Annotated in this window: 214 protein-coding genes, 22 tRNA genes, 3 rRNA genes, 1 riboswitch and 4 other annotated features (2 of these 244 only partly in view); of the genes, 177 read left to right on the forward strand and 62 right to left on the reverse strand. The window is 38.9% G+C overall.

What is annotated here, in order from left to right; all coding sequences use genetic code 11:
• Positions 1-612: the 5' portion of a M23 family metallopeptidase gene (locus NQZ71_RS05920; RefSeq protein ID WP_144453550.1), read on the reverse strand. Its footprint begins 387 nt before the window's first position; the window shows 612 of its 999 coding nt (coding positions 1-612); it begins with the start codon at positions 610-612; its stop codon lies off the left edge, out of view.
• 356 nt (positions 613-968) lie between these two features.
• On the opposite strand from NQZ71_RS05920, the gene lipA reads away from it, so the two are divergent.
• From lipA to NQZ71_RS05945, 5 genes are all read left to right on the forward strand, one after another.
• A complete protein-coding gene (lipA, locus tag NQZ71_RS05925; RefSeq protein WP_144453548.1) occupies positions 969-1,883 on the forward strand; it encodes a lipoyl synthase in 915 nt (304 codons plus the stop codon).
• Between the two features lie 308 nt (positions 1,884-2,191).
• A complete protein-coding gene (locus NQZ71_RS05930; RefSeq protein WP_127738344.1) occupies positions 2,192-2,470 on the forward strand; it encodes a YutD family protein in 279 nt (92 codons plus the stop codon).
• 135 nt (positions 2,471-2,605) lie between these two features.
• Positions 2,606-3,931 carry an EAL domain-containing protein gene (locus tag NQZ71_RS05935; protein WP_260055233.1) on the forward strand — a complete coding sequence of 442 codons (1,326 nt, stop codon included), beginning with the start codon at positions 2,606-2,608 and terminating at the stop codon, positions 3,929-3,931.
• A 48-nt stretch (positions 3,932-3,979) separates the two neighbouring features.
• A complete protein-coding gene (locus NQZ71_RS05940) occupies positions 3,980-4,417 on the forward strand; it encodes a DUF86 domain-containing protein (RefSeq protein WP_144453546.1) in 438 nt (145 codons plus the stop codon).
• A gap of 30 nt (positions 4,418-4,447) precedes the next feature.
• Positions 4,448-5,215: a TIGR01457 family HAD-type hydrolase gene (locus NQZ71_RS05945; protein WP_260055232.1), complete on the forward strand. Its 768-nt coding sequence runs from the start codon at positions 4,448-4,450 to the stop codon at positions 5,213-5,215.
• Positions 5,216-5,269: 54 nt separating this feature from the next.
• Here NQZ71_RS05945 and NQZ71_RS05950 read toward each other — a convergent pair whose 3' ends face one another.
• Positions 5,270-5,755 (reverse strand): phosphatidylglycerophosphatase A family protein, encoded by a 486-nt coding sequence (locus NQZ71_RS05950; RefSeq protein WP_127738013.1) that lies wholly within the window; start codon positions 5,753-5,755, stop codon positions 5,270-5,272.
• Positions 5,756-6,028: 273 nt separating this feature from the next.
• Between NQZ71_RS05950 and yutH the strand changes: the two genes are divergently transcribed.
• From yutH to thrB, 4 genes are all read left to right on the forward strand, one after another.
• Positions 6,029-7,033 carry a spore coat putative kinase YutH gene (gene yutH / locus NQZ71_RS05955; RefSeq protein WP_317011506.1) on the forward strand — a complete coding sequence of 335 codons (1,005 nt, stop codon included), beginning with the start codon at positions 6,029-6,031 and terminating at the stop codon, positions 7,031-7,033.
• 269 nt (positions 7,034-7,302) lie between these two features.
• On the forward strand, positions 7,303-8,598 hold the full coding sequence (locus NQZ71_RS05960; RefSeq protein ID WP_144453541.1) for a homoserine dehydrogenase: 1,296 nt from the start codon (positions 7,303-7,305) through the stop codon (positions 8,596-8,598).
• Complete coding sequence (thrC, locus tag NQZ71_RS05965; RefSeq protein ID WP_144453539.1) at positions 8,598-9,659, forward strand: threonine synthase; 1,062 nt, start codon at positions 8,598-8,600, stop codon at positions 9,657-9,659. Before NQZ71_RS05960 ends, thrC begins: the two co-directional genes overlap by 1 nt.
• Positions 9,656-10,573 carry a homoserine kinase gene (gene thrB / locus NQZ71_RS05970; protein WP_260055230.1) on the forward strand — a complete coding sequence of 306 codons (918 nt, stop codon included), beginning with the start codon at positions 9,656-9,658 and terminating at the stop codon, positions 10,571-10,573. The genes thrC and thrB overlap by 4 nt, the downstream gene beginning before the upstream one ends.
• A gap of 50 nt (positions 10,574-10,623) precedes the next feature.
• On the opposite strand, the gene NQZ71_RS05975 is transcribed toward thrB, so the two are convergent.
• Entirely contained in the window at positions 10,624-10,860 is a 237-nt protein-coding gene (locus NQZ71_RS05975) for a NifU family protein (protein WP_127738008.1), read from the reverse strand.
• 167 nt (positions 10,861-11,027) lie between these two features.
• On the opposite strand from NQZ71_RS05975, the gene NQZ71_RS05980 reads away from it, so the two are divergent.
• The gene (locus tag NQZ71_RS05980; protein ID WP_260055229.1) at positions 11,028-11,354 is read left to right on the forward strand and encodes a YuzD family protein; all 327 of its coding nucleotides are present in this window, start codon (positions 11,028-11,030) and stop codon (positions 11,352-11,354) included.
• Positions 11,355-11,548: 194 nt separating this feature from the next.
• Here the strand turns inward: NQZ71_RS05980 and NQZ71_RS05985 are convergent, their stop codons facing one another.
• Positions 11,549-12,613, reverse strand: a complete 1,065-nt coding sequence (locus tag NQZ71_RS05985) for an NAD(P)/FAD-dependent oxidoreductase (RefSeq protein ID WP_317011507.1) — start codon at positions 12,611-12,613, stop codon at positions 11,549-11,551.
• 215 nt (positions 12,614-12,828) lie between these two features.
• On the opposite strand from NQZ71_RS05985, the gene NQZ71_RS05990 reads away from it, so the two are divergent.
• The gene (locus tag NQZ71_RS05990; protein WP_127738006.1) at positions 12,829-13,068 is read left to right on the forward strand and encodes a YuzB family protein; all 240 of its coding nucleotides are present in this window, start codon (positions 12,829-12,831) and stop codon (positions 13,066-13,068) included.
• Positions 13,069-13,109: 41 nt separating this feature from the next.
• Here NQZ71_RS05990 and NQZ71_RS05995 read toward each other — a convergent pair whose 3' ends face one another.
• Complete coding sequence (locus NQZ71_RS05995) at positions 13,110-13,790, reverse strand: DUF2225 domain-containing protein (protein WP_317011509.1); 681 nt, start codon at positions 13,788-13,790, stop codon at positions 13,110-13,112.
• Between the two features lie 227 nt (positions 13,791-14,017).
• On the opposite strand from NQZ71_RS05995, the gene NQZ71_RS06000 reads away from it, so the two are divergent.
• Entirely contained in the window at positions 14,018-14,383 is a 366-nt protein-coding gene (locus NQZ71_RS06000; RefSeq protein ID WP_144453529.1) for a HesB/IscA family protein, read from the forward strand.
• Between the two features lie 41 nt (positions 14,384-14,424).
• Here the strand turns inward: NQZ71_RS06000 and NQZ71_RS06005 are convergent, their stop codons facing one another.
• The gene (locus tag NQZ71_RS06005) at positions 14,425-15,423 is read right to left on the reverse strand and encodes an NAD(P)/FAD-dependent oxidoreductase (protein ID WP_144453527.1); all 999 of its coding nucleotides are present in this window, start codon (positions 15,421-15,423) and stop codon (positions 14,425-14,427) included.
• Between the two features lie 331 nt (positions 15,424-15,754).
• On the opposite strand from NQZ71_RS06005, the gene NQZ71_RS06010 reads away from it, so the two are divergent.
• Positions 15,755-16,447: a 3D domain-containing protein gene (locus NQZ71_RS06010; RefSeq protein ID WP_144453525.1), complete on the forward strand. Its 693-nt coding sequence runs from the start codon at positions 15,755-15,757 to the stop codon at positions 16,445-16,447.
• A 38-nt stretch (positions 16,448-16,485) separates the two neighbouring features.
• Here NQZ71_RS06010 and NQZ71_RS06015 read toward each other — a convergent pair whose 3' ends face one another.
• Entirely contained in the window at positions 16,486-16,962 is a 477-nt protein-coding gene (locus NQZ71_RS06015) for a divergent PAP2 family protein (RefSeq protein ID WP_144453523.1), read from the reverse strand.
• A gap of 292 nt (positions 16,963-17,254) precedes the next feature.
• Here NQZ71_RS06015 and NQZ71_RS06020 point away from each other — a divergent pair, with 292 nt between their 5' ends.
• Positions 17,255-18,757 carry a leucyl aminopeptidase gene (locus NQZ71_RS06020; RefSeq protein WP_317011511.1) on the forward strand — a complete coding sequence of 501 codons (1,503 nt, stop codon included), beginning with the start codon at positions 17,255-17,257 and terminating at the stop codon, positions 18,755-18,757.
• A gap of 50 nt (positions 18,758-18,807) precedes the next feature.
• Here NQZ71_RS06020 and NQZ71_RS06025 read toward each other — a convergent pair whose 3' ends face one another.
• The 3 genes from NQZ71_RS06025 to NQZ71_RS06035 are packed head-to-tail and all read right to left on the reverse strand — an operon-like array spanning position 18,808 to position 21,187.
• Positions 18,808-19,842 (reverse strand): alpha/beta fold hydrolase, encoded by a 1,035-nt coding sequence (locus NQZ71_RS06025; RefSeq protein ID WP_275009258.1) that lies wholly within the window; start codon positions 19,840-19,842, stop codon positions 18,808-18,810.
• Between the two features lie 2 nt (positions 19,843-19,844).
• Positions 19,845-20,363 (reverse strand): DUF3450 domain-containing protein, encoded by a 519-nt coding sequence (locus NQZ71_RS06030; RefSeq protein ID WP_144453517.1) that lies wholly within the window; start codon positions 20,361-20,363, stop codon positions 19,845-19,847.
• 56 nt (positions 20,364-20,419) lie between these two features.
• Positions 20,420-21,187: an SDR family oxidoreductase gene (locus NQZ71_RS06035; protein ID WP_260055223.1), complete on the reverse strand. Its 768-nt coding sequence runs from the start codon at positions 21,185-21,187 to the stop codon at positions 20,420-20,422.
• Positions 21,188-21,395: 208 nt separating this feature from the next.
• Between NQZ71_RS06035 and NQZ71_RS06040 the strand changes: the two genes are divergently transcribed.
• Positions 21,396-21,593 (forward strand): hypothetical protein, encoded by a 198-nt coding sequence (locus tag NQZ71_RS06040; RefSeq protein ID WP_127737996.1) that lies wholly within the window; start codon positions 21,396-21,398, stop codon positions 21,591-21,593.
• 41 nt (positions 21,594-21,634) lie between these two features.
• Here NQZ71_RS06040 and NQZ71_RS06045 read toward each other — a convergent pair whose 3' ends face one another.
• Positions 21,635-22,015, reverse strand: a complete 381-nt coding sequence (locus NQZ71_RS06045) for a YuzC family spore coat inner layer protein (protein WP_317011512.1) — start codon at positions 22,013-22,015, stop codon at positions 21,635-21,637.
• 150 nt (positions 22,016-22,165) lie between these two features.
• Entirely contained in the window at positions 22,166-22,345 is a 180-nt protein-coding gene (locus tag NQZ71_RS06050; protein ID WP_127737994.1) for an asparagine synthase, read from the reverse strand.
• A gap of 315 nt (positions 22,346-22,660) precedes the next feature.
• On the opposite strand from NQZ71_RS06050, the gene NQZ71_RS06055 reads away from it, so the two are divergent.
• Positions 22,661-23,215 carry a DUF5366 family protein gene (locus tag NQZ71_RS06055; RefSeq protein WP_144453511.1) on the forward strand — a complete coding sequence of 185 codons (555 nt, stop codon included), beginning with the start codon at positions 22,661-22,663 and terminating at the stop codon, positions 23,213-23,215.
• Positions 23,216-23,345: 130 nt separating this feature from the next.
• Here NQZ71_RS06055 and NQZ71_RS06060 read toward each other — a convergent pair whose 3' ends face one another.
• Entirely contained in the window at positions 23,346-25,205 is a 1,860-nt protein-coding gene (locus tag NQZ71_RS06060; RefSeq protein ID WP_317011514.1) for a transglycosylase domain-containing protein, read from the reverse strand.
• 219 nt (positions 25,206-25,424) lie between these two features.
• Between NQZ71_RS06060 and kapD the strand changes: the two genes are divergently transcribed.
• On the forward strand, positions 25,425-26,045 hold the full coding sequence (kapD, locus tag NQZ71_RS06065) for a 3'-5' exonuclease KapD (RefSeq protein ID WP_144453508.1): 621 nt from the start codon (positions 25,425-25,427) through the stop codon (positions 26,043-26,045).
• Between the two features lie 75 nt (positions 26,046-26,120).
• On the opposite strand, the gene NQZ71_RS06070 is transcribed toward kapD, so the two are convergent.
• Positions 26,121-26,513: a kinase-associated lipoprotein KapB gene (locus NQZ71_RS06070; protein ID WP_317011515.1), complete on the reverse strand. Its 393-nt coding sequence runs from the start codon at positions 26,511-26,513 to the stop codon at positions 26,121-26,123.
• Positions 26,514-26,646: 133 nt separating this feature from the next.
• Here NQZ71_RS06070 and NQZ71_RS06075 point away from each other — a divergent pair, with 133 nt between their 5' ends.
• Positions 26,647-27,159 (forward strand): superoxide dismutase family protein, encoded by a 513-nt coding sequence (locus tag NQZ71_RS06075; RefSeq protein ID WP_144453504.1) that lies wholly within the window; start codon positions 26,647-26,649, stop codon positions 27,157-27,159.
• Between the two features lie 57 nt (positions 27,160-27,216).
• On the opposite strand, the gene NQZ71_RS06080 is transcribed toward NQZ71_RS06075, so the two are convergent.
• Positions 27,217-28,473, reverse strand: coding sequence for an Nramp family divalent metal transporter (locus NQZ71_RS06080; RefSeq protein WP_225314795.1), 1,257 nt, complete (start codon positions 28,471-28,473; stop codon positions 27,217-27,219).
• 259 nt (positions 28,474-28,732) lie between these two features.
• Between NQZ71_RS06080 and NQZ71_RS06085 the strand changes: the two genes are divergently transcribed.
• From NQZ71_RS06085 to yugI, 4 genes are all read left to right on the forward strand, one after another.
• Positions 28,733-28,993, forward strand: coding sequence for a DUF1871 family protein (locus NQZ71_RS06085; protein ID WP_144453500.1), 261 nt, complete (start codon positions 28,733-28,735; stop codon positions 28,991-28,993).
• A 42-nt stretch (positions 28,994-29,035) separates the two neighbouring features.
• Positions 29,036-29,536 carry an Lrp/AsnC family transcriptional regulator gene (locus tag NQZ71_RS06090; protein ID WP_127737986.1) on the forward strand — a complete coding sequence of 167 codons (501 nt, stop codon included), beginning with the start codon at positions 29,036-29,038 and terminating at the stop codon, positions 29,534-29,536.
• Positions 29,536-30,708 carry an aminotransferase gene (locus NQZ71_RS06095; RefSeq protein WP_127737985.1) on the forward strand — a complete coding sequence of 391 codons (1,173 nt, stop codon included), beginning with the start codon at positions 29,536-29,538 and terminating at the stop codon, positions 30,706-30,708. The genes NQZ71_RS06090 and NQZ71_RS06095 overlap by 1 nt, the downstream gene beginning before the upstream one ends.
• Positions 30,709-30,910: 202 nt before the next feature.
• Positions 30,911-31,321 (forward strand): S1 domain-containing post-transcriptional regulator GSP13, encoded by a 411-nt coding sequence (yugI, locus tag NQZ71_RS06100; protein ID WP_127737984.1) that lies wholly within the window; start codon positions 30,911-30,913, stop codon positions 31,319-31,321.
• A 41-nt stretch (positions 31,322-31,362) separates the two neighbouring features.
• Here the strand turns inward: yugI and NQZ71_RS06105 are convergent, their stop codons facing one another.
• The gene (locus NQZ71_RS06105; RefSeq protein ID WP_127737983.1) at positions 31,363-31,596 is read right to left on the reverse strand and encodes a DUF378 domain-containing protein; all 234 of its coding nucleotides are present in this window, start codon (positions 31,594-31,596) and stop codon (positions 31,363-31,365) included.
• 246 nt (positions 31,597-31,842) lie between these two features.
• On the opposite strand from NQZ71_RS06105, the gene NQZ71_RS06110 reads away from it, so the two are divergent.
• From NQZ71_RS06110 to NQZ71_RS06120, 3 genes are all read left to right on the forward strand, one after another.
• Positions 31,843-33,006 (forward strand): iron-containing alcohol dehydrogenase, encoded by a 1,164-nt coding sequence (locus NQZ71_RS06110; protein ID WP_317011516.1) that lies wholly within the window; start codon positions 31,843-31,845, stop codon positions 33,004-33,006.
• Positions 33,007-33,215: 209 nt separating this feature from the next.
• Entirely contained in the window at positions 33,216-34,565 is a 1,350-nt protein-coding gene (locus tag NQZ71_RS06115) for a glucose-6-phosphate isomerase (RefSeq protein ID WP_127737981.1), read from the forward strand.
• Positions 34,566-34,704: 139 nt separating this feature from the next.
• Positions 34,705-35,037: a four-helix bundle copper-binding protein gene (locus NQZ71_RS06120; protein WP_144453496.1), complete on the forward strand. Its 333-nt coding sequence runs from the start codon at positions 34,705-34,707 to the stop codon at positions 35,035-35,037.
• Between the two features lie 49 nt (positions 35,038-35,086).
• Here the strand turns inward: NQZ71_RS06120 and NQZ71_RS06125 are convergent, their stop codons facing one another.
• Both NQZ71_RS06125 and NQZ71_RS06130 read right to left on the reverse strand, forming a co-directional pair.
• Complete coding sequence (locus NQZ71_RS06125; protein ID WP_317011517.1) at positions 35,087-36,085, reverse strand: potassium channel family protein; 999 nt, start codon at positions 36,083-36,085, stop codon at positions 35,087-35,089.
• Between the two features lie 94 nt (positions 36,086-36,179).
• Entirely contained in the window at positions 36,180-37,058 is an 879-nt protein-coding gene (locus NQZ71_RS06130) for a TetR/AcrR family transcriptional regulator (protein ID WP_317011518.1), read from the reverse strand.
• A 373-nt stretch (positions 37,059-37,431) separates the two neighbouring features.
• Between NQZ71_RS06130 and NQZ71_RS06135 the strand changes: the two genes are divergently transcribed.
• The 4 genes from NQZ71_RS06135 to NQZ71_RS06150 are packed head-to-tail and all read left to right on the forward strand — an operon-like array spanning position 37,432 to position 41,014.
• Positions 37,432-38,172, forward strand: coding sequence for a GTP cyclohydrolase II (locus NQZ71_RS06135; protein WP_144453491.1), 741 nt, complete (start codon positions 37,432-37,434; stop codon positions 38,170-38,172).
• An 11-nt stretch (positions 38,173-38,183) separates the two neighbouring features.
• Complete coding sequence (gene ribD, locus NQZ71_RS06140) at positions 38,184-39,278, forward strand: bifunctional diaminohydroxyphosphoribosylaminopyrimidine deaminase/5-amino-6-(5-phosphoribosylamino)uracil reductase RibD (RefSeq protein WP_186303971.1); 1,095 nt, start codon at positions 38,184-38,186, stop codon at positions 39,276-39,278.
• A 35-nt stretch (positions 39,279-39,313) separates the two neighbouring features.
• Positions 39,314-40,420, forward strand: coding sequence for an FAD-dependent monooxygenase (locus NQZ71_RS06145; RefSeq protein WP_275009266.1), 1,107 nt, complete (start codon positions 39,314-39,316; stop codon positions 40,418-40,420).
• Positions 40,421-40,438: 18 nt separating this feature from the next.
• Positions 40,439-41,014 (forward strand): 5' nucleotidase, NT5C type, encoded by a 576-nt coding sequence (locus NQZ71_RS06150; RefSeq protein WP_144453487.1) that lies wholly within the window; start codon positions 40,439-40,441, stop codon positions 41,012-41,014.
• A 42-nt stretch (positions 41,015-41,056) separates the two neighbouring features.
• Here NQZ71_RS06150 and NQZ71_RS06155 read toward each other — a convergent pair whose 3' ends face one another.
• The 3 genes from NQZ71_RS06155 to NQZ71_RS06165 are packed head-to-tail and all read right to left on the reverse strand — an operon-like array spanning position 41,057 to position 42,662.
• Positions 41,057-41,533: a chromate efflux transcriptional regulator ChrS gene (locus NQZ71_RS06155; protein ID WP_275009267.1), complete on the reverse strand. Its 477-nt coding sequence runs from the start codon at positions 41,531-41,533 to the stop codon at positions 41,057-41,059.
• A 17-nt stretch (positions 41,534-41,550) separates the two neighbouring features.
• Complete coding sequence (locus NQZ71_RS06160; RefSeq protein ID WP_317011519.1) at positions 41,551-42,090, reverse strand: chromate efflux transporter ChrA; 540 nt, start codon at positions 42,088-42,090, stop codon at positions 41,551-41,553.
• Between the two features lie 2 nt (positions 42,091-42,092).
• Complete coding sequence (locus tag NQZ71_RS06165; protein WP_144453482.1) at positions 42,093-42,662, reverse strand: chromate efflux transporter ChrB; 570 nt, start codon at positions 42,660-42,662, stop codon at positions 42,093-42,095.
• 380 nt (positions 42,663-43,042) lie between these two features.
• On the opposite strand from NQZ71_RS06165, the gene ade reads away from it, so the two are divergent.
• Positions 43,043-44,776 (forward strand): adenine deaminase, encoded by a 1,734-nt coding sequence (gene ade / locus NQZ71_RS06170; protein ID WP_317011520.1) that lies wholly within the window; start codon positions 43,043-43,045, stop codon positions 44,774-44,776.
• Between the two features lie 600 nt (positions 44,777-45,376).
• Here the strand turns inward: ade and NQZ71_RS06175 are convergent.
• Together NQZ71_RS06175 and NQZ71_RS06180 are read right to left on the reverse strand one after the other, a co-directional pair.
• Positions 45,377-45,697 (reverse strand): 8-amino-7-oxononanoate synthase, encoded by a 321-nt coding sequence (locus NQZ71_RS06175; RefSeq protein ID WP_317011522.1) that lies wholly within the window; start codon positions 45,695-45,697, stop codon positions 45,377-45,379.
• 16 nt (positions 45,698-45,713) lie between these two features.
• Complete coding sequence (locus NQZ71_RS06180; protein ID WP_317011523.1) at positions 45,714-46,619, reverse strand: HD domain-containing phosphohydrolase; 906 nt, start codon at positions 46,617-46,619, stop codon at positions 45,714-45,716.
• 337 nt (positions 46,620-46,956) lie between these two features.
• On the opposite strand from NQZ71_RS06180, the gene NQZ71_RS06185 reads away from it, so the two are divergent.
• From NQZ71_RS06185 to NQZ71_RS06200, 4 genes are read left to right on the forward strand one after another with little or no spacing between them, the layout of a single operon-like run.
• Positions 46,957-47,568 carry a flavin reductase family protein gene (locus tag NQZ71_RS06185; protein WP_317011524.1) on the forward strand — a complete coding sequence of 204 codons (612 nt, stop codon included), beginning with the start codon at positions 46,957-46,959 and terminating at the stop codon, positions 47,566-47,568.
• Positions 47,569-47,601: 33 nt separating this feature from the next.
• Entirely contained in the window at positions 47,602-48,207 is a 606-nt protein-coding gene (locus NQZ71_RS06190; RefSeq protein ID WP_260055954.1) for an alpha/beta hydrolase, read from the forward strand.
• Positions 48,208-48,232: 25 nt separating this feature from the next.
• The gene (locus NQZ71_RS06195; protein WP_317011525.1) at positions 48,233-48,946 is read left to right on the forward strand and encodes a pirin family protein; all 714 of its coding nucleotides are present in this window, start codon (positions 48,233-48,235) and stop codon (positions 48,944-48,946) included.
• A complete protein-coding gene (locus tag NQZ71_RS06200; protein WP_260055955.1) occupies positions 48,946-49,215 on the forward strand; it encodes a hypothetical protein in 270 nt (89 codons plus the stop codon). Before NQZ71_RS06195 ends, NQZ71_RS06200 begins: the two co-directional genes overlap by 1 nt.
• A gap of 65 nt (positions 49,216-49,280) precedes the next feature.
• On the opposite strand, the gene gsiB is transcribed toward NQZ71_RS06200, so the two are convergent.
• Positions 49,281-49,652: a glucose starvation-inducible protein GsiB gene (gene gsiB, locus NQZ71_RS06205; protein WP_127737964.1), complete on the reverse strand. Its 372-nt coding sequence runs from the start codon at positions 49,650-49,652 to the stop codon at positions 49,281-49,283.
• Between the two features lie 155 nt (positions 49,653-49,807).
• Between gsiB and NQZ71_RS06210 the strand changes: the two genes are divergently transcribed.
• The 6 genes from NQZ71_RS06210 (at position 49,808) to NQZ71_RS06235 (ending at position 55,968) form a co-directional block, all read left to right on the forward strand.
• Positions 49,808-50,185, forward strand: a complete 378-nt coding sequence (locus tag NQZ71_RS06210) for a type III secretion system effector protein (protein ID WP_144453467.1) — start codon at positions 49,808-49,810, stop codon at positions 50,183-50,185.
• 170 nt (positions 50,186-50,355) lie between these two features.
• On the forward strand, positions 50,356-51,327 hold the full coding sequence (locus NQZ71_RS06215; RefSeq protein WP_260055957.1) for a glycosyltransferase family 2 protein: 972 nt from the start codon (positions 50,356-50,358) through the stop codon (positions 51,325-51,327).
• Positions 51,324-51,752, forward strand: a complete 429-nt coding sequence (locus NQZ71_RS06220; protein WP_260055958.1) for a GtrA family protein — start codon at positions 51,324-51,326, stop codon at positions 51,750-51,752. Before NQZ71_RS06215 ends, NQZ71_RS06220 begins: the two co-directional genes overlap by 4 nt.
• Positions 51,749-53,893, forward strand: coding sequence for a glycosyltransferase family 39 protein (locus NQZ71_RS06225; RefSeq protein ID WP_317011526.1), 2,145 nt, complete (start codon positions 51,749-51,751; stop codon positions 53,891-53,893). Before NQZ71_RS06220 ends, NQZ71_RS06225 begins: the two co-directional genes overlap by 4 nt.
• A 162-nt stretch (positions 53,894-54,055) precedes the next feature.
• Positions 54,056-54,727 (forward strand): response regulator transcription factor, encoded by a 672-nt coding sequence (locus tag NQZ71_RS06230; RefSeq protein WP_144453459.1) that lies wholly within the window; start codon positions 54,056-54,058, stop codon positions 54,725-54,727.
• An 11-nt stretch (positions 54,728-54,738) separates the two neighbouring features.
• Positions 54,739-55,968, forward strand: coding sequence for a sensor histidine kinase (locus NQZ71_RS06235; RefSeq protein WP_127737958.1), 1,230 nt, complete (start codon positions 54,739-54,741; stop codon positions 55,966-55,968).
• 239 nt (positions 55,969-56,207) lie between these two features.
• Here the strand turns inward: NQZ71_RS06235 and NQZ71_RS06240 are convergent, their stop codons facing one another.
• A complete protein-coding gene (locus NQZ71_RS06240) occupies positions 56,208-56,951 on the reverse strand; it encodes an NADPH-dependent oxidoreductase (protein WP_317011527.1) in 744 nt (247 codons plus the stop codon).
• 163 nt (positions 56,952-57,114) lie between these two features.
• Positions 57,115-57,897 (reverse strand): SDR family oxidoreductase, encoded by a 783-nt coding sequence (locus NQZ71_RS06245; RefSeq protein WP_275009279.1) that lies wholly within the window; start codon positions 57,895-57,897, stop codon positions 57,115-57,117.
• Between the two features lie 144 nt (positions 57,898-58,041).
• Here NQZ71_RS06245 and NQZ71_RS06250 point away from each other — a divergent pair, with 144 nt between their 5' ends.
• Entirely contained in the window at positions 58,042-59,040 is a 999-nt protein-coding gene (locus tag NQZ71_RS06250) for a zinc-dependent alcohol dehydrogenase family protein (protein WP_317011729.1), read from the forward strand.
• 265 nt (positions 59,041-59,305) lie between these two features.
• Positions 59,306-61,024 (forward strand): ATP-binding protein, encoded by a 1,719-nt coding sequence (locus tag NQZ71_RS06255; RefSeq protein WP_186303943.1) that lies wholly within the window; start codon positions 59,306-59,308, stop codon positions 61,022-61,024.
• Between the two features lie 38 nt (positions 61,025-61,062).
• On the opposite strand, the gene NQZ71_RS06260 is transcribed toward NQZ71_RS06255, so the two are convergent.
• Complete coding sequence (locus NQZ71_RS06260) at positions 61,063-61,389, reverse strand: hypothetical protein (RefSeq protein ID WP_260055967.1); 327 nt, start codon at positions 61,387-61,389, stop codon at positions 61,063-61,065.
• A 167-nt stretch (positions 61,390-61,556) separates the two neighbouring features.
• Here NQZ71_RS06260 and tlp point away from each other — a divergent pair, with 167 nt between their 5' ends.
• Positions 61,557-61,790 (forward strand): small acid-soluble spore protein Tlp, encoded by a 234-nt coding sequence (gene tlp / locus NQZ71_RS06265; RefSeq protein ID WP_144453448.1) that lies wholly within the window; start codon positions 61,557-61,559, stop codon positions 61,788-61,790.
• Positions 61,791-61,904: 114 nt separating this feature from the next.
• Positions 61,905-62,339 (forward strand): VOC family protein, encoded by a 435-nt coding sequence (locus NQZ71_RS06270; RefSeq protein WP_317011528.1) that lies wholly within the window; start codon positions 61,905-61,907, stop codon positions 62,337-62,339.
• A 58-nt stretch (positions 62,340-62,397) separates the two neighbouring features.
• Here the strand turns inward: NQZ71_RS06270 and NQZ71_RS06275 are convergent, their stop codons facing one another.
• The 6 genes from NQZ71_RS06275 to NQZ71_RS06300 form a co-directional block, all read right to left on the reverse strand.
• Positions 62,398-62,598, reverse strand: a complete 201-nt coding sequence (locus NQZ71_RS06275) for a ChaB family protein (protein ID WP_144453444.1) — start codon at positions 62,596-62,598, stop codon at positions 62,398-62,400.
• Between the two features lie 14 nt (positions 62,599-62,612).
• Positions 62,613-63,398 (reverse strand): SDR family NAD(P)-dependent oxidoreductase, encoded by a 786-nt coding sequence (locus NQZ71_RS06280; protein ID WP_144453442.1) that lies wholly within the window; start codon positions 63,396-63,398, stop codon positions 62,613-62,615.
• A 118-nt stretch (positions 63,399-63,516) separates the two neighbouring features.
• The gene (nspC, locus tag NQZ71_RS06285) at positions 63,517-64,656 is read right to left on the reverse strand and encodes a carboxynorspermidine decarboxylase (RefSeq protein ID WP_144453440.1); all 1,140 of its coding nucleotides are present in this window, start codon (positions 64,654-64,656) and stop codon (positions 63,517-63,519) included.
• 10 nt (positions 64,657-64,666) lie between these two features.
• Positions 64,667-65,866 carry a saccharopine dehydrogenase family protein gene (locus NQZ71_RS06290; RefSeq protein WP_127737948.1) on the reverse strand — a complete coding sequence of 400 codons (1,200 nt, stop codon included), beginning with the start codon at positions 65,864-65,866 and terminating at the stop codon, positions 64,667-64,669.
• A 253-nt stretch (positions 65,867-66,119) separates the two neighbouring features.
• Positions 66,120-66,195: transfer RNA gene (locus NQZ71_RS06295), tRNA-Ala, on the reverse strand.
• Positions 66,196-66,317: 122 nt separating this feature from the next.
• On the reverse strand, positions 66,318-67,010 hold the full coding sequence (locus NQZ71_RS06300; RefSeq protein WP_186303942.1) for an MgtC/SapB family protein: 693 nt from the start codon (positions 67,008-67,010) through the stop codon (positions 66,318-66,320).
• Between the two features lie 634 nt (positions 67,011-67,644).
• Between NQZ71_RS06300 and NQZ71_RS06305 the strand changes: the two genes are divergently transcribed.
• The 24 genes from NQZ71_RS06305 to NQZ71_RS06420 all read left to right on the forward strand — a co-directional run bounded on the left by NQZ71_RS06305 (position 67,645) and on the right by NQZ71_RS06420 (position 74,683).
• Positions 67,645-69,194 (forward strand): 16S ribosomal RNA (locus NQZ71_RS06305).
• A 329-nt stretch (positions 69,195-69,523) separates the two neighbouring features.
• Positions 69,524-72,457 (forward strand): 23S ribosomal RNA (locus NQZ71_RS06310).
• A 173-nt stretch (positions 72,458-72,630) separates the two neighbouring features.
• Positions 72,631-72,747: ribosomal RNA gene (gene rrf, locus NQZ71_RS06315) — 5S ribosomal RNA — on the forward strand.
• The 16S, 23S and 5S rRNA genes sit together here with 21 tRNA genes alongside, the layout of an rRNA operon.
• A 7-nt stretch (positions 72,748-72,754) precedes the next feature.
• Positions 72,755-72,830, forward strand: a tRNA-Val gene (locus tag NQZ71_RS06320).
• 5 nt (positions 72,831-72,835) lie between these two features.
• A tRNA-Thr gene (locus NQZ71_RS06325) sits at positions 72,836-72,911 on the forward strand.
• Positions 72,912-72,930: 19 nt separating this feature from the next.
• A tRNA-Lys gene (locus NQZ71_RS06330) sits at positions 72,931-73,006 on the forward strand.
• Between the two features lie 4 nt (positions 73,007-73,010).
• Positions 73,011-73,095, forward strand: a tRNA-Leu gene (locus tag NQZ71_RS06335).
• 17 nt (positions 73,096-73,112) lie between these two features.
• Positions 73,113-73,187: transfer RNA gene (locus NQZ71_RS06340), tRNA-Gly, on the forward strand.
• Between the two features lie 14 nt (positions 73,188-73,201).
• Positions 73,202-73,290 (forward strand) — tRNA-Leu (locus NQZ71_RS06345).
• Between the two features lie 19 nt (positions 73,291-73,309).
• Positions 73,310-73,386 (forward strand) — tRNA-Arg (locus NQZ71_RS06350).
• Between the two features lie 8 nt (positions 73,387-73,394).
• Positions 73,395-73,471, forward strand: a tRNA-Pro gene (locus NQZ71_RS06355).
• A 15-nt stretch (positions 73,472-73,486) separates the two neighbouring features.
• Positions 73,487-73,562, forward strand: a tRNA-Ala gene (locus NQZ71_RS06360).
• Positions 73,563-73,590: 28 nt separating this feature from the next.
• A tRNA-Met gene (locus NQZ71_RS06365) sits at positions 73,591-73,667 on the forward strand.
• A 20-nt stretch (positions 73,668-73,687) separates the two neighbouring features.
• Positions 73,688-73,764: transfer RNA gene (locus tag NQZ71_RS06370), tRNA-Ile, on the forward strand.
• A 9-nt stretch (positions 73,765-73,773) separates the two neighbouring features.
• Positions 73,774-73,866 (forward strand) — tRNA-Ser (locus NQZ71_RS06375).
• 21 nt (positions 73,867-73,887) lie between these two features.
• Positions 73,888-73,961 (forward strand) — tRNA-Met (locus NQZ71_RS06380).
• A 4-nt stretch (positions 73,962-73,965) separates the two neighbouring features.
• Positions 73,966-74,042, forward strand: a tRNA-Asp gene (locus NQZ71_RS06385).
• 21 nt (positions 74,043-74,063) lie between these two features.
• A tRNA-Phe gene (locus tag NQZ71_RS06390) sits at positions 74,064-74,139 on the forward strand.
• A gap of 34 nt (positions 74,140-74,173) precedes the next feature.
• Positions 74,174-74,249, forward strand: a tRNA-His gene (locus NQZ71_RS06395).
• A 20-nt stretch (positions 74,250-74,269) separates the two neighbouring features.
• Positions 74,270-74,343 (forward strand) — tRNA-Gly (locus tag NQZ71_RS06400).
• A 6-nt stretch (positions 74,344-74,349) separates the two neighbouring features.
• Positions 74,350-74,426: transfer RNA gene (locus NQZ71_RS06405), tRNA-Ile, on the forward strand.
• Between the two features lie 8 nt (positions 74,427-74,434).
• Positions 74,435-74,509: transfer RNA gene (locus NQZ71_RS06410), tRNA-Asn, on the forward strand.
• 8 nt (positions 74,510-74,517) lie between these two features.
• Positions 74,518-74,608 (forward strand) — tRNA-Ser (locus NQZ71_RS06415).
• 3 nt (positions 74,609-74,611) lie between these two features.
• A tRNA-Glu gene (locus tag NQZ71_RS06420) sits at positions 74,612-74,683 on the forward strand.
• 143 nt (positions 74,684-74,826) lie between these two features.
• Here NQZ71_RS06420 and NQZ71_RS06425 read toward each other — a convergent pair.
• Entirely contained in the window at positions 74,827-75,039 is a 213-nt protein-coding gene (locus NQZ71_RS06425; RefSeq protein ID WP_127736756.1) for a hypothetical protein, read from the reverse strand.
• A 310-nt stretch (positions 75,040-75,349) separates the two neighbouring features.
• Between NQZ71_RS06425 and glgB the strand changes: the two genes are divergently transcribed.
• The 5 genes from glgB to NQZ71_RS06450 are packed head-to-tail and all read left to right on the forward strand — an operon-like array spanning position 75,350 to position 83,282.
• The gene (gene glgB / locus NQZ71_RS06430; protein ID WP_144458486.1) at positions 75,350-77,290 is read left to right on the forward strand and encodes a 1,4-alpha-glucan branching protein GlgB; all 1,941 of its coding nucleotides are present in this window, start codon (positions 75,350-75,352) and stop codon (positions 77,288-77,290) included.
• Positions 77,238-78,383, forward strand: a complete 1,146-nt coding sequence (locus NQZ71_RS06435) for a glucose-1-phosphate adenylyltransferase (protein ID WP_144458485.1) — start codon at positions 77,238-77,240, stop codon at positions 78,381-78,383. The genes glgB and NQZ71_RS06435 overlap by 53 nt, the downstream gene beginning before the upstream one ends.
• A gap of 27 nt (positions 78,384-78,410) precedes the next feature.
• Positions 78,411-79,439, forward strand: a complete 1,029-nt coding sequence (locus NQZ71_RS06440; protein ID WP_144458484.1) for a GlgC family sugar phosphate nucleotidyltransferase — start codon at positions 78,411-78,413, stop codon at positions 79,437-79,439.
• Positions 79,436-80,887: a glycogen synthase GlgA gene (gene glgA / locus NQZ71_RS06445; protein WP_317011529.1), complete on the forward strand. Its 1,452-nt coding sequence runs from the start codon at positions 79,436-79,438 to the stop codon at positions 80,885-80,887. Before NQZ71_RS06440 ends, glgA begins: the two co-directional genes overlap by 4 nt.
• A complete protein-coding gene (locus NQZ71_RS06450) occupies positions 80,877-83,282 on the forward strand; it encodes a glycogen/starch/alpha-glucan phosphorylase (protein ID WP_144458482.1) in 2,406 nt (801 codons plus the stop codon). Before glgA ends, NQZ71_RS06450 begins: the two co-directional genes overlap by 11 nt.
• 50 nt (positions 83,283-83,332) lie before the next feature.
• Here the strand turns inward: NQZ71_RS06450 and NQZ71_RS06455 are convergent, their stop codons facing one another.
• Complete coding sequence (locus tag NQZ71_RS06455) at positions 83,333-84,076, reverse strand: TraR/DksA C4-type zinc finger protein (RefSeq protein ID WP_317011530.1); 744 nt, start codon at positions 84,074-84,076, stop codon at positions 83,333-83,335.
• A 333-nt stretch (positions 84,077-84,409) separates the two neighbouring features.
• On the opposite strand from NQZ71_RS06455, the gene NQZ71_RS06460 reads away from it, so the two are divergent.
• The 6 genes from NQZ71_RS06460 to NQZ71_RS06485 all read left to right on the forward strand — a co-directional run bounded on the left by NQZ71_RS06460 (position 84,410) and on the right by NQZ71_RS06485 (position 92,090).
• Entirely contained in the window at positions 84,410-85,786 is a 1,377-nt protein-coding gene (locus tag NQZ71_RS06460) for an isochorismate synthase (RefSeq protein ID WP_260056012.1), read from the forward strand.
• Complete coding sequence (gene menD / locus NQZ71_RS06465; RefSeq protein WP_317011531.1) at positions 85,783-87,522, forward strand: 2-succinyl-5-enolpyruvyl-6-hydroxy-3-cyclohexene-1-carboxylic-acid synthase; 1,740 nt, start codon at positions 85,783-85,785, stop codon at positions 87,520-87,522. The genes NQZ71_RS06460 and menD overlap by 4 nt, the downstream gene beginning before the upstream one ends.
• Positions 87,519-88,331, forward strand: a complete 813-nt coding sequence (gene menH / locus NQZ71_RS06470) for a 2-succinyl-6-hydroxy-2,4-cyclohexadiene-1-carboxylate synthase (protein WP_317011532.1) — start codon at positions 87,519-87,521, stop codon at positions 88,329-88,331. The genes menD and menH overlap by 4 nt, the downstream gene beginning before the upstream one ends.
• 43 nt (positions 88,332-88,374) lie before the next feature.
• Entirely contained in the window at positions 88,375-89,193 is an 819-nt protein-coding gene (gene menB / locus NQZ71_RS06475) for a 1,4-dihydroxy-2-naphthoyl-CoA synthase (protein WP_144458477.1), read from the forward strand.
• Positions 89,194-89,356: 163 nt separating this feature from the next.
• Positions 89,357-90,820, forward strand: a complete 1,464-nt coding sequence (locus NQZ71_RS06480) for an o-succinylbenzoate--CoA ligase (RefSeq protein WP_317011533.1) — start codon at positions 89,357-89,359, stop codon at positions 90,818-90,820.
• Positions 90,821-90,854: 34 nt separating this feature from the next.
• Entirely contained in the window at positions 90,855-92,090 is a 1,236-nt protein-coding gene (locus NQZ71_RS06485) for an NAD(P)/FAD-dependent oxidoreductase (protein WP_317011534.1), read from the forward strand.
• Between the two features lie 39 nt (positions 92,091-92,129).
• Here the strand turns inward: NQZ71_RS06485 and NQZ71_RS06490 are convergent, their stop codons facing one another.
• From NQZ71_RS06490 to NQZ71_RS06500, 3 genes are all read right to left on the reverse strand, one after another.
• Complete coding sequence (locus NQZ71_RS06490; protein WP_144458303.1) at positions 92,130-92,285, reverse strand: DUF1540 domain-containing protein; 156 nt, start codon at positions 92,283-92,285, stop codon at positions 92,130-92,132.
• Between the two features lie 108 nt (positions 92,286-92,393).
• Positions 92,394-93,431 (reverse strand): cytochrome d ubiquinol oxidase subunit II, encoded by a 1,038-nt coding sequence (locus NQZ71_RS06495; RefSeq protein WP_144458301.1) that lies wholly within the window; start codon positions 93,429-93,431, stop codon positions 92,394-92,396.
• A 14-nt stretch (positions 93,432-93,445) separates the two neighbouring features.
• Positions 93,446-94,807, reverse strand: a complete 1,362-nt coding sequence (locus tag NQZ71_RS06500; protein ID WP_144458299.1) for a cytochrome ubiquinol oxidase subunit I — start codon at positions 94,805-94,807, stop codon at positions 93,446-93,448.
• A gap of 193 nt (positions 94,808-95,000) precedes the next feature.
• Between NQZ71_RS06500 and NQZ71_RS06505 the strand changes: the two genes are divergently transcribed.
• A complete protein-coding gene (locus NQZ71_RS06505; RefSeq protein ID WP_144458297.1) occupies positions 95,001-95,564 on the forward strand; it encodes a beta-class carbonic anhydrase in 564 nt (187 codons plus the stop codon).
• On the opposite strand, the gene yidD is transcribed toward NQZ71_RS06505, so the two are convergent.
• Positions 95,561-95,809, reverse strand: a complete 249-nt coding sequence (gene yidD, locus NQZ71_RS06510) for a membrane protein insertion efficiency factor YidD (RefSeq protein WP_375545308.1) — start codon at positions 95,807-95,809, stop codon at positions 95,561-95,563. The genes NQZ71_RS06505 and yidD overlap by 4 nt on opposite strands.
• A 185-nt stretch (positions 95,810-95,994) precedes the next feature.
• On the opposite strand from yidD, the gene NQZ71_RS06515 reads away from it, so the two are divergent.
• Positions 95,995-96,468, forward strand: coding sequence for an S-ribosylhomocysteine lyase (locus NQZ71_RS06515; RefSeq protein WP_150908506.1), 474 nt, complete (start codon positions 95,995-95,997; stop codon positions 96,466-96,468).
• Between the two features lie 37 nt (positions 96,469-96,505).
• On the opposite strand, the gene cls is transcribed toward NQZ71_RS06515, so the two are convergent.
• Positions 96,506-97,960: a cardiolipin synthase gene (gene cls / locus NQZ71_RS06520; RefSeq protein ID WP_317011535.1), complete on the reverse strand. Its 1,455-nt coding sequence runs from the start codon at positions 97,958-97,960 to the stop codon at positions 96,506-96,508.
• A 346-nt stretch (positions 97,961-98,306) separates the two neighbouring features.
• Here cls and NQZ71_RS06525 point away from each other — a divergent pair, with 346 nt between their 5' ends.
• Positions 98,307-100,103, forward strand: a complete 1,797-nt coding sequence (locus NQZ71_RS06525) for a S9 family peptidase (protein ID WP_317011536.1) — start codon at positions 98,307-98,309, stop codon at positions 100,101-100,103.
• A gap of 57 nt (positions 100,104-100,160) precedes the next feature.
• Here NQZ71_RS06525 and NQZ71_RS06530 read toward each other — a convergent pair whose 3' ends face one another.
• Positions 100,161-100,418: a DUF6154 family protein gene (locus NQZ71_RS06530; RefSeq protein WP_144458289.1), complete on the reverse strand. Its 258-nt coding sequence runs from the start codon at positions 100,416-100,418 to the stop codon at positions 100,161-100,163.
• A gap of 219 nt (positions 100,419-100,637) precedes the next feature.
• Here NQZ71_RS06530 and ytkD point away from each other — a divergent pair, with 219 nt between their 5' ends.
• The 5 genes from ytkD to asnB all read left to right on the forward strand — a co-directional run bounded on the left by ytkD (position 100,638) and on the right by asnB (position 106,076).
• Positions 100,638-101,126 carry an RNA deprotection pyrophosphohydrolase gene (gene ytkD, locus NQZ71_RS06535; protein ID WP_317011537.1) on the forward strand — a complete coding sequence of 163 codons (489 nt, stop codon included), beginning with the start codon at positions 100,638-100,640 and terminating at the stop codon, positions 101,124-101,126.
• A gap of 26 nt (positions 101,127-101,152) precedes the next feature.
• Entirely contained in the window at positions 101,153-101,944 is a 792-nt protein-coding gene (locus NQZ71_RS06540; RefSeq protein WP_260055587.1) for an alpha/beta hydrolase family protein, read from the forward strand.
• 29 nt (positions 101,945-101,973) lie between these two features.
• Positions 101,974-102,216 carry a DUF2584 domain-containing protein gene (locus NQZ71_RS06545; RefSeq protein WP_144458283.1) on the forward strand — a complete coding sequence of 81 codons (243 nt, stop codon included), beginning with the start codon at positions 101,974-101,976 and terminating at the stop codon, positions 102,214-102,216.
• 60 nt (positions 102,217-102,276) lie between these two features.
• A riboswitch (SAM riboswitch) is annotated at positions 102,277-102,436 on the forward strand.
• 268 nt (positions 102,437-102,704) lie between these two features.
• Positions 102,705-103,907, forward strand: coding sequence for a methionine adenosyltransferase (metK, locus tag NQZ71_RS06550; protein ID WP_317011538.1), 1,203 nt, complete (start codon positions 102,705-102,707; stop codon positions 103,905-103,907).
• A gap of 276 nt (positions 103,908-104,183) precedes the next feature.
• A complete protein-coding gene (gene asnB, locus NQZ71_RS06555; RefSeq protein ID WP_144458281.1) occupies positions 104,184-106,076 on the forward strand; it encodes an asparagine synthase (glutamine-hydrolyzing) in 1,893 nt (630 codons plus the stop codon).
• Positions 106,077-106,093: 17 nt separating this feature from the next.
• On the opposite strand, the gene NQZ71_RS06560 is transcribed toward asnB, so the two are convergent.
• Positions 106,094-106,951: a C39 family peptidase gene (locus tag NQZ71_RS06560; RefSeq protein ID WP_144458279.1), complete on the reverse strand. Its 858-nt coding sequence runs from the start codon at positions 106,949-106,951 to the stop codon at positions 106,094-106,096.
• 339 nt (positions 106,952-107,290) lie between these two features.
• Here NQZ71_RS06560 and NQZ71_RS06565 point away from each other — a divergent pair, with 339 nt between their 5' ends.
• From NQZ71_RS06565 to NQZ71_RS06575, 3 genes are read left to right on the forward strand one after another with little or no spacing between them, the layout of a single operon-like run.
• On the forward strand, positions 107,291-108,094 hold the full coding sequence (locus NQZ71_RS06565; protein ID WP_144458277.1) for an alpha/beta hydrolase: 804 nt from the start codon (positions 107,291-107,293) through the stop codon (positions 108,092-108,094).
• Between the two features lie 14 nt (positions 108,095-108,108).
• The gene (locus NQZ71_RS06570; protein ID WP_260055582.1) at positions 108,109-109,203 is read left to right on the forward strand and encodes a tetraprenyl-beta-curcumene synthase family protein; all 1,095 of its coding nucleotides are present in this window, start codon (positions 108,109-108,111) and stop codon (positions 109,201-109,203) included.
• 25 nt (positions 109,204-109,228) lie between these two features.
• Positions 109,229-109,774: a GNAT family N-acetyltransferase gene (locus NQZ71_RS06575; RefSeq protein WP_144458275.1), complete on the forward strand. Its 546-nt coding sequence runs from the start codon at positions 109,229-109,231 to the stop codon at positions 109,772-109,774.
• Between the two features lie 48 nt (positions 109,775-109,822).
• On the opposite strand, the gene NQZ71_RS06580 is transcribed toward NQZ71_RS06575, so the two are convergent.
• Both NQZ71_RS06580 and NQZ71_RS06585 read right to left on the reverse strand, forming a co-directional pair.
• Entirely contained in the window at positions 109,823-110,395 is a 573-nt protein-coding gene (locus tag NQZ71_RS06580) for a tRNA 5-(aminomethyl)-2-thiouridylate-methyltransferase MnmM (protein ID WP_260055581.1), read from the reverse strand.
• Positions 110,392-111,357 carry a tRNA modification radical SAM protein MnmL/YtqA gene (locus tag NQZ71_RS06585; protein WP_317011539.1) on the reverse strand — a complete coding sequence of 322 codons (966 nt, stop codon included), beginning with the start codon at positions 111,355-111,357 and terminating at the stop codon, positions 110,392-110,394. The genes NQZ71_RS06580 and NQZ71_RS06585 overlap by 4 nt, the downstream gene beginning before the upstream one ends.
• 207 nt (positions 111,358-111,564) lie before the next feature.
• Between NQZ71_RS06585 and NQZ71_RS06590 the strand changes: the two genes are divergently transcribed.
• Positions 111,565-111,828 (forward strand): YtzC family protein, encoded by a 264-nt coding sequence (locus NQZ71_RS06590; protein WP_144458269.1) that lies wholly within the window; start codon positions 111,565-111,567, stop codon positions 111,826-111,828.
• A gap of 59 nt (positions 111,829-111,887) precedes the next feature.
• Here the strand turns inward: NQZ71_RS06590 and NQZ71_RS06595 are convergent, their stop codons facing one another.
• A complete protein-coding gene (locus NQZ71_RS06595) occupies positions 111,888-113,078 on the reverse strand; it encodes an MDR family MFS transporter (protein ID WP_317011540.1) in 1,191 nt (396 codons plus the stop codon).
• 236 nt (positions 113,079-113,314) lie between these two features.
• Here NQZ71_RS06595 and NQZ71_RS06600 point away from each other — a divergent pair, with 236 nt between their 5' ends.
• From NQZ71_RS06600 to NQZ71_RS06620, 5 genes are all read left to right on the forward strand, one after another.
• Positions 113,315-113,887, forward strand: a complete 573-nt coding sequence (locus NQZ71_RS06600) for a histidine phosphatase family protein (RefSeq protein WP_317011541.1) — start codon at positions 113,315-113,317, stop codon at positions 113,885-113,887.
• A 21-nt stretch (positions 113,888-113,908) separates the two neighbouring features.
• Positions 113,909-115,081: an amidase gene (locus tag NQZ71_RS06605; protein ID WP_317011542.1), complete on the forward strand. Its 1,173-nt coding sequence runs from the start codon at positions 113,909-113,911 to the stop codon at positions 115,079-115,081.
• Positions 115,082-115,184: 103 nt separating this feature from the next.
• Positions 115,185-115,409 (forward strand) — a binding site (T-box leader).
• Positions 115,410-115,479: 70 nt separating this feature from the next.
• Positions 115,480-117,900 carry a leucine--tRNA ligase gene (leuS, locus tag NQZ71_RS06610; protein ID WP_317011543.1) on the forward strand — a complete coding sequence of 807 codons (2,421 nt, stop codon included), beginning with the start codon at positions 115,480-115,482 and terminating at the stop codon, positions 117,898-117,900.
• A gap of 147 nt (positions 117,901-118,047) precedes the next feature.
• Complete coding sequence (locus tag NQZ71_RS06615; protein ID WP_127736893.1) at positions 118,048-118,353, forward strand: rhodanese-like domain-containing protein; 306 nt, start codon at positions 118,048-118,050, stop codon at positions 118,351-118,353.
• A 392-nt stretch (positions 118,354-118,745) separates the two neighbouring features.
• Positions 118,746-118,928, forward strand: a complete 183-nt coding sequence (locus tag NQZ71_RS06620; RefSeq protein WP_144458259.1) for a sporulation protein Cse60 — start codon at positions 118,746-118,748, stop codon at positions 118,926-118,928.
• Positions 118,929-118,959: 31 nt separating this feature from the next.
• On the opposite strand, the gene NQZ71_RS06625 is transcribed toward NQZ71_RS06620, so the two are convergent.
• Positions 118,960-120,234: a BaiN/RdsA family NAD(P)/FAD-dependent oxidoreductase gene (locus NQZ71_RS06625; protein WP_317011544.1), complete on the reverse strand. Its 1,275-nt coding sequence runs from the start codon at positions 120,232-120,234 to the stop codon at positions 118,960-118,962.
• A gap of 213 nt (positions 120,235-120,447) precedes the next feature.
• Here NQZ71_RS06625 and NQZ71_RS06630 point away from each other — a divergent pair, with 213 nt between their 5' ends.
• The gene (locus tag NQZ71_RS06630) at positions 120,448-122,073 is read left to right on the forward strand and encodes a putative polysaccharide biosynthesis protein (protein WP_317011545.1); all 1,626 of its coding nucleotides are present in this window, start codon (positions 120,448-120,450) and stop codon (positions 122,071-122,073) included.
• A 49-nt stretch (positions 122,074-122,122) separates the two neighbouring features.
• On the forward strand, positions 122,123-122,845 hold the full coding sequence (locus tag NQZ71_RS06635; protein WP_260055586.1) for a pseudouridine synthase: 723 nt from the start codon (positions 122,123-122,125) through the stop codon (positions 122,843-122,845).
• A 106-nt stretch (positions 122,846-122,951) separates the two neighbouring features.
• Here NQZ71_RS06635 and NQZ71_RS06640 read toward each other — a convergent pair whose 3' ends face one another.
• On the reverse strand, positions 122,952-123,173 hold the full coding sequence (locus NQZ71_RS06640) for a DeoR family transcriptional regulator (protein ID WP_127736905.1): 222 nt from the start codon (positions 123,171-123,173) through the stop codon (positions 122,952-122,954).
• A gap of 381 nt (positions 123,174-123,554) precedes the next feature.
• On the opposite strand from NQZ71_RS06640, the gene NQZ71_RS06645 reads away from it, so the two are divergent.
• Positions 123,555-124,790: a M48 family metallopeptidase gene (locus NQZ71_RS06645; protein WP_144458253.1), complete on the forward strand. Its 1,236-nt coding sequence runs from the start codon at positions 123,555-123,557 to the stop codon at positions 124,788-124,790.
• 28 nt (positions 124,791-124,818) lie between these two features.
• Here NQZ71_RS06645 and NQZ71_RS06650 read toward each other — a convergent pair whose 3' ends face one another.
• Complete coding sequence (locus NQZ71_RS06650) at positions 124,819-125,280, reverse strand: NUDIX hydrolase (RefSeq protein WP_144458251.1); 462 nt, start codon at positions 125,278-125,280, stop codon at positions 124,819-124,821.
• Positions 125,281-125,563: 283 nt separating this feature from the next.
• Here NQZ71_RS06650 and pepV point away from each other — a divergent pair, with 283 nt between their 5' ends.
• Together pepV and dat are read left to right on the forward strand one after the other, a co-directional pair.
• Positions 125,564-126,982, forward strand: coding sequence for a dipeptidase PepV (gene pepV, locus NQZ71_RS06655; RefSeq protein ID WP_144458249.1), 1,419 nt, complete (start codon positions 125,564-125,566; stop codon positions 126,980-126,982).
• A 31-nt stretch (positions 126,983-127,013) separates the two neighbouring features.
• Entirely contained in the window at positions 127,014-127,871 is an 858-nt protein-coding gene (gene dat, locus NQZ71_RS06660; protein WP_144458247.1) for a D-amino-acid transaminase, read from the forward strand.
• Positions 127,872-127,921: 50 nt separating this feature from the next.
• On the opposite strand, the gene cysK is transcribed toward dat, so the two are convergent.
• On the reverse strand, positions 127,922-128,854 hold the full coding sequence (cysK, locus tag NQZ71_RS06665) for a cysteine synthase A (RefSeq protein WP_144458245.1): 933 nt from the start codon (positions 128,852-128,854) through the stop codon (positions 127,922-127,924).
• A 241-nt stretch (positions 128,855-129,095) separates the two neighbouring features.
• On the opposite strand from cysK, the gene thpR reads away from it, so the two are divergent.
• The 4 genes from thpR to NQZ71_RS06685 all read left to right on the forward strand — a co-directional run bounded on the left by thpR (position 129,096) and on the right by NQZ71_RS06685 (position 134,032).
• Entirely contained in the window at positions 129,096-129,659 is a 564-nt protein-coding gene (thpR, locus tag NQZ71_RS06670) for an RNA 2',3'-cyclic phosphodiesterase (RefSeq protein WP_186304184.1), read from the forward strand.
• 27 nt (positions 129,660-129,686) lie between these two features.
• The gene (locus tag NQZ71_RS06675) at positions 129,687-130,679 is read left to right on the forward strand and encodes an NERD domain-containing protein (protein ID WP_317011546.1); all 993 of its coding nucleotides are present in this window, start codon (positions 129,687-129,689) and stop codon (positions 130,677-130,679) included.
• A gap of 30 nt (positions 130,680-130,709) precedes the next feature.
• The gene (gene pulA, locus NQZ71_RS06680; protein WP_317011547.1) at positions 130,710-132,863 is read left to right on the forward strand and encodes a type I pullulanase; all 2,154 of its coding nucleotides are present in this window, start codon (positions 130,710-130,712) and stop codon (positions 132,861-132,863) included.
• A 395-nt stretch (positions 132,864-133,258) separates the two neighbouring features.
• Entirely contained in the window at positions 133,259-134,032 is a 774-nt protein-coding gene (locus tag NQZ71_RS06685) for a phosphotransferase family protein (protein ID WP_144458307.1), read from the forward strand.
• A 4-nt stretch (positions 134,033-134,036) separates the two neighbouring features.
• On the opposite strand, the gene NQZ71_RS06690 is transcribed toward NQZ71_RS06685, so the two are convergent.
• Positions 134,037-134,318, reverse strand: coding sequence for a YtzH-like family protein (locus tag NQZ71_RS06690; RefSeq protein ID WP_144458237.1), 282 nt, complete (start codon positions 134,316-134,318; stop codon positions 134,037-134,039).
• Between the two features lie 251 nt (positions 134,319-134,569).
• On the opposite strand from NQZ71_RS06690, the gene trmB reads away from it, so the two are divergent.
• Positions 134,570-135,211 (forward strand): tRNA (guanosine(46)-N7)-methyltransferase TrmB, encoded by a 642-nt coding sequence (gene trmB, locus NQZ71_RS06695; RefSeq protein WP_127736935.1) that lies wholly within the window; start codon positions 134,570-134,572, stop codon positions 135,209-135,211.
• A 113-nt stretch (positions 135,212-135,324) separates the two neighbouring features.
• A complete protein-coding gene (locus tag NQZ71_RS06700; protein WP_317011548.1) occupies positions 135,325-136,161 on the forward strand; it encodes a YtnP family quorum-quenching lactonase in 837 nt (278 codons plus the stop codon).
• 41 nt (positions 136,162-136,202) lie between these two features.
• Here the strand turns inward: NQZ71_RS06700 and NQZ71_RS06705 are convergent, their stop codons facing one another.
• The gene (locus NQZ71_RS06705; RefSeq protein ID WP_144458233.1) at positions 136,203-136,514 is read right to left on the reverse strand and encodes a PepSY domain-containing protein; all 312 of its coding nucleotides are present in this window, start codon (positions 136,512-136,514) and stop codon (positions 136,203-136,205) included.
• 198 nt (positions 136,515-136,712) lie between these two features.
• On the opposite strand from NQZ71_RS06705, the gene NQZ71_RS06710 reads away from it, so the two are divergent.
• The 6 genes from NQZ71_RS06710 to murC all read left to right on the forward strand — a co-directional run bounded on the left by NQZ71_RS06710 (position 136,713) and on the right by murC (position 145,627).
• Positions 136,713-137,786, forward strand: coding sequence for a M42 family metallopeptidase (locus tag NQZ71_RS06710; protein WP_144458231.1), 1,074 nt, complete (start codon positions 136,713-136,715; stop codon positions 137,784-137,786).
• Between the two features lie 82 nt (positions 137,787-137,868).
• Positions 137,869-138,390: a DUF84 family protein gene (locus NQZ71_RS06715; protein ID WP_317011549.1), complete on the forward strand. Its 522-nt coding sequence runs from the start codon at positions 137,869-137,871 to the stop codon at positions 138,388-138,390.
• Positions 138,391-138,473: 83 nt separating this feature from the next.
• Positions 138,474-138,788: a thioredoxin family protein gene (locus tag NQZ71_RS06720; protein ID WP_144458227.1), complete on the forward strand. Its 315-nt coding sequence runs from the start codon at positions 138,474-138,476 to the stop codon at positions 138,786-138,788.
• A gap of 158 nt (positions 138,789-138,946) precedes the next feature.
• On the forward strand, positions 138,947-139,747 hold the full coding sequence (locus tag NQZ71_RS06725) for a DUF1444 domain-containing protein (protein WP_144458305.1): 801 nt from the start codon (positions 138,947-138,949) through the stop codon (positions 139,745-139,747).
• Positions 139,748-140,069: 322 nt separating this feature from the next.
• Entirely contained in the window at positions 140,070-144,044 is a 3,975-nt protein-coding gene (locus tag NQZ71_RS06730; protein WP_317011550.1) for a DNA translocase FtsK, read from the forward strand.
• A gap of 284 nt (positions 144,045-144,328) precedes the next feature.
• Positions 144,329-145,627, forward strand: coding sequence for a UDP-N-acetylmuramate--L-alanine ligase (murC, locus tag NQZ71_RS06735; protein ID WP_127736953.1), 1,299 nt, complete (start codon positions 144,329-144,331; stop codon positions 145,625-145,627).
• Positions 145,628-145,673: 46 nt separating this feature from the next.
• On the opposite strand, the gene NQZ71_RS06740 is transcribed toward murC, so the two are convergent.
• Positions 145,674-146,789, reverse strand: coding sequence for an aminopeptidase (locus NQZ71_RS06740; protein ID WP_182102136.1), 1,116 nt, complete (start codon positions 146,787-146,789; stop codon positions 145,674-145,676).
• 289 nt (positions 146,790-147,078) lie between these two features.
• Between NQZ71_RS06740 and NQZ71_RS06745 the strand changes: the two genes are divergently transcribed.
• The 3 genes from NQZ71_RS06745 to ytxJ all read left to right on the forward strand — a co-directional run bounded on the left by NQZ71_RS06745 (position 147,079) and on the right by ytxJ (position 148,392).
• A complete protein-coding gene (locus NQZ71_RS06745) occupies positions 147,079-147,528 on the forward strand; it encodes a DUF948 domain-containing protein (protein ID WP_127736959.1) in 450 nt (149 codons plus the stop codon).
• A gap of 17 nt (positions 147,529-147,545) precedes the next feature.
• Positions 147,546-148,004: a YtxH domain-containing protein gene (locus NQZ71_RS06750; RefSeq protein WP_260055568.1), complete on the forward strand. Its 459-nt coding sequence runs from the start codon at positions 147,546-147,548 to the stop codon at positions 148,002-148,004.
• 61 nt (positions 148,005-148,065) lie between these two features.
• On the forward strand, positions 148,066-148,392 hold the full coding sequence (gene ytxJ / locus NQZ71_RS06755; RefSeq protein WP_317011552.1) for a bacillithiol system redox-active protein YtxJ: 327 nt from the start codon (positions 148,066-148,068) through the stop codon (positions 148,390-148,392).
• Between the two features lie 43 nt (positions 148,393-148,435).
• On the opposite strand, the gene NQZ71_RS06760 is transcribed toward ytxJ, so the two are convergent.
• A complete protein-coding gene (locus NQZ71_RS06760) occupies positions 148,436-150,592 on the reverse strand; it encodes a pilus assembly protein PilM (protein ID WP_317011553.1) in 2,157 nt (718 codons plus the stop codon).
• A 264-nt stretch (positions 150,593-150,856) separates the two neighbouring features.
• Between NQZ71_RS06760 and NQZ71_RS06765 the strand changes: the two genes are divergently transcribed.
• From NQZ71_RS06765 to NQZ71_RS06775, 3 genes are all read left to right on the forward strand, one after another.
• Positions 150,857-151,933: a bifunctional 3-deoxy-7-phosphoheptulonate synthase/chorismate mutase gene (locus NQZ71_RS06765; protein ID WP_144458219.1), complete on the forward strand. Its 1,077-nt coding sequence runs from the start codon at positions 150,857-150,859 to the stop codon at positions 151,931-151,933.
• 364 nt (positions 151,934-152,297) lie between these two features.
• A complete protein-coding gene (ccpA, locus tag NQZ71_RS06770) occupies positions 152,298-153,296 on the forward strand; it encodes a catabolite control protein A (protein WP_144458217.1) in 999 nt (332 codons plus the stop codon).
• Positions 153,297-153,460: 164 nt separating this feature from the next.
• Positions 153,461-155,473 carry a SpoIID/LytB domain-containing protein gene (locus NQZ71_RS06775; protein WP_317011554.1) on the forward strand — a complete coding sequence of 671 codons (2,013 nt, stop codon included), beginning with the start codon at positions 153,461-153,463 and terminating at the stop codon, positions 155,471-155,473.
• A gap of 44 nt (positions 155,474-155,517) precedes the next feature.
• Here NQZ71_RS06775 and NQZ71_RS06780 read toward each other — a convergent pair whose 3' ends face one another.
• Positions 155,518-158,460 (reverse strand): transglycosylase domain-containing protein, encoded by a 2,943-nt coding sequence (locus NQZ71_RS06780; RefSeq protein ID WP_317011555.1) that lies wholly within the window; start codon positions 158,458-158,460, stop codon positions 155,518-155,520.
• A 149-nt stretch (positions 158,461-158,609) separates the two neighbouring features.
• Positions 158,610-158,831: a binding site (T-box leader), on the forward strand.
• 94 nt (positions 158,832-158,925) lie between these two features.
• Between NQZ71_RS06780 and tyrS the strand changes: the two genes are divergently transcribed.
• The 5 genes from tyrS (at position 158,926) to NQZ71_RS06805 (ending at position 162,334) form a co-directional block, all read left to right on the forward strand.
• Positions 158,926-160,182 carry a tyrosine--tRNA ligase gene (tyrS, locus tag NQZ71_RS06785; protein WP_144458211.1) on the forward strand — a complete coding sequence of 419 codons (1,257 nt, stop codon included), beginning with the start codon at positions 158,926-158,928 and terminating at the stop codon, positions 160,180-160,182.
• Between the two features lie 466 nt (positions 160,183-160,648).
• Positions 160,649-161,278 (forward strand): LysE family transporter, encoded by a 630-nt coding sequence (locus tag NQZ71_RS06790; protein ID WP_144456638.1) that lies wholly within the window; start codon positions 160,649-160,651, stop codon positions 161,276-161,278.
• Positions 161,279-161,392: 114 nt separating this feature from the next.
• On the forward strand, positions 161,393-161,569 hold the full coding sequence (locus NQZ71_RS06795) for a YozQ family protein (protein WP_260056015.1): 177 nt from the start codon (positions 161,393-161,395) through the stop codon (positions 161,567-161,569).
• Between the two features lie 280 nt (positions 161,570-161,849).
• A complete protein-coding gene (locus NQZ71_RS06800; RefSeq protein WP_144456634.1) occupies positions 161,850-162,029 on the forward strand; it encodes an aspartyl-phosphate phosphatase Spo0E family protein in 180 nt (59 codons plus the stop codon).
• Between the two features lie 26 nt (positions 162,030-162,055).
• Positions 162,056-162,334: a hypothetical protein gene (locus NQZ71_RS06805; protein WP_144456632.1), complete on the forward strand. Its 279-nt coding sequence runs from the start codon at positions 162,056-162,058 to the stop codon at positions 162,332-162,334.
• Between the two features lie 737 nt (positions 162,335-163,071).
• Here NQZ71_RS06805 and rpsD read toward each other — a convergent pair.
• The gene (rpsD, locus tag NQZ71_RS06810) at positions 163,072-163,674 is read right to left on the reverse strand and encodes a 30S ribosomal protein S4 (RefSeq protein ID WP_127736987.1); all 603 of its coding nucleotides are present in this window, start codon (positions 163,672-163,674) and stop codon (positions 163,072-163,074) included.
• A 539-nt stretch (positions 163,675-164,213) separates the two neighbouring features.
• Here rpsD and NQZ71_RS06815 point away from each other — a divergent pair.
• A complete protein-coding gene (locus NQZ71_RS06815) occupies positions 164,214-166,094 on the forward strand; it encodes a sensor domain-containing diguanylate cyclase (protein WP_317011556.1) in 1,881 nt (626 codons plus the stop codon).
• A gap of 70 nt (positions 166,095-166,164) precedes the next feature.
• On the opposite strand, the gene NQZ71_RS06820 is transcribed toward NQZ71_RS06815, so the two are convergent.
• On the reverse strand, positions 166,165-166,650 hold the full coding sequence (locus tag NQZ71_RS06820) for a GAF domain-containing protein (protein WP_260056017.1): 486 nt from the start codon (positions 166,648-166,650) through the stop codon (positions 166,165-166,167).
• A 214-nt stretch (positions 166,651-166,864) separates the two neighbouring features.
• Here NQZ71_RS06820 and refZ point away from each other — a divergent pair, with 214 nt between their 5' ends.
• Entirely contained in the window at positions 166,865-167,488 is a 624-nt protein-coding gene (gene refZ / locus NQZ71_RS06825) for a forespore capture DNA-binding protein RefZ (protein ID WP_144456626.1), read from the forward strand.
• Here the strand turns inward: refZ and hisJ are convergent.
• Positions 167,471-168,274, reverse strand: a complete 804-nt coding sequence (gene hisJ / locus NQZ71_RS06830) for a histidinol-phosphatase HisJ (RefSeq protein ID WP_317011557.1) — start codon at positions 168,272-168,274, stop codon at positions 167,471-167,473. The two genes, refZ and hisJ, sit on opposite strands and share 18 nt — an antisense overlap.
• A gap of 335 nt (positions 168,275-168,609) precedes the next feature.
• On the opposite strand from hisJ, the gene ezrA reads away from it, so the two are divergent.
• The 18 genes from ezrA (at position 168,610) to argH (ending at position 188,479) form a co-directional block, all read left to right on the forward strand.
• On the forward strand, positions 168,610-170,316 hold the full coding sequence (ezrA, locus tag NQZ71_RS06835) for a septation ring formation regulator EzrA (RefSeq protein ID WP_144456622.1): 1,707 nt from the start codon (positions 168,610-168,612) through the stop codon (positions 170,314-170,316).
• Positions 170,317-170,457: 141 nt separating this feature from the next.
• Positions 170,458-171,600, forward strand: a complete 1,143-nt coding sequence (locus NQZ71_RS06840) for a cysteine desulfurase family protein (protein WP_317011558.1) — start codon at positions 170,458-170,460, stop codon at positions 171,598-171,600.
• Positions 171,597-172,802 carry a tRNA uracil 4-sulfurtransferase ThiI gene (gene thiI / locus NQZ71_RS06845; RefSeq protein ID WP_260056020.1) on the forward strand — a complete coding sequence of 402 codons (1,206 nt, stop codon included), beginning with the start codon at positions 171,597-171,599 and terminating at the stop codon, positions 172,800-172,802. The genes NQZ71_RS06840 and thiI overlap by 4 nt, the downstream gene beginning before the upstream one ends.
• Positions 172,803-172,916: 114 nt before the next feature.
• Positions 172,917-173,120 carry an alpha/beta-type small acid-soluble spore protein gene (locus tag NQZ71_RS06850; protein ID WP_127737003.1) on the forward strand — a complete coding sequence of 68 codons (204 nt, stop codon included), beginning with the start codon at positions 172,917-172,919 and terminating at the stop codon, positions 173,118-173,120.
• 148 nt (positions 173,121-173,268) lie between these two features.
• A complete protein-coding gene (mbcS, locus tag NQZ71_RS06855; RefSeq protein ID WP_317011559.1) occupies positions 173,269-174,846 on the forward strand; it encodes an acyl-CoA synthetase MbcS in 1,578 nt (525 codons plus the stop codon).
• A 134-nt stretch (positions 174,847-174,980) separates the two neighbouring features.
• The gene (locus tag NQZ71_RS06860) at positions 174,981-176,582 is read left to right on the forward strand and encodes an amidohydrolase (protein WP_317011560.1); all 1,602 of its coding nucleotides are present in this window, start codon (positions 174,981-174,983) and stop codon (positions 176,580-176,582) included.
• 435 nt (positions 176,583-177,017) lie between these two features.
• Positions 177,018-177,947, forward strand: coding sequence for an EamA family transporter RarD (rarD, locus tag NQZ71_RS06865; protein WP_144456612.1), 930 nt, complete (start codon positions 177,018-177,020; stop codon positions 177,945-177,947).
• Positions 177,948-178,058: 111 nt separating this feature from the next.
• Positions 178,059-179,072: a signal peptide peptidase SppA gene (gene sppA, locus NQZ71_RS06870; protein ID WP_144456610.1), complete on the forward strand. Its 1,014-nt coding sequence runs from the start codon at positions 178,059-178,061 to the stop codon at positions 179,070-179,072.
• An 18-nt stretch (positions 179,073-179,090) separates the two neighbouring features.
• A complete protein-coding gene (locus NQZ71_RS06875) occupies positions 179,091-179,582 on the forward strand; it encodes an RDD family protein (RefSeq protein ID WP_375545200.1) in 492 nt (163 codons plus the stop codon).
• 90 nt (positions 179,583-179,672) lie between these two features.
• Positions 179,673-180,368 carry a DUF2953 domain-containing protein gene (locus NQZ71_RS06880; RefSeq protein ID WP_260053824.1) on the forward strand — a complete coding sequence of 232 codons (696 nt, stop codon included), beginning with the start codon at positions 179,673-179,675 and terminating at the stop codon, positions 180,366-180,368.
• A gap of 29 nt (positions 180,369-180,397) precedes the next feature.
• The gene (ytfJ, locus tag NQZ71_RS06885; protein ID WP_127737011.1) at positions 180,398-180,856 is read left to right on the forward strand and encodes a GerW family sporulation protein; all 459 of its coding nucleotides are present in this window, start codon (positions 180,398-180,400) and stop codon (positions 180,854-180,856) included.
• Positions 180,857-181,011: 155 nt separating this feature from the next.
• A complete protein-coding gene (gene tpx, locus NQZ71_RS06890) occupies positions 181,012-181,512 on the forward strand; it encodes a thiol peroxidase (RefSeq protein ID WP_144456606.1) in 501 nt (166 codons plus the stop codon).
• A gap of 112 nt (positions 181,513-181,624) precedes the next feature.
• The gene (locus tag NQZ71_RS06895) at positions 181,625-182,611 is read left to right on the forward strand and encodes a class I SAM-dependent methyltransferase (protein ID WP_144456604.1); all 987 of its coding nucleotides are present in this window, start codon (positions 181,625-181,627) and stop codon (positions 182,609-182,611) included.
• Between the two features lie 308 nt (positions 182,612-182,919).
• Positions 182,920-184,110 carry an acetate kinase gene (locus tag NQZ71_RS06900; RefSeq protein ID WP_127737017.1) on the forward strand — a complete coding sequence of 397 codons (1,191 nt, stop codon included), beginning with the start codon at positions 182,920-182,922 and terminating at the stop codon, positions 184,108-184,110.
• A gap of 130 nt (positions 184,111-184,240) precedes the next feature.
• Positions 184,241-185,080: an EcsC family protein gene (locus tag NQZ71_RS06905; protein ID WP_144456601.1), complete on the forward strand. Its 840-nt coding sequence runs from the start codon at positions 184,241-184,243 to the stop codon at positions 185,078-185,080.
• 14 nt (positions 185,081-185,094) lie between these two features.
• Positions 185,095-185,592 carry a MogA/MoaB family molybdenum cofactor biosynthesis protein gene (locus NQZ71_RS06910; protein WP_260053711.1) on the forward strand — a complete coding sequence of 166 codons (498 nt, stop codon included), beginning with the start codon at positions 185,095-185,097 and terminating at the stop codon, positions 185,590-185,592.
• 293 nt (positions 185,593-185,885) lie between these two features.
• Entirely contained in the window at positions 185,886-187,094 is a 1,209-nt protein-coding gene (locus NQZ71_RS06915; protein ID WP_144456597.1) for an argininosuccinate synthase, read from the forward strand.
• Positions 187,091-188,479 (forward strand): argininosuccinate lyase, encoded by a 1,389-nt coding sequence (argH, locus tag NQZ71_RS06920; protein WP_144456595.1) that lies wholly within the window; start codon positions 187,091-187,093, stop codon positions 188,477-188,479. Before NQZ71_RS06915 ends, argH begins: the two co-directional genes overlap by 4 nt.
• 35 nt (positions 188,480-188,514) lie before the next feature.
• Here argH and NQZ71_RS06925 read toward each other — a convergent pair whose 3' ends face one another.
• On the reverse strand, positions 188,515-188,958 hold the full coding sequence (locus tag NQZ71_RS06925; RefSeq protein ID WP_144456593.1) for a universal stress protein: 444 nt from the start codon (positions 188,956-188,958) through the stop codon (positions 188,515-188,517).
• A 113-nt stretch (positions 188,959-189,071) separates the two neighbouring features.
• Between NQZ71_RS06925 and NQZ71_RS06930 the strand changes: the two genes are divergently transcribed.
• Positions 189,072-189,206 carry a hypothetical protein gene (locus tag NQZ71_RS06930; protein WP_260053712.1) on the forward strand — a complete coding sequence of 45 codons (135 nt, stop codon included), beginning with the start codon at positions 189,072-189,074 and terminating at the stop codon, positions 189,204-189,206.
• Positions 189,207-189,263: 57 nt separating this feature from the next.
• Here NQZ71_RS06930 and NQZ71_RS06935 read toward each other — a convergent pair whose 3' ends face one another.
• Positions 189,264-190,361 carry a M24 family metallopeptidase gene (locus NQZ71_RS06935; protein ID WP_317011561.1) on the reverse strand — a complete coding sequence of 366 codons (1,098 nt, stop codon included), beginning with the start codon at positions 190,359-190,361 and terminating at the stop codon, positions 189,264-189,266.
• A gap of 180 nt (positions 190,362-190,541) precedes the next feature.
• Between NQZ71_RS06935 and NQZ71_RS06940 the strand changes: the two genes are divergently transcribed.
• The 3 genes from NQZ71_RS06940 to NQZ71_RS06950 all read left to right on the forward strand — a co-directional run bounded on the left by NQZ71_RS06940 (position 190,542) and on the right by NQZ71_RS06950 (position 193,436).
• Complete coding sequence (locus NQZ71_RS06940) at positions 190,542-190,787, forward strand: hypothetical protein (RefSeq protein WP_127737030.1); 246 nt, start codon at positions 190,542-190,544, stop codon at positions 190,785-190,787.
• A 377-nt stretch (positions 190,788-191,164) separates the two neighbouring features.
• Positions 191,165-192,484, forward strand: a complete 1,320-nt coding sequence (locus NQZ71_RS06945) for a CBS domain-containing protein (RefSeq protein WP_144456589.1) — start codon at positions 191,165-191,167, stop codon at positions 192,482-192,484.
• A gap of 16 nt (positions 192,485-192,500) precedes the next feature.
• Positions 192,501-193,436, forward strand: coding sequence for a DHH family phosphoesterase (locus NQZ71_RS06950; protein ID WP_317011562.1), 936 nt, complete (start codon positions 192,501-192,503; stop codon positions 193,434-193,436).
• A gap of 55 nt (positions 193,437-193,491) precedes the next feature.
• On the opposite strand, the gene ytrI is transcribed toward NQZ71_RS06950, so the two are convergent.
• The gene (gene ytrI / locus NQZ71_RS06955; protein ID WP_144456585.1) at positions 193,492-194,001 is read right to left on the reverse strand and encodes a sporulation membrane protein YtrI; all 510 of its coding nucleotides are present in this window, start codon (positions 193,999-194,001) and stop codon (positions 193,492-193,494) included.
• Position 194,002: 1 nt separating this feature from the next.
• Positions 194,003-194,335 carry a sporulation membrane protein YtrH gene (locus tag NQZ71_RS06960; protein WP_144456583.1) on the reverse strand — a complete coding sequence of 111 codons (333 nt, stop codon included), beginning with the start codon at positions 194,333-194,335 and terminating at the stop codon, positions 194,003-194,005.
• 280 nt (positions 194,336-194,615) lie between these two features.
• Here NQZ71_RS06960 and dnaE point away from each other — a divergent pair, with 280 nt between their 5' ends.
• From dnaE to NQZ71_RS06995, 7 genes are all read left to right on the forward strand, one after another.
• A complete protein-coding gene (dnaE, locus tag NQZ71_RS06965; RefSeq protein ID WP_317011563.1) occupies positions 194,616-197,978 on the forward strand; it encodes a DNA polymerase III subunit alpha in 3,363 nt (1,120 codons plus the stop codon).
• Between the two features lie 161 nt (positions 197,979-198,139).
• Complete coding sequence (locus tag NQZ71_RS06970; protein WP_260053715.1) at positions 198,140-198,757, forward strand: FadR/GntR family transcriptional regulator; 618 nt, start codon at positions 198,140-198,142, stop codon at positions 198,755-198,757.
• A 155-nt stretch (positions 198,758-198,912) separates the two neighbouring features.
• The gene (gene accD, locus NQZ71_RS06975; RefSeq protein ID WP_144456653.1) at positions 198,913-199,782 is read left to right on the forward strand and encodes an acetyl-CoA carboxylase, carboxyltransferase subunit beta; all 870 of its coding nucleotides are present in this window, start codon (positions 198,913-198,915) and stop codon (positions 199,780-199,782) included.
• Positions 199,776-200,729: an acetyl-CoA carboxylase carboxyl transferase subunit alpha gene (accA, locus tag NQZ71_RS06980; RefSeq protein ID WP_317011564.1), complete on the forward strand. Its 954-nt coding sequence runs from the start codon at positions 199,776-199,778 to the stop codon at positions 200,727-200,729. Before accD ends, accA begins: the two co-directional genes overlap by 7 nt.
• Positions 200,730-201,229: 500 nt before the next feature.
• On the forward strand, positions 201,230-202,189 hold the full coding sequence (pfkA, locus tag NQZ71_RS06985; protein ID WP_144456652.1) for a 6-phosphofructokinase: 960 nt from the start codon (positions 201,230-201,232) through the stop codon (positions 202,187-202,189).
• 103 nt (positions 202,190-202,292) lie between these two features.
• Positions 202,293-204,053 carry a pyruvate kinase gene (gene pyk / locus NQZ71_RS06990; RefSeq protein ID WP_144456575.1) on the forward strand — a complete coding sequence of 587 codons (1,761 nt, stop codon included), beginning with the start codon at positions 202,293-202,295 and terminating at the stop codon, positions 204,051-204,053.
• Between the two features lie 161 nt (positions 204,054-204,214).
• On the forward strand, positions 204,215-204,604 hold the full coding sequence (locus tag NQZ71_RS06995; RefSeq protein WP_260053716.1) for an FxsA family protein: 390 nt from the start codon (positions 204,215-204,217) through the stop codon (positions 204,602-204,604).
• Between the two features lie 44 nt (positions 204,605-204,648).
• Here the strand turns inward: NQZ71_RS06995 and ytvI are convergent, their stop codons facing one another.
• On the reverse strand, positions 204,649-205,758 hold the full coding sequence (ytvI, locus tag NQZ71_RS07000; protein WP_394374126.1) for a sporulation integral membrane protein YtvI: 1,110 nt from the start codon (positions 205,756-205,758) through the stop codon (positions 204,649-204,651).
• A 206-nt stretch (positions 205,759-205,964) separates the two neighbouring features.
• Here ytvI and NQZ71_RS07005 point away from each other — a divergent pair, with 206 nt between their 5' ends.
• From NQZ71_RS07005 to NQZ71_RS07110, 22 genes are all read left to right on the forward strand, one after another.
• The gene (locus NQZ71_RS07005; RefSeq protein WP_144456569.1) at positions 205,965-206,426 is read left to right on the forward strand and encodes a DUF441 domain-containing protein; all 462 of its coding nucleotides are present in this window, start codon (positions 205,965-205,967) and stop codon (positions 206,424-206,426) included.
• Positions 206,427-206,706: 280 nt separating this feature from the next.
• Positions 206,707-207,945 (forward strand): MFS transporter, encoded by a 1,239-nt coding sequence (locus NQZ71_RS07010; protein ID WP_317011566.1) that lies wholly within the window; start codon positions 206,707-206,709, stop codon positions 207,943-207,945.
• Positions 207,942-209,522 (forward strand): gamma-glutamyltransferase, encoded by a 1,581-nt coding sequence (gene ggt / locus NQZ71_RS07015; RefSeq protein WP_317011567.1) that lies wholly within the window; start codon positions 207,942-207,944, stop codon positions 209,520-209,522. The genes NQZ71_RS07010 and ggt overlap by 4 nt, the downstream gene beginning before the upstream one ends.
• 699 nt (positions 209,523-210,221) lie before the next feature.
• Positions 210,222-211,337: a citrate synthase gene (citZ, locus tag NQZ71_RS07020; RefSeq protein ID WP_144456565.1), complete on the forward strand. Its 1,116-nt coding sequence runs from the start codon at positions 210,222-210,224 to the stop codon at positions 211,335-211,337.
• A gap of 205 nt (positions 211,338-211,542) precedes the next feature.
• Positions 211,543-212,811, forward strand: a complete 1,269-nt coding sequence (gene icd / locus NQZ71_RS07025) for an NADP-dependent isocitrate dehydrogenase (protein WP_144456563.1) — start codon at positions 211,543-211,545, stop codon at positions 212,809-212,811.
• Between the two features lie 145 nt (positions 212,812-212,956).
• Positions 212,957-213,892 (forward strand): malate dehydrogenase, encoded by a 936-nt coding sequence (gene mdh / locus NQZ71_RS07030; protein WP_317011568.1) that lies wholly within the window; start codon positions 212,957-212,959, stop codon positions 213,890-213,892.
• 193 nt (positions 213,893-214,085) lie between these two features.
• Positions 214,086-214,796, forward strand: coding sequence for a response regulator transcription factor (locus NQZ71_RS07035; RefSeq protein WP_127737065.1), 711 nt, complete (start codon positions 214,086-214,088; stop codon positions 214,794-214,796).
• Entirely contained in the window at positions 214,797-216,554 is a 1,758-nt protein-coding gene (gene pnpS, locus NQZ71_RS07040) for a two-component system histidine kinase PnpS (RefSeq protein WP_260053722.1), read from the forward strand.
• A 573-nt stretch (positions 216,555-217,127) separates the two neighbouring features.
• Positions 217,128-219,752, forward strand: a complete 2,625-nt coding sequence (polA, locus tag NQZ71_RS07045) for a DNA polymerase I (protein ID WP_317011569.1) — start codon at positions 217,128-217,130, stop codon at positions 219,750-219,752.
• 18 nt (positions 219,753-219,770) lie between these two features.
• Positions 219,771-220,595, forward strand: coding sequence for a DNA-formamidopyrimidine glycosylase (gene mutM, locus NQZ71_RS07050; RefSeq protein ID WP_317011571.1), 825 nt, complete (start codon positions 219,771-219,773; stop codon positions 220,593-220,595).
• A 79-nt stretch (positions 220,596-220,674) separates the two neighbouring features.
• Positions 220,675-221,310, forward strand: a complete 636-nt coding sequence (ytaF, locus tag NQZ71_RS07055) for a sporulation membrane protein YtaF (RefSeq protein WP_317011572.1) — start codon at positions 220,675-220,677, stop codon at positions 221,308-221,310.
• A 44-nt stretch (positions 221,311-221,354) separates the two neighbouring features.
• Positions 221,355-221,954 (forward strand): dephospho-CoA kinase, encoded by a 600-nt coding sequence (gene coaE, locus NQZ71_RS07060; RefSeq protein WP_260053724.1) that lies wholly within the window; start codon positions 221,355-221,357, stop codon positions 221,952-221,954.
• A gap of 203 nt (positions 221,955-222,157) precedes the next feature.
• A complete protein-coding gene (gene nrdR / locus NQZ71_RS07065; protein WP_127737077.1) occupies positions 222,158-222,613 on the forward strand; it encodes a transcriptional regulator NrdR in 456 nt (151 codons plus the stop codon).
• 167 nt (positions 222,614-222,780) lie between these two features.
• Positions 222,781-224,193, forward strand: coding sequence for a replication initiation and membrane attachment family protein (locus NQZ71_RS07070; protein ID WP_144456551.1), 1,413 nt, complete (start codon positions 222,781-222,783; stop codon positions 224,191-224,193).
• Positions 224,194-224,205: 12 nt separating this feature from the next.
• Positions 224,206-225,135, forward strand: a complete 930-nt coding sequence (dnaI, locus tag NQZ71_RS07075; RefSeq protein WP_144456549.1) for a primosomal protein DnaI — start codon at positions 224,206-224,208, stop codon at positions 225,133-225,135.
• 130 nt (positions 225,136-225,265) lie between these two features.
• A complete protein-coding gene (ytxC, locus tag NQZ71_RS07080) occupies positions 225,266-226,120 on the forward strand; it encodes a putative sporulation protein YtxC (protein WP_164849582.1) in 855 nt (284 codons plus the stop codon).
• 81 nt (positions 226,121-226,201) lie between these two features.
• Positions 226,202-226,451, forward strand: a binding site (T-box leader).
• A 75-nt stretch (positions 226,452-226,526) separates the two neighbouring features.
• Positions 226,527-228,458: a threonine--tRNA ligase gene (gene thrS, locus NQZ71_RS07085; protein WP_144456545.1), complete on the forward strand. Its 1,932-nt coding sequence runs from the start codon at positions 226,527-226,529 to the stop codon at positions 228,456-228,458.
• Positions 228,459-228,626: 168 nt separating this feature from the next.
• Positions 228,627-228,767, forward strand: a sequence feature (ribosomal protein L20 leader region).
• Between the two features lie 153 nt (positions 228,768-228,920).
• A complete protein-coding gene (gene infC / locus NQZ71_RS07090) occupies positions 228,921-229,424 on the forward strand; it encodes a translation initiation factor IF-3 (protein ID WP_127737087.1) in 504 nt (167 codons plus the stop codon).
• A 17-nt stretch (positions 229,425-229,441) separates the two neighbouring features.
• Positions 229,442-229,642, forward strand: a complete 201-nt coding sequence (gene rpmI / locus NQZ71_RS07095) for a 50S ribosomal protein L35 (protein WP_127737089.1) — start codon at positions 229,442-229,444, stop codon at positions 229,640-229,642.
• Between the two features lie 25 nt (positions 229,643-229,667).
• The gene (gene rplT / locus NQZ71_RS07100; RefSeq protein ID WP_144456543.1) at positions 229,668-230,024 is read left to right on the forward strand and encodes a 50S ribosomal protein L20; all 357 of its coding nucleotides are present in this window, start codon (positions 229,668-229,670) and stop codon (positions 230,022-230,024) included.
• Between the two features lie 75 nt (positions 230,025-230,099).
• On the forward strand, positions 230,100-230,375 hold the full coding sequence (locus NQZ71_RS07105; protein WP_144456541.1) for a DUF1294 domain-containing protein: 276 nt from the start codon (positions 230,100-230,102) through the stop codon (positions 230,373-230,375).
• A 62-nt stretch (positions 230,376-230,437) separates the two neighbouring features.
• Positions 230,438-230,686, forward strand: partial view of a TVP38/TMEM64 family protein gene (locus NQZ71_RS07110; RefSeq protein ID WP_144456539.1) — the 5' end (the start) only. It continues 351 nt past the right edge of the window; the window shows 249 of its 600 coding nt (coding positions 1-249); it begins with the start codon at positions 230,438-230,440; the stop codon falls past the right edge of the window.

Here is a 230,686-nt window from a genome sequence, read left to right on the forward strand (position 1 = left end):
TTTGCCTCCCCAGCCTCTGGCATCTCCCCATGTGCTTCGATAGCTGTGATTGCTCCGCAGAGGAACAGGAAATGCATGCTCATCAAGATTAAGACGGCCGAAATGCCTGTATATGGCAGCTTTACCCATAATGATACTTACTGTCTTATCTCGCTTATAGTAATCCCAAAGCCCAATCCGGAAATTATCTTCATCCACACCATACCGCAAGATATAGTTGGCAAAGGTAAAAAGCACATCCTCATCACTTAAAGAGTCGGCTTTTCCATCACCATTTCCATCGACCCCGAATCCTCCAAAAAAAGCGATGCTTTTTGGATCTGTATCATCTTTGTCTGGATTTATGATGCCAGCCCATTTTTCTTTAGGGAAGTAAATTCCTGTTAAGCCAGCCGCTTTAGGAAGGTCCTTTCGTGAAGATCGTATATTCCGTTCATATTGGTCAACTGCAGCAATATAGTACCATGGAAGTTGTGTTACTGCCTCGATCTTTTCATATAATTCCATCCTTTTGTAATATGTATCATCTGCAGAGGATTTACCTTCCGCAGCATGAGATACAATATTAGGTGCTAAGAATGCAAACAGGACGGCTAATAATATTTTTCGCATCAATATCCCTCCTTCCTAAAAGCTAGTCGTTATATTTTGTGTGAATTAACAAAATAAATGAATATCAATAAATGGTAATAACAAAACTACAGCTTGTAGCAGTGTTTTGGTTATGTTAAAGTGACATTGGAACAAATACTAGGCTATATTTTGTGTTATAAGATACATCTAAACCATTGAGGCAGGTGTTGTAGTATAGCCCTTTTTAAGTTCTAAGCGGTGTTATAAATTTCAAATATGAAAAGCATCCTGCCCTACATACAGTTTCTTTTTTTCAAGGCAATAAGCAATTGGAAAATGGCAAAAGAAGATTTGAGGAAATGAGTTTCATTATGAATCCAGGAGATGAATTGTAAATGGCAGAAAGAAAAGATGAATACCAACGCAAACCTGAATGGCTGAAAATTAAACTTAACACGAACGAAAACTACACTGGCCTAAAAAAAATGATGAGAGAAAAAAAGCTGCATACAGTGTGTGAGGAAGCAAGATGTCCAAATATTCACGAATGCTGGGCTGTCAGAAGAACAGCTACTTTCATGATATTAGGTGATACTTGTACAAGAGCTTGCCGCTTCTGTGCAGTTAAGACTGGCTTGCCGACAGAACTAGATTGGCAAGAGCCGGAACGAGTGGCAGACTCAGTTGTTACGATGAACTTAAAGCATGTGGTTATCACAGCTGTTGCCAGAGATGATTTAAAGGATGGCGGTGCCGCTGTATTTGCTGAAACAGTTAGGGCAATCCGCAGAAAAAATCCATTTACTAGCATTGAGGTTCTTCCATCCGATATGGGTGGAGTGGAAGAAAACTTACGTGAATTAATGGATGCAAAGCCTGATATTTTAAACCATAATATTGAAACAGTAGAGCGTTTGACGCCAAGAGTGCGTGCGCGCGCTAAATATGACAGATCTCTGGAATTTTTGAGAAGAGCAAAAGAAATGTATCCAGAGATTCCGACTAAATCAAGCTTGATGATAGGTTTAGGGGAAACAAAAGAAGAAATTATTCAAACGATGGATGACTTAAGAGCTAACAATGTTGACATTATGACTATAGGGCAATACTTACAGCCAACTGCTAAGCATCTTAAAGTACAAAAGTATTATCATCCAGATGAATTTAAAGAATTTAAGAAAATTGCGTTAAGCAAAGGCTTCAGTCATTGTGAAGCTGGTCCGCTTGTTCGCTCATCCTACCATGCGGATGAACAGGTAAGTGAAGCGAAGAAGAACCAAATGCTTGGATCGCAGAAAAAAGAAGCGTAATAAACGATAGAGAGTAAACAAGGTTGACTGCATTGCAGCCTGGTTTACTCTCTATTTTATTTACTTAATAATCAAGTTGTTTTTCATTCGGCAGAAACCCTTCATCCGTTATTTAGTAAATAATTATTTCAGTTTTTGCTTTTCAGCACTATGTAAATTATCTGTTATAAGGTTATAATGAAATGGTGAGAGATAGTACCAATTGGGTGTTGGTCTCAGGGTCTAAATAGGACTTATTTAGGAGTACATATAATAGACATACAAGTATACATATGATGAAAGAAGTTTTGAAAAGTGGGGTGAAGGTTTTGGTTTGCATAAATAATCACTGTTATGAACTCATTGAAGAGCGAAAGGAAGGCTTTAATGAGGAGGCATTTAAAGGCAGATTCAGCGATATTCTAACAAAGTACGACTATATTGTCGGGGATTGGGGCTACGGACAGCTCAGACTTAGAGGGTTCTTCGATGACCAAAATCAGAAATCCAGCTTTGATACGAAAATTAGTACGTTGACGGAATATTTATATGAATATTGCAATTTTGGTTGCCCGTATTTTGTCGTTAAGAAAATAAAAAAACATTGATACGAGAAGAGTGCTGATGGACTTAGCACCGCTTCTTAATACAGATGGGAAACGCTTTCCAGTTGAAGTGGCGAGTATTAGCCTATGGGAAGCCGTTTTTACTTTGTCTTTTTGCTATTACTTACAGGTTGCTGTATGAGAGGAAATGAAGCAATGGTCCATGTTTATGTTAAAAAAATAAAAAGCTTGAAGAGCTGGGGGAAAATCATTTTTCCTGCCAGTAAATTAAAATATTATCCTCCGCAATTCATATTGCGGGATCCTGTGCAGCAAAACGTGAAGGCTTCCTTTCAGAAAGGTAATGAAGTCGCAGTAATTGTCTTTTCCATTAAAAACATGGCCATCATGAAAAGGGGGATGGACACGACAGTCCTGAAAGATGTCTGGAAGGAAATGAAAAAGACGTTTCAATCTGTTGTCACACAAGAGCTGCCTGCAGAACAAATTGTTGCAGTCCGCGATTACCATCAAGATGGAATTGCCCTATTTTTAAGCATTGATCACAAGATGGATTATATCCCGAATATGGACTCAACCATCCAGTTGATATTGGAAAAGCTGAAGGAAGAAGAAAAGCATAACCAGCTATTAATAAGACCGATATTAAGTACAGGCTATATGTTTATTGACAAACAGGTAGATATATTACCGGATGCTATTTATCTTGCCTACCAACAGGCGTTGGCTATGGCCCAAAAAGGTTTTAAATCTGAATTCAATGAAATGACGATTGCTTTAGGTAAAATCGTAGCAAATAAGGATATTCGTTTATTGGCACAGCCGATAATGGATGTAGAGACAAATGCAGTTAAAGCATGTGAAATGCTGACACGAGGTCCGCTCGGCACTTCGCTGGAAAACCCGCTGCAATTATTCTCTGTTGCGAGGCAGACGAATCATCTTTATGACTTGGAAATGATTGTGCTTCAAAAGACGCTGGAACAAATTAAATTGACAACATGGAAGTATGATATTTTTATTAACTTTACACCGTTGACAATAGGCAACCAGCATTTTGTAAAAGACTTAAAGAAACTCATGAACAAATATAAAGGCATCTCCCCAAGCAAAATCACAATCGAAGTGACAGAACGGGATTCGATTGAAGGGCTGGAATACTTTATTTCTAACTTGAAGCTTTTGCGTCAAATAGGATTTCGAGTGGCAGTAGATGATACAGGTGCAGGGTATGCAAGCTTAAATTCCATCAGTGAAATTATGCCTGATATTATTAAAATAGACCGTTCTGTTATTCAGAATATTGATAAAAACTCTGTAAAGGAGTCTATGCTTAAAGGCTTGCTGCTCATCGCAAAAGAGGTAGGCTCTGTAGTTGTGGCAGAGGGGATTGAAAGCGCGGAAGAGGCGCTTGTCCTATCAAGAAACAAGGTGGATTTAGCGCAAGGATATTTTTATGCACGGCCGACAAGCTTAAGTAATAACCTGCAAACACTAGCTTAAAGTTATTTGTATATGCATATACAAAGGAACTAATGAGGAGGCATTCAAATGTATTTTGTGGATCGTGATAAGATCGGGCAGCAATTGGAATATCTGCAGCAATTAGTTCAGCTTTTTAAAGAGAAGGAAGCTTTTGATAGTCCTCTGGAAAAACTGGGACTGGAAAGACTTGCACATATGATGATTGAAGCAATGCTTGATGTTGGTAACAGTATGATTGATGGGTTTATTATGAGAGATCCGGGTAGCTATGATGATATTATGGATATACTTACAGATGAAAGGGTGCTTACTCCTACAGATGCGAGTTCGATAAAAGAGCTGCTTGTTTTAAGGAAAACACTTGTGCATGATTATACGAGCATTCACCATGATTGGTTGAAGGAGGCTGTAGCAAAAGAGCTTCCTGCTGTTGAATCATTTTCCACGTCTGTAAAAAAGTACTTAATTGATGAGCTTGGCCCTGTCACTGCCTTCAAAAATTAAAGCCGCATATGCTAGAAAGGACTTTATTTGATGAAAAACTATAAAGGTTACTTAATTGATCTTGATGGAACGATGTATAAAGGCACAGAGGTCATTGAAGAGGCTGCTGCTTTTGTCAAACGCTTGATCAAGCTTGAGATCCCTTATTTATATGTAACGAATAATTCAACAAAAACACCAGAGCAGGTTGCTCAAAAGCTGCGAGATTTTGATATCCCCGCAAAAAAGGAAGAAGTATTCACCTCCGCGATGGCTGCAGCTGGATATATATATGAACAAAACCAAGCCGCAAGTGTTTATATGATTGGGGAAGAGGGCTTGCGTTATGCTCTTCATGAAAAAGGTATACATATAATCGCTGATAGTGAGGGTGCTGATTTTGTAGTTGCAGGCATGGACCAGCAAATCACTTATGAAAAGCTGGCACAGGCATGTCTAGCAGTCCGGTCAGGAGCAAAATACATTATTACAAATGGCGATACAGCACTGCCGACCGAAAGAGGGCTTCTTCCTGGGAATGGGGCACTTACTTCTGTTATTACTGTATCTACCCAGACTACGCCTCTAAATATGGGGAAACCGGAAGCAACTATTGTGGAGCAGGCACTGAAGCTGCTTGGAATAGGGAAAGAAGATGCCATTATGGTAGGCGATAATTATCATACAGATATAATGGCTGGGTTAAATGCCGGTATAGATACATTGCTAGTTCACTCTGGTGTAACAACTTTAGACCATTTAGCGACATACGAGAAAAAACCGACGTATTCTGTTAATAGTCTGTCAGAGTGGGAATAGAAAAACACAAAAGGAAGGGATGCGTGCATTGCATCCCTTCCTTTTGTGTTTCGTTTATTTTTCACCTCTGACACTGTGTGCCAGTCTGCTTGATGCCGCAGCAGCAATAGCACCAACAATATCATCTAAAAATGTATGGCAGCTGCCTGATGATTTATCATTAAGCTTTTTTAGTATACCTGGTTTTAATTTGTCTACATATCCATAATTAGTAAAGCCAATGGAGCCATAAACATTCACAATGGAAAAGCTAAGGACTTCATCAACACCATACAGACTTTCATCACTTTCAATAATGCCTTGGAGTGGTGCTTCGAGCATTTTCTTTTCTGCAAGCACATCTAGCTGAATCCCTGTTAGCAGAGCATTTTGAACCTCTCTTTTTGACAATACTCGCTCAACATTATGAATACACTCTGACATTTCTAAATCCTCATGGTATTTTTCCTGCAATAAGTAGACCAGTTCTGCAATATCTTCTATTGTAACTCCACGTTCATGTAGCCATTTTCTAGCTGTTTTTTCTGTAGTATCTGACATATTATCACCTTTTCTTTCTCGTATTCACTATGTATACACAGTGTGGTTTTTATCATGCCAGTAGTGGCTTACGCTAATTTTTAGGCAGGCTGTGATAATTGCTGTATATCCTTTAGTATATGTAGGACTTCTATAAAGGTATGTGTGATTTTAAAATGAAAATTTTTTTAAGTGATGGTCTTTGTTAAATAAAAATACAAGATTGTCAGCTACTGACATATATTTTCATATAGGCTCATTGTTGATGGGGCATTTACGCGAAGGAGGGATAGAATGATTCGGAAAATCTTATACAGCCATTATGGTGTAGAGGTAACAGATGAAATGAGGTTTGGACATTATGAAGCATGCAAAAAGGATGATAATTTATACACTTTAATACCAGTGGATAATAAAGAGGAAGAAGAAATTCAAGAGCTGCAGGAGCTTGTGCACCATATGACAAGCTTAGGCGATCATCGTGTAAGCAAATTTTTAGAATCAAAGGAAGGGAATATAAGGGAGGAAGTGGATGGGCAGGCATACTGTGTTTTGCTGAATGAACACCTCCAGCCATTACAGTCAAAGCAATTGGGCAGAAAGCTTGGGAAATTCCATTATAGAGGCAGGTCCGTCCAGTTTGGAGTCCAGAAAATTTCCAGAATGGGACAGTGGAAAGGGATGTGGGAGAAGCGAATCGATCAAATGGAAACGTATTGGAACACAAAGATGTATCAGGAGCCCGAAAGCGAATTCGATAAGCTTTTTCTTGAAGCATTTCCTTACTACATGGGGATTGCTGAAAATGCGATTCAATATCTTGTTGATACAGAGCTTGATGACGAAACCTCACCGATAGACAGTGGAACTGTTTGTCATAATCGATTTATGAAGTCCACTTGGAATGGCGAATACTATGTGAAGAATCCTTTTGATTGGGTTTTCGACCATTGTGGCAGGGATTTAGCAGAATGGACAAGAGAACGTTATTTTATCAATATAAAGACATACCACCGTGATGTCAGGAGTTTTTTTACTGATTATCAAAGTGTTACACCATTGAGCTCCTTTTCCTGGAGGCTCATTTATGCAAGGCTGCTGTTTCCCCTTCATTTCGTGGAATGCGTGGAAAATTATTATTCCAGTTCCAGCGAGGCAGAAAGGCATTTCTTGGAGGATCAATTCAAGAAGTATTTGAACCAATCAAAGGATGCTGAGGAATTTCTGCGAGTCTTCTATGAAATGGTTGAAGCACCTGTGAAGAAGACAAAAATCCCCACATTAGGCTGGCTTTATTGAGCGAGGCAGTGCCGCATCAAATGTCAGCAACTTCCCGGCAATACTAATTCCCCATGAATGATGCCGGGAATCCTTTCCAAAATAGTTGCCCTTTTTCTAGTGAATTACTTTATAATAGAAAAAACAGTAAAATGACAAAAGTAAGAGTTGAATAAATTTTCAAAGAATATACAATTCACCTCTTGTAAAAAAACAGAACAAACACTATAATGTCTACTATACGAAGACAGTTGTATGTTTATGGAGAACACCTTAGGGGGAATGGCAAAGTGGAGACAATATCAATAGGACTGCTTGGATTGGGCACTGTAGGTACAGGTGTTGTGAAAATTATTGAGAACCATCAAGATAAAATCATGCACCAGATTGGCTGTCCGGTAAAAGTAAAAAAGATACTTGTGAAAAATATAGATAAAGACCGGGATGTTTCAATTGCAACTGACATGTTAACAACAAATCCAGATGAAATTTTGAATGATCCAGAAATAGATGTAATTATCGAAGTAATGGGCGGTGTCGAAGAGACGAAGGAAAAATTACTTCACGCTCTAAAAAACCGCAAACACGTTGTTACAGCCAACAAGGATTTAATGGCCGTCCACGGTGCGAAGCTTTTACAGGTAGCTTCAGATAATAACTGTGACCTTTTCTACGAGGCAAGCGTTGCAGGTGGAATTCCTATCATTAGAGGACTTGTCGATGGACTTGCATCAGATCACATTACAAAAATGATGGGTATTGTGAATGGCACAACGAATTTCATTCTTACAAAAATGACCAAGCAGGGCAAAGCATATGAAGAGGTATTAGAAGAGGCGCAAAGGCTTGGGTTTGCGGAAAGCGATCCGACATCAGATGTAGAAGGTTTAGATGCAGCACGCAAAATGACGATATTGGCAACATTAGGATTTTCCATGAATATCAGCCTTGAGGATGTAAAGGTAGAAGGTATTACAAAGGTGACAGAGGAAGATATCCAATATGGTAAACAGCTTGGATATACGATGAAGCTAATTGGTTTTGCCCATCGACAGGATGAAAAGGTGGAAGTTAGCGTACAGCCAGCCTTCTTAATTGACAGCCATCCACTGGCAGCAGTCAATAATGAATTTAATGCTGTATATGTTTATGGAGAGGCAGTTGGTGAAACGATGTTTTACGGACCGGGCGCGGGCAGTATGCCAACAGCTACAGCTGTCGTTTCTGACTTGGTTAATGTTCTTAAGAACATGAGACTTGGTGTTAATGGAAAAACTGCAACTTCACCGCAGTTTAAGAAAAACTTGAAGAAACCAGACGAAATGTACTCCAAATACTTCCTTCGTCTGCAAGTAGAAGATGCAGTTGGCGTATTTGCTGAAATTACATCCATATTTTCTGAAAATGGCGTTAGTTTTGAGAAGATATTGCAATTGCCTGTTAAGGAAAAGGGCATGGCAGAAATAGTTTTAATTACACATCACGCATCCTTGTTAAATTATGAAAATATATTAATTCAATTAAGAGACTTATCATCTGTCCGAACAGTAAAAAGCTCTTACCGTGTAGAAGGGGGAACTAAGTAATGAGATGGAATGGCCTGCTTGAAGAATATAAAGAATATTTACCAGTAAACGAAAATACACCAAAATTGACATTAAATGAGGGAAATACGCCTTTAATAAAGCTAGAACACCTGTCTCAAGAATGGGGAGTAGAGCTGTATGTAAAAACAGAGGGAACGAATCCAACTGGCTCCTTTAAGGACAGAGGAATGGTTATGGCTGTCGCAAAGGCGAAGGAGGAAGGCAATTCCACTGTTATTTGTGCGTCTACAGGTAACACATCCGCTGCCGCAGCTGCATATGCAACACGTGCAGGGATGCGCTGTATCGTTGTCATTCCGGAAGGGAAAATCGCGATGGGTAAATTAGCGCAAGCTGTTATGTATGGTGCAGAGATCATTTCTATAGAAGGGAACTTTGACCAGGCGTTGCAGATGGTGCGCAAAATAAGTGAAACAGAGCCTGTTGCTCTTGTGAATTCTGTTAATCCATACAGACTGGAAGGCCAAAAGACAGCTGCATTTGAGGTATGTGACCAACTTGGCGGTGCGCCTGATATTTTGGCAATCCCAGTTGGAAATGCCGGTAATATCAGCGCATACTGGAAAGGCTTTAAGGAATATAATGAAGTAAAACAAACAGGACTTCCAAAAATCCATGGATTTGAAGCAGCTGGCGCAGCAGCGATTGTTCATAACCGCGTGTTTGAAAATCCGGAAACAATTGCAACAGCTATTCGTATCGGAAACCCTGCAAGCTGGAAGCTGGCTGTACAAGCCCAGCAGGAATCAGAAGGCATTATTGATGAAGTGACAGATGAAGAAATTATTGCAGCATATCGCTTGATTGCCGCGAAGGAAGGTGTGTTTGCAGAACCTGGTTCATGTGCATCGATCGCAGGAGTTTACAAGCATCTGCAAAGCGGAAAAATCGCTAAAGGAAGTAAGATAGTAGCAGTATTGACAGGTAATGGCTTAAAAGATCCAAATACAGCAATTGATGTAAGTCCGCTTAAGCCGGTCGTTCTTCCAAATGATGAAAAAGCCGTTGCCGCTCATATTAAGGGAGTCGTTCATATATGATGGAGAGCGAAATGCTCCAAATTAAGGTTCCGGCAAGCACAGCAAATCTAGGACCGGGATTTGACAGCATTGGTTTGTCTTTAAGCCTTTATTTGGAGTTGCAAGCTTCTCCTGCAGAAAAATGGGAGGTTATTCCCCTTTCAGAAGAGCTGAAGGCATTTCCTGCAGACGAAAGCAACTTCATCATTGCTACAGCCTTACAAGTGGCAAAGCAATACAACAAGGAATTGCCGCCATGCAGAGTAACAGTTGCGAGTGAGATTCCTTTGGCAAGAGGGCTTGGTTCCAGTGCATCAGCAATTGTCGCAGCAATCGAACTTGCAGATGCATTAGGTGAGCTCTGTTTAACTAAAGAGGAGAAATTCATTATTGCCACTAATATGGAGGGCCATCCAGATAATGTTGGAGCAAGTATTTTCGGCGGACTTGTAGTCGGCTGTCAGCTTGGTGAGGAAGCAGATGTTGAGGTAATCCATTCTGTGGAACTGGAACTGCTGGCGATTGTTCCTAATGAAGAGCTTCTTACAAAAGCAGCAAGGAATGTTCTGCCAGCAGCGATGCCTTTTTCTGAAGCAGTTGCAGCAGGGGCAGTTTCAAACCTGCTTGTTGCTGCCTTGCTGACAGGTAACGATAAGCTTGCAGGAAAGATGATGTCTCTTGATAAATACCATCAGCCGTACCGAAAGCAGCTTGTGCCACACTTGGAGCTGATTGAAAAAGAGGCTCCTCCTTTAGGGGCTTATGGTGTCGCTTTAAGCGGAGCAGGCCCGACAGTTCTTTGTTTCATTGAAAAGGGAAAAACGGAGGCAGTAAAAGCTGGATTGCAGAAGCTTCTCCCAGGCATGAGCCTTCTTCCTGTTGAGATGGACAAGGAAGGTGCAGTTGTGAAAGGAAAATCCTATACGAGTATATAAAAAGGGCAGCCGAGATGGCTGCCCTTTATATTTCTTAGCTGTTAATGTAATTAGAATACTTGCTCTACTTCATATACGCCTGGAACTTCTTCCAAAAGCGCACGCTCAATACCAGCTTTTAGTGTAATTGTCGAACTTGGGCAGCTTCCGCAAGCTCCTAGCAAACGAAGTTTAACGATACCGTCTTCTACATCTACCAATTCACAATCCCCACCATCTCTTAAAAGGAATGGGCGTAATTTATCTAATACTTCTTGTACTTGTTCTTTCATTTCTAATTCTGCCATTCATATCGACTCCTTTCCTATAATTTATTATAATCACATTAAAGAGAAAAATCTATTCTAGAAACACGAAAACATTAAACAATCAATTCCATTTTGCATTGTCTCTTTAAAGAGTGTAAATGTCAACACTGCAAAGCAGAAAACAAGCAGGAAAGAGAGGAAGATTAATGAAAAAAGAGCTCGAAGTCAGCATATACGGAGCAGAGCAAATCTGTGCCAGCTGTGTAAATCTCCCTTCTTCAAAGGATACATATGAGTGGCTGCAGGCTGCCATAAGCAGAAAATTCCCTGATCAAAGCTTTAAAATTCATTATTATGATATTTTCCAAGCAAATTACGATGAAGAAAAAAATGCATTTTGCCATAGAGTCATTGAAGAGGATTTATTTTATCCAGTTGTAGTAATTGAGAATGAAATAATTGGTGAAGGAAATCCAAAGCTAAAGCGTATCTATGAGGAATTTGAGAAGTACGGCTATTTTAGCTCCCAGTAATTAAAGCGGGGAGGAGTCAGATTGTAAGGCCAGGTTAGATTGTGAGAACTTCCCTTCATTCTGGGTGACAAAGCAGCAAAAATACCTGAACTATTACGCTGGAAGTTAGCGTAATAGTTCAGGTAAGTTTAGACCGAATAATAATGTCTATCAGCATAATTATCGTTTTGTCCATTTTTTATAGACAGAGTGTATTAGCTTTTTTTTTTATTTTTGTCCTTCCACAAAATACTATGCTTTAAAATTCTTGGAATTCGACCAGTTAAGGCAGTGTTAGCAACAAGCCCAAAACCGTGTTTTTTCCCAAGCGAGCCTAATATTCCCTTTAATTTTATTGGTGGTAAGGAGGGCGGCTTTGCTCCTTTCCAACGGGCAATAAGAACTGCTGCGACTTGCTCCGCCTGTTTTTCTGCCAGCTGTGCACTCGGCGGCAGATTAAGGCTGGCACAGTCTCCAACCACAAATATCTTGTCATCAGCAGGCAAGTGATGAAGGTCTGTTAACAATATGCGACCTTTTTTATCCTTCGCGACTGTCAGGTCAGCAACAATCTTGCTTGGCATGACACCAGCAGTCCAGACAATGCAATCAAAGGGGAGTGGTTCTTCCTTATTAAATACAGTATTTTCTTCAATTAATGTTATATTTGAGTTTTTGTGAAGATCTACATGGTGGTCCTCAAACCACTTTTCTACATAAGCGCTCACCTTTGGCGGATAGGAGGAAAGAATGGTGCTTCCTCGATCAAACAAGGTAATATTCAGGTCTGGCCTGTTTTCTGCTAATTCTGAAGCGAGTTCTACACCACTTAACCCACCTCCGATAATTGCCACTTTTGCTCCAGCTGCCAAGTTATTAAGCTCTGTATACGTTTTTTGTGTCTTGCTTTTTGTTTGAATGCTATGTGTAAACTCAGCGGCTCCCGTTATACCATGAAAATTATCTTCACAGCCTAAGCCAATAACTAAATCATCATATTCAATACTTTCTCCATTAACTAGGTTCACTGCATTTACTGATCTGTCAATACTGGCTACTTCTGCATTTAGAATGGATACTTGGGGATGCTTTGGAAAGGGGACCCTAATATGCTCATCTGAAACGGTTCCTGCTGCAAGAGCATAGAATTCTGTTTTCAAAAAATGGTAAGGGGCTTTATCGATAAGGATGACCATTATATTATATGGTAGATTAGAAATCAGTCGGGATAGAAGCGTCATACCACCATAGCCGCCGCCGAGAATAATTAGTTTTTTCATATAACCTCCCCATTAGTACGTATTATGTTTGTATTTGAACAAAGGTCTGCATGTAACAGGGCATGCTTGCTTCCAATTTTAGTTGTCATTCTTTAAGAGTATATTATGAGGAATAGGCAGTTTATTCTTAAATGAACAAGAAATAAGAAACATAGTAATGCTTGATAAATAAAACAAAAAAAGTTAGTATATGTTTTATTGAAGAGGTGATTAAATTGTTTAAACCGATTATTGAATTTTGTTTAAGCAATCTAGCATCCGGTTCAGAGGAGGCAAAGCTGCTCTTAGAACAGGATGATAAACTGGATGTTATAGATTATGGCTGTTTAGGCATGTGCGGACAATGCGGAGAAGCATTATTTGCATTGGTGGATGGAGAAATAGTAACAGGTGAAACATCTAAGGAGCTTGTAGAAAATGTGTACAAGCATATTGAAGAAAATCCGATGTTTTAAATATAGTAAGCATAAAAGGCAGGCTTAGAATCGCCTGCCTTTTATGCTTGTTGTAATTCTCTAATTTTATGCCAGCCATCTTTTGCTAGACTGATAATTTTTGTCTCAACCGTTCTGCTTTGCTGTTCTATTACCTTTGAAAAGTATTTGACAGCTTGCTCTATTTTTTGCGTTCTTCTGGAAAGCTCACCAGCTAAGTATAGCGTTTTCAATTCAGATACTTGTGTACCAAGAAAATCTCCAGTAGAGTAAGAAAGTTCATATTGTGTTAGTGCGAGCTGCATAAAGCGTGTTTCCTCATTTCTATCCTCCAGCAATCGATAAAGCCATGCCAGTCGTATGTATAGCCCTGCAATCGCTATATGTCTGTCGTTTCTCAATATACCTGCATAGGCAGCAAGCTTGTACGTTTTGATACTGTCACCTATTGTCCTGGTCTCCCCGAAGTTTTGCGGCACCCAGTTGCTCGAGATGTTTTTAATAAGAATGGCTTTTTCTGCTTCCTTTAAACGAATTTCTGCTTCGTCTGAATAGGCAAATCCGCATAGTGGACAAACATTAACATAATACAAAGTTGGATTATGCTCTTCATAAAATGGAAAAAAGTCAGAATCAAAGCCTTTCGCTTTAATGAATCTAGAGCGCATTTTTTTTGTTGTAAAATGGGCAGTACATAAAGGACATATGCACTTTTTGTCATAAAGAGGTCCAATGGTCGTCATTTTCTCATACCTCTCGTAAAAAAATAGTTATATTATACTATCATTATACATGTTTTTGAGATTAAATACCTATTTTGAATTTGTATTTTTTGAAAAAAAACATGACCTTTCGATTAAAGGTATTGCAATTAATTGGTATGCTTTTAGCGAGTTGCACAAGTTGAGTAGTTGTGTTTTGAGGTATATAATATAGAGAAAGGCTAATTAACGAAATGGAGGATATATTCATGACAGAAGAAGTATTGCATATAACGGAAGCGGCAGCATTACAAATAAAAGAAATGATGAAGGAAAATGAGGAAGAAGGCTCTTTCTTAAGAGTAGCGATTAAAGGTGGAGGCTGCAGCGGCTTATCTTATGGTATGGGCTTCGCACCAGAAAAAGAAGATAATGACTACTTGACAGAACAGCACGGCATACAAGTTATTGTTGATAATAACGATACAGCCATCTTAAAAGGAACAAAAATTGATTTCAAACAATCCTTAATGGGCGGCGGTTTCACAATCGATAATCCAAACGCAATTGCATCTTGCGGATGCGGTTCATCCTTCCGCACAGCAGTAAATGCAGGTACTCCAGAAGAGTGCTAAAATATTTAAAGCCTTTTCCGAAATTCGGAAAAGGCTTTTTCTTATTCATCCTTAAACATAGATGTACTGTGAAGCGGCTGTACTCTTGCTTTTGGATCAAGATATGATTTTGCGTTGTTTACCGCAGTTGGTGCTTCGCCAAAGCCAGATGCAATCAACTTAACTTTGCCGTCATATGTGCAGATGTCGCCAGCTGCATATATTCCTGGAATATTTGTTTCCATCTTGCTGTTAACTACAATAGAGTTCTTTTCAATTGCCAAGTCCCACTGTTTAATTGGTCCAAGTGAAGAAACAAATCCGTAGTTGACGATAACTGCATCAACATCAATCACTTCTTTTTCTTGTGTTTGCACATTTTCAAGCACAACTTGTTTAATTGCTTCTTCTCCAATAAGCTCTGAAGGAATATAAGGAGTTTTAATTTGCACACTTGAGTTCTTCAAGTTTTCGACACTGTGTTCGTGTGCACGGAATTTATCTCTTCTGTGTGCAAGGTATACAGTGTCAGCAATAGGCTCAAGCATCATTGCCCAGTCTACCGCCGAATCTCCGCCGCCAAATACCATTACTTTTTTGCCTGCAAATTGATTTAGGTCATTGATGAAGTAATGCAGGTTTTTGCCTTCGAAATTCTTTGCTTGCTCTAATTCAAGCTTCCGCGGTTGAAAAGCGCCGTTTCCAGCAGTGATAACCACAGTTTTAGTGAAGTGAACTTCTTTGTCTGTAGTTAATTTAAACACACCGTCAGCCTGTTTTTCCAAGCCTTGAACAGATTGCTCTAGTACAATTGCCTGCTCAAACTTATCCATTTGTGCCTGTAGGTTATCAACAAGCTCTTGTGCACGGACTTTCGGGAAGCCGGCAATGTCGTATATATATTTTTCAGGATAAAGTGCAGTAAGCTGTCCGCCTAAATGAGGAAGACTTTCGATGATTTTTACGGTAGCTTGTCTCATACCTCCGTAAAACGCAGTAAACATCCCTACTGGCCCACCGCCAATAACCGTTATGTCATAAATTGTTTGGTCCTCTTTCAATGAAGATACCCTCCTACATAAAGTTAAAATTCTAATCAATATCATATCATAATTGATATTATTTCTCACTTTTTTGATTTTATATCTTCTCTTAAAATATGTAAAACATTCAATAAATGCTTATAAATAGAGCATATACAGGGAACTATGCGAGTAAGCTGCAAGCTTTAATAGCCAGCATAAACGCTAAAAATATGCTTTATTCCAGAAATAAACCGTATTTTTATAACAATTTTTGTTAATTTACTAGGAAAAAAGCTTCTCTTTTAAACTATTTGTGAATAATTGTCTCTATTTTGGGAAATGAATAGTTTTGGAGGAGTTGAATTATATGACAAATAAAAAAATTCTTAGAAGGGTCGGAATGACCTTCCTTTTCGTTGCAGCACTATTAACAACATTTCAATCCATTTCAGGCGTTCAAGCAAGTTCATTCCATCTTTCAAATAATGAGGAAACAAAAGAAGATAACTATCTCAACCATACATTTAAACAAATTGGCGTTGGTTTCAAAAACTTGAAGGAAGCCTTTGCTGATACGACGCAAATATCTTCTAGCACAGAGGTGGAAGGAAACCCGCCATTGCTTGAAGATAGAGATTGGTCTCAATACCAAAAAAGGCAAGTTGTGGCTACGGGCTATACAGCTGGTTATGAATCGACAGGAAAAAATCCTAATCATCCGTCATTTGGCATTACATACTCTGGAGTGAAAGTAAAAAGAGATTTATACAGCACAATTGCTGCTGACATAAGTGTTTTCCCGATTGGAACAGTGCTTTTTATTCCTGACTATGGTTTTGGGGTAGTAGCAGATACTGGATCTGCGATAAAAGGAAACAAGCTTGACTTATATTATGAAACAGTCGATGATGTCTACAATCAATGGGGCAAGAAAACAGTTGACGTATACGTAGTTGAAATGGGTAAAGGAAAATTGACAGAGGATACCTTAACAGCCTTTAATGAAGCAAAGGCTATGCAGGTTTTCCGTTCGCAATATACTAGTGCTGAAAGTAAATAAAAAAAAAGCTCCACAAGAAAATCTTGTGGAGCTTTTTTTTATCGAAAGATTAAATCAAGTAGAAGTGTCAGTGCAATTCCGGTAAGACCTCCAAAGAAAACTTCAATCGGTTTATGTCCAAGAAGCTCCTTCAGCTGTTTTCTTTTCTGCTGCTCAGGTTTTTGCTGCCAGTCCTTTGCATCCTCCACAAATTTATTAAAATCATTCACAAGTTGATTAAGAACAATAGCTTGTTCTCCAGCTTGCCTTCTTACCCCTGTTGCATCAAACATAGTGATGATTGCGAAGATAGCAGAAACTGCGAAAATCGGAGAATCAGCACCAGTTTCTAAGGCTACCCCTGTGGATAGTGCCGTTACTGCAGCCGAATGAGAACTAGGCATTCCTCCTGTACTTGTTAGCAGCGACCAATCAATTTTTTTTGTAACAAAAAAAGTAATAGGAACCTTTACGAATTGAGCGAAGAAAATTGCTGCAAGACTTGCTAAAAAAGGAAAGTTAATAAGCAGTTCCAAAAAAAATCACCTCAAGGTTATGTATTTCTATAAAATAAAACATTACCCTTATTGCAGCAAATTAATCTTTTCATTAAGTAATACTTGTCATCACTATAATAAAAGACCGCAATTATGGAAATAGTGTTAATTGAAAGAAAATCACTTTATTACTATTATAACATAACCAAAATGATGAAGTTCTACTTAAAAAAAGCAATTTTCTGATAGTGAAAAACTAATTAGCTATACGAAATATCTAACGGTCCGCTATAATAGAGAATGGATTAGAAGAATGGAGGAATTAATAGGAATGTTTACATTAAAACAAGAATGGAATTTTACAGATAAATTAGAATGTATAGTAGTCGGATTGTTTGAGAAATCTATTAAACTGGAAGGCCAATTAGCCGAATTGGACGAAGCCTTTGGCGGTGAGCTGACAAATTTATTGAAGGAAAGCGACCTTTCCGCAAAGAAAAAACAAATACATATCGTTCATACGTTTGGTAAGGTTGGTGCCAAAAGAATCATTTTTGCAGGATTGGGAAAACAAAAGGAGTTGTCCTTTCATGATTTGCAAGAAGTTTACGGTGCTGTTTTTCAAGAGTTATCGAAATGGAAGTATCAACAAGCTGCCGTTCTGTTGAACTCTTTTAGTAATGATGCCCTTGACTCGCTTGATGCTGCACATGCATTAGCAGAAGCATTTGCATTGTCTACATATGAATATACAGGCTATAAGCAAAAATCAAATGAGCCAGAAAAGAAGATAGAAGAAATCATTCTATACAGTGAAACAGATGAGGAAGAAGTTCGTGCTGCTGCAAATGTAGGCTATACATATGGAAACGGAACAAATTCGGCAAGAACACTTGTTAATTTGCCAGGTAATATGCTGACTGCAACGGATATGGCTGCATATGCAGAAAAGCTCGGTGGAAAATATGGATTTGAAGTCGAAATACTTGAGAAAGAGGATATGCTTAAGCTTGGCATGGGAGCAATTCTTGCTGTAAACCAAGGCTCGACAGAACCTCCTAAGATGATTGTTCTTAAATATCAAGGAAAAGAAGAATGGACAGATGTTATCGGTCTTGTCGGGAAAGGAATTACCTTTGACACTGGTGGCTATTCGATCAAAACGAAGGACGGCATTGTCGGAATGAAGACAGATATGGGCGGTGCTGCAGCAGTGCTTGGCGCAATGGAGATTGTCGGAGAGCTTAAGCCAGAACAGAACGTTGTGGCTGTTATTGCTTCAACAGACAATATGATAAGCGGATCTGCCTTTAAACCGGATGATGTTATTACATCTATGAGTGGAAAAACAATTGAAGTGTTGAACACCGATGCTGAGGGCCGATTAGTGCTGGCAGATGCTGTTACTTATGCGAAGCATCATGGCGCAAACTATCTTGTTGATGTTGCGACATTAACAGGTGGTGTCATTGTTGCACTTGGGATGGAAACGACAGGTGCAATGACGAATGATGAATTGCTGTTTGAACAAGTACTTGAGGCATCGTATGAAGCCAGAGAACCTATCTGGAGATTGCCGATTTTTGAAAGCCATAAAAAAAGAGTAAGAAATAGTCCAGTGGCAGACTTAAATAATTCTCCTGGGAGAGAAGGACATGCTATTGTTGCGGGTGCTTTTATTGGAGAATTTGCAGAAGGCACACCATGGGTACATTTGGATATTGCAGGTACATCCTATACGAGTAAAAACTCAGAGCTGCAAAAAGCGGGTGCTACAGGCGTCATGACAAGAACGTTAGCTTTATTGGTCGAAAGATTTGGCCAAGAAGATTAACAAAAAAGAAGCTGTGCACATAAGGCACAGCTTCTTTTTATTCAAGGGGATTAATAAGAGTCCGCTCCATTTATCTCTATGCAATGGTTATAAAGCCATTCTTCCATTGGATAAGGCATGTTTTTGTTAGCAACTAACGATGCATGACCACCTTCAAACAAAACGAATGTCTTATCCTCACTACCAACGACGTCCATGATAGGCTCACATAGGGTGCTTGGGACAAGTGGATCATATTTAGTGGAAAAAACCAGCAGGTTACAAGTAATATTTCTAAAGTCAACAGGCTCTCCGTTAATTTCCAAGCCGCCTTCCACGATTTTGTTATCACGGATATAGTCATTCATAAGCTGCTTGAATGCCTTGCCCGGAAGCGGGATATGATCAAGGGTCCATTTGTTCATTCTCAGCCATTTCTCACGGTATTTTGGGTCATCGACTCTGTGCAGCAATGCCAAATAGTGGCTGTAGGACACAGGTGCAGCAATCATTCTAGTTCCATATTTAATAAAGTCCGGAGGAACCATGGAAATGGCATCAGTAAATTCCTCCATTTCTATTTCGCCGTTGCGGAGTGCTTTAAGCCATTTATCATACATAGGGAAACTAGAAAAATCAATTGGTGATACAGCTAATATAAGATTTTTTATCTTTGCCTTCGTAACTGCCGCAAAAACGGCTGCAAGTGTTCCACCGAGGCAAAAGCCAATGACCGTCATTTCATCTGTGCCAGCATGGCGCAGTGCGCGCTGGTAGCCCTTATCAATATACTTTGTAATATAGTCATCAATTGATGTGTCGCGATCTTCAAAGCCAGGAATGCCAAAGTCAATTAAATAAGTGTCATATCCAGCATTTGTAAAGGACTCAATCAAACTGATTGATGGAGCCAAGTCTAAAATATATGCCTTATTAACAATAGAATAAATAAGGAAAATCGGTTCCTTGAATTTTTTTTGTGGAGCTGGATAATACCAAAGGGTTGTTTTGTTTTTCTTCCAAATAGGGTATTTTTCGGAGAGGCCGACTGGTATATCTTCCTCCGTAATTGCCCCAAAAAATTTGGAAAATCGTTTAATTACCATAATTAATTCACCTTATAAGGGTCGTCAGAGGATGCTTCTGTCAAATAAAACTGTTCCTTTTGCTCGGCCATTTTCTGTTTAACATCCAGCATTTCTTTTTGAAGGGATGCTATTTCTTCCTCTTGTTTGGCGATTTCCCCACTTAAAATAAGCGAAACCGGTTCAGAATTTGTTTCATCGCTAGAAGCAATCTTTTCAACAAGCTTCTTCATCTCTTGCAGCATTCTTGTCATTTCATAAATCTGGTCATCAATATTATCAATTTTTTCTTCTGATTGAATAATTAGCTGTGTAGCATTCGATAAATCCGTTTTTGTTGGGAAATTCAAAATGGTAGCCGTCTGTTCTGTATATTTTTGAACTGTTTTAATTTTTTTGGCAAGCGCTTTTGGTTGTGATTTAGCTAATTCAATTAAGGAATAATTATTGAGCTGATTTTGAATCATATTGTTGATTTGGAATTGAAGGAAAGTTCCTCCTCGCTTCAGTAAATCATACACATCTAAGGTAACCTGACCCATAAAAAACATCCTTTCTTTATTGTTCATTATTTTTTTTATTACTTGCTAAGCTACTCTTAAAGCATGGATGACATGCCGCCATCTATGGCAATTGTCTGTCCGGTAATATAGTCAGAACCAGAACCTGCTAATAAAAGTGTCAGTCCTCTTAAATCTTTCGAATCACCAGCCCTATGTGCAGGTATCTTCATCAAAAGCTGTTTTTCGTGTTTCTCTAAGACAGATGTTATCTTTGTTGGGAAAAAGCCAGGCGCTATTGCATTCACTTGAATATTATAAGGAGCGAGCTTAACTGCCAGTTCTTTTGTTAATGTGATAATGGCACCCTTGCTTGTGTTATAAGCAATGGCGTCTAAAAAGAGTGGGTGTGTGCCGAATAAAGCAGTTACGGAGGAGATATTGATAATTTTCCCTGACTTTTGCTGAAGCATTTTTTTGGCAGCGGCTTGTGAAAATAAGAACGCTCCCTTTACATTAACATCCATGACTTTGTCCCATTTATCCTCAGGATAATCTAATGTAGGAGCTATCCAGGAAGTTCCGCTATTATTAATAAGGATATCAATCGAGCCAAACTGTTCCTCGGTTTTTACAATTACTTCTTCTATTTCCTTTTGATTTGCTACATCACAAGCAAGTGCGATTGCTTGAATTCCCTTTTCTTTAAGAAATTCTACTGTTTCACTGCAATTTTCAAGCTTTCTCGAACAAATAACAATATTGGCACCAGCTTCTCCTAAGCATGCAGCCATTTCCTTTCCTAACCCTCTTCCACCACCTGTTACGATAGCCGTCTTTCCTGTAAGATCGAATAACTCATTCATCTATATGATTATCCTCCTGTAGTTAAAGATTTCCCTATAGTATAAACAAGCAGTGGGTGAAAGGTGCTTAAAATAATGAATTCCCCCAAGCCTATAACTTAGGGGAATTTCCTTATGTAAGGCTGGTGCCCAGTCCAAAAAAGGGACAGATGCATATGTAATAGAGTAAGGATAAATAGAACACAATGAAGAGGAGGCAATGCAACATATGTATGGATATAGACATCCTCATGACTCGAGAATATTTTTTGGCGCACCGTTAGTTGGTGGTTTAATAGGCGGATTAGTTGGTGGAGCAGTAGGCGGAGCTTTAGTAAGACCAAGACCTTATTTTTATGGACCACCAGTCCCGTATGGTCCGGTTCCTTATGGCCCTGGCCCGTACGGACCATACCCTTATTATTAAGCAGTTATCTCCCGCATAAATGTATGCGGGTTTTTTCTTTTTTAAATCTCGCTCCAGCGCAGCTTTAACGTTAAATAACAGCAAGGAGGAGCATTTTTATTATCAAAATCCAATGTAATTCCGTCAGGGTTATATTTTACCTTTGGGAGATGTGTAATTCCGCTTGTTCGCAGTAATTCGTTAACAGCATTGGTATTGGAGGATTGTGCTGCTTGCATAATCCGTCTTGCATAATCCTTTGATTGAAATCTTGTCATAAGAGTCCTTGCATCTGTTAGCAATATCAAGCTATTTTGAGCGCTCTTCACAAACTGGTCTGGCTTTACTTCTGGCAGCTGGCGAAATGGATATGGGTAGTACAAATATGGGTGAATAGGTATTGGTGAAAAGGGGTAACAGCGATGAGAATGTTGTCTATACATAATATTCACTCCAATCACTTTTAAGTAGTGGATATTTAATCGTATTCTTCCCCTGTTTTTCATATGAACAATTTAAGCACTTTTCTATACTTTGGAGAAATAAAAAAGCATTAGGCGAAAAAACTACATTTCGCACTAATGCTTGGAATTTTACTTATTACGGTGCTCCACTAAATCAATGGCTCCTAATACAATATGTGCCAAGCCAAAGCCGAACACAGTATTAGAAATCATGGAATCGATTCTGCGATTTTGTTTCATTACAATACCAGCTGTTGTTACTGCAGTACCTAAAACAGTTGGAATTAAGCCTTCACGAATATTTTCCATTTAGTTTCACCCCGGTTCAAGTTTGTCCGTAACAGGACAATAATAATATGCTCTTCTTTATATCTTGTTAGCCTTGTAATTTGTTGGTACATATTACAATAAAGTTTATTTGCTGTTGTTCGAATCATTTTGATGCAAACGGAGAGAGCTTAATCCTTCAAAAAAAGTAGGAGGTATAAATGTTTTCATTAGGAAAAAAATAGAAGTGAGGGCAATCGCTTTTCTATAGAGTTTTGCACAATAATGACTTTTTTACTACAATAAACACAGTGTGGTTAAGATAATGTTTAGTATAAGGAGATAAAAAGGGAATAGATGAATACTTATTTGACAAGTTACTTTCCGCTTTTTTCAATAAGTTTTTTTAGTTTATCATTTGCTATCCGTATTCAATCAAGTATTATTGATGTTTTTAAGAGGCTGGGAATGTATGAAGGACTGCTAGAGTTTTTTTCAGAAACAGGGATAAGGCTCGCATTATTGCTGTTTTTTTGTGTTTTTATTTTTATGGCCTTATCTGCACTGAAACTTATTGCAGATACTTTGAATGGATTATCGTTATTATTTTTTTCGATTGATTCAAAAGGTGATAGCTTGATTAAGACAAGGAAAGGAAGCTTAATCTATTTTTGCGGAAGCATTCTGTCTCTTTTTGGTGTTTACAGCTATGCACTTTTGCTTGGTATTTTTGTTGTGACAACGCTTGTTTATTTCGTCTATTTTGTCAATTCAGCGAGCAGTAGCCTCAGTTTTAGTGGCATTGTATTTTATATCTTTTTTCAAGTATTGACATGGGCTGTCATGATAACCGGATTCATTTTGTTATGTATTAAGCTTTACAATGCTATTATTGGAAGCCTGCCCATTTAAGATGGATATACTGATACAGAAAGGGCTTCGGTGCTTAGTGCGCCGAAGCCTTTCTGCGTTCTAAACAATAACCTTTATTCATTGCTGTCCATTTTATTCTTAAACCCATATATCCAGGAACAAATAATTTTTATGGCATCATTATCTTTTTCCAAATGGACAAATGTGGTGCTTTGCTTTCGATGCTCTTCAGATTTGTTGGTGTATCGTTTCCTACCCAGACGCCGACGGTGATATCCTTGGATAATCCGACCATCCAGTAGTCTTTATAATCATTAGTAGTACCTGTTTTGCCTCCGAGATAAGCAGAAGAAAAGCTTGCCTTTTTGGCTGTTCCGGCAGTGACTGTTTTTTTGAGCAGTGCTCTCATTTTGTCGTTTGTGTCTGAATTCCAAACAGCTTCTTCTTGTTCATCCCATTTATATAGCAGTTTACCGTCAAGATCTGTAACAGAGGTAATAGCATGAGAGCTTTCAAAGTTGCCGTCATTACCAAAAACCGTGTAAGCATTTGTTAACTCTAATGGTGACATTCCTGTCGTGAATCCGCCGATTGCAGAGGACAAATGAACATCCTTTTCTGTGACCTTCTTAAATGGAAAATGAGCTAAATAGCCAAATGCAGTCTCTAATCCAATTTCATCAACAAGCCTGACAGCAGGCGTATTATAGGAGTGAATAAAAGCCTGCTCTAATGTCACATTGCCATATCCTCGTCCACTGTAATTTTGCGGACAATAGCCATCCTTACAAAAATCGTCTGCATTCACAAGACTCGAGATATTCTTGCCTGTTTCCTGAAGATAAGGTCCGTACACAAGCAGTGGCTTAATGGCAGATCCAGGCTGACGATATGCCTGATAACTTCTGTTAAATTCATATTTTTGATACTTTTTTCCGCCAGCAAGTGCGCTGATTGTATGGCTGTTATGGTTGATGACAGCAGCAGCTCCATCTGCATCTATGGAGCTAAGTGAGCTTTTAACAGCATTGACAGCTTTATCCTGCAGCTTGCGATCTAATCCCGTTTGAATAACAATCCCTTGCTCAAGAACATTTTGGACCTCTGCATCAAGTTTTTTGCTAAGTATCTCTGTTTCCTGTTCATCTGCATGTTTTATTTTTTCTGCATAGCCTGTTTTTACGGAAACAAGTGCTCTTAATTCATCCTCTACATATGTGACATAATCAGGATAAAGATCTGTTTTCTTTTGAAGGCGGAGCGTGATTTTTTCTTGGGACATTTGCTCTGATTCCTTTGCGGAAATCTTACCTTCCTTCTTCATTAACTGTATCAAGCGAGCTTGTCTTTTTTTCGTTTGCTCAAAATGAGTAATTGGATCATAGATTGTTGGGTTGTTAGGTATGCTTGCCAAAAAAGTAAGCTCTGCTTTTGACAGGTCGCTGGCCTTGCTGCTGAAATAATAATTTGCTGCTGCTTCTAGGCCATATATGTTATTAGCAAAATAAACGGCATTAATATATTGTGTCAGGATTTCTTCCTTTGTCCATTTTCTTTCTAATTCGTAGGCATAAAGCAGTTCCTTCAGTTTTCGGTTGTATGTCTTGTCGTAGGACTGAAACATATTCCTTGCTAGCTGTTGTGTGATAGTACTTCCGCCTTGTTCGATTGAATCTGATTCTGCATTAGTCAGTATAGCTCTTCCGATAGCAGGAAGGTCAAACCCGACATGGTCATAAAAATGTTGATCCTCAGATAATATAAACAAGTTCCTCACATATTGGGGGATTTCTTCTTTTGGCACAATTTTTCTATTTCCTGTAGAAGGGGTGATTTCCGAAATGATTTTCCCGTCATTATCGGTTATATAGCTTGATTGAGCAAGCTTCATGGAAGCCAGCGGAATACTGTCATCTAAAAATTTATGAAAGCTTACGTATTTCTTTTTTTCTACTGTTGTCATATAAAGGACAGCAACTAAACTAAACAGCATTAAAAGTGTAAAGATAATTCCGAGTTTTCTTCTCATTTCTTTTCCCTCATTATCAAGATGTTAATAAAAGCATAAAGGATTTTTTGCATGTATGCATGAAGTATTTTGCAAAAAAACAGGATAAAATATTATCATTTAAGGTAATAAAAAAATAAATAGAAAATTTTAAAGCTTCGTGAATATTCTGTTATAATAGAAGAAAAGGCTTTTATAAAATTTAGTCGACCGGATATTCTGAAGAAAGAAGGTGAAAAGATGGAGAAACAGCAACAGCATTTATTTATAGACTTTGAATTTACAATGCCAGAAAGAAACACTAAATATAAAGGGTTTCAGCCGGAAATTATTGAAGTCGGCATCGTTGCTGTCGTAAATGACAAGATAAGAGAAACCTTTTCTGCCTATGTGGCTCCTAATAAATTTCCCATTCTTTCAGAGCGATGTAAGTCCTTCTTACATATTACTCAGGAGCAAGTCGATAACGGAATTACATTCTTAGGCTTGCTGGAAAAAATCACGGAGATGGGCAGTGGCTACTCGAATACTGTGGTAACATGGGGCAATATGGACATGAAGGTACTTAAAAACAATTGCAGCATGGCAGGGGCGGCATTTCCTCAATTCTGTAGTGAAGTGGATCTGTCCATGGAGTACAAAAGGTTTTTTGGAGACCAAAATCAGACAGGGCTGTGGAAAGCAGTGCGAGAATATGGCAGTGAAGGGACAGGAAAACACCATCGAGCATTGGATGATGCCCTTACAACCTTTGATATATTTAAATTCGTCGAAAAAGACAAAAGGTATTTAGGAAATACAGAAACGACGACAATCGGTGATTTGATTGATTTATCCCAATTTTATAATAAATTTGCGTAAAAAAAAGGATTGACAGCTAAGTTTAACTAGTTGCCACCCTTTTATTTTTTTGCTGTTTTTTTAGAATGTCAGCCATTAGGCATTTTTGTATACGCGGTTATACTCCGTTTCAAGTATTTCAAGATTTTTTAAGCTTTTTTCCGCAAATGCTGAATTGTCCTCCGTAAGTTCTGTTCGCATTTTATCAACAGCTTGTAAAAGAGATGTCCTGTACTCAGGTATTTCCCCTTCATATGGTTTTACCATTGGCTTAGGTGTGTTCATTTGCTCTCTGAATGAAAGTGCCTTCCTTTCATGAAAAAAGACGCCCTCTGCCTGCTTTGGGTTATGTAAATCACCTTGCATAGGGTGCTTAAGCACTGCCAATACTCGAACCAAATAGCTATTGCTGCGAATATCTGTAATTTCACCGATGTATTTTCCTGTTTTATAAATGGCTGTAACCTTATTACCAACTGCAAAATCCATTTCATACGCCTCCTAGTACAATCTTTCTTAAATAGTACCATATCCACTAGTTATGTTAGAAATAGAAGAACCGGCATAATTTGCTTATTTCTACAAATAATACTCCTATTATCGATATTGGAGGAGTTCGTAAATGAAAAAAATCATGCCTATGATAGCGGCACTTCTTATTATTGCAGGTTGTGCGTCAGGAGATGTATCTAAGGTAGATGTAGAAATGTTTAATGATGTCGGCGATTCCTTAGGTACAATCAATATAGAGGAGCAAACATCAGGGGTGATGCTCACGGTTAATTTAAAGGGGCTAACACCTGGAGTGCATGGTATTCACATTCATGAAATAGGAAAATGTGAGGCTCCTGAGTTTCAGAGCGCTGGTAATCACTTAAATCCTGAGGACAAAGAGCATGGCTTGCTTCAGCCGAAAGGAGCTCATGCAGGGGACCTTCCCAATATTATTGTTGAGGCAGATGGTTCGGTAAAGGCAGAGCTAATGGCACCGCAGGTTACACTGCGAGATGCGAAAAATTCATTATTTACACCAAAGGGAACTTCTATCGTTATAACAGAACAAGCAGACGATGGAATGACACAGCCTGCTGGAGATTCTGGGAACAGAGTTTCGTGTGGAGAAATAAAAAAATAGCCAAAAAAAGCATGGAACTCATTGGTTCACATGCTTTTTTTGTAATTGTAGTAATCCTTAGAAAAAAGTATCGTAAAGCAAGAATAAGTTTAATAGCACGATAACTGTCGCAATAATCCAAGAGAGGACAGTTATTATCCTTGTATTTCGTAAACTGCCCATAATTCGTTTACTGCTAGTAAACATAATTAGTGGGATTAAAGCAAAGCCAATACCAAAGGACAGGATAACCTGGCTTAATACTAATGCTGAAGTTGGGTTAACCCCTGAAGCAATGATGATGATCGGCGGGATAATGGTAATCAGCCTTCTAACATAAATCGGAATTCGGAAATTGATGAAGCCCTGCATGATAACATCGCCAGACATTGTACCAACAGAAGAGCTGGACAAGCCTGCAATTAAAAGTCCTAAACCGAATAATATGGCAGATAACGGACTAACTAATTGCTCAAAATGCGTGAAGGCAACATCAAGATCATTAACAACAAAGCCATTTGCATGGAATAATGCACTTGCAACGATTAGCATAGCAGCATTGATAAAACCTGCAATCAACATGGCAATAAGGATATCAAAGAACTCAAAACGGAAGATCATTTTCTTTTCTTGGTCCGTTCTGCCGACAATTCGCTTTTGAGTTAAGGCAGAGTGTAAATAGATCGCATGTGGCATAACAGTTGCCCCAAGTATCCCTGCAGCAAGCAGTACACTGTCAGTACCTTTGAACTGTGGCGTAAATAAACCATGCATGACAGACTGTAAATCTGGTTTAGCAAAAAACATTTGTGCAATAAATGATAAGACAACGATGAACAGCATCGCTGTAATTCCAGCCTCAAGGGAGCGGTAGCCTCTTCTTTGCAGCTCCAATATAGCAAAGCTGCCGATTGCAGCAATGATGCTGGATTCAAGCATTGGGATGCCGAAAAGTAAATAAATACCTAGTGCAGCACCAATGAATTCGGCTAAATCGGTAGCGATAATGACTAGTTCACCTTGAATCCATAAGCCGATGCTTACGGGTTTAGGAAATTCCTCTCTTGCTACTTCGGCGAGGTTTTTTCCTGTAGCAATTCCTAACTTTGCAGATAATGATTGAATGATTAAGGCCATAATATTAGAAAACAAGATAACCCATAATAATAAATAACCGTATTGGGAGCCTGCAGCGATATTTGTAGCAAAATTACCTGGATCAATATAAGCAATGGCAGCGATAAAGGCAGGACCAAGAAACGGCAGAAACTTTTTAATTCCTTTAGGACCATTTAAAACAGAATCTACATGAGAAGCCTGTTTACTTCTTTCCACTTTGTTCACCTGATTTCTTTTGGTTTTTTCCTATACGATAAAATGTTTCCTTAGTGCAACTTTATCTTAGGATATTCCTCGTTTTCTATTTTGTCAATGATTGTGCAATAAAATGTATGAAGTAAATAATGGGGCTAATTGGTCTGTGCTGGTTCTAAAAATCCACAGCAAAAATTTAGCCCATTTTAATTGTAATCGTGTTAACGGCACATATTTTATGATAAAATATGGACAGCAAAATAGGAATAAAGGTGAAAGTATGGATAATCAAGAAGTGAACGTAGAGCTAGTAATGCTTTTGAATGAATGGGATCCCTTCAAAATCGGGGAGGGAAATTATGATACCGAAATTGCAGATTGTGTCTATGCTGTCCATAAAATCGACAATGTAGAGGAACTTGCAGTAAAAATTCAGGAGATATACGAGTTTTCCTTCGAAGAAACGATTCCGATGGAAAATTGTGTTTCTATTTCAGCAAAGCTATTGCTTACAAAGGAAAGCGGTTCTTGTGCCCTTTAATCAGGGGAAAATTTTTCACTCAAAAATTTTGGAGGGATATAAATGAAGTTGACAGAAAAAGAAATCGAAGTGGCAGAAATTTTAGAAAAAAACGCCCGTATTACAGATGAAGATATCTCTAAAATGATTGAGGAAGATTTGCAGACGACTAAAGAAATTGTAGCAAAATTGGAAGATATGAAAGTAGTTGTCCGCTATACGAGCATTGTGGACTGGTCGAAAGTGGAGGGTCATGAAGGCGTTACCGCAATGATCGATGTTAAGGTGACACCAAAGCGTGGAGTTGGCTTCGACGAGGTTGCACAAAGAATCTACCGCTTCAAAGAAGTGAAATCATTATACTTAATGTCAGGGACATACGATCTGTCTGTTATTATTGAAGGAAAATCAATGAACGATGTGGCTAGATTTGTGTCAGAAAAGCTGTCCACATTGGATTCAGTCTTGTCAACGACAACTCATTTTATCCTTAAGCAATACAAGCATGATGGGACAATTTTTGAACCGAATAATGATGATAAAAGGATAGTGGTGTCACCGTGATGAATCAGACAAAAAGCTATATTGCCGACAAAGTTGCGGAAATGAAGCCTTCGGGCATAAGGAGATTTTTTGATTTGGCATCCAACATGGAAGGAGTCATCTCACTTGGCGTTGGGGAGCCAGACTTTGTAACATCATGGTCTGCAAGGGAAGCCGCTATTCTCTCCTTGGAGCAAGGCTATACTTCCTATACGGCAAATCCAGGTATGCTGGAGCTGAGAGAGGAAATATCCTCTTATATGAACAGAAGGTTTCATGTTGAGTATAATCCTAAATCAGAAATTATTGTAACAGTTGGTGCAAGTCAAGCAATTGATATTGCTTTAAGAGCAATCTTAAATCCAGATGAGGAAGTTATTGTGCTTGAGCCATGCTTTGTTGCCTATGCACCGCTCGTTACCTTGGCAGGAGGCAACCCCGTTCCTGTACAAACATTAAAGGAAAATGAATTTAAGGTACTTCCTGAACAGCTTGAAGCTGTAATAACAGCAAAAACAAAAGCAATCATGATTTGTTCGCCGAGCAATCCGACAGGCTCTCTTTTGTCTGCATCTGAATTAGAGGCAATCGCAAATGTTGCTAAAAAGCATGATTTACTGATAATTTCAGATGAGATTTATGCAGAGCTATGCTATGACGAGGAATACACTAGTATGGCTGCAATAAACGAAATGTGGGACAGAACGTTGCTCATTTCCGGTTTTTCCAAAGGATTTGCCATGACTGGTTGGAGACTTGGCTTTGTGTGTGCACCAGAGGAATTAACGCAGGCTATGCTTAAAATTCATCAATACAGTTTAATGTGTGCACCTACAATGGCACAGTTTGCTGGACTTGAGGCACTGAAATCTGGCAGCAATGATGTCGAGGATATGAGAAAAAGCTATCGCCGCAGACGAAATCTTGTTGTACAGTCATTAAACGATATGGGCTTAAGCTGTCATATTCCCGGCGGAGCATTCTATGCATTCCCTGACATTACAGCAACAGGATTAACATCAGAGCAATTTGCAGAGAAGCTATTAATGGAAGAAAAAGTAGCAGTCGTACCAGGAAATGTTTTCGGTGAGAGTGGAGAAGGCCATATTCGTTGTTCCTATGCATCCTCATTAGAACAACTGCAAGAAGCTTTGAAAAGAATGAAGGATTTTACAGATAGATACAGACAATAATGGTCCGTTCGTTAGAACGGTCCTTTTTTTGTTTGGAAATATTCTGCTAGCATTTATTAAGTAATATTTGTGAAAACTTTAAATGTCTTGATTAAAGCACAGCGATATAAAAATACTTTTTGTATTAACGTATCTTTTGTGATATAATTTTATAATGCATATTAAAGGAAAAATTAATATATAAAATACTAGGAGTGTTCTCATGTCAGATAAAATCGAAGTTGGAAGTGTATTAACAGGAAAGGTAACTGGAATTCAGCCATACGGCGCTTTCGTTTCTCTAGACGAAAACCAACAAGGGCTTGTTCATATTTCAGAAGTAACACATGGCTATGTTAAGGATATCAATGAATTCCTTAAAGTTGGCGACGAAGTTAAAGTGAAAGTTCTATCTGTTGATGGAAATGCAGGAAAAATCGGATTATCTATCCGTGCTACTGAAGAAGCACCGGCAGCTCCAGCAGATGCTGAAAAAACAAAAAAACCTCGCGCTAAGCGCCAAGCAGCTCCTGTTACTGTTGATGCAGACAGCAGCCAAGGCTTCAATACACTTAAAGACAAATTGCAAGAGTGGATTGACCAATCAAACCGCAGCGATTTAATTAAGAAGTAATAAAAAAAAAGCAGGATGCTCACGCATTCTGCTTTTTTTTGTTATTTAATTGATCTTGGTTCAGGTTCACGAGATACTTCGGCACTAGGCTTGAATAGGAGTCCTAAATTGATTAAGCCTGCAAGTCCAACCAATCCATAGATGATTCTAGATAATGCAGATTCTTGCCCGCCAAAAATGGCTGCTACTAAATCAAATTGAAAAAATCCAATTAGTCCCCAATTTATTGCTCCTATAATTGTCAACACTAATGCTGTTCTTTGAATACCACTCATGTTCATTTCCTCCTTGTATTGGATTCCTTATTATCTTTTGCAAAGCAATTGCATTTATGCATTGGCTATTCTGCATTTTTTCTTTTTTTTGGGTAAGATAATGTTTGGTAAGTAACTTGGCAATGTCAGTTCATTTCTTTTGATTTTCGAATTAATTTAGTAAATAATAAGTAGTGTCCTCCTGCTGATTTCTTCATTTTAGGAACAAAAGGAGCATTAATATTGATTATAGGAGGAAAAGTGAGCATGAATAATTTCACATTTTATAACCCGACAAAATTGATTTTTGGGAAGGGCCAATTATCGCAGCTCGCGGATCAGCTTGCTCCGTACGGAAATAAAATCCTTCTCGTTTATGGTGGAGGAAGCATTAAACGCAGCGGCCTTTATGACCAAGTTGTTGGCATCTTAAAAGAAAATAATAAAGAAGTGTTTGAACTGTCAGGAGTAGAGCCAAACCCTCGTTTAACAACTGTTCAAAGAGGTGTAGATATCTGTAAGACAGAAGGAATTGATTTTATTTTAGCTGTTGGCGGCGGAAGTGTTATTGATTGTACAAAAGCTATTTCTGTCGGCGCTAAATATGATGGAGATCCATGGGATATTGTGACAAGAAAAGCAATACCTACACAAGCAGTACCATTTGGAACAGTATTAACACTTGCTGCTACAGGCTCTGAGATGAACTCAGGTTCTGTTATTACTAATTGGGAAACACAAGAAAAGTATGGCTGGGGAAGCCCATTAACATTCCCTGTTTTCTCTATTCTTGATCCAGAGAATACATATACAGTGCCAAAAAACCAAACGATTTATGGAATTGTAGATATGATGTCACATGTTCTTGAGCATTATTTCCATTTAGAAGAGAACACACAATTCCAAGATTATATGTGTGAGTCTTTACTGAAGACCGTGATGGAAACAGGTCCTAAACTTGTTGAGGACTTGGAGAATTTTGAATATCGTTCAACAATCCTATATTCCGGCACAATGGCATTAAACGGCATGCTTAACATGGGTTACCAAGGAGATTGGGCAACACATAATATTGAGCATGCGGTGTCAGCTGTTTATGACATTCCGCACGGAGGAGGACTTGCCATTCTTTTCCCTAACTGGATGAAGCATAACCTGAGTGTGAAGCCTTCAAGATTCAAGCAGCTTGCTGTAAGAGTATTTGGAGTGGACCCAGAAGGTAAAACAGATGAGCAAGCTGGATTGGAAGGCATCGAAAAACTGAGAGAATTCTGGAACAGCATCGGTGCACCATCAACGCTTGCAGACTATGATATTGATGACAGCAAGCTTGAGCTAATGGTTGACAGAGCAATGGCAAGAGGAGAATTCGGACGCTTTAATTTATTGAAGGCAGAAGACGTTCGCGCTATATACAAAGCATCCCTGTAAGACTGCTTAGCTTCTATTGATCATAATATACTATTGGGTCCCAGCTAATTTATTAAGCTGGGACCTAATAGGTAATAGTGACTAAAAGATGAATATCGGAAAAAAAGTCAGTTTGTATCCGCTTTCAAAACAATCTCATTCTTGATTAGTTTGGACACATTGTATAAAGTGAAAGAGGATACAAAAATAAATATAATGGAGGATCATTTATGACACACGTTCGTTTTGATTACTCAAAGGCATTAAGCTTTTTTGGAGAACATGAAATTACATACTTATCTGATGCGGTTAAAGTTGCTCATCATTCCTTACATGAAAAAACTGGAGCAGGAAGCGACTTCTTAGGCTGGATTGATCTTCCTGTTGATTATGATAAAGAAGAATTTTCCCGTATTTTAAAATCATCACAAAAGATCCAAAACGATTCTGAAGTTTTGCTTGTAATCGGAATTGGTGGATCTTATCTTGGAGCACGTGCAGCAATCGAAATGCTGAACCACAGCTTCCATAATGCTTTATCTAAGGATAAAAGAAAAACTCCACAAATCATCTTCATCGGAAAAGACATCAGCTCTACATATATGAGCGATGTTATTGATTTCTTAGGTGATAAGGATTTCTCTATCAACGTTATTTCTAAATCTGGTACAACAACAGAGCCAGCAATTGCATTCCGTATTTTCCGCAAGCTATTGGAAGAGAAATACGGTGCAGAGGAAGCTAAATCAAGAATTTATGCAACAACTGACAAAGCGCGCGGTGCATTAAAAACACTTGCTACTGAAGAAGGCTTTGAAACGTTTGTTATTCCTGATGATGTTGGCGGACGCTATTCTGTCCTTACAGCGGTAGGTTTGCTTCCAATCGCAGTTAGTGGTGCAGATATTGAGAAAATGATGAAGGGTGCAGCAGCTGCTCGTGAAGACTTCAGCTCTTCAGAATTAAGTGAAAATGCTGCATACCAATATGCTGCAGTACGTAATGTCCTTTACAATAAAGGCAAAACAATTGAAATGCTTATCAACTATGAGCCAGGACTTCAATATTTCTCTGAGTGGTGGAAACAGCTGTTCGGTGAAAGTGAAGGAAAAGACCAAAAAGGTATTTATCCGTCTTCCGCTAACTTCTCAACTGATTTGCACTCATTAGGGCAATATGTTCAAGAAGGTCGCCGCGACATTTTTGAAACAGTTGTTAAAGTGGACAAGCCTCGTCATGAATTAACGATTGAAGCAGCAGAAAACGATCTTGATGGCTTAAACTACCTTGCAGGTAAAACTGTTGACTTTGTAAATAACAAGGCATTTGAAGGTACGCTTCTTGCACATACAGATGGCGGTGTGCCAAATCTAATCGTTACAATTCCTGAAATGGATGAATACACTTTCGGTTACTTAGTGTACTTCTTCGAGAAAGCATGCGCAATCAGCGGATACCTTCTTGGAGTTAACCCATTCGACCAACCAGGTGTTGAAGCATATAAAGTTAATATGTTCGCATTGCTTGGCAAACCAGGCTTCGAAGAGAAAAAAGCAGAACTTGAGAGCCGTTTAAAATAAGAGATTAATCAATTGAAAAGGACAATCCATATAAAGGATTGTCCTTTTCGTTTCCAGCATTTTATATTTTCATGTTTTTAGAAAGAGAATTAAGGATAAATAACTACTATAATTCATAATTGTTTTAGGAGGGATATGAATGTTAGTAGAACAGGATCAGACATTAATAAGGGCTTTACAGGAATGCATGATAGCAACTAATCACTGCTTGAATGAATGTCTTGCTGAAGATGAATCAAATATGATGATAGATTGTATTCGCTTAGACCGGGAATGCATGGAGTTTTGCTCCAACTTAGAACAAGCAATTATCCGCCAATCTCCATATGCGAAGGAACTTGCTGAGCTTTGCCTGAAGGTTTGTGAAGCGTGTGCCCAGGAATGCCAAAAGCATGATCATAAACATTGCCAATATTGTGCAGATATTTGCTTGCAATGTATGGAAGCATGTAAAACATACTTAAAAAAGTAATTTAATGCATAACAGCGCTAATTTTTAGAGCGCTGTTTTTTTATGCATACTAAAATCCGGCTATCAGGATAAGCTCATCTTTTTCTTCCACCATAAAGGATGCACCTGGCTTAATATAAGATTGACTGCCTCTTTTTACCCCTAATAAAAGTTTGTCATCAAGAAGAAGATACGAACTGAGAGCAGCGAAATCAAGCCTTTCCTCGTTCTTCCATTCTCCAAGTGGGACAATTTGTAATCTTTTATCTTTGAAATTTCCTAACAAATCAAGGAAGGCAATCATTGTATCTTGAGAATTAAGACTGCTGTGCATGACAAAGCTTGACAGTCGATTTGTTTGAATGATTTCATCAGCGCCAGCGCGATTGGCATTCGTTACTTGCTCTACAGTCAAAATTTCAATAATACAAGGAACTGCAGGGTTTAAACCTTTTATAGCGAGCAATGTCAAAATGGAATTCATATCAGCATACATTTCGTCTTTACTTTGATCAGCAGTAATAATGACTTTGCTTGCCTTCAAAATATTAGCGCGAAGAAGCGTTGCATCAATATTTGGGTTCCCTTGAATAAAATGAAGGGACTCAGGGCTTGGATTTTGAGAGAGCGATTCATCAACAAGTGTAATGACTGCTTTTTTACCATCCTTAGAGATGGATTGAATCAGTGCCTTAGAACGTTCATTCCATCCGATAATAACAATGTGATCTTGTCCTTTATAAGCTGATTTTCCTTCCATAAAGGCATTTTGTCTGGCTACTGCTGCTGTTGCTAATGTCACTAAGTACGTTGATAAAAAACCTGCTCCAGTGAGAATAAGCAGCATGCCTGTCACTCTTCCTACTATTGTAGTAGGAGAGTAATCCCCATATCCGACTGTAGATGCTGTGATAATTGCCCACCATACTCCTTCAAAAAAGGATGGGAAGTTGTCAGGCTCTACTATCGTAATGACCATTCCGAAAAATAAAATAATGGAAACTGCAATAGATAGAATTCTGATACTGATCGGAAGACGTAGAAATGCGGTGAGTACAGTGTTCGGCAAAATATTTCACTCCATCATAAAATGTATATATTTCATTATGGACGAAATAAAAATCTTTCATAATTAAATGAAAGATTTTTATTAGAATGCCTGTTCACTTAGTAAAGGGAGAAATGCAATAATGTCTTTTGATTTTCTCAATTGATTCTTGCAGCTCGTCATGTCCTGCAAGGTTTGAAAGCATTCCTTGGATAATAGGATTACGAGGCGAGTCTGTTTTTATTTCCGATTCCAGTACGTCCAATGTAATTTCAATTGAATCCTTATCTGGATATCCTTCTGCTTTTTTGCGGATTTGATTAAGGATATCGATTACTTTTTCCGTATTTTCTGCCAGAAAATCGATTTTCGGCTTATGCAGTAATTTGTGTAAATTGGCTTCTGTGAAGATAGGGGTGTCGCCCGATATCCCATCCACGATTGAATCCATTCTTCTCCATAAATATTGAGACAGATTCATTGCACTCATGTCAATCTGTCCATGAAGCAGAAGCCTCAAAAATGACTGCAACAATCCTTCATACATGATCTGTAAATCCAAGTGAAAGGGACTAGTTTTTTCTCCGTATAATTCAAGTAAGTAATCTAAAGAAAATTCTCTAATATCTGTCTGCATTTGGATTATTAATTGCTTAATGGAATCATTTAGCGGAATTGCCTGCTCGCGTGTTTGCATGATAATGAAGTCTTTATGTTTTAAGGCATGTTCAAAAAAGGCTGATGTTTGTTCAACCAGCTTGTCTTTTGCTGTAATGTCTTTATGTTTGATGTTGTCAAATAGCTCTACTAATTCCTTGTAATAATAATCAAGGATAGCAAACAATAATGTATCCTTCGACTTGAAATATATATAAAAAGCACCTTTGGATATTCCGCAATCATTTGCTATTTCTTGAATGGAGGTGGAGGAATATCCTTTTTGCGCGAAAAGCTTTAGCGCAGAGTCTATTATTTTTTTTTCTTTCTCTTTCAAACGAAGTGCCTCCTATTCTTTTTATAAGGAAGAGTTGGAAAAGTGAATAAAAGTATTAAATTCCTATCGAGATTTTACTATTAAACCACACAACTTAAAATAAGTAAAAAGATAGCTGGTTCTTTCTATTGTACCATTTGTCCTTTCTTATTTTAGAGTGAAAAAAAGTTGTTTGTACAAAAAAAGATATTCCTTTATGATAATAATTATCACTTTCTGTACGTTAAGAGACCAGCGTCGAAAAAATAGGTAAATTAATTACTTGACGCTATCTTCTTGTATATATATACTTACTTACATATAGTAAGTGGTTTGTTTAAAAATCATTAAATGATGCAAATTAAGATGGATGAATTTCAAAGGAGACTTAAATATGAAAAAAGAAGTAATTGATCTTCTTCAAAATAAAATGAATATGATACCTTTCAAGGAAGACAAGAAATTATGCTTAGTTGGGCCTGTTAAGCTGCCCGTTCAGCTTGAGGATAAAGTGGTAACATTCCAATGGTATACATGGCTGCCGATTACCGAGCAACAATCAAAAGAGGAGCTTCTAAAGAGCTTGCCTTCATTAAATCTTGCTGAGTACCAGCAGTCATCAGTACTAGTATATGGAGACTTTGAACATATAGATGAAACGCTAATCCGCATGCACAGCATTTGCCATACAGGGGATATATTCGGAAGCAAACGCTGTGATTGTGGGTACCAGCTGCACCAGTCAATGAAGATGATTGTTGATAACGGCAGCGGAGCACTTTTCTACTTGGCAAACCATGAAGGTCGAGGAATTGGTCTATTCACTAAGTCATTAGCTTATCTGCTTCAACAAGAAGGCATGGATACTGTAGAGGCAAATCATGCCCTTGATTTTGCTGATGATACAAGAAGCTATGAAGAGCCAATCAGTGTTCTGCAAGCATTGCGTACAAAGCCTGTTAAATTAATTACTAATAACCCGAAAAAGCTGGAAGCATTGAAAAAGCTCGGATTAACTGCAGAAGAAAATGTTCCTCTTTGGGGAGACAGATCAGAATTTAATGAGAAGTATTTAGATACGAAGGTCATGAAATCCGGACATATCCCATTACAAGAAGAAATTGTGACTTTTTGAGGAGCAGAATGATGATAAAAACTGATCATGATTTTATGAAAATGGCATTGGACCTTGCAGAAACTGCTAAGGGGAAAACAAATCCGAATCCAGTAGTCGGTGCAATCTTAGTTAAGGATGGCGTTATTGTCGGTTCTGGTCTGCACAGGAAAGCAGGTGAGCCCCATGCAGAGGTTCATGCCTTCAAGATGGCTGGTGAGCATGCGAAAGGCGCGACACTCTATGTCACATTGGAGCCATGCTCCCATTACGGGAAAACACCACCATGTGCAAATTTAGTGAAGGACTCTGGTGTGAAAAGAGTTGTAGTTGCAGCGCAGGATCCGAATCCGTCTGTTGCTGGCAAGGGCATTGGCATTATCAAGAATGCTGGTATCGAAGTGGAGGTTGGTGTGCTTGAGGAGGAAGCAAAAAAGCTAAATGAGCGCTTTATGCACAATATGATCACACAAACTCCATTTGTTATCTCTAAGGTTGCCATGACATTAGACGGCAAAATTGCGGCCTATACAGGTCACAGTCAATGGATTACAGGGGAGGAAGCCAGGAAAGAGGTGCATTATCTTCGCAATGAAGTTGATGCAATCCTTGTCGGTGTAGGAACGGTATTAGCTGACAATCCAAGATTAACGACTCGATTAGACCTGCCTGCAAAAAATCCAATTCGGATTATTTTAGACAGCAAGCTACGAACGCCAATTGATGCAAATGTGGCAGATTGCTCTGAAGCTCAAACGATCATTGTTACAGGACTAGATATCAATCATGAAAAGGCTTCGGCATTAAAAGAGAAGGGCGTTAAAATCATTCAGGTGTCTGATGAGGGAAGGCTTGATCTGAAGGAAGCAATGAAGAGACTGTATGAAGAGGGGATAACAGATATCCTGCTTGAAGGTGGCAGTGAAGTGAATGCAAGCTTCATGAGAGATGGCCTTATTCAAAAATACATTGTTTACATTGCACCAAAGATTTTAGGCGGAAAATCCTCCTATACTCCTTTTAGAGGGGAAGACGTGGAAACAGTCGATGAGGCTGTTCAATTGAGGTTTGAAACAGTAGAAAAGGTAGGAGAAGACTTAAAAGTTTTCGCATACCCGGCTGGTTAACCAGCAGTGAAAGATTAAGGGAAGAGGATGGGGAAATGACAGTTCTGAATGCAGAGGTTTGTATTGTAGGTGCAGGTCCTGGTGGGGCAATGCTGGCTTATTTGTTGAGTAAAGCAGGAGTCTCGACTATCCTGCTTGAACGGCATCATGATGTGGATAAAGAATTTCGAGGAGAGCACTTGAATGAGGAGGGAGAGCAGGTCCTCAAAAGTGCTGGACTCTTTTCCAAATTGAAGGAAAAAGGCATTCTTTGCATGAGCCAAGTTGATTATATAGCAGATGGTAAAGTAGTCAAAAGCATCCATCCCCACCCAGAAGTCGGACATACTGGCATACATGTTCCACAAAAGCATCTGCTGAAGCTGCTGTTGGAGGAATCATCAAGGAGCGCTGCGTTTAGACTGGAAATGGATAGTGCTGTCAAGGAGCTAATCCGGACTGAAAAGGGAGATTATTCTGGTGTAATTGCGTTAATTAACGGTGTTGAAACCGTTGTTAACAGCAAAATCATTGTTGGCGCAGACGGAAGATTTTCAACGATAAGAAAAAAAGGGGATTTCCCTGTTGAGGCAATTAAGCATGGCTATGATTTGCTGTGGGCAAAAATTCCTGCACCATCTAATTGGGAACCTGCGATTAAAATGGCGCTAGTCCAAGGCAGCCAGCTTGCCCTTTTCACACAATACGGAGGGTTTATCCAAATTGGCTGGAATATAGAGGAGGGAAGTTTTCCTGCACTTCGTAAAGGATCCTTCTCTCATTTTACGGACCAGCTTTTATCTGCTTTTCCAGAGCTGGAGGAGTCAGTGCATTCACATATTAAGGAATGGAAGGATTTCGTACTTTTGAAGGTGGAAAGCTCGAAAAGTAAAACATGGATCAATAATAATGTAATTTTATTAGGAGATGCAGCACATACAATGAGTCCAACTGGAGCATTTGGTCTTAACAGTTCCCTAAAGGATGCAGAGGTGCTGGCGGAATTATTACAACGGATTCTTCTCCAGAATGATTCGATGGATTTATTAAAGATATACGAGGCTGTCCGGAAAACAGAGGTAGAAAAGGTACAGGAAGAGCAGCTTCGCAGAGAAGCGACCTTTAAGGACCATTTTCTCGCAGCAGCTGTGGTTGTTAATTGATTGGAAGGGAAGCATATAATGAAGTTCGGTTTTGATATAGATGATACATTGATTAGTTTACGTGAGCATGCCTTTCATTTATATAATAAAAAACTGCATAAGGATGTGCATGTCGATCATTTTCATGCACTAAAAACAGTAGAAATACATGAACCGTTTGGTCTAGATGGCGGAGAAGGTAAAAATATGTGGAACTCTTTAAGTGAAGAGATATATTTTACAGATTGTCCCCCATATCCAAGTGCAGTTGAATTTCTGCAAAAGCTGACAGCTAATGGACATGAAGTTTATTATATTACAGCAAGAAACAAGGTGTTTGCGGAACGTACAAAGGAATGGATGAAAGAACAGGGCTTTCCTGTTAAGGATGATCACTTTTTCTGCGGGATGGCTGATCATGAGAAAATTGACGTTATCCAAAATCTTGGGCTTGATTACTATATGGATGATAAGCCTGCTGTTTTGGATACACTTGCAGAAACTGGTGTTCAGCTGCTAGTGAAGGACCAATCGTATAATAAGAATCTTTCCTATGACAGAGTATACAGTTGGGCAGATGTTTGGGAATATCTTAAATTAGCAGAAGGTAAATGAAAAAAGCAGGGACTAAAGTCCCTGCTTTTTTCATTTACCTTGTTATAGCTTCATTCCCATCCTGCTCTTATACCTTTTAATGAGCATTTGGCAATCGACACTGACAACACCTTGGATAGCGTATAATTTATTAGTTAAAAATTGCTCCATTTCATGATTGTCTGCAAAAATTCCGTGCATATGTAATTTACTTGGCCCTGTCATATGATAAAGGCTGCTTATAGCGGCTTCATTTGCCAATAATTCAGCTACCTCCTCAAGATGCTTTGGTTCCACATCAATATTAAAGAAAGCAGACACCGTCTTGCCGATTTTTACAGGATTAATAACAGCTGTGAACTTTTCAATTATGCCATTCTCCACCATTGCATTGATTCGCATTTGCACTGCTACCCTTGATATCCCGACTTCCTTTCCGATATCTGTGTAGGAAATCCTGCCATTATCATGCAATAATGACATTATTGCATGATCAATCTGATCTAATTTACTTGGCGTCAGTTCATGTCCATTTGTCATTTTAGGTCTGTTCCTTTCTAACTTAAATGGGGTACAACAATGCCGCCATATGCAAAGGCTAAGATAATAACAATAGCAGGGTGAACCTTAAACTTCTGTAGTAAGGCAAAGGAAATCACCGCGATAGCAGCTGTTTGAATCCATCCTAACGAAATATAGGAGTCTTGCAGCATTTCAAATGTAAGGATTATCATTAATGCCGCAATGACAGGCTGAACTAAAAGTGCCATTCCTTTCACTATTTTTGAATCACGATGCTTACTCATGATATTAGCAAGAAAAATAAGGGCAGCAGCAGATGGTATAACAGTTGCTGCTAAAGCTACGATAAAGCCCCACCATCCGCCAATTCCAAAACCGACATATGCGGCTATTTTTGTTGCGATTGGACCGGGAAGGGCATTACCAAGTGCTAGCATATTGGAGAACTCGGCATTTGAAAGCCAATTGTACCGATTAACAATCTCTTCATACATGAGAGGAATCGAAGCTGGACCGCCACCATAGCCGAATATATTAGATAATAGGAAACTTAAAAAGATGCTGATTAATATCATATTTACATGCCTCTTTCTTTTTTATGGAAAATTCGATCTTTAAGGTTGAAATGAAATGCTCCATAAGTTAAAAATATTAAAACGACAATAGCAGGATGAATGGAAATGTATTGCAGTAAAAACAGACAAATTAATGTTAAGGCTACACCAACATATATTCCTAACCCTTTGATTGCTTTCTCCGCAAACTCATATGCCATTAAGCCAAGCATAACGGCAATAACAGGAATGACGGCAGACACCATGCTTGTGATGACTGCTGAATGGCTAACAACGTTGATGAATGAAATCAATACGACCATTGCCAGACATGTCGGTAAAATGTGGGCAAGTACTGATACGATAGCTCCCAAAATGCCTTTTTGGCGATAACCAAGATATGCTGCCATTTTGGTCGCAATTGGCCCTGGCAAAGTGTTGGCAATCGCCAGAATTTCACCGAATTCATCATTATCAAGCCATTTGAATTTTGTCACTGCTTCATAACGAATAAGAGGTATAACCGAAGGCCCCCCTCCAAAACCAAGTATGCCAGACCGGCACATTGCAATAATTATTTCTTTATAAACCATCTGCTTTTCTCCCTTCTGTATTAACGAACATTATGTAATAAATAAATGCATGATTAATATCTTTTCGTAAATATAATAACATAATTGATGTTATTTGAATTGGAAAATATAAAAAAATATAACAATATGAAAATATGATAATGCGTTATACCCTGCGAAAAAGAATTTGAAACTTGCTTTGAACTATAATACAATAGTAAAAATAATCTCAAAACGGTATGAAATACCATTTCTCCTCTAGTTTGAACAATTAAACCCAGCACATACTCTTCCATACCATTTGCAAAATCATTTTCCAATAAAAACACGTTAATGATGGAAAGTAACAAAGATACATATAGGAATAAGCAAGTGAAAATAAGAAGGGGGCATAAAAACGTATGAGCAGTAAATATGAAAAGAGACTAAAAATAGCAGCAAAAAGGGAGAAGGCAGACCTTGTCATAAAGAATGCTTCCATAGTAAATGTATTTACAGGAGAATTGATGGAGGGAGATATAGCTATATCTGATGACTCGATTGCAGGAATTGGTGATTACGAAGGAATGAGTTCCATTGACGCAAAAGGAAAGTTCATTATTCCTGGATTGATTGATGGCCATGTTCATATTGAAAGCAGCATGCTCACACCACAGGAATTTGCAAAGGTTCTGCTGCTGCACGGTGTCACAACTGCGATTACGGATCCCCACGAAATAGCTAATGTTGCCGGAACTAAGGGAATACAATATATGTTGGACCAATCAGAAGGCTTGCCACTGGATATTCGTGTTATGCTTCCTTCTTGTGTGCCTGCCGTGCCGAATGACAGTAACGGGGCCGCTTTGTATGCAGATGACTTGGCTCCATTCTTCAAGCATGAGCGTGTCCTTGGTTTAGCAGAGGTAATGGATTTTCCGTCAGTCTATAACACTAGCCCTGATATGGTCAGTAAGCTTCTTCTCACAAAGATGAGCAATGGAATTATAGACGGTCATGCTGCGGGAATTGATCGGGAGAGCTTAAATGTCTACAGTGCTGCCGGTATACGAAATGATCATGAAGCAACGACATTAAAAGAAGGCAAGGACAGGCTGGATTTAGGGCTTTACCTAATGATAAGGGAAGGTACAGTCGCTAAAGATTTAAAAGCATTATTGCCAGTCGTTACAGAAAAAAACGCCCGCAGATGCCTGTTTGTTACAGATGACAAACTAATCGATGATTTATTACATGAGGGCAGTGTGGACCATTGCGTTCGTTTAGCTATAAAGGAAGGACTTAATCCCATTACAGCCATTCAAATGGCGACAATTAATACTGCTGAATGCTATAAGCAGGAAGGAATCGGTGCTGTGTCACCAGGCTATAAAGCAGATTTCTTAATTGTTGACAGTCTTGAGGATCTCTCCATAAAGCAAGTTTATAAAGACGGAAAATGTATTGTGGAAGACGGCAACCTGAAATTAGAGCAGTTCAAAGAGCAGACATACGAAGCTTCCAATCTTCCCGCATTAAATTATGCACCATTTAAGCTAGAAGAATTGCAGCTGCCACTGCAATCCGATAGCTGCCATGTAATTGGAGTTATACCAAACAGTATTGTGACAGAGCATTTAATAGAGAAGGTACAGGTAGAGGGCGGAATCTTTCAACCTTCTGTAGAAGAAGATTTACTAAAGCTGGTTGTAGTAGAGCGGCATCATCGTACTGGAAATATTGGACGTGGAATTGTAAAGGGCTTTGGCTTCAAAAAAGGAGCAATTGCCACTAGCATTTCCCATGATTCGCATAATATTGTGGCAGTTGGCACAAATGATGAGGATATAATGCTTGCAATTGAGGAGTTAAAAAATATTAATGGAGGCATCACTGCAGTCGCCGAAGGCCAATTAATTGCTTCCCTACCATTACCGATAGCAGGTCTTATATCAGATCAAAGCTATGAAACATTGTACCAGCAAATGAATGCACTCAACGAACAAGTAATGCAACTTGGAGGGAAAAGCAGCTTTAATCCATTTCTGACTCTTTCCTTTTTATCCTTGTCTGTTATTCCTACCTTAAAACTAACTGATATAGGGCTGTTTGACTTCAGCCAATTTGCGTATATAGGTTTAGAAGCAAATAAGTAAGTAGAAACGAACATCATCAAAGATGTTCGTTTTTTTGGCTTTAAATAAAAAAAGGATCCAGCTTTTCTTAAAAGCTGGATCAAAAAATATATTTTAAGAGGGGAAACTCTTAACATAAATTTATTCTACTAGGTAATTATGAATAAATAATGAACAAAACATTAAAAAATAAAAAATATAGTAATTGCTTCTTTTCCAATTATAAAAGAAAAAAATAAAAGTTTCACTCAATAGAGAAAAAGACCTATTAACAAAAGAAATGGCTAGGCCGATATATTTGGTAAGAAGCACCATTACAAGCTAAATATAGGTATAGATGTTTATTTAACAAAAAAATGGGTCATATTAATAATAAATACAGACATAATGAAAGCGTTTTCGTATATAATGAATGTAAGCTAATCATTAATTCTGGTCTCACTTACTAATAAGGGGTGGATGGCATGGAAGAACAAGCGAAATTTTTTACTGGATTGAAATGGGGCGTCTTACTTAGCGTACCACTGTGGATTTCCTTTTTTGGATGGATAAAACTACTTTATCACTTTGTTTAAATTAAATAAAAAAGGACTTCGGATTTTTCCCGAAGTCCTTTTTGGTTTATGCTAAAGGAAGCGGAGGATCGATGCCAATAACAGGTACTCCGTCAACAGTCAGCCAAATATAATAATGATCGAACTCTTTACCAGTAATTTTTTCAATTTTAGCGATGATTTTTTCTTGTGCGTCAAAAGTGCGTTTTGCTGTTTGTTCACCAAGCGGAATATTCTTCATTCCTAATAGGTCAGCAATTTGTCGTGCTTGATCATATGTCACTTCCACATATTTATCATATTCTGGAAAATAAGCTGCTTCTGCAGGCTTTACCTGCAAAGAAACAATTAAAATAACTGCTAGTAAGCTCCATACTAGTTTTTTCATATGATGTTCTCTCCTCTTAATAATTTTCTATAGTATCTTTTAGTTCTATAAAAGCATCAACCACAAGTGGATGATACATAGTACCCTTGTTGTTTAATATTTCCTCGAAGGCTTCCTCCTTCGATTTACCCTTTTTGTAGACTCTGTCTGTCGTCATCGCATCAAAGGAATCAACTACAGCTATTATGGCAGCTTCAATTGAAATCTCGTTTCCCTTTAGTCCCTTAGGGTAGCCTTTTCCATCATATCTTTCGTGATGCTGTTCTACTATTACTCCAACTTCTCGAAGAAATGGAATTCTGGTTTCTTCCAATAATTCACGTCCGAATGTTGTGTGAAGCTTCATTACTTCCCATTCTTCTTCTGTAAGTTTACTTGGCTTTTGTAATATATTTAACGGAACTTTGACTTTTCCGAGGTCATGAAAAAAAGAAGATAGATTTAAACGGGCTGTCTGCTTAGTGTTAAGACTGAGTGTCTCCCCAACAAGCATCGAATAATCCTTAATTCTCTCACAATGATCTCTTGTATATCCGTCTTTTTCTTCAATAGATATTGTAAGCTCAAATAAATCTTTTGAAAGTTGGCTATAGTGGTGAAACACTGGTTGACTTGTTACATATATAAATTCCGTTATCTCTTCAGCATAGAAAATAGTATATACCTTAATAGGACTTCCATAAAAAGATTGTCCAGGATTTAATTCAATCGAATTACCATCTCTCTGGTAAAGTAATTTTCCAGAAATTATATAGAAATACTCTAATCCTTCCCAACCTTCTTCGGGACCCATTGCCCAACTAGATCCTTGTTGCAGTTTATGATAGATTACTTCAGTTCCGTCACCTGCTGCAATTAAAGATATTTGTAAGCCCTTAAAATGTACTGTTTCTATAAACTCTCCTTCATTTAAAATTCCCACACTATTTCCCTCTCTCTTTTAACAATAGAAGCTATTTTTCTAGACTCTAAGAATATACCTTATTTTATCTAAAATATAGTGTAATTGTAATAGGTAAAAGTCATTAAATTAGGTCTAAATGAGTAGTTTTTCTGGTGGAAACAGAGTAAAAATTATACAAATTAATGATAGCAAAATATAATAGGAAAAAATAGTGTAATTTTCTTTATTTTTACTAGAATAAACGACTCATTCTTGACAGAAGGTATTTATAAGTAGTATGATTATCTCGAATTCAAGATAAAATAAAAAATCAAGAAAATTATGTTTTCTGCTTGTCAAAGAATGGAGGAATCGTATGTTAACAATTGATCCAAGTACACTTTCTGCTAAGGAAGTGTATAAGTTCTTTATCGGAAGCGTTATTCCTAGACCGATTGCGTTTGTCACTTCTAAAGGGAGCAATGGTGTTATAAATGGTGCACCGTTCAGCTTCTTTAATATTGTATCCTCTGATCCTCCGATTTTGTCTGTTGCTGTTCAAAGAAAGGGTGGCCAACAAAAGGATACAGCGAGAAATATAGAAGAGAACAATGAATTTGTTATCCATATTTGTGATGAAGACAATATTGGAGCAATTAATGAAACTGCTTCAAGCCTTCCTCCAGATGAAAGTGAGCTTGAGCTTGCGAACTTAACGCTTGCTGAAAGTTCTGTCATTTCTGTATCAGGAATCAAGGAGGCAAAAATACGGATAGAATGTAAACTCGAGCAAATCGTAGAAATGAAGGATGATAATGGTGTTGTAACATGTGATTTGATTTTGGGCAGAGCCGTCTGCTTCCATATTGAGGATTCTTTATATAAGGATGGAAGAATTAATCCACATCTTTTGAAGCCTGTCAGCAGACTTGCAGGAAATGACTACAGTAAGCTTGGAGAGCTGTTCACCATTACTAGACCAAAATAAAAGGCATTATCATGTCTTAGATAGGAGATAAATATGAAGCATATCTTTAAAAAAGGTACAAATGAGCAAATGCCAACATTATTACTACTCCATGGAACTGGAGGTACAGAAACGGACTTGCTGCCACTTGCAGAATTAATTAGTCCACAATCATCGGTACTTAGCGTAAGGGGAAATGTATTAGAAAATGGTATGCCCCGTTTTTTCCGCCGGTTAGCAGAAGGGGTTTTTGATATAGAGGATTTGAAGGAGCGGACAAAGGAGCTTCATGACTTTCTTGACAGCAGTGCAGATGAGTACGGCTTTGATCGTAATAATATTATAGCAGTCGGCTATTCAAATGGAGCAAATATTGCAGCAAGTATCTTATTCCATTATGCAAACAGTCTGAAAGGTGCGATTCTTCACCATCCAATGGTTCCGTTAAGAGGTATGGAATTGCCTGATTTAAATGGGGTTCCTGTTTTTATTTCTGCAGGCACCAATGACCCAATTTGCCCGAGAAGTGAATCAGAGGAGCTGAAAGAGCTGCTCGAAGGAGCTGGTGCAAGTGTTCAGGTGCATTGGGAAAATTACGGTCATCAATTGACTAGATCAGAAGTTGATGCAGCAGCCGTTTGGTTAGCAGGTAATAAATAATCCAAGGTGATAAGAGGTGTATTAAATGATTAACGTGTTTAAGAAAGAGGACGGCCATTCTGCAAGCAATGACTGGGTAGAAAGTCATTTCAGCTTTTCGTTTGGAAATTATTATGATTCGGACAATGTTCGTTTTGGTCCGATGCGCGTATTAAATGATGATACGATTCAGCCTAATAAAGGATTTGGAATACATCCACATAGAGAGGCTGAAGTCGTATCGATTGCGATTACAGGACAGCTTAAACATGAAGACAGCTTAGGAAACAGTGGTGTCATTGAATTTGGTCAGGTGCAGCGAATGACAGCAGGAACAGGAATCCTTCATTCCGAAATAAATCCATCTGAAACAGAGCCGGGGAGATTCTTACAGCTGTGGTTCTTCCCACACACAAAACAACTTCCTCCGTCCTATGAAGATGTGAAATTTGATGTAAATCAGTTAACAAACCAGCTCTTGCCAGTGGTAGCTCCTTCTGCAAGTGCTGGAGTAGCAATGATCCATCAAGATGTAACAATCTATTTATCCAAGCTGGAGCAAGGTAAGTCTCTTGATTTCAATCAGGAAGAGGACAGGGGAATTCTTGTGTATGTGATTAGTGGAGCGGCATATCTGGACAACGAACACCTCATTGGGAAACCAGACTCAGCTCGAATTACAAATCTCTCTTCCTTGCATATTAAAGCAGAGGAAGACTGCTTTTTCATGCTGATTGATTTACCAGGAGGGGATCTTTAATGCTGATGATTCGCCATGCTATTGGAAGCAGACTGTTTTTACAAACGGATGATTACACTATCACACCAGAGGGTGAAAAATGGATAATTACTGCTGGTGCCAAGCAAGAGGAGCTAGATAACTTATTGGCTTTCAAAGAGGAATTAAATTTATTTGTTGTTGGCGAAAACGAGAAAACCTGGTATTACTCATCAGATGCCGAAATAGAAAAAACAGAGGCAGGTAATATTCAGATTATCGCAGACCATAAGACAAAATATCCGGTATAAAGAAATACCCAAATGCAAAAGCATTTGGGTTTATTCTTAGTTGCAAATTTGTTATAATTCTAATATTAGTTGTTGTTATTTGTGGAGTTGCCGCCTTTTCGACCAATTTCTTGATAAAATTCTTTATCATGATTATCGGAAGTGGCTTCTCCGCCTTTTTTGCCGATTTCTTGATAGAATTCTTTATCATGATTATCGGAAGTAGCCTCTCCGCCCTTTTTGCCGATTTCTTGATAGAATTCTTTATCATGATTATCGGAAGTGGCTTCTCCGCCCTTTTTCCCAATTTCTTGATAAAAGTCTTTATCATGATTTTTGGAAGTAGCTTCTCCGCCTTTTTGTCCAATTTCTTGATAAAATTCCTTATCGTGATTTTTTGAAGTTGCTTGTCCACCTTTTTTACCTGCTTCTTCTCGACTCATTTTGTTGTCTGCCATGTTAATCACTCCTTAGAATTTTTAGTTAATAAATTGTACATTGGTTATATAGCCGATTTCACTATCTATAAACATATTAGTCTAAAATATTTATACGGAAATGTTTGGTAATTAATTAATTTATACGAATTATATAGACATTACTTAAAGGGGAAATGATTAAATTTATGATTACAATTGATAAATTTATGGAAGTTGTAGCAAAGGCAGAACAGCTTGGCTGCAAGGTCGTTTATAACGCAGATAAGAAAATTAGCTTTAATGCAAATATGTATATAACAATTCCTTTCTTAATTACATTGGAAAATACATACGCACTGGCACATGAAATTGGCCATGTTATAGATTATGTTAATGGGGATTTAGATTATGATAAATGGTTGAATGACTGGTCTTACAGGGTGAATGCTGAAATGAGTGCATGGGTAAATGCCTATAAGCTGCTTAATGAGCTTGGCGTATCTTTAGACCAATGGCAAGCACATGTGGACAGTAAATTAAGAAATTACTTTATATTACCTGAGGTTATTTAACACACAAAAAAGGCTTTATGCATGGAAAAACAGCATGCATAGAGCCTTTTTTTTATTTCTAGATATTGTTAATAAGTTAAGGATTAATTAAGAAACGTTCGCTAGAATCAAGCTATTCCATTCGGATCATCTTTCGAAGTTGCTAATTATAGAAAGGAAGAGTGATTTTCATGACGAACGAAAAAATAGATTATTCTATTGTTATTCCTGTTTATAACGAGGAAGAAGTAATTGAACATACGTATGAAAGACTTAAAACAGTGATGCAGAGTTCAGATGGAAACTATGAACTGCTGTTCATCAATGATGGGTCCAAAGACAGGTCTGTGGATATATTGCTGCAGCTAAGTGAGCAGGACAAAACAATCAAGATTGTTGATTTCTCCAGAAACTTCGGCCACCAAATTGCGATTACAGCTGGTATGGACTATGCATCAGGGAATGCCATTGTCATCATTGATGCAGATCTCCAAGACCCGCCAGAGCTTATTCTCGAAATGATTCAAAAGTGGAAGGAAGGCTATGATGTTGTATATGCAAAACGCACGGCGAGAAAGGGAGAAACCTTTTTTAAGAAACAGACCGCATCAGCATTCTACAAAACATTACGGGCCATGACAGAAATTGATATCCCGATTGATACAGGAGATTTTCGTCTGATTGACCGAAAAGTGTGCGATCAAATGAATAATATTCACGAAAAAAACCGTTTTGTTAGAGGACTTGTTAGCTGGGTAGGGTTTAAGCAGACGGCTGTAGAGTATGAGAGGGATGAAAGATTTGCCGGTGAAACGAAATATCCGTTAAAAAGGATGCTTAAATTATCACTAGATGGAATAACATCCTTCTCTTATAAGCCATTGAAGCTAGCCAACTATTTAGGTGCTTCACTTTCTTTAATAGGCTTTGTGTATATGCTGATTGTCCTTTATCAAAAGCTGTTTACGACTACGACTGTTACGGGATGGTCATCAATAATTGTTATCCAACTGTTCTTTAGCGGGATTACGCTAATGATGCTAGGTGTTATTGGTGAGTATATCGGACGTATATATGACGAAGCAAAAAACAGGCCGCTTTATATCGTCAAGGACATTTATCAGCATGAACAGTCATCAGCTAAACCGTTTGTGCTGAAATGAAGAAATGGCTAGTTTTTATTAAGTTTGGCCTTGTAGGGTCCTTAAATACAATCATTGATTTCATTGTTTATGCGATTTTAACAAGTGTTGGAGCAAATTTTCTCGTGGCTCAAATTCTTTCCTATTCATGCGGACTATTAAATAGTTATTTTGTGAACAGAACTTGGACCTTTAAACAGACAAAGAAGGCTAGTATGGGTGAGTTTATGCGGTTTTTAGCTGTTAATGTTGTGACATTATCCATCACTTTGTACCTGCTTGATTTGTTTTATACAAAGCAAGGCATGAACTTGTTCTTAAGTAAATTATTAGTGACGGCAATTGGGACAATTGTTAATTTTATTGGAACGAAAATGCTGGTTTTTACAAAGGAAAAAACGGAGCTAACCAAAATACAAGATAAAAAAGAATGGAGAAAAATATGAAAAAATGGACAAAGGGAAGATTTGATATCCTTTTAATCGCTATATTGCTGTTTTCTGCTGGATTAAACTTCTATAATCTGCAGAATGCTGGCACGAATTCTTATTATTCTGTAGCTGTGAAAAGTATGTTGACAAGCTTCCATAACTTTTTCTTTGTTTCCTTCGATCCAGCTGGATTTATTACTGTTGATAAACCTCCAGTTGCATTATGGATTCAAGCGATTTTTGCCAAGATTTTTGGCTTTAATGACTTCGTACTTCTTTTGACTGAGGCATTGGCAGGGGTTATTTCTGTATGGCTGTTATATATCATGGTTAAGCCGAAATTCGGTAGAGCAGCAGCGCTTATTTCTAGTTTAGTCCTGGCTTGCTCCCCGATTTTTGTAGCTGTTGTCAGAACGAATAATGTTGACAGTATTTTGATTGTCACATTAATGACGGCAGCCTTGGCGTTAATGAAAGCTGTTGAAAAGCAAAAGCTTGGTTGGCTGCTATTAAGTTTTGCTCTTGTTGGTGTTGGCTTTAACGTGAAAATGCTGCAAGCATATATGGTATTGCCTGCATTTGCATTTTATTATTTCTTTGCAACAAGAGAAATAAAAATCTGGAAAAAAATCATTCATTTAGCGGCATCAACGCTATTACTTCTTGTTATATCATTGTCGTGGGCACTTGCCGTCGATATGACTCCTGAGAGCGAAAGACCGTATATGGGTGGAAGTGAAACAAATTCAGTGTTAGAGCTTGCCTTCGGGTATAACGGCCTATCGCGATTAACTGGTCAAGATTCTGGCATGGGAGGCGGTGGAAGTGCACAAGCACCGCAAGCTCAGACACAAACGCAAACAGATGATGCTAGTACATCAGCAAACAGCAGTTCAAGTACAAGTGAGGAAGGTCTTCCATCTATGCCTAGTGGTGGGCAGCAAGGGGACGGTGGCAGTTCAAGTCAATCTGGCATGTTTAATACAGGGGAAGCAGGACCGCTTCGTTTATTCCAAAGCGAGTTATCTGGCCAAATCAGCTGGCTGCTCCCATTCGTATTATTTGCAATCATAGGGCTATTCGTGTCCTTCATTAAAACAAGAAAGTATACAATGAAGCATCATTTTGCTGCATTCTGGTTCATCTGGCTTGCACCTATGTTCGTATTCTTTAGCATCGCATTGTTTTACCATCATTATTACTTGAGTATGATGGGACCTGCCATTGCCGCACTTGTCGGTATCGGCTTTACAACATTATGGGATTTCTATAAGGAAGAGAAGGGATGGGAAAGCTGGCTGCTTCCTGTTGGCATACTTGTCACTTTCTTTTTCGAGGCGTTAATTGTTTATCAAAACAGCTCATCTGTTTCGATCATTTGGATGTGGGTTGGCATCATATTAGGTGTTGTCCTGTTCATGCTCTTGATTGCAGGAAAATCAAGTGCGTCTATTAAGGAGACAATTGCTGTGATAAGTATATTGGCATTATTAGTACTGCCAATATATTGGACAGCTATTACCATCACAAAGACTGGCAATGAGTCTACACCAACTGCTGGACCAACTAGTGGAATGGGCGGACCAGGCGGCGGTGGCGGAGGCATGGGTGCCTTTGGTGGCAATATGCAGCAAGGCGAAATGCCAAGCAGTATCCAGTCGGGCAATATGCCGACTGATGCTGGAGAAGCACCATCTGGTTTCCCTGGTAGAGATACAAATGATGATAGCAGTGATGGAATGGGTCGCATGGGCGGCGGAGGAGATATGGAAAGCATTGACTCTGGCTTAATGTCTTATTTAGAAGACAACTATAATGGCGAGAAATTCTTCCTTGCTGTACAGAGAGCTCAATCGGCTTACTCCATCATGCTGAACACAGACTATGCTGTAATGGCAATGGGTGGTTTTGGCGGCTCTGATCCTGCACCGACAGTAGAAGAGCTCGAAAAAATGGCAGAAGCAGGAGAAATTAAGTACTTCTTACTATCCGGACAAGGAATGGGAGGCAATAGTGAAGTTACAGAGTGGATACAGGAAAACTGTGTGGAGGTACCGAGCAGTGAGTATTCCTCAGATACAACAGACACTACTGACAGCTCTGCTGCATCAGATATGAGAGGCATGGGCCAAACCTTGTATGAGTACCAAAAGTAATAAAAAGAAAAGCGATTCGTCAAAGCGAATCGCTTTCTCTCTTTCAAATAGAGCAAAAAACAACATGATAGTATTTATTTATACTTGGGCTTATGTTATAAATAATGCTAATGAATCAGCTTAGCAAATGCCAAACTTAAAAGCCAAAGGAGATATAATACGATGAAATTACTAGTTGTGGAGGATAATAAGCCATTATTAGAATCCATAAAAGGGATATTGGAGAAGGAATATTCTGTGGATACTGCAGATAATGGCGAAGACGGATTATTTTTTGCACAGCAAAACATATATGATTTAATCGTCTTGGATGTCATGCTACCATATATGAATGGCTTTGAAATTGTGCAAATACTGCGCAAGGAAAAGGTTAATACACCCGTACTGTTCTTAACAGCAAAGGATTCGCTTGAGGACAGGGTAAAAGGCTTAGAATTCGGCGGAGACGATTATTTAGTCAAACCGTTTCAGGCTCCTGAGCTAGAGGCAAGAATTAAAGCACTGCTTAGAAGAAGCGGAGCATTAGATATAGATGCAGGGCTTAAGTATGATGAAATAGTGCTGACTGGAAAAGAAAATGATGTGCTTGTGAAAGGTGTTCCAATTAAGTTAACGGTCAAGCAATATGAATTGCTGGAGTATTTAATCCAAAACACAGGGAAAATTCTAACGAAGGAACAAATATTTGACCGTATTTGGGGATTTGATTCTGATACGACAATCGCCATAGTGGAAGTGTTCATTCATCAGCTTCGCAAAAAATTAGAAGATTTTGCTTATCATAAAGATATTCAAACTGTCCGAGGTGTTGGATATATTTTGAAGAAAGCATAAGGGGATACACTATGTTCCAAAAGACAAGAATTAAGTTAACCTTTCTTAATTCGCTTGTATTCATATTATTGATGGTCGTCCTTGGTGTGATGATTTATCATTACACAGAAAAGCAAATATATAAGGATATAAATAAGTCACTGGAAGAAGCGGTGGAATCCGTTAGTCATCCAGACCAAAGGGAAGTCGGAAGGGGTCCAGTGGGCGACCCGCAAATCTCCCTCATTAAATGGACAGAAGATAAAGAGATAGATTCGATATCCCAAAACATCATAAATTATGCAAGTGAGTTCGAGAATTTTTATCCAAAGGATTACGATAGGATTGTTGAGAAACAGACAGTCAGCGGCTACAGTTATAACACTATTGCTGTCAAAGTTAAGATGGAGGATGGAACAAAGGAAACCTTTCAGTTTATTCGCAGCACCAATCCGGAAAAATCAATGCTGAACAGATTGATTATCATTATGACTTTAGGTGTGCTTGCGGGTAGCATATTCGCAATACTAGCTGGTTATTTCCTTGCGGGGCGAGCTTTAGTACCAATTCAAAAATCATGGGAATCACAGCAGCAATTCGTTTCAGATGCTTCTCATGAGCTAAGAACGCCGTTAGCTGTTATTCAATCGAGAACAGATCTTCTGTTCCAGGAACCTGATGCCACCATTCAGGAAAAGGCGATTGACATCTCTGTTATCTCGAAAGAGACACGAAGGCTGAATAAGCTTGTTACCAGTTTGTTAACACTTGCAAGGTCTGATTCAAACCAGATGGAAATATCGAAGCAAGAATTTGCCTTAGATGTTCTCATTCAAGAAGTAATTGACCAGTATGCAGATATAGCAGAGTTCCAAGGGAAAAGGATTTATACAGATACAATTACACCAATCAAGCTGATTGGTGACAAAGAGCGAATACACCAGTTGCTTGTCATACTCGTTGATAATAGCATGAAGTTTACGGATGAGGGTGGCACAATTGCTATAAATGCCGCTGCTAAGGCTCATACGATTGAATTAGAGGTAAAAGACAACGGCATTGGTATTCCAAAGCAGGACATTTCCAAAATATTCAACCGTTTCTATCAAGTCGAACAATCACGGACAGATATAGAAGGAACTGGCTTAGGATTGTCCATCGCAAAGTGGATTATCGACAAGCATTCAGGAACGATAAGAGTGGACAGTGAGCTGGAAAAAGGCACACGCTTTGAAATCACCTTTCCGAAGCTTGGACAGTAGAGAGAGTCTGGGACATAAGTATTTAATTCTCATTAAAAAACCAAACTATTTAATCGTTTATTGATTTTAATAGTTTGGTTTTTTATGTTTTTCGATTTAAAAACAATAAGTATAAATCTTAGTGTAATGAAACGACCTATACTCTATTGGGGACAAAATAAAAATAACCTTTTTAAAAAAGAATAATAAGTAATTTTATCTAACTTTGAGACAGCGTAGCATGGATTTATACCACACTTTTATTCCTTCAAATCCTTTGCATGAAAGCCTTGTTTTTGCAGGACTGGTCCAATGCTTGGATAATATGGCTGCTTATAAAAGTTGGCAACCCTGTTTGTCCAATTTGCTTGTTCACTGCCGCGTTCTTGTAAGTACTTCTTAAATACTTCATTATATTCCTTTAAAGCTTCTGTTTGGTCATTATGATAGGTTTCTTTATGAACATAAGCCTCTTTAGGAAGTCTTGGCTTAACACCAGGATCTTCAGCAGGAAAACCGATGCATAAACCAGAAATAGGCACTACATATTTAGGAAGCTGTAAAAACTCAATCACTTCTGGTGCATTCCTTCTGATACCTCCGATTGGAACAGTACCCAATCCGAGTGATTCAGCAGCTGTTATTGCATTTGCCAAAGCAATTCCTGCATCTGTTGCTCCAACAAGTAACAGGTCTGATTGATCTGCTGCACCGAAAGTAGTGTTTTCCAGGTTAGCTGAAAGCTCTGTTCGGTGGAAGTCCATACAGAAGACCAAAAATACAGGTGCTTCATTAATATGCTTTTGATTACCGCAAAGCTCTGCCAGTTTTTCCTTTCTATTATGGTCCTCCACTACTATGACAGTTACATGCTGCCCGTTTATCCAGGATGGTGCAGCTTGTGCAGAATCCAAGATAGCATGAAGCATTTCATTTGGTACACTTTTATTTTCATATTTACGGTAAGAACGGTGCTGTGTTAATGTTTTTATTACTTCATTCATTTTAATTAACCTCCTGTACCCGAATATTCACTTGAGAGAAAAACCTCCTCTCAAGCAGTCAGTAATGACATTGTAGCATAATTGACAGGAATCCCCCCTCTCATATGTTTTACAAATAAAAAGGCTAAGGATGCAGAGTAAATGCAAACTTAGCCAATGATTATTAAAGCAGTGATTCAGCGCCATCGATATAAATTTCTGTTCCAGTAACATGACTGGAGGCATCAGAGCTCAGGAACAGGACAAGATCTGCAACCTGTTTTGGCTCGCCAGATTTTTGTGCAAGCGGCTGACTTCCCTCCGGATATTCTACAGGGATAGCAATTTCTTTCAGTTTTTCCTCTTCACGGAAAGTGTTCTCTTCAATATTTGTATCAATTGCTCCAGGACAGATAATATTTACCCTTATTTTATACTTGGCGAGCTCCAATGCGGCCATTTTACCAAAGGCAACTTGACCGGCTTTGGAAGTGCTGTATGCGGACATACCAAAACTGGAGTATGTTCTGTTTCCGTTAATGCTGCTGGTAATAATGATGCTTCCGCCATTTTTTTTCAAATGAGGAACAGCGTATTTAATTGTGAGGAAGGTACCCTTAAGATTGATTTGCATTGTTTTGTCCCAATCCTCTGGAGCGAGATGTTCAATCGGTGAGACTGTTCCATTGATTCCTGCATTTGCAAACACAATATCAAGATGTCCCCATTTGTTGATAATATAATCAATTGCAGTGCTCATAGAACAAGGATCTGCTATATTTGCTTCTAAAATAAGGGCTTCTCCGCCAAGCTCTTTAATTTCTTTATCAACAGCTTCTAAATTTTTGGGGATTAAGTCGAGCAGTGCTACTTTTGCACCGCTTTTCACTAGAGAAATTGCGGCTGCATGCCCAATTCCAGATGCCGCACCTGTAATTAATGCCACTTTGTTTGACAAATCACTCATAATAATTCCTCCTAAGATTGTTTTTATTAAGCTAGCAAGTACTTCCTTAATAACCTTTTTACTTGAAATTAAAACCAATACATAAAGAGTTCCTCTCTCTTTTAATTTTCTGTAAAATAAAAGGGAGAGGAGAGGTAATTAATGATGAAAGCAATGATTGTAGATTCATATGGTAATTCTTCTGTATTTCGTGAAGTAGAAATGGATAAGCCCACTATTAAACCTGGCTATGTAATTATTAAAGTAATGGCTTCAAGTGTAAATCCAATTGATGCAAAGATTAGAGCAGGAGCAGTTCCAGCTGCTTCCCCGGAGCTGCCTGCTGTCCTTCATGGCGATGTCGCAGGAATTGTAGAAGAAGTAGGCGAAGGTGTCGAAAGCTTTAAGGTTGGAGATGAAGTTTTTGGCTGTGCCGGCGGTTTTAAAGGAACAGGCGGGGCATTAACAGAATTTATGCTTGCTGATGTGCGATTATTAGCGCGAAAACCTAAAAATATTACGATGCAGCAAGCAGCATGTCTGCCACTAGTTAGCATAACTGCTTGGGATGCGCTTTTTGTAAAAGGAAATTTGTCTGCAAATCAAAATATATTAATTCATGGCGGTACAGGCGGTGTCGGTCATATCGCATTACAGCTTGCAAAGTGGAAGGGTGCTAACGTTTATACAACTGTTTCCTCAGAGGAAAAAGCAAATATAGCAAAATCATTAGGTGCAGACACAGTAATTGACTATAAAGCTGAAACAGTTGAAGAGTATGTAGAAAAATATACTGGAGGAAATGGATTTCAGACTGTATTTGACACTGTTGGTGGAAAGAATTTGGATACATCCTTTCAGGCAGCAGCAGCCCATGGCACAGTACTTGCAATTGCCGCAAGATCAACACATGATTTGTCGCCAATGCATGCAAAAGGTCTATCCTTACATATTACCTTTATGCTTTTAAAAATATTGGACGAAACAAAAAGGGTGGAACATGGAGTTATTCTTCAAAAAATTGCAGAGATTGTAGAAGCAGGAAAGCTTAAGGCGTTAGTTGATGAAAAGGATTTTTCATTTGAAGAGGCTGGCAAGTCGCATGAATACTTGGAAACAGGTAAGGCGATTGGCAAAATATCATTGATTAATAAATGGCAATGAGAAAAGGAAACAAATGCGGCTGGGCGAACCAAGCCATATTTGTTTCCTTTTTGTCTGTGAAATTTTCTTGAAAAAAAATCAGACTTTTTACTCAAACGAAACAATTCATAGTAAAATAAGGTGAATACTTGAATAGGGGAAAAATCAGTAACTATGAATTATTACCATACAGCTTTGATTACTAGTATGAAAATCGCAAATTTGCGATTGGAAAGCTGTAATCATTTGACTATACAGCATGCGGATTGGACAGGAGGGTTCTAGAATGGAATTTATATTATTGATGATGGTAGCATTAATTCCACTCATTATTTCCCTGACAGTCCTGTTTTTTTCAAAAACTAGATTAGCTATAGCACTTTCCCTCTTTTTAGGGATGTTATCCTTTTGGCAAATGGATGTTGCTACCCTTTATGCAGATGAAGTGCTTTCCCTTAAGTGGATTGATACGCTTTTTCGTATTTTTAGAGGTGGTTCCATTTTCATCATGCCAATAATGTATTACTTCTCCTATTATTTAGTACGAAAAAATGATGAGTTAAGAAAATACAGATGGCTTTTAAACAAAGGAGTGCTTGTCACATTCCTCTTATATACTTTTTTTGTCTACATTATTAACTTTATTGATTTTGGGATTGAATCGTATAAAGTGAGAGATGACCAGCTATTGTCTCCTTCACACCTGTTGCCAGTATATGGAGTCGGAAATGTGTTTTTTATGGTCAATATTGTTTTAGGTTATCTTAATACATTCCTGCTGCTATTTATTACAACAAAAATAAGGGACATTGCAGATAAAAAATTTTATGTAAAGCTTGTAACTGCAGCTATTCTTATATTTATTAACGGTAACTTAAGTGGTTTTGCTTTTATACCGCTGTATTACTCAAGCTTTAATTCAATTTTTGCTGCAATCATATTATTTATTGGTTTTTTTCAAATGCAGTCATACAAGATAAATGCTATGAATGGAGAAGTGCTGAAGCAAAGTGAGCAGCTAGAGGCAATCATGAATATAAACCCGAATTATCTTCTAGTAATGGATGGAGAGACAATCATTAAAGTAAATGACTCCTTATGTGAGCTATTAAAAAGGGACAGCAGTGATCTTCTTGGCAAACCTCATTCTTGTATAACGAATGAGATCAGTATGGAAACAATAAAGCCACAAAAATTCTTGGATGTAAATGGGGATAAACATTATATATTATGGGGCAGAAAAGAGCTTAACTACAATAATGAAGGTAGGCGTACTATTTACTTCGGAATGGATATAACAGAGCAAAAAAGAAATGAACAGTTGATTATTTCCTCTGAAAAGCTGAAAGTGGTTGGTGAAATGGCTGCGAGTGTTGCCCATGAAATAAGAAACCCATTAACAACTATAAGAGGCTTTATCCAGCTTCTGAAAGAAAAAAGCAATAAAACAGGCTACGAAGATATACTATTAGAAGAAATAGATCGTATTAATCATGTGCTAAAGGAATTGCTCATCCTTGGGAAGCCCGAAGCAATAGCAGCTGCAAGAAATGAGTCTTTAAGGAGTCAACCCTTCGCCGAACTGCAAAATATTAAGCTTCTATTTCAGGCGTTAGCAATTGAACAGAACAAGGAAATCATCCTAGAGGACAGACAGAATAACCCCACCTTTGTTTCGATGGAAAAATCACATTTTAAGCAGGTAATCATAAATGTGTTGAAAAATAGTCTTGAGGCCATACCTAGTGGCAGCGGGAAAGTAAAGATGATTATAGACTGCAATGCAGACACTGTCAGAATTCGGATGATAGATAATGGAGAAGGCATCAACAAAGAGCTTCTCAACCGAATTTGGGAGCCTTATTATACAAGTAAAGAAAAAGGCAATGGGATTGGCTTAACCGTCTGCAACAGACTATTGCAGGATAATGATGGTCAGATGTTCGTTAAAAGCAAGGAAGGGTTAGGTACGTGTGTAACAATAATACTTCCTATTATAGGTTAAAGGAAAAGGAAAGACATTTTATGTTTTTCCTTTTTTTGTTAGCTGGCATTTTTCTTTGCGAATAAAGCATATGCTTCCTTGCTTATAGACAGTGTATCCTGTTGCTTTGTAGCAGTCGATGAAGCTGTTGATGATAATTGCAACGAAGTTAATTGTTCATCTATTTTCGTAATTTGCTGTTTGATTGTTTTTACCTGCTGTTCCTTTGTTTCTGTTGAGAGCTGTTGATTTTGCTCGAGCCTGCTAAGCTGATTCTCCAATTGCTGCTTCTTGCTCTCAAGAGAAGATTCGTTATTATTACTTGTTGAGAATTTTGCAAAAGTATTTAAATACGTGCTGTTTGTTGAGACATTCTGTATAACCATTTTGCTGCTTCCTTTCTGTTGAATATATGATTAAAGTATAAGTGTGCAACCTGAATTTTCCCTTAATAAATGAGAAAGATTCGTTAAATTACATTTTTCACCTGTGTATAAAAAAATAAGAAATAAACAAAATACTATAGTATTTTAAATTACAGGAGGAAAAAGCCATGACAAATAATCGTCCAAATCCAGATAACAGAGAAGATAATGTAGAAAAGCTGCAAGATATGATTGAAAATACATTAGACAATATCGAAAAATCAGAAGAGACAATGGCAAATGCATCAGCTGATGAAAGAGCTAATATAGAAGCTAAAAACAGAAGAAGAGAAGAATCGATTAATGCATTCCGAGAAGAAGCTAAAGATGAAGCTGCTAATCGTGAAAATGGTTACCAATAAGCAGTAACTTTTAGACCTCTAATCTTTTAGAGGTCTAATTTAATGATGGTATAAAGGGAATTTGCTACTAAAGAGAGAATATTAGAGATTATTAAGAGTAGAAGGAGTGGGATCATGATTAAATCGATGTATCCTTATTTCGTATTAAACGGAAATGGAAGAGAAGCAGTAGAATTTTATAAGAACGCACTCCATGCTGAAGTAATAAGTGTTCAGCTTTTTGGTGATATGCCCCATGATTCTGAAAAGCCATTGCCAGAAGAGGCGAAAAATCGTGTGTTAAATGCACAACTGAAAGTCGGAAACATAGACTTGATGCTTTCAGACAATTTTCCGGGAATGTCATATTCGGTAGGAACTAATGTGACTACTGCTATTATTTTGGAGGACCCGGAGGATACAAAAAGAGTATTTGCGGCCTTAGAAGAGGGCGGTAAGGTGAAGATGCCGCTTCAGGAAACATTTTGGAGCCCTTTATATGGCCAAGTGGAGGATAAATACGGATTTGAATGGCAAGTGTCCACAGAAGGGAAGCTTACAAACAGCTAATATCAATAAAAAGACATCAGCCTAAATAGTGTTTAGCTGATGTCTTTTTATTATTGTGTTAATCCTTAGCTGTCCAATTCCCGTCATTATCCTTGTGGTATTTATTTTTTACTGCGCTCCATGCCACTTTAAAAGCAGTTTCTTCTTTATGATATTCACCCAAGGCAGAATTAAATGCTTCTTTAAAAATTTCCTGAGCGTGGTGTGGCAAGTTATCCTGTACCGATTCTGGCAAATCCTTCACATTTTTATAAGGCATATAATGCTCCTCCTTTAACCTTTAATTAATGATTCGGCACTATCTACATATACTTCCGTGCCTGTTAGGTGGGAAGCTTCATCAGAAGCTAAAAACAGGAATAAGTTTGCTACTTCCTTTGGTTTTCCAGCCTCTTGCTTTAAAGGTATTCCGTTTTCCGGGATATCAAATGGGAAGTTTATTTCATTAACGCTCTCTGACTCCTGCAGAGATTCAAAAATATTGGTATCGATAGTACCAGGGCAAATAGAATTGACTCGTATTTTGTGTTGTGCCAGCTCGATTGCAGCCATTTTTGCAAATGCTGCAATTGCTGCTTTAGAGGAACTATAAGCAGAGAATCCTTCTTGGGCAAAACGGCGATTCCCGCTAACAGAGCTGGTAATGGTGATTGTACCACCATTATCTTTCAAATAGGGAATAGCTTGCTTGACGGTTTCAAATGTTCCAATTACATTATTTTGAATAGTAGCAGCCCAATCCTTTGTTGAAAACTGCTCAATAGGAGATACCGTTCCGACAATACCTGCATTAGCAAAAAGAGTAGTTATTGTACCCCATTTTTTAGCTGTTTGTGCCATTGCATCAGCTACTTGTTTTTCATTAGTTATATCTGCTTGACAAAATATCGCTTCTCCACCTAATTCAGTAATTTCTTTTATGACAGCTTTGCCTCTTTCTGCATTTCTATCAATAATAGTAATTTTTGCCCCTTCTTGTGCTAAGCGAATGGCAGAGGCTTTTCCAATTCCGGAAGCACCGCCTGTTATGACAGCTACTTTTTTATCCATTCGGTTCATTTTTCTGTCACTCCTATACGTTACTAGTTTTTTGTTATTATCTTTTTCCACTTACCCTTTTCTTAGAGGAATATGCATGAAAAAACCCCTTCTCTAAATTAGAGAAGGGGTTCATTTCTTATGATAGGCGGTTGCTGTAATCCTCAAACTTAAATTGTCTTACGACTTTAATTCCTTCTTCGTCATTGTATGACACAATAGAAGGGAGATTTACACCATTAAACATATGATTTTTCACCATTGTATAATGAGCCATATCGCAGAACACAATTTTATCACCAGGCTTTAATGGCTCTTTAAAGGAGTAGTCACCGATGACATCTCCTGAAAGGCAAGTCATTCCACCAAGTCTGTATGTGTATTCATATTCACCAGGCATTCCAGCACCGATGATATTAGGTCTGTATGGCATCTCAAGAACATCAGGCATATGGCATGTAGCTGAAGTATCAAGAATAGCCAAATCCATTCCGTTTTTCATAACGTCAAGAACAGTACTCACAAGATAGCCGGTATTTAAAGCAATTGCTTCACCAGGCTCAAGATAAACTTCGACATCATATTTATCTTTTAAGTAAAGTATGCATTCAATTAATGTTTCGATATCATAATCTGGTCTTGTAATATGATGACCACCGCCAAGATTCAGCCACTTGACCTTTTTAATATGTTCGCCAAACTTCTCGTCAACTACTTTAAGTGTTCTCTTTAAAGTGTCGGAGTTTTGCTCACACATTGTATGGAAATGAAGGCCATCAATTTCATCAAGACGATCAGCATCGAAATTATCCAATGTAACACCGAATCTTGAATACGGAGCACATGGGTTATAGAGTTCTGTTTCAATCTCAGAGTACTCTGGATTGATACGAATTCCGACATCAATTTTCTTGTCCGCATTTTTTACTTTATCTTTAAAACGGTCCCATTGTGCAAAGGAATTGAAAACAATATGGTCCGTGTATAACATCAGTTCATCGAACTCGCTGTCCATATATGCTGGTGCATATGAATGAACCTCTTTTCCCATCTTTTCAAAACCTAATCTAGCTTCAAACAAAGAGCTTGAAGTTACTCCTGTAAGGTACTTTGAAACAAGTGGAAATACAGAGTGCATCGAAAATCCTTTTAATGCAAGGAGAATCTTGGCACCAGTTTTTTCTTGAACATAGTTCAATGTCTCCAGGTTTTTCTTAAGAAGACGCTCGTCCACTACATAACTAGGAGATGGTACTTTATCAAATTCAATGTTTTTCATTTCTTTCCTCTCAATCTATAAGAGTTGGAGAGAAGTTCTCCTGCCATGGCAATCCGTGTTTGTTCAATGCATCCATGAATGGATCTGGATCGAATTCTTCCACATTGTATACGCCTGGCTTTTTCCATTGTCCTTTAATGATAAGCATTGCACCGATCATAGCTGGAACACCTGTTGTATAAGAAATTGCTTGTGAGCCAACCTCTCTGTAGCATTCTTGGTGGTCACATACATTGTATACATAGTAAGTTTTTGGCTTACCGTCTTTAATTCCTTGGATGATACAGCCAATGTTAGTTTTTCCTTTAGTTCTAGGTCCAAGAGAAGCAGGATCTGGAAGCAATTCTTTCAAGAACTGCAAAGGAATGATTTCTTTGCCTTCATAGTTAATAGGCTCGATAGATGTCATGCCGACATTTTCAAGAACTTTAAGATGGTTCAAGTAGTTGTCAGAGAATGTCATCCAGAAACGGATTCTTTTCACGCCTTTAATGTTAACAGCTAAAGATTCTAATTCTTCATGATATAGAAGATAAATGTTTTTTGGTCCAACTTCTGCCAAATCATATTCTCTCTTCTCGGAAAGTGGTGCAGTCTCTACCCACTCACCGTTTTCGAAATAACGGCCATTAGCTGTAATTTCACGAATATTGATTTCTGGGTTGAAGTTTGTAGCGAACGGATACCCGTGATCACCGCCGTTAGCATCAACGATATCAATATAGTGAATCTCATCAAAATGATGCTTTTGTGCATAAGCAGTAAATACACCAGTTACACCTGGATCAAATCCGCTGCCTAAAAGTGCAGTTAAGCCAGCTTCTTCAAATTTTTGTTTATAATCCCATTGCCATTTATATTCGAACTTAGCAGTTTCTGGTGGCTCATAGTTAGCTGTATCCAGGTAGTGAACTCCCGTTGCAAGACATGCATCCATGATTGTTAAGTCTTGGTATGGCAATGCCACGTTAATCACTACATCTGGCTTGAAGCTATTGATTAATTCAATTACTTCTTCTGTCTTATCTGCATCGACTTGAGCAATAGAAACCTTCGTTTTGCCACCGTCTAATTTATTTTTAAGCGCTTCACATTTTGAAAGTGTTCTGCTTGCAATACAAATTTCTTCAAATACATCAGGTACTTGGCAGCATTTATGTGCAACAACACTTGCCACACCGCCAGCACCAATAATTAATGCTTTACCCAAAATGAAAAACCTCCTTTAACTATATTGAAAAAATTCAATAAGCATGATTATACAGAATGTACGACAAATAATCCATAAAATCCGACAAAATATAAATATTTTTTACACTTATTATGTTGGAAATTTTTGATATTGATTAGTGTGTGAATAATAGGGAGGGATATACTTGTGGAAACATAAAAAGACGCAAAAAAGACATTTGCACGGAATGCTTTATAAGCAACCAAACAAATGTCTTTGAAATTATGTACATTGGTGGAGACTATCGGGATCGAACCGACGACCTCTTGCATGCCATGCAAGCGCTCTCCCAGCTGAGCTAAGCCCCCATATTTAATGTTAATTTATATTATACATGCAAATAGCAAGAATGCAATATATAAAACAGATAAAGGGCTAAAGAAGCGGGGGGACAAACCATCATCTTTAGCCAAGGTTAGAATAGGGAAGTTTAGTTTAAGCTTTCTATTTCAATTTCCCTAACGCCACTAATGCCTGAGATATCTTTATAAAATTCAGTCAGCTCTCTTTTTTGATCAACGATTAGAATTAAGTTAATAGAATGTTCTCCTGTTTCTAAGTCTTTTATGCGTAAGTTTTTAATCCCAGCCTTTAATCGGCGGATAGAATCAATGATTGTTGTAACATCCTCTTTTTCTGTTGCCTTTAGCTTTACTTTAATTTCTTTTTCACGTAACTGTCTAGGACCGATAAGACTCATAATGAAAGGAACAAACTTTACACTCACCAATAAAAGGGTAACACCTGCTAGTGCTTCTAAATAATACCCAGCACCCACTGCAATGCCAATACCGCCGGCCCCCCAGATAAGAGCTGCGGTTGTTAGGCCTGATATACTGTCATTTCCTCGGCGAAGAATAACGCCAGCACCTAAAAACCCAATTCCAGATACTATTTGAGCAGGGAGACGAAGTGGATCCATTGTTATGTTTACATGATCACTCCCAGGAAACTTGTATGCAGATTCTATTGAAACAATTGTCAACAGGCAGCTGACAATGCTGATAACAAGACTTGTTTTCAAGCCGACAGGTTTTCTTTTTATTTCTCTTTCTAATCCGATTATTAAGCCAAGTCCTGTAGATATTCCTAATTTTATTAAGAAGTCGATGTCGATAAGCATAATACCTCCTGTGAAAGTCTTTCTTAAATAAATATGTAATGGAAAGTTCTTTTATTTATGTTTTTGCTTCGTTATGTATTTTTAGGTAGTAGCCATAATTTGATGTACTATTATTAGATGAATCGGTCCAGTAGGTAGCCTATATATAACCAATAATAAGGATTTAGAAACATTGACTGAAGGAAAGGATTTTCTATATCTTCATATATGAAGGTTGGAATTGCAATCGATATTTGCATTTTATTAATTAGTATTTCTTATTAATATAGATAAAATCTTAAATACTTTCGTTGTTGCAATATTTGACAGGAAATGAAGCTTGAAGAAGAAAAATGATTATTTATAAAAAAAAACAAAAAAATCTATTGCTTAATAAATTTCTACATGATATATTATATCTCGTCCTCAACGAAAGAGTTTGAACGAAACAAAAAAACTTCGAAAAGTTGTTGACACTAACTAATTGATATGGTAAATTGATAAAGTCGCTTCTGAAACAAGCGGTAACAATTAGAAAAATTGCTCTTTGAAAACTGAACAAACAAACGTCAACAATAATCGTTTTTATAACATTCGTTATAGAAACAAAACAAGTAATAAAAGCTAGAGTTTAGCAATGAGCTAATCTTACTCTTTATCGGAGAGTTTGATCCTGGCTCAGGACGAACGCTGGCGGCGTGCCTAATACATGCAAGTCGAGCGGACTTAAAAAGCTTGCTTTTTAAGTTAGCGGCGGACGGGTGAGTAACACGTGGGCAACCTGCCTGTAAGACTGGGATAACTTCGGGAAACCGGAGCTAATACCGGATAATCCTTTTCTACTCATGTAGAAAAGCTGAAAGACGGTTTACGCTGTCACTTACAGATGGGCCCGCGGCGCATTAGCTAGTTGGTGAGGTAACGGCTCACCAAGGCGACGATGCGTAGCCGACCTGAGAGGGTGATCGGCCACACTGGGACTGAGACACGGCCCAGACTCCTACGGGAGGCAGCAGTAGGGAATCTTCCGCAATGGACGAAAGTCTGACGGAGCAACGCCGCGTGAGTGATGAAGGTTTTCGGATCGTAAAACTCTGTTGTTAGGGAAGAACAAGTACGAGAGTAACTGCTCGTACCTTGACGGTACCTAACCAGAAAGCCACGGCTAACTACGTGCCAGCAGCCGCGGTAATACGTAGGTGGCAAGCGTTGTCCGGAATTATTGGGCGTAAAGCGCGCGCAGGCGGTCCTTTAAGTCTGATGTGAAAGCCCACGGCTCAACCGTGGAGGGTCATTGGAAACTGGGGGACTTGAGTGCAGAAGAGAAGAGTGGAATTCCACGTGTAGCGGTGAAATGCGTAGAGATGTGGAGGAACACCAGTGGCGAAGGCGACTCTTTGGTCTGTAACTGACGCTGAGGCGCGAAAGCGTGGGGAGCAAACAGGATTAGATACCCTGGTAGTCCACGCCGTAAACGATGAGTGCTAAGTGTTAGAGGGTTTCCGCCCTTTAGTGCTGCAGCAAACGCATTAAGCACTCCGCCTGGGGAGTACGGCCGCAAGGCTGAAACTCAAAGGAATTGACGGGGGCCCGCACAAGCGGTGGAGCATGTGGTTTAATTCGAAGCAACGCGAAGAACCTTACCAGGTCTTGACATCTCCTGACAATCCTAGAGATAGGACGTTCCCCTTCGGGGGACAGGATGACAGGTGGTGCATGGTTGTCGTCAGCTCGTGTCGTGAGATGTTGGGTTAAGTCCCGCAACGAGCGCAACCCTTGATCTTAGTTGCCAGCATTCAGTTGGGCACTCTAAGGTGACTGCCGGTGACAAACCGGAGGAAGGTGGGGATGACGTCAAATCATCATGCCCCTTATGACCTGGGCTACACACGTGCTACAATGGATGGTACAAAGGGCAGCAAAACCGCGAGGTCGAGCCAATCCCATAAAACCATTCTCAGTTCGGATTGTAGGCTGCAACTCGCCTACATGAAGCTGGAATCGCTAGTAATCGCGGATCAGCATGCCGCGGTGAATACGTTCCCGGGCCTTGTACACACCGCCCGTCACACCACGAGAGTTTGTAACACCCGAAGTCGGTGGGGTAACCCTTCTGGGAGCCAGCCGCCTAAGGTGGGATAGATGATTGGGGTGAAGTCGTAACAAGGTAGCCGTATCGGAAGGTGCGGCTGGATCACCTCCTTTCTAAGGAAAAATGGATTTATTCCATTCATAGATTGTTGACAGTTTGTTGTTCAGTTTTGAGGGAGCAATTCCTCAAAACACAAGGGTATTGATAAGTAATTTAATCAATAGCCGATTTGTTCCTTGAAAACTAGATTATGTATAGTAAGAACCAAGATAAAACCGAGTAATCGCCATCTTAGATTCTCTAATAATTAGAGAAATTGAGGGTAAAGAGAAACGAGCAGGTCGAGGAAGCGACGGAGTGAGCACCGGAGCGTACGAGAGTACGTGAGGAGCACAGCGAAGAAGCTGACAAAGAAATGCGAAGTTTACTTTAGCCGAAAACAAGTTAAGTTAGAAAGGGCGCACGGTGGATGCCTTGGCACTAGGAGCCGATGAAGGACGGGACTAACACCGATATGCTTCGGGGAGCTGTAAGTAAGCTTTGATCCGGAGATTTCCGAATGGGGAAACCCACTATCCGTAATGGGATAGTATCGTTACTTGAATACATAGAGTAACTGAAGGCAGACCCGGGGAACTGAAACATCTAAGTACCCGGAGGAAGAGAAAGCAAACGCGATTCCCTTAGTAGCGGCGAGCGAAACGGGATTAGCCCAAACCAAGAGGCTTGCCTCTTGGGGTTGTAGGACACTCTACATGGAGTTACAAAGGAACGGGGTAGATGAATAGGTCTGGAAAGGCCAGTCACAGAAGGTAAAAACCCTGTAGTCGAAACTTCGTTCCCTCCTGAGTGGATCCTGAGTACGGCGGGACACGAGAAATCCCGTCGGAAGCAGGGAGGACCATCTCCCAAGGCTAAATACTCCCTAGTGACCGATAGTGAACCAGTACCGTGAGGGAAAGGTGAAAAGCACCCCGGAAGGGGAGTGAAATAGATCCTGAAACCGTGTGCCTACAAGTAGTTAGAGCCCATTAATGGGTGATAGCGTGCCTTTTGTAGAATGAACCGGCGAGTTACGATTACATGCAAGGTTAAGTTGAAGAGACGGAGCCGCAGCGAAAGCGAGTCTGAATAGGGCGATAGAGTATGTGGTCGTAGACCCGAAACCAGGTGATCTACCCATGTCCAGGGTGAAGTCCAGGTAACACTGGATGGAGGCCCGAACCCACGCACGTTGAAAAGTGCGGGGATGAGGTGTGGGTAGCGGAGAAATTCCAATCGAACTTGGAGATAGCTGGTTCTCTCCGAAATAGCTTTAGGGCTAGCCTCAAGGTAAGAGTATTGGAGGTAGAGCACTGTTTGGACTAGGGGCCCCCATCGGGTTACCGAATTCAGACAAACTCCGAATGCCAAATACTTATCCTTGGGAGTCAGACTGCGAGTGATAAGATCCGTAGTCAAGAGGGAAACAGCCCAGACCACCAGCTAAGGTCCCAAAGTATACGTTAAGTGGAAAAGGATGTGGAGTTGCTTAGACAACCAGGATGTTGGCTTAGAAGCAGCCACCATTTAAAGAGTGCGTAATAGCTCACTGGTCGAGTGACTCTGCGCCGAAAATGTACCGGGGCTAAACGTATCACCGAAGCTGTGGATTGACATCTATGATGTCAGTGGTAGGAGAGCGTTCTAAGGGCGTTGAAGCTAGACCGTAAGGACTGGTGGAGCGCTTAGAAGTGAGAATGCCGGTATGAGTAGCGAAAGATGAGTGAGAATCTCATCCACCGAATGCCTAAGGTTTCCTGAGGAAGGCTCGTCCACTCAGGGTTAGTCGGGACCTAAGCCGAGGCTGAAGAGCGTAGGCGATGGACAACAGGTTGATATTCCTGTACCACCTTATGAATCGTTTGAGCGATGGGGGGACGCAGGAGGATAGGGTAAGCGTGCTGTTGGATTAGCACGTCCAAGCAGTTAGGCTGGTAATGAGGCAAATCCCATTACCGTGAAGGCGGAGCTGTGACGGCGAGGGAAATATAGTACCGAAGTTCCTGATTCCACACTGCCAAGAAAAGCCTCTAGCGAGATTCAAGGTGCCCGTACCGCAAACCGACACAGGTAGGCGAGGAGAGAATCCTAAGGTGAGCGAGAGAACTCTCGTTAAGGAACTCGGCAAAATGACCCCGTAACTTCGGGAGAAGGGGTGCTCTTTTGGGTGCAAGCCCGAGAGAGCCGCAGTGAATAGGCCCAGGCGACTGTTTAGCAAAAACACAGGTCTCTGCGAAGCCGTAAGGCGAAGTATAGGGGCTGACACCTGCCCGGTGCTGGAAGGTTAAGAGGAGGGGTTAGCGTTCGCGCGAAGCTCTGAATTGAAGCCCCAGTAAACGGCGGCCGTAACTATAACGGTCCTAAGGTAGCGAAATTCCTTGTCGGGTAAGTTCCGACCCGCACGAAAGGTGTAACGATCTGGGCACTGTCTCAACGAGAGACTCGGTGAAATTATAGTACCTGTGAAGATGCAGGTTACCCGCGACAGGACGGAAAGACCCCGTGGAGCTTTACTGTAGCCTGATATTGAATTTTGGTACAGCTTGTACAGGATAGGTAGGAGCCTTGGAAGCCGGAGCGCCAGCTTCGGTGGAGGCATTGGTGGGATACTACCCTGGCTGTATTGACATTCTAACCCGCACCCCTTATCGGGGTGGGAGACAGTGTCAGGTGGGCAGTTTGACTGGGGCGGTCGCCTCCTAAAAAGTAACGGAGGCGCCCAAAGGTTCCCTCAGAATGGTTGGAAATCATTCGTAGAGTGTAAAGGCACAAGGGAGCTTGACTGCGAGACCTACAAGTCGAGCAGGGACGAAAGTCGGGCTTAGTGATCCGGTGGTTCCGCATGGAAGGGCCATCGCTCAACGGATAAAAGCTACCCCGGGGATAACAGGCTTATCTCCCCCAAGAGTCCACATCGACGGGGAGGTTTGGCACCTCGATGTCGGCTCATCGCATCCTGGGGCTGTAGTCGGTCCCAAGGGTTGGGCTGTTCGCCCATTAAAGCGGTACGCGAGCTGGGTTCAGAACGTCGTGAGACAGTTCGGTCCCTATCCGTCGTGGGCGTAGGAAATTTGAGAGGAGCTGTCCTTAGTACGAGAGGACCGGGATGGACGCACCGCTGGTGTACCAGTTGTCTTGCCAAAGGCATAGCTGGGTAGCTATGTGCGGAAGGGATAAGTGCTGAAAGCATCTAAGCATGAAGCCCCCTCGAGATGAGATTTCCCATAGCGTAAGCTAGTAAGATCCCTGAAAGATGATCAGGTTGATAGGTTTGAGGTGGAAGCGTGGTGACACGTGGAGCTGACAAATACTAATAGATCGAGGACTTAACTAAAATGAAAAGTGGAAAAAAGCCCTAGGCTTTTGAAGCTGGACAAAAGATTACTCAAACTTTCTTCTTACAACATAATCTAGTTTTCAGGGAATAAAATTCTTTGAAAAACTTTTGAAAAAAAGTGTTGCAAAACACTAAAAGATGAGATATAATAATTCTTGTCTTGAAAAAAGTCTGGTGGCGATAGCGAGAAGGTCACACCCGTTCCCATACCGAACACGGAAGTTAAGCTTCTCAGCGCCGATGGTAGTTGGAGGTTCTCCTCCTGTGAGAGTAGGACGTCGCCAGGCATATAATGGAGGATTAGCTCAGCTGGGAGAGCATCTGCCTTACAAGCAGAGGGTCGGCGGTTCGATCCCGTCATCCTCCACCATATACGCCGATGTAGCTCAATTGGTAGAGCAACTGACTTGTAATCAGTAGGTTGGGGGTTCAAGTCCTCTCGTCGGCACCATCTTTCTTGAAAAAGAAATGAGTCATTAGCTCAGTTGGTAGAGCATCTGACTTTTAATCAGAGGGTCGCAGGTTCGAATCCTGCATGACTCACCATAATGCGGGTGTGGCGGAATTGGCAGACGCACTAGACTTAGGATCTAGCGCCGTAAGGCGTGGGGGTTCGACTCCCTTCACCCGCACCATTTAATTTAATAATCGAGCGGAAGTAGTTCAGTGGTAGAACATCACCTTGCCAAGGTGGGGGTCGCGGGTTCGAACCCCGTCTTCCGCTCCAAATATGAAAACAATGCCGGGGTGGCGGAACTGGCAGACGCACAGGACTTAAAATCCTGCGGTAGGTGACTACCGTACCGGTTCGATTCCGGTCCTCGGCACCATTGTTTTTTAAAGAAATTAGCGCCCGTAGCTCAATTGGATAGAGCGTCTGACTACGGATCAGAAGGTTATGGGTTCGACTCCTTTCGGGCGCGCCATATATAAACGGGAAGTAGCTCAGCTTGGTAGAGCACTTGGTTTGGGACCAAGGGGTCGCAGGTTCGAATCCTGTCTTCCCGACCATGAAACACTTATATTGGGGCCTTAGCTCAGCTGGGAGAGCGCCTGCCTTGCACGCAGGAGGTCAGCGGTTCGATCCCGCTAGGCTCCACCAATTACTTGTTAATATCTATTTGAATAATGGCGGCGTAGCTCAGCTGGCTAGAGCGTACGGTTCATACCCGTGAGGTCGGGGGTTCGATCCCCTCTGCCGCTACCATATTCTTTTGGAACTTGTTTGGACCTTTAGCTCAGTTGGTTAGAGCAGACGGCTCATAACCGTCCGGTCGTAGGTTCGAGTCCTACAAGGTCCACCATGATATCGAGGAGGAATACCCAAGTCCGGCTGAAGGGATCGGTCTTGAAAACCGACAGGCGGGTCAAACCGCGCAGGGGTTCGAATCCCCTTTCCTCCTCCATTTTAAATAAAGTATTATCGTCGCGGGGTGGAGCAGTCTGGTAGCTCGTCGGGCTCATAACCCGAAGGTCGCAGGTTCAAATCCTGTCCCCGCAATAATGGTCCGGTAGTTCAGCTGGTTAGAATGCCTGCCTGTCACGCAGGAGGTCGCGGGTTCGAGTCCCGTCCGGACCGCCATTATAATTTAAAAAGTATTAAGGCTCAGTAGCTCAGTCGGTAGAGCAAAGGACTGAAAATCCTTGTGTCGGCGGTTCGATTCCGTCCTGAGCCACCATTAATGCCATTGGCGTTAATAAAAAACATCCATGGCGGTTGTGGCGAAGTGGTTAACGCATCGGATTGTGGCTCCGACATTCGTGGGTTCGATTCCCATCAGTCGCCCCATATTTTAATAATTTAATAACGCGGGTGTAGTTTAATGGTAAAACCTCAGCCTTCCAAGCTGATGTCGTGAGTTCGATTCTCATCACCCGCTCCATTATATGGGCCTATAGCTCAGCTGGTTAGAGCGCACGCCTGATAAGCGTGAGGTCGATGGTTCGAGTCCATTTAGGCCCACCATATATTGTTCCGCAGTAGCTCAGTGGTAGAGCACTCGGCTGTTAACCGAGCGGTCGTAGGTTCGAATCCTACCTGCGGAGCCATTTTTTTTGGGGAAGTACTCAAGAGGCTGAAGAGGCGCCCCTGCTAAGGGTGTAGGTCGCGTAAGCGGCGCGAGGGTTCAAATCCCTCCTTCTCCGCCATTCGGCCCATTGGTCAAGCGGTTAAGACACCGCCCTTTCACGGCGGTAACACGGGTTCGAATCCCGTATGGGTCATACAAACATAGAAAGAGCTGTTGGTTAAGTTGCCAACAGCTCTTTCTATTGCTTTCTTTTATTTTTACCTGTGGATAACTTGAAATACTAGACTTTAATCATTTATAGTCTAGTTATATTAGTAAGGTAGGGCAAGTAGCTATTTAGAACTTGCCCTTTTTTATGTCCTCTTCTAATTTATCTCTGTCCGTCATTAATTTTTGACCAGGATTATTTAAGTCGAAATCAGAGAACATACCTGTGTTTGGACCCCTAAAAATATCGGTAGCTAGAATTTTTTTGTCCGGTGCATCAAAGTATGGATTTGGATCTTTCTGGTTTTGTTCCAATAGATATTCTTCTTCACTTTTACTCATTAGGAAATCCCTCCTTCTTTCTTACCTTTATATCCTTTCTAAAAAGAACATAAACTATGTTATAAAAAACATCAGCGTTTTTTGCATGACTAAACATAAAAAGTTATTTAATGTCATAAAATTTTAAAAAAACAGAAAAGGGTTTATAACAACACTAATAGAATATTACATTTAATTGAACTATTTTATTCTTAAGCAAATTATTTTCCCATAGGAGTGATGTAGTTTTAAAACTAGCAAAAAAGGGAAAATGGTTTGTACAAATTATAATTTTTACAGTCGAATTAAATCAATAGTCAAAGAAAGTAGGATGATTGTGGAGACAGTATTCCCAACTGAATTTCAGCAGCATTTATTTCATGAAGGTAATCTATTTGAAAGCTATCACTTGTTTGGATCTCATGTAAAGGAAGAAAACGGGAGATTATGCACTGTTTTCTGTGTGTGGGCACCGAATGCTCAGACAGTCCGACTAGTAGGAGATTTTAACAATTGGAACGGTGAGGGATTTGACCTTCAAAAAATAAATAAAGAAGGAATATGGCTAATAAGTATTTCTGAGGATCTTACTGGTGCTATATACAAATATGAAATTACCGGTCAAGATGGCAGGAAACAGCTCAAAGCTGATCCATATGCCTTTTATTCGGAAGTAAGGCCAAATACAGCTTCGATCGTTTATTCATTGGAGGGTTACGCTTGGAATGATGCAAAATGGATTCAAAAAAAGAAAAGAAAACAATTTTTGAAAGAGCCCGTATCCATTTATGAAGTGCATTTAGGTTCTTGGAAACTAAAAGAAGACGGCTCGCTGTATACTTACAGAGAATTAGCAATGGAGCTTATTCCTTATGTATTGGATCTTGGCTTTACTCACATAGAGATATTGCCGATAGTGGAGCATCCGTTAGATATCTCTTGGGGTTATCAAGGAACTGGCTATTATTCTGCTACAAGCAGGTTTGGAGAGCCAAAGGATTTTATGTATTTTGTGGATCAATGTCATCAAAATGGTCTTGGAGTAATTTTGGACTGGGCCCCAGGTCATTTTTGCAAGGATGCTCATGGTTTATATCAATTTGATGGCTCTAGTCAATTTGATTATCCAAATGCTACGGACAGAGAAAATATTGTATGGGGAACAGCAAACTTCGACCTTGGAAGAATGGAAGTGCACAGCTTTTTAATATCGAATGCAATTTTCTGGATGGATTATTTTCATATTGATGGTTTTAGAGTAGATGCCGTTTCTAAAATCATTTACTGGCCGAATTCTACTGATAATACAGTGAACCCATATGGAATTGATTTTTTACAAAAGCTAAACACAACAGTAAGCCAATATGACCCTACTGTTTTGATGTTTGCAGAGGATTCCAGTGATTTGCCTCAAGTAACAGCACCTGTCCATTATGGAGGGATAGGCTTCCATTATAAATGGAATATGGGCTGGATGAATGACCTGCTTTCCTATATGGAAACAGAATCATCTCAAAGAAGGCATGAACATAATAAAATTACTTTTTCATTGCATTATGCCTTTTCAGAAAATTTTGTGCTCCCACTATCCCATGATGAGGTTGTTCACGGAAAAAAATCTCTTCTAGATAAAATGCCAGGTGATTACTGGCAAAAGTTTGCCCAGTTTAGACTTCTTATTGGATATATGATGACACATCCCGGAAAGAAGCTATTATTTATGGGTGCAGAGCTTGCCCAGTTTTCTGAATGGAAGGATAAAGAGCAGCTTGATTGGATGTTAATGGATTATGATATGCACCAAAAGGCAAATGTCTTTTTCAAAGAAGCATTAAAGCTGTATAAACGCTCTAAACCTCTATATGAATTGGATCATCTCCAGGAAGGCTATGAATGGATTGATGCAAATAACCACGATCAATCGATTTTCTCCTTTATCAGGAAAGGCGAAAAGGAGGAAGATTTCCTAATAGTAATCTGCAACTTTACTTATCATACGTATGAAGAGTATCTAATCGGCGTACCGAAGGCCGGAAGCTATCGAGAAATATTAAACAGCGATGATGAACGGTTTGGCGGAGCCAATTATATAAACAAAAAAATTATAAAGGCCAAAGAGAACTCGTTCCATGGGAGGCCATATTCAATTCCAGTGACGATTCCAGCTTATAGCATCATCATCTTACGGCCAGTCCAACATCGGAAGGGGAGAAAAGAGAATGGGAAAGAAACGGTGCGTCGCAATGCTATTAGCGGGAGGAAAGGGAAGTAGACTTTACTCTTTGACAACAAATCTGGCTAAGCCAGCCATTCCATTTGGGGGAAAATATCGAATCATTGATTTTACTTTGAGCAATTGCTCTAATTCAGGAATTGAAACCGTTGGTGTGCTGACTCAATATCAGCCCCTTGTCCTGAATTCTTATATAGGCATAGGCAGTGCATGGGATTTAGACAGGGTAAATGGAGGCGTCACCGTATTACCTCCATACAGTGAATCTTCAGAAGTGAAATGGTATACAGGAACAGCAAGTGCTATTTACCAAAACCAAAATTATCTTTCTCAGTATGATCCTGAATATGTGCTTATTCTTTCTGGTGATCATATTTATAAAATGAATTATGAATCAATGCTAGACTATCATATTCAAAAACAAGCAGATGCCTCTATTTCTGTTATTGAAGTTCCGTGGCATGAAGCTAGTAGATTCGGTATTATGAACACGAATGATCAAATGGATATTATTGAATTTGAAGAGAAGCCAAAAAAGCCAAAAAACAATCTCGCATCAATGGGCATCTACATATTTAAATGGAAAGTGTTGAAGGAATTGCTGGAAGAAGACGATGAAAACGGCAATTCTACCCATGACTTTGGAAAAGATATCATCCCAATGCTTATTGAAAAGCAAAGAAAGGTTGTTGCTTACCCATTCAAGGGCTATTGGAAGGATGTTGGTACAGTACAAAGTTTATGGGAGGCTAATATGGACTTATTGGATGATTCAAGTGAATTGAACATCTCAGACTATAACTGGAGAATATACACAGTTAACCCTAATCATCCACCCCAATATATTTCGAGTGATGCAGTTGTGAAAGAGTCTTTAATAAACGAAGGCTGCACGATTAGTGGAAATATTGAAAAGTCAATCGTGTTCCAAGGAGTAAACGTGGGTACAGGCTCCATTGTCCGAAGTTCTGTTATAATGCCTGATGCTCGGATTGGCGAAAATGCTTATATTGAAAAGGCCATTGTTCCATCTGAGATTGAGATACCTGATGGAATGGTCATTAAGCCAAGAGACGGTAATGATGATGTTGTACTAGTAACAGAAGAAATGGTTAATGCATTTGTATCCTGACAAACAGAGAATAGGGAGGGGTTTTCAGTGTTAAAAACAATGCTAGGGGTAATTGATGCAACAACATATCATCATGATTTAGAAGAATTGATTTCGCACAGGACGCTTGCTGCCTTGCCGATTGGCGGAAGATATAGGCTTATCGACTTTGTCCTTTCTAACATGGTGAATTCCGGGATAGGAAGTGTAGCAATTTTTCCTAAGTACCAATACAGATCCTTAATGGATCATCTTGGTTCAGGGAAAAATTGGGATTTGGATAGAAAAAGAGATGGATTGTTTTTCTTTCCGGCTTCTATTACGGACGGTGATAGCGAAGGGATAGGTTCCTTCAATCAGTTTGCCGCAAATATGGATTATTTCAATCGCAGCAAACAAGAATATGCTTTAGTAGCAAATTGCTTCACTGTTTTTAACATGGACTTTAACCCCGTCCTTATTCGCCATTTGACATCAGGATGTGATATAACAGAAATCACGAATAACGGTGCTTCATTGGAAGTCTATCTTATCAAAAAGTCATTATTAATAGATTTGATTTTGACAAGAGATATCACTGGTTATACATGCATGAAGGACGTCATGCTTGATCATAATCATGAATACAAAATATGCCATTATGAATACAATGGCTATGCAGAAAAAATAAATTCTATATCTAACTACTTTGAAGTAAGCAGGGACATATTGAATGCAGATACATGGAAACAGCTATTTATTAAGGAGCGGCCAATTTTTACGAAAGTAAAGGATGAACCACCGACTCGTTATACAAGCACTGGAGAAGTAAAAAACTCCATGATTGCAAATGGCTGCATTATTGAAGGAGATGTTGAAAACAGTATCATTTCAAGAGCAGTTAAAATCGGCAAAGGATCTCGCCTCAAAAATTGCATCATAATGCAAAAATGCTCTATAGGTGATAATTGTGTATTAGAAAATGTAATTTTAGATAAAGATGTTACGGTAGGAAATGACACGGTAATGACTGGAAGTAAAAATACACCATTTGTCGTTAGAAAAGGGACAGTGCAGGGAGCGTTGATGAATTCGTGAAAGTAATGTTTGCAGTATCAGAATGTGTACCATTTATTAAATCAGGAGGACTGGCAGATGTAGCTGGTTCTCTTCCGAAAGAGCTTGTGAAGCAAGGAACAGAGGTTACTGTCATCATGCCAAAATACAAAGATATTCCTGAGAAGTATTTAGGCGATTTGGAGAAGGTGATGGACTTCCGTGTACAGGTTGGCTGGAGAAACCAGTATTGCGGCATTGAAAAATTGCATCAGGATGGCATTACTTTTTATTTTATTGACAATGAGTACTACTTTAATAGACAGGGTTTATACGGTTATTTTGATGATGGAGAAAGGTTTTCTTTCTTTAACAGAGCAGTGCTGGAAAGCCTTTCTTACTTATCTTATTACCCAGATATTATTCACTGTCATGATTGGCATACTGCCATGATTCCATTTATGCTGAATGTAGACTATAAGTGGAGAAGGGAATACAGTCAAATCAAGACAGTATTCACTATACATAATCTTCAATTCCAAGGAATTATGCCAAGAGGGGCTCTTGGCGATTTGCTTAATATAAATGACGATCATTTTACGACAGATCAGTTAGAGTTTTATGGGAACGTTAATTTCATGAAAGCAGCATTAGTTGCTTCTGACAAGGTAACGACTGTTAGCCCAACATATATGAATGAAATACAAACAGATTATTACGGGGAGAAGCTTAATCAGCTTCTGGAGTTAAGGCAAAGCGACTTAACTGGAATCATCAATGGGATAGACGAGGAAGTATATAATCCTGCAACAGATGATGTCATTATTCAAAAATACTCGAATACAAATATTAGTGGAAAGGTCGCAAATAAGCTTCATATCCAAAAGATGTTTGGGTTAAAAGAAGATGAATCTATTCCGGTCATTTCCATGATAACAAGGCTGACAAGTCAAAAAGGACTTGAGCTAGTCCGCCATGTCTTCCATGAAATTATGGAGGAGAATGTGCAGTTTCTTGTGCTAGGCACAGGTGATCCTGAATTCGAAAATTTCTTTAGAGAAATGGAGTTCAAATATCCCGATAAGTGCAAAGCGTATATTGGTTTTGATGAAAACTTGGCACATAAATTATATGCAGGAGCAGATCTTTTCCTGATGCCTTCCAAGTTTGAACCATGCGGGCTTGGCCAGTTAATTGCATTGCAATACGGGAATATCCCTATCGTCAGAGAGACTGGGGGATTAAATGACACAGTGTATTCATACAATGAATCTACGAATAGCGGAAATGGTTTTAGTTTCACTAATTTCAATGCTCACGACATGCTCTATACTATCCGAAGAGCGTTACAAATCTATCAAGATAAAGACGTATGGAGCACTATTGTTAAGAATGCAATGACAATGGATAATAGCTGGGCACAGTCAGCATTTAAGTATAACCAATTATATGCTGAGCTTATCTCAAGGAGTGAAACACATGTTTTCTGACAAGGAAAATTTTAAAACTTACTTTTTACAAAAGCTTGAGATGACTTACGGCAAACCGTTTGAAGATTGCACTAACAGCGATCACTTCCAAACATTAGGACATATGATCAGGGAGTATGTAAGCGGGGATTGGATTAATACAAATGAACTTTACCGAAGAAACAAAGGAAAACAAGTGTATTATTTATCAATAGAATTTTTATTGGGAAGATTACTGCACCATAATTTAATTAACTTAGGAATTGATAAGGTAGTAGAGGAAGGGTTTGCAGATTTAGGAATAGACCTTTCTGATATTGAAGAGATTGAATGTGATGCAGGTCTTGGCAATGGAGGACTTGGAAGACTTGCGGCTTGTTTCCTTGATTCATTGGCCACTTTAAATCTCCCAGGTCATGGTTTTGGAATCCGCTATAAGCATGGCTTATTTGAACAGAAAATTGTTGACGGATATCAGCTAGAACTGCCGGAGCAATGGTTAAGGCAAGGGCAAGTGTGGGAAGTACGTAAGGAGGACTTAGCTGTTGATATTTCCTTCTGGGGGCATGTAGATTCCTATGACAAAGATGGAAAGCTACAGTTTCGGCATTTGAATGCTGAAACTGTAACTGCTGTTCCTCATGATATACCTGTAATCGGATATAACAGCAGTACGGTTAACACGCTCAGATTGTGGAATGCGGAGCCTGCCTCTCTCCTTGGAAAGGATGTAGGAGACATCATGAAATACAAAAGGGAAACAGAAGCAATCTCAGAATTCCTGTACCCGGATGATGCACATGATGAAGGAAAAATATTGCGTTTAAAACAGCAGTATTTTTTAGTTTCCTCAAGCCTTCAGTCCATTATAAAGGACTATAAGCAGCAATATAAAGACATCAAGGATTTCCATGAGCATGTTAGCATTCATGTGAATGATACACATCCCGTTTTAGCAATCCCTGAGCTTATGAGAATCTTAATTGATAAAGAAGGATTAAGCTGGAATGATGCTTGGACCATAACAACAGGTGCAATTTCTTATACAAATCATACAACCTTGTCTGAAGCCTTAGAGAAATGGCCGATTTCGATTTTTCAGCCGTTATTGCCAAGGATTTATATGATTATAAATGAGATAAATGAACGCTTTTGCCAACAACTATGGGATATATATCCAGGTGATTTTAACCGAATTGAAAATATGGCGATTATTGCACATGGCATGGTTAAGATGGCTCATCTAGCATTAGTAGGGAGCCATAGTGTAAATGGTGTAGCAGAAATCCATACAGAGATTTTGAAAAAGAGAGAAATGGCAGAGTTTTATCAAATTTTCCCTGAGAAATTTAATAACAAGACAAATGGAATTACACATAGACGCTGGCTGATAAAGTCAAATCCAAAGCTTGCAAGTCTTATTAGCAATACAATCGGGACAGAGTGGATCGAAACACCTTCAAATCTCGAAAAGCTATTAGCTTATAAGCAAGATTCATCGTTCCTTGAACAGCTTTCCACAGTTAAACAGGAAAATAAACAGAAGCTAGCGAATATCATAAAGGACAGTAATGGTATCATTGTTGATCCTCATTCTATCTTCGATATCCAAGTGAAGAGGCTGCATGCATACAAGCGGCAATTGTTGAATGTCCTGCATATCATACACCTATATAACCGCCTTAAAGAAAATCCATCCTTACCTATAACTCCTAGGACATTTGTTTTTGGAGCCAAGGCATCGCCTGGTTACTATTATGCGAAAAAGATTATTAAGCTGATTAATGCTGTAGCGGAAAAAATTAATCAAGATAAAACGATTGAAGATAAATTAAAAGTAGTTTTTTTGGAGAATTATCGTGTTTCTCTTGCAGAGCACATTTTCCCAGCAGCAGATGTAAGTGAACAGATTTCAACTGCAAGTAAAGAGGCCTCTGGAACAGGAAATATGAAGTTTATGATAAATGGTGCCTTAACTGTTGGAACTCTTGATGGAGCTAATATTGAGATGCGAGATTTAGTCGGGGATGATAATATTTTCATATTCGGCATGAATTCAGACCAGGTTCTTGAATTGTATAAAAATGGTGGATACAAGTCAGCTGAATATTATCATCATGATAAACGAATTCATCAAGTTGTCGATCAGTTGAAAAATGGCTTCTTTTCGACAAATATTAATGAATTTGAACCGATTGTTGATTCGTTGCTGACAGAAAATGATCAGTATTTCCTGCTGAAGGATTTCCATTCTTATGCAAGTGTTCAGGAGGCTGTCGATAAAGCTTATCAGGACAAACAAAAATGGCTTGAAAAGTGTGCAGTCAATATTGCAAAAGCTGGTCATTTTTCCAGTGACCGTACGATTAAGGAATATGCAGAGGAAATATGGAATATTAAAGGGTTAGTACATTAAGAAAAACACACAGATGCGATTGTCAGACTTTCGTCAGACAATCGCTTTTTTTATTTTTTGTTACTATCATTATCTGTATAGCTGTCTCTATTTTTGTAAGGAATATCGCCAAATGGAGCATCAACTTCTGAGTCTTCAAGCGTATTTTCATATTCCTTCTCTTTGTCTGTACGATAAATCCCTTTTTCTTGTACGGCTGCATCGTTTGCAGAAAAAGATTCATAGTCCTCTGGGAAGCCGTCATTTGGATTATTATCAGTATATAGGCTATTGTAATCTTTATAATCTCCTCTTAAATCGGAAGGTGTTTCAGAAGTACCATAGTTGGCAACCTCTTGAAAACTATCTTCATAGTCTCGGATTTCTGCATTATCGCTATGTGTAAAAACATTGCCGTGAGCAGGCTCCAATATCTCTTCTTCTACAGGACGGTTTTGTTCATTTTCGCGATCACTGTATTCCTTCAAAGTAGTAGCAGTCGGAATAGCTTCTAATCTTTCATAAGGAATTTCTTTTCCCGAAACCTTACAGACTCCGTAGTTTCCGTCTTTTATTGCTTGAAGCGCAGCATTAATCTTGTCCAATTCGTCTTGGTCATGCTCTTCTAACGCTAGATCTCTTCCGCGTTCGAATAACTCTGTGCCTAAATCAGCAGGATGATTATCGTAGGTCGATAATTCACCGACAGAATCTTGCATAGTTTCTTCTTCTTTGCTATTTAATCTATTAGTCAATTGCTCTTTCTGTTCCTCTAATTGTTTTTGCAATGTGGATATTTGTTCTTTTGTAAGCATTTTAGTCACATCCTTTAAATAGTCGAGTGTAAAAAGCATCTAATGTCCATACTGTACAGTTCCCGCCTATCTCCTACTTAAAACATGGAGTGATAAGTAAAAATACCAATTTCCGTAAACACTAAGAGACATTAGCAGAAATCCAAATTACGAAATAGGGATTAGGACAATATGGGACTAGATCATTGACATAACACGAAATAGAGGTGTATCTTAAAATAAGTTAAATTGAACATTTGTGAGCATATGAACTAAATATTATCGCAGTTCAGTTCAAGATCACGCAATGCGAAAAGATTGCATAGCAGATCTTATAGGGGGATTTACAAGGTAATGAAAGAAAGTAAAGGACTTCTGTTAGAAGGCAGTGAATTAAAGACTTCCACTTCTATTTTAAGAAGTAAAGTGATAAAGCTGGAGCAAAAACAAGATTTTTTAACAATATTTGCCCAGAATGAACAATATAAAGGAAAACGATTTTTTTGGAAAAGTCCTGATGGAGCTTCGGTGTTTGCCGGCATTGGGATTTGTAGAATGCTTCAATCTAATGGAATGGAGCAGATATATGAAGCAGTAGAAAAGGAATGGCAAGAGCTTCTCGAAGGCAGTGAAATTAATAATCCATTCCAGACAGCAGGCGTCGGTCCAATGTTATTTGGCGGCTTCTCCTTTGATCCTAAAAAGACACGAACAAATCTTTGGGATAATTTTAAAGATGCCCATTTTTATTTGCCTGCTATCATGTTCAGTGAAATAGATGGAGAGCAGTACGTTACAGTCAATCAATACGGAAATAGGAACGATTTGGTAGAAGTTATCCAAGCTTGTTTCGAGGAGCTTGAAAAAAGCGGAGATATATCTACAGTTAATACCCATTCTAATAAATTGTTGGACAGTAAAGAAATTAATGGTGACCAGTGGAAAAAGATGGTGACAGAGGTTGTCCAGGACCTAGGACAATCCTTAAAAAAGGTTGTATTGGCAAGAGAAAGCAGATTAGTTTTTGAACAAGATATTAGGACAGAAGCTGTACTAGAGAATTTGCTGAACAGGCAAAAGAATAGCTATGTATTTGCATTAGAATCAGATAAAGATTGTTTTATCGGAGCTTCACCAGAAAGACTTGTCAAAAAAGCAGGAAAACAAGTCTTTTCCGTATGCTTGGCCGGGTCTATTGCTCGGGGAATGAATGAAGAAGACGATGAGTCTTTAGGACAGGAACTATTGAATGATCCGAAAAACAGAGTGGAGCATGATTATGTCGTGCAAATGATAAGATCTGCAATGGAAAAGGTGTGCAGCACATTTGAGATTCCAAATGAGCCGCGTCTTTTGAAAATGAGGGATATTCAGCACTTATTTACTCCAGTTACAGGAAAGTTGAAAAAATCAGCCTCTGTTTTATCTCTAATCGAATTATTGCATCCTACACCTGCATTAGGAGGATACCCACAAGCACTGGCAATAGAAAAAATCCGCGAGGCTGAAATGTTAGACAGAGGTCTTTACGGGGCGCCAATTGGCTGGCTTGATTATCGAGGCAATGGGGAATTTGCTGTGAGCATTCGTTCAGCCCTTATTCAAAAAAACGAAGCCTCATTGTTTGCAGGCTGTGGTGTCGTTAAAGATTCAAATGCTGAAATGGAATTTAAGGAAACGGCAATTAAATTCAAGCCGATGCTTTCTGCGTTAGGAGGTCAATTAGGATGAACCATCAAGAAAACTTAACCGCTTATTTACAATCATTCGTAAATGAGCTAGTTCGAAACGGGATAAAAAATGCTGTTATAAGTCCCGGTTCTCGTTCAACACCGATTGCTTTGTTAATGGCTGAGCATAGTCAAATGAATGTGCATGTTCATGTAGACGAGCGCTCTGCCGCCTTTTTTGCTTTAGGTATGGCCAAGGCACTTAAGGAACCGACGGTGTTAGTGTGCACTTCAGGTACTGCTGCAGCCAATTATTTTCCTGCTATTGTCGAGGCAAAGATTTCGAGAATTCCACTGATTGTCCTGACAGCAGACAGACCCCATGAATTAAGGGATGTAGGTGCACCGCAAGCAATCGACCAGGTAAACCTTTATGGAAACCAGGTGAAATGGTTTATGGAAATGTCTCCGCCTGATGCAGCTCCTGAAATGCTTCGTTACGTGAAAACGGTTAGTTCGAGAGCAGTTGCATCAGCCATGAAGGAACCAAAAGGGCCAGTCCATTTAAATATGCCGTTTCGTGAACCGTTGATTCCGGATTTTGACAATATGGAAAAGTATGAGAACGAAAGCCGCCATGTGGAAATTATTAATGGAACTTTAACTGTAGCAGATGAATATATAAAAGAACTTGCCCGAAGGCTTGAAGGAATGAGTGAAGGAATTATTGTTTGCGGTGAAATAGACAACCAGAATTTTTCTGCCGCGATTTTGGATTTGGCAAAAGAGCTCGATTTTCCGATACTAGCAGACCCTCTATCACAGCTTCGTTCCATTGACGATACGGACAATTTGATTGTCGATACATATGATGTGTTTTTACGGAACGATGCTGTAAAGCAAGCATTAGCGCCTGAGGTTATCATTCGTTTTGGAAGCATGCCTGTAAGTAAACCTCTTACTTTATATATGAAGCAATCAGAAGCACTGCAAATAGTTGTTGACGGTGGTGCTGGTTTTCGCGATCCTAATCAGCTGACTGCTGAAATGGTTTATTGTGATGAAACATTATTTTGTAGGAAGCTTGCGGAATATGTTAAGAAAAACAAGCACAATGATGGGCAGCTATGGAAGGACATCAATGAAAAAACAAAACAAGCACTTAGTCAGGTAGCAAATATAAGTGAATTAAGTGAAGCGAAATTATTTCACTTATTAGCTGAGCTACTACCTGATAATTCGGTGTTATTTGTCGGCAACAGTATGCCTATTCGTGATTTAGATACTTTTTTCCATAAACAAAGAAAAAATATTTCTATTTATGCGAACAGAGGAGCAAATGGCATTGATGGAACAGTATCAACAGCTCTTGGGGTTGGTGCCGCAAAACAACAACCATTATATTTAGTACTTGGAGATTTGACGTTCTTCCATGATATGAATGGTCTTATCGCAGCAAAACAATATAATGTGCCAATTACGATCATTCTTATTAACAATAATGGTGGAGGGATTTTCTCCTTTTTACCGCAAGCCCAGCATCCAAAGCATTTCGAATTATTGTTTGGCACACCATTAGATATTCATTTTGAACATATTATCAGGATGTATGGCGGGGAATACAATGCTGTCGAGGATTGGGATCATCTTAAGTCTTTATGTGCTTCAAGTGAAGATTTTGGCATTAGATTATTCGAAATAAAGACAAATAGAGATGAAAACTTAAAAGAACATCGTCAAATCATGGCGAATGTTTCCCAGGAAATACAACATTTTTTGAGAGATGACAAAAAATGAATATAGTGGTCGATCATATTTCTTACCATGTCGAAGTTTACGGTACAGGACCTCCGCTTATGCTGTTACATGGCTTTACTGGAGACTCTAGTACGTGGGCGCCTTTTATTCCGATTTTGACAAAAGACCGGCAGATTATTGTCATGGATATAATCGGACATGGCAAAACTGCCTCACCTGCAGAGAAAAAGCATTATCATATAGAACACGCAGCATATGTCATGAAAAAAGTGCTGGAATCGTTAAAAATAAACTCCGTTGATCTTTTAGGATACTCAATGGGTGGGCGGCTTGCGCTTTCATTTGCAGCGATATATCCTGATATGGTATCGAATCTGATACTTGAGAGTGCGAGCCCTGGTCTTAAAACGGAAGAGGAAAGAAAAGAAAGACGCATACAGGATAAGCAATTAGGAGATTATATTTTAACAAGTGGTCTTCTTAAATTTGTGAATAGATGGGAAAATATCCCGCTGTTTGCCACACAGTCTCGTTTAAGTACGGCTGTTAAGGACCAAATAAGAAACCAAAGGCTTTCAAGTAACGCACTTGGACTTGCTAATAGTTTGGAGCAGATGGGAACAGGCTCTCAAGTTTCCTGGTGGGATAGGCTTGAGACACTTAAATGTCGGACATTGCTGATAACTGGAGATTTGGATAAAAAGTTTTGTCAGCTAGCGGCAGAGATGCAAGAAAAGAATAATTGTATGGAATGGATTAATGTAAAGGATGCTGGCCATGCAATTCATGTGGAGAAACCGAAAATTTTTGGTACAATAGTAAGTGAGTTTTTGTCGAATAGCAGTTGAACAAGAGATTAAATTCGGCAAAATATAAAGGGAGGCAATAAAAATGGCAGTAGAATGGGTTGCTGTGCGCAATTATGACGAAATAATGTATGAAACATACAACGGCATTGCAAAAATTACAATCAACAGGCCGCATGTACATAATGCTTTTACACCAAAAACAGTAAATGAATTAATTGATGCTTTTGCAAGAGCAAGAGATGACAGCAGTGTTGGGGTAATTATCTTAACTGGTGCTGGTGAGAAAGCATTCTGCTCAGGCGGAGACCAAAAGGTAAGAGGACATGGTGGTTACGTCGGGGAAGATCAAATTCCTCGTTTGAATGTTCTTGACCTACAAAGATTAATCCGTGTTATTCCAAAACCGGTAATCGCAATGGTTAAAGGATATGCGATTGGCGGCGGTCATGTACTTCATGTAGTATGTGACTTAACGATCGCTGCAGATAATGCTGTATTTGGTCAAACAGGACCAAATGTAGGCAGCTTTGACGCAGGTTACGGTTCTGGCTATTTGGCACGCATTGTCGGTCATAAGAAAGCAAAAGAAATTTGGTTCTTATGCAGACAATACAATGCACAGGAAGCGCTGGACATGGGACTTGTAAACACGGTTGTTCCTTTAGAGCAAGTTGAAGAGGAAACAATCAAATGGTGTGAGGAGATTCTTGAGAAGAGTCCAACTGCTTTACGTTTCTTGAAGGCAGCATTTAATGCTGATACAGATGGTCTTGCAGGGATCCAGCAATTTGCCGGAGATGCTACGCTTTTATACTATACAACGGATGAGGCAAAAGAAGGACGCGATTCCTTTAAGGAAAAACGCAAGCCAGATTTTGGTCAATTCCCACGTTTCCCTTAATGGTTAAGGGATAAAATAAAAAGGGTGACTCCAGGCATCTATCCTCCATTCCAGTAAGAAGGATTGGAAGATAGGTGGGAGTCACCCTTCTTTCATTTTTTTAAAAAAATTTTGGAAGAATCACCTTCTATTAATAATTAGTAATGTTAAAGGGGAGAAATATATGGAAGAAATACTTCCTAATTTCCTGAAAAATCGTGCTTCTTTAACTCCTAATAAAGAAGCAATTGTATACAATAAAAATCGTTTAACCTTTCAGGAGCTATACGAAAAAGCATACTATACAGCAGGGGTTTTGGCTGCAGAAGGAATCACCAAAGGGGACTATGTCGCTTTTTTAGTGAAAAACGATCTCCGCACAGTAATTTCTCTTCTATCTCTTCAACTGCTCGGTGCAAGAGCAGTACTCTTGAATAATCGGCTCACAGCAAATGAACTGCTGTATCAAATAAAAGACTCCAATTCTCTGTTTCTTATCGCAGATGATGATTTTCAGTTAGCGGCAGAAGATGTGCTTCGTAACTCTTCCTCCTTAAAAGTCATCTTCAAGAAAGAGTTGGATACAAAACCTTTTCAGAAGCCTGTCGTGCAGGAAACAGTTCATTTAAATGACACATGTACAATTATGTATACGTCTGGAACAACCGGATTTCCAAAAGGGGTCATTCAAACATATGGGAATCATTGGTGGAGTGCTGTCGGAAATGTTTTAAATGCTGGATTAACAGAAAAGGATGTTTGGCTTTGTACAGTTCCAATCTTTCATATTAGCGGCTATTCCATCTTAATGCGAAGTCTTATGTATGGAATGAAGGTTATCCTTCATGAATCATTTGATGAAAAAAGAGTGCTTACTGATTTGGTGCAGGAAAAAATAACAATTATGTCTGTCGTCACGGCAATGCTTCAACGAATCGAAAAGGCTGCAAAGGGAGCGTTTCCTGACTATTTCCGCTATATGCTCCTTGGAGGCGGCCCTGCTTCTATTGAGTTAATCTCGAGCTGTATGAATAAGGGAATACCTGTTTATTATTCTTATGGCATGACAGAAACCTCATCCCAAATCGTTACATTACCTCCTGAGGATGCCGCAAGAAAGATTGGCTCTGCAGGCAAACCATTATTTCCAGCTCAGCTTAAAATCCTCGATGAAAAAGGGAAAGAGTTAGGAGCAAATGAAGCTGGGGAGATAGTCGTTTTTGGACCTAACGTATCAAAGGGATATTTAAACAATGGACCTCACTCTGTTGATGGCTGGTTTCACACAGGGGATATTGGGTATAAAGATTCAGAAGGCTTTTTGTATGTTCTCGATCGGCGCTCTGATTTAATTATATCTGGGGGCGAAAATATTTATCCAGCAGAAATAGAATCTGTCATATCCTCCATTACAGGTATAAAAGAAGCGGGTGTAGTTGGAATGGATGACCGAAAGTGGGGACAAGTTCCGATCGCTTTTGTCGTATGTGAGGAAGAAACGGAAATTCTTGCAGCACAAGTGTTGGAGGAATGTAAAAGAAAATTGGCTTCCTATAAGCTGCCAAAGGAAATTCGCTTTATTGAAGCACTTCCTAGGAATGCCTCTAAAAAGATCGTGAGAAGAACATTACGAGAATGGATTAAGTAGCCGAACTAAAATTAATTAGGGAGGGGGCAATAATATGGAGCCAAACTTATATCATGGAAATTTGTACTGGCCGAATACACTCGAACACATTTCATCCTATCCTTTTCTTACAGAGGATATCGTATGTGATGTGCTTATTGTAGGGGGCGGGATGTCAGGTGCGATTTCTGCTTATATCCTTTCACATGAAGATGTAAATATAGTTGTTGCAGATAAACGAAAAATTGCGCATGGAAGCTCCTCGGCAAATACAGGGCTTCTTCAATATTCCAATGACATGATGCTTCATGAATTTGCCAAGTCAATCGGTGAGGAAGAGGCAGTGAGATTTTACCGTCTCTGTTTTGAGGCGATGGAGGATCTTAAAGGCTTAGCGAGCTCTCTTAAAGAGGATGTTCAGTTTAAGTCAAGAAAAAGCTTGTATTATGCAAGTACGCAGCAAGACGCAGCCAAACTGCAAACAGAATATAATATGTTAAAAAAACATGGCTTTCCTGTTGAATATTTGCACGAAAAGGATATTAAGGAACGGTTTGGATTTTCTAAACCTGCTGCCATCTTAACAGATGGAGATGCAGAGGTTAATCCTCAAAAGTTTGTGATGCAGCTAATGAAAGAGGCAGCTTCACAAGAAAATGTTCAAGTGTTTGAACAGACAGAAATGAAAGAGCTAGGATTTAGTGATGGCTATTGGCATTTTACATCAGATAAGGGAGCGACCATACGAGCGAAAAAGGTCATTTATTCCACTGGATATGAGGCAGCACTTCATACAAACAAGCTCGGAGCAGAACTGAATCGTTCCTTTGCGATTGCGACTACACCGATAGACTCCTATCCACGCTGGGAAGATAGGAGTCTGATTTGGGAAACGAAACGGCCCTATTTCTATATGAGAACTACATACGATGGCAGAATAGTGGCAGGCGGACTTGATGAAGACCCGATGGAAGCTCCGGCAGATCCTGCAATTATTCAAAAATACGGGGAGAAGTTACTTGCAAGAATTAAGGAGCATTACCCTGATTACGAAATAGAAGTTGATTATGCTTACGGAGCAACCTTTGGTGAATCTGTTGATGGCAGACCATTTATCGGGAGACATCCAAGCAAAGACGGTGTTTTTTATTGCCTCGGATATGGTGGGAATGGAACAGTGTACAGTATGTTTGGGGCAAAAATGATAAGAGAAATAATCATACATGGTCAGCATCCTGATGAAAACCTAGTTGCCCCTGACAGACCGATAAAGGAATCTGCATCGAACTAAAACAAAAAGAAAGAGAGGCTTTCGCCTCTCTTTCTTCCTTTACTCAGTCGGCTGAAATGTTTTGCAGTCAGTTTCGCGACTGTTATCAGCATATTCACCAACATGACTTACTACATAAATTTGATCTGCTCCACATAAATTTCCACTTTCCCAAAAACTACAGTTTCTTACTTCACAAAGTACATCTTTTGCCAATAGAAACACGCTCCTTATTTGGCTTATGCATTACAGGAATCGGCTAATCCTTTTCCTATAACTAGTATGGAGCAGGCACTTAAGATTTATACTAGTGTGAATGTCTGCCTATTTTTTAGTTGCTTGTAAATATTTCTTATCGTGCATAAATAGCTTCCAGAAAAAGTAGAAGCCAGGAAACAGGATTATAAAGGCAGCGATATAAGTTGCGAATATTGCATGAAATGAACTAGGGCTTGTAAAGGACGATGTAATCGTTACCTCAGGATAAACGATATATGGTAGATGAGCTTTACCGTAAACATAGCTTGCTATTAAATATTGAATTGTAATGGAAACAATAGCGAGCCGCGGCAATCCCTTGATATTCTTGTTTTTTCTGGATGGAAGAAAAAGACCTGCGCCTCCAAGCAGAAAAAAGAAAAGAGAGAGGAGAAGCAAATATAAATCATCCATCATCTTTACATAAATCCAATTTGCATCTTGTTTTAAAGTAATCATGATAAATACAGCCATCAGTAAGGAAATAGGACCAAGAATAATTGCATCCCTTCTATAAAGCCGATAGGCCTCAGGCTCTTTGGAAACATTTGAATAGTCTGCCAGCAGCAAGGAAGACAAAAAAAGTGTGCTGCTCAAGGCAAAGCCAAAGAAGGCATATTCATTCGGACTAGAAAACAGGCCGACTAAATCAAGGCTCTGCTTACCATCAGCAAAATCAACAAATCCTCCATGTGTGATTGGAAGGACACTAAGCAAAATCCCCGGAATCAACATCCCGGTTATACCAGAAATATACGTAAGGGGCTTACGGTATTCTTCCACAATATTTGAAAAGACAAGGAAAGCACTTCTGATTGCTAATAGCAGCAGAATCAGACTTCCTGGTATAAGCAAAACCGTTCCTAACGTATAGGCAGCCTTTGGAAATAAGCTGTAGACTGCGACAACAATCGCAACAACAAAGGTATTTGTCACTTCCCATGTCGGTGAAAGATAACGGTTAGCGATATTGGTTGCTCTTGTCTTGTCTCTATTAATGTAAATCATCGACCAAAAGCCTGCGCCAAAGTCCATTGTTGCCATTATTGCATAGATAAAAACGAAACCCCACAGTACTGTAATCGCAAGTAATGAATCTGTCATGTTGTCACCACTCCTTAACTGTTAGATCCAAACAGTGGGATCTCTTTTTCCTTTGCAGCATTTAGGTCTTTCAGTACCGTGTTTTTACGGAAGTAATAGATGAGCACTAACGAAACGGTTACCCCAAGAATGATATAAACAATCATAAAAGAGAAAAACAGTAATGGAAGGTTACCAGATGTCGTAACAGAGTCTGCTGTTGATAGCTTCCGATAAATAGTCCAAGGCTGCCGTCCTGTACATGCAAAAATCCAACCGCATTCAATACTTAAAATAGCAAGTGGTCCTGATGCCACAAATATCCACATTAAAAACTTCGGAAAACGTTCCTTTTTCAGCAGGTATTTCCATGCTAAGGAAGCGAAGGAAAGCAAAATTAAAAACGAGCCTATTCCAACCATCGCATTAAATAACGTATGTATATAAAGCGGCGGCCAATATTCCTCAGGGAAATCGTTTAAGCCTGTCACTACTGTATCGAAGCTGTTACCTGCCAAGAAACTAAGCGCCCAAGGTATTTCAATAGCACCGACCATTTCCTTGTTCTCCTTGTCCGTGTAACCTCCAATAGCAAGAGGAGCATGTGATTGTGTTTCAAAAAGACCTTCTGCAGCTGCCAGCTTTTCTGGTTGATATTCGTAAAGCTTTTGTGCAGATTCATGTCCATTTAACGCAGTAAGTAAGGAAAATACAGCACCAACTGCAAGGCTTAACACTAATGCCTTTTGATGGAACTGAAAAATTCGCGAGCCAAATGGCTGCTTCATCATCTTCACTGCTGAAACAGCTGCGACAACAAAAGCTCCTGTTGTGTACGCACTCATTGCGACATGTCCTGCCGATACAAAGAAAGTAGGATTAAAGAAGGCCTTCCATGGATCTACATCTGTAATTTCCCCGTTATTCATATTAAATCCTTGTGGAGTACCTTCAAATGCATGAACATTTGTAATCAGAATAGCCGAAGCTAAGGCGCCAATCGCAACAAGAATAAGACTGATGATTCTTGCCCATGGTGGAATCCTTTCGGCAGCATATACATAGATGGACATAAATAATGCCTCTATGAAAAAAGCGTAGATTTCAATTTGAAACGGCAAGGCCATTACTTCCCCGATTACTTTCATAAAACCTGGCCATAAGAGGGAAAGCTGAAGACCTGCAATTGTTCCTGTAGGGATGCCGACACCTAGCAGAATCCCGAATGTCTTTGTCCATCTTTTTGCCATAATGACATAGTCAAGGTCTTTCTTTCTTTGATAAAGAATTTCTGCTACTAACATCATTAAAGGCAAACCGACACCAATTGTCGCGAATATGATGTGAAATCCCATCGTCATCCCGAACATACTTCGAGCAGTAACTAGATGATCCATTAATATCTATCCTTTCCTTCTATATTACATTTACTGCTGTTAGTATTTTCAGGAATTGGCGGAATTATGTAAGATTACCTGTATACAGGATTTTGAGTTGTTATTAGAGGTGGTCTTCAAAAGATTTTTTTTTTACTATATAATATAGAGGCATTAGTAAAAAGCATAGACCAGAAAGATAGGAGATAAGAGAATGACATTATTAAATGATATTTTAACTTTCAACGAAGAATTTGTAGCAGAAAACAAATATGAGCGTTATATAACGACGAAATTCCCTAATAAAAAGATGGTTATTTTAACTTGTATGGACACAAGACTTCTTGAGCTATTGCCACATGCTTTAAATCTTTCTAATGGTGATGTAAAGCTAGTAAAAAATGCTGGCGCAATGGTAGTGCATCCTTTCGGAAGTATTATGCGAAGCATTTTAGTGGCTGTTTATGAATTAAAGGCAGATGAAGTGATGATTATCGGACATCATGATTGTGGAATGAGTGCATTAAACTATGATTCTATGCTGGATAAAATGAAGGATAGAGGAATTTCGGACGATACTATCAGCACGTTAGAGAACTCTGGCATGGACTTGGACAAATGGCTGACAGGCTTTAGTTCTGTTGAAGAAAGTGTGTCACATAGTGTGAAAATGGTGAAGAATCATCCCCTTCTTCCACCAAAGGTTCCTGTTCATGGCTTAGTAATTGATCCTAAAACAGGCAAGCTCGACCTTGTTGTCGATGGCTATAAGGCTTAATTAGGGGAATGATTCTTTTTATGCGGCCACTCTTCCGGGACTGGATCAATCCCGCCTGGATGAAATGGATGGCACTTGGAAATACGCCGTATTGTTAAAAAACCACCCTTCAAAGCGCCATGCTTTTTGATAGCCTCTAATCCATAGGAGGAACAGGTAGGATAGAAGCGGCACGAAGGCGGGGTTAGCGGTGAAATTGCCTTTTGATAAAAACGAATGATTAAGATGAACAGTTTGCTTATCATTATATATAGCACTCCTAATTTAATGCTTAATGAAGACAGTATAGCATGATGGCATTTGAGATGAAAATGTCAGCACTTCATGATAAGAACATTATTGTGCTGGAAAAATATAATATAATTAAGTTGATGAAAATACTCGGGTTTTACGTTATAATAAAGTAACGAAAAAAAAGGGGATGACTTAAATGCCTTCAGTTGAAAGCTTTGAATTAGATCATAATGCCGTGAAAGCTCCTTATGTTAGACACTGTGGTGTCCACAAGGTAGGAAGCGACGGAGTTGTTAATAAATACGATATTCGTTTTTGCCAGCCAAATAAACAGGCAATGAAGCCTGATGTTATTCACACATTAGAGCATTTGCTTGCCTTTAATCTTCGTGCACATGTTGAAAAGTATGACCACTTTGATATTATTGATATTTCGCCAATGGGCTGCCAAACTGGCTATTATTTAGTTGTTAGTGGTGAGCCGACTGTGGAAGAAATTATTGATTTGCTTGAAGCTACGATGAAAACAGCAGTAGAAATTACAGAAATTCCTGCTGCGAATGAAACACAATGCGGTCAAGCAAAACTTCATGACTTAGAAGGTGCAAAAAAGCTAATGCAATTTTGGCTAAAACAAAGCAAGGAAGACTTGAAGCAAGTTTTCGCATAAAAAAAAGAGATGCTGAAAAATCCAGCATCTCTTTTCTTTATAATAAAGGACTTAATAATCTAGAGAATGATTCCTTAAATTTAATCCACAATGATCTTCTTGAATAGCTGTCCAATGTCAGGGGAGTACATAACTTCATGTCTTCGAGGAAGCCGTTTGTGAGTGTTGTGGATAATTCCTCACTATATATAAATGCGTTTACCTCGAAGTTAAGGCGAAAGCTTCTCATGTCAATATTAGCGGTGCCGACAGAGCTGATTTTACTGTCCACAAGCAATGTTTTTGCGTGTATAAAGCCATTTTCGTATATATACACCTTTGCTCCTGCCTTTAGCATTTCGCCAATATAAGAGTAAGTGGCCCAGTATACAAACATATGGTCAGGCTTGTTAGGAATCATGATTTTGACATCAACACCAGAAAGTGCGGCAATCCGTAAAGTGTCCAGTAAGCTTGTATCTGGGATGAAATAAGGTGTTTGAATAAAAACAGATTCCTTGGCAGCAGTAATCATTTTAATATAGCCATTTTTAATTTGCTCCCATTCTGAATTAGGACCACTGGAAACAATCTGCATTCCTATATTGCCGACAATTTCGTCAAGCTTGCCAGGGAAATATTCTGGTGAGTAATGAATTTCATGATGTGGCGCAGCCTGATTCCAATCCAGGATAAATCTTGTCTGGATAGCATAAATGGCAGTACCGACAATCCGTAAATGTGTGTCTCGCCAGTATCCGAATTTCGGATTAAGTCCCAAATATTCATCTCCAACATTAAAGCCGCCGATATAGCCAGTTTGTCCGTCAATAATCGCAAGCTTGCGGTGATTACGGTAATTCATACGTAAATTAATCAAATGAAACTTACTTGGGAAGAATACGGCAACCTGTCCGCCTGCTGCTGTTAATTCCTTAAAAGCTCGCTTTCGTAAGGTTCTGGAGCCGAGCTCATCATACAAAAGCCTAACCTCAAGACCTTCTTTTGCCTTCTCCGTTAACGCAGTTATTAATTTAGAGCCTATACCGTCATTTTTAAAAATATAATATTGGAGATGGATTGATTTCTTCGCAGCTTTAATATCCAGCAGCAGTTGATCAAACTTTTCTTTCCCGTCTGTAAAAATATCGACAGCGTTATTTTCAGTTAAGACTGCATCATTATTGAACAAATTCATATAAATAAGATCTTGATTATTTTTGATTACATTATTTGTCGTCCGCAATTGATTGGAGCTAATTTGCAATAATTGAGACGCGAGTACTTGTTCAATTCCAAGCTTCTTTCTTTCATCCCATTGAAACATCTTTCGATTTCTCAAGTTTTGGCCAATAAGAAGATATAAAATAAATCCAAGAATAGGGATAAAGGTCAAAACCATGAGCCAAGCCCATGTTGCGATAGGATCTTTTCTTTCAAAGAAAATAACAAGGAATGCAAAGATAATGTTAAGTAAAATAATCGTACTAAGTAAAATGGTGTATACGTGCATAGAACAATCCCTTTCAACCTTTTGTCATTAATGAATAACCCATTTGTCTTATCTGTAGAAAGCGACAAAGGAAAAAAATAGAGGAAATAGAAGATTCCTGTTTCATTATAGGTGATAACGAACGCAGTGGAAACTATTTTGTTCCTATATAATCTTCCCTCCAAAAGCCAATATTAAACGGATTAGCATTTGGCAAAAGCAGTAATAATACAGCCATAAAAATTTTCAAAATGGTTGCCCCGTTTTTTTTAAAAAAATATTAGCTGTTATTTTTCGAATAATCAGAATTATAGTTGTATAATAATCAGTAGTGAACAAATATATTAGGATACGGAGTGAGATAAGAATGGATTTCTCTAAACCAGATGTAGAACAGTTTTTAAGATCGTACGCAATTGATGATTTCGCGGTTAGTCCTGATGAAAACCAACTTGTGTTCAGCACTAATTTAAGCGGAAAATATAATTTATGGTCGCTGCAATTACCAAGTACTTTTCCGGTTCCTTTAACATTTAATGATCAAAGCTGCCAAGGACTTGCCTTCGATAAAAAGGGCCGATTTATCATTGCTGGATTTGATAATGATGGTGATGAGAATACACAATTTTATGCACTTCCACCACATGGAGGAAGCTTAAAGGCTGTTGTTTACAATGAGGGCACACGTAACTTCTTCCCTATTTTATCAGAAGATGGGAAAAAATTGTTTTATAGCTCCTCTAATGGCAATCCCACATATTTAAACATCTATTGCCACGACCTTGAAACTGGCGAGGATTCTTTAGTGTCAGAGGGGAAAGAGGCAGCTACATACTTCTTTGGGATAAGTTCTGATGAAACAGTTCAGTTATACTTTAAGCATTTGTCTAATACATATACTCTGATGTATGCAAAGGACAAGGAGGAAATGAAATTGCTGACTCCGTCTGCAGAACTGCAGCATACGGTCAGTGATGCAGTATTTGTAACAGATAGGCTTATTTATTTGTTGACAGATTACGAAGCTGATTTTACCTATCTTGCCTCCTTTAATCTTGATACTAATCAATTTAATAAAGTGAAAGAATTAAACAAGGAAGGCTTTGGCTCACTTGTATATGATAAAGAACAGAAACTGCTTTATGCTGTTAGTAATAAAGGGGTTGAAGATGGTCTTTATTGCTATGATTTACTGAAGGAATCATGGACTGTTGAGGAAACACCCTGCAGTGTCATTGAAAAAATAACTGTCGGAAAATCAGGCACGTTATACTTGCTTGGCAGAAGTGCAACTAAGCCGCAGAACATATACAAACGGACTGCTGAGGGCTGGGAGCAGCTCACGAATTATCAAGTACCTGGAGTTTCAGAATCTGAATTGATCGAGCCTGAAGTGGTGAACTATACTTCCTTTGATGGATTAGAAATCGAGGCACTATTTTTTAAAGCAAATGCGGAGCAAGCAAATGGTGAAATCATTTTTTGGCCACATGGAGGGCCGCAAGCTTCTGAACGGAAATCATTTCGTGCAGCCTTCCAGTTTTTCTTAAATAATGGCTATAGTATTTTTGCACCTAACTTCAGAGGGTCATTTGGTTATGGCCTTTCTTTCATGAAAATGGTAGAAGGAGATTGGGGGTATGGACCTAGGCTGGACAATGTAGCAGGCTTAGACTGGCTAATTAACAAGGGGTATGGAGAAAAAGGCGAGATACTGCTAATGGGCGGCAGTTATGGTGGTTATATGGCTTTGCTGCTGCACGGCAGGCATGCTGATTACTTTAAAGCTGTCGTTGATATATTTGGACCTTCCGATTTATTTTCCTTCATTAAATCTGTCCCTGAGGACTGGAAGCCTGTTATGGACAAATGGGTCGGAAATCCAGTTCAGGATAAAGAAAAGCTTATTGAATACTCACCAATCACCTATTTAGATGGAATGACAAGACCGATGCTAGTTATACAAGGAGCTAACGACCCAAGAGTGGTTAAAGAAGAATCAGACCAGATAGTAGAGGCCTTAAGACAGCTTGGCAGAGAGGTAGAGTATATGCTTTTGGAAGATGAAGGGCATGGATTCTCGAAAAAGGAAAATGAAATCGCTGTTTATAAGCGTATTCTCACATTTTTTCAAAAGCATCAGCAAGCAAAAACGCAAGTATAAATAAAAGTAAAAAGACAAGCTCCTACCTGGAACTTGTCTTTTTTGCGCCAATAAGTGTTAATGCAAATTTCTTTGTGTAAACAGCGTATGTCCTTGCTGACGATAATCATCTCTGGCAAATTTTCCTTTAAGGCTTTCAATTAAGTATAACCCCATTAAATCATATAGTTCCTGCTCATTTAATTCCTGAATGATATGAAGAAGATCATCTCTGGACATCTCCTCCAAAAAGGCAAATGCGAGCATATCAATATCTTCTTCATCGCCTGTAAGCTTATTCTTGTATAAGTTATATAACTCATCGACCAATTTCATATTCCATTCCCTCCAATGGTATAACTTTATCTGTTAAAATGTAAACGCTTTACTAATTATACTTACTATAATATCGGAGAATGTCTATTTTCGCCACATCTTAATTACAGCTTTCAGTTTCATTATTATATCCCTTTTCTTTATAATGGTTACATACCCTATCATTTGAAAGATATTCCATACGAAAAATAAAATAGACTGGTGAATGCGAGGCAATTGATGAAAACATTTTATGACATTAATGGATTGATGGTGAATTTGTCATTTGAGGAAGAAGCATTTTCCCTTCGAGCAAACCATGTGCTTGTGATTTGTACTTGGCATGGAAAATGGCTAATGACAAAGCATAAGACAAGAGGCATCGAATTTCCAGGCGGCAAGGTTGAAGCTGGAGAAACATTAAGAGAAGCAGCTGGACGTGAAGTGATGGAAGAAACTGGAGGAATTGTTGAACAGATAGAGTGGATTGGTGAATATGAAGTCTGTGAAAAAGAATCAACATTTGTCAAAGCGGTTTTTTTCGCTACTATTGGTGACATTCTAGAAAGGGATAACTATTTGGAAACAGATGGACCTTATCTTTTGGAAGGAAACATACTAGATGCACGTTTTCAGGACTCCTATAGCTTTATCATGAAGGATAAGGTGCTTGATTACTGTATTAAAAGAATGGAAAAGCAATTATCAGGAGAAAATTTGGGGTATTAGATAAAAAAACGAAGCAGGAGGGATTCATCTTGAATGGAGAAATTTTGGAGCAAACTAGATTCCCTTCCCCAAACCCTTCCATCGATTTATATATAGTCACATATGCTGTAAATGGCTTAAAAGTAAAAGGTTTACTTGCTGTCCCAAAACAGCAGGACATAACAGATGGGTTTCTATATTTACGGGGTGGAATTAAAAATGTCGGTAAGGTCAGACCTGGAAGAATCGTTCAATTTGCTGCAGAAGGCTTTATTGTGTTTGCGCCCTTTTACAGGGGAAATCAAGGTGGCGACGGAAATGAAGATTTTGCGGGTGAGGATAGAGAGGATGCTATTGCTGGATTCGAGCTTCTAAAATATTATCCTGGCGTTGAGCGAGTGCATGTCTTCGGCTTTTCTAGAGGCGGTGTTATGGCTTTATTTGTTGGAATATATTGTCCTGTTGCTTCTATTGTTACATGGGGTGGTGTTTCTGATATGGTGCTGACATATGAAGAGCGCAAGGATCTGCGAAGAATGATGAAAAGAGTTATTGGCGGTACACCAGCAAAATACCCTGAACGCTTTCAAGAACGAACTCCCCTTCATTACTTGGACAAGATTCATGCACCTACTTTAATTATTCATGGGATACAGGATAAGAATGTTTCGATTGAACATAGCATAAAGCTGGAGGAAGGACTGAAAAAGTCAGGGAAAACTGCTGAGACTTGGTATTTTCCTGAGTTTACTCACTATTTCCCCCCAAAAGTCAATCGAATGGTAGTAGAAAATTTATGCGCTTGGATGAAAAAACAGGCTGAAAAACTGGTAAAATAAAAGAGATGAGAAAAAGGGAGGGAAAGTATATGGGAATGCCCTTAGAATTAAACACAATGATCGTTACGAAAGGGAAAGAGATACGCTTGGAGGAAAATTGGTTTATGTTGGAGAAAGAAGCATACCGATTATATCCTCTGCATATTCCTTTAGAAGTGAAAAAAACAATCGAAGGTGAACTGATTGGAACTGCTTCCATTGAAAAACTGGAATGGGCAGAAGGAAAGACGAAAATTACCTACCAGTTAATTGCATTAAATTCAACTAATTAAGGACAAATATATTGACATTAATGAAAAGATTGAGATATTATGAAGTCTTGAACGGATACTCTCTTATCCTGAGCTGGTGGAGGGACTGGCCCTATGAAACCCAGCAACCTACTATGTGAAGAAAATAGGCTGAAACATTCATTAAGAATGGATGGGGCAGACATGTTCTCTTAGGAAAGGTGCTAACCTGAAGCAAGGAAATATCCTTGAGCGATAAGAGTGAAAGGTGCGAATCAATTTTGCTTGAAGCCTTTTCACTATTGAAAAGGTTTTTTGTGTGCAATTTGGTCCATTATCTTTTAAAAAATGTATATTTTCATGTGTGTTTTTTGAACAAAGAAGTTTTTTGCCGAAGGCTTACCCTTCTCGGATAAAAACGCCGTGTTTACTTCATACTATCTAGGGAATGAGTACCGTATCAATTTAGAGGGCAAGCTATAGAAAAGACTATTCTTACTATGCTTGCCTTATAATAAGGAGGAAATCAGATGTCATCAAAACGTCGCTTGTTTACTTCTGAATCGGTAACGGAAGGTCATCCGGATAAAATCTGTGACCAAATTTCAGATGCGATTTTAGACGCTATTCTAGCAAAAGATGCAAATGCCCGTGTTGCAGCAGAAACATCTGTGACTACAGGGTTAGTTTTAGTTGCAGGAGAAATAACTACATCTACATATGTGGATATACCGAAAATTGTAAGAGAAACAGTTAAGGAAATTGGCTATACTCGTGCCAAATACGGTTTCGATGCACAAACGAGCGCCGTGCTTACTTCTATTGATGAGCAGTCAGCAGATATTGCTTTAGGTGTTGATCAAGCTTTAGAAGCACGTGAAGGTACAATGTCTGATGAAGAAATTGAAGCGATTGGCGCAGGAGACCAAGGACTAATGTTCGGTTTTGCTTGCAATGAAACAAAAGAACTTATGCCTCTTCCAATCTCTTTGGCTCATAAGCTTTCAAGAAGATTGGCAGAAGTGCGCAAAGAGGAAATCCTGCCGTATTTGCGTCCAGACGGTAAAACACAAGTTACGGTTGAATATGATGAAAATGACAAGCCTGTAAGAATTGATACAATTGTAATCAGTACACAGCATCACCCTGAAGTAACTTTGGAGCAAATTCAGCGCAATATAAAAGAATATGTTATCAAACCAGTTGTTCCAGCAGAATTAATTGATGAAAACACGAAATACTTCATTAATCCGACAGGCCGTTTTGTTATTGGCGGACCACAAGGTGACGCAGGATTGACAGGCAGAAAAATCATCGTAGATACATACGGAGGATATGCGCGACATGGCGGTGGAGCTTTCTCTGGTAAGGATCCAACAAAAGTGGACCGTTCGGCAGCTTATGCAGCACGCTATGTAGCGAAAAACATCGTTGCAGCAGGATTAGCTGACAAGGTTGAAGTACAGCTTGCATATGCAATCGGTGTTGCTCAACCAGTTTCTATTTCTATTGACACATTTAAAACAGGTACTGTATCGGAAGATGTACTGGTGGAAGCGGTTCGAGAAAACTTTGATCTTCGCCCAGCAGGAATCATTAAGATGCTAGACTTGCGTCGCCCAATTTATAAACAAACGGCAGCATACGGACATTTCGGCCGTAATGATCTTGATTTGCCTTGGGAACGTACAGATAAATCAGATGTATTAAAAACAGCTGTATCTGGTAAATAAAAGAAGGAGTTGCACGAAAATAAAGTGTAACTCCTTCTTTCTTTTTTCGTCTAATTAGTCAGTAGAAAATTTTACTTGTTTTTAGCTCTTAAAATTATCAGGAGTTTCGTCTATAATGTATTAATGTGAAATATAAATGATAGTCAATATTTGCTAATAGAACATAACGATGTTTTAAAATAGCTTGGATTACATTTAAAGAATAAAAGTAAAACTTTATACTAACAGTAATTTTGGTCTCCTTTATGTAGGAGAAGAATGGAGTAGGTGAGCAGTATGTGTGGTTTTGTAGGTTGTATACACGAAAAAGAGCAAAACTTCCAAGAGGCGCAAAAAGAACAATTTGCGAATATGAATAGAATTATTACACATCGTGGACCAGATGATGAAGGATATTTTTATGATGAGCATATTCAATTTGGCTTCAGAAGATTGAGTATTATTGATATTGAATCAGGGCATCAGCCGTTAACATATGAAAATGAACGCTATTGGATTATTTTTAACGGGGAAGTTTATAACTACCTTGAAATTAGAGAAGAGCTTGTGAAGGCAGGTCTAACTTTCCAAACTAACTCAGATACAGAAGTTATCATTGCGCTATACAGCCATGAAAAAGAAAAGGCTGTTGAAAAGCTTCGCGGCATGTTTGCATTTGTTATTTGGGACAAGCAGGAAAAAACATTGTATGGTGCTCGTGACCCATTTGGAATTAAGCCTTTCTTCTATTATGATAATGGCGAAAAGACTTATTTTGCATCTGAGAAAAAGAGTATTGCTATGGCATTAGAAAGCGATGTATTAAACTATGAGTCTCTACAGCATTATATGACTTATCAGTTCGTGCCAGAGACTAGTACGATGTCAGAGGGCATTAACAAGCTGGAGCCAGGTCATTACTTCACGAAGAAGCTTGGTGAACCAATGGATATCAAACGCTATTGGAGAGCATCTTTCAAGCCTGTGAATAAATCGGAGTCAGATTTCGTTAAAGAAATTAAAGATGTGATGTTTGACAGTGTCAAAATGCATATGCGAAGTGATGTTCCGGTTGGTTCTTTCCTTTCAGGCGGAATTGATTCATCCATTATTGCAAGTATTGCGAAAGAATTCCATCCTGGAATTAAAACATTCTCTGTCGGATTTGAGCACAATGGTTTCAGTGAAATTGATGTCGCGAAGGAAACAGCAGATAAGCTTGGCTTAGAAAACATCAGCCGCATCATTACGCCACAGGAATATATGAATGAAATTCCGAAAATTATGTGGCATATGGATGATCCGCTTGCAGATCCAGCTTGTGTGCCTTTATACTTTGTTGCACAGGAAGCTAGAAAACATGTAACAGTTGTTCTTTCTGGAGAAGGAGCAGATGAGCTGTTTGGTGGATACAATATTTACCGTGAACCACAGTCACTGGAAGTGTTTAATAAAATCCCTAAAATCGGTAAATCTCTGTTGCGTGCCATTGCAGCTATTCTTCCTGAAGGTGTTAAAGGGAAAAGCTTTATTGAACGCGGTGTGACACCGATGGAGCAAAGATATATCGGAAATGCAAAAATGTTCACGGAAAGTGAAAAATCACAATTGCTGTCTATCTATAACAAAAATATCGACTATAAAGATATTACAAAACCTCTTTATGAAGAAAGTAAAGGGTATGATCCAGTTGACCGCATGCAATTCATTGACATTCATACTTGGATGAGAGGGGATATCTTGCTAAAAGCAGATAAAATGACAATGGCTCACTCTCTTGAATTGCGCGTGCCATTCTTAGATAAGGCTGTATTTGATGTAGCGTCTAAAATACCTTCAAGCTTGAAAACTGCGAATGGAACGACAAAATACATTTTGAGAAAAGCAGCGGAAAGCTTTGTGCCTGAGCATGTACTAACACGCAAAAAACTAGGCTTCCCTGTGCCAATTCGTCACTGGCTGAAGGATGAGATGAACGAATGGGCAAAAACAATTATTAAGGAAAGCGATACAGACCATTTGCTAAACAAATCAGTTGTCTTGCAGCTATTGGAAGACCATTGCCAAGGCAAAGCGGACAATAGTCGTAAAATCTGGACTGTATTAATGTTCATGGTTTGGCATAGTGTTTATATCGAAAAAAAATATTCCTTCGAAAAGGAATATTTGAAAGAGAAAACACTTGTTTAATTAATTGAATAGGGAAGTTAGTTGCTGTAAGTAATTGCCTGGCTTCCCATCTGCACCCACGATGCGATAAAATCATCGATGGGTGCTTTTTTGTTTTGTTCACCTGTCAATGGATCGTTAAAGTAAACATAATCTTTGTCATAGCCTGTAATCAGGACAGAATGCTCGGAGTAAGTGACATCAATTGTGCCGCTTGGAGTTACCCATGTACGGAAGTTATCATCAGACAGCTCCTTGAATTTGGAAGTAGTAATAACCCAAACTGGACGGCCATCTGAAAGCTGCTCTTTTATAGAATCAAAGTCAGAGCCGGAGAAATCAACGATTGCTCCTGGAAGATACTTTTCCGCTAGCTCTGCAATTGGCTTGTGATAAACACCGAGACCCGGACCTTCAAGTGAGTACATATCTCCGACAAATCCATCATTAGGATTGCCATAATAAATAGTGCCGTTAACGACTTCATATGCTGTAGTATTTTTAGTAACCTCTTCTGCAAGTGTCATTTTATCTACATCTACTCCTGCATATTGCAAAAGCATGGCAAGAGCTGTTACTTCACAGCCTCTAGGAAGCTCTGGCAGCTGATTAATAGCAGTTGCCTCCAATAATACAGATTCTTTAGTCGTTATTTCTGAACTCAATTTTTCTATATTTTCTTTTGTTTTCACTGCTACTTCTTCAACCCGCTCTTTTGCGAAGGCGAAATTCTTAGAATCGTCTAAATTTAATACATAAAAGCTGATACCAGCTAATATGGCAATTAAGGAAAAGAGGAGCCCTTTTATGATTTTAGTAAGCCTTTTTTGAACTACAAGGAATAATACGAAAAATAGAGCAAGAACAGAATAGAGTATTATTTCGTTTGTATTCATTTTCATCACCTATTTCTTATATAAGTATTTATCGGTTAATTTTTGCGAAAATAAATAGTAAGAAATGAACTTTCTTGAATTGAAAATATTTTTTCGCCCAATGAGGCGCTTCCTGTTTATTTTTTAATATTTCTTTTCCCGATAGTGCATAATATAAAAACCAATTTATTGTATTAAATAGTGTTTCTATCAAATATAGAGTACCGCTGCAACCTTTAATTTTCCTTAAATTATCGGGACTAAAGTCTAAAGTTTAATTTAAAAATTTGTCAAAGTGCATTTACGTGTTACATAATAGAAGAAGCAATACTGTGATAAGTCGAATGGGGGAGTTTTTTTATGTGGAAATGGGAAGCAGAAGGAGAAGCTAAAGCAGTCATAGTTATTGTCCATGGTGCCATGGAGCATCATCGCCGGTATGGATGGCTTATTGAAATGTTTCGCTTATCTGGTTTTCATGTCGTCATGGGAGATCTTCCAGGCCAAGGCATGACGACAAGGTCAAGCAGGGGACATATCGACTCATTCAGCGAATATACGATAGAAATTAAAGACTGGATTCAAGCAGCATATCAATTTGATTTACCGGTGTTTCTAGTTGCACACAGCTTAGGAGGTTTAGCATCCATTCGTTTGTTGCAGCAGGAAAAGCTAAAGATTGCCGGGGTCATTTTATCATCACCGTGCTTGGGATTAAAGAAATATCCACCAAAGCTGCTAAGTGCTATTTCCATTCTCCTGAACAAAGTTGCGCCTAGGCTGCGCATGAACACAGGATTGACAATTGATATGGCGACTAGAAATGCAGAAATTAGGGAAATAGACAGTAATGATACGTTGTATATCACAAAAGTGTCTGTAAGATGGTATAGAGAACTCATAATTTCTATGGCTGCAGCCTTTGCAAATGCAAACAAAATGCAGGACTTGCCGCTTCTTGTTATGCAAGGCGGAGACGATTCCGTCGTCGATAAAAAAATGGTAAAAAACTGGTTTAATATGGTACCATTATCTGAAAAGAGATATAAAGAATGGCCACAGTGCTACCATGAAATTTTTAATGAACCAGAAAGAGATGAAGTGTTTGACTATGCGCTGGATTTCATTCGTAGTCAGCTGAAATCTATAGGCTATATTGTATAAGTGAGGTTTTAATAATGTCTGTACCGAATATGCCATTAACATTAATGTCTAAGGTGTACTTGAAGGTTTTTCCTGTTGTACACAAAGAACTGAATTATTGGACAAACAGAGCAACACAAATTCCGAATCCTGAACTGCGTAAACAAGCGTTGGCCAGTATAAAAGACAAAACTTTCCACTGTGAAGGCGGCTCCATCATGGCCCTAATTTCAAGGCATGAGTACAAGGTAGCCATTAAATTTATCGTGGCATACCAAACAATCAGTGATTATCTTGACAATCTTTGTGATCGAAGCACTTCGTTAGATCCGCGGGATTTCTCTGCATTGCATGAGTCGATGGAGCATGCACTGACAGTAGGAGCAGAAGCATCGAACTATTATCGATACAGGGAAGACCAAGATGATGGCGGTTATTTATATGATTTAGCGAAAACCTGTCGGGACACATTAGCTGAATTAGATAATTATGAGCATATAAAAGACCATTTGCTAGAGCTTTGCCGTTATTATTGCGATTTGCAAATACATAAGCATGTTTCTGTGGAGGAACGCATCCCGAGACTGCAGTCATGGTTTAATGATAACAAGCATGCAATTCCTGAAATGGAGTGGTATGAATTTTCGGCTTGCTCCGGGTCTACGCTAGGTATTTTTTGTTTAGTTTCATATGCCCTTAGAAAGGATTTCGAGCCTTCTTATTCCTCCAATATCCGTGATGGTTATTTTCCATATATACAAGGACTTCATATCCTGTTGGATTATTTTATCGATCAGGAAGAAGACAGGCAAGGTGGCGATTTAAATTTCTGCTTCTATTACAAGGACGAAACAGAGCTTTTCAGTCGCTTGAAGCATTTTGTAGTCGAAGCTGACAAGCATACGAAGAATCTGCCTCACCAAAGATTTCATAAGCTCATAAACAGAGGACTGCTAGGCGTATACTTATCAGATGAAAAAGTATATAAACAGCAGAACATTCGCAAACTGGCACGGGAAATCATTAAAACCTCTGGACCAGTAGGCTATTTCTTCTATATTAATGGACGTGCCTACCGCAAGTTTCAAAAAATGATGCCAGCAGGAATTGCACGAACAATGTCAAAATAGTGACTATCATCAAGGAGAGTGGCAGATGTTTCCTGTACTTGAAACAGAGCGGTTGCTATTAAGAGAGATAGAAGAAAAAGATATTAAAGCAATCTATTCGATTTTAAGTCGTGAGGATGTTACGGTGCATTATGGGCAGGAGCCTTTCAAGGCATATGAGGAAGCCCGATCCTTGCTTGCGATTTTTAATATGAATTACAGCATGCAAAGAGGCATTCGTTGGGGAATAGAAGAAAAAAACAGTGGTGCATTTGTCGGAACAATCGGGTTTCATGCATGGCACCAAAAACATAGACGAGCAGAGATTGGTTATGAGCTTCATCCGGCTTTCTGGAAAAAGGGCTATGGGCAAGAAGCAGTTTCTGAGGTTATTTCCTTTGGTTTTTCTGAGTTGAAATTAAACCGTATCTCTGCTATTTGTTACCCGGAAAATAAGCCTTCCCAAAAATTGCTGGAAAGGTCCGGTTTCCAAAAGGAAGGCATATTAGCAAAATATATGGTTCAAAATCAGCATGTTTATGATTGCTACATGTATTGTCTGCTACATCCATCCTTGAATGAAGAGAAATAAAAAGGCAGGATAGTCAGCTTTTTGCTGAATTATCCTGCCTTTTTTCGCTTATCGTTTCTCTAAAGCTATAATAAATGGTGGATTGTTTTTCTGGTTAATAAACTGGTATTGAAGCACATGTGCTTTTTCCTGGTTGAAATTTTCCACAAATTGCAGCAGCTCCTCTTTTTCTGCCGCACCTTCAGCATGTCCGTGATAAATAACGAGGATAATTATTCCTTCTGGTGCAAGCATTTCAAAGATTTGTTCCACAGCAGAAATCGTTGTGGTTGCGTTTGTAACTATTGTTTTATCTCCGCCAGGTAAATAGCCTAAATTGAAAATTGCTCCCTTAACGTGGCCGTGAAGGTCTTTAGGGATGATGCTTCCCACATGCTCATGGCCTTCCTTCGTAAGGATAACTCTGTCGGAAAGAGACTGCTCTGCAAGTCGCTTTTTTGTAGCAAGCATTGCTTCGTCTTGAATGTCAAAACTGTATACCTTTCCTTCATTCCCAACAAGGTTTGCAAGGTAGACAGTGTCATGTCCGTTTCCCATTGTTGCATCAATGGCAATGTCACCTATTGCAACAGACCTGTCCAGTAAAGTCCTTGCGAATGGTAATATACGTTCTAGCTTCATACAAGCACCTTGTCAGACGGCTGATAAAACTTTCCTTGCCAGCTGTTTCGTCTTTTCAATTCTGCATCAATGCTGTTTAGTACTTCCCATTTGTTAACACTCCACATTGGTCCAACCATCAAATCAATCGGCCCATCGCCAGTAATGCGGTGGATAATCATTTCAGGCGGTAATATTTCTAATTGGTCACAAACAAGTTGAATATATTCTTCAAAAGTGAGAAATTGAAGCAGTCCTTTTTCATATTGCTTAACCATTGGTGTGCCTTTTAGTAAATGCAGCAAATGAATTTTAATTCCTTGGACATCTAATTTGCTCACTTCTTTTGCCGTTTCCATCATCATTTCATTTGTTTCAAGGGGAAGCCCATTGATGATATGTGTGCAAACGCGAATATTATGTTTTCTCAGCTTGTTAACACCGTCTACATATGTCTGGTAGTCATGTGCCCTGTTAATTAAATTAGCCGTTTTTTCGTGCACCGTCTGCAAGCCAAGCTCCACCCAAAGGTAAGTGCGCTCATTCAGTTCTGCCAAATATTCAACAACATCGTCAGGAAGACAATCCGGGCGTGTCGCGATGGAAAGCCCAACAACATTATCCTGCTTCAAAACAGTCTCGTATTTTTCTCTTAATACGTCAACAGGTGCATGTGTATTCGTATATGCTTGGAAATAAGCCATATATTTGCCATCTTTCCATTTTTCATGCATTTTGTCCTTTATATCATGAAATTGCTTTTCTAATGAATCGACACGATTGCCGGCAAAGTCACCGCTGCCTGCAGCACTGCAGAAGGTGCAGCCTCCATGTGCCACTGTGCCATCCCTGTTAGGGCAATCAAAGCCGCCATCCAAGGCAATTTTAAATACTTTATGTCCGAACTCGCCGCGCAAATGATAATTCCATGTATGATACCTTTTATTATCAGCTGCATAGGCAAATGGGTTTTGCTGATTCAAACGTTTAACCTCCCTCTCATGCAATACTCCACATGCATAACAAAAATTTTAACATGTATCCTCTTCTTATCCAAACAAAATTCAATGGTAGTTTTTAAAACAATTATTCAGTAAAGAAAAGGAAGTCATAAGAAGCCTCGCCGCTACAGATAATATTTAGGAAGCAAATTGCTTCAAATAGCAGGACTTGTTGGGAGGGCTATAAATTTGGCAACTCGTGATTCTATAGATGAGCTTTTGGAAAGATGTAATGCTGCTATTGGCTTTGCAGAGGAGCAGTATAAAATTTCTCAGATGCAACAGCATTATAATATTGAAGAATATACAGATGCACAATTTCAGCTAGAAAATGTATTTAATGATTTGGAAACGTTGGACCATAGTGCTAATGCTCAGCAAAGGGATCAGCTTTACAGAATGAGACTTCTTATTCAGGATAAGCAGAACCAAATGGCGCTCCATCTTCCTTAAGGATTTACAGTTACAAAAAACAGGGCGAATCGGGATTGTACCCGGTTCGCCCTGTTTTTTTAAGATTTTGCAACTTTCACTTTGCCAGCTTTTAATGGAACATCATAGAAATACGCAGCAATCATGCCAAGCAGAAGTAAAAATACTAAGACTGGCACAAGTAATCCTATTCCATTTACATCGACAAGATAGCCTCCTAATAATGGACCTATCATTCTGCCGCCAGTCGCCGTACTGTTGATGATGCCCTGGAAGAATCCTTCCTTTCCCTTTGGAGCCAGTTTATCGGCAATTGTTGGGACTGCTGGCCATACAAGCATTTCTCCAATTGTCAGGATGAGCATTGCTGCAAGGAAACCAGCGAACATTTCCGCTTGCCCGACAATAAGGAAGGAAACGATGAAGATAACCATGCCTATCAGCATCTGAATTTTAACCGAGGGGCATATTTTCTTCGTAAACAGGCTGATAAGCGGCTGACCAAATACGATGAGTCCACCGTTTACTGCCCAAAGCAGACTGTATTGTGCCAGCGGGATATTCAACTCTTGCGTATGTGTTGAAATAGTGGCCTGCCATTGAACATAACAAATCCAGCAAAGCAAATAGCCGAACCCAAGTATTGCAAGTGCATAAAGTGCAGGATTTCGTTGCGAGCCTTTTTGTTTCCTTCTGCTCTCTGCTGCATTTAGCATACTTGGCTGAACTTGAATATTTTTATAGCTAACTAAAGCAATAAAGAAAAATATCACATACATAAATGTGTTCGAAATGAATATCCAAGTGAATGAATAGGATGCGATAACTCCACCGATTGCTGAACCTAATGCCACACCGGCGTTTTGGGCAACATAAATACTGTTGAATGCTTTTCTGCCGCCTTCTGGCCAAACATTTCCAGCCATAGCATACATGCTGGGATAAATAATTCCAGATCCAAAGCCAGACAATGTAAAGAAGAAGCAGTAAGCTCCCCAAGCATTCCAAATGGTCAACCCTAACAAGGAAAGAGCTGTTAAGGAAATTCCGAGGAGTATGGAAAGATAGCCTCCTAATTTATCATAAAGCGCACCACCTATTAAATTTCCGATTACACTTGCGCCAGAATTAAGCATTAAGATAAAACCGGCAACGGTAAGCGATTTTCCAAGATGGTCATGAATATATATACTGTTTAAAGGCCAAAGCAAGGAAGAGCCAGTTACATTGACTGCCATTCCAATTACTAAAAGCCAGAGTGCTCTAGGCATATTGGTGCTCCTTTTTTAAGTTGATTTGCTACCAGAAATAAGTTTAATTCGGATTGGGTTGTCCTGCAATAGAAATAGCTTCAATATTATGAAGGCGGAAAATTGATTATTTTCTGCAAATTAAAGCGCTTTCGAATAGTATATATAATATTTATTAATTGAATTTATTGAAAAATCACACTTCTTCATCTACAGTAGAAATAACAACTTGTGTTGATAGGAAAGGATAGGAAGAAATGACTGATATCTGTTTAATAAGACATGGAGAAACAGAATGGAATTCGCTGGGGAAGATACAGGGTAGAACCGATATTCCATTAAATGACAATGGGATTAGGCAAGCTGAACAATGCAGGGATTATTTGAAGAGTTTAGATTGGGACCTTATCATCACAAGTCCTCTTGTTCGCGCAAAGGAGACGGCTGCTATTATCAATCAAGCTGTAAACCTGCCTATGATAGTTATGGAGGAATTTATGGAGAGAAGCTTTGGAGATGCAGAAGGAAAAACAAAGGAAGAAAGACAGCTTCTTTATCCAAATATGGAATATCCAAACGAGGAGTCAAAGGATGTGCTTGAAGAACGGCTGAGGGCAGGCTTGGCATACATATTGCAAACATATACGCAGAAACGGATTTTGCTTGTTGCACATGGTGCTGTTATTCATACCATATTAAGAATTCTTTCTAATGAAGAAATCACCTTAGAAAATACGTACTTAACAAATGCTTGTTTAAGCAATATTCATTATAGAGATCAAAAGTGGGCAATTAAGGATTATAATATTGTCACACATTTACAGCTTTAATTAACGGAAGGGTGAGGAGTTTTGGTGAAAGATTTTGGAGCATACGCAGATAAACAGGTTATGCTTGAGCCTGTGAGTGCAGGAGAATTATCCGGCCTTAGCTTCGCAGTAAAGGATGTTTTTGCCATTCAAGGACACAGGTCCACAGCAGGTAATCCAGATTGGCTAAAAACGCATCATGCTGCAAAAGAAACAGCACCAGCGCTTACTAGTTTGCTTCATGCAGGTGCGAGACTAGAAGGAACGACAATAACAGATGAACTTATGTACAGCTTAAATGGAGAAAACTTTCATTACGGGACACCTGTTAATCCAAAGGATCCTAAGCGCATACCTGGAGGGTCCTCCTGTGGATCAGCAGTTGCTGTTGCAGCAGGGCTAGCAGATTTTGCGATTGGAACAGACACAGGTGGGTCTGTTCGAATACCCTCTTCCTATTGTGGAATTTATGGCATAAGACCGACACATGATATTGTCCAGATAGATGATGTTATTCCACTTTCGAAAAGCTTTGATACTGTCGGCTGGATGGCAAGGGATGCCAGTACGTTATGGAAGGTTGGGAGGGTATTAATAGAAGCGGAAGAGGCTGGATTGTTTACACGTATGATTACGGCAGAGGATGCTTGGGAATTAATAGACATAGAAGCAAAAGAGGCGTTGTTAACAGAACTGCATAAGTGGGATACGGATTCTATGAAACAATCCACAACCATTTTGGCAGAAGAAGGCTTGGCAGAATGGGCTGAAACATTCCGTATACTTCAAGGCAGGGAAATATGGCAGGAGCATGGCGAATGGATTAATACTAATAACCCTACGTTTGGTCCGGGTATTGCCGAGCGTTTTAAGTGGGCGAGTACACTGGCAGATACCGATATTTCTCCATATTTACAGAAAAGAAGTATGATAACGGAAAAAGTGGAAAAACTGCTTAAAGATGACGGTGTGTTGATTTTACCAACGGCTCCTGGAACGGCCCCATTGCTTAATCTGCCTGTCGAAGAGCTGGAGGTACGCAGAAGCAGAACATTCCAGCTTTGCTGTATTGCAGGGTTAACAGGATTACCCCAAGTAAACATACCGCTTGCAGAGGTGAATGGTGTGCCAGTTGGTCTTTCGATTATTGCTGGAAAAAGACAAGACAGAAAATTGCTTAAATGGATAACACAGCTTGAAGCAAATCGAGTGTGACAATATTTCTTTCGTAAGCATATGCTGCTTTTAACAGGAAATTTCATGCTTAATAACTGCTTGCATCCATGAAGAAAATAACATACAATAAACAACATATAGGGCAACAGCTAGGAAAAGGAATAGTAAAGATAATTTTTTGTTGAAGAGAGCTGGCGGATGGTGCAAGCCAGTCAAAAAAAATCTTGAACTCGCCTTTGAGTTGCAAGTGTGAACTAACAGTAATGCTTGCCGTACACCGCGTTAAGGGATGAATGAAGCGAGTGATTTATTCACTAATTGTGGGTGGTACCGCGGGAGATATACATATATTCCTCTCGTCCCTATTGGGATGAGGGGATTTTTTGTTTTCTGATGAAACAGCCCTGCGAATAGAAATTAAATAGGAGGAAATTAAGATGAGCTTTAGTCATCAAAACATAGAACAAAAATGGCAAAAATATTGGCAAGAAAATAAAACGTTCAAAACAAGTGAAGATAAAGGGAAAAAGAAGTTTTACGCACTTGATATGTTTCCATATCCATCTGGAGCAGGCCTTCATGTAGGACATCCAGAAGGATATACAGCTACAGACATTCTTTCTCGTATGAAAAGAATGCAGGACTTTAATGTCCTTCATCCAATGGGATGGGATGCATTCGGTTTGCCTGCAGAACAATATGCATTGGATACAGGTAATCATCCAGCATTGTTTACAGAAAAAAACATTGAAACATTCAGACGTCAAATCAATTCATTAGGCTTCTCTTATGACTGGGACAGAGAAATTAATACAACAGATCCTGACTATTATAAATGGACACAATGGATTTTCCTTCAGCTTTTTGAAAAAGGCTTAGCGTATGTGGATGAAGTGGCAGTTAACTGGTGTCCTGCATTAGGCACAGTGCTTGCTAATGAAGAAGTAATCGACGGAAAAAGTGAAAGGGGCGGACATCCAGTTGAAAGACGCCCAATGAGACAATGGATTCTAAAAATTACTGCTTACGCTGATCGTTTGCTGGAAGATTTAGATGATGTGGATTGGCCTGAAAGCATTAAAGAAATGCAGAGAAACTGGATTGGACGTTCTGAAGGCGCGGAAGTGACGTTCCAAATTGACAATCACGAAGAAACATTCACTGTTTTCACAACAAGACCTGATACACTGTTTGGCGCAACATATGCTGTTCTTGCACCAGAGCATGCTTTAGTTGACAAAATCACGACAGCAGAGCAAAAGGAAGCAGTTGAAGCATATTTAGAGAAAATTAAAAGTAAGAGCGATTTGGAAAGAACAGATCTTGCTAAAGAAAAAACAGGTGTATTCACAGGAGCTTATGCTGTTAACCCAGTGAATGGCGAAAAAATGCCGATTTGGATTGCAGATTATGTGCTTGTCAGCTATGGAACAGGAAGCATTATGGCAGTTCCTGCGCATGATGAAAGAGACTTCGAGTTTGCAAAAACTTTTGGGTTGCCGATTAAGGAAGTTGTGGCTGGCGGAAATGTACAGGAAGAAGCATATACTGGTGATGGAGCTCATGTTAACTCTGAATTCCTTGATGGGCTGCAAAAAGAAGCAGCAATCACGAAGATGATTGCGTGGCTTGAAGAGAAGGGCATCGGTACGAAGAAAGTAACGTACAGACTTCGTGACTGGTTGTTCAGCCGTCAAAGATACTGGGGTGAACCGATTCCAATTATCCACTGGGAAGATGGCACAATGACAGGTGTTCCTGTGGAGGAATTGCCGCTGACATTGCCTGATACTGCAGAAATTAAACCATCAGGCACTGGTGAGTCACCATTGGCAAACATTTCTGAGTGGGTTAATGTTGTGGATCCAGTAACAGGTAAAAAAGGCAGACGTGAAACAAACACAATGCCGCAATGGGCAGGCAGCAGCTGGTATTATATCCGTTATATCGATCCGAATAACAGTGAAGCTATTGCAGACCCTGAAAAGCTGAAAGAATGGCTTCCAGTTGATATGTATATCGGTGGAGTCGAGCACGCAGTATTGCATTTATTGTATGCGCGCTTCTGGCATAAGGTATTGTTTGATTTAGGTGTTGTTCCAACGAAAGAGCCTTTCCAAAAGCTGTTTAACCAAGGGATGATACTTGGTGAAAACAATGAAAAAATGAGTAAATCTAAAGGTAATGTTGTTAATCCAGACGAAATCGTGGAAAGCCATGGTGCAGACACACTTCGCTTGTATGAAATGTTCATGGGACCACTTGATGCTGCTATCGCTTGGTCAACAAACGGACTGGATGGTTCAAGAAGATTCCTTGATCGTATTTGGCGATTGCTTGTAGACGATAATGGCGAAATTTCCGGCAAGGTTCAAGATATTGAGGAAGCAAAAGGATTAGATAAAATCTACCACCAAACGGTGAAGAAGGTTACAGAGGACTTTGAAGGCTTGCGCTTTAATACAGCAATTTCACAAATGATGGTGTTCATTAATGAGTGCTATAAAGCAGATGTGCTACCAAAAGCTTATATTGAAGGTTTTGTGAAGCTTCTTTCTCCAATTTGCCCACATATTGCAGAAGAGCTTTGGGAAAAGCTTGGAAGCTCAGCAGGCACAATCGCATATGAAGCATGGCCTGCATATGATGAGGCAAAAATGGTAGACGATGAAATCGAAATCGTTATCCAAATCAACGGTAAAGTAAAAACAAAATTGATGGTTCCAGCAGATGCGAATAAAGATGCACTTGAGCAGATTGCAATGGAGGACAGTCAAGTGAAAGAGCAAATTGACGGGAAAACAGTTAGAAAGATCATTGCTGTACCTGGGAAATTGGTTAATATCGTAGCGAATTAATAATAAAAGTCCAGCCAAATAATACGGCTGGACTTTTTTTGTCTATAAAAATATTGGGCAAGTGATTTGCATCTTTTTTTTAATTGTTCTATATTACAATGAGTAGAGTTAACAAGATAAGTAACGGTTGAATGGAGGAAACAATAAGTGGAAGATATTAAGATAATTACAACAGCAGAATTAGAAGACAAGCTAAACAAAGGGGAAAAGCTGGAGCTTGTTGATGTCCGTGAGGATGAAGAGGTAGCAGAAGGAATGATTCCAGGCGCTAAACATATTCGCATGAATGATATTCCTGAAAACCTAGACTACTTCTCACAGGACAAAGAATATATTTTTATATGCCGCTCTGGAAAAAGAAGTGAAAATGTTTGCTATTTCCTTGAAGACAAAGGCTTTAAAGTTGTTAATATGGTTGGTGGAATGCTTAACTGGAACGGCAAAACAGTGTAATCAGTGGAGTCTGAGACATAAGTATTAAGTCTAATTCAAAACCGAACTACTTAATCGTTATTGATTAATAGTTTGGTTTTTTTATGTTTTCGGTTTGAAAACGATAATTAAAAATCTTAGTGGAATGGAGCTCCAGGCCACTCGACTAAGAAGGGAAATAGACCCCGCAGGCGAAGATGCGCGTCGTGTAATGAAATGAACTAATTTCAAGGCAATACTCTATTATATAATTCCATGCACCATTGTCTCAAAGTTAGTTGGAATCATTTCGTGTAGGATTGGTGATGTTTTGTTCCACCCATTTTTTTCTTTCTCCTTTAAAATGTCTAAAATGCTGCGAAAGTGGCTACTCTTTTAATAGAATATTCTGTCATATAAGGAGAGTTGTCTAGATGATTAAAGTGAAATTATTTGACCAAGAGCATGAAAAAGACTTGGAAATGGAAATGAATAAGTTTTTGGAAAAAATAGATGAAAAGAAGCTTGTGGATATAAAGTATAATATTGCTGCATTACAAGAGGACAATGAGGAACAAATATATTGCTTCTCCTCCATGATTATTTATAAAAGCTGAACGACTTTTGTAAAGTCGTTCAGCTTATTTTTTAGTTATACGTATTCTTTGCTTCTAAAGCGGCATTAACACCAGCAAGTCTTCCTGTTACAAACGCACTTGTGATGTTATACCCTCCTGTATATCCATGGATGTCCAATATTTCTCCACAGAAGAACAGTCCAGGCATTAGCTTTGATTCCATTGTTTTCGGTGAAATTTCCTTGATTGAAACGCCACCGCCAGTAACAAATGCTTTTTCCAAAGGCAGTGTTCCGTTGACATTAAAAGTAAAACCTTTACATAGAGCTGTGAATTTTTTCAGCTTATCCTGCGAAATTGTCGCTCCTTGTGCAGAAGGGTCAATTTCTGCCAGCTCAAGCAAAAATAGTAGATAGCGTTCTGTTAGGAAGCCTTTTAAAATATTTTTAACTGCTTTTTTTGGCTCGTCCTTAACGAGTTTGCTAATTTCCTGAAACAGTGGTTCTTCCTTTTTATCAGGGAATGAATCAATTGAAACAGGAACCTCTGCTAATTTCGTTTTCTTCAGCTCCTTCACGACAAACTGGCTGCAGCGCAAAACAGCAGGACCGCTGATTCCTAAGTGAGTGAAGATCATGTCCATCTTATGTGTGATAATCGGTTTTCCTTTTTGGTTCAATACACTAAGAGCAACAGCTCTTAAAGACAAGCCTTGTAAGGTTTTGTCTTTAATGAATTTTTCGCTAGAAGTGACAGGAACCTCTGTTGGAAACAGCTCAGTAATGGTGTGCCCAGCACTTTGTGCCCAAGCATAGCCATCACCAGTTGAACCAGTATGGGGAACAGATTTACCGCCAACAGCAATGATAAGTGATTTGCACACTGCCTCTTTGCCATTTTGCAGTTGAATTGTTTTCGTGCCATCTTGATTATATACAACATTCTTAACAGGAGTATTTGTACGAATTTCGACCTTCATCCTGCCAAGCTCCTGTAATAAGGCATCCACAACGGACTGTGCCTTATTAGAGACTGGGAACATTCTGCCATGATCTTCTTCCTTTAAGGCAATTCCTAAATTCTCAAAAAACGCAATAATATCTTCATTATTAAAAATAGAAAAACCGCTGTACAGGAACCGGCCGTTTCCTGGAATATGCTTAATTATTTCCTCGACTGGCAGACGATTTGTAACATTGCATCTGCCGCCACCAGAAATGGCAAGCTTACGTCCTAGCTTTTCTCCTTTATCAATTAACAGGACTTTCGCATTAGAATCTGCAGCACCGATTGCTGCCATTAATCCGGACGGACCGCCCCCTATTACTATTACATCATATTGCATTAGTGAACCTACTTTCTTTTTTCCTATAATATAGCTTGTTAGATAGTCTATTTTCTTTATTTGCAAGCTAAAGTAGCGTTTCTAGCCAAGAAAAGGTAAACTACTAATAGTGTTTTAAAAAAATTGCTCAGTATTACACTTAGTATCTTCATTCATTTCGTGTTAAAATAATTTGTTATGTTACATTGCAGCTTCGTTTAAGGAAGGGATTATATGTCGTCAAAATTGTTGAGAGGTACGTTTATTCTAACACTCGGAACTATGATATCAAAAGCACTGGGATTGTTCTATGTTATCCCATTTAATATGATTGTCGGAAAAGAAGGAACTATCCTTTATCAATATTCATATGTAGCTTATACGATTGTCATCAGTATTGCAACAGCAGGGATACCTCTTGCTGTCAGCAAATTTATATCCAAATATAACGCCATGGGAGAGTATGGGGTTAGCAGGCGGCTTTTTAAGTCAGGTCTGCTTGTAATGACCTGTACGGGATTTGTCTGCTTCCTTGCTATGTATTTCCTTGCACCATTTCTTGCAGAAATTAATATTCCTGAAGATGATTTAGACTCGAGTGTCAAGGATGTTACGACTGTTATTAGGGCAGTTAGCTTTGCTGTTATCGTCGTTCCTGTCATGAGCTTGATTCGCGGCTTCTTTCAAGGACATGAATCTATGGGGCCGTCTGCTGTATCTCAAGTTGTAGAGCAGATTGTGCGGATTATTTTCATGCTTGCTGGAGCAGCTGCCGTTTTGTACGTTTTCAAAGGCGATATTGTTACTGCAGTTAGCATATCGACATTTGCCGCATTTGTCGGTGCGATTGGCGGCCTTGCCGTTCTTATCTATTATTGGGTTAAAAGAAAAAATCACTTTAACTCTATGCTTGACGAAGATAGACAACAAATTACAGATATATCATTAGGTTCCATGTACAAAGAGATACTCATTTCGGCAGCACCATTCGTTTTCGTCGGAATAGCGAATCCGCTTTTTCAATTTATCGATACGATAACCTTTAACCGTGCTATGGCTGTTGTCGGGTTAAGTGCCATTTCAGAAACACAATTAAATGCATTTAATTATCAGACACATAAAATTGTCATCATACCTGTGTCGTTGGCAACAGCTTTTTCGATGACACTCGTACCGATGATAACAAGAGCTTTTGTTAGTGGAGATCAACAGTCTGTTAACCATAATTTAAATCAAGCATTTCAAATATTATTATTTATTACATTACCGGCAACAATAGGATTATCGGTGTTGGCTGAGCCGGTTTACCGCCTGTTTTACGGAACAACAGATTTGGCTTTGGGAACAGAGGTACTGCGTTTATATGCACCAGTTGCGATTCTTTTCTCTCTGTATGCCGTTACTGCCGCAATTCTTCAAGGGATAAACGAGCAGCGATTTACTGTTTTAAGTCTTTTAGTAGGATTATTAGTTAAGCTGAGCTTAAACATGCCGCTAATTGAAAGATGGGAAGCGAATGGGGCTATATTGGCAACAGCATTAGGTTACAGTGCTGCTATCATCATTAATATCTTTGTTATTAAGGTATTTGCACAATATCCGTTTAGGCTTGTGCTGCGAAGAAGTGTGCTTATAATCGGCTTCACGTTTCTAATGTATGTTGTTGCAGAAATAGTGTATAAACTGCTTGGTTTGTTTTTAAAGCCAGAATCAGTTATTGCATCCCTGCTTATGGTCGGAATTGTTGGGATAGCAGGAGGTTTGCTTTATATCTATTTAGCATATCGCTCCAAGCTTGTATACCTATTATTAGGAGAACGGGCAGCATCTATCAAAAGGAAGCTGAGGCTGCCATTTTAATATAAGATGTAAAAGATTAAAGAAACGGATGGCAAGATGAATGAAAAAAATGAGAATTGATAAACTGCTTGCCAATTTAGGATTTGGCAGTAGAAAAGACGTAAAGTCCCTGTTGAAAAGCAAGGCCGTTAAGGTCAATGATGAGGTTATCAAGGATGCGAAGCAGCAGGTTGATCCAGAAAATGATGTTATCACATTACATGGAGACGTGGTGGAATACAAGGAGTTCATCTATTTGATGATGAACAAGCCGCCAGGTGTCATTTCAGCGACAGAGGATACGAGAGAGGAAACGGTCGTTGATCTGCTTGAGATTGAGGATGCTGTCTATAATCCATTTCCTGTTGGAAGGCTGGATAAGGATACGGAGGGACTATTGCTGCTGACAAATGACGGAAAGCTGTCCCACCGTTTACTTTCACCGAAAAAGCATGTGCCGAAAACGTATTTTGCTGTCATTAAAGGGATCGTAACAGAAGAAGATATCGAGTCCTTTAAAAAGGGAGTAATGCTTGATGATGGCTATGTAACAAAGCCAGGTGATCTTGTCATCTTGAAGGCTGGAGAAACGTCGGATATTGAGCTGACTATTTCAGAAGGCAAATTCCATCAAGTTAAAAGGATGTTTGAAAGTGTCGGCAAAAAAGTCATGTACTTAAAACGTATGTCCATGGGACCACTGGAGCTTGACGAAACATTGGAACTTGGAGAGTACAGGGAGCTTACAACAGAAGAAATAGACATGCTTCAACAATATGAAGTAAATGAATAGCAACTGCAACATAAAAAAACGCCAAACACATGTTTTGGCGTTTTTTTATGAATACACGATTTTAGATTAGTATATTTCTCAATAATTAATCTGCTTGTTTGTAAGCTTAAGAAGTCATTTTCACTTTTTTTCTAGTTGTTGTCCATTTTCCACGACTAGGGCTTTTAACCAAGTCGTTATAAGCTAACACATTCAAATCCCTTTGAATCGTTCGAGGAGTAATACCAAATTCCTCCACTAGCTCTTGTGTTGTTACTGTTCCACGCTTACTAATAAACATGTAGACGGATTTGATACGGTTTAACATCCGGTTAGTTGAAGGTTTCAATAAACCACTCCCTATCCTTTTTTCAAACCTTTGGCAAATTCCTACGACCGACAGCTTATTTGAAGATTTGTTCTTCAAGCGTATGTAATTTTCTTTTTTACAGACAACTCCTTTTCAAATGGCTAATAGTGAACAATAATGAACTCATATAAATATTGTATCCCTATTTACTTTTTAATTCTACATTATTTAATTAAATTTACAAAATATTTGATTATTAATGTATAAATATACCACCTCCTGATTAACTTGCTTATTTTATCATATGGTACAAACTGATAATTTTATGATAATAATTTTAAGAAAAAGGAATAAAATTGTTTATTTGTACTTTTTTTACCATTATAATCTAGTAAATAAACATAATGGAGGATTAGTCATTTGGATAACATAAGAAAAGAACAGCTTGTCCATCCAAGAGAGAATATTTATTTTGTACTCGTATTGCTGGTCAGCGTTGGAACGTTAATCTTATTGCTTTTTTCGGTTATTGGCATTATTCTTTTTGCAGTATTTACAGCGATCATGCTGTTTCTTCATGCACTTTCCATGGGAGGTATTAGAAGAAATGGCGTTAAACTAAGCGAAAAACAATTTCCAGAGCTATATGCACAGGCGATTGGCATTGCCAAGGATCTTGGGTTAAGCAAACTCCCGGATATTTATATATTGGAATCAGAAGGAATGCTAAATGCATTTGCAACTAAGTATGTACGCAGGAACATGGTTGTGTTATATTCGAGTATTTTTGAAATGGTTGATAAAGGAGCAGAAAAGGAAGTAATGTTCATCCTGGCACATGAGTTTACTCATTTAAAACGAAAACATGTCCATTTTGGATTTTTCCTCTTGCCGGCACTTTATATTCCTTTCCTGGGAAATGCGTATATGCGAGCATGTGAATACACTTGCGACAGAACAGCAGCCTATTATGTACAATCCTTTGATGCAGCAAAAAATGCACTCACAATGCTGGGAATTGGCACGACACTTTATAAAAAAGTTAATAAAGAAGCATATATGGAGCAACTTGAGAAGGAAAGCGGCTTCTTTGTATGGTTTAATGAAAAGCTGTCAACACATCCTCATTTGCCAAAAAGGATTTATGCAATTGAGTCTTTTTACAATGCAGAGGGTGTACAGCCCTTAAAGGAATCCAAGAAGGGGCTATGGATAGGCATTGGTTTATTTGCAGCGGCTTGCCTTGTTTCAATTGGATTAATTATCGCCGTTATTGCCGGAATTACAGCTTTAATTGAAAAATCTAACATTATTCCGTACCTGGAATCTAACTTGCCATCAGAATATGGAGACACTGATGACCTTTATTATGGCGGTTATACGGAGCTTCATGAAGCAGCATACAGCAATGATATAGAGACAGTCAGTGTCTTACTTGAAAGTGGGGCAGACCCGAACTCACAAGATGAGGAAGGATATACACCACTTATGTCTGCTATTGATGGAGGATCAAATCCTGAACTTTTAAAACTTTTACTGTTTAACGGAGCCGATGTTACATTACAGGACGCATATGGCTACACAGCTTTTGACTATGCAGAGAGTTATGGAGATGAAGAAACAATTAGTCTGCTAGAAAGTTATCTATATCAATAAAAGGTAAGCGGCTGGATTATCCAGCCGCTTATGTTTTATTCTCACATAATGCGAAATAGTCCTGCAGAAATTTCCTATGGCTTCCCACCATTTTCTCAGGAAGATTGTCTTTGCTAAAGAACGCCAGCGTAAAACCTTCATCCTTGTTTACTTCGATTTGCCCACTATAATGCTTTGTATAATAGGCGGCTGTAACCGAATAAAACGGATCACCATTTGCTGCAACAGTGTAGAATTCTTGACCAGAATAAATGTTTAAAAGCTTGAGTTCCTCAACGCTTAAGCCTGTCTCCTCAAAAACCTCCCGTTTTGCCGTTTCCAACGTGCTTTCTGCCAATTCCATCAGGCCGCCAGGCAGCCCCCATACTTTATGTGGATGCGTTCTTTCCTGCAATAGGACCTTGTTGTTGTCATCAATGATGACAACCGCTCCAACGAGTATAAGTGGCATTTTGCCAACCTTTTGCCGCAATTCCTCGATATATCCCATGTCCTCATTCCTTTCCTTATTTTTTTCCTATTTTACAGGAAGATTCTTAAATCATAAAATTTTTTCCTGATTGTGTGGAAAAGAGATGGAAATGTACAAAATAAGGAGGGACCAGCATTTCTTTAACTAGTACTTGTCTTTTATTGATAAGAAGTAGAGAGATTATGGTAAAATATTTTTATGCAACTTGATACAGAAGGATGCAATTTCAAAAGCAAAATGAAATCCATCCTTTTAACGAGCAAAAGCATATTGGTTCAATATGTTAAGGAGGCAAGGGTTAGTGAAAGCATTAGATTGGTTAAAAGAAGTGCATATTCGTAAAGAGGACTTCATTCATGACTTACAAGGATTGCTGCAAATAAAAAGTGTGTTGGATGAAGAAAATGCTACAGAGGATGCTCCGTTCGGTAAAGGGGTTAAGGAAGCTTTGACGTATATGCTGGAGCTTGGCAAAAAAGACGGATTTGCAGAAAAGAATGTCAAGAACGTAGCCGGTCATGTTACATTTGGCTCAGGAGATGAAAGCATCGGTATCCTTTGCCATGTGGATGTCGTGCCAGAAGGAGACGGCTGGACAAGCGATCCTTACAGTGCAGAGATTCGTGATGGGAAAATATTTGCAAGAGGAGCCTTGGATGATAAAGGTCCAACAATGGCTGCTTACTATGCAATGAAAATAATAAAAGAACTTGATCTGCCAATTACAAAAGAAGTCAAAATGATTATTGGCACAGATGAAGAAAGTGATTGGCGATGTGTAACAACTTATTTTGAAGAAGAAAAAATGCCTACAATGGGCTTTGCTCCAGATGCAGACTTTCCCATTATTTATGCAGAGAAGGGAATTTCAGATTTTGATATTGTCCAATCACTGGACAAAAAAGGGCAAGGCAAATCAGGTAAGGTAGAAATGGTTGCATTCTCTTCTGGCAGAAGATACAATATGGTCCCGGATTTTGCAGAAGCAAGGCTTCATGTCGGTATTGACCAGACAGAAGTAATTCAACGTTTCCAAGAGTATTTAAGCAAGGAAAAGGCAAAAGGCCAATACATAGTCGACGCAGGTAACCTCGTTCTGGAAATGGAGGGCGTGTCTGCACATGGATTAGAGCCGAAAAATGGTGTTAATGCAGGATTGAAGCTTGCTTCCTTTTTAGCTGATTTAGACCTTGATGAAACTGCAACAGCTTACTTCCAATTTGTGAAGAGCTATTTTGAAGATGACTCGAGAGGACATAAGCTGGGGATAGCTTATAATGATGACATTACTGGAGATTTGACATTAAATGTTGGCATTCTTCATTATGATCAGCAAAATGGCGGGAAATTAGGTTTAACGTGCCGCTATCCTGTAACAAATAAAATCGAGGAAACAAAAGCTGTTTTAGATGAACTGCTTGCCGAAAAAGGCTTTTCCATCGACCATTTTACAAATTCGAAGCCACATCATGTTGATAAGAACTCTGAACTGATTAAAACATTAAGTAAAGTGTATCTTGAACAGACTGGTGAGGAAGCAAAGTTAATCTCTATTGGGGGAGGAACATATGCAAGGTCTCTTGAAAATGGCGTTGCATTCGGACCATTGTTCCCAGGAAGAGAGGATATTGCTCATAAAAAAGATGAGTATATGTATATTGAAGACTTGCTGAAGGCTACTGCGATTTATGCCCAAGCAATTTATGAGCTTGCTAAATAAAAATTAGAACAATATATAAGGGGGAGAGAAAATGAGTATTGTATGGATGAATGGAGCGTTTATAGACAGATCTGAAGCAAAGGTAGATATTGAAGATAGAGGCTACCAGTTCGGTGACGGCATATATGAAGTGATAAGGGTATATAATGGGCAGCTGTTTACTGCAAATGAGCATCTTGAACGTTTGCTTAGCAGTGGTGACAAATTAAGCATACAAATTGGTTATTCTGTTGAAGAGTTTAAAGGTCTGCTTGAGCAGCTTATTAAAAAGAATAATCTTGAAACTGGTATAGTTTATATGCAGGTCACAAGAGGCGTAAATTCGAGGAACCATGCATTTCCTGCAGAGGATACTCCTCCAACGTATATTGCCTATACGAAAGAAGTAGCAAGGCCAACTGAGCAGCTTGAAAATGGCGTTACAGCTATTACTGTTGAGGATATTCGCTGGTCAAGATGTGATATTAAAAGCTTGAACCTGCTTGGAAATGTGATTGCAAAGCAAAAAGCGACAGAAGCTGACTGCTATGAAAGCATTCAATATCGTGACTTGACTGTAACGGAGGGAAGCTCCTCTAATATTTGGATTATTAAAGATAATGCCGTAAAAACACATGAGGCTAATCAGTTTATCTTAAATGGTATTACAAGACAGAAGATAATTGAGCTATGTCGGGGGAATGACATAGAAGTGGTAGAAGCGGCATTTACAATTGAAAACTTAATAGATGCTGATGAGGTATTTTTATCAAGCACAACGGCAGAAGTTATGCCGATCATTTCCATTAACAATGTGCCAGTTGGAAGCGGAGAAATTGGTCCTGTAACAAGAAAGCTGCAGCAGCTATTCAAGGACGCAATTGAACAGGAATGCAACCAATTAGCATAAACTGCATACAAACAAAACAATCCCTCCCGCAGCAGCGGAGGGATTGTTTGTTAATTAAATGAAAACACATCACTGGATAAATATCTTTCACCAGTGTCGCAAACGATAAAGACAACAACATCATCTGGTGACAGATCCTTTGCAACTTGGACAGCAGCATAGCAAGCTGCACCTGAAGATGGACCTGCTAATATTCCTTCCTCAAGGGCCAATCTTCTTGTGAATTTATATGCCTCTTCATCTTTGACTAAGTGAATTTTATCATATACGTCTTGGTTTAAGATGTCTGGAATAAACCCAGGACTTGTTCCAACAAGCTTATGCTTGCCAGGCGCTCCTCCAGAAAGAACAGGAGATCCGGCAGGCTCTGCAACATGCACTTGTATGTCAGGAAATGCTGCCTTCAAGACTTCACCAGTTCCGGTAATTGTACCGCCAGTTCCTGCTGTTGCGACAAATGCAGCCAAAGGTTTATTGAGCTCTGTCATTGCAGCGATTATTTCAGGAGCTGTCGTTTTTCGGTGTGCTTCAGGATTATGATTGTTGCTGAATTGCATTGGTACAAAGGAGTTTGGAATCTGTTTTTGCAGCTCTATTGCTTTTCTTATACTGCCAGGCATTTTTTCTTCTCCTGGTGTCAGGACAACCTCAGCTCCGTATGCTTTTAAGATGTTGATTCTTTCCTTTGTCATTGTGTCTGGCATAACAAGAATTGCTCGATATCCTTTTGCAGCTGCATTCATCGCCAAGCCGATACCAGTGTTCCCGCTTGTCGGCTCGATTATCGTCGCCCCGGGCACAAGCTTGCCTTCCCTTTCGGCAGCTTCAATCATGCTAAAAGCAGCTCTGTCCTTCACACTTCGGCTAGGGTTGAAATATTCCAGTTTCGCGTAAATAGCAGCACCATTACCTTCCGTAATGCGGTTAAGTCGGACTAATGGTGTGTCTCCAATAAGTTCAGTGACGGATTCATATATTTTCATTATTATTTCCTACTTTCTTTTTTCTTAGAAATGAATAAAATTGCCGATAGATGGTGATTGCTGATAAGGTAAAAGTTTTTAAATCCTTACGTATCCTGAGCAATAAGATTAAAATTAAGTGAAAAGGATATATAATAACAATATATTTCTTTTCCTAAAAGGACTTTTTACAAATATTTAATAGTATTATAGCTATAATTGCCCATAAAAAAAATAATTTACTTTTAAAAGGATGCTCTTAATGACAATGAATACACATTATTTTTTAGCAATAGGCTTGCCGGAAGCTGCCAGACAACAGATTGAAGATAAAAAAGCAATGCTTCAAGCAGCATTTCCCTTTAAAAAATGGGTGCATCCACAAGATTACCATTTAACGTTAGCTTTTTTAGGTAATGCGCCTGAGGAACAGAGAAGTGAGCTTACGGCAATTTTGGATAATGCTTTGTATAATACAGAGAAATTCACTTTAAATATCGATAAATTAGGTGTATTTGGAAACGAAGCAAGTCCGCGGATTTTCTGGCTTGGAGTGGACGAGAATCCATCTCTATTCAGGCTGCAAGAGAATGTGTATGCGTATTGCAAGCAAGCTGGCTTTACATTAGAAAAAAGGCCATTCCATCCGCATATGACCCTTGCAAGGAAATGGGCTGGACAAGAGAGGTTTCAAGCAGACAGGCTTGCTTTAGAATCTCCATTCACGGAAGAAATGGTTTCGCTTGATGTAAGTCAATTTTCATTATTTCAAACACATTTAAATAAAGAACCTAAATATGAAGCAATATATACAAAAAAATTATAAGTACAGGTGTTTTTAGGGGGAAAAGCTTTGGCACAATTAATTAAGCTAAAAGACTACATATCACGCTATCAGCAAAATATACTACTATATCCGTCTCGCTTTGTCCGTCTGAAGAAGCAAAAATGGGAAGGAGTCAAAAGTGCGTTTGACTCAAAAGATATGCAAATATTTTATGAAACTCCAGATTTGACAGAATATCTACCAGAAGAAAAGGAATCTATCTTTCTTAAAATCAGAGGGATGATGAATCGGAAAACGAAGGATGAGGAAAGCCTTCTTCTTTTTCCGGATATCGTTAAAGAAGAAGAGGAGGACAAAGAGGAGCAACTATTTTCCTTTAATTATAAAGCAAATGAATATAATGAACCGCAAAGCTTAGAACAGTTAAAGCTGCAGTTTTTGAATCAGCTTTTCCAATTTCAGATGAAATGGGCCAGTTCGACACTGACAGAAAAGTCAACTGTCAAGAAAGCATTTTATTATGATGATTTGCTGAAATATTTTTTGCAGCGATTTCCAGACACGTATCTGGTCCTTTATAAACCAGTTTTCTTGTTGAAAAACGCGCCAATTGAGGTAGAGACAATCCTTGTAACTCCAACTGCAGTTTGGTGTATTACTGTATTGGAAGCAGAAGATTCCGCTGTCTTTGTTGGTTCAAATGAAAAATTTTGGGTAAAGAAATACAATAGCAAAGAAAAAAAGATTTTAAGCCCGGTTATTGCACTGAACCGAACAGAAAAAATAATTCGAGGTATTTTTGACAGACATGATGTAACATTGCCTATTCAAAAAGCCATTTTAACAAGAAATGGCTATATCGATTATCCAACAATACCATATGATTTGAAAATCATCGAGAAAAGAAACTATGATGAATGGTTCCAGATGATGAGAAACAACCAATCACCGATTAAGGCGACCCAGTTAAAAGGGGCAGAAAGTCTTTTGCAATATTGTTTGACAACCTCTGTAAGAAGATATGATTGGGATTCTACAGAGAAGAGGAATCTTGATTAATAATTGATCAGAAGAAGGAGTGGGGAATTCATGCTGTCCATAAAGAGAGATTATTATGCTTATTTAGATGAGCTTTCTGTTATAACCATACTGCTTCCATATATGTATCATGGCGGTGAAGCTAATGCTTTTACAGTACAGGGAGATGAAGGTTCTATTAGTTTAACAATCAAGGCGAAGGAAACGGTACAGCAGTATGCTAAATACACTTGTATTTCCTCTGTGAAGTTAGATGCTGGCAAAAGCTATAAAATCATTGATAATCACAATGGCAGTACTGATTTGCAAATTGGTGCGGTAATAAGGACAAAAGAATTTGATGAGCGGTACTTTTATGAAGGTCCTCTTGGCATTCAATACAGTACGGAAAAGAGCAGTTTTTACTTATGGGCGCCTACTGCACAACAAGTAAAGCTAGTCTTGCAAAATCCCCACGATCATACACGCAGTGAAATACCGATGAGCAGACTAGATAAAGGAGCTTGGACAACAGAACTAGAACAAAATGTAGATGGTTTCCACTACACATATTTAGTTCTTATTAATTTGGAATGGAGAGAGGCGGTTGACCCATATGCTGTTGCTGTGAGTGTCAACGGTGAAAAAGGCGTCATTGTTGATTTAGGGAAGACAAAAACAGTGAAGCCCATCCTTCCTGACCTGCCTTCTCCTGTTGATAGCATCATTTATGAAACACATATCCGCGACTTTACGATACATCCAAACAGCGGTGCTGATAAGAAAGGAACATATCAAGGGGCTGCCCAGCTTGGTACGAAAACAAGCATAGGTGAAAGTACAGGGCTTTCTTATGTGAAGGAGCTGGGAGTAACACATCTCGAGCTATTGCCTGTCCATGACTTTGAGGAAGTTGACGAGCTAAACGTCTTTAAAAGATATAACTGGGGATATAACCCTTCCCATTTCAATGTGCCAGAAGGCAGCTATTCAACTGATCCGACAAATCCATATGCGAGAATAATGGAATTGAAGCAGCTTATCCATGCTGTCCAAGAGCAAGGGATAAGAGTTATTATGGATGTCGTCTACAATCATGTGTACAAAAAAGAAGATTCTCCATTTGAGAAAATCCTCCCAGGATACTTTTTTCGCTATGATGGCAACGGAATGCCTGCCAATGGCACAGGTGTTGGCAATGATATTGCGTCAGAACGCTTAATGGTTCGGAGATATATTCATGATTCAGTTCGGTTTTGGCTAGACGAATATCAGGTGGATGGATTCCGCTTCGATTTAATGGGAATATTGGATGTTGTGACAATGCGAGGTGTTCGTGAAATTTGCGATAATACGGACAAAGATATCCTTGTATTTGGAGAGGGATGGAATTTACAAACGCCGATTCCAGATGAAGAAAAGGCGATTATTAGCAACCAAGAAAAGCTGCCGCGAATCGGGCAATTCAATGATCAGTTTCGTGACCAAATTAAAGGAAGCACATTCGACTTGAAAAACAGTGGATTTGCTTTAGGGAATGGTAGCATGCCAAATGTGCAAGATCTGTTGACAGGCAGCATTGGCTTAACGGATGAAAAGGCTGGAATGTTTATGGAGCCAATTCAGACGATAAATTATGTCGAATCACACGATAACTATACACTCTGGGATAAAATCGAAGCGTGCTTTCCAGATTTAGAGGATGCTCATAAACGTAAAAAGCATGTGCTTGCTACTGCACTTGTTTTAGTCAGTCAAGGGGTTCCATTCCTGCATAGCGGTCAGGAGTTCTTCCGTACGAAATATGGCGTGGAAAATAGCTACAAATCACCTGATGAAATTAACAGACTTGATTGGGACAGAAGAGATGCATTCCTTGACAATGTCCAATTTATAAAAGACTTAATTCAACTGCGAAAATCTTTAGCTGCACTCCGTCTGCCAAGTGCAGACCTTATAAGAAAACATGCAAGCATTAAGTTTCATTCTCCTTTATTTGTTGAATATACGCTAAGTGAGGTCGGGAGTTATGGAGACTGGGAAACGTTGCACATCCTCATTAATGCAGACAATGAGCATCAGAAAATAGATCTTCCAGAAGGTGAATGGAAGCTGCTCTTAATAAAAGATAAAGTATATCTGCATGATTTTCCAGATGTAGAAAAAAATGTAGATACTTATCACACTAGCATAACAATTATTGGTAAGAAAAAAGCTGCAGGCTGAACAGCCTGCAAGTAAATTTTTGAAAAATAATATTATATTGCAGATACACTTGACTAAAAAACTAAATAAGAGATAATATTTAATGTGATAGCTATTGTTGTCAGTTCCTGATTGTAATAGCTCTCTTTTTTTATAACAAAACATTATTTAAGATACATTGTTTTTTTATAAGCATAGTATTATTTTTGTACTATGTCCTTTTCTGTTTATTATGGCAATTTATATGATGATTAATATTCCATTTATCGCGTAAAAACGCTAAGAATAAAGAAATACTATTAGTTAGAACGAATCAATCTGTTTGTTCTTCCTACAAAAAATAGGGATACAAAAGGTTCAAACAAGAATGACTCATCCTAAAATCATGGAGCAATATATATAGTAGGTGAACAATGTTGGAACATTTATTAGGACAAGATTGGGAAATAACCCCTGCAGGCGGGGAAACAGGAGAAGCTTTTTTCGCTCAAAACAATGGCCAGAAGCTATTCTTGAAGAGAAACTCTTCTCCGTTTTTAGCCGTTTTGTCTGCAGAAGGAATTGTCCCAAAACTTGTTTGGACAAAAAGATTTGAGAATGGGGATGTATTCACTGCACAGCAGTGGCTTATCGGCAGGGAGTTCAGCCAATCTGATATGACAGATGACAGGGTTGTTATGCTGCTGAAAAAGATTCATACATCTAAACCATTATTGGAAATGCTGAAAAGGCTTGGAAAAACAACACTGATGCCGAATATGATTCTTGCAGTCATTAAAGCAGAATTGGATGAAGAGCTGACTAGTAACGAAACAATTACGAAGTCTATTGCCTTTTTAGAAGAAAATATTCCATTTATAAATAGCGAAGAAGAAGTTGTGTGTCACTGTGATGTTAATCATAACAACTGGCTGCTTTCAGAAGACAACCAGTTGTATTTAATCGATTGGGATGGAGCAATGATTGCAGATCCAGCAATCGATTTAGGAATGCTTCTTCACTGGTATATCCCAAAATCAGAATGGACAGAATGGCTTGAAAAGTATGGGTTTGAACTGACAGACAGCCTCATGCTTCGCATGAAATGGTATGTGGTTGCCCAAACCCTTAATTCTATCCAATGGTATAAAAAGAAATCCCGTTATCATGAGATGGAAAAGTGGATACAATTCCTAAATGACTTGGATTAATATTTTAGCCTGAAAAGCCATTAATGCCGTCAACCCATTGGGAAAGCTGCTCTTGAGAGGACTCAATGTGATTGTTTAAATTGCTTGTGTGAATCCCTCTCTGGCTGTACTGGCTTATTTCTTCCAGAATAGGAAGAATATTTTGGTCAATATTGCCGTTGACCTTTAAGGAAGTCACAAGACGTTCAAGTTGTTCACATTCAGACACAGAACCACAGCAGTCTTCTTGATGGTTGCTTAAAATGTCCTTTAATAAACCTAATTGGTGTTCATGTGTAAGTGGCATCTAGTTGCACCCTTTCTTTTAGGTTTCTTTAAAATAAGATCTCTGGGTCAAATACCAGTAAAGGAATTCACTAATAGGTTGTGAATTCTTTTTTTTCTTTATACTTTATTTGCATTTGAAAAATTACCCTGTCTAATTTGTCATAATTGGGGCAAGTTTGCAAAAAGAAAAGAGTATTGCATGATAGCCTTAAGAATGTTATTGTTTGATGGATATATGTAAAGGATATATGTAAAGAAGGAGTGTCACCAATGCGATTAAGACATAAACCATGGGCGAAGGACAAGCTGCTGGCATATCCCCAATATGCTGTCCAGCATCCTGAAGAGTGGAAAGGAAAATGGGATCAAGCATTCAGCGGTAAAGGACCCATTCATATAGAAGTAGGTACAGGTAAAGGCAGATTTATTACAGAAATGGCGAAAGCAAATCCGCATATTAACTATATCGGAATTGAATTGCAAGAAAGTGTTATTGTTGCTGCATTAGACAGGGTAATTGAAGCAGAAGTTCCAAATTTAAAGCTAATGAATTTGGATGCATCCAAGCTGACTGACTATTTCCTAAAAGGGGAAGTAGAGCGCGTCTATTTGAATTTTTCTGATCCATGGCCGAAAACAAGACATGAAAAGAGAAGGCTTACGTTTAAGACCTTCCTAAAGTCCTATGAGGAAGTGCTTATCCCAAATGGTGAAATCCACTTCAAAACAGATAATCAAGGCTTGTTTGAATACTCGCTGCGAAGCTTTTCTGAGTACGGAATGCTGTTGAAATTTGTCAGCCTTGACCTTCATAATAGTGATTATGAAGGAAATATTATGACAGAGTATGAAGAGAAGTTTTCCTCACGCGGCAGCAGAATTTTCCGCAGTGAAACACAATTTAAATCATGAAATAAAAGAGACTATGCCAAGAGCAAGTCTCTTTTTTTGATGCTTATTCTTATACTTCTTAATAAAATCGAATATAATTTTAATTAACGACAATTCTTAGGAGGTATGTTTGCATGAACAGTTTAAAAATAGGGGAAATTACGTTGACATGGTTAAATGGCGGCAATACTAAAATGGATGGAGGGGCCATATTTGGGGTGGTGCCAAAGCCGTTATGGTCAAAAAAATATGAGTCCAATGAATTAAACCAAGTAAATCTGCCAAGTGACCCGATATTTTTTGAATATGCTGGAAAGCGAATTCTTGTTGATGCAGGAATTGGAAATGGCAAATTGACTGAGAAGCAAAAGCGTAATTATGGCGTGGATGAAGAATCCTCACTAGAAGAAAATCTACGCACACTCGGAGTTTCTCCCCAGGATATTGATTATGTGCTGATGACACATATGCATTTCGATCATGCTAGCGGACTGTCAAAGCTAGAAGATGGCGAGCTTGTATCTATCTTTCCAAATGCAGAAATAATTACGTCAAATCAAGAATGGACAGAAATGAAGAATCCGAATATACGCTCGCGCAATACATATTGGGAACAAAACTGGAGACCGATTGAAAGCCAAGTGAAAACCTTCGAACAAAAGTGGAGTATGGGTCCAATTAAGCTTGTTCACACGGGAGGACATAGTGACGGACACTCTATTCTTATCATAGAAGATGGGGGAGATATTGCTATTCATCTGGCAGATTTACTACCAACTCATGCACATCAAAATGTGCTATGGGTGACAGCATACGATGATTACCCAATTACGTCTATTGAAGAAAAACAGAAATGGATTAACTGGGGGATTGAAAACGATGCTTGGTTCACATTTTATCATGATGCAGTCTATCGAGGTGTAAAATGGAACGATAAAGGCGAAATAAAGGAAGCAGTGAAACGGGATTAAAATATCCATTGCTAGTGTCTTTAGCAATGGACTATGTATAATTAGATTTCATAAATATCGAGCAGATTTCCTGTCTTGCTATCTGCCAGAAATTCGTAGGATTGATTTATTCCCTCATTCAGTCTTGTGATGCCCCCGCGGTAAATCAGGTGTGTGGAATTTGCTGTTTCATATGGTTCCTTTTGCATATTAATCCAGCTGCCCGTAATTGGTCCTTGCTCTTTAAATGCAGCTTTAACCAATTTAAGAACACGGTCACTGGAGATGGAATAGTTTCTTGAAATTATTTCCTTTGTTGCATAGCTTGTTGCAAAACCTACTGCCGCTCCTGCCAATAACGTTTTCCAGTTCATATCTTTGCTCCTTTCTAATCTGTTTATTATTATAGCCAAAATAGCAGAGATAAGTGAAATAAAACAAAAAAACGCAATAATTTCACGATTGAACAATAAAGAGGAATATTGCAATTGTTATTCATATTGGTAGCGATAATATTAATATTTCGATAAAATAAATAAATACATAATTTTTAAAAAAAGAGGAGCATTACAATGAACGAGCAAACAATGGATTTATTCCGTACATTGACAGAATTACGAGGTATTGCAGGAAATGAGCATGAAGTAAGAAATTTTATGCGCACAGAGCTTGAAAAATACAGTGATGAAATAGTTCAAGACAATCTTGGCAGTATCTTTGGTGTGAAAAAGGGTACAGGAGAAGGGCCAAAGGTAATGGTTGCCGGACATATGGACGAAGTTGGTTTTATGGTAACTTCTATTACAGAAAATGGGATGATTCGTTTTCAGCCAATTGGAGGCTGGTGGAGTCAAGTACTGCTTGCCCAACGAGTGCAAGTGATGACAGATAATGGTCCGATAATCGGGGTAATCGCATCAATTCCTCCACATTTACTTGATGACGCACAACGCAGCAAACCGATGGATATCAAAAACATGCTTATTGATATTGGCGCTGATGATAAAGCAGATGCTGTGTCAATCGGTATCAAGCCAGGACAGCCAATTGTTCCGATTTGCCCATTTACCCCAATGGCAAATAAAAAGAAGATTATGGCGAAGGCGTGGGACAACCGCTATGGATGTGGGCTTGCTATTGAGCTGCTGAAGGAGCTTCAAGGGGAACAGCTGCCTAATACCTTATATTCTGGTGCGACAGTACAAGAAGAGGTTGGACTGCGCGGAGCACAAACGGCAGCCAATATGATTAAGCCTGACATATTTTATGCATTGGACGCAAGCCCTGCTAATGATACTTCTGGTGACAAAAATCAATTTGGCCAATTAGGAAAAGGTGCTTTGCTTCGTATATATGATCGTACAATGGTGACACATAGAGGAATGAGAGAATTTATCCTTGATACAGCGGAGAGCAATAATATTGCTTATCAGTACTTCATCTCACCAGGCGGAACAGATGCAGGGCGAGTGCATACTTCAAACGAGGGTGTGCCAAGTGCTGTAATCGGTATTTGCTCCAGATATATTCATACAAGCGCTTCTATCATCCATGTAGATGACTATGCAGCAGCAAAAGAGCTTGTTGTGAAGCTTGTGAAAGCAACAGATAAAACGATGGTCGATTCCATTAAAGCAAATGTGTAATAGATAACCAAAGAGACAGCTTTAACTGTCTCTTTTTCCATTGGAAAATGAAGAAAAGGGAAGCAGGATAGGAGAGTCTAACATGATTATATGTATTGGAACAAAAAATCCGGCAAAGGGAGGAGCGGTTAAGGAAGGCTTCAGCTCAATGCCGGATGTGGAATTTTTGGAGCTTGATGTTTCATCAGGTGTAAGTGCTCAGCCATTTTCTGATGAAGAAACGATAACAGGTGCAATTAACCGCGCCAAAAATGCTTTAGCTGCAGGAAAAGGAGATATCGGTATCGGTCTTGAAGGCGGCGTAAAGCAAACGGAGCATGGCCTGCTTATTTGTAACTGGGGAGCTCTTGTTCTTAGGTGTGGCCGTACATATATTGGCGGAGGCGCTAGCATTCCTTTACCTGCAGATGTGGCTGATGCGCTGCTTACAGGAGAAGAGCTAGGTCCTGTTATGGATCGCTATGCAAACAAAAAGAATGTCCGTCATAATGAAGGAGCAATAGGCGTTTTCACAAATGGCAAAATAACTAGGCGAAAAATGTTCGCACATGTCATGGAGTCGTTAGTTGGCCAATATGAATATGAATTAAAGACAAGTCAATAATAAGAAGCGAGCATAATATTAGTGAAACTGCAGATATTTTGTTAGTATCGAATAATAAATGTAAGCGATTGGGGGATTTAACAATGAGAGATTTACAGTCACAAGAGGAGTTTAACGAGTTAAAAAATAGCAGTAATAAGCATGTGTTTTTATTTTCTGCTAACTGGTGCGGAGATTGCCGGTTTATTGAGCCGTTTATGCCAGACGTAGAACAGAAATACAGCGAGTATACTTTTATCCACATTGATCGAGATAAATTCATTGATACATGCATTGAATTAGATGTGTTTGGTATTCCAAGCTTTGTTGCCTTTGGAGATGGTAAGGAACTTGGCCGCTTTGTCAGCAAAGACCGTAAAACACAAGAAGAAATCGAGAGCTTTATTGAATCATTGTGATTGAAGAAGAAAATGCATGAAGCAGCGTCTCTCTGTTGAACGCTGCTTTTTTTTGTATGCAGAATTCCAGATTCTTTGAAAAGACAGTCAACTACTATTATAATAGGAAAAGCAATTATTATTACCCACTCTAAAAGGGGGAAACAGCGTTAATGAAGATGGACAGCAAAAAAATGAAGAACCTCTTACAAGACAGGCTTAAAGCAGAAGGAAGAGTGTTTACGTTTGATTCTAAAAAGGATCAACTTCGTATAGAGAGCAAGGATACTGGCAAAGGGGTGACAATTTCTTTACCGGGAATTATCGCGAAATGGGAGCAAGAAAAGGAAAAAGCTGTAGATGAAGTCGTTTATTATATTGAAAATGGCTTAACTGCATTGGTAGAAGATCCAGCCCTTGAAGGGAAGGAAAAAAATATTTATCCTGTTATTCGCTCTACCTCATTTCCGTTGCAAACTAATGAAGAAATACCATTTGTAGTGGATGAGCATACAGCAGAAACAAGAATTTATTATGCATTAGATATGGGCAACACTTACCGTCTCATAGATGAAAAAATCATGCAAAAGGAAAACTGGAAGCACAGCCGAATTAAGGAAGTGGCTCTCTTTAATGCACGTTCTTTACAGACGAGTCTTAAAACAGATCAGGTTGCAGGCAACACATTTTATTTCTTGAATACGAATGACGGATATGATGCAAGCCGTATTCTTAACGATTCCTTCCTGAAGGAAATGAGTGAGACGGTTAAGGGAACAATGGCTGTTGCTGTACCGCATCAAGATGTGTTAATTATTGCTGATATAGAAAATGAGACAGGCTATGACATATTGGCGCAAATGACGATGAGCTTCTTTGCGAGCGGCAGGGTTCCAATTACAGCACTGTCCTTCCTTTATGAAGATGGAAGTCTAGAGCCTGTGTTTATTTTAGGGAAAAACAAGAAAAAAGAGCAGTAAATTCTTCTTACTTGTTTGCAAAACTTAATATGTTTGAATCGAGATTATTGTCTGAATGAAAACAGGATGTAATATTCGTTATTTAAAATAAGGGTAGTGTACGAGAATCAGTATAGACAAATGGTCCTGCTGATTCTGCGTCTGCCCTTTTTCGTATGGTAGTATATTGGGGAATGTTAGCTTTTTTAGCAAGTTTTGCCTCCTTGCAATTGAAAAATAGTAAAATATAATAGAATAGTACAGGGAATATATCGATTTTTATCTCGATTTTATCAATAAACTGTTAAAATAATAGAGAGAAAGATGGAAAGAGTGATTTACAGTGAGTTGGTTCAAAAAAGTAATAAAGCAGTTTATTAAAGAGGACCACGAAGAGATGGAGCCATTTGAAGCTGCAGAAAAACAAGAAGATCCACTTATTCGAAACGAGTGGAATAATGAGTGGAAAAAAGAAGAAGATTCAAAAATCATTTACAAATATCCTAAAGGAAAATTTCGTTTTCCCGTCATTTCGGACGAAGAAATAGGCATTCCTGGCAGACAAAGCAGACAGGACCATCAAGCAGAACGACGGCAGAATGCTCAAGCATCGGAAAGACAAGAGCCTGCTCAAGCAGGAAGGCAAAGTGGACAGGGCTATACAGAACAACAAGAACATACTGTTGAAAAAAGGCAAAATGCGGTTACCTATACTGGGAGGCAAGAGCAGTCTCTAAACAGTAATCAACACGCGCCAACTAATTCAGGCAGACAAGAGCGTCAGAATGAAAGAAGACAGAATGTGTCAGTAAATAAAGGCATGCAGGAGGTTCAATCAGACAGAAGGCATCCAAACAGGCAGGAGATTTCTAACAACAGAAGAACAAGCTCTCAAGCCATACATAGCAGGCTGAAGCCGCGGGAACTACCTGAAGAAAGCACTCCAAATCCGAAGAGCTACCAGTCAAAAATGCCTTTTAAACCGACAGAAATCCCGTCTCCTATTTATGGATATAATAATAGGCCGAAAGTCGATGAAAAACCAAAAGAGGAAGTAGTGCGCACAAAAAAAATTGACAGCAGTGATTTCCTTACTTCTGTCATGAGAAGAAAAGAAGCAGCAGAACAAGCCGCTTTAAGAGCAGAGTTGCAGAAGGAAGAGTCAAAAGAAAGCAAGTTCTCTGAACAAAGCGGTACCGCAGAAACCAAAATGGAGTCCAATATTTCAAATGCAAGGGATATAGAGCAAATCCCTAAAGAAATAGCCTTAAATACAGAAGCTTCAGTACTAAACAAAGCAACAGTCCAAAATTCCATTCCGGCAGTATATTCAAGTGAGGAAGAACTGCAGCCGGCGTTCATAATGGAAGAAACGGAAGAGTTGAATTCTCTAATTCAACATGAACCAATTGTTAGCTTAGTAGTAGAAGAAAAAACACAGCCACAAGAGGCAGAAGATTTAATGTACGCTGCGTCGACAGTCGTTTATGAGCTGGAGGAGGAACCACTTCTTCAAGAGGAGGAAAAGACCTCAGCGAAAGTAGATGTGATTCTGCCACAGGAAGAGAAGCTGTATGTTGAGCCAGCAGAGGTTGTGGAGCTGGAGGAAGAACCACGTCTTCAAGAAGAGGAACAAACCTCAGCGAAAGTAGATGTGATTCTGCCACAGGAAGAGAAGCTGTATGTTGAGCCAGCAGAGGTTGTGGAGCTGGAGGAAGAACCACTTCTTCAAGAGGAGGAAAAGACCTCAGCGAAAGTAGATGTGATGCTGCCACAGGAAGAGAAGCTGCATATTGAGCCAGCAGAGGTTGTGGAGCTGGAGGAAGAACCACTTCTTCAAGAAGAGGAAAAGACCTCAGCGAAAGTAGATGTGATGCTGCCACAGGAAGAGAAGCTGCATGTTGAGCCAGCAGAAGTTGTGGAGCTGGAGGAGCGTTATTCAACTAAAGCAGAGAGCAGCTTGCAATTTGAAGAGCTTCCAGTTATCGAAGAGTCGGCAGTAATGCTTAAAATGGAAGAAACAGCAAATAGTATAGAAGAGAAGTTAGATTTTGCTGTAAATGAAAATATACAAATGGAAGTGGAGCAGTCAAACCATTCGGTTGTATCATCTGAATGGACAGAAGAGCAACCTTCTATTGAAAAAACAGAAGTAACGGCAGTAGCCACGACCGTTGCAAAACAGGAACAAAAAGATGTGGAAGAAATTAAGGAACCACAGAATGCTCCTGTAAAGAAAAGAGCTTTACCTTTTAATGTGTTAATGTTAAATACTGATAGGAAATCCCTTGAAACAAAAAGAAAAGAACAGCAAATAAAGAAGCGAGAGCAAGCTACTCAATCAATAACTGAAAGTGCAGCAGCGTCTGAAGCAGTCTACCGAGTACAAGAGGAACAGGCAGCCGTGTCAGAGCCAATTGTTCGAGTACAAGAGGAACAGGCAGCGGTGTCAGAGCCAGTTGTCCGAGTGCAAGAGGAACAGGCAGCGGCGTCAGAGCCAATTGTTCGAGTACAAGAGGAACAAGCAGTGTTGTCAGAGCCAGTTGTTCAAGTGCAAGAGGAACAGGCAGCCGTGTCAGAGCCAGTTGTTCGAGTGCAAGAGGAACAGGCAGCGGTGTCAGAGCCAGTTGTTCAAGTGCAAGAGGAACAGGCAGCAGTGTCAGAGGCAGTTGTCCGAGTGCAGGAGGAACAAGTAGCCGTGTCAGAGCCAGTTGTCCGAGTACAAGAGGAACAGGCAGTGTTGTCAGAGCCAGTAGTTCAAGTGCAAGAGGAACAGGCAGCAGCGTCAGAGCCAGTTGTTCAAGTACAAGAGGAACAGGTAGTGTTGTCAGAGCCAGTAGTTCGAGTACAAGAGGAACAGGCAGTGTTGTCAGAGCCAGTTGTCGACGAGCTGCCGTATTATGTTTTCCCTGAGGATGAACTTTTGAGCCCGCCGATCTATAATACAGAGCATGATGGCTGGATAGAAGAACAGACGGAGCTTTTGAACCATACTTTTAAAAACTTCAATGTACATGCAAAAGTGGTGAATGTTACTCAAGGACCATCTGTTACAAGGTATGAAGTACAGCCTGAGCCTGGTGTTAAGGTCAGCAAAATCACTAATCTATCAGATGATTTGAAATTGAGCCTAGCTGCTAAAGACATTCGGATTGAGGCGCCTATTCCTGGGAAGCATACAATCGGAATCGAGGTTCCTAATCGTACGAGCAGACCTGTTTTGCTGAGTGAAATCCTTAATAGTGAAGAATTTAAAGAATCTGCTTCACCATTGACGGTTGCTTTAGGACTTGATATTTCCGGCAAGCCGATTGTCACTGATTTGCGTAAAATGCCGCATGGGCTAATTGCAGGAGCAACAGGCTCTGGTAAAAGTGTTTGTATCAATACGATGCTTGTAAGTCTTCTTTATAAGGCAAAGCCAGAAGACTTGAAGCTGTTACTCATTGATCCAAAAATGGTAGAGCTTGCGCCATATAATTATATTCCTCATTTGGCTAGTCCTGTTATTACAGATGTGAAAACAGCAACAGCTGCATTAAAATGGGCTGTTGAGGAGATGGAGCGGCGTTATGAGCTGCTTGCACATGCAGGTGTAAGGGATATAACGAAATTTAATCAGCTTGCTGAACAAAACCAACAATACGCACAAAAGCTGCCGTATATTGTTATCATTATTGATGAGCTTGCCGATTTAATGATGATGGCCCCTGCAGATGTAGAGGAAGCCATCAGCAGGATTGCACAAAAGGCAAGAGCTTGCGGCATCCATTTGCTTATTGCCACACAGAGACCGTCTGTAGACGTTATTACAGGGCTTATAAAAGCAAATGTACCGACACGGATAGCATTTTCTGTATCATCTCAAATTGACTCAAGAACAGTTATTGATATAAGTGGAGCAGAAAAACTCCTTGGAAAGGGAGATATGCTCTTCTTAGAGAATGGGACATCAAAGCCAGTTCGTTTACAAGGAACATTTGTTTCAGATGAAGAAATTGACCAAGTCGTTGCACATGCAAGAAGAGAGAGAAAGCCAGATTATTTATTTGAACAAGAAGAGCTATTGAAAAAGGTGCAAATGTCAGAAGATGAAGATGAGCTTTTCTATGAAGCGTGCGAATTTATCATTGAACAAGGCGGCGCATCTACATCCAGTCTTCAAAGAAACTTTAAAATCGGCTATAATCGAGCAGCACGACTAATTGACATGATGGAAAAGCAGGGGTATATTTCAGAGGCAAAAGGCACAAAGCCTAGGGATGTACTTATAACAGAAGTGGAGTTTTTACAGCTCCATGACACAGAGCAACATTAATTTTTGGGAAACTGCATGTATCACTAATATAATTCCTTTCCATAGGGAATATGATTGATACATAGTTTTTCTTATTAAAAGATGGTATAATGAATAAATGCGAGTAAAAAAAGGAAAAAAAAGTTAAATCTACCCCGTTTGGATATTTTCCTCTTCTAAAAGATCTTTAGAAGAAAAAATTACTTTAAACGGGGTCCATAGTGGAGAAATTTATGCTATGAGCAAATTATAGGTTCATTTCATATACTGTGTAAAAGATATACGATAGTTGGAGGTTCTTTTATATGACTATTTACCACTTCGTAGGTATTAAAGGGTCAGGGATGAGTGCACTTGCACAAATCCTGCATGATATGGGTTTACAAGTTCAAGGATCGGATGTAGAAAAGAGATTTTTTACACAGGTGGCTTTAGAACAGTCAGGAATTAAAATTCTTCCTTTCTCAAAGGAAAACATTCAGCCTGGGATGAATATTATTGTGGGAAATGCTTTCCCTGATACGCATGAAGAGGTTGTGGAAGCTAATGCATTAGGTCTTCCAGTTGTCCGCTACCACCGTTTTTTAGGCGATTTTATGAAGCAGTTCACAAGCGTTGCAGTAACAGGTGCACATGGAAAAACATCAACAACAGGCTTGCTTGCGCATGTTATGAAAGGTGCAAAGCCGACAGCCTATTTAATCGGAGATGGAACAGGAAGAGGAACAGAGAATGCAGAGTACTTTGCATTTGAAGCATGTGAATACAGACGACATTTCTTATCGTACTTCCCTGATTATGCGATCATGACAAACATTGATTTTGATCATCCTGATTATTTTGCTAACGTCGATGATGTCTTTTCTGCATTCCAAGAAATGGCTTGGCAAGTAAACAAAGGAATCTTTGCTTGTGGTGATGATGAACAGCTCCAGAAAATTCAAGCAAAAGTGCCTGTAGTTTTTTATGGTTTTGATGATGAAAATGACTTCCAGGCAAGAAATGTTGTGAAGACTACAGAGGGTACAACGTTTGAAGTATATGTAAGAAATACTTACTACAATACATTCTCGATTCCGACTTTCGGAAACCATAATATCTTAAATGCATTATCTGTCATTGCCCTAAGTCATTATGAAGATTTAGATGCAAGTATTGTGCAGGAAAGACTTATGTCATTTGAGGGTGTTAAGCGCAGATTCTCTGAGAAGCGCATTGGTGAGCAAGTAATCATTGATGACTATGCGCATCATCCAACAGAGATTAAGGCGACAATTGAAGCTGCAAGACAGAAGTATCCAGACAGAGAAGTAGTGGCAGTTTTCCAACCGCATACCTTCTCAAGAACACAAACCTTCTTGAATGAATTTGCAGACAGTTTAAACCTGGCAGATTCTGCTTACTTATGTGAAATTTTCGGTTCAGCTCGTGAGAACCATGGCAAGCTGAGCATTGAAGACTTAGCAGAAAAGGTTCCAGGCAGCAAAATCATATCAGAAGAAAGTATTGAAGCATTAAAAGCGCATGAAAAGGCAGTTATCCTGTTTATGGGCGCTGGAGATGTTCAGAAGTTCCAAGATGCTTATGAAAAATCATTAGTATAAAGTAAAAAGATGCTGAGTAAATCAGCATCTTTTTTTATCTAATCTATTATTTTAGATTTTCAGGATTCAGCGCTTCCAACTCAGGTATCACAAATCTTCCGTCTTTTCTAATTAGTACGCCGTCAAAGGAAATTTCTCCTCCGCCGTAATCAGGTCTTTGAATGTTGACCATATCCCAATGGATATTAGAATGGTTGTCATTGAATGCATCATCATAGCATTGTCCTGGAGTGAAGTGGAAGCTTCCGTCGATTTTTTCATCAAACAGAATATCCTGCATTGGGTGAAGGATATATGGATTTACACCAATGGCAAATTCGCCGATAAATCTTGCTCCTTCATCCGTATCAAGAATTGCGTTCAAGCGTTCTGTATCATTGGAAGTAGCTTCAATAATTTTTCCATCCTTGAATGTCAGCTTAACCTGTTCAAAAGTAAAGCCTTGATATGGAGATGGTGTATTATAAGTAAGTGTTCCATTAACAGAATTGCGCACGGGAGCTGTATATACTTCTCCATCAGGAATGTTCATTTGTCCTGAGCATTTTATTGCAGGTATATCCTTTATAGAGAAAGTTAAATCTGTTCCAGGACCAGTGATTTTAACTTCGTCTGTTTTATTCATCAAGTCAACGAGATTGTCCATCGCTTTATCCATTTTGCCATAATCAAGGTTACATACATTAAAGTAAAAGTCCTCAAATCCGTCTGTGCTCATTTTAGCAAGCTGTGCCATTGATGGGCTTGGATAGCGAAGCACAACCCATCTAGTTTTTGGAACGCGGATTTCACGATGAACTTTCTTACCGACAGTAGCACCCTCAATTTTCATTTTTTCTGCAGGCACATCAGCATGCTCATTAATATTATCTCCTGCACGAAGTCCGATATAAGCATCCATCTGGCTCATCACATTTGCTTCAAAGCTAGCCAGCATCTCATATTGCTCCTCTTGTGCGCCTAAAAGCAATGCTCTGTTTACATCATTATCCTTTAAGGACACAAAAGGGTATCCGCCTACAGCATACGCTTCTTTTACAAGTGCTTTGACAAGCTCCTTTTGCAAACCAAAGTTTTCAATTAGGACTTTTTCACCCTTTTGCAATCTGATCGAATAATTAATTAAATTTTTAGCTAACAGCTCTATACGTGGGTCTTTCATATAATGCCTCCTGTATTTTTAAAAGATTTTGACACTTCGCCATATGTAGAAATTGTTGCATAGCACAAAAGTCTGTATGCTCAACCATTTTATTGTACCCCAAAAAATATTTTTCTTAAATAATATTGTGTAAAATTAACCAAACTATCGATGCGTTTTGACACAAAAGTTATAGGATGAATTTACCTGTTTTATTTGTTTCTGGATGTTTTTCCAACTATAATAGAAGAAAGGTTTAGGCATTAGCCAAATTGGGAAAAACAATGAAAAAGCGGAGGTGTAGCTGTAAATGATTATCATTTTATATTGTAGTGTTGCATTAATTGCCATTGCTTTCACTATTTTGGTTGTGTATGTTGCCAGAACATTGAAATCGTTACATATCACTCTTGATAGTGTCTCAAAGACATTAGTTGGTCTTGAAAGACAGCTTGATGGGGTTACAAAGGAAACGACTATCTTGCTGCATAAAACAAATGAGCTTGCTGAGGATATTCAGCAAAAATCAGAAAGCCTTAATGGTGTGGTTGATGCAGTGAAGGGCATTGGCACTTCAGTAAGAGGATTCAATGATTCTATTCAAAACATTAATCAAAATGTGGAGCAAAAGCTTGTGCACAATCAGGACAAGATTGCTCAAGTGCTTCAGTACAGCAAGATGTTCTTTAATATTAGAGATCAATGGAAAGCTAGAAGAGCAGCAGAGAACGGCATAAAGGTTAAAGTAAAAGCACATTAAACTTTTTAGGAGGGATAATGATGACAAGAGAATACGAAACAACAGTCGTTGAAAATGAAAGTTCAGGTGGAAAAGACTTTTTAATTGGTGCAATTGTAGGAGGAATTGTTGGAGCTGCAACAGCCCTATTCCTTGCTCCAAAGCCTGGTAAAGAACTGATTCAGGATCTTAATCAGCAAGCCGGTATCCTTAAGGAAAAAGGGATTGAGCTTTCTGGAACAGTGAAGGACAAAGGGACAGAATATATCAGCATTGCTAAAGATAAAACTGGCAGCTTAGGCAGCACTGTTTCCAAGCATTCAAACGATTTAATGGGCAAGGTGAAAGGCTTAGGCAAGGATGAACAGCAAACAGAAGCTGCTGTTGCCGCTGGAGCTGAAAATGATCCTTTTCAACACGAGTACGATGAGATTCAAAGAAAGCTGGAAGAAACTAAAAAAGCTTTTGATGAAACAGAAAGCAAATATAACCAATAATAATAGGACGCCCCAAATATGGGGCTGCCTTTTTATTTGATGATAAGACCGGAGGGATATTATGAAAAAGATTGAAACAGTTGAGCAGTTTGAAGAAATTTTGAGCAACAATAAGACAGCATTCATCGTAAAGCATAGCCTGACATGTCCGATAAGTGCAGCAGCATTTGACGAATACAAGCAATATGCGAATTCAAATTCAGAAGTGGATACTTATTATTTGGCTGTTCAAGATGCACGACCACTTTCTAACTATATCGCGGAAACATTTAATATAAGACATGAGTCGCCGCAAGCACTGCTGTTTTCTGATCGTTCTGTGGTGTGGAATGCATCACATGGTGGGATTACCGTTAATTCCCTTAAAGAAGCAAGCATTAAAGCATAAGAAAAAGGATGGCATATTGGATTTCTCCATATGCCATCCTTTTTTATTTTGCAGGAACCTTCCATACAATGGAGAGCTCATCCCCTTTGTTAATAGGAGTTAAAAAGGTTGCAGATTCTCCATTTTTCAAAAGCTCAAAGCTGCCTTGCTTATCCTGTGGAATGTCAATTTGCACATAAGCAAATAAATCCTGGAACAGAAATCCTTCAAATGGTTTTTGCTCAATTTGGATTTTTTCATAAGGTGGAACCTTGTCATCCAGTTTTAATGCATGCCCATTTCTTGTCACCTGGGCAAGCTGTTTAGTAAGTGTTAGCTTTTTGCCGTTAAAGGTGACAGGAAGGACTTGGTATAATAGCATCTGTCTTCTTTCCGCGAGCTCGGTCACTGTTGGAATTAATCTTTTTTCGATGAGAATTTCATCGGCGCTTTCAAAGCTGTGAGTTAATCTAGAAGGAAGTCCATTACGAAAAATCTTTCCAGAAAAAGCAGGTATTATTGTATCCTTATCGTTTATTTTAATTTGATATGGACGCAGCTCCTCCAAATAGTCGTTTAATTTCAACGTTTCAAGGAGCTCCTGAAGTGTTTTGACAGTCAAGACATTTATTTCATCGCGATCCTCAATCCAGGCTTCATGTGAAGCTGCTTTGCCATTACATAATAATTTAGGCTGGATGGTGTATTCCTTCCCATTAATACGGACAACTCTTCCACTGTCTAAATCTATTAAGCTTTTTATTTGAACTTGTGTTGGCTCTCCATCTTTCCCTTTAAAGACTTGCAGGCTTTGTCCGTTTTCGACAAGATCATCTAATGAGCAGACTTTGCCGTCCCTTTTTATCACAGGACCTTCCCCATGTGAACCTGGAATGGTTATTTTCTGTCCATTTAATGAAACGATTTTTGCCATCCCTGGCTTGCCATATAATTTGGAAAGGGATAAGCCTGAGGCAAGCAGACAGTCGCCAATTGTCAGTTTATTGACCTCAAATAGTCTGATAGGCTGTTCGTTTACATATACAGTCTTATACTGCACAGGAGATTTTTCTGCTGCAATTGCTATTCCTGCTGGTGTAACAAGCTCTGGCCCTTTAATGGAAGGGTCCTTAAAGGTAATATTGCTAATGGCATCAATTCCTCTGATTGCTACACGGTTTGCAGGCAAGTTCAGCATGTCTGCGATTTTTTGTTGGAGGGCAGGTGTTTGGCTGCCTCCGCCTACAAGCATGACAGCCTTTGGAGACTGGTGGTTATTTAACAATAAAATCTCCCTGCAAATAGCATCTGCCAGCTTATCAAGGGCAGGTGAAATTTGTTCAACAACTTCAGCCCTGCTTAACTCTGTTGAAAAGCCAAGAATATCAGTAACAGTTATTTGCTCCAGCTCTGACAGCTGTTTTTTTGCTTCCTCTGCCAGCGGGAAATCTAATAAATATTGGTCACTGATTGCTTCCGTAATTTCATCTCCAGCTACAGGTACCATTCCATATGCAATAACGGTTCCCTGATCTGTGATGGCAATATCAGATGTGCCTGCTCCAATATCGACAAGAGCGACATTCAATCTTCTCATAGATGGAGGAATTAATACGTTGATGGCAGCAATCGGCTCAAGTGTCAATGCTTCCATTTCCAAGTCCGCCCTATGCAATGCGGCAATCAATGATTCAACAACAACCTTTGGCAGAAAAGTAGCGATTATTTCAACTTTAGCAATACTGCCTTGCTGGTCAATTAAGCTTCCCATTTCTTGCTCATCAAGTGTATAACGAAGAACAGAATAGCCAACACAGTAATAAAATTGACTGTTATCCCGGCTGTTTTTCTCCGCTACAATACTTTGGGCTTGTTGTACGGCAGCAAGCTCCATATGTAAAATATCCTGATTTGTCATCATCGGCTTGCCCTCTATCTCAACAGCGTAAGCAGCCTTTTCCGTTTTTAATGCTCTGCCTGCCGCAGCAACACTTACTTTGCGAAGAGGACCGTGCGTTTCTTCCATTTTTGATTTTATTTCTTGAATGATTTTGGCTACTGCAAGCACATCATGAATTTGTCCATCAAGCATGGCTCTTTCTTTATGCTCAATGGAAAGAATGTCTGCAACATGATAATTATTATCTAGCACTTCCATAATGATGCCCACTACAGAACGAGTACCAATATCTAATGCAAATAATTTATCTTTATTTTGCAAAAAATACACCTTCTTTTGTTTAAAAATAGTATTGATTTACTAGAAATTTCATAAAAATAAAGAATAAAACACTTTAGTGCTTAAAAGCGTTTAATTAATAAAGAAAACTCGTGACATTGGAATAAAGTTGTTTTATAATTAACCCAATTAAGAGAAATGTAACATATTTTTAAGTTGGTATAAAGACTAATACACAATTGACCAAACAGGCTTTTGGTAAAGTGAAAATTGTTTGGTTTGTTGATTGAAGGGATGATGGAGAAAGTGAGCAATAAAGAATTAGAAATGCTTCGTGACAGAATTGACGAGTTAAATTTAGAAATCTTAGAAAAGATTAATGAAAGAGCTGATCTTGTTCAAAAAATAGCACAAACAAAGGTTACGCATGGAGCACATCGCTATGACCCGGTAAGGGAGCGTAAAATGCTTGATAACATTTTAGCAAAGAACGATGGGCCGTTTGATAATGCAACAATTGCTCATTTATTCAAGCAAATTTTCAAAGCAGGCTTGCAACTGCAGCAGGAAGATGACAGTAAAGCACTTCTTGTTTCCCGCAAGAAGAAACCGGAAGATACAGTTGTTGATATTAGAGGCACAAAAATCGGTGATGGTGTCCCTAAATTTGTTTTCGGTCCATGTTCAGTGGAATCATATGAACAGGTTGCTAAGGTTGCTGAGAGCGTAAAGGCAAAAGGTTTAACATTGCTTCGCGGAGGAGCATTCAAACCAAGAACTTCTCCATACGATTTCCAAGGGCTTGGTGTGGAAGGGCTAAAAATTTTAAAGCGAGTTGCAGATGAATATGATCTTCGTGTTATCAGTGAAATCGTTAGCCCGCAGCATATTGAAGAGGCGTTGGACTACATTGACGTTATTCAGATTGGCGCAAGAAACATGCAAAACTTTGAACTGCTGAAAGCAGCAGGAAGTGTGAAAAAGCCAATATTGCTAAAAAGAGGCTTAGCAGCAACAATTGAAGAATTTATTAATGCAGCAGAATATATTATTTCCCAAGGTAATGACCAAATCATACTTTGTGAGCGCGGTATCCGCACATACGAACGTGCGACAAGAAATACCCTAGACATTTCTGCAGTGCCAATTTTAAAACAAGAAACACATCTTCCTGTATTTGTTGATGTAACGCATTCAACAGGCAGAAAAGACTTGCTGCTGCCTTGTGCAAAAGCGGCCCTTGCAATTGGAGCAGACGGTGTTATGGCAGAGGTACATCCAGATCCTGCTGTAGCATTGTCAGATTCAGCACAGCAAATGGATATCCCTCAATTCGATGAGTTTTATAAATCAATTCTTGAATCACCATATGTAAGAGCATAACAAAAAAACAGATGGAATTATTCCATCTGTTTTTTTGTTTAAATGCTATTATGTATATGATTAAGCAAATATGTCCATAAAAAGAGTAGTATCGTGTATCCAGGTTATTACGGGTAATTTGCATTATAATATGTTAGAATATTTAGAAATGAAAACGCTCTGTTCGTAGAGTGATGCTTAAGTAATTAAAAAAAACGGTTTTTTTGAAAAAAAATGAAAGCTTGTCATTGCGGCATTTGCAACGTTATCGTATGATTAAATACATAATTAGACAAGATTAGCTAAAATGAAACAAAAATGTTTAGGTTCTAGCTACTTGCCGTAAAATAAATATAGAGAATGTACGTTAGAAGGAGTGTAAAACATGAATATTACAATATATGATGTCGCAAGGGAAGCCAGTGTATCCATGGCAACTGTTTCCCGTGTGGTTAACGGAAACCCGAATGTGAAACCTGCAACAAGGAAAAAAGTACTTGAGGTAATTGATCGCTTAGGATACAGACCTAATGCAGTAGCCCGCGGTTTGGCAAGCAAAAAGACAACAACTGTTGGTGTTGTTATTCCTGATATTTCAAGCACTTTTTATGCAGAGCTTGCAAGAGGAATTGAAGATATCGCTACAATGTACAAATATAACATTATCTTGAGCAACTCGGATCAAAATAAAGATAAAGAGCTTCACCTGCTAAATACAATGCTTGGAAAACAAGTGGATGGTATTGTATTCATGGGCGGTAACATTACAGAAGAGCATGTTCAGGAATTTGAAAAATCTCCTGTACCGATCGTTCTGGCTGCAAGCGTTGAATCAAGCAAAAAAATATCTTCTGTAAACATTGATTATGCACAAGCAACATATGATGCTGTGACATCTTTTGTAGAAAAAGGTCATAAAGTCATTGCACTTGTACTTGGATCATTAGAAGAGCCTATTAACAGCGATCATAAGCTTGAAGGCTATAAGCGAGGCTTGGCAGATTCAGGCATTGCTTTCAAGGAAGAGCTTGTTATTGAGGGTGACTACACATATGAGTCTGGAATGGAATCTTTCGACAAGCTGATGGAATTAGATGAAAAGCCGACAGCTATCTTTGTTGGTTCAGATGAAATGGCAATTGGTGTCATTCACAGTGCAGAGGATAAAGGCTTTAAAGTTCCTGAGGACTTTGAAATCATCAGTTCAGACAACACAAAACTAACTTTGATGGTAAGACCACAGTTGACAACAATTGTACAGCCTCTTTATGATATCGGAGCTGTTGCAATGAGATTGCTGACAAAATACATGAACAAAGAAACAGTGGAAGACGGAATTGTAGTATTGCCACATCGAATTGAAGCAAGACAATCAACAAAATAACGACAAAGATGGCTTAATAACAGCCATCTTTTTTTTGTTTTTTCAAGGCTTTTTTCCCATTAATTACACCTAGTATTTAAATCTATTGGTCTATAAAATGAATTAGTATGACAGTTATATTACAAATTTTATAGATAGATAGAATTGCTTCTAGGGGGAAACATATGAAAAAATTAATGTCAATTATGCTCATTTTTGTAATTATTCTTTCTGCAATTCCTCAGCAAATGAAGGCAGATTCCCTTCCAATAATAGAAGTGAAGCTTGTCAATTATCTTGGCAATAAATCTTCTATTACGGTTGTATTTAATGGAGATTACACCCTTACGAATGAAATTAAGGTTAGCAAAGGTACTGAGGCTGTAATGAGCATAGTTAACAGTACATTAAAGCTGGCAACAAAAAGTGGACAGGTTTTAATGGAAAACGAAACTAGTATAAATGCAACACCAGCACAAACAGATGGAAATCTTGCCATTAATGACCGTGGTTATTATGGCTCTTTTCAATTTGTAATGGAAAAAGATACGAAAACAAATAATATATATATTCGTCCAATCAATAAAGTAGATGTTGAAACATATTTAAGAGGAGTTGTTCCTCAAGAAATGCCGGCACTATGGAGCATGGAGGCACTTAAAGCACAAACAGTTGCCGCAAGAACATATGCGTTAAAGCATAAAAATGATGCCAATATGGTTGATACAATTGCGAAACAAGTATATGGCGGGATTATCGGAATTCATCCACGCAGTGATAACGCCATACAGGAAACGGCAGGAATGGTTCTTAAATATAATAATAGCCTAATAGATGCTGTGTTTTCTGCAAGCAACGGAGGTATGACAGAAGTTAACAGCAGTGTTTGGGGAGGAACAGCGTTGCCTTATTTTGCAGTTGTGGAGGATGCCTTTGATTTTAATCCTGCGACTAAGGATCAATTTCCTTGGGCTATTCAACTGAAACAGCAGCAGCTTCCAGAAACGCTTGATTTAAATGATGCTAGTACATGGTGGGTTACTCAGAAGGAAGCAGATGCAAATAATCAAGTGTTAAAAAATATGAAAACATGGCTGAAAAATGAAGGCTATATAGACGATGTTAACACAGTGAAAATTAAAAAAATCTCTAAGCTCGAGCTGAACGTATCTGCTTTATCCTCGGGAGGAAGAGTTTCAAAAGGGACTGTGAATATAGACTTTCTAGTGAAGACAAATGAAAAGGCTGTTGAAAAGAAAACACTTGTGCTTAATGACACGGCGGCATCAAGAATTCGAGCAATGGTCGGCATTGACAAAATGCCAAGCTATTTAGTGGATGTTTCTAAAGTAGAAAATGGAATCATCTATATTCAAGGAAGAGGAAACGGTCACGGTGTAGGTCTTAGCCAGTACGGTGCTAGAAACAGAGCAGATGCTGGACAAAGTTATCAACAAATTTTGCAATTCTATTTTCCAAAAGCTACTCTTATGAAGGAATATAGTGGTATAGCAAGCTCTTCACAAGAAAATACAGCTGTGAAAAAGGACACAGAAGCACCTGTTACACCTTCACAGGACAAAAAGGACACAGAAGTATCTGTTATACCTTCACAGGACAAAAAGGACACAGAAGCACCTGTTACTCCTTCGCAGGACAAAAAAGAGACAGAAGCACCTGTTAAAATCGCTATACCTGCAAAAAAAGATACAGCTGCTCCTGTTATCACAGCATTTAAAGCAAGCTCAGATTATAAGAAAAATAGTAGTAAGCTATCAATGAAAATTAATAAATCTGGAAAAATGACAATTGCCATTAAAGATTCAAAAGGGAAGATTATTTCGACACTGGCAAAAAATAAAGCAGTAAAATCCGGTGTGCTTAACTTTGACTGGAATATAAGCAAGGTGGCAAATGGCACGTATACAGCTGAAATGACAGCTGAAAATTCAGATGGATATAAGAAGACAATTAAACAAAAGGTTTTGATTCAAAAGCCTGCTAAAGAGAAAAAGGGCAGTGTTAAAGCAACAGCGCTTAATATGAGAGAAAAGGCAACAACAGCATCAAAGGTTATCACAAGACTAAAGAACAAGCAGACAGTTGTCATTGTTGCACAGCAAGGCTCATGGTATAAAGTGAAATATGGTTCGAAGACAGGATATGTATCTGCGAAGTATATCACAGTATTAAAATAAAAAAGACGTTCCGTTTTTAACGGAACGTCTTTTTGTGCTGTGGATCAAGTATTGTCGGTTTTTTCTTCTTTGTTTTCTGCACTAGAGTCTTCTTTTTTATTATCTGAATCATTGTTTTTACTAGAATCTTCTTTTTTATTATTTGAATCATTGTTTTCTTGCTTTTTTTCCTTGGAAGCTTCCGCTTTATTGTCTTCCTCTGTTTTTTTAGCAGTTGTTTTGTTCGCTTTTTTATCGTCCTCTTTTGCCTTGCTGCTTTGTTTGCTAGCTACATCAATCTTATTGGAATTGGAGGATTCTTTTCCGGCGATATCTACTGCTTTGACGACATAGGATCCGCTGCTTGCTTTAAAGGAGAGAGTGTCACTCGCCTTAATACTTGCAACCTTTTTACCGTTTTGATAAACACGGTAGCCGATAACATCTTTTTCCCCTGATTTAGACCAAGCGATGGTGCTTCCGCTATTGCTGACTTTAGGAGCAGCTGGTGCCTTGCCGTTATCCGTTATTTTATTGGACGGAACAACGACATTTTTTAATGCTGTATTATTACGGATTAAGTCACTTGGATCAGATACTTTTATACCAAACAGCTTTTCAATATAATCAGGATTTAATATGAATCCTGTTTCAGAAAATTCGCTTGGAGTGGAGTCTAATGCCATGTATTTTGTGTTGCCAATCTGCACATATTTTCCTGTAACGATGCTGTCATCTGTCTTGTTAGGTACAGAGCTTGATTTAAATAAATCTGTTGTGACAAGTCCTGCTTTTGAGCAGCCTTCAGAGGCAAGCAAACCAGAAAGCGAGCAAACAGACCTTCTTACAATCCCACCTGGCATCGTAAAGCTTTCAGACGGGTCAACAAGCTTCGAATCGACATCGTAGGCAGCATTCATTAAATCTGCCCATAAATAGTTGTTACGCATGCTGTAGCTCATTGTGCCAGAGCTTACAAGTGATTTAGGTGTATCATAGCCAGTCCAAACTCCAAAGGAGACATTCGGATTTGTCGCAACAAACCAGGAGTCTTTAAAGTCCTGTGTCGTACCGGTTTTTCCAGCCCAGTCAGAGCTGAACTTCAAGCGGCTTTTAACAGCTGTTGCTGTTCCTTGATTAATAACATCCCGCATCATATCAATAGTCAAATAAGATGTTTGCGGGCTGAATACCTTCACTTTTTCTGTTTTATGCTTATAGATGACTTTGCCGTTTTTATCGACAATTTTATCAATCATATAGGCATCAACAAAGTTTCCGCCATTTGCAAAAGTAGCAAATGCGTTTGTATTTTCCTCAACAGAAACTCCGTTTGTCAATCCACCGATAGATGTTGATCTGTTTGCATAATCACCTTCTGTCAATGTGGTGAAGCCCATTTTTTCGAGGTAATTAGCAGGCTTTTGCGGCAGAATCTGGGCATAAGCTTTAACCGCAGGAACGTTATATGATTTAGCCATAGCAACCCTTGCTGTTACAAGACCGTGAAACTGGAAGTCATAGTTATTAGGCCAGACTGTACCAGGTCTTGCAGGGTCAAGTGCAAGCGGAACATCTGGTAGGACTGTTCCGGGAGATAGTGTTCCCAATTCAATGGCAGGACCATAAACTAACAGTGGCTTCATTGTTGAGCCGTTCGGTCTAGGGCTTGTACTATGGTTTGTTGCTTCTCTGCCATAGTCTCTTCCGCCGACAAAGCTGATAATAGCACCAGATTTATTGTCAATCAGGATTGCACCTGTTTCTACAGGCTCCATAATGGTTTTCTTTTCACCGGTTTCACTGTCTGTGACAGTTTGCGGTTTATCAGGTCCATAATACGGGTATTTATCTACTACTTCTGTAAATTTATCGTAAATCTTTTTATTAATGGTGCTGTGAATCTCAAAGCCGTTTTGATGGATTTGGCGATCTGCAAGTTCTGTGTACTGATCATTAAGAACCTCATCCTCTTCTAAATCTTTCGCATTATAGCCATCTTCTTTTGCAAGCATTTCAGCAATAATTTGTGTTGCTCTATTTTCTATTTCATAGGTAACCCACGGGTATTTTTCAATTGGGCTCACAACAGGGCTCGCAAAATCCTTTGTTATATCATATGCTGCTGCTTTGTCATAATCTTCTTTTGAGATTTTGTGCTGATTGTACATTCTAGCAAGAACAGTTTTCATTCTTTCCAAGCCAGGCTCCAGATTTTCTTTGACCGTTCCATCCTGTGTGAATGGAGTATAGCCAAACGGACTTTGCGGCAGACCAGCAATAAAGGCTGATTGTGGCAATGTAAGATCCTTCGCTTCCACACCAAAAATTCCTTGTGCAGCTGCTTGAACACCGGCAATATTTCTTCCAGATGAGTTTCTGCCAAATGTCGACACATTTAAATATGCTTCCAATATCTCTTCTTTTGAGAAGAATTTTTCAAGCCTTAATGCTAGCAGAATTTCCTTTGCTTTTCTTTCAAAGGACACTTCATTCGTCAAAATCTGGTTTTTGATTAACTGCTGTGTTAAGGTGCTTCCCCCAGACTGTGTGGAGCTGTTGGAAACCTCCTGGAATAATGCTCTCATAATCGCTTTAGGAACTACACCATCATGTTTATAGAAGTTCTCATCCTCTGTCGAAACGATCGCATCTACTAAATGTGGCGAGACATCCTTGATTTTTACTTCTTCTCTTTCTAAATCTGTCGGCAGTTTTCCTAAATACACATTATCGGCAAAATACAGCTCGGACGTTTCTTCATAATTGTAGATGTCCTTTTGCATTGTCTTGTATGATCTTATTGGTTCTTCCTTTACAAGGGATGCAAAATAGCCTGCGCCGATTCCTCCAGCAAAAGCACCGCCGACAATTAATAAGATAATGAATATCAGAATAATATTCCAAGAGACTTCGTAAGTGATTCGAGCTCTTTTGACGGTTTTTTTATTGGTAAAGAAGCTTAGGAAACCATGGAGATAGTTTTTCCACTTCGGCCTTTCATTCATATGGTATCATTCCCCCTAAAATCACATACATTATAGCATAAAGCTATGGGCTATATGAGCAATGTTCGATAATTTCCAACCTTTTTCGCAAAAGCATTTGACATGCTTAGCTCTTTTATGGTAAAAATAACTCAAACTAATATTGATTCGTTATTGCGTTGAAGGGAATAAGTAGTTCTTTTATCACTATATTAAGAGAGCCATTGGCTGGTGTGAAATGGCATAAATAAAAGAATGAATACCTCCTGAAGCTTCTGTTGGGAAAGCCATAAATGGCAAGTAGCAGCAGACGGTTGTTAACCGTTATCTTTTTTAAGTGGAGAGCTTTGTCTCTCAATTAGGGTGGTACCGCGCTTATTTGCGTCCCTGCATGTATATGCAGGGGCTTTTTTATTGTTTAAAAAAGATTGAAGCTAGCAAGAATTTAGAATCAGTTGCAAAGGAATTACGAATGGAGGAATTATCGTGAATTTATTAGAAGATTTACATTGGAGAGGTATTGTTTACCAGCAGACAGATGAAGAAGGCCTACAGGACGTCTTAGCAAATACAAAAATCAGCTTATACTGTGGTGTAGACCCGACTGCAGACAGCATGCATATTGGTCATTTACTGCCGTTTTTAACATTGAGACGTTTTCAAAATGCTGGACATACACCAATCGTGCTTGTCGGCGGAGCAACAGGTTTGATTGGAGATCCTAGCGGAAAAAGCGAAGAAAGAAATCTGCAAACATTAGATGCAATCGGACATAATGTCAAATGCTTGCAAAAACAGTTAGAGAAAATCTTTGATTTCGACGGTGAAAATGGTGCAGAAATGGTTAATAACTATGACTGGGCTGGAAAGATGGATATCGTTACATTTCTAAGAGATTACGGCAAGCATATCGGCATCAATTATATGCTGGCTAAAGACACAATCTCTTCACGATTAGAAACAGGTATTTCATTCACAGAATTTACGTATACAATTCTTCAGGCACTGGACTTCTTGCATCTATACGATAACCATAACTGTAAGCTGCAAATCGGCGGAAGTGACCAATGGGGAAATATTACAACAGGTCTAGAGCTTATCCGTAAAAACAGTGCAGAAGGCGCAAAAGCATATGGACTGACAATTCCGCTTGTTACAAAAGCAGATGGAACAAAGTTCGGTAAAACAGAAAGCGGCGCGATTTGGCTTGACCCAGAAAAAACAACACCGTATGAATTCTACCAGTTCTGGATTAACACAGCAGATGCTGATGTAATCAAATACTTAAAATTCTTTACGTTCTTATCAAAAGAAACAATTGAAGCATTAGAAGCATCTATGCAAGAAGAGGCTCATTTACGAAAAGCGCAAAAAGCCCTTGGAGAAGAGATGACAAAAATGATTCACGGGGAAGCAGCATTAGAACAGGCTTTGAAAATAACAGAAGCACTTTTCAGCGGAGAAATTAAAAATCTGACTGCCTCTGAGATTAAGCAAGGCTTCAAGGATGTTCCGACATACAAGCATGAAGAGGGTGAGGCTGTACTAGTTGATCTGTTAGTAGCAGCAAACATCGTCTCATCTAAAAGACAGGCTCGCGAGGACATTACTAATGGTGCTGTGTACATTAATGGTGAGCGTAAGCAAGAGCTGGATTATGTTCTCGGAGCAGAGGACCGCATTGAAAACCAGTTTACTGTTATAAGAAGAGGAAAGAAAAAGTATTTCTTAATTCAATACTAATAGCTATAACAAGGAGACTGGGACATAAGTATGTGAACCAGCGTAAAGACCGAACTGCTAATCAACTACTGATTAGATAGTTCGGTTTTTTGTTTTTAGTTTAAATACAAAAAATTAGAAATTTTAGTGGAATGGAGCGGAGGCCACTCGACTCCTGCGGGAAATAGAGGAAAGGATGAGACCCCGCAGGCGAAGACGAGGAGGCTCATATTCCTCCCCGTGGAAAGCGAGTGGGTGCAGCGCAATGAAACGAACTAACTTTAACTCAACATTCTATTTAGACACAACCTTCATTTTTCAAATTTAGTTGAAATTCTATTATTCGTGTTTAGAAAGCTTATCTTTTGTTTTGTCCCAGCCTCTTTTTATTAGGAAAAGATGGATTATCTTTAAGGAATAAATTTTTGTCGTACAAGTCCCCTCCGCTGAATAGACTAGAAGCAAACATACATATGCGGAGGGATTTATGGTTACTTTTATTCCATATATATTATTGGGTGTTTCGTTAGCAGCACCTGTTGGTCCTGTTAATGCAGCACAATTGGACAAGGGGATTAGGAACGGCTTCTTTCATGCGTGGATTTTTGGAATTGGAGCATTAATTGCAGATGTTATTTATATGATGATGGTGTACTTTGGAATCAGCCATTTCATTAATACACCATTCATGAAAACCTTTTTGTATTTGTTCGGTTTTTTCGTACTTACCTATACGGGGATTGAAAGCTTAATTAATTCGACAAAAATTAATGTTTTAGAACGGAAAAAACAGGACAATTCGCTGTTTAAGTCCTTTTTCTCTGGCTTTTTAATGTCGATATCTAATCCATTAACAATACTGTTCTGGCTTGGTATTTATGGTTCTGTTATGGCAAAATCTGCTGAAAGCTTTTCTAATAAAAGCTTTGTTTTATGCAGCCTAGCTATTATCTCAGGGATATTATTATGGGATTTTACAATGGCGCTAATCTCAGGAATTGCGAGAAGGCTGCTTCATTCTAATATGCTTTATATTATTTCCATTTTATCATCAATCTCCATGATTGGCTTTGGACTCTATTTTGCTTTCCAGGCATATAAAGCCTTATTTTTGTAATCAATGGTAATTTTTTGTAACAGGATAATTTCCTGCATGTATTTGTCAAATCCATGCAAAATATGTGTTGTATGATAGAATACATGCCGAAAGTGGCTTTAGGAGGAAAAAGGAATGGCAAAAACAAACGGTACTCCAATTGCAGGAAAAATCTATAATTCAGATGATTATAAAAGTACAGAGAGTGTTTCAAAAGGACTCGCTGAAACACATGAACAGACATCTGACACTTATATGGAAGGTACGGTTGATGGTTTGACGGAGAATGCTGCAGACAAAGAAAAAAACTGACAAGAAAAAGCATTAATACAAAAAGAAGGCTTGAGGAGAATGAATCCAAGCCTTTTTTTTGTATGTCAAAACACATTGAATGTAGTATTAAAGAACTAAATATGAGTGTTATTCATGGTTCTTTAATACTAATTATGAAGATTTAACTAAACTTAAGGAAGAAAATTTAGTAAAATTTGTAGTATAGTGTCGATAAATGAAGAAATTTTACTCTATGATGTATCCGTTTACCCTTGTTAAAATATATATCTGTGAAAATTACTAAAGGGGTAAACTACATATGAACATTCATTTGAATGAACAAATCGAAAAACTCAGGAAAAATATGATTTCAACAGGAATGATGAAAGGCTTCACTTCTGAAGAAACCATTTTGCTTAGTAAAAGATTGGATAACTTAATGAATATACAGATGTTGTTTCAAAATGGATCAATGCATCATAGAAATCGGCAATACTGAAAATAAAAATAGAAGGAAGATGGACATTGCAAGCACTTATTAGAAATAACAGCGATAAATTGCTGACATTATATGATTTAGACAAGGATTATGTAAGAAATACTTTAAGATGGGAAAGTGATTTTAAAGTGCCTGCTAAAGGCGGAGCTATGAGAATAAAAAGTACAGAGCTCATTGAGCGACTAATAGAGGATCAGTCAAAGGATGAGATAAGGAAGCTTGTAACGATGATGAAAGCCATCAAAAAAAGAGATGCTTCTGTAAGGACATTAATAGAGACTATTGCGATAGGCTTAATAAAATAGAAATACAGAAGACCTGAGGGGGGTCTTTTTTTTTATGGAAGCGGAGCAAAGGAAAACGGTGAGAATTTGGGAATCGCTAAAACACCTTTGCTCCATATAAGACTTATAGCCAGATTCACGAGGAATAAACTTGTATTTTTTACAAACGAATTATGAATGTTTAAATTATCACTGTTATGATGCTGTTTTGTTCAGCTTTTCTTATTTTATGAGGTTAGAGGGAATATGTTTAAGAAGTCCTTGCTGTCAAAGGGTAAAGAAAGACCTTCACAAAGGTTGTGAAGGTCTTTCTTGATTCTTTGGTAGAATCACTACTTTGTATTACTAGAGTATACATTATTGCACAAACCGAACCCTGTAATCAGTTTCCGCTGACTACATTTAAATTGTATCATGGCTACTTTTATATAATAAAGTTAGACTTTTTTAACACAAATATCAGTTCCTCTTAACACAACTATACTAAAAATTTAGTTTACACGTTTTTGACTTCATACAATATACATTGTTTAGTCGGGAAAAGGTCTTTATTTTGGAGGAATTGCTGTGACAAGCAATGGAAGTATGTATGGAAGAGATTTCATAAAACGGTATTTCTCACAAGTATGACAGAATATCAGCCCCAAATAAATAATGGATAATACTGCAGTCTACAAAGCAAACTAAATAAAAAAACCCCAGAAAGCGTTGATACAACGCGGTTTCTAGGGTTTGGTAATGCTGTATTAACAAATCTATTAACGAGAGTAGAACTCAACGATAAGAGCTTCGTTAATTTCAGCTGGCAATTCAGAACGTTCTGGTAAACGAGTGAATGTACCTTCTAATTTATCAGCATCGAAAGTCAAGAAATCAGGTACGAAGTTGTTCACTTCAACTGCTTCTTTAACAATATCAAGATTACGTGATTTTTCACGCAATGTGATTGTTTGACCTGCTTTTAGACGGTATGATGGGATATCTACGCGTCCACCATCAACGATAACGTGACCGTGGTTAACAAGCTGACGTGCTTGACGACGTGTGCGAGCAAGACCTAAACGATAAACAACGTTATCAAGGCGAGATTCTAGAAGCGCCATGAAGTTTTCACCGTGTTTACCTTTCATTTTGCCAGCAATATCGAATAAATTACGGAATTGACGCTCATTTACACCATACATATGACGTAATTTTTGCTTTTCCTGTAATTGTAAACCGTATTCTGATAATTTTTTGCGTTGGTTTGGACCATGTTGTCCTGGAGCGTAAGGGCGTTTATCTAACTCTTTGCCAGTACCGCTTAAAGAAATCCCAAGACGACGAGAAAGTTTCCAACTTGGACCTGTATAACGAGCCATTGATGACTCCTCCTTCATGTTTTTATTTTGGTAAAATAAAAACAGATGCAACTAGCCTTTATGTTTATTTTGTCTTCATGTACCTTCGCCCTAGCAGCTAAGGGTTACACAATACACCATCAAAACGTGTTTTGAGGAACAAACTAAAACAAGAAAGTGATTTGCATATGCTGCAATATTTTACACAAAGAGTATTATATGATTTTACCAATGAAAAAGCAAGTATAGATTACGAAATTCTATCCTAGTAGAAATTTACCTGTTCCTAATAAGGAAAAATTTTAACTGCTGTATTCTTATTCCAGCGCCATGTGATATAATTGTTTTAATTTACTATAAGAATTGTCCGATAATTTATACGTGAAAAATCCTACTTTCGACTTAGGTGAGAATGTCTGTTTTTTATGTTGTTTGTTGCAAAAGACATGAGTCTTTTCTCCTTATCACGTTTGTTAGTTGGCTTTACAAGGTATATAAGCAATATCTTAATGATAACATGGGAAAATAGAATGAATAGTTAGATGAATAGGTGATAATAGATGGATAAGCTCGACCACCAATCAATAGTAAATCTAAAAAGTCGGTTCTTCGATCTCTTTGATATAGAAAGCAAAAGTTTTAATTATGAGTTAATTTTGCGGGAAATGCTGTATATTATTAAAAACTTCTTGAATGCCTCTGAGGTTACCTATTACAGTGCGAATGAGTGGAACGATGAATGGGCTGCAGAAGCATCAACAAATCCTTTTTCGACAGCAGCCATTCTTCCGTATACAACGGAAATGAAAAATAAGCTGTTGAGTAAGGCAGTTTCTAGAAAGCCAATCGGCATTCATACATTAGAACATTATGATTTGCTGATTCCGTTGAAAAACAAAGATGGTTTTTATAATTTTTTTGTTGTCCGATTAGATGAATCTGTGCAAGAAAGTAATCAAATCGGCACTGATTGCCTTTATAAGCTTATCAGTGAGGAATTTAGCTTTTATATAATTAAGGTCCAGGATTTACTCGAAATTGTTGCGGAAGAGAAGAGATATAAAAAGCTCTTTAAAGTTACTGAAACATTCCACTCTTCTATGGATACAGAAGGAGTATTGCGGGCAATTATCCATACATTAAAGGATATTTATCCATCTCTTGGCTATTATCTTTTGTTGTCCCATGATAATAACACGCATGGCGATTTGCCAATCAAGGATTTAGAATACGACAGTGAAAACCTTGCTGCAATGGAAGCCTATGTAACGGGAGAAATACAGTTTGAGTATGTGAAGGAAAGTAGAAATTCCATCTTGTATGCTCCTTTAAAAGGAAAGCAAGGTGTATATGGTGTTTTGCAAGTTATCGCTGAGAATTCGGTTAAATTTCCAAAAAAAGAAGTGGAATTCATTACCCTGCTGGCAAATACAGCTGGGGGTGCTTTGGAAAATGCCCAGCTTTATCAGCAATCAAAAAAGCTAGTGTCAGATTTACAGCTCATTAATGAGGCTTCCCATCGATTAAACTCGAATTTAAGGCTTACGGAAATGATGACATATATGTCAAACCGCATTTCGATTAGCTTTGAGGCAGAGGAGGTAGGCTTCATCCTGTTTTCCTCTGAGACAAACTCATTGACTGTATTAAACGGCAGCACTGATTTTTTTCGTACAAAAGCTGCTGAGACGTATATCCATTATTTTAAAGAGAAAATAAAACAAGAAAAGGATTCGTTGTTTTTAGGCGATTTCAGTATGCCTTCTGAGGAGGATGCTGTTTACAAATCGATCATGGCTGTACCGATGATGCAGACTGGTGTTTTGAAAGGTTTTGCGATTGTCATGCATCAATTGCCGTATCATTTTTCTTTTGATACCTTTAAATTGCTGCAATCTCTTATTCATCACTCTACGTTGGCCCTGACAAATTCCATGCTAAGAGAGGAATTAGAGAAGATGGTGGTTACAGACCATCTGACAAAACTCTATTCGAGAAGCTTCTTAGATGAAAAGCTGGTAAGATCGCTTGTGGAGGATGCTGAGGGCACCTTTATCTTAATTGATATTGATAATTTCAAGGCAGTGAATGATACGTATGGACATCAAGTCGGTGACGAGATTATCATTCAGGTTGCCAATATTATTATGGAAAACATTAGAGCGACAGATATAGGAGCAAGATGGGGTGGTGAGGAGCTTGCAATCTATTTGCCAAGAGTTCCTCTACAAGTCGGTGTTTTCATTGCTGAAAGGCTTGTTGAAAAAGTTCGGGAAAGCTCTGCACCACCTGTTACCATTTCCTGTGGTGTGTCTTACTGGATGAGAAATAATGAAGAAAATTATCACTCCATCTTTAAGCGGGCAGACAAAGCATTGTATATTGCGAAAGAGACTGGAAAGGATCGGGTTGTTGTCCAAGATGCCTTTCGGACTAGTTGAGAGCTTTATATTTGAAATAAATAACAAAAACACCTCGAAATATTTCGAGGTGTTTTTGTTTGTTCTAGAATTATTTTACATATTCCATCAATGCGGAAACAAAGATTTCTAGATATTTCTTATCTATTTCATCAAAGCGTGCTTTTTCAGGTGAATCAATATCAAGAACACCTAGTAATGTGCCGTCTTCCTTCACTAATGGCACAACTATTTCTGATTGTGAGGCTGCATCACATGCGATATGTCCTGGGAATTGATGAACATCCTCTACTAATACTGTCTCTATGTTTTTTGCAGATGTACCGCAAACACCTCTTCCAAAAGGAATACGCACACATGCTGGCAAACCTTGGAACGGACCAAGAACTAGCTCAGTTCCTTCTGTCAAATAAAAACCTACCCAATTTACACGGTCCAAAAATTGATTTAAAAGAGCCGCTGCATTTGATAAGTTAGCTATTGTATTTGATTCGCCTTCAAGAAGAGCCTTCAGCTGTTTAACCACCAATTCATATTGCTGTTCCCGATTGCCGTTGTAAGTTTCGACGTTAAACAAGCAAATCACCTAACTTCCTTCAATTATTGTCATTATTTTAGCAGTTTAAGAGCGAACCTATGAAAGTTTTGTCGACTTTCTTTTAAAGGATTGGCCAATATTATCAAGAAAAGTATATAGAGTCTTTTCTTTCATCGTTTTATGCTGCACAAAAATAATTATTATTCAAACATATTTTATCATGAATAGCAAGAGAAACGAGGCGATTCTTAAGATGAAAAGAAATTCAAAGGAAGCAATTGTCGAATCTGCAATTACGTTATTTAACAGGAATGGTTATTATGGGACATCCATTAGGGATATTGCCGGACATGCAAAAGTGAATATAGCTAATATCTCTTATTATTTTAATGGCAAGCATGGTTTGCTGGAGCATTGTTTTACTACTTATTTCGAAAATTATATGGAGGTATTGGAGGCAGCTAGCCACCGTGATTTTAACAGCATATCGGAAAAACTGAAGCATGTTGTCAGAGAAATTATTGAATTTCAATGGCAGAACCTACAATTGACAAGATTTGTGCTTCGGGAAGTTTCCATTGATTCTCAAGTTGTAAGAGAAATCATGTCTACTTACTATGTGAAGGAGCGTTATTATCTTTTAAGCATCTTGGAAGAAGGCATAGAAAAGAAGGAATTTGCCAAGCAGTCTGTCCAGTACAGTATGATTCAATTAAAAAGCTTTCTAACTATGCCTTTTCTCAATGCTTCTTATATCCAAGAGGTACTCCATATTTATTTAAATGAAGCATACTTTATAAAAAAATATTTAATAGAAATAAATAGATGGATTGATGAAGTGCTTTGCAGTTCATACAGCTTAACGGTTTCCAGCTAGTACATGCAACCCTTGCCCAATATCCTTTGCTTGATGGGCATCTGAACCATATACAAGTGGAATTTGTAAGCTCAACGCTTCCTCCACAGCCCACTGTGGTGGATATGTTTCCACACATAAAGGCTTATATAACCCAGCTGCATTATAATCCAACTCATACCCTGCATTTTTGACTTGGTGAAGTAACTCCCGGATTTTATTAGAAAAATTCTGAGTAGGCGGGTATTGTTTTTGGAACTTATGAACAAGTGTCATATGGCCAATTCTTGTCGGTTTGTATGGTCCTAAATCGGCAGAAATTGATTTTGAAACTGTTTGAAAATAGCATTCATAAATGCGGTCAACATTTCCATAGAGACTGACCATTTCTCCGAATAAATCTGAGCTATAGTCAAGGCAATCATACTTTTTTAAAGGGTTTTTTAAAAAATGCACACTCAAAACACTATCATCCAAGAGATGTCCCCACTTTTGTAAAAACTCTTTTGTTCCATCCTCATAACCTTCAATATAATCAATCTCAAGACCGAGGTTGATTTTCAGTTCGCTTTGAAAAAGATCCTTTACCGCTTGGACCTCATCAAAATAGGATAACAGCTGTTCTGTAGTCATACTGCTGTCCTTGGTAGGAGCAGTATCTTCAAATCCTTGCGGTAATGGTGCATGCTCTGTGAAGGTTATTTCCCCAAAACCTAAGTCTATTGCCCTTTTTATATACTCCTTTAATCCATCTTTTGTCCCATGTGGACAAAATGGAGTATGTATATGACCATCTCTTTTATACATGAGTCTCCTCCTTCATTATGCTTTTAACTCATTATACATTTCCTCGTATAAATTACGGACATCCTTTTTGTATGTATAGATAAAATTACCGCAACAATTAGCCTTGAAAGAGGGTAATATTGTCCAAATAGGTTTGTCAGAAGCAATAATGTTTGTCTTACGTACATTCACGTAAGAAAACAGTGGATAGGATAATAACAATTTTTCTTTAAAAAAAAATAAAATATTAGTCAAAAATTGTCGTTTACATGGTATCATAAATACAAATATATAACCTTTACATATTATATGTATGTTGAAATAAATTTGGTCGGTGTAGGAACAGGGGGCTTCAAATGAATTACATAATCGGAATAGTAGGCATTTTGATCTGCCTATTTGCAGCAGGATATTTTATTAGAAGAAAATATTACGGGATTGTAGATGAGCTTGAAAGCTGGAAAATCGATATTATGAATCGGCCGGTGTTGACTGAGCTTTCTAAGGTAAAGAAGCTTAACATGATAGGGCAAACGGAAGAGCTTTTTGAAAAATGGCGTGCTGATTGGGATGGAATTGTGGCAGACCAACTGCCTGAGCTAGAAGAGCTTTTGTTTGATACGGAAGAATCTATAGATAAATATAAGTTTGGAAAAGCAAAAGAACTGCAAAAAGGTATACGCGTTAAATTGGAATCAATGGAGCGCAGCATTGAGACAATGCTTGAAGAGCTTAACAATTTAATCGGCAGTGAGGAAAAAAACAGAACTGAAATAGATGCTTTGAAAGAATCTTATCGGGAGAGCAAAAAAACATTGCTCGCTCACAGACACACTTTCGGAGATACAGAAAGTAAAATTGAAGAGATGCTGCAGGAAACTGCTGTTAAGTTAAAAGAATACGAGGAAAAAACAGATAATGGTGATTATCTGGAAGCTCGAGAGATTATTCATGCGATTGAAAAGCTTACAGAAAATATCCGCTATTTAATTGAGAATATTCCTCCGTTGCTGATTGAGTGTCAAACGAAGCTACCTGAACAGCTTAATAATCTGAAGGAAGGCTATGCAGATATGCTCGAACAAGGCTTCATTCTCGAACATATTCAGCTTGAAGCAGAAGTGGCGGAAATTGAAGAAGAGCTAGAACAAAGCAAGGAATTGCTTAATGATGGCAAAATAGAGCAAGTTCAGGCTATCATAGCAGAAATACAGGAGAAATTAGATCTTTTATATGACTTGCTTGAAAAAGAAGTGATGGCAAGGAACTATTGGAATAAGAATTTAGATCCTGCAAAAGCAATTCTGCATGAAATTAAGGCTGGCAATACTCGTCTTCAAGAGGAGGTTTCCTTGCTGCAAAGAAGCTATAATTTGAATGATGAGGATCTGGAGCTGCAATTTAAGCTCGATAAACGTTTGAAGCTGTTATATAAACAATATGAAGTGCTTGAGCATAAGCTTTTAACAGAGTCTGCTGCACATACTATTTTGAGTGAAGAACTAAAAAGTCTCAAACAACAGTTGGAGAGTGCATCACAGGAACAGGAAGAGCTGTTTGATAAGCTCCATGCTTTACGAAAAGATGAAGTTATTGCACAAGAAAAAATGACAGAACTCTCCAAACAAATGGCAAATGCGATGAGGATGGTTGCTAACAGTAACTTGCCAGGTGTTACTTCTGAATATAATGAACTGGCAGAAGAGACACAGGCAGCAATCGCGAAATTAAAGGTCGTACTGCAGGAAGCACCGCTAGACATGCCGACAGTTCAGCAATTGGCTGATCATGCAGAGCAAGTAACAATAGCGCTTGTGAATGCTACAGAGGAACTAGTTGAAACAGTGCTACTCGCAGAGAAGGTTATTCAATACGGAAATAGATACCGTCGCAAATACCCGCAGGTGGAAAATTCACTTGCAGAAGCAGAAATGCTATTCCGTAAATACAGATATAAAGAAGCATTAGAGCATGCGGCAGCAGCTGTTGACGAAATCGAACCTGGCAGCATCCAAAGAATGGAAGCATGGGTTGCTGATTTGAGAGAAAAGGAATTGAAGTAATGAAAAGATAGCCTTGCAAGGCTATCTTTTTTTTTGCAGATTGCTCCACTTATTTTAAGTAGAGGCATAGCTCTACTATATTTTCAAATAATGCTTACTATGATACCATAAAGTGCTGGAGTTCTTATTTAGGAGGGGCTTATGATATATTTAGATAATAGTGCTACAACAAAGCCGTTTCCAGAAGTGATTGAATCATATACAGCAGTTGCAGCAAACTACTTTGGTAATCCCTCTTCCATTCATCGGTTGGGGATGGAAGCAGAAAAGCTTTTAATGCAAGCGAGGGCACAGATTGCCGCAATCTTAGAGGTTAAACCGAGTGAAATATACTTCACTTCTGGCGGGACAGAAGGAAACAATATGGCTTTAAAAGGAGCTTCAAGCTTTTATAAGACAAGAGGAAAACATATTATCACGACAAGGATTGAGCATGATTCAATAAAAAGGGTGATGGAGCAGCTTGAGCAGGATGGTTTCACTATTACCTATCTTCCAGTTGATGAACAAGGCTTTGTAGCTGTCGATGATATAAAAAAACATATACAAAATGATACAATCCTAGTGTCAATTATGCATGTCAATAATGAAACAGGAGCAATCCAGGAGATTGCCGCAATTGGGGAGCTTTTAAAACAATATCCAAAGATTCTTTTTCATGTCGACGGTGTACAAGCTGTTGGGAAAACACCTTTTTCATTTAAGGATCATCATATAGATTTATATACTATGTCTGCCCATAAATTTCATGGCTTAAAGGGTAATGGCATTTTGTACGCAAAAGAAGGCCTGCTCTTGTCCCCCTTGCTTGCTGGAGGAGGACAAGAGCGTAATATGCGCAGCGGGACTGAAAATGTGGCAGGGGCTGTGTCTACAGCTAAAGCTTTAAGAATGCAGATGGAAAACTACAAAATGCATTTTAGCAAAATGCAAGAGCTTAATAAGTTTATCCGTAAACAATTGGAAAGCATGGACAGAACAATAGTCCATTCTCCTGTTCAAAGTGTCCCGCATATTATTAACTTTTCGGCAGAAGGGATTAAGGCTGAGGTACTAATTCATGCACTTGAAGAAAAGGGTATCTTTATCTCGACAACAAGTGCGTGTTCATCAAAGATAAACACAGTAAGTAAAACATTATTGGCAATGGGTGTGCCTGAGCATATTGCAGAAAGCTCTTTTCGAATTAGTTTAGCTTATGAAAATAATAAAAAAGAGCTGGAAGAAGCGATGACTGTATTAAAGGAAACTATCCATTGGCTAAGAGGGGTTATGAATAAATGAAGTATGATCGTATATTAATACGCTATGGTGAGCTTTCTACTAAAGGGAAAAATAGAAAGAAATTCGTTGATAAATTAAGAAACTCTATTGCAGATGCATTAAGCAGCTTTTCAGGAATCAAAATAGACGGACAGCGGGATCGTATGTATGTTGTTCTAAATGGGAATGAAGCAGATGCTGTCGTTCATTCTTTGAAAAACATTTTTGGAATTCAGTCCTTTAGTCCTGCTATTAAGGTGGAAAGAGATTTAGAAGTCCTAAAAGATGCAGCATTAGAGCTTGTCACTTCTATCTATAAGGATGGAAATACGTTTAAAGTGAGTGCCCGCAGATCAGATAAAACCTTTTCTCTTGATACAAATGAATTAAATCACTTTTTTGGTTCTCATATTCTAAAGAATATCCCTGGTATTAAGGTGGATGTCAAAAATCCAGATATTACACTTCAGGTTGAAGTAAGAAGTGAAGCTGTTTATCTATCGAGCGAAAACTTTGCTGGTGCAGGCGGTTTGCCGACAGGTGCTAGCGGAAAAGCGGTACTTATGCTGTCAGGAGGGCTAGACAGTCCTGTAGCAGGTTACTTGTCCATGAAGAGGGGGCTTGAATTGGAGGGAGTACACTTCTTTAGTCCTCCATTTACTAGTGAAAGAGCAAAGCAAAAGGTAGTGGACATCGGTAATGTTCTTGCCTCTATGAATGGAAAGTTTGTTCTTCACATTGTGCCCTTTACAGAAATTCAGCAGTTAATTCATAAACAAATTCCAGAAAACTATACGATGACTGCAACAAGAAGATTAATGCTGCGCATAACGGATGAAATCAGAAGAAGACAAGAAGCACTAGCAATCATTACAGGGGAAAGCGTTGGTCAGGTTGCAAGCCAGACTCTTGAAAGCATGTACGCAATTAATGCTGTCACAAGTACACCTATTATTCGCCCGTTAGTTACATCTGACAAAGGAGATATTGTAGATATTGCGAAGCAAATTGGCACATATGATATTTCCATTAGACCGTACGAAGATTGCTGTACAGTATTTGTACCTGCTTCTCCAAAAACAAAACCAAAGAAAGAAAAGGTTGAGTTTTACGAAAGCTTTGTTGATTTTGAGCCAATGATTAAAGAGGCTGTCGATAAAGTAGAAACAATCGTATTAACTGGTAAACAAGAAAATAACAGCTTAATGGACAGTTTATTTTAATAATAGGATTAAAAATAAAGTGTTTATGAATTTATTGTGAACAATTACCAAAAATTAAAGTGAATGAAGTCCATGTGTATTACACATTCTATTATCAACAAGGAGGTGATACACATGGCAAACAACAACAGCAGCAACAACTTAGTAGTACCAGGAGCTGAACAAGCTCTTGAACAAATGAAATACGAAATCGCTTCAGAATTTGGCGTTAACTTAGGTGCAGAAACAACTGCTCGCGCTAACGGTTCTGTTGGTGGTGAAATCACAAAACGTCTAGTTCAAATGGCTGAACAGCAATTTGGCGGATACCAAAAATAATAAATAATATGGCGTAAGAGATGAGGCGATTGCCTCATCTCTTTTTTTGACGCTATTAGCTCTAAAAATGAAATATTTTAAAAATCAGAGAGTTAGTAGTATAATGACATAAGAATTTTTTATAGCCTAATTACTAGGGGGAAATGACATGAGTCGAGAAGAATTATTGGCTCCGGAAATATACAACTTTGTTTCCGAGATCGAGAAGTTTGCGCAAAACAAAGAAAGACTTGCATTGCGCTGGGAAAATGAAAATGGAGATAAGCAGGAAATTACATACAGCCACCTTTTGCAGCAAGCAAATAAAGTGGGAAATGTCTTTAAAGCTGCAGGTCTAAAAAAAGGGGATGTTGTATTAGTCATTGTACCAAGGCTAATTGAAGCATACCAAGTATACATAGCTGCATTAAAATTAGGCTTGACGATCTTGCCGAGCTCTGAAATGCTGCGAGCAAAGGATTTGCAGTATAGGATTACACACGGTGAAGTAAAGGGTGTTATCAGCTATTATCCATATTTGGACGAGCTTAACAAGGTAGAAGAGGTAAGTAATCTAAAGAGATTTGTTATTGGTAAGGAAGCTGATGGCTGGGAGTATTTAGATAAAGCAGCAGACCATTCCTCAGATGAACTGGAATTGACTCAAACAAACAAGTCAGATACAGCCTTTATCTCGTATACTTCAGGCACTACCGGAAACCCAAAAGGTGTTGTACATACACATGCATGGGCATATGCACATCTTAGAACCGCTGCACCAAACTGGCTTTGTATTGAAGAAGGAGACTTAGTTTGGGCAACTGCAGGACCTGGTTGGCAAAAATGGGTATGGAGCCCGCTTCTTTCTGTACTTGGATCTGGAGCAGTAGGCTTTGTTTATCATGGTAAGTTCGACGCTCACAAATACTTGCAGCTGCTTGAAAACTATGAAATCAATGTGTTGTGCTGTACTCCTACAGAATATCGCCTAATGGCAAAAGTAGAGGATATAGGTAATTTCAAGCTTCCAAGCTTAAGAAGTGCTGTGTCAGCAGGAGAACCGCTTAACAGGGAAGTAATTGACGTATTCAAGGAGCATTTCAATTTGGATGTTCGAGATGGGTATGGACAAACAGAAAATACGTTGCTGCTTGGTATTACAAAAGGAGTTTCGCTCAGACCTGGCTCAATGGGCAAGCCGACACCAGGCAATATTGTCGAAATAGTCGATGAGGATGGAATCCCATGTGCAGTAGGAGAAGTCGGAGATATCGCTGTGCATAAAGACACGCCGGCCCTTTTCAAGGAATACTTTAAAGAGCCGGAACGAACTAAACAGCAGTTTAGAGGTGACTACTACGTTACAGGTGACAGAGCGAAAAAGGATGAAGACGGCTATTTCTGGTTCGAAGGTAGAAGTGATGATATTATTATCAGTTCTGGCTATACAATCGGTCCGTTTGAGGTGGAAGATGCTCTTGTTAAGCATCCGTCAGTTAAGGAATGTGCAGTTGTCGCAAGTCCTGATCCTATCAGAGGAAATGTGGTTAAAGCATTTATCGTGCTGCGTGACGGTGTTGAGGGGACAGAAGGCTTAGTCAAAGAATTGCAAACACATGTCAAAAATTCAACTGCCCCGTATAAGTACCCGCGTAAAATTGAATTTATTGATGAGCTTCCTAAAACAGCTTCTGGAAAGACAAGAAGAGTGGAGCTTAGGGATAATGAGCTGAAAAACAAAGGTTAACTTGTTCTAAGTATGGATAAACTGGATTATTATCATCTTTCGGTTTTTGAACAATTACCTATATAAAGTTGGAAGGAATAAGCAGCATGTATGCGAAATATATACATAGCTGCTTATTTATTTAGGAGGAAAAAATGGGAACGTTATTTTATGGTGGAACGATATACACAATGAGACGTGAGGGAGAAACGGTTGGCGCTGTTTATGCAAATGGCTCATACATCATTGATTACGGAAGTGTAAAGGAACTGGAAATGAAATATGGCCAGGAGCTGACTGACCGTGTTCATTTGAAGGGCGGAGTTATGCTGCCAGGCTTTGTAGACAGCCATATGCATTTAATCGGGCATGGAGAAAGACTGATACGATTAGATCTGTCAGCATGTACCTCCAAGCAAGAAGCATTATCTCTTATTAAGAAGTCTGCAGAAAAAACAGCAGAAGGGGAATGGATTTTTGGCGGAGGCTGGAATGAAAATCTTTGGGACGATAAAACACCATTTACAAAAGAAGAATTGGATAACATAGTACCACATAATCCAATTATTTTGGATAGAATCTGCAAGCATGCAATTGCCGTTAATACAAAGGCTTTAGAGCAGGCAAAAGTAACAGGCAATACAGCAGAACCGTTTGGCGGCGTGATTGAAAAGGACGATACGGGAGCACTCACAGGTGTATTGAAGGACAAGGCACAAGAGCTTATTACAAATGCCATCCCAGAAAAAAGCGATGAATATGTAAAAAATGCTTTGCGAAAAGGCATAAAGGATGCCTACAGGCTTGGTTTAACTGGTGCCCATACAGAGGATTTGTTTTATTATCACGGCTATGAAGGAACACATCAGGCCTTCAAGCAGGTAATTGAAGAGGAAGGTCTATTGTTTCGGGCACATCTGCTAATTCATCACAGAGTATTTGCTGAAACGATAGCAGCTGCACCTCAAACTGCCTACCAATCGGGGGGAGATTGGGTGGAGCTTGGTGCGATGAAAATATTTGCGGATGGAGCCTTTGGCGGACGTACAGCACTATTAAGCAGACCATATGCTGATGATCCATCAACACAAGGTGTCTGCATCTTTACACAAACCCAGTTAGATGAGCTTGTGAAGCAGGCAAGAGACAACAACATGCCTGTAGCGGTGCATGCTATTGGTGATGAGGCCTTTGACATGGTTCTTAAGGCGATTGAAAAGCATCCATTAAAGGGATATGGCAGAGACAGGCTCATCCATGCGACAATGCTCCGTGCAGACCTGATAGAGCGCTTAAAGGGGCTTCCTCTTATACTAGATATTCAACCAAGCTTTGTTACTTCTGATTTTCCATGGGTATATGATCGACTTGGAAAGGATAATATGCAATATTGCTATGCATGGAAAACATTACTTGCAGAAGGACTTCATTGCGCCGGCGGTTCAGATGCACCAATTGAGTCTGCAGATCCTCTAGCAGGCATCTATTCAGCTGTATTAAGAACAAATCATGAGGATATAAGCGGCAATGGATATATGCCTGAGCAAGCTTTATCTGTATATGAGGCAGTGAGCTTATATACAAAAGGGAGTGCCTACGCTATATGTCATGAACAGGATAGGGGCATCATTGAAAAAGGATATCTTGCTGACTTTACTGTGCTTGATCAAGACCTGTTTGCGATAAATCATCGTGATATTCAGAACGTAAAAGTTACAAAAACAATTATTGCAAGTAAAGTCGTTTATGAAAAATAAAGATAATTGAGGCTGGGACAAATCAAAAGATAACCTTTCTAAACACGAATAATAAAATTACAACTAAAATTGAAAAATGAAGGTTGTGTCTAAATAGAATGTTGAGTTAAAGTTAGTTCGTTTCATTGCGCTGCACCCACTCGCTTTCCGCGGGGAGGTATGGAGCCTCCTCGTCTTCGCCTGCGGGTAATCATCCTTTCCTCTATTTCCCTTAGTAGTCGAGTGGCCTCCGCTCCATTCCACTAAAATTTTTAATTTTGTATTTAAACAAAAAACCTAACTATTTATCGATAGTTGATTAAGTAGTTCGGTCTTTACGCTGGTTTACATAATTATGTCCTAGTCTCTTTCTTTTTAAAAAAAGTTCGGGTTGTGAAATATCACGAATAGAATTATAATATGAAATATTTCGAAAATAGAAAGAAGAGATAAAAGATGAAGGATAATCAAACGAAAACAGGAATACTGTATGCAGCATTCGCATACTTGATTTGGGGATTGTTTCCTATTTATTGGAAGAATCTTCAAGGCGTTGGTGCCGATGAAATTTTGGCAAATCGCGTGCTATGGTCTTTTGTATTTATGGTTTTGCTTGTGACTATAACGAGAAAGTGGAAGAAGCTGGGAGAGGTGCTGTATAGCTTTAAAAAAAATAAAAAACAGGGCTTTATGCTGTTTATCGCATCTGTGCTAGTCAGCTGCAACTGGTTTATTTATATTTGGGCAGTGAATGCCAATCAAATTATTGAAACAAGTCTTGGCTATTATATTAATCCATTGGTCAGCGTTATGCTCGGTATGTTTGTATTAAAGGAAAAGTTAACGAAAGCTCAGTATGTCTCAGTTGGATTAGCAGCTATCGGAGTACTAATATTGACGATTTCCCATGGAAGCTTTCCATGGATTGCATTATCTTTAGCATTTACCTTTGGTTTGTATGGTTTGGCGAAAAAACTTATTTCCATCGATTCCGAAATAGGACTCACATTAGAAACAATGTTCATTACACCAATCGCCCTCCTTTACATAGTTTATTTATTTGTAAAGGGAGATCATGCATTTCTAGCTGGATCTTCAGGAATGGATGTGCTGCTGATGATATCTGGTGTGTTGACAGCAGTACCACTCCTCTTTTTCGCTAAAGGAGCCCAAAGGATACCGCTGTCGATGCTTGGCTTCATTCAGTACATGACACCTACCTTAACATTAATTTTAGGTGTATTTGTTTATGATGAGCCCTTCACCTCGACACATCTATTATCCTTCGTATTCATTTGGAGTGCATTAACACTTTATTCATTGTCAAAAACAAAGCTGTTTTCACAATCTAATCATGCAAAACGAAAAGATAGTGCAGAGGCCTAAGTGCTAGGAATACACAAATGAATCTTAGTAGATGATAAAAAAGGAAAAAGATGAAACATTTAGAAGTTTTATACGTAAAAAAGATAGGAATAAAGGAGGGATATATAAAAAATGAATAAAAAAAGATGGGCCGCCCTTGGAATAGCTGCATTTATATTTGCGTTTTCCATTGCTACAAGTCTAGTATCAACAGCATTAACGACTGATTTCAACAGTCTCTTTTCCGACTTAATGGCAAGCGGCAATGAGGAGTTTACAGAGGATACGCTGGAGGACGGAAATGAGTTTAATAAAATAGCCGTTCTTGAAGTAGATGGAACAATTCAGGATACTGGTGATACACAATCGATTCTGTCCTCAGCAGGATACAATCATAAGGCATTTATGAAAAAACTCGATAAAGTGAAAAATGATTCAAGCGTAAAGGGAATTATTCTTAAAGTGAACACTCCTGGCGGCGGAGTTGTGGAAAGTGCGGAAATACATGATAAAATAGTCGAAATTCAAGAAGAGGCGAAAAAGCCTGTATACGTGTCAATGGGATCAATGGCTGCTTCTGGAGGATATTATATTTCAGCTCCTGCTGATAAAATCTTTGCGAGTCCTGAAACATTAACAGGTTCATTGGGAGTTATTATGTCCGGCTATAATTTTGAGGGGCTTGCAGAAAAGTACGGTGTTGAATTTGTAACAATTAAAAGCGGCCCATACAAGGATATCATGAGCTCCACAAGGGAAATGACAGATGAAGAAAGGAATATTCTGCAGACGATGATTGACAATTCCTATGATGGCTTTGTGAAGGTAATAGCTGACGGAAGAGGCATGAAGGAAAACGAAGTTCGAAAAATCGCAGATGGCAGGATATACGATGGCAGACAAGCAAAGGATTTAAACTTAATTGATGACTTCGGTTACCTTGATGATGTTATTAACTCGATGAAAACCGATAATAACTGGAAGGATGCTATGGTTGTAAGCTATAGTGATTCTGGAGGATTTGCTTCCATGTTTGGAATGACTGCAAAAAGTCTGCTGAGCGGAGAAGAAAAAGAAATGGCCAATATACTAAAGATAGCAACAAATGCAAATTCGCCTCGGCTTATGTATTTGTATGCAGAATAGGAGGCCGGAATTATGAGTATGGATATCACAAACACAGGAGTCGATTCCCTTCATCAACATAGTGATGAACCGCCTAAAGCTTTTGATTTTAACCATTATGCTGGTTTTTGGATGAGATTTTGGGCATATTTAGTCGATATTATTATTATTACAAGCATAAACCGGATTATTATTTATCCAGTATTTCGTTTGTTCGATCTTCCCACTGAAAACACGGGCTTGTTCTCGATGATTAACATACTTACAGCCCTTGTTTTTTACTTGTACTTTGTTTTAATGACAAAATACTTTAAACAGACGTTAGGGAAAATGATTTTTGGATTAAAGGTAATACCCTTGAAAAATGAGGTATTAACATGGGATACTGTTATTTTTCGCGAGTGGATCGGCAGGTTCATATCAGCTAGCATTTGGATTCTTTATGCTGTTGTAGCCTTTCAGCCGAAAAAGCAAGGCTTGCATGACTTGTTCGCAGATACGGCTGTTGTGCATGAAAAACGAAGAAGATAATCTTATGAAAAACCTGCCAGGATGGCAGGTTTATTTTTTTTGTCTTTAACCAATAATAGTAAGGTTTGAAAGGATGTGCACATTTTGAGAGTGTTATTCATTATCGGCATCATTGCTTTATGCCTGCTGCTTTTGCTATTACTGCTTTTATTCATGAAAATTACCGTGAAAATACGATACTACCATGCAAAAGATAATGATGATCTTTCTATTGAAATTAGACTATTATTTGGCCTTATAAGAATAAAGAAGAAATTCCCGCTGATTAAAGTGGATGATAATTCACCTTCACTTGTCGTTAAGGAGGAAACGAAGGTTAAGGTTGGCGAGGATGGGCCACAACAAAAAGGTGATAAGAAGACAAAGCAATTTACGGCACAGGAATTATTAAATACCTTATCCAATACAAAAGAAATGCTGCAGCATGTTGTTGGCTTTCACCGGATTATTCGTTATTTACTCTCGAAATTTCAAATAAAAGACATAGAGTGGAGTTCCATTGTCGGTCTTGGAGATGCAGCGCATACAGGGGCTATCGCAGGGGCAGTCTGGGCAGTTAAAGGGGCCATTATCGGGATTGTAAGTAATTATATGAAAATGCAAAACATGCCTCATATACATATCTATCCACAATTTCAGCGCAATGTCTCAGAAACTTTATTTAAGTGTATGATTCGTTTTCGGCTAGGGCATGCTATGATTGCAGGAATTAAACTGGTTAAATATTGGAAAGGCGGTCTGCCTCATTTAAAAACAAATAATGAAGCGTCTGCCATCCAAAAATAATAATGCATAATGCAAATGGAGGAATAAACATGTCAGATCATCCAATACAAGGCTTAATGACAACTGCAATGGAAAACTTAAAGGAAATGATCGATGTCAATACGATTATCGGTGATCCTGTTGAAACTCCGGATGGCAGTGTTATATTGACTGTTTCCAAGGTAGGCTTCGGTTTCGCTGCAGGCGGAAGTGAATTCACACTAGAAGATCACTCTTTGGGTGATAATAGTGTTAGTAAGCATCCATTTGGTGGCGGTAGCGGTGGCGGTGTTTCCATTACACCAATTGCTTTTTTAATTGTTAACGGACAAGGTGTCAAAATGGTTCATCTTGATGAAAGCACGCACTTATATGAAAAGCTTTTGGATTTTGCTCCACAAGCTGTAGACAAAATCCAGCAAATGTTCTCTAAAAACGGAGACAGCCAGCAGCAGCAATCTTCAAGTCAACAACAGCAATCCAGCAAAAAGGAAGATATTGAATTTTAATAAAAAATAAATAGGTCTGAAACACAGCTAGGCAGTTCGTCAGGCTAGTGTTTCAGACTATTATTTTTTTAACAGACATTTTCTTTGCAAATAGGACCATATATCCGATATGATAAACAATATACATATTTATAAAACGGGAAGGATTGAGCGTAATGCCTGCAATAACATTTAAAAACAAGCCGGTCACTTTGCTTGGCAATGAAGTAAAGGTAGGAGACAAGGCTCCTGAATTCCATGTGCTTGCAAATGACATGTCTGAGGTCACGTTAGACAGCTCTAAAGGAAAGGTGCGCTTGTTCAGTGTCATCCCATCCATTGATACAGGTGTTTGCGATGCCCAAACAAGACGCTTTAATGAAGAAGCAGGAAAACTGGAAAATGTGGAAGTAATCACAGTAAGTGCAGACCTTCCTTTTGCTCAAAGAAGATGGTGCGCTAGCGCCGGAATAGACAATGTAATTACTGTCTCAGACCATAAGGACCTTTCTTTTGGCAAAGCATATGGTGTTGCAATGGAAGAGCTTCGTTTGCTTGCGAGAGCTACGTTTGTCGTGGATTCAAGTGATACTGTTACATATGTAGAGTATGTGGCAGAAGCAAGCAGTCATCCAAATTATGAAGCAGCTATTGAAGCGGCAAAAGCGGCAAAATAAGAAATAAAAAAAGTCATCGGGAAATTACATAGAAAGTCTCGAAAAGGTTTCGAGGCTTTTTCTGTGCGAATTATAAAGATAATGAAATTTACTGGAAAGACAGGTGAGGGACATGACAATTAGTCCTGTTGAACAATTATTTACTGTATTTAATGAAACAGCATCCCTGCTGCAAGAGGAATTGCAATGCACCTATTTAGAGGCATTAGCAGAAACAGGAGAAAATATATTCCAAGAAGCAATTCTGCAGGATGAATTGAGTGAGGTTACAAAGAAAAGGCTGATGAAAAGCTATGAGTCGGTTTCTTTAGATAAATTTAGCAAAGAAAATATTCGCAAAGGTTTTCAATTGTCTATTCTAAAGGGTATGAAGGAAAATACACAGCCAAACCATCAAATGACTCCAGACTCAATCGGAATGTTTATTGGTTATCTTGTTCAGAAATTTTATACAGAAAAAGAAATGCGTTTATTAGATCTGGCTGTAGGTACAGGAAATCTCTTGACTTCTGTGATCAACCAGCAGGGAGAAAAAAAAGCGGAAGCAATTGGAGTCGATATAGATGATCTGCTTCTCCAGCTTGCATTTATTAATGCTAATCTCCAGGAGCAGCCGATTGAATTTTTTAACCAAGACAGTCTTGAAAAGCTGTTTATTGACCCAGTGGATATTGTTATCAGTGATTTACCTGTCGGTTATTATCCAAATGATGTTGGTGCAAGTGAATATGAGCTTAAGGCAGAAACTGGTCATTCCTTTGCACATCATCTTTTTATTGAACAATCCATAAATCATTTAAAACCAGGTGGATTTGGGTTCTTTATGGTTCCAAATGGCTTGTTTGAAAGTGAACAGGCTCCGAAACTTCACGCTTATTTGAAAGAAGCAGTCCATATTCAAGCAATCATGCAGCTGCCATTGACATTATTTAAAAATAAACAGGCAGGAAAAAGCATTTTGATATTGCAGAAAAAAGGGGATACTATAAAAGCACCGAAGCAAGTGCTCCTTGCCAGCATTCCAAGTTTCTCGAACATGCAGGCGATGGAAAAAATTCTTGGTCAAGTTGACCAATGGCTACAGGAAAACAAGCAGTAAATGTATGGAACAAAAAAGTGACGCCAAAAGTACATCAATACCTGTTCTACTAAAAACAGCATTTGTACTAACACAGTCTGACGCTATTATATAAAAGCTTTTTCTTGTTTTTGTGGCGAAATCATGAAAAAAAACAAAAAAACAAGAAAAAAACGAAGAACTGTATCAATATAACTTGAAATGTTGCTGACACAATGTTTAAATGAGAAATTGAGAGATATTTGTCCAGTATAGTTTATATAGAAAGCTGTTCAATGTCAGATTAGCACAATAAAATGTTGTTATATAAAAGGGGAGTAAAATACTTTATGGCAAAAATTATTGCGATCAATGCAGGTAGTTCTTCACTAAAGTTCCAACTTTTTGAAATGCCAAGTGAGGAAGTAATCACTAAAGGTCTTGTCGAACGTATCGGATTAAATGAAGCTGTCTTCAATATTTCATTTAATGGTGAAAAAATCAAAGAAGTAACAGAAATTCCTGATCACGAAGTAGCAGTAACAATCCTATTGAATAAGTTAACTGAGCTTGGAATCATCAAGTCATTAGACGAAATTCAAGGTATTGGTCACCGCGTAGTTCACGGTGGAGAAGAGTTTGCTGACTCAGCATTAATTACAGATGAAGTATTAGAGAAAATTGACAATTTGTCAGAATTAGCACCACTTCACAACCCTGCTAACTTAACAGGAATTCGTGCATTCCAAAACGTTCTTCCTGAAGTTCCAGCTGTTGCTGTTTTTGATACTGCTTTCCATCAAACAATGCCTGAAAGCTCATATCTATACAGCCTTCCGTATGAGTATTATGAAAAATACGGCATTCGTAAATACGGTTTCCATGGAACAAGTCATAAATATGTTTCACAACGTGCTGCAGAAATGCTTGGTCGTCCAATTGACCAGCTTCGCCTGATTTCTTGTCACTTAGGAAATGGTGCAAGTATTGCTGCAATTGAAGGCGGTAAATCAATCGATACTTCAATGGGCTTCACACCACTTGCTGGTGTAACAATGGGAACACGTTCAGGAAACATTGACCCTGCCTTAATTCCATATATTATGGAAAAAACAGATCAGTCTGCAGATGAAGTATTGCAAGTATTGAACAAAAAGAGCGGATTGCTTGGAATTTCCGGATTCTCAAGTGACCTTCGCGATATTACAGAACAAGCTCAAGCTGGCAACGAGCGTGCAGAATTGGCGTTAACTGTTTTTGCTGAGCATATTCATAAGTATATCGGTTCATACGCTTCTGGAATGAATGGTGTAGATGCAATCATCTTCACAGCTGGTATCGGAGAAAACAGTGAAGTTGTTCGTGCAAGAGTACTTCAAGGACTTGAGTTCATGGGAGTTTATTGGGATCAGTCACTTAATAAGATCTCTGGTGAAGAATCATTCATCAACTACCCACACTCTCCAGTAAAAGTTATGGTCATTCCGACTAACGAAGAAGTAATGATTGCCCGCGATGTAACAAGAATCGCAAGCGTGTAACCATTACTAATAAAAAGACAATTCTTTGCAATGCAAAGGATTGTCTTTTTTTAGTTTAGGCCGATTCAAATGGTATACTAAACAGTGGGATTACATTTAATAGGGCTGGTACATAGAAAGGAGTCAATTTATGCTGACTTATAGGGAAGAAGAAGTGCTTAAGGAATTGTCCGAGTGGGAGAGAGTACTTTTTTCGTATGATAAGACCGATTTGGAAAGCTTATATGAGAAGTATGTGAGAAAAAGCATGTCGTTTTTGGAAGAAAGTAAGTGGGCTGAACTTTATTCCATCGTTGATAGTTCCTTGTTCCATGCATATACAATGCTTCTAAGCTCCAGCCTTCATGAAAACTCCAATGAACGAATGCTCTCAACAGCAAGAATTTTTAATGAAAATATCACAGACATAACAGATATGAAGAAACTGACAATTGATCAGCTCCATTTTATTGGCCAGCAGCAAATGGCAAAAAATCGTCTTTATGCGTGTTTTCAAGGAGGTATCGCTGGAACAGGAGGTATCGCTGCAGCTGCAACTGACTTTTTAGCATTAATGGTGATTAATATACGCTTTTGTCAGCAAACCTCTGCCCTTTTTGGTTCACCAGGCAATACGCCGACAGAAATAATGACAGCATTAAAGGTGCTCCACGGCGCATGCCTGCCAAAAAGACTTCAAGGAAGGGCATGGGCAGAGCTGATGGAAGAAATGGAAAGGCCTAGTAATTACTTTTATGAGGGCACAGAAAATGTTGCCAGCAATGAGACGGTAGAGGTCATGCTGCAGCAGACAATGAAGATGTTTTTTATTTTTCTTTTTGGCAAAAAAACATACAAAAAAATGCCATTTGTCAGTATGCTGATCGGTGCAGGAGCTAACTATCAATATACGAAAAAAATAACTGAATTTTCCTATAAGTATTATCAAAGACGTTATTTATATGAAAAGCTGCAGGGCGGGACTAATTAGGGAGGAAAAAGACTTTGAACATTAACGAACATACGAACAAAAAATATACCCATATCGCATGTAAAGTGATTACAATAAGTGACACAAGAACAGAAGCAGATGACAAAAGCGGAAAAATGATAATCGATCTGCTTGAATCTGCAGGTCATCAGGTAGTGAATTATGTCATCATTAAGGATGAAAAAACAGAAATCCAACGAGAACTGACAGACGCAGCCGCAGTGGAAGCGATTATATTAAATGGTGGAACAGGTATTTCCGAAAGGGATGTTACGATTGAAGCAGTCAAACCATTATTAACGAAGGAAATTAGCGGGTTTGGAGAGCTGTTTAGAATGCTAAGCTACACAGAGGATATTGGCCCTGCAGCAATGCTGTCTAGAGCGATTGCTGGAACGCTTGGAAGTCGTGTAGTTTTTGCAATGCCTGGTTCGACAGGTGCTGTAAAGCTAGGGATGAAAAAGCTGGTGCTCCCTGAGCTGACTCATATTGTGAGCGAGCTTCATAAGTAATCGGAACTTCTGAATAAGATCTTGCATAAAAGGGAGGGAAACCTCCTTTTTTTTGAGTGGTTTTTATTAGGTTGAAAATTCTAATTCTTCTGAACTAACAACGAACTAAAGATAGTGCAACTGCTTATGTGGAACAGGTGTGAGGCTGATATTATAAATATAAATTTTTTTGTATTTTTATAGAATTAAAGCTTGATATTCTAAAAGAAAGTTGTTAAAGTGATTAATATAGTTTTTGAATAAAAATATAAATAAATGAATAAATATTCGTATATATAGGAGGAAAAACGCTCATGGCGAATCCAAAAATTGTTTTAGCATATTCAGGTGGTTTAGATACATCGGTAGCAATCAAATGGCTTCAGGATCAAGGGTATGATGTTGTTGCTTGCTGTCTTGACGTAGGGGAAGGCAAGGACTTGAAATTCGTTCAAGAAAAAGCTATATCTGTTGGAGCGGTTCAATCATATGTAATTGATGCAAAAGAAGAGTTTGCACAGGAGTTTGCTTTAGTGGCAATGCAGGCACACACTTTATATGAAGGTAAGTATCCTCTTGTGTCTGCTCTTTCAAGACCGTTGATTGCTAAAAAACTAGTAGAAGTGGCAGAAAAAGAAAATGCAGTTGCAGTAGCACACGGATGCACAGGGAAAGGAAATGACCAAGTACGTTTCGAGGTTTCTATCCAAGCCCTTAACCCGAACCTAAAAGTGTTGGCGCCAGTGCGTGAATGGGGTTGGTCTCGTGAGGAAGAGATTGAATATGCAAAAGAAAAAAACATTCCAATTCCAATCAATTTAGACAGCCCATTCTCTATTGACCAAAACTTATGGGGACGCAGCAATGAGTGCGGTATTTTGGAAGATCCATGGGCAGCACCACCAGAAGAAGCTTATGATTTAACAGTTAGCTTAGAGGATGCGCCAGATACACCAGATGTTATTGAAATTGACTTCAAAGAAGGTGTACCGGTAAGCATTGACGGTATTTCATACAAATTGTCTGATCTAATTCTTGAGTTGAATAAATTAGCTGGTAAACATGGTGTTGGCCGTATTGACCATGTTGAAAACCGCCTTGTTGGTATTAAATCTCGTGAGGTTTACGAATGCCCTGGTGCAATTACATTAATTAAGGCTCATAAAGAGCTTGAAGATATTACACTTGTTAAAGAAGTGGCTCACTTCAAACCGGTTATTGAGAAGAAAATCACTGAGGTTATTTATGAAGGCCTATGGTTCTCTCCATTGACTAAAGCTCTGCAAGCATTCTTGCAAGAAACACAAAAGAATGTAACAGGAACTGTTCGTGTGAAGCTGTTTAAAGGTCATTCCATTGTAGAAGGAAGAAAATCTCCGAACTCCTTATATGATGAAAAGCTGGCAACATACACTTCTGATGATGAGTTCGATCATGCAGCTGCAGTTGGCTTCATTAAGCTTTGGGGTCTGCCAACAAAGGTGCAAAGCATTGTGGAAAACAATAAGAAGGTGACAGTGTGAAGAAATTATGGGGAGGCAGATTTACAAAATCTGCAGAAGAATGGGTAGACGAATTCGGTGCATCCATCTCCTTTGATCAAGAGCTTGTCCTTGAAGATATTGACGGAAGCATTGCCCATGTGGCAATGCTTTCTGAAACAGGAATCATATCTTCAGAGGAAGCGGAAAAAATCAAGGCTGGATTGCTTCTTTTGAAAGAAAAGGCAGAAAAGGAAGAGCTGGAATTCTCTGTGAAGCTGGAGGATATTCATTTAAATCTTGAAAGTCAGCTTACGGAACTGATTGGTCCTGTTGGCGGGAAGCTTCACACAGGAAGAAGCCGTAACGACCAGGTTGCAACAGATATGCATTTATATTTGCGCAAGCAAGTGCAAAGCATTATTTCTTTGTTGGAGGAGCTTCAGGGAGCATTGCTTGAAAAGGCTGAAGCTAACATCGAGACAATCATGCCGGGATATACACATTTGCAAAGAGCACAGCCAATTTCCTTCGCTCATCATTTAATGGCTTATTTCTGGATGTTTGAAAGAGACAAGGCTAGATATGTGGAAAACTTAAGCCGTGTTAATGTATCTCCACTTGGGGCAGGAGCCTTAGCTGGTACAACCTTCCCGATAGACCGTTACAAAACGGCAGAGCTGCTGGAATTTGGCAGTATCTATGAGAACAGTATGGATGCCGTTAGTGATCGTGATTTTATTTTGGAATTTTTATCAACAAGCAGTATCTTGATGATGCATCTTTCTAGATTCAGTGAAGAAATCATTCTTTGGTCAAGTCAGGAGTTCAAATTCATAGAATTGGATGACAGCTTCTCGACAGGCAGCAGCATTATGCCACAAAAGAAAAATCCTGATATGGCTGAGTTGATTAGAGGAAAAACAGGCAGAGTATACGGAAACCTTATGGGTCTGTTAACTGTATTAAAAGGACTTCCGCTTGCTTACAACAAGGATATGCAGGAAGATAAAGAAGGTATGTTTGATACAGTAAAAACAGTTGTAGGTTCCTTAAAGATTTTTGCTGGCATGGTGCAAACAATGAAGGTGCAGACAGATACAATGGAGCAAGCAACAAAAAATGACTTTTCAAATGCAACAGAGCTTGCTGATTATTTATCAGATAAAGGCATGCCATTTAGAGAAGCACATGAGGTTGTTGGGAAATTAGTATTGCATTGTGTACAAAAACAGTGTTTCTTGGCAGATTTGCCGCTTGAAGAACTTCAAGCAGCAAGCTCACTGTTTGAAGGGGACATATATGATGTACTAAATCCGCGAACTGCCGTTCAAAGAAGAAACAGTGCTGGTGGAACAGGATTCCTGCAAGTAGAACAAGCTATACAAAAAGCAAAAAAATGCCTGGAACCGCTAGTAAAGGCATAACGAAAAGAGGCATCCAATTTGGAATGCCTCCTTTTTCATATTCCGTTCCTTACGATTAAGACATCACATGGTGCATTACGGGCAATACCTTCAGAAACGCTTCCGATAATAAACCGTTCGACCGTATTTAATCCAGTAGCACCACAGATAATCAAGTCTGCATTATATTTTTCAGCGATTTCCCTTGGAATTACGGCTCTTGGTGAACCGAATTCAATGGCCTTTTCCACGTCCGACAATCCGGCTCGCTCAGCCTTTCTTGTATACTTATCCATTAATTCCTTAGCAAACTCGTCTGCTTTGGAAGCAACGGACTGATCAAATGCCGCAACTGTAGCGAAAGAACGAGTGTCAATAACATGTGCTAAAATAAGCTCAGCATCGTTTTCCACTGCAATAGAAACAGCCTTTTCAAATGCCTTTTCCCCTTGCTCTGAACCGTCGACGGCAACAATGATTTTCTTATAAGCCAATCCCATATTAACAGCCTCCTTTTACTCTCTCTCTTAATTATATACCCACTGCTTGCATAACATTAACGTTAAAATGTAACAATAAAAAGGCATTTCAGGAACAGGAGGGGACAGCCATCATGAGGGACACAAAGGGAAACACAAACCTTGATTATGATGAAAACGGCCATTTAGAAGTAACGGCACAAGTGATGGACGCTTATAATGACGGCGCCATTGACAACTTAATCATCCGCAGTCAAGAGGAAAAATAGACAAAAAAAACTGACTCAAACTCCGTTGTCATACGGTCATTTGAGTCAGCCCCTCTATTATGAAATGACCTGAAGCTCCTTCGGAAACTTCGTCAATATTTCAACACCATCTTCTGTAACATAAACATCATCTTCAATTCTAACTCCAGCAACATTCGGTACATAAATACCCGGCTCAATTGTGTAAACCATGCCAGTCTTCAGAACAAGCGGATTTGTTGAAGTTAGAGATGGATACTCATGAACACTGATGCCGAGTCCATGTCCAAGACGATGGGGGAAGTATTCTCCAAACCCTGCATCTTTAATGACATTGCGTGCTGCAAGATCTATATCCATGCATTTTGCTCCAGGCTTTGATGCATCAAGAGCAGCAAGCTGTGCCTTTAAAACAGTGTCATATATATTTTTTTGGTCATCATTAATATCGCCATACGCTACCGTTCTAGTAATATCTGAACAATATCCGTCAACGACAACCCCTAAATCAAACAGAACTAAATCTCCTTTTTTGATCTTCGTACTGCCAGGGTTTCCATGTGGAGAAGCTCCGTTTTTACCTGTTAGCACCATTGTTGAAAAGGACATTTTGCCAATACCTTTTTTCTTCAGTTCATATTCAATTGCTGCCAAAACTTCCATTTCTGTTTTGCCTTCGGCAATCTCACTGCAGCCAACCTCAATCGCATAATCGGCCCATTTACAAGCTTCACGAATTTTTGCAAGCTCCTGCTCTGATTTCACCATTCTTACTTCATTGAGCTTTTCCTCTGCCGGGAGAAAGCCTTCAACTGCAGGGAAATATTGCTTTAAAGCTTCATAGCGCTGAACGTTCATATGTTCCTTTTCAACGGCAATCCTTTTTGCTGAAGCTTTTTTTGCTACCTTTTCTTGAATTGCTTCCCAAGGATTATCGGTATCGCTATAGCCGATGATGTCATATTGCCAGCCAGCATTTCTTGCATCATTTTGCTCCATTGCTGGACAGACAAGGATAGGCTCTTCCTTCGGAAAAAGAATAAGAGCTAATAGACGTTCATGTGGGTCACTGTAAAATCCGCTTAAATAAAAAATATTATCTGTTGATGTCAAGAAAGTAAAATCAATCGCTTCCTGCTCCATCCATGTTGAAATTTCCTTTAATTGTCTTTCCAAGGAATTATTCCTCCTTTATATACAAGCATTTACTATTAAATATCACTAATAAGATTATCAACAACTCCATTGCTTGTAAACCTTTAGCAGCTCGAAATAATTATTGTTAATTAGAAAAATCGACATTTTTTAAACTTGTCCGCATAGAATGTTTATAAGTGAGAAATGAGGAGGCAGAAAATGAAGAAGAATCGTTATTTACTGTGTATTTTATTATGTGGAGTCCTTCTATATTATGGAGTGCCAAGACTTGCTCCATATGATGCTGGAATATCTGGTGTCTTTTCCATCACTTGGCTAGCATTTGCTATATTTGTGCTGGCAGGAAATTTAACTGCATTGCTATACGCTCCTAAAGGGAAACAAGGAAGCAAAAAAACGCTGCAGCAGCTACAGAAAAAAAGAAAGATTCGTTACTATCAATAATAAAACAAAAGCTTGCCAACCTTACATCCACAACGGCGTTTGAAAATTGCCAAATGGTGGATAAAAAAGAAGGGGTTTGGCAAGCTTTTTTTTATTCAAATATTATTACAGTTGGAATTTTTGTTTATAACAAATTAACAGATTGATTGAATTTACATTGTGAAATAAGTGTAAAATAATTTATCAACTAAAACTGTACTAATAATTTTTTAAATAAAATTTATACTGTTATATATATAATGGATTGAATCGGAGGATTGGACATTCTATAATAATAGGTAAGAGAAAACTTGTTTAAACATATTTTTCGAAAAAATATTGAAATGAACAATATTAAGACATTTACATAAAGATTCAAGTTTAAAGGAGGGTGAACAGTGGCGACAAAACATGAACAAATTCTAACCTATATAGATGAGCTTCCTGTCGGAGAAAAAATTTCGGTCAGGCAAATAGCAAAGGCGCTGAGCGTAAGTGAAGGGACAGCCTATCGTGCAATAAAAGAAGCTGAAAATAAAGGATATGTCAGCACGATTGAAAGAGTAGGAACAATTAGAATTGAAAGAAAAAAGAAAGAGAATATTGAAAAGCTGACATTTGCAGAGGTAGTTAATATCGTCGATGGTCAAGTTCTCGGAGGAAGGGACGGGCTTCATAAAACACTCAACCGTTTTGTAATCGGAGCGATGAAGCTTGATGCAATGATGCGCTATACTGGTGCAGGTAACCTGATGATTATTGGTAACCGAATAAAAGCCCAGGAGCATGTGCTAAGAGCAGGGGCTGCTGTATTAATTACAGGTGGATTTGATACAGAAGATCAAGTAAAGCGGCTTGCTGACGAGCTGCAGCTGCCGATAATCTTGACAAGCTATGATTCCTTTACAGTGGCGACGATGATTAATAGAGCAATTTATGATCAATTAATAAAAAAAGAGATTGTTCTTGTTGAGGACGTCTTAACACCACTTGAAGAGACCATTTATTTAAAAACAGATGATCCTGTATCAATGTGGCAGAAGTATAATGAAGAGACGCTGCATGGTAGATTTCCAGTTGTCGATGCCAATATGAAGGTACAAGGTATGGTTACATCGAAGGATATAATCGGAAAACAAAAGGATATTCCCGTTGAAAAAATCATGACAAAAACCCCTGTAACAGTTGGCGGCAAAACAAGCGTTGCTTCTTGCTCTCATATTATGGTTTGGGAAGGAATAGAGCTTCTTCCTGTAGTTGATGAAGCAAATCGTCTGCATGGAATCATCAGCAGACAGGATGTATTAAAAGCACTGCAGATGAATCAAAGACAGCCGCAAATTGGGGAAACGATCGATGATATTATTACAAAGCAAATCAATGTTACAAAAGGGAAGCTGAAGTCAGAAAATTCCTTTACTTGTGAAGTAAGCCCACAAATGACCAATCACTTAGGAACTATTTCATATGGAGTTTTTACAACCATTGTAACAGAAGCTGCAAACAGGGCACTGAGAGGGCATAAGAAAGGCGATTTGGTTGTTGAGAATATAACTATTTATTTTATTAAACCAGTGCAGATTGACAGCACAATCGAGATAGTGCCAAAAATCTTAGAGGTCGGCCGAAAGTTTGGAAAAGTTGATGTTGAGGTGTTTAACCAAGGTGTGCTTGTAGGTAAAGCGATGATGATGTGCCAATTGATTGACAGACATTAAAAGGAGAGAAAAGACAATGAAGCAAAGTATATTAGACGCTATCAAACAGTTTGATACGATTATCCTACACAGACATGTCCGCCCAGATCCTGATGCATATGGTTCGCAAGGAGGGCTTGCTGAAATCATTAAAACCTCTTTTCCTGCTAAAAAAGTGTATACAGTTGGAAAAGAAGAGGAATCCCTTCATTTCATGCGCAGGCTCGATACAATTGAGGACAGCACGTATAATGATGCATTAGTAATTGTGTGTGATACGGCAAATCAGGCGCGTGTTTGTGACTCCAGGTATACGAAAGGGAAAATGCTTATCAAAATCGATCATCATCCAAACGATGACCCATATGGAGATATTGTGTGGGTGGACACATCTGCAAGCTCTGTCAGTGAAATGATCTATGAATTTTTCTTGTTTGGTAAAGACCAGGGACTGCAATTAAATGATGAAGGAGCAAGGCTTTTGTATGCCGGAATTGTAGGAGATACCGGCAGATTCTTGTATCCTAGCACAACAGAAAAGACATTCAATTATGCAGGAGAATTGATTACCTATAATTTCACAAGACCTGACATGTACAACCAAATGTATGAGCTTGATTCAAATATCGTGAAGCTGAGTGGGTACGTGCTTCAGAATTTTACAATGCTGCCAAGCGGAGCAGCATACATGAAGCTTGATAAAGACGTATTGAGCAGCTTCCATGCGATTCCTTCTCAAGCATCCTTGCTTGTCGGAGATTTGGGAAATGTGAAGGGGATAAAGGCTTGGGTATTCTTTATTGAGGAAGAAGACCAAATCAGAGTCAGATTTCGCTCTAAAGGTCCAATCATTAATGTGCTTGCTAAAAAGTATAACGGTGGCGGCCATCCATTGGCATCTGGTGCGAGCATTTTCAGCTGGGATGTCGCAGAGGAAGTTATTCGTGATTTAGAAGAGCTTTGCAACCAATAAGGATTACAAAAGAATCCCGAGAAGTTTTTGGCTTCTTGGGATTTTTTAGCTATTGCTAGTCTGCAAATGTGACACTAAGCTCCACATAGACTGTCGTGTAAATGATTAGCTCAGAGACCTTAAATCTGTATCGTTTTTGATCTGATTCAACCACTTTGTTTTCAATTGATTTCTTTAAAAGAGCCCTGCTTTTATAAACAAGCTCCATATCCTTTGCAACAATTGTTCTAAGATCTTCTTTTATAGCATCTTCCATTTCTAAAGCATTAAATGGTTTAATATTGTATTTATCTTTATCTTTGCTGTTTATCTTTACGACTATTCCTTGGATAGTCAGTTTTTCCTCGGCTTTTTTATTCAGCTCAGAAAATTCCTGCTGCCATATTTCTTTATCTTTTTCTAGGTTATGAATGGTGCTTTTTTGGTTTTTTATCTCTGTGCTGTACCTTTCCTGCCAAACACCAAACATAAACAAAAAGACGCACCAGCTTATAAAGCCTCCTATCACCATTCCAGCGAAAAACCGTTGAAGGGAAACATTCTTATAAAATGGTGGAATTCGCATATTAAATATACTCCTGCGTAATCCATCTTAGTATTGTCGCACCTGAGTGGGCGCCGCCAAATGCGGCAACGATTAAAAGAATTTGCTTAAAAAGATCCTTTGTTCCAGCATCATAAATACCCTTCTCAATTGTATGAATAGCATCAAACGTGCCGCCGATTGCTGTCACTATTGCCCAAATCCGAATCATATCCGATAATTTCGTTATTTCTGTTAAAAGAGGCTTTCCTGTCATGAATGCAGCCAATCCGCCAAGTAATGCTCCTCCAAGTACAACTCCAAGTGCAATAAAGTAACTTTCGATAAATGCTGAAAAAAACGGTTCTTGATTCATTTAAGTCAACCTCACAGTCCCTATTATTCTCTTAGTTATACATATGGACAAACAGAAGCAATTATGATTGCCAGTCCAAGTTAAACATGAAAAATCTAAAAGGCGAATGTGCATGTTCGATAATTGGGAGATTAAAGGAGACGAGATAAGAACATATTTTCTTTTTTTATACAATACAACTATAATAAAAGGATAATAAGTTGCTGTAGTCGAACAAATAAAAGATTGCGGCAGTAATAAGAATACTTAAGAAAGCTTGTGTAAAAGAGTGGTGATAAATATGTCTTATGTTCATTTGCAAGTATCGAGCGCGTACAGCTTGCTGTCTAGTACGGCTTCTGTTAAACAACTCGTTTCCTCTGCAAAAAGTAGAGGCTTTAGTGCGCTTGCCTTGACGGATCGAAATGTTATGTATGGAACAGCAGCCTTCTATAAGGAATGTTTAGCACAAAACATCAAGCCAATTATTGGTCTTACTGTCGATGTAATTAGTGAAAAACATGTAGATTCGGCCTTTCCGCTTGTCCTGCTAGCGAAAAACGGGCATGGATTCCAAAATCTCTTAAAATTATCGAGTGCTATCCAAACGAAAAATAAACAAGGTATTCCAATTAAATGGTTAAAGCATTATGCTGATGGCCTTTTTGCTTTTACTCCAGGATATGTTGGAGAAATAGAGCAGTCATTGCTCACAGAGGACATGGAGCATGCAAAGGAAACAACTTTATTATTTAAAGGGATTTTTGCTCAAGGGCATTTTTTCCTGTCGCTCCAAAAACACGGAATCATAGCTGAAGCAGCCTTAAATGAAAAGCTGAAGCAGTTGGCTGCTCAAACAGAAACAAAGCTTGTAGCAACAAATGCTGTGCAGTACACAAACAAGGAAGACAGGTTCGCACACGCATGCTTGGCTGCAATAAAAAATGGCATCACTTTAGCAAATGTAGAGCCAGATGAATGGGAGTCAGACGAGCGTTATTTGAAAAGCAAGCAGGAAATGGTGGAATTGTTCAGCGACGAACCGGAAGTACTAGAGAATACTTGGACGATTGCTTCTGCATGTGAGTTCCAGCCAGGAGAAAAGGTTGCAGCATTACCGAAATACCCACTTCCTGCTGGTGAAACAGCAGCGGAATATTTATTGCGCCTTTGTGAACAAGGTATGGTGCAAAGGTATGGAAATCCATCGGAAATACATATGGAACGGCTTCGTTATGAACTGAACGTAATAAACAGGATGGAGTACAGTGATTACTTTCTGATTGTTTGGGATTTCATGAAGTATGCACAAGATAATGGAATTCTTACAGGTCCGGGCAGGGGAAGTGCAGCTGGCTCTATGGTTGCATATGCATTGTTTATTACAGATGTCGATCCAATTAAATATGACCTTTTGTTTGAGCGCTTCTTAAATCCGGAACGGATTACCATGCCTGATATTGATATCGATTTTCCAGATGACAAGCGGGAACAGGTTATTGAATATGTAAAAAATAAATACGGAGAACTGCACGTAGCCCAAATCATTACATTTGGAACCTTAGCAGCTAAAGCTGCATTAAGAGATGTTGGCAGGGTTTTTGGTTTAACAATGAAAGAGCTGGAGCAGCTTTCAAAGGCAGTGCCCTCCAAGCTTGGAATCACATTGGAACAAAGCTTAAAAGAATCAAAGCAGCTACAGGTGTTTGTGGCAGAATCGCCAAAAAATAAACAGATTTTCGAGACAGCGAGCAAAATTGAAGGCTTGCCACGCCATGCATCAACACATGCTGCAGGTGTTGTTTTAAGTGAGGAGCCGTTAGTACAAATAGTTCCGATACAACAAGGCAGCGAGGACGTTTATTTAACACAGTACAGTATGGAACATCTTGAAGAGCTAGGATTATTGAAGATGGATTTCCTCGGCCTGAGAAATCTCTCTTTGCTTCAAACCATACTCGATACTATTCAACGTCAGACGAAAAGAAAGATTTCTATTAAAGAAGTGCCTTTAAATGATGCTGCTGTTTTTGAGCTATTAGGAAAAGGTGAAACAACCGGGATATTTCAGTTGGAATCAGATGGAATGAGAAGTGTCCTAAAAAGACTAAAACCGACAGAATTTGAAGATATCGTGGCTGTTAATGCCTTATACCGTCCTGGTCCGATGGAGAATATTCCACTGTATATTAACCGTAAACATGGCAACGAGAAAATTGATTATTACCATCCAGACCTACAGCCGATCTTAGAGAAAACATATGGAGTAATCGTTTATCAGGAGCAAATTATGCAAATAGCCTCGAAAATGGCTGGGTTCACACTAGGTGAAGCAGATTTGTTAAGAAGAGCAGTAAGCAAAAAGCAGCGAGATGTTTTGGCAGCTGAAAAGGTACATTTTGTGAAGGGTGCTTTGGTAAAAGGCTATGCAGAAAGCGTTGCGAATGAAATATATGAACTGATAGTCAGATTTGCGGATTACGGGTTTAATAGAAGCCATGCAGTTGCATACAGCATGATTGCCTATCAGCTTGCCTATTTAAAAGCAAATTATCCGCTCTTTTTCATGTCGTCCTTGCTAACCTCAGCAGTTGGCAATGAAGGGAAAATGATGCAATATATTCAGGAACTGAAACAAATGAATATAAAAGTGCTGCCTCCTTCCATTAATAGGAGCCATTTCGCCTTCACTGCCGAAGGAAGCAATATTTTATACAGCCTTGCTGCTATTAAAGGGATCGGAGCTTCCGTCCTAAAAGAAGTTTTTCGGGCAAGAAGGCAGAAAAAGTTTGATGATCTTTTTGATTTTTGTCTGCGAACCTCCCCGAAAATTGTCAACAGAAAAATCATAGAGGCATTCATCCATGCAGGCTGTTTGGATGAGTTTGGGGAGGATAGGGCTACATTGCTTGCGACCATTGATGTTGCCCTGCAGCATGCACAGCTTGTACATCCAGATGGAATGGAGCAGGATGACCTTTTTGGTGAGGAGGGCTTCTTCTTCAAACCGAAATATGTCCAGGTAGATCAGATGGATGCAGAGGATAAGCTTTCATTGGAGAAAAAAGTTCTCGGACTTTATCTTTCTGACCACCCAGTCTCCATATATGAAAAATACAAGAAGTCCTTGCAGTGTAAGGAGCTTGCTGAGATGAATCAAGGTGGGAAATATCGGACAATCACCTATATAACAGACTGGAAGGCTATTCGCACTAAAAAAGGGGAGCCAATGGCTTTTCTTACTTTAAATGATGAAAGCGGAGAATTAGAGGCAGTGGCATTTCCAGCAGTTTATAAAAAAATACAACACCTTCTCCAAAATGAAAAAATTTTATTTATGGAAGGAAAGGTTGACGAACGAAACGGAAATAAGCAGTTTGTTATTCAAGAGGCAGAAAAAGTTTCCGAAAAAGTCCAATCACTCAAAAGGAATAATCATAAATTATTTATTAAGATTGTCCAGGAAAAAGATACAGACGAAATAAAAGGTAGACTATTGGACATCATTAACCAATATAAGGGGGCAGTGCCTGTCATCATTCATTATGTGCAATCAGGAAAAACGATTCAACTAAACGACGAATATCTCATTAATCCGACAAAAGAATGCATCCGTAGCTTTGAAGAATTGCTTGGGACTAATAGTGCAATCTTGTCTGATTAACTTTACATCTTCTTAAAGTTGTTATATTGTTTAATAAGTCAACTGGTCTGACCACTTTTAGCTCTTGTTTCCTTCCAAAAAAAGGCAGGTTTTTTAAGGGCGGAATGAAAGCTGGCCAGAGATTTAAGGACATGCTAACAAGAAGCAGGTGATGATGAACGGTGAATGAGTCTTCTTCCAACAGCTCCAAGCTTTACTTGGACATTGTCAATCATTTAAGGGAAATGATTGAAAAGGATGGCTTAAAACCAGGAGACAGACTTCCCTCTGAACGCTCCCTTTCCGAAAGGCTTAATGCAGGAAGATCATCTGTGAGAGAAGCACTGCGGGCGCTGGAGCTTTTAGGGCTAATTGAAACGAAAAAAGGGGAAGGTACTTTTCTTCGGGATTTTCAAGGACATCGTCTTGTACAGTTAATCAGCACCTTTGTATTGCAGGATGAAAAGGCGAAATTGGATGTTTTAGAAACAAAAGACTTTATACAATTGAATTGTTTGCAGATCGCAATGGAAAAAATGACAGAGAAGGAGCTGACGGAAATTGCAGAGTGGGTTTGCTCTGATATGGTCAGCGAAAGTGATTTTTTTTTCAGGATTGTCCAAATAGCGGATAACTACTTGCTGTTTCGTTTATGGACCATACTAAAGGATTATTATTTTTCTCTTGGATTTCCCAATGTATATTGGTCAAAAGAAGATTATTTGCTGCTATTAGATAATATAAAAAGCAAAAATGAACAAGATTTAATCATGAATTATAGGAAAAAGAAGCAAACATAATGGAATCATACTTTTACTTTTAATATCCTGACTTTTTTTATCGTGAACATTTAAATAAAAAGCAGGAACATGTCTATGCTCTTTTTTACTAAGATGTGCGCCCTTAGAATTTGGGTAGTCACATAACGCAGAAAAATGGGGAGGCTTCCACATTGATGATAAAGGAAATATTTTCGAAACCGAAAAAAAAGAAATATGCGACAATCCCTTCTGAATCATCTAAAAACGATGTTCCTGAAGGTGTCATGACAAAATGCAGCAACTGTAAAAAAATTATGTATACAAAAGAATTGCAAAAAAATCTTAAAGTTTGTTTAAACTGTGGTTTTCATTTGCCAATGACAGGTTATGAGCGCTTAAGCTCTTTACTGGATGAAGATACATTCACAGAAATGAACCAAGACATGAAAACTGGAAATCCACTGAATTTTCCAGGCTATGAAGATAAGATTGCAGGCGATCAAAAGAAGACAAACATGAATGAAGCGGTCGTAACTGGAACAGGCGAAATAAACGGTATTAAAGTAGTAATCGCAGTAATGGATTCTTCTTTCCGCATGGGAAGTATGGGTTCCGTTGTTGGCGAGAAGATTACGTTAGCAATTGAAAAGGCTGATGAGCTTTCATTGCCATTTATTATTTTCACTGCTTCAGGCGGTGCAAGGATGCAAGAAGGTGTCCTTAGTTTGATGCAAATGGCTAAAACGAGTACAGCATTGAAGAAGTTCAGCGACAATGGTGGACTTTATATTACAGTGATGACACATCCGACTACAGGAGGAGTTTCCGCGAGTTTTGCTTCGTTAGGTGACTTTAACTTTGCTGAGCCTGGTGCGCTTATCGGATTTGCTGGAAGAAGAATTATTGAACAGACAATTGGAGAGAAGCTGCCGGAGGATTTCCAAACATCTGAATTTCTATTAAAGCATGGACAGCTCGATGCCGTCATACCGAGACTGGAAATGAAAGAAAAGCTCCATTTAGTTTTAGAAATGCATCAGGCAGGCGGTGATTCAGAATGGTAGAACTAGAATTTGACAAGCCAGTAGTTGAATTAAAAAACAAGATTAAAGAATTAGAAGATTTCTCCAAAAAGGCAAACGTAGATCTTTCCAATGAAATCGAAAAGCTGGAAAAACGATTGGAAAAATTGGAAAAAGAGGTTTATGAGAACATGAAGCCTTGGGACAGGGTGCAGATTGCAAGGCATCCAAGCAGGCCGACAACTCTTGACTATATTCCTTATCTTTTCACAGATTTCATGGAGCTCCACGGTGACAGAACGTTTGGCGATGATGCAGCGATTGTTTCAGGTATTGCCAAATTTAAAGGTTTGCCAATTACGGTAATTGGTCACCAAAGAGGGAAGGACACGAAGGAAAATATTCGCAGAAACTTTGGGATGCCACATCCAGAAGGATATAGAAAAGCATTAAGGCTTATGAAGCAGGCAGATAAATTCAGAAGACCAATCGTATGCTTTATTGATACGAAAGGAGCTTATCCAGGTAAGGCTGCTGAAGAGCGAGGCCAAAGCGAAGCAATCGCAAAAAACCTGTTTGAGATGGCTTCCTTGAAAGTACCTGTGATATGTATCGTAATTGGAGAAGGCGGCAGTGGTGGTGCTTTAGCATTGGGTGTCGGAAATTATATGCATATGCTAGAAAACTCCACTTATTCGGTTATTTCTCCGGAAGGTGCTGCAAGTATCCTGTGGAAGGATTCAAACCAGGCGAAGCAAGCTGCCGAAAGAATGAAAATCACAGCTCCTGATTTAAAGGAAATGGGTATTGTCGATACAATCATTCCAGAGGTAAGAGGCGGAGCACACCATGATGTTGAGGCACAAGCAAAAGAAATTGAAACAGTGCTGTTTGCTTCCCTTAAGGAATTAAAAGCAATGACAGAAGAAGAACTTGTTGAACATCGCTACAATAAGTTTAAAGCAATTGGAGAACATATTTCTGAGTGAGCCAATACGGGAGCTTAAATGGGGAGCATGAGCTTTCTTATTTAAGCTCTTTTCTTTTGTAATGAAAAAAACATAAAATTTTGTATGAATTGTAGCATTTATTAGCGGAAAATGAGAAAATGCAAAAGGGCAGTAAAAAAAGCAATGGAAGATATGTTAAAATAGCATGCAGAATGGTTTAAGCTTCTTTATTCGGGAAAAGATAAAAGGGTGAGTGAAAAAACTTGCTGACAATTTCGTCTTTTATTTTTTTTTCATATAAAGTTGAGATAGATGAGCCTTCATGATATGTTAGAATTGTTATAGTCAAATGTAATTAGAATGAAAGCTAAATTATCATAATTAGGAAAAGGTACCTTGAAAATTATCTTTTTTCGGAATGTTTATCTTTTTATTTGTAATATTTGTGACAGATATTGCAGAATGGTGTTATATAATTTAGTATATGTATGTTTTTATCTACATAGCAGTAGATTAAATTGTATGAGGTGATTGTAATGGTGAAAAGAATTGGGGTACTAACTAGCGGCGGTGATGCGCCAGGAATGAATGCAGCAGTAAGAGCGGTTGTGCGTAAAGCTATTTATCACAATGTGGAAGTATACGGAGTTATTGGCGGATATGCAGGTCTTATCAGTGGAAACTTCAAGAAATTAGAAGTTGGTTCTGTTGGTGACATCATCCACCGTGGGGGAACTTTCTTGTTTTCTGCACGCTGTGAAGAGTTTAAAACAAAAGAAGGTCAGCAAAAAGGGATCGAACAGCTTAAGAAGCATGGTATCGATGGTCTTGTAGTTATTGGCGGAGATGGTTCCTACATGGGGGCGAAGGCGCTTACAGAGCAAGGGTATCCATGTGTTGGCGTGCCGGGAACTATTGACAATGATATTCCAGGAACAGAGTTGACAATCGGCTTTGATACTGCTTTAAACACAGTTATTGATGCGATTGATAAAATTCGTGACACAGCAACATCTCATGAACGCACATTCATTGTGGAAGTAATGGGGAGAAACGCTGGTGACATCGCGCTTTGGTCAGGTTTAGCTGGCGGTGCGGAAACAATTCTAATTCCTGAAGAAGGCTTCCATATTGATGAAGTAGTGGACCGTCTGAAAAAAGGTAGCGAGCGTGGCAAAAAACACAGTATCATCATTGTTGCTGAAGGTGTATGCTCAGGCGTCGAAATCGGCAGACAAATCGAAGAGCACACTGGCTTTGATACTCGCGTATCTGTATTGGGACATATGCAGCGCGGAGGATCTCCAACTGCAGCAGACCGTGTGCTTGCAAGCAGACTAGGGGCTTACGCTGTTGAGCTTCTTGTCGAAGGAAAAGGCGGACGAGCAGTCGGTATCGAAAAGAACCAATTGGTGGATTATGATATAATTGAGGCTTTATCACGCAAACATACAATTGACACGAACTTATATCGCCTATCAAAAGAACTATCCATCTGATGATAGAACAGGAGACTCGAATTAGATTTATTCTACTTGGAGTCTCTGCCATGAATACAAAGAACTAATCAGTAAAAAAATTATTATAACGGAGGCATATATAATGCGTAAGACAAAAATAGTATGTACAATCGGTCCTGCTAGTGAAAGTATTGAAAAGCTTACACAACTTATGGAAGCTGGTATGAACGTAGCAAGATTAAACTTCTCACATGGTGATTTTGATGAGCATGGCGCACGTATCAAAAACATTCGTGAGGCATCTGAAATCACAGGTAAAAACGTTGCTATTCTACTTGATACTAAAGGTCCGGAAATCCGTACAAACAACATGAAGGACGGAGCAGTTGAGCTTGTAGCTGGAAATAACATTATTGTGTCTATGACAGAAGTAGAAGGAAATGCTGATAAGTTTTCCATCACTTACGAAGGACTTATTGATGATGTGGAAGTAGGAAGCAAAATTCTTTTAGATGACGGTCTAATCGGACTTGAAGTAACAAGCATTGACAAAGCAGCTGGAGAAATACATACAAAAATCCTAAATACAGGCACACTTAAAAACAAAAAAGGTGTTAACGTGCCAGGCGTATCTGTTAAGCTACCAGGAATCACGGAAAAAGATACTAACGACATTCTTTTTGGTGTGGAACAAGGCATTGACTTTATTGCAGCATCTTTCGTACGCCGTGCGTCTGACGTTCTTGAAATTAAGCAATTGCTTACAGACAATAACGCTTCACATATCCATATCATTCCTAAAATCGAAAACCAAGAAGGTGTCGACAATATCGATGAAATCTTGGAAGTTTCTGATGGCTTGATGGTAGCTCGTGGTGACTTAGGTGTAGAAATTCCTGCAGAAGAAGTTCCATTGGTACAAAAGTCCTTAATTAAAAAATGTAATATTCTAGGGAAACCAGTTATCACTGCAACGCAAATGCTTGACAGCATGCAACGCAACCCACGCCCAACAAGAGCGGAAGCAAGTGATGTTGCAAATGCAATTTTCGATGGTACAGATGCTATCATGCTTTCTGGTGAAACTGCTGCTGGAACATACCCAATTGAAGCTGTTCAAACAATGAACAACATTGCTTCAAGAGCAGAAACTGCGCTTAACTATAAAGAAATTCTTTCGAAGAGAAGCAGAGATGTTGAACCTAATATCACTGATTCAATCGGACAATCAGTTGCTCACACTGCATTGAACCTTGATGTAAAAGCAGTTATCACACCAACAGCAAGCGGACAAACAGCAAGAATGATCTCTAAATATCGTCCGGAGGCTCCAATTGTAGCTGTAACATATGATGCACATATTTTGAGACAGCTTGCTTTAGTTTGGGGTGTATACCCACGTTTAAGCACAAGAAGTGAGTCTACAGATGAAATGCTTGATGTTGCAATTCAAGAAAGTGTAAACAGCTCTATCGTTACACATGGTGATACTGTTGTTATTACTGCTGGCTTGCCTGTAGGTGAAACAGGAACAACAAACATTATGAAAATCCATGTTGTTGGTGATATTTTGGCAAAAGGTCAAGGAATCGGCCGTAAAACAGCTTATGGTAAAGCAATCATTGCTAACAATGCAAAGGATGCTCTTGATAAAGTAACACAAGGTTCAGTTTTGGTTACTACAGGAACAGATCGTGACATGGTGCCTGCACTTGAAAAATGCAGTGCGTTAATAACAGAAGAGGGCGGTTTGACAAGCCATGCTGCTGTTGTTGGACTTAACCTTGGTATACCTGTTATTGTTGGAGTGGAAAATGCAACAGAAATCTTCACTGACGGTCAAGAAATCACAGTTGATTCTCGCATTGGAACAATCTACAGCGGACATGCAAGCGTACTTTAATATTTGAGTAAACGCCGAAAAGCTCACCTTGTTTTTTAGAAAGCAAGGATGTGCTTTTCGGTGTTTTTTTTTTCTGGGAATAAATGCATGCTGCTAATATTTTTCTATTTGCAAGGAAAAAGCTATAATGGAGAAAAGAAGTATTAAAGGAGGAGCGTCATTTGCGTAATCTCTTTATTGCATTATTGATTGTGCCGCTTGTCGAACTAGCTGCATTCCTGTTATCAGGGAAGTTAATTGGCATTCCGGAGACGTTAATATTAGTAGTAGTAACTAGCTTGCTGGGAGCTTTTATATTGAAGAAGGAAGGCGTTAAAGCAATCAGAAGTGTTCAAGAACAGCTCAGTCTTGGAAGTCTGCCTGGTGACGCCATTTTGAATGGCTTTTGTGTACTAATTGGTGGAATTTTTATGCTGTTGCCAGGATTTCTGTCTGACATTGTTGGTGCTTTGCTGCTGCTTCCGCCAACTAGAAAGCTTTGCAAAAAGCTGTTGCTTCATTATATGCAGAAAAAACTGCTGCAAAAGAACAGGATTATTATCCATCAATAGACATAACAAAACAGCGGCATGGATTATCCATGGCCGCTGTTTTGTTATTTTTCTGCTCCTTTAATGAAGCTCCATAAATCAGCGAAAACACCAGCTTTGTTTAACGTGCTGATAATTACAAGTGTTACTGGACCGACAATTAATCCTAGAAATCCAATTAACTTAAAGCCGACAAATAGGGCGACTAAGGTTGCGAGGGGATCAAGTCCGATGCTGGATGACAATATTTTCGGCTCCATAATTTGCCTTTGGACAAGAACTATTATGTACAATACAGTTAGTCCAATAGCCTGAGGCATTTGACCAGTAATCACTTCATAAATAATCCAAGGAACAAATACGAGTCCTGTTCCTAAATACGGAATTATATCAACAATTCCAGTGACTAACGCTATCGTAATGGCATAATCAACACGGAGGATGATTAACCCGATAAGAATGATAACAGTTGTAATGGATACTAATGTGAGCTGTGCTTTTAAAAAGCCGAGCAAGGCCCTTTTTAAATCGACAAACACTGATTTTCCGCTTTTGCTCAAGCGGGGAGGCAGCAGGTTCGTTAACCTCCGTATAAGACGGTTCCAATCCTTGCTTATAAAAAATGTTGCCAATAAAGAGAAAATAATCACAGTAGCAGCATTTGGAAACCAAGATAAAATAATCGGGATATTCTGAAAGAAGGTTTGGATAAATGTACCGACACTTGATCCAATCTGTTCGCCAACATTTTTAATATTAGTAATAATCGTATTTTGCTGGTTTGTGCCTAAATTATTAAATGTGCTGGCAAGTTGGTTATATAATGGAATGATTTGCGCTGTAAAAAAGTCTTCGATGTATTCAATAAGTAGATTAATATGCTCTGGTACCACATTCGCTAAATAAGCGGCACCTGTTACAATTTCTGCAACAAGCAAGGTGATAAGTCCTGCAAATAAAGATAAGATAATAATAATGCTTAAGATTACTGCAAAAGCTCTAGGTAATTTGCACTTAAATTGTAGAAAGTTAACAAGGGGGTTCATAAGAAATGCAATCAAAAAGCCTATAATAAATGGATAGGTTATTTTTGATAAATAAAAAAATCCAACAAATATTAGTATCGTCACTGCAATGACACACAGCAGACGAAGTGAACGGTGAATCAAAGTCATGTTCAAACAATTGTCCTCCCATTCTCGCTTAAAAATACATATTAGTTTGTTTAATCTTTGTTATTCATATGTATACAATTCAAAAATAACCATATAAAAAATGTAAGCTCACTATGGCTCATCCATGCTATATCATTGATTATAGAGGAAAAGAAAAGGATGGGTCAATTAATGGTCATTTAGTTTTCGAAAAGGAGTAATCAACTATGTTCAGTCAATCATACCTATTTTTGTATTTATTAATCTTTATAGCTCTTATTGCAAAGAATACTTCCCTGCTAATTGCAGTTGGAGCCTTATTACTTTTGAAGGCGATCGGGCTTGATGCCAAATCCTTTTCCTTCATCCAGTCGAAGGGTATTAATTGGGGAGTGACCATCATTACGATTGCTGTGCTTGCACCAATTGCAACAGGAGAAATCGGATTCCGGGACTTGTCAGCGGCTTTTAAATCACCGTTTGCATGGATTGCCCTATTATCTGGTATAGCAGTTGCATTGCTGGCAAAAGGCGGCGTTAATTTATTATCATCAGATCCACAAATCACCACTGCACTTGTACTAGGGACAATATTGGCAGTCTCTTTATTTAAAGGAGTTGCGGTTGGTCCTCTAATAGGTGCTGGTATTGCTTATATGGCGATGCGTGCAATGGAATGGTTTAAATAACTTCTGGGAATCAGTGCTGATTCCCTTTTTTTATTCCAAAATTCTCCTTTTTATTATTGAATTTCGTGTTCTTCTACATATTGTAAGAAAATCTTTCGTGAAAATGCTACCAATATTCATTTCGAAATTAAAATTTATATAATAATTACAATTTGAAATTATATAAAGATAATTGTTTTCAAAACGAAAAAACCGTGTCAGAAAATCTGACAGAATACATTTCCTTTTGTTTTTATCATGGTACTATTATGTCAACATTTTAGTTAAAGGAGACTTGTACATGAAAAAAACACGTCCTGCACTCACTATCTTTTTATTCTTTTTAGGCTGGGTATTTATGTATGCTGACAGGAATATTTTATCGCCTGTTATGGGAAGCATCGGGGAGGAATGGAGTTTAAATCAAACACAGCTAGGCCTAATGTCGACTGTTTTCTTTGCTGCATATGCATTCATGCAAATCCCGACAGGAATTTTAGCAGATAAATTCGGCCGTGTGAAAGTTCTTGTTATCGGCTTTATCGTTTTTGGTATCGGAACATATTTGAGCGGTGCATCTGCAACCTTCGGGATATTTTTAATGATGCGTGCACTTACTGGCTTAGGCGAAGGCACCTATTACGGGTCCCAATATGGTATTTCCTCCACGATTACACCGAAAAAGTATCGAGGACTTGTTTCTGCCATCATTAATAGCGGAATGGCGTTTGGTATTTCGCTAGGATTCATGTCATCAAGCTATTTTACTTATACATTGAATAAAGGATGGCAATTTCCCTTTTATGTATTTGCGATTCCAACTATTATTGTTGGTATCTTGATTGCTATTTTTGTCCGTGACAACTCGCATAAAGAGAAAAAACAGAATGTTCAAGCAACGGAAAAAGTGGAGTTGAAAAAAATCTTCACAAAAAATCATATATTCGTTTATATTTTGATTTTCTGCTCCTTATATGGATTTTTTGGAATGCTTACATGGCTTCCCTATTATTTGCAAACAGCTAGAGATATTGAAGCATCACAAACAGGAATTATTTCTTCTTTAGTACCATGGGCTTCTATCCCTGGAGCAATTCTTTTCGGTTTCTTATCTGATCGAATTAAAAGCAGAAAACCGCTAATTATCGGCCTTGCTTTAGCAGGTGCATTATGTCAATTTATTATCCCGTATACAGAAAATTATTCATTTTTAATTGTCGGCTTATGCTTGTACGGTTTACTTGGAAAATTGGCGTTAGATCCAGTTTTGATTTCCTATATGGCTGACATAACTCCACAGTCGATGTATTCAAGAGTGTATGGGTTCTTTAACTTCAGCGGAATGCTTTCATCCATTTTCGCACCATATATTACAGGGTATTTTGCTGACAAAACAGGAAGTCTTGAATTTGGGTTTTATTTAGCAGGAGGGCTGTTAATAATCGGTGCTGTGTTGTTTTTATTCACAACTGATAAAAATCAAGCTAGTTCCAATTCCATTCAGCCTGTCAGCTTAAAAAGGGAGGAGAAGCTAGTTTGAATAAAGTAATTGTTGGTACAAAAACAATGGTTGTAAGTCCACATTATTTAGCATCTCAGGCTGGAGAAAGAATACTGGAAAAAGGCGGAAACGCCTTTGATGCAGCTGTTGCAGTCAGCGCCTGCCTTGCTGTCGTTTATCCTCATATGACAGGGCTTGGCGGAGATTCCTTCTGGCTTGCTTATGAAGCAAAGGAAAAGAAAATCCGCTCCTATAATGGCAGCGGCAAATCCGGGGCTGCTGTGACTAGGGATAAATATAAAGGAAGGGATTCAATCCCTTTTAGAGGCATAGAAAGTGTCATAACAGTGCCGGGTATGGTGGATAGCTGGGATGCCATATTGAATGAATTTGGAAGTATGTCGCTTCAAGAAGTACTCGCGCCTGCGATTGAATATGCAAAGCACGGCTTCCCATTATCCAATGACCAATATGAAAATACAGTAAAGAATGTGGAGCTGCTTAAGAAAGATAAAGATACAGCAGCTATCTTCTTACAGGGCGGGGAAATTCCGCCTGCTTTTCAAAAGTTTGTACAAACAAATCTGGGACACACATTATCCCAGTTGGCGGAAAAGGGAAGAGATGATTTCTATAAAGGGGATCTGGCAAAAGAAATCATTACGAGTCTACAGGAAAAAGGTAGCCTTTTGACAGAAGCAGATTTTGCAAACCATCAAGGAGAGTGGGAGGACCCGCTTTCGAGCACTTATCGAGACTATTCTATATTCCAAGTACCTCCTAATTCACAAGGATTTGTTGGCTTGATGATCCTTAATATTTTGGAAAATTACGATTTATCAACAATACCTCATGGTTCTTATCAGTATTATCACTTATTGGTGGAGGCAATAAAAGTGAGCTTCCAAGACCGAAACAAGCACTTGACAGATCCGAACTGGAATAATATTCCTTTGAAAAGGCTCTTAAGCAAGGAATATGCGAGGAAGCTTGCAGCATCCATATCATATGAAGAAACAAGTCATATATCAACACAGCCTGTCGGCAGCGATACAGCACATGCTGCAGTTGTAGATAGTGAAGGCAATGCCGTTTCCTTCATTCAAAGCCTTTATTTCGAGTTTGGCTCTGGAATTGTTGCTGGAGAAACAGGGATAACTATGCAAAATAGAGGCTCCTTCTTTTCTTTAGATGAACAACATATTAATGCATTGGAACCACAAAAAAGAACTTTTCATACATTGATGCCTGCAATGGCTTTCAAAAACGATAAACCATATGTATTATATGGAACGCAAGGAGGAGAGGGACAGCCGCAAACGCAAACTGTCATGATTACGAGAATGCTTGATTATGGCATGAATCCTCAGGAGGCAATTAGTGGACCAAGGTTTGTATGGGGCAGAACATGGGGGGAAAAGACAGAGGAATTGAAAATAGAAAGTCGCATACCAACAGATGTATTAGAAAAGCTGCAAAAGGCCGGTCACCTTGTTAAAAGGGTAGAAGCATATGACGGAATTATGGGTCATGCTAATGCAATCCTCATTGATGATCAGGGATATCTTTATGGTGGAGTCGATCCAAGAAGTGATGGGGCAGCTATCGGAAAGTAATAAATAAGAAGAATTAGGCACAGCCTCATGGATGCTGTGCCCTTTTGGATGCAATATTATTGTGCCATATTCATTTTTTTATGAACAAAAGTTACTTCTGTCCATTTGTTCTGTCAGTTACTTTCATGAAAATTCAGGAATATAAGTGCTGTGAAAAGAATATATTTTACAAGCGAGATAGTAACTATGTAATATTTTTTACTATATTGATAGTTTATAGGTGTAAAATATGAGACATTTTGATAATTTTTAGGTATAATAAAAATGTAGTTACGGAAAACCCGTATTTTCGAAATGGAATCACTTATTTTTTTTGATGAAAAATGTAAGCATTTACAAATCCTTAATATGACAAAATAGCAAAGTGATTTACAATTAAAAATGGTAAAAAAAGTCCCTCAATATCTGGCCTTAAAAATCCGCACTATAATTTTTTATTGATTTTTAGGTACATAATCAGTTAATCTTACAAAATAGTGAACTTTTTTCACGGCAGTTTTTCGGCCGGCACTAAAACTTTATTAAATGGCTCCAAACAAGCTTAATTAACTTCATTCGGAATAATCGAAAAATTCAATGTAGAGGCAAGATTCATTTAAAAATTTTTAAATATATACGTAACTACATTCATGAATAATATGGGTATTTAACTTATTGCGATGTATTGGAGAGAAGTAAGGAGAAAAGGAGAGATAGTTTATGGCAGTAACAAGAGGTCTTGAAGGAATAATTGCAACAACTTCTTCTATTAGCTCTATCATTGATGATTCATTATCCTATGTTGGTTATGATATTGATGTGTTGGCAGAGAACTCCAGTTTTGAAGAAGTAGTTTTTTTGCTGTGGAACAGAAGGTTGCCGACAGAAGCGGAATTGAATGAGTTAAAGCAAGAATTAGCAGACAATGCAGAGCTGCCTGCGCCGCTGCTTGAACAGCTGAAGCTAATGCCACTTAATAACGTACATCCAATGGCTGTTCTTCGTTCAGTAGTATCCCTTCTTGGTGTGTATGACAAGGATGCTGACTTTATGGATGAAAGCACAAACTACCAAAAGGCATTGCGATTACAAGCCAAAATCCCTACTATCGTTACAGCCTTTTCTAGATTAAGAAAAGGGCTTGATCCGATTGCACCTAGAAAAGATTTAAGCTTTGCAGCTAATTTTTTATATATGCTGACAGGGGAAGAACCTGAGAGCATTGCGGTAGAGGCATTTAATAAAGCATTAGTGCTTCATGCAGACCATGAGCTGAACGCCTCCACCTTTACAGCAAGGGTATGTGTGGCAACATTGTCTGATGTTTATTCAGGCATTACATCTGCAATAGGTGCATTAAAGGGACCATTGCACGGTGGTGCTAACGAAGCTGTTATGAAAATGCTGACAGAAATCGGCGGTGTCGATAATGTTGATGCATATATTTTTGAAAAAATGGAAAAGAAAGAAAAAATCATGGGCTTTGGTCACCGTGTTTACCGTAAGGGTGACCCTCGTGCTAAGCATTTGAAGGAAATGGCAAGCAAGCTGACAGATTTGACTGGACAATCAGAGCTTTATGATATGAGCATAAGAATTGAAGAGCTGTTAAAGGAGAAGAAGAATCTTGTTCCTAATGTGGATTTCTTTTCTGCTTCTGTTTATCACAGCTTGGAGATCGATCATGATTTGTTCACACCAATCTTTGCAGTGAGCAGGGTTTCCGGCTGGCTTGCCCATATTTTGGAGCAATACGAAAACAATCGCTTAATCAGACCTAGAGCTGATTATACAGGACCTGAAAGAGCGGTTTACATTCCTGTTCATGAACGCTAAGTTTAAGCGTCTATGATATACTAAATTTAGCATAGAACAAGCAGAGTCCAACTCTCCCTTTGGAGGGTTTGGTGGGATGACCGGCATACATTGCCAAGCGCCCTTCTAAGACGAAGCCGATATGCTCGAGAACTTACTTTAGCCATTTCTGCAAAAGGAGGAACGTTCCTTTTGCAGGAAATACTTTTTTAACGGAGGGATACATATGAAAGGCGAAAAAATTTCAGTAGTTGATGGTGTATTAAATGTACCAGCTAATCCAATCGTACCATTTATCGAAGGTGACGGAATCGGTCCGGATATCTGGGCTTCAGCTTCAAGAGTGCTTGATGCTGCCGTGGAAAAAGCATATAGCGGCGAGCGTAAGATTGTGTGGAAAGAAGTGTTAGCTGGAGAAAAGGCATTCAACGAAACAGGCGAATGGCTTCCATCTGAGACATTGGAAGAAATAAGAGAATACTTGATTGCTATAAAAGGTCCATTGACAACTCCTGTCGGCGGCGGTATTCGTTCATTGAACGTTGCGCTTCGTCAAGAGCTTGATCTATATGTATGTTTACGTCCTGTCAGATGGTTTGAAGGCGTTCCTTCTCCTATTAAACGTCCACAGGATACTGACATGGTTATCTTCCGTGAAAATACAGAAGATATTTATGCAGGAATTGAGTATGAAAAAGGCTCTGAAGGCGTTGCGAAATTATTGAAATTCCTTCAAGATGAGATGGGTGTTAACAAAATCAGATTCCCTGAAACTTCTGGATTAGGAATCAAACCTGTTTCTGAAGAAGGAACAAGCCGTTTAGTGCGAGCAGCAATCAACTATGCCATTAAAGAAGGCAGAAAGTCTGTGACTCTTGTACATAAAGGCAATATCATGAAATTCACTGAAGGTGCCTTCAAAAACTGGGGCTATGAATTAGCCGAGAAGGAATTCGGGGACAAGGTGTTCACGTGGGCACAATATGACCGCATTAACGAAGAGCAAGGCTCTGATGCTGCAAATAAAGCACAGGCAGAGGCTGAAGCTGCTGGAAAAATCATTGTGAAAGATTCCATTGCTGATATCTTCCTGCAACAAATCTTAACTCGTCCAACAGAGTTCGATGTAGTTGCTACAATGAACTTGAATGGAGATTATATTTCCGATGCACTTGCTGCTCAAGTAGGCGGAATTGGGATTGCTCCAGGAGCGAATATCAACTATGAAACAGGGCACGCTATTTTCGAAGCTACACATGGTACAGCACCGAAATATGCTGGTCAGGATAAAGTGAACCCTTCTTCCGTTCTGTTGTCAGGTGTCTTATTGCTTGAGCATTTAGGCTGGAATGAAGCAGCTCAGTTAATCGTTTCTTCTGTTGAAAAGACTATCGCTTCAAAAGTGGTCACTTACGATTTCGCTCGTTTAATGGACGGAGCGACAGAAGTGAAATGCTCTGAATTCGGTGATGAATTAATTAAAAATATGGACTAAAGATTGCTTATTTGTATGAATTTGACTGGTGTTCCTAAGCAAGGAATACTTGTTGAATGTGCGGCTTAGTCTATTTGAGGGAAGAGTGTGAGGGGCCTCTTCCCTCTTTTATTGGAGTTAAGCAATGAAAAAGGAGGAATAGCAAATGAGTTTACGTAAAAAGATTTCCATTATTGGCAGTGGGTTTACTGGTGCTACGACAGCATTCCTATTAGCACAAAAGGAGCTTTGTGATATTGTGCTGGTTGATATTCCGCAGATGGAGAATCCAACAAAAGGTAAAGCACTAGACATGTTTGAGGCAAGCCCTATCCAAGGGTTTGATGCTAATATTAAAGGCACATCTGATTATAAGGATACAGAAGGATCTGATATTGTAGTTATCACTGCAGGAATTGCAAGAAAGCCAGGAATGAGTAGAGATGATTTAGTTCAAACAAATCAAAGTATCATGAAATCTGTCACAAAAGAAGTGGTCAAATACTCTCCTGATTGCATTATTATCGTTCTTTCAAACCCAGTCGATGCTATGACTTACACTGTGTTCAAGGAGTCAGGCTTTGCCAAAACAAGAGTAATTGGTCAATCAGGTGTGCTGGATACTGCTCGATTTAGAAGCTTTGTGGCAATGGAATTAAACCTGTCTGTTAAGGATATTACCGGTTTTGTTCTCGGTGGTCATGGGGATGATATGGTACCTTTAATCCGCTACTCCTATGCTGGAGGTATACCGCTTGAGACATTAATACCAAAGCATCGCTTGGAAGAAATTATTGAAAGAACAAGGAATGGCGGAGCTGAAATTGTTAATCTTCTTGGAAATGGAAGCGCTTATTATGCGCCAGCTGCTTCACTTGCCGACATGTGTGAAGCGATTATTAAAAACCAAAGAAGAGTATTGCCGACGGTTGCTTATCTTGATGGAGAATACGGCTATTCGGATATTTACCTTGGCGTTCCGACAATTCTCGGTGGTAATGGGATTGAACAAGTGATTGAGCTTGAATTGACAGAGGAAGAAAAAACTGCATTAGACAAATCGGTTTGTTCAGTGAAAAATGTACTAAAAGTTCTTACATAATGTGTTGAAACTATGACCCATCCTTATTGATGGGTCTTTTTGCGTATAAATAGCACGATGATTATTATATATGTAGAAAGTAGGATGGATAGAGAGAAGCTTAGCTTGTTGTTCATCACTTGCTGATTTATACTATAATAGACATGTATTATTTGGGGGACTTAGGGGAAACTTTTAAATTTGGAGGCACTATATGAAGAAGAAAGTTCTTGTAGTTGATGATGAGCAGTCTATCGTAACACTGCTAAAATATAACCTGCAGCAGGCGGGCTATGATGTAATTACGGCAATGGATGGAGAGGAAGGGCTAAACTTAGCCGTAACGTCGAATCCTGATGTCATCCTTCTTGATTTGATGCTTCCGAAAATGGATGGAATGGATGTGTGTAAGAATTTACGGCAGCAAAGAATATTTACGCCGATTCTTATGCTGACAGCAAAGGACGATGAGTTTGACAAGGTGCTTGGGTTAGAGCTTGGTGCCGACGATTATATGACAAAACCATTCAGCCCAAGGGAAGTCATTGCCCGTATTAAAGCTGTTTTGAGAAGATCTCAGCTACAGTCGGAATCCTCTGAGCAAGAAAAAGAAGAGAAAGACACATTGAAAATCGGGGATCTTAAAGTTATGCCTAATCACTATGAAGCATATTTTAAGGAAGAGCTACTCGAACTGACTCCAAAAGAGTTTGAACTGCTTCTTTATTTGGCTAGAAACAAAGGCCGTGTGCTTACTAGAGATCAGCTCTTAAGTGCTGTTTGGAACTACGATTTTGTTGGAGATACAAGAATAGTAGATGTTCATATAAGCCATTTACGCGAAAAGATGGAGCATAACACGAAGAAACCAATTTATATTAAAACAATCCGTGGACTAGGATATAAGCTAGAGGAACCAAAATAAATGATAACATTTAAATCCAGGCTGCTTGCCAGTTTGCTTTTGATCGTCGCCATTGTTTTTTTGGTGCTTGGTCTGTTTATTTATCAGCTTAATAAGTCTTCTTACATAAACTCATCTAACATCAGGCTGGAGAGGGAAAGCACCTTGCTTGCAGCAAAGATGGCTAACCTTGACAGCATGGATGATATAGATGCAAATGAGATTAAGGAATATAGCGAGCTGCTTGATTTACAAATCACGATAACTGATACAAAAGGAAATATTCTCATGGATGAGGGCGATAAATCACATGAAGAATTTTTGAAGAGCCTGAGTACTGTTGTCAGCAAAGTATCGAGCCAGCCACAGAACGAGTACACAGGCGGAGATACAGATTTCCATTATTACTGGAAAGAGTTGGATTTTAATGGTGAGAAGCAAGGCTATTTGTTTTTAGGTATCGATTTATCTTCACAAGAAGATGCCTATCAAAAGATGAATACATATGTTCTTGCTGCATTGCTTATCGCTTTTGTGTTGATTTTTGTAATCGGCTTGACACTAGTATTCCGTTATATGAGACCAATTGAATCAGCAGCAAAGGTGGCTGTTGATCTCGCCAAAGGAAATTATCATGCACGTACATATGAAGATAATATGGATGAAACAGGAATTCTGAGTTCCTCCTTAAATAAGCTGGCGAAAAATCTGCAGGAGATGGTCAAGGCACAAGAAATCCAACAGGACCGTCTTGGTACGCTTATCGAGAACATTGGCAGCGGATTACTGTTAATAGACAGTAGAGGCTATATCAATCTTGTAAATAGGGCTTACAAGGATTTATTTATGGTTAATTCATCTGAATATTTGTATAAGCTGTATTATCACGTTATTGAGCATAGAGAAATATCTGATTTGGTCGAGGAAATTTTCATGACAGAGCATAAGGTCGTTAAGCAATTGCAGCTTAATATCCACTTTGAGAAAAAAAGTTTTCAAGTGTATGGTGTGCCGATTATCGGTACAAATGATATGTGGATGGGAATTTTGCTTGTATTTCATGACATTACAGAGCTAAAAAAACTCGAACAAATCAGGAAGGACTTTGTTGCAAATGTGTCCCATGAATTGAAGACGCCAATTACCTCTATAAAGGGATTTTCGGAAACGCTGCTTGATGGGGCCATGGATAATAAAGAGGCGCTTGTAGAGTTTTTACAAATTATCTTAAAAGAAAGTGACAGGCTTCAGTCGCTCATCCAGGATTTGCTTGATTTGACAAAGCTGGAGCAGCACAATTTTTCCTTGGTGAAGGAGCCTATTAATATTGTGGATATTTTAGAAGAGGTCCGCAAACTCCTTTCGAACAAAGCAGAGGCTAAAGGAATAAAGCTTGAATTTGAACGGCTTGGTAATGAGGTTTGGATGGAAGGGGACAGAGCCCGACTTATTCAGGTGTTCATGAATTTAATATCAAACGCCATTTCTTACACAGCAAACGGAGGAACAGTTACGGTTTCTGTTGAAGAAAAGGAGAAAAATGTTTCCGTTTCAGTAGCAGATACTGGTATAGGGATTGAAACAGGAGAAATTCCGAGGATTTTTGAACGTTTTTACAGGGTGGATAAAGCGCGAAGCAGGAATTCTGGTGGAACTGGACTTGGACTCGCTATCGTGAAGCATCTTGTGGAACTCCATAAAGGAGTTATAAAGGTAGACAGCGAGGTAGGTAAAGGAACTATTTTTACTGTATTATTGCATAAAAGATTCCCGTATTAATTGTACAAGTTTACATTACTTTTACATAGGGTTTGCAAAGCGTTTACAAGGGTTTGCTACAATACTAGAGAAGACCCCCCTTATCCATTAGGTTAAGAGTGAAGCCGAAAGCCACCCCGCTTTCGGCTTCTTACATTTATGTGAACTAAAAATAGAGATTATTGTTGAGATTATCCTGATTTATATAAATAGTAAGAAAAAATGGCTGTCTGGCTTTAATATTAGTCCATTTCATTGCGCGCTCGTCCTCTAACCCTTAGTAGTCGAGTGGCCTCCGCTCCATTCCACTAAGACTTTTTATTATTGTTTTTAAACAGAAAACACCACAAAAAGAAAAAACGAACTATATAAATTCTTCTTCAGGGATGGTAAATGATGTTTTGTCTCAGCCATCTTTTGTTTTTTTGGTGTCACAAATCCATTTTCTTACGACTCTTAAACAAGGGCAATTTCTTACATTCTATAATTACTCATGGTAAAATATAAAGGATTAGACCATAATAGTACTACTTATTTTGCTGTTAAAGCCACAAGGCTGATATAGAGGGAAATTATGAATGGAGGAAACAAAATTTGAAGAAAAAACTGATCCTAATTGATGGGAACAGCATCGCATACAGGGCATTTTTTGCCTTGCCGCTGCTGAACAATGACAAAGGTGTACATACAAATGCTGTTTACGGATTTACAATGATGCTTATGAAAATATTAGAAGATGAAAAGCCGACACATTTGCTCGTTGCTTTTGATGCTGGCAAAACAACGTTCCGCCATAAAACATTCAGTGAGTATAAGGGAGGCCGTCAAAAGACACCGCCTGAACTATCAGAACAATTTCCATATATAAGAGAACTCTTGCAGTCATATGGAATTAAACATTATGAGCTTGAAAACTATGAAGCGGATGATATTATCGGCACACTTTCTCTGCAAGGAGAAAAAGACGGGTATGAGGTTGTTGTCATTTCAGGAGACAAGGACTTGACACAGCTAAGCTCGGATAAAACGACTGTTTACATTACAAGAAAAGGTATTACAGATATCGAATCATATACACCGGAGCATATCCAAGAGAAATACGGCTTGACTCCGGATCGAATCATCGACATGAAAGGACTGATGGGAGATTCATCTGATAATATTCCAGGAGTTCCGGGAGTCGGAGAAAAAACGGCCATTAAGCTTTTAAAGGAATTTGAAACACTTGAAAACCTGTTGGTATCCATCGACAAGGTAAGCGGGAAAAAACTAAAAGAAAAGCTTGAAGAATTTAAGGACCAAGCGTTAATGAGCAAGGAGCTTGCCACCATCACAAGAGAGGCACCGCTAACTGTTGGCTTGGGTGAACTCGAATTTCCAGGTATGAACGAAGAAAAGCTGCGCCCGTTTTTCAAAGAGCTTGGCTTTAATTCTCTTTTGGACAAGCTGGGAGAGGCACCTGTGGAAGAAGAGGAAGAGCTTGAAGCAATTGAATACGAGCCAGTGAAGGAAATTACGAAGGAGATTTTTGCAGACGAAAATACCCTTTATGTTGAAGTGCTGGAGGACAATTACCATTATGCTCCTATAATCGGGATTTCGTTAGTTAATGAAAAAGGCGCATTTTATATGCCGATTGAAGCAGCACTTGAATCAGCAGCATTTAAGGAATGGGCAGAGGATGAAACAAAGCAGAAGACTGTATATGATGCAAAAAGGTCAGAGGTTGCCCTCCGTCATAAAGGAATCCATTTGAAGGGAATCACATTCGATTGTTTGATTGCCGCATATCTTGCAGATCCATCTGCATCGATTGACGACGTAGCATCTGTTGCAAAAAAATACGGCTTTACGAACATTCAGTCAGATGAAGTGTTTTATGGAAAAGGAGCAAAACGCAAGGTGCCAGCAGAGGAAATGCTAGCAGATCATCTTGTTCGCAAAACGTTTGCACTTGCCGCTATTCAGGAAAAAATGGAAGAAGAGCTTAAAGCAAATGGACAAGAGAAGCTGTTCCATCAGCTTGAAATGCCACTAAGTCTTGTGCTTGCAGATATGGAATCAACAGGAGTTCAGGTTGATGTAGAACGACTTCAAAAAATGGGTGCAGAAATCAATGACAGGCTGAAAAGTATTGAAAGTCGCATTTACGATTTGGCTGGTGAAACATTTAACATTAATTCACCTAAGCAACTAGGCGTTATTTTGTTTGAGAAGCTTGGACTGCCTGTAGTCAAAAAGACGAAGACTGGTTATTCCACTTCTGCCGATGTATTAGAAACGCTGGCAAGCTCCCATGATGTTATTAAGGAGATTCTTGAGTTCAGACAGCTTGGCAAGCTTCAATCTACTTATATTGAAGGGCTTCAAAAAGTTGTTCACAATGGCAAGATTCATACACGCTTTAATCAGGTGCTGACACAAACAGGACGTTTGAGCTCCATTGATCCTAACCTGCAAAACATTCCAATCAGATTAGAGGAAGGCAGGAAAATTAGACAAGCCTTTGTTCCTTCTGAAAAGGATTGGATTATATTTGCGGCAGACTACAGTCAAATTGAGCTTCGTGTGCTTGCACATATTGCAAAGGATGAAAAGTTGATTGAAGCATTCAGAGAAGATCATGATATTCATACGGAAACGGCTATGTCTGTTTTCCATGTCGAAGCAGATGAAGTTACATCCAATATGAGAAGACATGCTAAAGCAGTTAATTTTGGGATTGTTTACGGTATAAGCGATTACGGCTTATCCCAAAGCTTGAATATAACGAGGAAGGAAGCTGGGAAATTTATTGAAAGATATTTGGAAAGCTATCCTGGCGTTAAGACATATATGGAAGAAATTGTGGCAGATGCTAAGCAGCAAGGCTATGTATCCACATTGCTTCATAGAAGAAGATATTTGCCTGATATAACAAGCAGAAACTTTAACTTGCGCAGCTTCGCTGAACGGACAGCAATGAACACACCGATACAAGGAAGTGCAGCAGACATCATTAAAAAAGCAATGATTGAAATGGCAAACCGTCTTGAAGCGGAAGGCTTAAAAGCGAAGCTTCTTCTGCAAGTGCATGATGAATTAATTTTTGAAGCTCCAAAAGATGAAATTGAAAAGCTGAAGGAAATTGTGCCTGATGTTATGGAAAACGCCGTAGAACTAAGTGTACCGCTGAAGGTAGATTATTCGTATGGTGATACATGGTTTGATGCTAAGTAATAGAAAAGAGGAAATAAAGTGCCTGAATTACCAGAAGTAGAAACGGTCAGACGTACTCTTAAAGAGCTCACACATAAAAAGGTCATTAAAGAAGTAGTTGTTTCGTGGGCGAAAATGATAAAAAGACCTGAAAATGTTGAAGAATTTTCCGATGCTCTTGTTGGTCAAAGAATAGAAGATATTAAGCGGAGAGGTAAGTTTCTTCTTATTGAAACGACCGATTTTACAATCGTTTCCCATTTACGAATGGAAGGAAGATATGGCTTATTTTCAAAGGATGATCCTGTCGATAAACATACACATGTGATTTTTTATTTTGAAGACGGCTCAGAGCTGCGCTATAAGGATGTCCGGAAATTTGGAACGATGCATCTGTTCAAAAAAGGGGAGGAGCATCAAACACTGCCCCTTTCCCAGCTTGGGCCAGAGCCTTTTGATTCGTCCTTTACAATTGGAAACTTTAAGGAAGGACTGTCGAAAACGACAAGAAGTATTAAAACCGCTTTGCTTGATCAAAAGATTGTCGTTGGATTAGGAAATATTTATGTAGACGAAGCATTGTTTCGCAGCGGTATTCATCCAGAAAGAATCGCCAATACGATTAATGACAGTGAAGCTGACACACTATATAGAGAAATTATTGCGACACTTTCAGAGGCTGTTGAAAAAGGTGGAAGCACTATACGCTCTTATGTTAATACACAAGGGCAAATCGGAATGTTCCAGCTTGAATTATTCGTGTATGGACGAAAAGGCGAAGCGTGTAAAAACTGCGGCACCGAATTAGAAAGGATTATTGTTGGAGGCAGAGGGACTGTATTTTGTCCACGCTGTCAGAAATAAGCTTTATATATTGCATTAACATTGGATGGGCTCCTTCCATATAGTATATTACTATCCGTTAGGAAGGAGCTTTTTTACGATGTCACAAATACTTTCTCTTTTCCTCTTAGCCTTGGCTGTCAGCATTGATAATTTTAGTGTCGGATTCACATATGGCTTGCGAAAGATGAAGATACCATTTAAATCGATTTTCATCATCGCCTGCTGCTCAGGTTTGACACTTTTAGTTTCCATGCTGGTGGGGCATCTGATTGCACAAGTATTCTCTTCTGAATTTGCCGAAAGTATTGGCGGCGGTATTCTCATTATTTTAGGATTATGGATATTGTATCAATTTTTTCAGCCGGATAAAGAAAGAGAGATTATCACAAAAGAAAAAAATTTGGTGAACTTTGAAATAAAATCGCTAGGAATTGTTATTAATATCTTAAAGAAACCAATGTCAGCGGATTTTGACAATTCTGGAACGATTACAGGAGTGGAAGCAATCGTCCTTGGATTTGCCCTTTCATTAGATGCGTTTGGGGCAGGAATTGGGGCTTCCATGCTTGGGTACTCCCCGCTCTTTCTGACGATTGCAGTTATTATTATGAGCACGTCCTTTGTATCGTTAGGTATGGTTGGAGGCGCGCTCCTTTCTAAAAAAAGCTATATGGAGAAATTTTCGTTTATTCCAGGAATCATCTTAATTATCATAGGCATATTTAAGCTGTAAACATTGCTCTAAAGAAACCATTGAACAAAGGCAGGAAAAAGCAAATGACTTTAATTATAGGCTTAACAGGCGGCATTGCAAGCGGGAAAAGCACCATTTCTAATTATTTGAGATCTCTCAGCTTACCGATTATAGATGCAGACGTGGAAGCACGTTTGGCTGTTGAAAAAGGGGAGCCTGGCTACAGCAAAATCGTGGAGCATTTTGGCACTGAGATTTTGCTAGAGGATGGAAGCCTGAATCGCGCTAAGCTTGGCGAAATAGTGTTTCGTGATGAAAAGCAAAGAGCTGTGCTGAATGGCATTGTTCATCCAGAGGTGAGAAACAGGATGAACCAAAAGCAAAATGAAGCCATTGCAGAAGGGCATATGGCAGTCATTTTGGATATTCCATTACTATTTGAAAACAAGCTGGACAGCACTGTCGACAAGACTATCCTTGTCTATGTTGATACAGAGACTCAAATAAGCCGTCTGATGGATAGGAACAAATTGTCTCTTGAGCAAGCGAAATTAAGAATTGAAGCACAAATGCCTTTGCAGGAGAAAAAAGCGCTGGCAGACAAGATAATCGACAATAATGGAACTGTCGAAAATTCTCAAGACCAGGCGCTTAAGATTCTTCAAGACTGGAAGGTACTTTAAAACGTGCTGTCTCATCGATTCGATGGGGCAGTTTTTTAAGAGGAATTTTTACGTTTTTCATTTTTTTCATCAAGAAATGGATATAATAAGACATACATAAGTGAATTAATTCATTCTATCACTTGTACAAACTAGCACTTTTCTATAAGATATTATTAATGGGAATCAATACATTGCGAACAATGAATTCGGAGCTGATATAGATGAGATGTCCTTCATGTCAACATAATAATAACCGTGTTCTTGATTCACGACCTGTTGATGACAGCCGCTCAATTCGCAGGAGAAGAGAATGCGAGGAGTGCGGTTACCGCTTTACTACTTTCGAAAAAGTAGAAGAAATACCGTTGATCGTTGTGAAAAAGGAAGGTACCCGTGAAGAATTCAGTCGTGATAAAATCCTGCGCGGCCTCATAAGGGCTTGTGAAAAAAGACCAGTTGCCTTAAAGCAACTTGAGGAAATAACGGCAGAAATCGAAAAGGAGCTTAGAAGCAACGCCGTTTCGGAGATTAATAGTGAAGATATCGGTGAAATGGTCATGGATCGATTGGCAAAAGTAGACGAGGTTGCGTATGTTCGCTTTGCGTCTGTTTATCGTCAATTTAAAGATATAAATGTTTTTATAGAAGAACTGAAAGAGCTGATTAAAAAAGGGTAAGACAGCGGTGTTTTTGCGCTGTTATTAGTGAATGCACATGCATTCCACACATGATAAAAGGAGCTGAAGGATTCTTTGGCTCTTTTTTGACTTGTATATTCGCTGAAAAATCATGCATTACAGCTAAGGCTAAGTCGAGCAATAATAGCAAAGGAGTGACTTAGTTTATGTCACAGCATTGGCAGGACTTGCTTCCAATAGATAGATATCAAGTATCGACAAACGGACTGATAAGTGAGTATGATCGCAAGGTAATTACCTTTTTGTATCAGCCCCTTATCGGATCCGCCTGTCTTGGATTATATATGACGTTATGGGGTGAGGTGGAGGAAAACAGACTTTGGTCTGCTGACCATTCACATCACAGCCTGATGAATTTTATGGATTGCGGCTTAAAAGAAATTTATCATGCACGGTGTAAACTTGAGGGAATCGGGCTGCTTAAAACGTTTATGAAAAAAGAAGGGGAAAACCGCTCATTTATCTATGAATTACAGCCGCCATTGACACCAGAGCAATTTTTTCTTGATGGCATACTAAATGTTTACCTTTACCGTAAAATAGGAAAAGCACAATATAATAGGCTGAAAAAATTCTTTGCAGAAGAGCGTAAAGCAGATGAGAAAGAGTTTAGGCAAGTTACGAAGGCGTTTCAGGATGTGTTTATGTCTGATCATTCTAGTGTTGTCCGCTCCACCTATGAGTTGGAAGGCGGAGAAGCACTTGAACAGGATGCTGTGCTGATTGGGAAAAAAGAACAGACGAATATGAAAATTGAAAATGCTAATTTTGATTTTGATCTGCTTCTTGCTGGGCTGAACGAATCGTTTCTGTCTAAAAAGGCGTTGACAACCAAAGTGAAAGAAGCAATTCAGACATTATCCTTCTTGTATGGAATCAATCCGATTGAAATGAAAAATATTGTGATGAGTGCGATAAATCCTAACGATGAAATTGATTTGGAGGAGCTGCGAATAGCGGCAAGAGATTGGTATCAATTCCAAAATGCCGGCAAGCTGCCGTTACTAGTGGACAGGACACAGCCGCTACAGCTTCAGTCCCAAATTGAGGCACCGAAAACAAAGGAAGAGGAGCTTCTTAATTATTTAGACACTACTTCGCCTAGGCAGCTTTTAAGGGATATAGGTGGAGGAGCAGAACCGTCAAAGGCTGACCTCCAAATAATAGAAGAAGTCATGTTTGCACAGAAACTGCCTTCTGGTGTTATTAATGTATTAATTCAATATGTTATGCTTAAGACAGATATGAAGCTGACAAAGGGCTATGTTGAGAAAATAGCAGGACAATGGGTAAGAAAAAGGATTCAAACAGTCAAGGACGCTATGGATTTAGCTAAAAAGGAACATCAGCAGTATCTTGATTGGGCAAATGGCAAAAATACGACCAGCTCTAATAAAGGTTCGAAAAAAGTCATCCGTAAGGAAAAGATCCCAGAGTGGTTTGGACAGGACAAGCCATCCAATACAGATGAAAATAACATAGACAAGGCAAATGCCGACGATGTGAATAACGACTTCCTTAAAGAATTAGAAGAGGAAATAAAAAACTTAAGAAAATAGGTGGTGAGTAGTATGGAAAGCATTAATGATACACTTCGCAAGCTTGGAGCAAACGGCGGATTTCAAGAGCGGTATAAGGCGATGAAGGAACAGGTGCTAAACCATTCTGATGTGAAAACCTTCCTAAAAGAAAATGAGGAAGCAATTACACCCCGTATGCTGGAAACAGGCATGATGAAGCTGTATGAATACGCAAACCAAAGTAAAGAATGTCAAAAATGTCCGAGCCTAGGTCAGTGCATCAACATGATGCAGGGGTACCATCCTAAATTGGTAATTAACAGGGGAGCAATTGACATTCAATATGATGTCTGCCCTCGCAAAATAATGGATGACAGCCAAAAGAAAAAGGAAAAACTTATTCAAAGTCTGCATGTACCGAAGGATATCCTGAAGGCTTCCTTCAACACTTTGGACATTGGCCAGGAACGTGCGCAAGCGGTGAGAGCAGCCATAAATTTCGTCAAGCAATACGAACCGGGTCAAAGGCAAAAGGGCTTGTATTTCTTTGGTGAATTTGGTGTGGGAAAATCATATTTGCTTGGAGCAATTGCTAATGAGCTATCGCAAATGCAGGTTTCCTCGATGATTGTATATGTGCCAGAATTATTCAGAGAAATGAAAAGCTCTATTGCCGACAATACATTAAATGACAAGATTGAAAGTATTAAAAGAGAGCCTGTTCTTATGCTTGATGATATTGGTGCTGAAACCATGTCAAGCTGGATAAGGGATGAGGTTCTAGGACCGATTCTTCAATTCAGAATGCTGGAAAATTTACCGACATTATTCAGCTCCAACTTTGATTTTGGTGGTTTAGAATACCATTTGACATACTCTCAGCGTGGTGAAGAGGAAAAAATGAAAGCGATGCGAGTAATGGAAAGAATAAGATATCTGGCAGATCCAATTCATGTAAAAGGTGAAAATAAAAGAAAATGACGCTTTCAAGGCAGCCCTATTATTAGTGGGCTGTCTTTTTATTTGCGAAGATTCCCGTCGTGACTTCTATTTTTTGGTGTATCCCCATATACATTCTAACAAGGATTTTTTTCATAAAGGGGGGTTACGATTGATTGAAGTCATTTTCCAGAAAAAAGGCGATGGAGAAAAATTGCTTAGACTGATCAATCTTAAATATAAAAATACAGACTGGGCTATTAGCTCCATTCAAGAAGAGCATGAGTTTCGCTTAAAGTTCAGTTGGGAAACTGGGCAAAACAGTTTGTTTATGCAAACATTGAAAATGGTATTAGCAGAGTTTATTCTTCATTACAAATCAGAGGAATGGGCAAGGCAAGTATTGGTTGACAGGTATTATTATGCAGATGAAGCAGAGCAGCGACTTATACTTGAAATCTTGCACAGCCTGCTTGAGAAGGAAAGAAGAGACCTTGCAAGCTTACTTGGCAAAATCCATTTGCATGAATGTCTGGATAAGGCGCTTGGTGACCTGTTAAAGGATAATTTCTCCTTTTCCTTCGACAGCTTTGTTACATTTAGGCTGCAGGATTACACCCAAAAGCTGAACAGCTATGTAGAAATTGCCATTGATGAATATAAAATGGAGCAGGAATATCAAGTGTTTATTCATACTTTACGGGACTTCCTGGAAAATCGCAGCCCGAAGATTCAGGCGATACATGTGCTTGTAGATTTAGAAATTCAGTTTTATGACTCGGAGTACAGGGAATTGTCCCAGCAGGATTTAATGAAAATACTGGACAGAAAGATGTTCACATACCAATCTGTTTATATTGATCCATTTTCGATTGGGCCGCTGCTCTCTCTTGCCCCGAAAAATATTTATTTGTACACAGAAGACCGAGAACAGCCAATCGTTCGCACAATCATGAATATTTTCGAAGAGCGGGTTAATATTATGGAGAAAGATGCGTTTTTCCATGGGACACCACATACTTTTTAATTCCTTTTTAAAATTATAAATGGCTACTTGCATTTAATGTCCATAAAGCATATAATAACGTACATAAAATACCTATATCGAATACATGTTATGATAAGGACAATAGTTTTCTTGTACGGTTTTAAGAGAGGGAAGCGCATGCTGGGAGCTTCCTAACACGATGAGAAATGCTTACCACCTTTAAACTTTAGCCAGGAACAGGGCATGCCCCTTACTAATGGTTAACGGAGGCAGCCGTTATCTGTTTTCTAAGCCGTTTTTTACCTTTGAAAGGAAAAAGCGGGAATTAGGGTGGAACCACGTGATTATTTCATATAAACTCGTCCCTTTCTACAGGGGCGGGTTTTTTTGCGTTTTGGTCCTTTAGCATGAAGAGATAAACAAGCATTTGAAGGAGGAAATAGTTATGTCAGAAATGATAAAAATTACATTTCCAGATGGAGCGGTTAAGGAGTTTTCTGCTGGTACAACTACAGAAGAAATTGCCGGATCAATTAGTCCTGGATTAAAGAAAAAAGCCCTTGCAGGTAAAGTGAATGGTGAACTATTTGACTTAAGAAGACCTATTGATGAAGATGCTTCTTTTGAGATCATTACACCTGAAAGAGAAGAGGCGTTGGAAATTCTTCGCCACAGTACTGCTCACTTGATGGCACAAGCAATTAAAAGGCTGCATGGAAATGTAAAGCTTGGAGTAGGTCCTGTTATTGAAGGCGGTTTTTACTATGATATTGACTTGGAGAAATCACTTACTCCAGAAGATCTGCCTCTAATTGAAAAGGAAATGGCAAAAATCATCAATGAAAACTTGGAAATCGTTCGTAAAGAAGTAAGCCGTGATGATGCGGTTAAGCTCTTTACTGAGATGGATGATGAATACAAGCTTGAACTGATTGAAGCAATTCCGGCTGACGAGACAGTAACATTATATGAGCAAGGCGAGTTTATTGACCTTTGCCGTGGTGTGCATGTGCCTTCTACAGGTAAATTAAAGGAATTCAAGCTATTGAATATTGCAGGAGCATACTGGAGAGGTAATAGTGACAATAAAATGCTGCAGCGTATTTATGGAACTGCCTTCTTCAAAAAAGCAGATCTTAATGAGCATCTTCGTTTATTGGAAGAAGCGAAGGAAAGAGATCACCGTAAAATCGGTAAAGAGCTTGATTTGTTTATGACTTCTCAAAAAGTCGGACAAGGTCTTCCATTGTGGTTGCCAAAAGGTGCAACAGTCAGACGAATTTTGGAAAGATATATTGTTGATAAAGAAGAAAGACTAGGCTATCAGCATGTATACACACCAATCATGGGTAGTGTTGATCTTTACAAGACTTCTGGTCACTGGGATCATTATCAAGAGGACATGTTCCCTGTTATGGACATGGACAATGAGCAGCTTGTTCTTCGTCCAATGAACTGTCCACACCATATGGTTGTGTACAAAAATGACATCCACAGCTACAGAGAGCTTCCAATTCGTATAGCAGAGCTTGGAACAATGCACCGCTACGAGATGTCTGGTGCCCTATCTGGACTTCAGCGTGTTCGCGGGATGACTTTAAATGACGCTCATATTTTTGTTCGTCCTGATCAAATTAAGGATGAGTTCAAACGTGTTGTTAACCTTGTGCTGGATGTTTACAAGGACTTTAACCTGACAGATTATTCTTTCCGTTTGTCTTACCGTGATCCGCAAGACACAGAAAAATATTTCGATGATGATGACATGTGGAACAAAGCACAAAGCATGCTGAAAGAAGCAATGGATGACCTTGGCTTAGATTACTACGAAGCAGAAGGAGAAGCAGCATTCTATGGTCCGAAGCTTGATGTCCAAGTTAAAACTGCATTAGGCAAGGATGAGACACTTTCAACTGTGCAGCTTGATTTCTTATTGCCAGAGCGCTTTGATCTGACATATGTAGGTGAAGACGGCAAGCAGCATCGCCCTGTTGTTATCCACAGAGGTGTTGTATCAACAATGGAAAGATTCATTGCCTTCTTGATTGAAGAATATAAAGGTGCGTTCCCAACATGGCTTGCACCTGTTCAAGTACAAGTGATTCCAGTATCGCCATCTGTTCATTTTGATTATGCGAAAAAAGTACAAGAGCAGCTTCAAAATCAAGGGTTCCGTGTGGAGCTTGATGAGCGTGACGAGAAAATAGGCTACAAAATCAGGGAAGCACAAATGCAAAAAATCCCTTACATGCTTGTTGTAGGTGATAAAGAAGTGGAAGAGAATGCTGTCAATGTGCGTAAATACGGAGAGCAAAAGTCTGAAACAATTCCTTTCGATGCATTTCTTCAAGGTCTTTTGGCTGAAGTAAAGAGATAAAAAACTTTTCCAAAATACGGAGTTAGACCGAAAAAACAGGAAATTATGCAAAAAGTATTGCAATAACGTAAGAATTTTGATAAAATTTTTTTCGTTGTGATAATTCTTTCGTTGACTTATCTATTTCGTCTGTGATATAGTTACTAAGGTAAATTGAATATAAAGTTTGAGGAAAAGAAGAAGCACCCGCTTCTCACCTGATTGACACGAATTCCAAGTAGTTAACAGGTATTACGTAAACAATTTAGGTCTTACTATGGTTATCGTAAGTGTGGGTGATTTTTGAATCGTCCACACTTTTTATTTTGGATGCAAGTCCAAATATGCGATTTCAACTGGGGAGTCAAGTGTCAATTGGTACTTAACACTGAAAAAGAATCGCGAAGCTTTTCTTGTTAAGTTCTTGACCCGAACGTTGTATTCGTCAATTAACCTTGGAGGTGTTTAACTATTAGCAAAGATATGATTTTAAATGAAGGTATTCGTGCTAGAGAAGTTCGTCTTATTGACCAAAACGGTGAACAACTTGGCATTAAAACGAAATTTGAAGCTCTTGAAATTGCAACACGTGTAAATCTTGATGTAGTTCTTGTTGCTCCAAATGCCAAACCACCAGTAGCTCGTATTATGGACTACGGTAAATATAAGTTTGAACAGCAAAAGAAAGATAAAGAAGCACGTAAAAATCAAAAAATCATTAATATCAAAGAGGTTCGCCTTAGTCCGACTATTGATGAGCATGACTTTAATACAAAGCTTCGCAATGCAATCAAGTTCTTGGAAAAGGGCGATAAAGTTAAGGCATCTATCCGTTTTAAAGGACGTGCCATTACACATAAAGAAATTGGTCAACGTGTACTAGTTCGATTTGCAGAAGCTTGTACAGAAGTTGCCACAGTGGAATCACACCCGAAAATGGACGGCCGAAGCATGTTCATGACTTTAGCGCCTAAAAACGACAAGTAAACGAGGAGGAATACGAAATGCCAAAAATGAAAACTCACCGTGGAGCTGCTAAGCGTTTCAAAAAGACAGGCTCTGGTAAACTAAAACGTTCACATGCTTACACAAGCCATTTATTCGCTAACAAATCTACAAAACAAAAACGTAAGCTTCGTAAAGGTGCTATTGTATCTTCAGGAGATTACAAACGCATCCGTAATTTATTAGTAAACATTAAGTAATTTTTCCAAATAGGAGGGAAATAATATGCCACGTGTTAAAGGCGGTACAGTTACACGCAAACGTCGTAAAAAAGTTCTTAAATTAGCTAAAGGTTATTTCGGTTCAAAACATACATTATACAAAGTTGCTAACCAACAGGTTATGAAATCCCTAATGTATGCATACCGCGATCGTCGTCAGAAAAAACGCGACTTCCGCAAACTTTGGATTACTCGTATCAACGCAGCTGCACGCATGAACGGTCTTTCTTACAGCCGTTTAATGCACGGTTTGAAAGTTGCTGGTATCGAAGTAAACCGCAAAATGCTTGCTGAGCTTGCTGTAAGCGACGAAAAAGCATTTGCTGAATTAGCAACTGTAGCAAAACAAAACATTAAATAAGCTTTTTAAGCTTAAAACAAGAAGGCATTTATAATGCCTTCTTTTTGTTTATAAAAAAAGATTAGGAGGAAGAAAATGACTATCCAAATCATTTGTATATATTGGCTTCTTATTAATCTGTCCGGATATTTTGTTATGAAAATAGATAAGGATCGGGCTAGAAGGCATGCTTATCGGATCAGCGAAAAACAATTATGGACTGTTGCCTTTTTGTTCGGAGCATTAGGCATGACACTCGGAATGAAGCAATTTCGCCATAAGACGAAGCATACAGCCTTTAAAGTGGGTCTTCCAATGCTAGCAATAGTGGAGACAGTAGTACTCCTATATATATTAAATGAATTAGCATAAATTCGAAGGTTTGGCTATACACTTAAGTAACAGCATGATTCTCACAAACTGAAGGTGATAGAATGGAAGATCAATTATCCATGCTTTTTGTTATGGTAGAAATAGGCGGGGTACTTGCACCGATAGCGTTTATTCTCTTTCATACCTTAAGGCAAGTGTTGTTCATCCCGCCAATGCTAGTTTGTATAGCCGGTGGAGTCCTTTTTGGCGTAACATTTGGAACCATCTATTCGGTCATAGGTTTGACAATAAACTGTCTGTTTTTCTATATTGTCATTCACCGAATGCCCAAAACGCATCAAAAGCTTAGT

The sequence above is a fragment of the Niallia taxi genome, from assembly GCF_032818155.1.
Lineage (GTDB): Bacteria > Bacillota > Bacilli > Bacillales > Cytobacillaceae > Niallia > Niallia taxi_A.

Bases quoted from the DNA above. Each gene is read 5' to 3' on its own strand.
- tlp (WP_144453448.1), top strand. From the start codon at position 61,557: ATGACAAATAATCGTCCAAATCCAGATAACAGAGAAGATAATGTAGAA.
- NQZ71_RS06900 (WP_127737017.1), top strand. From the start codon at position 182,920: ATGGCAAAAATTATTGCGATCAATGCAGGTAGTTCTTCACTAAAGTTC.
- NQZ71_RS06725 (WP_144458305.1), top strand. From the start codon at position 138,947: ATGGACAGCAAAAAAATGAAGAACCTCTTACAAGACAGGCTTAAAGCA.
- mbcS (WP_317011559.1), top strand. From the start codon at position 173,269: ATGAGTCGAGAAGAATTATTGGCTCCGGAAATATACAACTTTGTTTCC.
- NQZ71_RS06705 (WP_144458233.1), bottom strand. From the start codon at position 136,514: ATGAACTGGAAAACGTTATTGGCAGGAGCGGCAGTAGGTTTTGCAACA.
- thiI (WP_260056020.1), top strand. From the start codon at position 171,597: ATGAAGTATGATCGTATATTAATACGCTATGGTGAGCTTTCTACTAAA.
- NQZ71_RS06105 (WP_127737983.1), bottom strand. From the start codon at position 31,596: ATGAGTGGTATTCAAAGAACAGCATTAGTGTTGACAATTATAGGAGCA.
- ytaF (WP_317011572.1), top strand. From the start codon at position 220,675: ATGTCACAAATACTTTCTCTTTTCCTCTTAGCCTTGGCTGTCAGCATT.
- NQZ71_RS07005 (WP_144456569.1), top strand. From the start codon at position 205,965: ATGTTCAGTCAATCATACCTATTTTTGTATTTATTAATCTTTATAGCT.
- hisJ (WP_317011557.1), bottom strand. From the start codon at position 168,274: ATGTATAAAAGAGATGGTCATATACATACTCCATTTTGTCCACATGGG.
- NQZ71_RS05995 (WP_317011509.1), bottom strand. From the start codon at position 13,790: ATGACGACCATTGGACCTCTTTATGACAAAAAGTGCATATGTCCTTTA.
- NQZ71_RS06575 (WP_144458275.1), top strand. From the start codon at position 109,229: ATGTTTCCTGTACTTGAAACAGAGCGGTTGCTATTAAGAGAGATAGAA.
- NQZ71_RS06185 (WP_317011524.1), top strand. From the start codon at position 46,957: ATGTTAACAATTGATCCAAGTACACTTTCTGCTAAGGAAGTGTATAAG.
- NQZ71_RS06225 (WP_317011526.1), top strand. From the start codon at position 51,749: ATGAAAAAATGGACAAAGGGAAGATTTGATATCCTTTTAATCGCTATA.
- NQZ71_RS06050 (WP_127737994.1), bottom strand. From the start codon at position 22,345: ATGGAAAATATTCGTGAAGGCTTAATTCCAACTGTTTTAGGTACTGCA.
- NQZ71_RS06700 (WP_317011548.1), top strand. From the start codon at position 135,325: ATGAACAGTTTAAAAATAGGGGAAATTACGTTGACATGGTTAAATGGC.
- yutH (WP_317011506.1), top strand. From the start codon at position 6,029: ATGATTCGGAAAATCTTATACAGCCATTATGGTGTAGAGGTAACAGAT.
- trmB (WP_127736935.1), top strand. From the start codon at position 134,570: ATGCGATTAAGACATAAACCATGGGCGAAGGACAAGCTGCTGGCATAT.
- tpx (WP_144456606.1), top strand. From the start codon at position 181,012: ATGCCTGCAATAACATTTAAAAACAAGCCGGTCACTTTGCTTGGCAAT.
- NQZ71_RS06915 (WP_144456597.1), top strand. From the start codon at position 185,886: ATGGCGAATCCAAAAATTGTTTTAGCATATTCAGGTGGTTTAGATACA.
- refZ (WP_144456626.1), top strand. From the start codon at position 166,865: ATGAAAAGAAATTCAAAGGAAGCAATTGTCGAATCTGCAATTACGTTA.
- lipA (WP_144453548.1), top strand. From the start codon at position 969: ATGGCAGAAAGAAAAGATGAATACCAACGCAAACCTGAATGGCTGAAA.
- NQZ71_RS07010 (WP_317011566.1), top strand. From the start codon at position 206,707: ATGAAAAAAACACGTCCTGCACTCACTATCTTTTTATTCTTTTTAGGC.
- NQZ71_RS06045 (WP_317011512.1), bottom strand. From the start codon at position 22,015: ATGTATAGACAACATTCTCATCGCTGTTACCCCTTTTCACCAATACCT.
- NQZ71_RS06090 (WP_127737986.1), top strand. From the start codon at position 29,036: ATGAAGTTGACAGAAAAAGAAATCGAAGTGGCAGAAATTTTAGAAAAA.
- NQZ71_RS06075 (WP_144453504.1), top strand. From the start codon at position 26,647: ATGAAAAAAATCATGCCTATGATAGCGGCACTTCTTATTATTGCAGGT.
- NQZ71_RS06135 (WP_144453491.1), top strand. From the start codon at position 37,432: ATGAAAAAAGAAGTAATTGATCTTCTTCAAAATAAAATGAATATGATA.
- NQZ71_RS06545 (WP_144458283.1), top strand. From the start codon at position 101,974: ATGGGAATGCCCTTAGAATTAAACACAATGATCGTTACGAAAGGGAAA.
- NQZ71_RS06715 (WP_317011549.1), top strand. From the start codon at position 137,869: ATGATTATATGTATTGGAACAAAAAATCCGGCAAAGGGAGGAGCGGTT.
- NQZ71_RS06300 (WP_186303942.1), bottom strand. From the start codon at position 67,010: ATGCTTATCGACATCGACTTCTTAATAAAATTAGGAATATCTACAGGA.
- asnB (WP_144458281.1), top strand. From the start codon at position 104,184: ATGTGTGGTTTTGTAGGTTGTATACACGAAAAAGAGCAAAACTTCCAA.
- leuS (WP_317011543.1), top strand. From the start codon at position 115,480: ATGAGCTTTAGTCATCAAAACATAGAACAAAAATGGCAAAAATATTGG.
- ribD (WP_186303971.1), top strand. From the start codon at position 38,184: ATGATAAAAACTGATCATGATTTTATGAAAATGGCATTGGACCTTGCA.
- metK (WP_317011538.1), top strand. From the start codon at position 102,705: ATGTCATCAAAACGTCGCTTGTTTACTTCTGAATCGGTAACGGAAGGT.
- ytkD (WP_317011537.1), top strand. From the start codon at position 100,638: ATGAAAACATTTTATGACATTAATGGATTGATGGTGAATTTGTCATTT.
- citZ (WP_144456565.1), top strand. From the start codon at position 210,222: ATGGCAGTAACAAGAGGTCTTGAAGGAATAATTGCAACAACTTCTTCT.
- NQZ71_RS06025 (WP_275009258.1), bottom strand. From the start codon at position 19,842: ATGGTAATTAAACGATTTTCCAAATTTTTTGGGGCAATTACGGAGGAA.
- ytxJ (WP_317011552.1), top strand. From the start codon at position 148,066: ATGAAAAAGATTGAAACAGTTGAGCAGTTTGAAGAAATTTTGAGCAAC.
- dat (WP_144458247.1), top strand. From the start codon at position 127,014: ATGAGTATTGTATGGATGAATGGAGCGTTTATAGACAGATCTGAAGCA.
- NQZ71_RS05935 (WP_260055233.1), top strand. From the start codon at position 2,606: ATGAGAGGAAATGAAGCAATGGTCCATGTTTATGTTAAAAAAATAAAA.
- NQZ71_RS06060 (WP_317011514.1), bottom strand. From the start codon at position 25,205: ATGAGAAGAAAACTCGGAATTATCTTTACACTTTTAATGCTGTTTAGT.
- NQZ71_RS06560 (WP_144458279.1), bottom strand. From the start codon at position 106,951: ATGAATACAAACGAAATAATACTCTATTCTGTTCTTGCTCTATTTTTC.
- NQZ71_RS06215 (WP_260055957.1), top strand. From the start codon at position 50,356: ATGACGAACGAAAAAATAGATTATTCTATTGTTATTCCTGTTTATAAC.
- NQZ71_RS06275 (WP_144453444.1), bottom strand. From the start codon at position 62,598: ATGCCTTATAAAAATGTGAAGGATTTGCCAGAATCGGTACAGGATAAC.
- pnpS (WP_260053722.1), top strand. From the start codon at position 214,797: ATGATAACATTTAAATCCAGGCTGCTTGCCAGTTTGCTTTTGATCGTC.
- infC (WP_127737087.1), top strand. From the start codon at position 228,921: ATGATTTTAAATGAAGGTATTCGTGCTAGAGAAGTTCGTCTTATTGAC.
- ezrA (WP_144456622.1), top strand. From the start codon at position 168,610: ATGAATTACATAATCGGAATAGTAGGCATTTTGATCTGCCTATTTGCA.
- rpsD (WP_127736987.1), bottom strand. From the start codon at position 163,674: ATGGCTCGTTATACAGGTCCAAGTTGGAAACTTTCTCGTCGTCTTGGG.
- NQZ71_RS06195 (WP_317011525.1), top strand. From the start codon at position 48,233: ATGATTAACGTGTTTAAGAAAGAGGACGGCCATTCTGCAAGCAATGAC.
- NQZ71_RS06740 (WP_182102136.1), bottom strand. From the start codon at position 146,789: ATGAAAGACCCACGTATAGAGCTGTTAGCTAAAAATTTAATTAATTAT.
- NQZ71_RS06930 (WP_260053712.1), top strand. From the start codon at position 189,072: ATGAGGGACACAAAGGGAAACACAAACCTTGATTATGATGAAAACGGC.
- NQZ71_RS05945 (WP_260055232.1), top strand. From the start codon at position 4,448: ATGAAAAACTATAAAGGTTACTTAATTGATCTTGATGGAACGATGTAT.
- NQZ71_RS06085 (WP_144453500.1), top strand. From the start codon at position 28,733: ATGGATAATCAAGAAGTGAACGTAGAGCTAGTAATGCTTTTGAATGAA.
- NQZ71_RS06505 (WP_144458297.1), top strand. From the start codon at position 95,001: ATGACATTATTAAATGATATTTTAACTTTCAACGAAGAATTTGTAGCA.
- kapD (WP_144453508.1), top strand. From the start codon at position 25,425: ATGGAGAAACAGCAACAGCATTTATTTATAGACTTTGAATTTACAATG.
- NQZ71_RS06280 (WP_144453442.1), bottom strand. From the start codon at position 63,398: ATGAACCGAATGGATAAAAAAGTAGCTGTCATAACAGGCGGTGCTTCC.
- accD (WP_144456653.1), top strand. From the start codon at position 198,913: ATGATAAAGGAAATATTTTCGAAACCGAAAAAAAAGAAATATGCGACA.
- cls (WP_317011535.1), bottom strand. From the start codon at position 97,960: ATGCACGTATACACCATTTTACTTAGTACGATTATTTTACTTAACATT.
- NQZ71_RS06460 (WP_260056012.1), top strand. From the start codon at position 84,410: ATGAAAGAAAGTAAAGGACTTCTGTTAGAAGGCAGTGAATTAAAGACT.
- NQZ71_RS06960 (WP_144456583.1), bottom strand. From the start codon at position 194,335: ATGAATCAAGAACCGTTTTTTTCAGCATTTATCGAAAGTTACTTTATT.
- NQZ71_RS06950 (WP_317011562.1), top strand. From the start codon at position 192,501: ATGAAGCAAAGTATATTAGACGCTATCAAACAGTTTGATACGATTATC.
- NQZ71_RS06250 (WP_317011729.1), top strand. From the start codon at position 58,042: ATGAAAGCAATGATTGTAGATTCATATGGTAATTCTTCTGTATTTCGT.
- NQZ71_RS06940 (WP_127737030.1), top strand. From the start codon at position 190,542: ATGAAGAAGAATCGTTATTTACTGTGTATTTTATTATGTGGAGTCCTT.
- gsiB (WP_127737964.1), bottom strand. From the start codon at position 49,652: ATGGCAGACAACAAAATGAGTCGAGAAGAAGCAGGTAAAAAAGGTGGA.
- thpR (WP_186304184.1), top strand. From the start codon at position 129,096: ATGACAATGAATACACATTATTTTTTAGCAATAGGCTTGCCGGAAGCT.
- NQZ71_RS06480 (WP_317011533.1), top strand. From the start codon at position 89,357: ATGGAAGAAATACTTCCTAATTTCCTGAAAAATCGTGCTTCTTTAACT.
- NQZ71_RS06530 (WP_144458289.1), bottom strand. From the start codon at position 100,418: ATGAAATTGGTCGATGAGTTATATAACTTATACAAGAATAAGCTTACA.
- NQZ71_RS06630 (WP_317011545.1), top strand. From the start codon at position 120,448: ATGTCGTCAAAATTGTTGAGAGGTACGTTTATTCTAACACTCGGAACT.
- NQZ71_RS06220 (WP_260055958.1), top strand. From the start codon at position 51,324: ATGAAGAAATGGCTAGTTTTTATTAAGTTTGGCCTTGTAGGGTCCTTA.
- NQZ71_RS06435 (WP_144458485.1), top strand. From the start codon at position 77,238: ATGGGAAAGAAACGGTGCGTCGCAATGCTATTAGCGGGAGGAAAGGGA.
- thrS (WP_144456545.1), top strand. From the start codon at position 226,527: ATGTCAGAAATGATAAAAATTACATTTCCAGATGGAGCGGTTAAGGAG.
- NQZ71_RS06010 (WP_144453525.1), top strand. From the start codon at position 15,755: ATGACAAATAAAAAAATTCTTAGAAGGGTCGGAATGACCTTCCTTTTC.
- NQZ71_RS05985 (WP_317011507.1), bottom strand. From the start codon at position 12,613: ATGAAAAAACTAATTATTCTCGGCGGCGGCTATGGTGGTATGACGCTT.
- NQZ71_RS06495 (WP_144458301.1), bottom strand. From the start codon at position 93,431: ATGACAGATTCATTACTTGCGATTACAGTACTGTGGGGTTTCGTTTTT.
- NQZ71_RS06600 (WP_317011541.1), top strand. From the start codon at position 113,315: ATGACTGATATCTGTTTAATAAGACATGGAGAAACAGAATGGAATTCG.
- NQZ71_RS06270 (WP_317011528.1), top strand. From the start codon at position 61,905: ATGATTAAATCGATGTATCCTTATTTCGTATTAAACGGAAATGGAAGA.
- mdh (WP_317011568.1), top strand. From the start codon at position 212,957: ATGAGTTTACGTAAAAAGATTTCCATTATTGGCAGTGGGTTTACTGGT.
- NQZ71_RS06850 (WP_127737003.1), top strand. From the start codon at position 172,917: ATGGCAAACAACAACAGCAGCAACAACTTAGTAGTACCAGGAGCTGAA.
- NQZ71_RS06625 (WP_317011544.1), bottom strand. From the start codon at position 120,234: ATGCAATATGATGTAATAGTAATAGGGGGCGGTCCGTCCGGATTAATG.
- NQZ71_RS05975 (WP_127738008.1), bottom strand. From the start codon at position 10,860: ATGGCAGAATTAGAAATGAAAGAACAAGTACAAGAAGTATTAGATAAA.
- dnaE (WP_317011563.1), top strand. From the start codon at position 194,616: ATGTCTTATGTTCATTTGCAAGTATCGAGCGCGTACAGCTTGCTGTCT.
- pulA (WP_317011547.1), top strand. From the start codon at position 130,710: ATGCTGTCCATAAAGAGAGATTATTATGCTTATTTAGATGAGCTTTCT.
- NQZ71_RS06200 (WP_260055955.1), top strand. From the start codon at position 48,946: ATGCTGATGATTCGCCATGCTATTGGAAGCAGACTGTTTTTACAAACG.
- ytfJ (WP_127737011.1), top strand. From the start codon at position 180,398: ATGTCAGATCATCCAATACAAGGCTTAATGACAACTGCAATGGAAAAC.
- NQZ71_RS06710 (WP_144458231.1), top strand. From the start codon at position 136,713: ATGAACGAGCAAACAATGGATTTATTCCGTACATTGACAGAATTACGA.
- NQZ71_RS06620 (WP_144458259.1), top strand. From the start codon at position 118,746: ATGATTAAAGTGAAATTATTTGACCAAGAGCATGAAAAAGACTTGGAA.
- NQZ71_RS06255 (WP_186303943.1), top strand. From the start codon at position 59,306: ATGGAATTTATATTATTGATGATGGTAGCATTAATTCCACTCATTATT.
- NQZ71_RS06795 (WP_260056015.1), top strand. From the start codon at position 161,393: ATGGCAAAAACAAACGGTACTCCAATTGCAGGAAAAATCTATAATTCA.
- nrdR (WP_127737077.1), top strand. From the start codon at position 222,158: ATGAGATGTCCTTCATGTCAACATAATAATAACCGTGTTCTTGATTCA.
- NQZ71_RS07035 (WP_127737065.1), top strand. From the start codon at position 214,086: ATGAAGAAGAAAGTTCTTGTAGTTGATGATGAGCAGTCTATCGTAACA.
- NQZ71_RS06095 (WP_127737985.1), top strand. From the start codon at position 29,536: ATGAATCAGACAAAAAGCTATATTGCCGACAAAGTTGCGGAAATGAAG.
- NQZ71_RS06565 (WP_144458277.1), top strand. From the start codon at position 107,291: ATGTGGAAATGGGAAGCAGAAGGAGAAGCTAAAGCAGTCATAGTTATT.
- menH (WP_317011532.1), top strand. From the start codon at position 87,519: ATGAATATAGTGGTCGATCATATTTCTTACCATGTCGAAGTTTACGGT.
- yidD (WP_375545308.1), bottom strand. From the start codon at position 95,809: ATGATAAGCAAACTGTTCATCTTAATCATTCGTTTTTATCAAAAGGCA.
- NQZ71_RS06165 (WP_144453482.1), bottom strand. From the start codon at position 42,662: ATGGTTTATAAAGAAATAATTATTGCAATGTGCCGGTCTGGCATACTT.
- NQZ71_RS06030 (WP_144453517.1), bottom strand. From the start codon at position 20,363: ATGGGTCAGGTTACCTTAGATGTGTATGATTTACTGAAGCGAGGAGGA.
- NQZ71_RS06425 (WP_127736756.1), bottom strand. From the start codon at position 75,039: ATGAGTAAAAGTGAAGAAGAATATCTATTGGAACAAAACCAGAAAGAT.
- NQZ71_RS06580 (WP_260055581.1), bottom strand. From the start codon at position 110,395: ATGAAGCTAGAACGTATATTACCATTCGCAAGGACTTTACTGGACAGG.
- NQZ71_RS06595 (WP_317011540.1), bottom strand. From the start codon at position 113,078: ATGCCTAGAGCACTCTGGCTTTTAGTAATTGGAATGGCAGTCAATGTA.
- NQZ71_RS06055 (WP_144453511.1), top strand. From the start codon at position 22,661: ATGAATACTTATTTGACAAGTTACTTTCCGCTTTTTTCAATAAGTTTT.
- ytrI (WP_144456585.1), bottom strand. From the start codon at position 194,001: ATGCGAATTCCACCATTTTATAAGAATGTTTCCCTTCAACGGTTTTTC.
- coaE (WP_260053724.1), top strand. From the start codon at position 221,355: ATGACTTTAATTATAGGCTTAACAGGCGGCATTGCAAGCGGGAAAAGC.
- ccpA (WP_144458217.1), top strand. From the start codon at position 152,298: ATGAATATTACAATATATGATGTCGCAAGGGAAGCCAGTGTATCCATG.
- NQZ71_RS06110 (WP_317011516.1), top strand. From the start codon at position 31,843: ATGAATAATTTCACATTTTATAACCCGACAAAATTGATTTTTGGGAAG.
- accA (WP_317011564.1), top strand. From the start codon at position 199,776: ATGGTAGAACTAGAATTTGACAAGCCAGTAGTTGAATTAAAAAACAAG.
- icd (WP_144456563.1), top strand. From the start codon at position 211,543: ATGAAAGGCGAAAAAATTTCAGTAGTTGATGGTGTATTAAATGTACCA.
- rpmI (WP_127737089.1), top strand. From the start codon at position 229,442: ATGCCAAAAATGAAAACTCACCGTGGAGCTGCTAAGCGTTTCAAAAAG.
- NQZ71_RS06150 (WP_144453487.1), top strand. From the start codon at position 40,439: ATGAAGTTCGGTTTTGATATAGATGATACATTGATTAGTTTACGTGAG.
- ytvI (WP_394374126.1), bottom strand. From the start codon at position 205,758: ATGACTTTGATTCACCGTTCACTTCGTCTGCTGTGTGTCATTGCAGTG.
- NQZ71_RS07070 (WP_144456551.1), top strand. From the start codon at position 222,781: ATGTCACAGCATTGGCAGGACTTGCTTCCAATAGATAGATATCAAGTA.
- NQZ71_RS06450 (WP_144458482.1), top strand. From the start codon at position 80,877: ATGTTTTCTGACAAGGAAAATTTTAAAACTTACTTTTTACAAAAGCTT.
- NQZ71_RS06260 (WP_260055967.1), bottom strand. From the start codon at position 61,389: ATGGTTATACAGAATGTCTCAACAAACAGCACGTATTTAAATACTTTT.
- NQZ71_RS06790 (WP_144456638.1), top strand. From the start codon at position 160,649: ATGGTTACTTTTATTCCATATATATTATTGGGTGTTTCGTTAGCAGCA.
- NQZ71_RS06815 (WP_317011556.1), top strand. From the start codon at position 164,214: ATGGATAAGCTCGACCACCAATCAATAGTAAATCTAAAAAGTCGGTTC.
- NQZ71_RS06115 (WP_127737981.1), top strand. From the start codon at position 33,216: ATGACACACGTTCGTTTTGATTACTCAAAGGCATTAAGCTTTTTTGGA.
- NQZ71_RS06875 (WP_375545200.1), top strand. From the start codon at position 179,091: ATGGATATCACAAACACAGGAGTCGATTCCCTTCATCAACATAGTGAT.
- NQZ71_RS06635 (WP_260055586.1), top strand. From the start codon at position 122,123: ATGAGAATTGATAAACTGCTTGCCAATTTAGGATTTGGCAGTAGAAAA.
- NQZ71_RS06020 (WP_317011511.1), top strand. From the start codon at position 17,255: ATGTTTACATTAAAACAAGAATGGAATTTTACAGATAAATTAGAATGT.
- NQZ71_RS06525 (WP_317011536.1), top strand. From the start codon at position 98,307: ATGGATTTCTCTAAACCAGATGTAGAACAGTTTTTAAGATCGTACGCA.
- yugI (WP_127737984.1), top strand. From the start codon at position 30,911: ATGTCAGATAAAATCGAAGTTGGAAGTGTATTAACAGGAAAGGTAACT.
- NQZ71_RS06925 (WP_144456593.1), bottom strand. From the start codon at position 188,958: ATGGGATTGGCTTATAAGAAAATCATTGTTGCCGTCGACGGTTCAGAG.
- NQZ71_RS06000 (WP_144453529.1), top strand. From the start codon at position 14,018: ATGACAGAAGAAGTATTGCATATAACGGAAGCGGCAGCATTACAAATA.
- NQZ71_RS06570 (WP_260055582.1), top strand. From the start codon at position 108,109: ATGTCTGTACCGAATATGCCATTAACATTAATGTCTAAGGTGTACTTG.
- NQZ71_RS07105 (WP_144456541.1), top strand. From the start codon at position 230,100: ATGACTATCCAAATCATTTGTATATATTGGCTTCTTATTAATCTGTCC.
- thrC (WP_144453539.1), top strand. From the start codon at position 8,598: ATGAGATGGAATGGCCTGCTTGAAGAATATAAAGAATATTTACCAGTA.
- NQZ71_RS06245 (WP_275009279.1), bottom strand. From the start codon at position 57,897: ATGAGTGATTTGTCAAACAAAGTGGCATTAATTACAGGTGCGGCATCT.
- NQZ71_RS06145 (WP_275009266.1), top strand. From the start codon at position 39,314: ATGACAGTTCTGAATGCAGAGGTTTGTATTGTAGGTGCAGGTCCTGGT.
- menD (WP_317011531.1), top strand. From the start codon at position 85,783: ATGAACCATCAAGAAAACTTAACCGCTTATTTACAATCATTCGTAAAT.
- dnaI (WP_144456549.1), top strand. From the start codon at position 224,206: ATGGAAAGCATTAATGATACACTTCGCAAGCTTGGAGCAAACGGCGGA.
- NQZ71_RS06120 (WP_144453496.1), top strand. From the start codon at position 34,705: ATGTTAGTAGAACAGGATCAGACATTAATAAGGGCTTTACAGGAATGC.
- NQZ71_RS06895 (WP_144456604.1), top strand. From the start codon at position 181,625: ATGACAATTAGTCCTGTTGAACAATTATTTACTGTATTTAATGAAACA.
- NQZ71_RS06210 (WP_144453467.1), top strand. From the start codon at position 49,808: ATGATTAAATTTATGATTACAATTGATAAATTTATGGAAGTTGTAGCA.
- NQZ71_RS06190 (WP_260055954.1), top strand. From the start codon at position 47,602: ATGAAGCATATCTTTAAAAAAGGTACAAATGAGCAAATGCCAACATTA.
- NQZ71_RS06155 (WP_275009267.1), bottom strand. From the start codon at position 41,533: ATGACAAATGGACATGAACTGACGCCAAGTAAATTAGATCAGATTGAT.
- sppA (WP_144456610.1), top strand. From the start codon at position 178,059: ATGAATAAAAAAAGATGGGCCGCCCTTGGAATAGCTGCATTTATATTT.
- NQZ71_RS06650 (WP_144458251.1), bottom strand. From the start codon at position 125,280: ATGGGATATATCGAGGAATTGCGGCAAAAGGTTGGCAAAATGCCACTT.
- NQZ71_RS06750 (WP_260055568.1), top strand. From the start codon at position 147,546: ATGATGACAAGAGAATACGAAACAACAGTCGTTGAAAATGAAAGTTCA.
- NQZ71_RS06235 (WP_127737958.1), top strand. From the start codon at position 54,739: ATGTTCCAAAAGACAAGAATTAAGTTAACCTTTCTTAATTCGCTTGTA.
- NQZ71_RS06690 (WP_144458237.1), bottom strand. From the start codon at position 134,318: ATGCCACTTACACATGAACACCAATTAGGTTTATTAAAGGACATTTTA.
- NQZ71_RS06515 (WP_150908506.1), top strand. From the start codon at position 95,995: ATGCCTTCAGTTGAAAGCTTTGAATTAGATCATAATGCCGTGAAAGCT.
- cysK (WP_144458245.1), bottom strand. From the start codon at position 128,854: ATGAAAATATATGAATCCGTCACTGAACTTATTGGAGACACACCATTA.
- thrB (WP_260055230.1), top strand. From the start codon at position 9,656: ATGATGGAGAGCGAAATGCTCCAAATTAAGGTTCCGGCAAGCACAGCA.
- murC (WP_127736953.1), top strand. From the start codon at position 144,329: ATGACTATTTACCACTTCGTAGGTATTAAAGGGTCAGGGATGAGTGCA.
- NQZ71_RS06455 (WP_317011530.1), bottom strand. From the start codon at position 84,076: ATGCTTACAAAAGAACAAATATCCACATTGCAAAAACAATTAGAGGAA.
- rplT (WP_144456543.1), top strand. From the start codon at position 229,668: ATGCCACGTGTTAAAGGCGGTACAGTTACACGCAAACGTCGTAAAAAA.
- NQZ71_RS05940 (WP_144453546.1), top strand. From the start codon at position 3,980: ATGTATTTTGTGGATCGTGATAAGATCGGGCAGCAATTGGAATATCTG.
- glgB (WP_144458486.1), top strand. From the start codon at position 75,350: ATGATTGTGGAGACAGTATTCCCAACTGAATTTCAGCAGCATTTATTT.
- NQZ71_RS06860 (WP_317011560.1), top strand. From the start codon at position 174,981: ATGGGAACGTTATTTTATGGTGGAACGATATACACAATGAGACGTGAG.
- NQZ71_RS05980 (WP_260055229.1), top strand. From the start codon at position 11,028: ATGAAAAAAGAGCTCGAAGTCAGCATATACGGAGCAGAGCAAATCTGT.
- NQZ71_RS06240 (WP_317011527.1), bottom strand. From the start codon at position 56,951: ATGAATGAAGTAATAAAAACATTAACACAGCACCGTTCTTACCGTAAA.
- NQZ71_RS06500 (WP_144458299.1), bottom strand. From the start codon at position 94,807: ATGGATCATCTAGTTACTGCTCGAAGTATGTTCGGGATGACGATGGGA.
- ade (WP_317011520.1), top strand. From the start codon at position 43,043: ATGAGCAGTAAATATGAAAAGAGACTAAAAATAGCAGCAAAAAGGGAG.
- nspC (WP_144453440.1), bottom strand. From the start codon at position 64,656: ATGAAAAACATTGAATTTGATAAAGTACCATCTCCTAGTTATGTAGTG.
- NQZ71_RS06840 (WP_317011558.1), top strand. From the start codon at position 170,458: ATGATATATTTAGATAATAGTGCTACAACAAAGCCGTTTCCAGAAGTG.
- NQZ71_RS06485 (WP_317011534.1), top strand. From the start codon at position 90,855: ATGGAGCCAAACTTATATCATGGAAATTTGTACTGGCCGAATACACTC.
- NQZ71_RS06175 (WP_317011522.1), bottom strand. From the start codon at position 45,697: ATGAAAAAACTAGTATGGAGCTTACTAGCAGTTATTTTAATTGTTTCT.
- NQZ71_RS06745 (WP_127736959.1), top strand. From the start codon at position 147,079: ATGATTATCATTTTATATTGTAGTGTTGCATTAATTGCCATTGCTTTC.
- NQZ71_RS06780 (WP_317011555.1), bottom strand. From the start codon at position 158,460: ATGAATGAAAGGCCGAAGTGGAAAAACTATCTCCATGGTTTCCTAAGC.
- menB (WP_144458477.1), top strand. From the start codon at position 88,375: ATGGCAGTAGAATGGGTTGCTGTGCGCAATTATGACGAAATAATGTAT.
- NQZ71_RS06720 (WP_144458227.1), top strand. From the start codon at position 138,474: ATGAGAGATTTACAGTCACAAGAGGAGTTTAACGAGTTAAAAAATAGC.
- NQZ71_RS06035 (WP_260055223.1), bottom strand. From the start codon at position 21,187: ATGAATGAGTTATTCGATCTTACAGGAAAGACGGCTATCGTAACAGGT.
- pyk (WP_144456575.1), top strand. From the start codon at position 202,293: ATGCGTAAGACAAAAATAGTATGTACAATCGGTCCTGCTAGTGAAAGT.
- NQZ71_RS06775 (WP_317011554.1), top strand. From the start codon at position 153,461: ATGAAAAAATTAATGTCAATTATGCTCATTTTTGTAATTATTCTTTCT.
- rarD (WP_144456612.1), top strand. From the start codon at position 177,018: ATGAAGGATAATCAAACGAAAACAGGAATACTGTATGCAGCATTCGCA.
- NQZ71_RS06160 (WP_317011519.1), bottom strand. From the start codon at position 42,090: ATGATATTAATCAGCATCTTTTTAAGTTTCCTATTATCTAATATATTC.
- NQZ71_RS06800 (WP_144456634.1), top strand. From the start codon at position 161,850: ATGAACATTCATTTGAATGAACAAATCGAAAAACTCAGGAAAAATATG.
- NQZ71_RS06230 (WP_144453459.1), top strand. From the start codon at position 54,056: ATGAAATTACTAGTTGTGGAGGATAATAAGCCATTATTAGAATCCATA.
- NQZ71_RS06905 (WP_144456601.1), top strand. From the start codon at position 184,241: ATGCTGACTTATAGGGAAGAAGAAGTGCTTAAGGAATTGTCCGAGTGG.
- NQZ71_RS06070 (WP_317011515.1), bottom strand. From the start codon at position 26,513: ATGGATTTTGCAGTTGGTAATAAGGTTACAGCCATTTATAAAACAGGA.
- NQZ71_RS06040 (WP_127737996.1), top strand. From the start codon at position 21,396: ATGTATGGATATAGACATCCTCATGACTCGAGAATATTTTTTGGCGCA.
- NQZ71_RS05950 (WP_127738013.1), bottom strand. From the start codon at position 5,755: ATGTCAGATACTACAGAAAAAACAGCTAGAAAATGGCTACATGAACGT.